Genomic DNA, 220,858 nt, shown 5'->3' on the forward strand with positions numbered 1-220,858 from the left:
CACGGTCGGCCAGAGTGTGACCAAGGGCCTCCGGGTCGTGGCCGAGCGCGGGCAGGTAGACCTTTGGCACTGCGCTGGCGGCGATGGCGCGGCCTGTGCCTGATGGCAGCAAGCTCGCCACCAGAGAGGTGTACAGGCTGCCGGGCGCAAAGCAGATCAGCTCTGCTTTGGCGATCAGGTCTTGGTTCACGGCCCCAAGCGGGGCTGCGCTGGCAGGCAGTTGCGATGTGCCGTCCGACAGGAACAGCCGGGTGATGGGGCTGTCGAGCGGCGCGACCTCCTTGCCGGTCAGCAGCCGTTGAGAATGCAGCACACGCCCGTCGCGCAGTTCGGCGCCAATATGAAGGTTGGCATCGCTGACCGCGCGCAGGGTGCCGCGCACCTGTAACACGCGGCTGAGGCGGGCCAGAACAGTGGTCAAGGGGCCGCCTTGCGCCAACCAGCCTCCCGCGATCACGAGATTGCCAATGCTGGCATTGGAGAAGTCGAACCCCGGCGGCAGGTGGCGCAGGGCAGTGTCCAGGTCGGTTGCCAGGATCTGGCGCGTGGGGCCGGGAATGGCGCGCAGCAAAGGATGAGACAGGCGACGCAGCTGGGCAATCTCTGCGCCGGAGACATCGGTTTTCGGCAGGCGATGCGCCATGAAGTCCGCCGCCGGGCCGGGTTCGGCCAGGGTCACCAGACGGCTGCGCAGGTCGCCAACGGCGGGGATGTCCAGGGCATCGCGCAATAGCTGGGAGCTGCCTCCGCCGTCAAAGGGCGTTACCATGTGCACGGAATTTCTGGTGATACTCGGCAGGTGCTGCGAGATGTCGCGCAATGCGCTGCCACCGGAAAAGAACAAAAGGCCCGGGCCATTTTCAGGAGGGCAGTCATCCAGAGGGCTGAGGGACTCCGACGGCTGTGCGCCGGGGGTGACATTGTTTGAAAACGCGCGGTGCACCTGCTCCAATGGCATGACCCTGTCCGCTCCTGTTCTCGATCCGGCTCCTGTCAGAGCTTTGTTATTTGAAGAGTGTACGCAGCGACAGGGCAGTTGTCATTCAGTACAGCTTCGGGGCGCATGAAACCGCCGATTCATGCTGCATTCGCCCGTTTGGTGGGCCTGAATGACCACGGGGTCAATCGTCGTCGAAGGGGTCCCATTCGTCTTCGACCTCGGCCAGCGCGTCCTCTTGAGCTTCGGCTTCCGCCTCCGCCTGGGTTCGGATGCTGGTGATCTTGGCCTTGGGAAAGGCGGCCAGAGCGGCCTGCACCAGCGGGTGCTGGCTTGCCTCGTGTTTCAGCGCGCGGTCAGCGGCCTCTCGGACCTCTACCACGGTTTGGGTATCGCAATCGTTAACCACCGTGACCGCCCAGCGGCTGCCGGTCCAGCGTTGCAGGGCTGTTCCCAGCTTGGAGGCCAGTGCCGGGTCGGCGTTATTGGTCGGCGTGAATTCGATCCGGCCGGGTTGATAGGCGGCAAGGCGCACGCAGCCCTCGACCTCCACCAGCAGTTTCACGTCGCGGTGGGTGCGGATCAGGTCGAGCACGTGATCAAAGGTCGGATACTGCGCCAGGGCTTGTTCGCGCGCCACGGCCACGGCGGTCTGCGCACCAGAGGCGGATGGACCAGACGGGCCGGGATGCGTCGGGGCAGGGCCGCCGTAGGCCTGCGTGCTGCCTTGATGATGCTGTCCGCCGCCACCCCCGCCGGGGCCGGAGGGCATGGGCGGCTGCGGCGTGTCTTGCAGCTTCTTGATCAGCTCTTCGGGCGTGGGCAGGTCGGACACATGTGTCAGACGGATGATCGCCATTTCGGCTGCCATGATGGCGGAGGGCGCATTGGACACCTCCTCGATCGCCTTCAGCAGCATCTGCCACGCCCGGCCCAGCGACCGCTGGCCAAGCCCATCGGCAAAGGCCTGCCCGCGCGCGCGCTCGTCGGGCGATATCGTCGGATCCTCAGCGGCCTCGGGCGTGATCTTGACCACGGAAATCCAATGCGCCAGCTCTGCGAGATCGCGCAATACGGCAAGCGGGTCGGCCCCGTCGGAATACTGCGCCGCCAGTTCGTTCAGCGCGCCTGCGGCATCGCCCCGCATGATGCGCTCGAACAGGTCCATGGTCCGGCCCCGGTCCGCAAGGCCCAGCATGGCGCGCACCTGATCGGCAGTGGTTTCGCCTGCGCCGTGGGAAATCGCCTGATCCAGCAACGAGGTCGCATCCCGCGCGGACCCTTCGGCGGCGCGGGTGACGAGGGCCAGAGCCTCGTCGGTGATCTCCGCCTGCTCGGCCTTGGCGATTTTTTGCAGCAGAGTCAGCATGATCTCCGGCTCGATGCGGCGCAGATCAAAGCGTTGGCAGCGCGACAGAACCGTGACCGGCACCTGCCGGATTTCCGTCGTGGCAAAGATGAATTTCACATGCGCGGGCGGCTCTTCGAGCGTTTTCAACAAGGCGTTGAAGGCGCTTTTCGACAGCATGTGAACTTCGTCGATGATGTAGATCTTGTAGCGGGCCGAGGCCGCCCGATAGTGCACCGAATCGATGATCTCGCGGATGTCACCAACGCCGGTGCGCGAGGCGGCGTCCATCTCCATCACGTCGACGTGGCGGCCTTCCATGATGGCAACGCAATGTTCGCACTGGCCGCAAGGCTCTGTGGTCGGGGTGCCGTTGCCGTCCGGGCCGATGCAGTTCATGCCCTTGGCGATGATCCGCGCGGTTGTCGTCTTACCCGTGCCGCGGATGCCCGTCATGATAAAGGCCTGCGCGATACGATCTGCCGCAAAGGCATTTTTCAGCGTGCGCACCATGGCCTCCTGCCCGACGAGGTCGGCAAAGGTCTCGGGACGGTACTTGCGGGCGAGCACCTGATAGGCGGGCTGATCGGACATGCGGATTCCTTCTGGGTCGGCGCCAAGCTATGATCCGGCGCGCAGGATCGCAAGAGCCGCAGGGAACCGGGCGCGCGTCCCGGGGTTGGGGATCAAACAGGGAGAATGCATCATGCGGTTGAGAGGCGTCCGGTCGAGCCGGAATGTAGAGGATCGGCGGGGGCGCGGCGGCGGCGGCGCTGCGGTTGGCGGGCTTGGGATTGGCGGTGTGTTGATTGTGTTGGCCATCGGCTATTTCACCGGAATCGACGTGACGCCTTTGCTGGGAGGGGGCGGCGCGCCACAGCAACAGCAGACGCGCGAGTTGACGCAATCCGAGGTGCAGGCCGGCGAATTCAGCGGTCAGGTTCTGGCCACGACCGAACAGGTCTGGACCGAGATCTTCCCCGACGCCTTTGGTGAGCCTTACGAACCGCCCGTTCTGGTGTTGTTTTCCGGCGTGACGCAGTCGCCCTGCGGCGGGGCGTCCGGCGCGACAGGTCCGTTCTACTGCCCGGTCGACGAGAAAGCCTATCTGGACACCGAATTCTTTGCCTTCATGCGATCTGAACTGGGCGCAGGGGGTGACTTTGCGCAGGCCTATGTGATCGCCCATGAGGTCGCACACCACGTGCAAAACGAATTGGGTATTTTGCCTCAGGTGAACGCCGCGCGGCAGCAAACCTCCGAGCGTGAGGCCAATGCGCTGACCGTGCGGCTGGAGTTGCAGGCGGATTGTCTGTCGGGTGTCTGGGCGCAATCTGTCAGCGGCCTGCTGGAGCCGGGAGATATCGACGAAGCGCTGAATGCCGCGCAACGCATTGGCGACGATTACCTCGCGCGCCGCGCGGGGCGGGTGCCAAACCCCCACAGCTACACCCATGGGACATCAGAGCAGCGGCAAACGTGGTTTTCCAAGGGCTACCAATCCGGCGATCCGGCAGCCTGCGACACCTTCGGCGCGGAGAGCCTATGATGCGGGCGGTGCGAATCGCTGTGCAAGTTCGGCGGTGCGTGTAGGCTGTCCTCGCAAATCGTTTCCAGCGGATCGGAGGGCACATGTCATCGAACAGCAGTCAGATCGCGCGCGAGAACGGCGAGGCTGTCGTCATGCACGCGTTGCCTGTAAGCGGCGGGATTGTCGTGTTCTCATCCCTGCCGGGCACCGGGGGCGACTACCACGGCGACCTTGACCACCTTGCCAGTTGGCGGCCCGCCCTTGTGATCTGCATTGCGACGCCGGCAGAGCTGGTCGCTGCCGGGTCACATGGCCTGTCCCAGGATGTGCAGGACAAGGGCAGCCGCTGGGTGCATCTGGATGTGTCGAACGACGACGATCCCGCCACGACCCTGCGCACGACCTGGCCGCAGGTCTCCGCGCAGGCGCGACGGGCGCTGCTGGGTGGGGGACGGGTCATGCTGCATGCGCCAGATGGCAGCGGCCTGTGCAGTATGGTGCTTTTGCGGCTGATGATCGAAGCGGGCGACGCCCCGGATGAGGCGCAAGACCGTTTGCGCTCGTTTTTTCCCCAAACAATTGCTGATTCGCGGCAATTGGACTGGGCTCTTCAGGCAGATCGGGGTGCGGTGCCCTTCGTGCGCCACGGAGGTCGAGCCTGATCGGGGCCGGCACTGCATTCGCCTTGAAAACGCAAAAGCCCCGGCGCGAGGACCGGGGCTTTCTGGGTGAGAGATTGCAACGACCCAAGCGGGAATCGTTACGGCTGCTTCCTTCCGGACCTGACCGAGTTGGCGAAGCGCCTGCCCGCACAACCTCTCGACGGGGTATTTAGGGCCTGTGGCGACCGATTGCAAGGGGCGGGCTGGACGCGACCGTGGGATCGGCTATGAGCAGGGGATGGATACCCCATTCGAGATCTTTCTGAGCGCCCCACCGGGGTTGGAACCGCTGTTGCTGCAAGAGGTGACAGAGGCTGGATTCGCTGCGCCCGAAGTCGCCCAAGGCGGCGTGACGTTTCAAGGGGACTGGCCCGAGATATGGCGCGCCAACCTCACACTGCGCGGAGCCTCCCGCGTGTTGGTGCGCTTCGCCCAATTTCGCGCGTTTCACCTCGCGCAGTTGGACAAACGTGCCACAAAGCTCGACTGGGGCGCGGTGCTGCCCGCCGGTGCCGAATGTCGTGTCGACGTGACCTGCCGCAACTCCAAGATCTACCATGACAGGGCTGCGCGCGCGCGTGTGGCCGGCGCCATCGAATCCTTCGGCGGCAAGGTCTCCCCCGAAGGCAGCCTGCGCATCATGGTGCGGATCGAGGATGACCTCGTGACGTTTTCCATGGACACCTCCGGTGAGCTTCTGCACCGTCGCGGCTACAAGGAAGCGACAGGTAAAGCGCCGTTGCGGGAAACCCTGGCTGCGTTGTTCCTGCGACAGGCGGGATATGCCGGAGATGTGCCGGTGGTCGATCCCATGTGCGGCTCCGGCACGTTTGTGATCGAAGCGGCGCGCTGGGCGGCTGGCATGGCGCCGGGGGCTGAGCGCAGCTTTGGCTTCGAGGCGCTGCCAAGCTTTGACGCAGACGCCTTTGCTGCCATGAAAGCCGAGGCAGCCACCCGTCGCGACACCGACCTGCGGTTCTATGGCTCCGACCGCGACGATGGCGCGATCAGAGGGGCTGAGGCAAATGCCGCGCGCGGCCATGTCGCTGACCTGTGCCAGTTCACCCGTGCGGCGGTCAGTGATCTGTCACGGCCCGAGGGCCGACCCGGCCTCGTCATGGTCAACCCGCCCTATGGCGCACGGATTGGCAACCGCAAGCTGCTCTTTGGCCTTTACGGCGCGTTTGGCGCGGTGCTCCAGGAGCGGTTCCATGGCTGGCGGCTGGGCATGGTCACCTCAGATGGCGGGCTGGCAAAGGCAACGGGGCTGAAACTGACCGCAGGCCCGCCAGTGGCCTTTGGCGGCCTCACCGTCAAACTATACCAGGCACAGCTTTAACGCTCAGTGCAGTCCAGCCGCGCGCGCACCCTCCATCAATGTGGCGGCTGTGTGGTGCGCGTGCCCATCTTCCACTTCGGCCATATCCGGGACCACGACCACCGTCATGCCAGCCGCCCGCGCGGCCCGCGCGCCCGGCGTGCTATCTTCGAACGCCAAACAGCGCGTGGCCGCGACCCCCAATCGGGCGGCGGCGGTGAGGTACGGCTCTGGGTGCGGTTTCGCATGTGTGACGCAATCGCGAGTGATCAGCGTCGCAATACGCGGGGCCAGACCCGAGGCCCCCAGCTTATGCACCGCGCTTTCGTGGTGCGAGGAGGTGGCCACTGCAAACGGCGTCCCGCGCGCCTCCAGCCGATCCAGCAGGTCCAAAGCGGTCGGTTTGACCGGCACACCGTCCGAAACCAGATCGTCATGGGCGTCCCGCCATGCGAGGTGGAAGCCAGGCATGTTCTGTGCGCCGAATTGCGCCGCAAGCTTGGCTTCTGCGACAATGCTGTCGCCCCCGATCAGCGAATGAAAAAACGCGGCGGTCCATGGCAGATCCAATCGCTGCGCCGCGATTTCCCCCGCACGCATGGCCAGCGCCTCGGTGTCCAGCAGCGTGCCATCCAGATCAAAGATCACGGCGTCATAGGGCATTGTAGGTCCTCACATGTGTAGCATGCGAAGACCTAAGCCGTTTCAAACCGAACAACCAGCCACCTGGGGTCGGGATGCGAGCCCTTGTGGCTCTTTGCTTCGAAAAAGACTTCGGGTGCGCGGGGGCTGGCCCCCGCACGGGTCGCCGGGCCACGGACCCGGCAACATAGATCAGAGGTTGATGCGGAAAAGCGCAAAGCCATCGGCGCCGTCGCCCGCGTCCTCGATATCTGCGGCCTTCAGGTCTTGCAGGTAGTCCCGCGCTTTTGGACCGGTTTCAAAAACGACGGTGGTGCCGTCCATCGGCGCAAAGGACCAATTGGCATCTGCCGCAGGGCTGACCGTGCCTTGTTCCACGATGTAGCGCACGATGACATCGCGGTTGGTGTCCGGCCCTTCGAACACGATGCTGTCGCCCTTGGCTCCGGGAAAGCTGCCGCCGCCGGAGGCGCGGTAGTTGTTGGTCGCCACGATGAATTCCTGCGCCGGGTCGATGGGTGTGCCGTTGTATTGCAGATTCACGATCCGCGCGGCGTCCGGGTGTATCACTTCGCCTTCGCGGTCAAATTTGGACGGTTGCGACAGGTCGATCTGGTAGGTCACGCCATCCATCACATCGAAGTTGTAGGATGGAAAGTCCGGGTTCAGCAGCGGCGCATCGGTCGCGCCTGCCTCCACCTGATTGAACATGCCGGCAGAGCGTTCCAGCCAGTCCTTTACCTCGGCGCCGGTGACCTTCACCGCGCGTACGGTGTTGGGGTACAGGTACAGGTCCGACACGTTCTTGATTGCGACGTCGCCTTTGCCCACGTCGGTGTAATACTCTGGCCCGCCACGCCCGCCTGCCTTGAACGGGGCCGCCGCCGACAGGATCGGCAGCGCGGCGTACTCCGTGCCCGCCAGCATCTGCGAAATGTACCAGGTCTGTGCATTGCTCACGATCTGCACCGACGGGTCATCGGCCACCAGGGCAAAGTAGCTGTAGAGCGGCGCATCGGTCTTGCCCACTGCCCGGCGAATATACTCAAGCGTCGCTTCGTGGTCGGCGCGGGTGGCGTCGAGCACGGCTGGGTCGTCCTCGACCAGCGCGGTGACGGAGCGGTCCTCTCCGCGCTGTGAGATCGGCCGCGCCTCGGTCGTTGACGACACCACGCGCCAGGCATTGCCGTCGCGTTCCAGCAGCAGATCGATCAGCCCAAGGTGAGAGCCCCAGAAACCGCCCATCACAGCGGGTTTGCCGTGGATCAATCCGCTTTCGGCATCGACGGCGGCGAAGTCCGCATAGGTGGGGGAGGGGAAGACAAGGTGCGAATGCCCCGTCACGAGCGCGTCGATCCCGTCAACGGCGGCCAGCGGCACGGAGGCATTTTCCATTCCCTCCTCGGCATTCGCCGACCCGATGCCGGAGTGGGACAGCGCGATGATGATCTCTGCCCCTTCCTCGCGCATCTGCGGGACGTAGGCCTCGGCGGTCTGGACGATGTCGCGGGCGGTGACGTTGCCGGTGAGGTGCTTGGCGTCCCACTGCATGACCTGCGGCGGGGTGAACCCGATCAGACCGACCTTTATCGGATGGGTGTTGCCCGCGCCATCCGTCAGTTGGCGATCCAGGATCACGTAGGGTTTGAACAGGGTCTCGTCCTTGGTGGGATCGCTGCCCTCGCTCTTGGCGATGTTGGCAAGAACGATGGGGAAGTCCGCGCCGGCAATGGTCTTTTCCAGAAACGGAATGCCATAGTTGAATTCATGGTTGCCAATGGTGGCGGCGTCATAGCCCACGGTATTCATCGCTTTGATGATCGGGTGAAGGTCGCCCTCTTTCATGCCCCGTTCGTAGGCCATGTAATCGCCCATCGGGTTGCCCTGAAGGAAATCGCCATTGTCCACCAGCAGTGTGTTGGTAGCCTCTGCGCGGATGCCGTCGATGATGGACGCCGTGCGGGACAGGCCTACGGTGTCCACTTCCTTGTCGGCATAATAGTCGTAAGGCCAGACGTGGACGTGGATGTCCGTGGTTTCCATGATCCGAAGGTGCACCTGATTGGTGGCAGCCCGCGCGGAATAGGGGTGCAATGTAATGAGGGCCGCGCCCGCAGTGGTTCCGGCAAGGAATTGGCGGCGGCTGAGAGTGAGGTGTCGGTCGGTCATGGAATCGCCCCTGTCATATTTGGTCCGGACAGATTGCATGATTTCCACACGTATTTGTGACAAATCCGGGCATGCCCTCGCGGAAACGCGGAAGTCCGCGTGGAGATTGCATTTTTGTAAGGCGGTGGGCACAACGGGCGAGGTAAACGGGGGGTGACCATGCGACATGCGGAAACGGTGACATTCGGCGGCGGTGCGCTGGATCGGGCGGCAGAGATCCGCGGCGATGCGCAGGCTTTGTCCGCCCCCGGAGAAGCGGTCGTGCTGTGGCGGGGCAAGCCGTTGGTCGCAGGCGAAGACGCGCGGCTTTTGCGTCTGCCGATGGATCACCCGATGCTTGACGATGTTGTGCGTCCGCCGGTTTTGTTGGGCCGCGAAGACCGGCTTGTCTGGGCGGCGGATGTGTCGACGTGGGAGCCGGAAGAGGTCGACGCCGCCGCGCTGGGGGCCTTCACGGACCCCACCGAGCAGGTGCATCCCGCTTGCCCGGAGGGGCGGTTTGCCGAGCTGCGCCGTATCATGACGCGGCTTACCCCGCGCGAGGCAGAGCTGGCGGCCACGGCCCGGGCCATCCACGGCTGGCACGCAAGCCACGGGTTCTGTGCCCGCTGCGGAACGGCCTCTGAGGTGTCTCAGGCCGGGTGGCAACGCAGCTGCGCCGCCTGCGGGGCCTCGCATTTTCCGCGCACCGATCCGGTGGTCATCATGTTGATCACGCACGGCAATCGCTGCTTGCTGGGGCGCTCCCCCGGATGGCCGGAGGGGATGTATTCCTGCCTTGCGGGCTTTGTCGAGCCGGGCGAAACCATCGAGGCCGCCGTGCGCCGCGAAGTCTACGAGGAGGCAGGCATTCGCGTCGGTCCTGTGCGCTACCTTGCCAGCCAGCCCTGGCCCTTTCCCTCGTCGCTGATGTTCGGCTGCCACGGGGAGGCCACCAGCGAAAAGATCACGCTTGACCCGGCAGAGATCGAGGACGCCCTCTGGCTGACCCGTGAGGAGGTCGCCGATGCCACGGCCGGTCTGCGCGATGACATTTTGCCTGCCCGCAAGGGGGCCATCGCGCATTTCCTGCTTCGCAACTGGCTGGCGGATCGTTTGGATTGACGGATCGGGCGCGGTATGGTCCTTAACGTGATGGTATTTAAACAATTTGACGCGTTTTGCGCACCCATTGAGGCCGAGCCATGCAACTGACTGCCAAAGAAGACATCGACGCCCCCATGGATAAGGTCTTCGCGGCCCTGTCGGACTTTGAAACAGTCGAACGTCAGGCCTTGCGCCGGGGCGCGGATGTGCAGCGCACCTCCGGTCCCGCAACCGGGCCGGCCGAGGGCATGTCGTGGCGCGCGGGCTTTAGCTTTCGTGGGAAAAAGCGTCAGGCCGATATCGTGCTGTCTGAGTATCAACCGCCGGAACGGATGGTGTTCGATTCCGCCAGTGGCGGTCTGAACGTGCAGATGGTGCTGGACGTGATGGCCTTGTCCCGGACGCGCACAAGGATAGGTGTCACAGTGGACCTGGCACCAACGACCCTGTCCGCCCGTCTTTTGGTGCAATCGCTGAAGCTGGCCAAGGGCGGAGTGGAAAGCAAGTTCCGCGAACGAATGAAGAGCCTGGCCAAGGATCTGGAGCGCAGGCTTCAGACCGGGGTTTGACAGGTCAAAAGAGGCCCTGACCGGGCTGGGGAGGAGTTTTCATGCGCCAGATGATTTGGGGCTGTGCCGCTGTGATGTCGGTGCTGTGCTCGGCTTCGGCCAGCGCTCATGAATTTTGGATTGAACCGGAGGCCTACCAGGTCGCGCCCGACGCGCCGCTGGTGGCGCAGCTCAAGGTGGGGGACAAGCTGGAGGGATCGTCTTTCAGCTATGTGCCGCCGAACTTTCGCCGCTTTGACGTGATCGTTGACGGCGAGGTGATCGAGGTCGATGGCCGCGCCGGCGACAAGCCCGCGCTGAACATGGTGCTGGACCGCGAAGGGCTGGCCACGGTGGTGCATGTGACCCGCGACTACGCGCTGACCTACAAGGACCGCGCGACGTTCGAGCGGTTTTGCGACCACAAGGATATTAAATGGGCCTGCGTTGCCCATGACACGCGGGGGCTTGATCCCGATGTGATCCGCGAGCGCTACACCCGCTATGCCAAGAGCCTGATGGCGCTGGGCGATGGCGCGGGGAGCGACCTGGAGGTCGGTCTCGTGACCGAGATCGTGGCAGAGGCTAACCCCTACACCGACGATGTGTCTGACGGTTTTCCGGTGCGCGTTCTGCACAACGGGGCGCCGCGCAAGAACACGCAGGTTGAACTGTTCGAAAAGGCGCCTGATGGCACTGTGGACATTCGGTATTACCGCACCGATGACACGGGTCGCGCCGTGGTCGAGGTCCATCCTGGCCACGCCTACCTCGTGGACGCGGTAGAGATGCTGGAGATTCCGGTGGAAAACGACGGACCTGCCTGGGAAAGCCGCTGGGCCTCTTTGACATTTGCGGTGCCGCAATGAGCGCGGTGTTGCTGGATGATCTGCGCGCAGCTCTGGGTGTGCACTATGTGCTGACCGGGGTGGATATGGCCCCCTGGTCGCGGGATTGGGTCGGCCAGTACAGCTGGACCCCGCTGGCCGTGGCGCGTCCTGCCTCGACCGCCGAAGTGTCCGAGGTCATGCGCCTGGCCCATGCGGCGCGGATGCCGGTTGTGCCTGTCACCGGCCATACCGGGCTGTCTGGCGGCACAAAGGCCGAAGGCGCGCTGATGCTGTCGCTGGACCGGCTCGACCAGATCGAAGAGATCCGTCCCGATGCGCGTCTTGCCCGCGTCGGCGCTGGTGTCATCCTGTCCAACCTGCATGACGCGGTGGCGGAGCATGGCCTGACGTTCCCCATGACGTTCGGCGCAAAAGGCTCGGCCCGGCTGGGCGGCATGCTGGCCACGAACGCAGGCGGCTCGAACGTCCTGCGCTATGGCAATACGCGCGATCTGGTGCTGGGGCTCGAAGCGGTTCTGGCCGATGGGCGCGTGGTCGATCTGATGAGCGAGCTGCACAAGAACAACACCGGTTACGACCTGCGACACCTGCTGATCGGCTCCGAAGGGACGCTGGGCATCATCACCCGTGCGGTGGTGAAGCTGGTGGCAACCCCGGGCGCTTTTGCCACGGCGATGGTGGCGACACCGACGCTGGACGATGCGCTGATCCTGCTTAACCGGCTGCAAGAGATGACCGGCGGCGCGGTCGAAGCCTTTGAATACATGCCGCGCGCCTATATTGAAACTTATACCAAAATGCATCCCGAAGCGCGTGAGCCGTTCGACACGGGTCATGATGTGAACATCCTCGTGGAACTGGGGGCGACCGCGCCACGGGACACGACACCCGGGCCGGATGGCGCCGTTCCGCTGTCCTCATATCTTGAGGAGGTGCTCGGCGGGCTGTTCGAGGATGGCCTTGTCACTGACGCCGTTGTCGCCGGATCAGAAGCGCAACGTCAGGCCTTCTGGTCCATGCGCGAAGCGGCGGCCGAGGTCTCCCTGTCGCAAACCCCGCTGGTGTTGAATGATGTGGCCGTGCCGCTGGACAAGGTCGGCACCTTCCTCAAGATGGCAGCAGAGGCCATCGCGGTTGTCGATGGGCAGGCCCGCGACATGACCGTGGCGCACCTTGGCGACGGGAACATCCACTACGTTGTCTGGATCTCGGACGCTGCGCATAAGGACCCGGTCATGGAGGCGGTCGAAGACGTCGTTCTGTCTTTGGGCGGCAGTTTCTCCGCCGAGCACGGCATCGGGATATCGAAACTTCCCAGCATGTCCCGCCGCAAGAATGGCGTTGCCCTGGACATGATGCGCGCGATCAAACAGGCGCTCGATCCTCATGGGATTCTCAACCCGGACAAAACCGTCCCATCCGTCTGAGGCGGGTGGTTCCTTCGCGGTGGGGAAGAGCTTTTATGCGCTCTTGCAGGCAACCCCGGCCGACACCCACCTCTGCGGTGGTTAAGCTGGAACACTGTCGCACTCAGGCCGGGGCTAAACCCGGCCTAAGTGTCGTCCTTATCCTCTGAAGCCGGATCTTTCGGGTCGAAAACGACAAAGAACTGGTAGGCGCAATAAAGCCCCAAGGCCGCGAACAGCAGGGACCAGCCGGGATTGCCCATCAGGAATTCGGCCAAACCCCAAGCAAGGCAAACGCACACAAGGACAATGCGGCGCCAAAGCGGGATGAACCATGGGGTCTGAACATTCATCAAATTTGTCATCAGTGACCTTTACGGGGTACGGTGTTTCAAATCCAGTCCGGGGGCGCGTCACCGGGTAGGGCTGCGATGACGACACGCAAAACTATTCGTGATCCGGGTCTTCTGCCGCGCGTTCAAGCTTTTCCAGGGAACGGTTCAGCGCGGCTTCTTCCTCTGCATTCAGCAGTGCGCGCAGGGCGTCCTGCCGGGCGCGCATCCGGGGAGCCGTGCTTTGAAACACACTTTGCCCAGCCTCGGTCAGTTCCAGATGTTGCGCACGATGGTCGCTCGGGTCGACGGTGATCCGGACGTGTCCATCGGCAACCATCGTCTTGATATTGCGGCTGATAAGCCCTTTGTCCATGGCGACCTCGCGCGACAGATGCGCGGCTGTGGTCCGTCCCGCTACGCCGATCAGCGACATGAGACGCCATTGGGTCAGGGTCAGGCCGCAGTGTTCTTTGAGGATGCGGCTCGACTGTGCATTCAGCTTGGCCTGCACACGGGCCAGCCGGAAGGTCAGGAAATGGCGCGGCATGGCGCGTTTGGCATCATCCTTCTGATCAATGGACATGCGCGGTTTCTACCTCGAAATTTATATGCACTCGTCATGCGTATATTGTCTAAGGACTTACGCGCAAACCTTAGGTTGCATGTCAAGGCTGAACTATCCCGAACGTGCTTGCGAAATCGCCTGGGTTGCAACAGGCTTTGCGCCAGGCAAAACCACGGGGAAGGGGCGCAGCGGAATGGGGGCACTCGACGGGGTTCTATGGGACCGCACGGCAGAAAGCGTGGGATCAAGAGATGACATGCGCACACGCTGTGATGTGGCGGTTGTGGGCGGCGGTTTTACGGGACTGTCGGTGGCGCTGTTTGCGGCCCAGGCGGGTCTGTCAGTGCAGGTGCTGGAGGCCGGGCGCGTCGGTGCCGGCGGATCCGGGCGCAACGTCGGTCTTGTGAACGCTGGTCTGTGGTTGCCTCCCGCAGAGCTGGAGCAGGCGTTGGGGCCTGCGTTCCTATCGCTGTTTGCCGATGCGCCCGGCGTGGTGTTCGATCTGATCGAGCGCCACCAGATCAGATGCGAAGCAAGGCGGGACGGCACCCTGCACGCGGCCCACGCGGTATCCGGGATGAAAGGCCTGGCGGCACGCCATGACGCATGGGCCGCGCGCGGCGCGCCCGTCTCCTTGTTGAATTCCGATGCGATGGCGGAGGCCGTGGGAACGCGTGCTTTTGCCGGGGGCCTTCTGGATCGGCGCGCAGGCACCGTGAATCCAATGGGATATGCGCGCGGGTTGGCGCGTGCGGCGCGGTCGGCAGGGGCCAGAGTGGCCGAGGAGACGCCGGTCTCCGGCCTGTCTCGCGACGGCAGCGGATGGCGCGTGGACACGGCGCAGGGGGCGGTTCTTGCCAAGACCGTTGTGCTTGCGACCAACGCCTATAGCGCGGCGCTGCGGCCTGAGGTGGCGCAGTGCTTTTCGACCATCCGCTTTCAACAACTGGCGACCCCGCCTTTGGGGGCGCAGGCGGCACATATATTGCCGGGCGGGCAGGGGCTTTGGGACACTGGGCTGGTCATGCGTTCACTGCGCAAGGATGCGGTGGGGCGGTTGATCGTCGGCACGATGGGGCGGTTGGACGGCGATGCCGCTCTAGGGGCCAGTCGACAATGGGCCGCGCGCACATTACGCCGCTGGTTTCCCGAACTGGGCGACGTGACGTTCGAAGCCGCATGGGACGGGCAAATCGCCATGACGCCGGATCATCTGCCGCGTATCCTGAAACTGGATCAGGGGCTGTATTGTCCGATCGGCTACAATGGACGGGGCATCACGACAGGCACTGTCTTTGGCCGCGCGCTTGCGGAACTTCTGGCGGGTGGCGACCCGCAGGCTCTTCCGCTGTCCTTGAGCGCCCCTTCGCCAGTACGGATGCGCCGCCTGCGTGGCGGCATGATCGACCTTGCGGCGGCGGTGAAGCTGCGGCTCTGAGACGTTGATTTCAGCGAGCAAGGAACCTCGGCGCGGTACGGTGGTTAGTCCTCAGAACGGCGTAGCTATGCGCCAGCCAGGATATCCCAAGCCAGAGGTTCCCCTATGCAGACGAAACTCACCGTAAACGGCGAGGCGCAGACGGTCGACCACGATCCCCGCGCTACGCTCCTCGACACCCTTCGTGACGGCCTTGGCCTCAGCGGGACCAAGAAAGGCTGCGACCATGGTCAATGTGGTGCCTGCACGGTGCTTCTGGATGGCGAGCGGGTGAACTCCTGCCTCTGCCTTACGGCGATGCACGACGGTCAGGATGTCACCACCATCGAGGGCATTGGTTCCCCCGACAAACTTTCTGCCCTGCAAAAGGCGTTTGTGGAAAAGGACGGCTATCAGTGCGGCTACTGTACGCCGGGACAGATCATGTCCGCGACCGCTTTGCTTCAGGAAATTCAGAAAGGTCAGGCGTCCTACGTCTCTGACGATCTCGAAGTGCCTAAGCTCACCGATGATGAAATGGCAGAGCGCATGAGCGGCAACCTCTGCCGCTGCTCGGCCTATCCGCTGATCCGAGAGGCCATCGCCATGGTCGCGGATCAGGAAAACGAAGGAGCGCAGGCATGATCCCGTTTGACTACACACGCGCCGACGCGCTGGAGGATGCAGGCAAGGCGCTGGACGCCCAAGCCGAGGTGATCGCAGGTGGCACCAATTTGCTCGACCTGATGAAAATCCAGGTGATGACGCCGGAAAAACTGGTGGATATTACGCGCATCGACGGCCTGTCCGAGATCTCGAAGGATGGCGACAAGCTGCGCATCGGGGCGTTGGTCACCAACACCGCGCTCGCCAATGACGCGAACGTCCGCAAGGGCTGGCCGCTGCTGAGCCGCGCAATTCTGGCCGGGGCTTCCGCGCAGATCCGCAACAAGGCGACCACCGGCGGCAACCTGTTGCAACGCACGCGATGCCCTTATTTCTACGACACCTCGCAGGCGTGTAACAAGCGCGCACCGGGCACCGGCTGTGCGGCGCAGGGAGGATCGGGCCGGATGCTGGCGCTGTTTGGCACGTCCGAGCACTGCCTTGCAGCACATCCCTCCGACATGGCGACCGCGATGACCGCGCTGGATGCTGTGATCGAAATCCGGTCCGCTGACGGCGAGACCCGGCAGGTGCCGATCCAAGCCTTTTACCAGGGGCCGGGGGACATGCCGCACATCGAAAACGTGTTGGCCGAGGATGACCTCGTGACCGCCGTGATCTTGCCCGCTCCGCTTGAAGGAACGCATCAGGTTTACCGGAAAGTCCGGGACCGCGCGTCCTATGCCTTTGCGCTGCTGACGGTGGCGGCGGCGGTGAAAGTCGAAGATGGCAAGATCGTCCGCGCCGACATGGCGTTCGGCTCGGTTGCGCCCCACCCGTTTCAAAACGCAGACGTGACGGACATGCTGGTTGGACAAGCGCCCTCGGATGCGTTGTTTGCAAAGGCGGCGGATGCGTTGACCCGCGCCGAGGCGCCGCACCCCGACGTGGAATACAAGCGGCCTTTGCTGCGCCGAACCCTGATTGCCACGCTGCGGCAGGCCTGCGGGCTGAGCGACGCGCATGGCGTTGATATTGCGAAGGTTTAAGTCATGAGAGACGATTTCTCCGAAACCACACATTTTAAGATGGACAAGGCGCAGCCGCGTCTGTTGGACAACACCGGCCAAGGCATTGTCGGCGCGCCGCTGGACCGGCCCGACGGCCCGCTGAAGGTCTCCGGCACGGCTCCCTATGCGGCGGATGTGCTGCCGACCGGCTGCCTGCATGGAGTGCTTGTGCGGGCGACGATCTCGCGCGGCAAGGTCACCCGTGTCGACAAGGGGTCGCTCGCCGGCGTCGAGGGTGTCGTGGATGTAATCACGGATCCGCGCATGATCCGAAATCCGGCGCAGGGTATGGCCGGCGAGGCACCGGTGCAGACAGGCGATGAGGTGCATTATCACGGCCAGCCCATTGCGCTGGTTGTCGCCGAAAGCTTTGAGACCGCGCGCGACGCCGCGCATCGGTTGAAGGTCACATATGAGGCCGAGGACGGCGTGGCCGTCACCCCTGACACTGCGGAGCAGGAGGTCGGCGACCCCGACACGGCGGGCGATTTCAACGCGGCCTATGACGGGGCTGCCGTGAAGGTCGATCTGGACTACTTCAGCCCATCGCATGTGGCCGCCCCGATGGAACCGCACGCCGCTGTTGCCGAATGGACCGGCAACCAATTGGTGCTACGCTCCGCGCTCCAGATGGTGCGCTTCAACAAGCTCGAAGTAGCGGATTCTCTGGGCATTTCTCCGGACGCCGTGCGTATCCTGGCGCCCTATGTCGGCGGTGGTTTCGGCTCCAAGCTGGGCATCGGGCCAGAGGCGATTGCCGCATGCATTGCCGCGCAAAAGCTGGGTCGCCCGGTGCGCGTCGTGATGTCCCGCCAGACTGTGTTCGACTCCGTTCTGCGCAGGTCCGAGACCATGCAGCGGGTCCGTCTGGGCGCGACCAAGGACGGGCGCATCGTGGCCCTGTCGCACGATGACCGCGTGTCGAATATCCAAGGCGAAGGCTTTGCCGAGCCGGTGTCGCAGGCATCGCAGTTCATCTACGGTGCTGATGGCCTCAGCTTTCAGCAGACCGTTGCGCGACCTGCCATGACGCCGTCCGGCTCCGTCAGGGCACCCGGTGAGGCCGTTGGCATGATTGCCTTTGAGGCCGCCGTGGACGAGCTTGCTGAGAAGCTGGGCATGGACCCGCTTGAGCTGCGGCTGAAGAATATTCCGGATACGCATCCGATGGACGGTCGCCCCTACAGCGCGCGCCGCTTGGCGGATTGCCTGAACGATGGGGCCGAACGCTTTGGCTGGGCGGATCGCAAGATGCGCCGCGAGGGCGATTGGCTGATCGGAATGGGCATGGCCTCTGCCGCGCGTACCAATATGTTGATAGAGAGCGCCGCGCGGGTGCGCTTGACCGGCACCGGTGCGATTGTCGAGACCGACATGACCGATATCGGCACCGGGACCTATGCCATCCTCGGCCAGATCGCGGCAGAAATGCTGGGGCTGAGCGTGGAGCAGGTTGAGGTGCGCCTCGGCGACAGTGACCTGCCGGGCGCATCGGGGTCGGGCGGTTCCTTTGGCGCAAGCTCTGCCGGGTCGGCGGTCTTCATGGCAGCCAAGACCTTGCGGGAAGAGCTGGCAAAGCGTCTGGGCTGCGAGGCGGATGATCTGACCCTTTCGGGCGGCATTGCGCGCGGTGGCAACGTGGAAAAATCGCTCGCGGATCTTGTGGACTTGGAAATGGTGGCGGAGGCGACCATCGAAGGGGGCAAAACGGCGAAGGAGTCTTTCTCTGCTGGCTTCGGTGCCCATTTCGCCGAGGTTGCGGTGAACGAATGGACCGGCGAGGTCCGCGTGCGTCGCATGCTGGGTGTCATGGCCATGGGCCGAATCCTGAACGAGAAGACCGCGCGCAGTCAGGCATTGGGCGGCATGGTCTGGGGCCTTGGGTCTGCCTTGCACGAGGAGATGATGAACGACACCCGCGATGGCCACGTGGTCACGCGCGATCTTGCGAACTATCACGTCGCCTCGCACCTTGATGTGCCGCGCGACATGCAGGTGGTCTTTCTTGAAGAGCGGGATGACGAGGCCAATCCAATCCAGTCCAAGGGCATTGGTGAACTCGGTATTTCCGGTGCGGGCGCGGCGATCCTTAACGCCATCGCGCATGCGACGGGCAAACGTGTCCGGACCATTCCGGCGCTGCCAGATCGCGTGATCGAGGCGATGGAGTCGTGATTCACAGCACCCGGGCCAGAAAGGCGCGAGTGCGGTCGTTTTGTGGATTGGTAAAAATTTCTGCGGGCGGGGCTCTTTCAAGCACCTGCCCGTTGTCCAGAAAACAGACGGTGTCCGCCAATTCGCGGGCAAATCCCATTTCATGTGTGGCGAGCACCATGGTCATGCCCTCCGCGCGCAGGGTGCGCAGCACGTCCAGGACATCGCCCACCAATTCGGGATCAAGGGCCGACGTAATCTCGTCAAACAGCATAACGTCTGGCTTCATCGCGAGCGCCCGCACGATGGCAACGCGTTGCTGCTGTCCGCCGGACAATTGGTCCGGGTAGTGCCCCATTCGGTCCTCTAATCCAAACCGCGTGAAAAGCCGTTCTACCTCCGGCGCCACGTCTTGGCGCTGGCGTCCATGCACCCTGCAAGGGGCGAGCAGGACGTTCTCCAGCGCTGTCATATGCGGAAAGAGGTTGAAGGATTGAAATACGATGCCGATGCGCTGGCGCACCGGGCGCGGGTCCAGACCCGGCTCCGCGATGTCCACGCCGTCAAGCAGGATCTGCCCGTCGTCCACCGGCTCCAGCAGGTTGAGGCATTTGAGAAACGTGGACTTTCCCGAGCCGGATGCGCCGATCAGGCAGACCATTTCTCCGGCCTGGATGGTGAGGTCGATCCCGTCCAGAACACGCGTTCCGCCGTAGGACTTCACCAAGCCGCGGGTTTCCAGCAAGCTCATTGCTGCTGCCTCCGCTGCTTGTTCATCAGGTGATCCGCGTAGCGCGTGGCGGGGATAGTCACCGCGAGAAAGATCAGCGCCGCACCGACGTAAGGCGTGAAATTGGCCAGCAAGGATTTGTAGACGCCAGCTTGGCGAAAGATCTCCACCGGGCCGATGAATGACAAAAGCGCCACGTCTTTCTGCAATGCGATGAAGAGGTTCATATTGGCAGGGATCACGCGACGAATGGCCTGTGGCAAGACGACGTAACGCATGGTGTCGGCCTCGGTCAGGCCCAGCGATAGCGCGGCGGCGCGTTGGCTGTCGTGGATCGAGGAAATGCCTGAGCGGATGACCTCGGCGGTGTAGGCCGCATAGACGAGGATCAGCGACAGTGACCCCCACAGATACGGCGAATTCCAAGGGCGTGGCAGGCCAAGGCCGGGAATGCCAAATCCCACGAGATAGATCACGAGGATCACCGGCAGGCCGCGAAAGATGTCGATAAAGGCGGTCGCCGCCAGTCGGACGGGTGTCAATGCCGGGGCGCGCAGGTCGCGCGCAATGGCGAGCGCCAGCGCCAGAATGGCAATCAGCGGCGCACACCATGCGAATATGGCGACGTCGAGCAGAAAGGCTTCCAGCAGACCCGGGAAGGTGCGCGCAAAGATCGCGCCGTTGAAAAAGGCCCGCTGCACCGCCTCCCATCCCGGTGACAGGGGGACCAGAACGCATACGGCAAGTAAAACGGCGCCAGTGGACAGCGCAGCGATCAGGTTGGCGCGGCGGCGCTGGCGGCGTTCGAATATCTCTCGGCGTGTGGGCATATGTGATCCGTTGGTCGCACCGACTGTTGCGCCACAGGGCATGGCTGTCAAACGCTTCACGACTTGTTACATGCTTTAGGTCAGTATTGCATACCTAAGCAGCAGTTTATATGCTTTTTGCATGTATGTGGGAGGCGATGTGATGGACTGGACGGGTGTTCTGGCGCGGCGCATGGGGCGGATGAAAGCCTCTGAAATTCGTGAGCTGTTGAAGCTGCTGGACCAGCCGGACATCCTGAGCTTTGCCGGGGGCATCCCCGATGTGACGCTTTTCCCGACTGCGGCCTACGAACGCGCGCTGGGCGAGGCACTTCAGAACCCTGCAGCGCTGCAATATTCCGTATCCGAAGGCTACGGTCCTTTGCGGGCGTGGGTGGCGGATCACATGATCGGTCTCGGCGTGCCATGCGGTCCCGAAAACATCATCATCACTTCTGGGTCGCAACAAGCCCTGGATTACCTTGGAAAATTGCTGCTGACGCCGGGGGATACGGCGCTGGTGGGCTGGCCGACGTATCTGGGGGCGCTGGGGGCGTTCAACGCGTGTGAGCCGCGATATGCTCCGCTTGATCCTTGGCGCAACGTCGCGCCGAACGAGATTCAGGCCGAAGCCGAGGCCGCAGGCGGCAAGGTGAAAATGGCGTATCTGTCGCCCGATTTCGCCAATCCGACCGGCGAGACCCTGGATGCATCCGGCCGGGCGCGGTTGCTGGACCAGGCGCGCGCCTTGGACATCGCGGTGATCGAGGACGGGGCCTATCAGGCGCTGCGCTACAACGGAGAGGCGATCCCCAGCTTGCAGGCGATGGATGTGGCCGAAGTTGGCGGGATCGAGGCGTCGCGGGTGATCTACTGCGGCTCTTTTTCCAAGGTCTTGGCACCGGGGCTGCGGGTGGGCTGGGTCTGCGCCGCGAGCCCTGTGATTGAGCGCTTGGTTCTGCTGAAGCAAGCGGCTGATCTGCACTCTCCGACGCTGAACCAAATCGCCACAGACCGCGTGGCGCGGGAGCTGTTCGACACGCATGTGGCCAAGCTGCGCCAAGTTTACAGTGCCCGACGAGATGCCATGTTGGACGCGCTTGACCGGCACATGCCGGAAGGCGTGACATGGACCCGGCCCGAGGGTGGCATGTTCGTCTGGGTCACTCTGCCCGAGAGAATGGATGCTGCTGAGGTGCTGGCGCAGTCGCTGTCCAGCGAACGGGTGGCTTTCGTCCCTGGCGGCGCATTCCACGCCGATGGCTCAGGCCGGAATACGTTGCGTCTGTCATTTTCCTGCGCGTCAGAGGCTCAGATTGCCGAGGGCATGGAACGGTTGGGGCGGCTGCTTCGCGTGCAATGACCGCCCCGAAACATCACTTGATGACAGGTACGCCTGTGGTTTCTTCGAGCCACTGTGTTTCGATCGCGGCCAGCGTGCCGTCGTCGATCAATTCTTGCAGCGCAGCGTCAACGCAGGGTTTCAGGGGGCTCTCATTGGCCATGAGCATCCCGAATTGATCGGGGCTTTCGGTGCGGTCGGCTGGGAACTGGCCCAAAAGCGTGCCATCCGGCAGCACCACGGCTGACAGGTAAAGCGCGGTCGGCAGGTCAAACAGCGCAGCGTCAATCTGGCCCGCCTGCATGGCGGCCGTGACATCGACGTTGTCATTATAAAGCATCGGCCCAGTCTGCGGTGCGATGAGATCGGCGAGCATGGCGACGGCGGTGGTGTTTGCGTCGGCGCCCCAAGTCAGCGTCTTGAGGCTGTCGAGCGTGGCCTCGGCCCCGTTGTCCACAACGGATTGCGTGGTCAGGACGGCCATGGCGGAGGTGTAGTAGGGGATCGAGAAATCAACGACCTCCTCCCGCTCCGGCGTGATGGAGAACTGCTGAATAGTGATGTCGAAATCCTTCGCACCGGGCTGAATTGCCTGATCGAAGCTGGACCGCGTCCATTCCACTGCATCGGGTTCAAAGCCCATATTGGCGGCAATGGCATGTGCGACGGCAGCCTCGAACCCTTCGCCGGAGGCGGGCGCGTCGTCCAGTACCCAAGGGTAGAAGGCCGGGTTCCCGGTGGCGATTGTCAGGGTGCCCTCAGATAGCGTCTGTCCCGTGGCGCAGTCGTTCTGGGCAAAGGCAGGCGCGGACAGGGCAAGGCTGGCTACGGTGACATAGAGCAATTTCATGGCGGGACTCCCATATGGTTCGCAGGAAGCTTCCGCGGGTTGTGTCAGCTTGTCAATTTCCGCAGCTAGAAATGGCGCGGAGCCTTTGCCGCGCCATTCTCCTGCCTCCGCGCCGAACTCACTGCAAAGCAGCGATGTGAAATTGGCGTCAGAACACAAGACGTCGAGAGGACCGGGGCACCCGACGCAGCGTGTCTGGACCGGGATGAGAGGGGCGGGGCGGGAGGTCGATGGATTGCGGCTGACCCGTTTCGGCGGCGCGCTCGATTGCGCGCAGGATGACGACATCTGCCAGGCCGTCTCGCCCGTCATTTTCAGGCGTGGTGCCGTTTTGAATACAATCGGCGAAGTACGTAATCATCGAGCCGAAGTCGTCATTGGACGGCTGGGTTTCCCGGTCCACCACGGTTTCGCCACGATGGAGGGTGCGCGTCACATCATATTCAAACTTGAAGGCAGGATCCAGAGCCAGTGCTCCTTCGCTGCCGATGACATGAAGCATGTCCCTAGGTTCGGCCCCGAAGCTGACGGTAAACTGGGCCAGGCGTCCGCCGGGGAAACGCATCGTCGCAGACATGCTTTGATGCACTTCCTCAAAGCGCGGATCATTATCCCCGAAGCTTTGCATTGCGATGACTTCGGTGGGTTCGGACGCAAAAATATGGCGAATTGCGTTGACACAATAGACGCCGAGATCTTGCAGAGGACCGCCCCAATGGCTTGCCGAAAGGCGGTGATTGTCGGCGGCCATTTGGGCGGTGAACGCCGACATGATCAGGTTCGGCCGTCCAATTTCGCCGTCGCGGATGCGGGTAAGCATGTCGATGGTGCCGGGCTCATTATGGCGGCGATAAGCCGTCATCAGATGGACGCCAGCCGTCTCGCAGGCATCGATCATCGCCTGGCATTCGGCCTCCGTCGTGGCGAGAGGTTTTTCGACCAGGACATGGCAGCCTGCCTGAGCGGCGCGGATGGCCTGATCAGCGTGGAGTGAATTCGGCGTCGCAATGTAGACGGCGTCCACCTTGCCGGAGGCAAGATATGAATCCATAGCTTCATAGCTGACAACATCCGGAATATCGTGAAAATCGGCGAGCTTGCGCGACTGTTCGGCGCTGCCCGAAATCAACGCGATCACTTCGGCATTGTCGGTCTGATGCACGGCGGGCAGAAAAGCTTCTTGGCTAATCCATCCCGCGCCGATAACGGCAATTCTCGTTTTTGTCATGGAAACTCCGGGTGTTTGTTGCGGACACATCCTCTTCGAGGCGTCTCGGGGTTGTGGTGTGCGCCGGATGTGTTCGCCTCGGCGGACCACTTTTACCTTGCCGCGGTGATATCTGGTATACCAAATGTCGCACGGCCCCGAGTGTCCTTCAAGACGTTTCCGTGAAAAGCTTGTGCGAGAGGATCAGTTGTTACGTTTTGCGAGCGGCATCACATCGCGCAACATCCGAGTGGATTTGTGCAGGGCATCCATCGGGCGCAGCACAAGATCCTGATGGGTGGCTGAAATGCAGCCGTCAAATTGGATCATGGCGAGGCGGTAGCAAAAACGCGACCACCAGTCGGCGTCATGGCCATACCCGGGCGTTGTAAAGCACCAAGGCCGGTGGGCCATGTCCAGGATGTTGCCCGTGTCGATCAGCGAAGTGGTGGCCTGCACCGCGGGATTGAGCATAATGTCAGTGGCGTGAACATTGTAGAGCGCGTGTTCTAGAACTTCGACGGCTTGGATCGGATCAGCGCCAATTAGAAATTGTGACGCGGGCGAGAGGCTGGCGCCGATGCGCGGGCCTACGGTTTCGCGCAATTCCAAAAGTGTGTGGACGTTGTGCACGCATTGGTTCACGCCGAGTGTCAGTGCAATGCGGCTGACGCCATTTTCGCGCGCAAGCGCGACAATGCCCGTCCAGAACGGGAAGAGCACTTCCTCCCATTGGTAGCGGAGCGCGTTCTGGTTCTCTTTCGTCCAAGAATTGGTAACCCAATTCGGCATGGTGTCGTTGGGATTGGCTGCGGGCAAGCCGGAGGCTGTGACAACCGTGTCCACTTCGAACAGGCCAGCCAGTCTGATGCTGTCGACCAAAGTGTCCGCCTGCGTGCGATCATTCGGGTGAAGGGGATTCCCGAAGGCATTTAAGGCATGCAGCTTCAGCCCCTTTTCCCGGACACACCCAAGCAAACGTTTGCGTGCATCTGCATCCTCCAGAAGCCTTGGCACGTCCACATGCGGCCTGTTGGAGGTGCCACCGGTGTTGAGTTCTATCGCCGACAAACCCAAGCGGCTTGCCGCATCCAGCATGTCCTCAAAGGCAAGATGCGCCAGACTGTCAGTGACCAGTGCGAGTTTCATGCTGCGTTTCCCTTCTTGACATCAAAGCCTTACGACAGCGGTGGTAAACAGACTGTTGTATGCATCGACGGAAATGGACGGGAATATCACTTGAATTCGAGCATATGAGTTTGCGTAGGTCGCTCCGAAAATGATTTGAAGTCGCCCAGCCTGTGGGAAGCCGGTTTTAGGGCGCGGCTCAGGCGACACGAACCGTTTGGCTGTCCTCGTCATCGACGTTGATTGGCGTGGCTGAGTGGTTGCCGTTTTGCGCCGGGATGGTCAGGGTTTCGAGGATTTTTCGCAATTGCATCGCTTCGATCCGCATATCCTTGGTTGCGCTCGTGGTGTCGTCAACCATTGCGGCGTTTTGCTGGGTGACGATATCCATCTGCGAAATCGCAGAGTTGACTTCGGACAACGCTGTCGACTGCTCCGCAGAGGCGGAGGCGATTTCATTTGATAGTGCGGTCACTTGCTCGAAATTCTTGACGATCGTTTCCAGCGTTTCCGCGGACTTCTGGATCAGCTCCACGCCAGAAGCCACCTCGCCGGATGAGGCCGTGACCAAGTCTTTGATCTGCTTTGCCGCGTCGGAGGCGTTACCGGCCAGAACGCGAACCTCTTCGGCGACCACTGCAAATCCGCGCCCTGCCGTGCCGGCGCGTGCAGCTTCTACGCCAGCGTTCAATGCAAGCAGATTGGTCTGGAATGCGATGTCGTCGATCATACCGATAATCTGGGTAATGCGGTCCGAGGAGGTCTGGATGCGCCCCATGGCCTCCGAGGCCTCGGAAACGCTGTCGGCACCATCTTCGGCCTTGCGAGCGGCGTCGCCGGCGACGGACTTGGCCTTGTTGGTATTGTCCGAGGATTGGCGCACGTTTTCCGTCAGTTCGTGGATGGCGGCGGCGGTTTCTTCCAGAGAGGCGGCTTGGCTGGCGGTGCGGTTGGACAGGTCAGACGCTGAGTCGCCCACGCCATCGATCATCATCAAAAGCTTGTCCATGGTTCTGGAAACAGTGCCGAGCGTTTGCCCCAACTTGTCGATGGCTGAGTTGAGTTTCTGCCGTATAGGGTTGTAGCTGGCCGGAAAGTCACTTTCGTGCGGATCTGGCACAAATTCCGACAGGTTGCCGTCAGCCATGTGGTCGATGACTGTGCTCAAGTGCTGAAATGCGATATTTTGCTCTTCAGCCTGTACGCGGAACGTGGTTTCGACCACGCGTTCGATATCGAGCGCGAAAGCCCGGGTCAGCACACAGATCTGATCGCGAATGAGACTCAGTTTCTTGCGGCGGAATCCCTGACGTGACTTTGTAAGGAAGATGGTGATCAGGTCGGACGTTGCCATTGTATAGGCCGACATGTAGACCTCTATCGGCAGTTTGATCTGCGCGTGAACGCGGCCAATGCGTTCAATGGAATCGAAATATTCTTGACTATAATCAGCCCTCAAAATGCGTTCCCAGTGCTTTTTCTGGGCGCTTCGGGCTGTGTCCATCTGCTCCTGATCGGAAAAGAAGGCGGCGGCCTCGGGATTTGCCTTGGCTCTGACGTAAAAATTCTCCAGCACTTTATCGAGCTCAGGCAAAAGCACCTCGCCCACTTCTTTCAGTCGCTCGCGGTTCTCACCGTCGAGATGATAGTGCTTCAGCTTTTCTTCGAAAGAGTGGGGCATAGGTACGTTCCATTTCTGCCAGTCTCAGCATGTCATGGCGACCATCTCATTCTCAGGTTAATTTACTCTGGACCGTCCTCAGATTTCCCTGGCGGAAAGCCACGCATTTTAGGTTCAAATGCGTGGCTTTCGCGGGATCATACGGAGACTTTGGCCAGCAGATCCTCGCGTAGTGTTTCGGCGCGTGGTGCATTGTGGATCACGCGACCACGCTCCAACGCGACGAAGTGATCGCCGAGTTCATAGGCGAAATCAAAGAATTGCTCGACCAGAATGATCGCCATGTCGCCTTTGGAGCGGAGGTATTTGATGACTTCCCCAATCTGTTTGATGATGTTGGGCTGGATGCCTTCGGTGGGTTCGTCCAGGAGGAGAAGCTTGGGCTGCGCGATCATCGCACGGGCGATCGCAAGCTGTTGCTGTTGGCCACCAGAAAGGTCGCCACCACGCCTGTTCAGGAAATCCTTTAGGATCGGGAAAAGTTCGAATACCTCATCAGGGATGGTCCAGTCGCTTTTCGGAATGCACGCGTAGCCGGTTTGCAGATTTTCGCGGACCGTCATCAAAGGGAAGATGTCGCGCCCCTGCGGGACGTAGCCAATCCCGGCCTGTGCCCGCGCATGGGGAGAGGTCCTTGCTGAAATGTCCTGGCCATTGAGGACCATGGATCCACCGGAGCGGGGGTGCGTGCCGGAAATCGCCTTCAGCAGGGAGGTCTTGCCCACCCCATTCGTGCCCATCAGGCAGGTGACGGCACCGGGTTTGGCCTCCATCGAGATATCGTAAAGGATCTGGCTGTGGCCGTAGTGGAGCGTGAGGTCTTTGAGCGTCAGCATGGGGGATCCTGTTCGGCGGTGCGCTGCGGGGCAGGCGGAGGTATGAGTGTTTGGAAAGCAGAGACGCAGGCGTCCACCTGCGTGTCAGCGCCCGAGATAGACGTCAATGACATCCGGGTTGGAGGTCACATGATCAATGGACCCTTCGGCCAAGACGGAGCCTTCGCACAGGCAGGTGACGCGGCACTTCAGACGGCGGATGAACTCCATGTCATGTTCGACCACGACGACGGCACGGGTTTTCGCAGCGTTGACCAGCATTTCGGTAGTTTTTTCGCGCTCCGCCGGGGTCATTCCGGCGGCGGGTTCGTCCACCAGAAGCAGGCGCGGTTCCTGCGCCAGCAACATTCCGATTTCCAGCCATTGCTTTTGGCCGTGTGACAGCTCGCCCGCCACGCGGGTCAGCACATCGGCGAGGCCGGTTTGTTCGGCAATGGCTTCGATGCGTTCGGCCCCCTGCCTGGTCTTTTTATAAAGCAAAACGTCGAAGGGACCGCGCGGGTTCTTGAGCGCCATGGCGAGGTTTTCGCGCACGGTCTGCGCTTCGAACACGGTGGGTTTCTGAAACTTGCGGCCTATGCCTTCGCGGGCGATTTGGGATTCCGACATGCCGAGGAGCGAGATGTTCTTATCCCCCCAGGAAATGCGCCCTTCGTCCGGTTTGGTCTTGCCGGTGATGATGTCCATGAAGGTCGTCTTGCCCGCGCCGTTGGGGCCGATGATGGCGCGCAGCTCTGGCTCGCCGATCTGGAAGGACAGGTTATTGATTGCCTTGAAACCGTCGAAGGATACCGAGACGCCGGACATTTCGAGAAGGGTGCTCATGCCTTGGCTCCTTTGAGCTTGTCCACCAGTCCGCCGAGGCCCTGGGGGAAGAAGAGGGTGACCGCGACAAAGGAGAACCCCAGCAATACCAGCCACCAGTCGGTCCATTGGATGGTATACACGCCAAGGTTCACATCAGGTGCGCCGCCACCGGTGAACCAACTGGAGGCGAGCGTGACGACCACGGTGCCCATGACCGCACCGTACAGGCGGCCGCGTCCGCCGATGGCGACCCAGACCGCGAGGTAGATGGACGCTATGGGGGCGATTTCGGCCGGGTTGATGATGCCCGCCTGCGGGTAATAGAGCGCGCCGGCGATGCCTGCGACCACAGCGGTGAGGGTGAAGACGAAGAGCTTGTAGGTTTCCACGTGGTAGCCGAGAAAGCGCACGCGGGTTTCGTCATCGCGGATGGCGCGGATCACGCTGCCCATCTTGCCCGACACCACCCAGGCAAACAGAACGTATCCCAGACCCAGTGCCAGAGCAGACCCCCAGAGGAACCAGATCGATATGACGCTTTGCGGCACGCCCTCGGCGCCAGGGATGTTTTGCAGGCCGGAGAGGCCGTTGTTGCCGCGCAGTCCCGAGTCGTTCTGGAACAGGTAAAGCGACAGGGCCAGCGTCATGGCCTGTGTCAGGATCGACAGGTAGACGCCTGTAACGCGAGAGCGGAAGGCCAGCCAGCCGAAGACCAGAGCCAACAGGCCGGGCACTAGCAAGATCATCAGCAATTGCAGCGGCAGCGAGTGGGCGAAGGTCCACAGCGTCGGAAATTCTGACGCTCCGACCACGCCGAAGATCTGGCTGGCGATGGCGTCCTGCAGCTCTTGGCTGGTGGGGGGGATGATCTGGTTGGACAGGCTTTCGGCCACGATGCCTTCGGTCCGCGCGTACATCAGCCACATGCCGATCGCGTAGCCGCCGATGCCGAAGAAGGCGAAGTGCCCGAGGCTGAGAATGCCGCAATAGCCCCAGACCACGTCCATGGCGATGGCGATGAGGCACAGGCACAGCGTCTTGCCCAGCGTCTTGACGAAGGAGGTGGAGAGGAAGCCTACACCAAACGCCTCTGACAGGACCGTCACCACAAGGGTGAACAGTCCGAGCAAGACGAGGAACCACAGAACCGATGGGTTCTGGGCGAGGAAGGAACGGTTCATGTCGTGGCCTCCAAGGTCTTTGTCATGAAGGTCGAATGCGGGTCGCTGACGTAGGTGCCAAAGGGGCCGCATTCGGTGAAGCCTTGCGCCGAATACAGCGCGCGGGCCGCGGCGAAATCCGGGTGAACGCCGGTCTCGAGCCAGAAGGTGGTCATGCCGCGTTTGGCCCCTGCGTCGAGGATGGTGTTGAGAATGGCGCGGGCGGTGCCTTTGCCACGGGCGACAGCAAGGGTGTGCATGGATTTGATCTCTCCGGCAGTGGGGGAGAGCTGTTTGAGCGCACCCATGCCGACCAGTTCATCGCCGTCAAACGCGCCCCAGACGGTGATGTCCGGCGCGAACAGCGCAGATATTGGCAGGCGGTGACAGCTTTCTGCCGGGGCGGTGCCATCACAGAAGGTGACATGGGTGTCGACCAGCGCCTTGAACGCGGGGGTGGGGGAGGGGATTACGTCAATATGCATGGATCAGTCCCCCGCCGCGCGGCCCTTGAGGGCGACGATGCCCTTGGGCCTGAACTGGATGAACAGGATGATAAACAGGATCATGTAGGTCTGAGCCGCCAGCGTGTTGGAGGGGTTGAACCACTCGATGCCTTTTTGCAGCGTGCCGATCATGGTTGCGCCCGCGAGCGTGCCCCAGACGTTGCCGACGCCGCCGACAACGACCGTCATGAAGGATTGCACGATGTAATCTGCACCCATCTCGGAGGTGACTTTGGCATAGAGGCCGATGGCCACGCCTGCGATGCCCGCGATGCCGGATCCCAGACCAAAGGTCATCATCTTGATCTTGTCCGGGTTGATGCCCATCGACGCCGCCATGCGCGGGTTCTGCGTCACGGCGCGGACCTCCAGCCCCAGACGCGTCTTTTTCAGGATGAACAGCAGCAGCCCGAGAAAGATCAGCGCAAGGACAAAAATCGCCACACGGATATAGCTGATGGAGATCACATCGTTGATCGCCCAGTTGCCGTCGAGCCACGAGGGGGAGGTCAGCGGGCGCGCCTGCGTGCCGAAAATGTTCTTGGCCAGCTGTTGCAAGGCGATGGAAATGCCAAAGGTCGCCAGCAAGGTTTCCAGCGGTCGGGTGTACAGGTGGCGGATCACCAGCCGCTCCATCGCCACGCCCGCGGCGAATGTCACAATAAATGCCAGCGGCAGCGCCACGACCAACGACAGGGTATAGTTGGGGATGATCTGCTGCACCACGTAACCGGTGTAAGCGCCCATCATGATGAATTCGCCATGCGCCATATTGATGACCCCCATGACGCCAAAGGTGATGGCAAGGCCGATGGCCGCGAGGAAGTAGATCGAGGCCAGAGAAATGGCATCCAGCGCGAGGTCGGCGGTTTGCGAAACGCCCACGCGGGTGTTCACGGCGTTCTGGGTGTCGCGCGCGGCATCGGTGACGGCAGTGTCGTCCTCGTCATAGACGTCGTAGATCGTCCACGCGGCGAGGGTTTCGCCAATCGTGTCTTCGGTGGCGCGCGGCGCGACGGCGCCGGTGGCAGCGAGCCGGTCATAGGCGGCAGCGCGGGCGTCTTGCGTGGTCAGCGTGCCGACGGAAACGCCAGCGACCTTGGCCCCCTCGACGTTGGCCTCCAGCGCGGTGCGGATCTCAGAGGCGCTCAACACGGGGGGCAGGTCGGCTTTACCCTCGATCATCGTATAAGCGTCTGCGCGTGAGATATCGGTCCCTGGCTCCAGAACGCGAGCGATATTTTCATCCTCAGGCAGGTTCGGCGCGGCCTCGGTCGACGTGGCGAGGATCTGGCTCAACACGGCACGCCCGTCGACGGACAGATCGTCCTTGAGCGCCTTGATGGCGTCGATGCGGGCCTCGGTCGTTTCACCGTAGCGCGCGGCGAGGTAGTTCAGCAGCCGCTGCTTGCGCAGTTTCAGCGCGGCGTTGGTTTCGTTTTCGATGGCTTTTGACAGCGGTTCGACCTGTGAAGGATCAAGGTTGCGCGAAATCGCGTCCACCGCCTCTGTCCGGCGGGTGATGTCAGGATCGGACAGCTGGAATTCGACCAGCGCCTCGTTGATGACGCGGCGCACACCGCCGTTGGGTCGGATCGGGTCCAGCGTATCCGCATCGACGCCGCTCACCGGCTCACCCGTGCTCACATCTGTGGCAGTGCCTCCGGCGACCACATAAAACAGACCGTCTTCCGCCACATACACGTTCTTGTCGCGCCATTCCTCCAGGAACAGCGGCACAGATGGCAGACCAGAGGAGGCCAGCGCCTCAATCGCGGGTCCAACCTTGGTCCGGGAGGGTTTGATGATCTGCGCCTGATGCTCCTGCAAGAGGTCCTGAAGGTTGGCCTCCTGTGCGTGGCCCGGTTGTGCGGTCAGGCCGGTCAGGAGAAGAAGCGCAAGGAAAGCTCTGAGCATGAGGCCGCCTGTAAATGAGGGTCTTCGTGGGCAGGGCGAGGAATTGACCCCGCCCTGCTTGATCTTTGCGGCGTATGTCTACGGCGGGGATGTGCCCGCCGTGCGCCGTCAGGCGATCAATAGTTCGACTTGACCTGTACGCAGGTGGAGGTCTCGGTGTTGTACATGCCGCAGTCGAGCTCTTTCCAATCGGATTTCAGCACTGCGGATTCCGGCAGGTAGTCGGTCCATGCATCGCCCGGCACCGGATCGGTGGAGGAGATGATGTCGAATTGACCATCGTCGCGGATCTCACCGATCAGCACCGGCTTGGACAGGTGATGGTTGGTACCCATCACGGCGGTGCCGCCGGTCAGATTGGGATATTCCTGGCCCCACATGGCTTCGCGGACGGCGTCCACATCGGTGGTGCCGGCCTCTTCGACGGCGTTCACCCACATGTTGAAGCCGATGTAGTGCGCTTCCATCGGGTCGTTGGTCACGCGCTTGTCGTCTCCGATGAAGGCGTGCCACTGGTCGATGAATGCGGCGTTGGCCTCGGTGTCGGCGGACATGAAGTAGTTCCACGCGGCGAGGTGACCGACGAGGTTGGCCGTGTCGAGGCCGGACAGCTCTTCTTCGCCGACCGAGAACGCCACAACGGGGATGTCATCGGCAGAAATACCGGCAGCCGCCAGTTCTTTGTAGAAACCGATGTTCGCGTCGCCGTTGATGGTGGAGATCACGCCGACCTGCTTGCCGTCTTCACCCAGTGCCACGACGTCCGCGACAATGGTCGCCCAGTCGGATTGGCCAAAGGGCGTGTAGTTCACGAAGATGTCTTCTTCCGCTATGCCGTTGTCCTGAAGATAGGATTCCAGAATGTTGTTCGTGGTCCGCGGGTAAACGTAGTCTGTGCCGAGCAGGGCGAATTTCTCGACGCCCAGTTCTTCGAGGAAGTAGTCGACTGCCGGGATCGCCTGCTGGTTCGGCGCGGCGCCGGTGTAGAAAACGTTCTTGGAGGATTCCTCGCCCTCGTACTGAACCGGGTAGAACAGCAGGCCGTTGAGCTCTTCGATCACCGGCAGCACGGATTTGCGCGAAACAGAGGTCCAGTTGCCAAAGATCACATCGACGTCGTGCACGGTCAGCAACTCACGTGCCTTTTCGGCGAAGAGCGGCCAGTCGGACGCTGGATCGACGACGACCGCCTCCAGTTCGCAGCCCAATACGCCGCCTTTCTCGTTCTGCGCGGCCACCAGCATTTCCATGGTGTCCTTCAGGGTGGTCTCGGAGATGGCCATGGTGCCGGACAGCGAGTGCAGAACGCCGACTTTGATCGGGTCGGCGCAATCCTGTGCAGATGCGGAACCCGCGATCAGAGCTGCGGTGGCAGCACCGGTCAGCAGTTTGGTGAAATGAGTCATTCGTGTCTCCTCGCAGAGATGGATTTGCGTGTACTCGCGTGACAGCATGAACCCCTCCGCAGCTGTTGTTTCATCCCGTGCGCACATCTGACCCGAGGCCGAATGGGCACAGGTCGTCACACACCCGCGAATGCCAGTTATCGACGTTTTCCAGCGGGCAGCGACATATCGCGCTGTGGTCTGCCGCTGGGTCAATCGGGCGGCAAAGGTTCGGGGCCCGTTGGTGAAGCATGCTCAATTTGCGGGCTGTAATTTGACTAAATGTCTAAATATTGTGCAGCATTGCATGTTTTTGCCGGGTTTTTGCGGGAATCGTTGTCTCCCGGTTTCCAGGGCGTCTACGAAATGAGCAGAAAAGTCGGGGACAGGTGTGACACTTCAGCAGCGCGAAACGATTTTGGCCACGCTGCCGGTGGCACCGGCCCAGCCGCGGGCCGTTGGCAATTTGCGCCTCACGACGAAGGCGCGCGGCTCTGTTTCAGCGATCGATGCTTTTCGGACCCAAGGCTGCATGAAGGCCCTCTTTCCACGTCGCGCAGATGGGCTCGAAGCCATTGTCATCAATACATCTGGTGGGTTGACCGGCGGCGACCGGCTGGCACTGGACTGTGGCGCCGGGGCTGGGTCTCGTCTTGTTTTGACCACGCAGGCGGCGGAACGGGCCTATCGCTCTGCCTCTGGCTGGGCGCAGATGGACACGAAGCTGCATGTGGGCGCGGGCAGCCGGCTTGATTGGTTGCCGCAGGAGTTGATCTTGTTCGAAGGCGCGCGGTTGAAGCGGTCCTTGCGGGTGAAGATGGAGGCCGATGCCCGCCTGCTGCTGGTCGAACCCGTGATCTTTGGCCGGATGGCCATGGGCGAGGTGCTGCATGACGCTGCCCTGCGCGACCGCATCGAGATATGGCGCGATGGGGCGCCTTTGTATTGCGATGCGCTGCGGCTGGAAGGTGATCTGGCCGCCCGGATGGCGCAGCCCGCCGTGGGCGGCGGGGCAGGGGCCATGGCGAGCCTCGTCTTCGTCGGCCCGGAGGCCGAGGCGTTCCTCACCCCATTGCGCGCCGTGCTGCCAGTCACGGCAGGAGCCACCCTTTTGCAAAATGATGTACTCGTGGCGCGCGTGCTTGCCGAAGACGGTTTCGCCCTGCGCCAGACGCTTTTGCCCGCGCTGGATCGGCTTTCCGGCGAAGGGCTTCCAATATCATGGAGACTGTAAAGACATGAACCTGACCCCCCGCGAAAAAGACAAGCTGCTGGTGGCCATGGCGGCCGAAGTGGCGCGCAAGCGATTGGCGCGCGGCGTGAAACTGAACCACCCGGAAGCCATCGCGCTGATCACCGACACCGTGGTCGAGGGCGCACGAGACGGGCGGTCCGTCGCGGATATGATGATGGCCGGGGCCGAAGTCATCACGCGCGAACAGTGCATGGATGGTATCCCGGAGATGGTCCACGAGGTGCAGGTGGAGGCGACGTTCCCCGATGGAACGAAGCTGGTGACGGTGCACAACCCTATTCGGTGACGCAGGGCGGCACTGGTCGCAGTGAGTATTTGGAAAGCAAAGAAGCAGGAAGGTTTCTAAGATGAAAACGTTTGGACTGGCCCTGCCGGGCATGATGATCGCAGCGCAGGCATGGGCCCATGAGGCTGGCGCGCATATGCACCCGCACGGCTCCGAGGGGTGGTTGTCGCTGGCATTGGCCGCAGTGCTGGTCCTTGCAGCGATGGTTGTCTGGAGGCTGAAATGATCCCGGGGGAGATGATCCCTGCCGAGGGTGATCTTGAACTGAACCCGGGCCGGGAGGTGACCACTTTGATGGTCGCCAATACCGGCGACCGGCCCGTGCAGGTGGGGTCGCATTATCATTTCGCCGAGACCAACCCGGCGTTGGATTTTGATCGCGACAAGGCCCGCGGTCTCCGCCTGGACATCGCTGCGGGCACTGCCGTGCGGTTTGAGCCGGGGCAACGCCGTGAAGTGTCGCTGATCCCGTTTTCCGGGGCGCGCCGGATTTACGGATTCAACCAGCAGGTCATGGGGGATCTATGACACCGCCGATCCTGTGGGGGCAACCGCCAACACAGATCGCGACTGCTGCCAATTCACCATTCTATAGCGACGCAGACACCCTCAAGCCCGCCGATCCGGGCCATGTCTTGCCGCACAACTGAACACGCTGAAAGAGGATCCCGCCGATGCCTGCAAGGATCAAACGTTCCGACTATGCCGCCATGTTCGGCCCAACCACGGGCGACCGCCTTCGCCTGGCCGATACTGATCTGATTGTCGAGGTCGAACGCGACCTGACCGTAGAAGCAGCGGGCGGCTATGGGGAAGAGGTCAAGTTCGGCGGCGGTAAGGTCATCCGCGACGGCATGGGACAAGCCCAGACCACCCGTGCCGCCGGTGCTGTGGACACTGTGATCACCAACGCGCTTATCGTCGACTGGACCGGCGTCTACAAGGCGGACGTTGGACTGAAAGACGGGCGTATTGCGGCCATCGGCAAGGCGGGCAACCCGGATACCCAGCCGGGTGTGAGCATCATTGTTGGGCCAGGCACGGAGGTCATCGCAGGCGAGGGGCGTATCCTGACCGCCGGGGGCTTTGACAGCCACATCCACTTCATTTGCCCGCAACAGATTGAAGATGCTTTGCATTCCGGCCTGACGACGATGCTTGGCGGGGGCACAGGACCAGCGCACGGCACCTTGGCCACGACCTGCACGCCGGGGCCATGGCACATGGGACGTATGTTGCAAGCGGCGGATGCCTTCCCGATGAACCTTGCCTTTGCGGGCAAGGGCAACGCCTCGTTGCCGGCCGCGTTGGAGGAGCAGATCCGGGGCGGAGCTTGCGCGTTGAAGCTTCACGAGGATTGGGGCACCACGCCCGGTGCGATTGATTGCTGCCTGAGTGTTGCGGACGATTGGGATGTTCAGGTGATGATCCACACCGACACGCTCAATGAAAGCGGGTTCGTGGAAAACACCGTGAAGGCCATGAAGGGGCGCACCATTCACGCCTTCCACACCGAAGGTGCCGGCGGTGGACATGCGCCGGACATCATCAAGATCTGCGGCGAGGCACATGTCCTGCCCTCCTCGACGAACCCGACGCGGCCCTTCACCACCAACACCATTGATGAGCACCTCGATATGCTCATGGTGTGCCACCACCTCGACAAATCCATTCCCGAGGACGTGGCCTTTGCCGAGTCGCGGATCCGACGGGAGACCATTGCAGCCGAAGACATCCTGCACGACATGGGAGCCTTTTCGATCATCGCATCGGATTCGCAGGCCATGGGGCGTGTGGGCGAAGTGCTGATCCGCACATGGCAAACCGCTGACAAGATGAAGAAACAGCGTGGGCGTCTGTCAGATGAGACAGGCGACAACGACAATTTTCGTGTCCGCCGATACATCGCAAAATACACCATCAATCCCGCAGTGGCACATGGTCTAAGTCACGAGATCGGGTCGATAGAGGTGGGCAAGCGTGCAGACCTCGTGTTGTGGAACCCCGCTTTCTTTGGCGTCAAGCCGGAGATGGTGCTGCTGGGTGGCACGATTGCCATGGCACAGATGGGGGATCCGAACGCGTCGATCCCGACGCCGCAGCCGGTTTACTCCCGCCCCATGTTCGGCGCTTATGGTCGCAGTGTGGAACGGTCCGCCGTGACCTTTGTGTCAGAGGCCGCGCATTCAGAAGGTCTGCGCGAGTCGCTTGGCCTGGCGAAAGACACGCTGGCGGTGCGCAACACGCGAGGAATCGGTAAAGCTGATTTGAAGCTGAACGACGCCATGCCGCACATCGAGGTGAACCCGGAAACCTACGAGGTCAGGGCTGACGGCGAACTGCTCACCTGCGAACCAGCCACGGAACTTCCGATGGCACAGCGGTACTTCATGTTCTGACCGCCACCATGAACGCAACGGATGGCGCGCCTCAGGTCGGGCGCGCAGGGGGGGGGCGGGTCAGGCTGTTGAGGAGGATTGATCGTTGTCAGATGGCGAACTGTCATCCATTTCTGATGGTGTCTTCTGGTCGATCATGGATGCGCTGTGCGGCATGGCGCGGCCAGAAAGAAGGCCATAGCTGCCTGCTATCTCTGAGTGTTGTGCTTTGATCGCATCCATTTGGGCGCGAAGCGACGCCAGAGAGGCGGTGATGCGGGATGTCTTGTCTCTTGTGCTCATAAATAAGTTTTATTCGTAAGCGGTAAACGAATGGTTTTCAAAACGAACCCAAAAACGCGTGCTGGTCTGACAAGTCAAATAAGCGCGCAAATCTGCCCTCCCAGACGGGGCGCAAACAAAACCACGAGGCGTGAAAAATGAATAATTTGCCGTTGGCACAAGAGGTTCTACGCACCGGTGCCGCTGATGATATGGATGTGGTGGTGCTGGATTACGAAGCCCGCTTCTTGCGGCGACGTAAACTGCGCAGCCAGGCGGGTTTGTCCTTTGTCGTGGATCTGGAAAAGACGACCTCGCTGGACGATGGGGACGCGCTGGGATTGAGCGACGGAGTACGGATAGCGGTGCGCGCCGCGCCCGAAGAGGTGCTGGAAGTGCGTGGATCGCTTCCGCGCCTTGCGTGGCACATCGGGAACCGGCACACCCCTTGTCAAATTTGCGCTGATCATCTTGTCATCCAGCGCGATCCGGTGATCCGGCATATGTTGGAGCATTTGGGCGCGGATGTCACAGAAACGGTGCGCCCCTTTACGCCGGAGGGTGGCGCCTATGGACACGGGCGCACGCACAGCCACGAACACGGGCACACGGCGCATGCCGATTGATGCGCGTCTACTCACTCTGACCCAATGGCTTTCGCCCGCCTATCCCATCGGCAGTTTTGCCTTTTCACATGGGTTGGAGGCTGCCTGTGCAGACAGTCTGGTCACGGACGCCCCGGGGTTGGAGCGTTGGCTGTCGGTGCTCTTAAATGACGGGTCGGGGTGGACAGATGCGGTCTTGATGTCCATGGCGGCGCGCGGAGCGCGTGCGGTGAGCGAGTTGGATGCGCTGTCCGGGGCCTACGCCGCATCTAGAGAACGCCAGCGCGAAGCAGAGCGGCAGGGGCGCGCCTTTGTACTCACGACGGCGCGCGTCTGGAATTTGGAGCTGAAGGCAAGGTTCTTGCCGGTTGTTTTAGGCGAGGCCGCTTTTCTGTTGAAGCTGGAGGCAGAGGCATTGATTGCGCTGTATCTCCAAAGCTTCGTGACTAATCTGGTTGGCGCAGCACAACGATTGATGCCTCTGGGCCAGACTGATGCTCAGGCTATCTTAGCGCGTCTGTCGCCAATGTGCGCCGACGTGGCCAATCGTGCATTGGACGCGGACGAAGGCGACGTGTTCTCCAACGGGTTTGGCTCAGACATTGCAGCAATGCGACATGAAACTATGAAAACAAGGGTTTTTCAAACGTGAACAAAATGAATGGACCGCTGCGGATCGGAATCGGCGGGCCCGTGGGCGCGGGCAAAACGACATTGACGGCACGATTGGCCGAGCGACTTAAAGAGCGCTATTCGATCGGTGTCATTACAAACGACATTTACACGCAAGAAGACGCAGAGGCGTTAATGCGGATGCAAATCCTGCCCGCAGATAGAATTATCGGAGTGGAGACGGGGGGATGTCCACATACGGCGATCCGTGAAGATGCCTCGATCAACCTCGCCGCCGTTGCCGAAATGCAGGACAGGCACCCGGACGTCGAGGTGGTTCTGATCGAGTCGGGGGGCGACAATCTAAGTGCGACCTTCAGCCCGGAACTGGCTGACTTCACCGTGTATGTCATTGATGTTGCCGCAGGTGAGGAAATTCCGCGTAAAGGGGGACCAGCCATTCGCCGCTCGGATCTGCTGGTGATCAACAAGACAGACCTGGCACCGCATGTGGGCGCCTCTCTGGACATCATGGAAAGGGACGCCTCACGTGTCCGTGACGGGCGTCCCTTTGTTTTCACGTCACTGCGTGATGGCCTCGGTGCGGATCAGGTTATCTCGCAAATCCAAGAGCTCACGGGTATTTAGAGCAATGCCCAGTCGGTAAAGACCCAGCTTTCCGGTTTCCTCAGAATGTTGTCTTCAGGGCGTGGTTTCTTTGCTTTGCGAGCCATTTTGGCACCTCCTTTAACACGCTCAACTAAAGCGCTCTGAAAGCGTTCCGCCAGAGAGACGTTCAAAGAACGTGGTTAAGCTGGCGGAATGACGCCTTTTGTCAGCAGGATATTGCCATAAAGCCTTGTTTCGCCGGTCTGGATCACGGCAAAACTATTTTTAGCCAGGTCATAAAAGCCAAATCGCTCGACAGCGGACATTTTAATTTCCGCTTCATTCATACTGTCTATGAGGCTTTGAAACTCATCAATGATGGGTGGCACGGCTTTAGCGTCACCCACGACCTGCATTGTGCATACGGGGTTCGGGACGAAGGTGTCCAAGGGAAGCAGTGTGAGCACCGCTTGCAGAACGTCTGTGGCTGCGATGCCGTCAAGGCGGTGAACACGCTCGCAGCCAATTGAATGAGAAGGGAAATTCGCATCAACTATGGCGATGACGTCGCCGTGGCCCATGGCCCGCAAGCTGTACAGTATTTCCGGTGATAGGATCGGTGGGATGTGTTTGAGCATGGCGGAATTTGAGGGCGAGAAAGCGGTTCTGGGCAAGGCCTAATGAGCCGCTGATACCAATAATCACATCGCAAGCGGCTTTTAGGCAGCATGCTTGGTCAACTTGCCAACTGTAAGGGGATAACGGCGGCGGCCAGCAGTCAGCAGCGCACCACTCATAGGGGAAGTGTCGCGACTTTTATGTATTTGGTCTGCCCCAAGCGGTTTTCAGATACGTTTGCGCATCGTGCCATCGCAGCATTTGCCAATTTCAAACGAAATCATTTGGTCGATAGTTTGAAATTGATTGCAAGAGCACCCAGCCGAGCGAATATGGGCAAACATATTCTAACGTATGCGCCAGAGTGGCTAATCTAAACGGGAAATTTCTGGGTGTGGGGGAGGGGCGCCAGATATTTGACTTTGCAAGATCAGCAAAGTCTAATTTGCGTCTGTCGCCCATACCAGCACGAAAATTTACCATTCTTGGATAAATTTAGCCGCTAGTGAGGGAGGGATGGACCTATGGCGGACCACCCAATTTTTAGCACGGGCGCGGAGCCCGCATCGGCTCAAACGAGCTCGATGTTGCCTGCGGACTCTTTGCCGTCACGGCCAGTCTGCAGTTCGTACTCAACCTTCTGGTTGTCGGCCAAGCCGGTCAGGCCGGAGCGCTCAACTGCAGAGATGTGAACAAACACGTCTTTGCCGCCTGCGTCGGGTTGAATGAAGCCGTAGCCTTTGGTGGTGTTGAACCATTTCACGGTGCCAGTAGCCATCGTGTATCTCCTTAAGTGTCCGCACGCTGAATTGCTGCGGGTCGGCGTAGGTCAGAGCAAGTTCGGTGCTCTGTCGCCGCGTAAGGGAGACAGGTAGGCGAATCTGGTAACGGTAGCGAGTACACGTATGACAGGATTGGTGAGTCGAAGCAAGAGTGGATGTGTTAACACCAGACCGGGCGTAATCTCGGACGTGACGAAAACGGTAACCCCTCTGGTGGCACCTGGCGGTAATTGCCGAACCGGCACGAAGAGGTTGAACCGCAGGACAGAAAGAATGCGAGCCTTGTCGATAGTCCGTGTGTTTCGGGATTTCGCAATGCTGATCTTCTGATCAGGTAGATAAGGACCTTGCCGACCCCAAATGGGTCGGCAAGACCGTAAAGCGTAAGGCCGATGCTGAATGCTGTCCCTACGCGAGCAGCTTTTTCTGCGACTTCAACGGGTGAATTTCTTGTGCTTCAGCCGCTTCGGCTCCAAGGCATCCGCCCCGAGCCGACGTTTCTTGTCCTCTTCGTAGTCTGTGAAGCCGCCTTCGAACCATTCCACATGGGCGTCGCCTTCAAAGGCCAGGATGTGCGTGCAAATCCGGTCGAGGAAGAAGCGGTCGTGCGAAATGACCACCGCGCAGCCGGCGAAGTCGACAAGCGCGTCTTCCAAGGCCCGCAAGGTTTCCACGTCGAGGTCGTTGGTCGGTTCGTCGAGCAGGATGACGTTGCCACCTTCCTTCAGCAGGCGCGCCATGTGGACGCGGTTGCGTTCACCACCCGAGAGCAGGCCAACCTTCTTTTGCTGGTCTCCGCCTTTGAAGTTGAAGGCAGAGCAATAGGCGCGAGAGTTCATCTCCGCATCGCCCAGCTTGATGACTTCCGCGCCGCCGGTGATCGCTTCCCACACGTTGTCGTCGGCGTTCAGGTCATCGCGCGACTGGTCGACGTAGGACAGCTCCACCGTGTCGCCCAGATCGATGGTGCCGGTGTCGGGGGTCTCGTTGCCGGTGATCATCTTGAACAGCGTTGATTTACCCGCGCCGTTGGGGCCGATCACACCGACGATGCCACCCGGGGGAAGGTCGAAAGACAGGTTTTCGATCAAGAGCTTGTCGCCCATAGCCTTGGACAGGCCATCCACTTCGATAACCTTGGAGCCGAGGCGCTGACCATTCGGAATGATGATCTGGGCGCGGGCGAGCTTTTCGCGCTCTGACTGGTTGGCAAGGTCGTTGTAGGCCGAGATGCGGGCCTTGGATTTGGATTGGCGGGCCTTGGCGCCCTGACGCATCCAGTCGAGTTCGCGTTCCAGCGTCTTTTGCTTCGCCTTGTCCTCGCGGGCTTCTTGTTGGAGCCGCTTTGCCTTCTGTTCCAGCCAACTGGAATAGTTGCCCTCGTAGGGGACACCACGGCCCCGGTCGAGTTCGAGAATCCAGCCCGTGATCGAGTCGAGGAAATAGCGGTCGTGGGTGACGATCAGGATCGTACCCTTGTAATCGATCAGGTGCTGTTGCAGCCAGGCAATCGTTTCCGCGTCAAGGTGGTTGGTCGGTTCGTCGAGCAACAGCATGTCGGGCGCTTCGAGCAGCAATTTGCACAGCGCAACGCGGCGGCGTTCACCGCCAGACAGGCTTCCCACATTGGCATCATCCGGGGGGCAGCGCAGGGCCTCCATCGACACGTCGATCTGGCTGTCGAGATCCCAGAGGTTCTCGGCGTCGATCTTGTCCTGAAGCTCGGCCATCTCCTCGGCGGTTTCATCGGAGTAGTTCATCGCCAATTCGTTGTACTTGTCGAGGATGGCCTTCTTCTCGGCCACGCCGAGCATGACGTTTTCCCGCACGGTCAGGTTTTCGTCGAGGTGAGGTTCCTGCGGGAGGTAGCCAACCTTGGCGCCCTCTGCGGCCCATGCCTCGCCGGTGAAGTCCTTGTCGATACCCGCCATGATTTTCATCAAAGTGGATTTACCCGCGCCGTTGACGCCGACGACACCGATCTTCACGCCCGGCAGGAAAGACAGGCGGATGTTTTCAAAGGTCTTCTTGCCGCCGGGATAGGTCTTGGAGACGCCATCCATGTGGTAAACATACTGGTAAGAGGCCATGTCCATCGCTCCTCTGGGTCAAGCTGGTTGGGTGGGGACGTATATTGTCTGACGTGTCGGTGCAATGCGCAGCAGCGCGGCCCGTTTTGTATCAGGCTGCCGTGACGTGGGCGCAGGCGATGATCGAGCCTGTCATCGGCTTGATACTCTCTCGAAGCAGGGCTGCGATCCACAGCTTCCAACGATCCAGACGCATCGGACTGATCTGTCCGATATATCGCGTCCTTGCAGGGGGCGTGTCGGGAGCCGGCCCGCTTCGGTTTTTTTGGTGACGGAATAGTCAGGTTCAGCGCAGACATCGGGGCCAATGTCGAAATGCACGCCGAAACATCAGATCTGGCGTTGGAACGCGACAACGCGGTTCCGTTCCATGCGGAGCCTTCCACGCCACTGGCGAGGGCCGCAGTCGGCGGCGGCAGCCAGTGTGAGGATGCCTGTCATCGCAGTCTTGGCGGCTGCACCTGCCTTGTCTTGGTTTTGCGGAAACTCTAGGGTCGTGAAAGGCTTGCAAGGCGAGGGAATAGAGTGGACAGGTCGAAGGCAGGCGTCGCTTTTCGCCCCGGCGCGAAAGTGGGGTTGCTTGGCGGGTCTTTCGATCCGCCTCATGCGGGGCATGTACATCTCTCTCGTGAGGCGTTGAAACGCTTTGGTCTGGATTCGGTTGTATGGCTTGTCAGTCCGGGCAACCCGCTCAAACCAAAGGCCCCGGCGTCGCTAAAGGCGCGGATTGTCGCGGCGGAGGCCATGATCGACCACCCCCGAATCCACGTCAGCGGGATCGAGGCGGACATAGGCACACGGTATACGGCTGAAACGTTGACCGCTTTGACGTCTCACTTCTCTGCAGTGCGGTTCTGCTGGTTGATGGGGGCCGACAATCTTGCTCAATTCCATCGCTGGGAGGACTGGCGAGGCATCGCGGCGCGGGTGCCAATCGGTGTTTTGGCGCGACCGGAAGTTCGGACCGTGGCGCTCAGCTCTGTGGCGGCGCGGATCATGCGGGCCTCGCGGGTACCTGCTGCGCAGTCGCACCGTTTGGCGGCGGCTTCCGCGCCGGCCTGGTGTTTCGTGAACATTCCGATGCGCAAGGAAAGCAGCACCGAGTTGCGTGCCAAGGGCGCTTGGGGTGCTTCTCATGCGGCAAAAACGTGAACGTCATGGCCGCATTGGCCTGTTGCGGGGCGAGAGTGGATTCGCTTAGATCGGGCCTATGACCAAGTTATATTCGAGACGACTGTTTTTGAGCGCGGCTTCCGCGGCGGCCATGACGCTGCCGATTTCCGCACGGGCCAATGCGCCAGCACGATCACTGCGTCCGGTGTCGCGCGACGATGATCTGCTTCTGGAGCTGCAGGCCTCCGCCGAAGAGCTGATTGCAGACGCGCGCCTGGACGGGGATGTTTCCTTCGTCGTGGCGCGGGCCGACACCGGCGAGGTCCTGGAAGCGCACGATGCGGATCTGGGCTTGCCGCCAGCGAGCGTGGCAAAGGCGCTGACCGCCGGGTATGCCTTGGCCCACCTGGGGGCGGAGTACCGATTTACGACGCGGGTGCTCGCCACCGGAGAGCTGATCGACGGCGTGGTGCAGGGCGATTTAATTCTCGCCGGTAGTGGCGATCCGACGCTTGATACCGATGGCTTGGCCACACTTGCTCAGGGCTTGGCCGCTGCTGGGGTGACCGGGGTGACAGGCGCGCTGAAGATCTGGGGCGGTGCGCTGCCCTACGTTCGTGGTATTGATCCCCTGCAGCCCGACCATGTCGGATATAACCCCAGTGTTTCGGGGCTGAACCTGAACTACAACCGCGTGCATTTTGAATGGCACCGCGCGGGAAGCAATTACAGTGTGTCGATGGATGCACGCTCTGCCAAGCACCGCCCGAGCGTGCGCATGGCCAGTATGGTGGTCGAGCCGCGCAGTACGCCGATTTACACCTACTCTGACGTTAGCGGGCAAGACAGCTGGACCGTGGCGCGCAATGCTCTGGGAGATTCCGGGGCGCGCTGGCTGCCGGTGCGCAAGCCGGAACTTTATGCCGGCGAAGTGTTCCAAAGCTTGGTGCGTGCGCAAGGGATTGCGGTGGGTGAGCCTCAGGTCATTCAGGCTTTGCCGGAGGTCGTGAACCAGCTTGCGTCTTTGGACAGCGCGCCTTTGCGCGATATTTTGTACGATATGCTCAAGTGGTCGACGAACCTGACCGCAGAGGTCGTTGGCATGACCGCGACGGCGCAGCGCACGGGCCGTGTGCCCAAAAACCTCGAAGAGTCGGCGCAGGTGTTGAACACTTGGGCGGCCGATAGCTTGGGGGTCACGACCTTGGCGCTCACCGATCATTCCGGGCTGGGAGAGCGCAGCCGGGTGAAGTCGAAGGATATGATGTCCGCTTTGATCGCCTTGAACAAACAAGATGCTCTGAAGCCGTTGTTGAAGTCATTTGGCATGCGCGATGCCCGTGGGCGGCCCATGGACAACCATCCGATCAAGGTGCACGCCAAGACCGGGACGCTGAATTTTGTCAGCGGCTTAGCGGGGTTCGCGGATCTGCCGGATGGTACTGAATTGGTCTTTGCCATCTTCGTGGCCAATCTGGATCGGCGCGCCACGCTGTCCGTTGCGCAACGGGAACGGCCCGAGGGCGGGGCATCCTGGAATCGTCGCGCCAAGATCCTGCAGCAGAAACTGATCGAGCGCTGGGGAGTTGTCTACGCGGCGTGAAGGGGGATGTCGGGACCAGCCCGACATTTGTGAGAGTTAGAGCGCCAGTCGGTCATGGGCTTTTTCCCGCCGTGGCGTTTTCAGTTTTCGATCACCACCCGCATGTTCTGTTTGCCGACTTGCTGGGTCAAGTCGAACAGAACGGCTGCATGTTCCGGGTGCAGGCGTACGCAGCCGGCTGAGGCCGGGCGGCCCAGTCGCGAGATCTGGTTCGTACCGTGGATCGCATAATTGCCATTGAAAAAGATCGAAAAGGGCATGGGCGCATTGTTGTAAAGGCTCGACTTGTGATTGCGAGACAACCACTTGGCTGACCAGGCGCCGCGCGGTGTATATTTGCCGGTGCGTGCCGTCGAGACCGGCCACTGGTAGGTGATCTGTCCGTTGTAGATCACGGTCATGGTCTGCGTCGAAATATCGACCTTGGCCACGAGAGGCGCGGAAAGCGCGGCAAGCGGCATACACAAAATTAAGACCGCCGCAAAGACGGCGGATAGAAATCGGTTCATTTACAACCCTCCAGGTGTGCGTGGCAGCGCATCGGCGAAATCATGCCTGAAGGTATAATACTAAGCGATTAACTCTAGGGCAGTCGGGATTCCCACACCCAAGGCAAATTTATCGCGAAAGTGTTGTCGTTCTGCTCGCCCTTACCGGTAAATGCGGCTTTGGGCCTTGTTTTTTGACGGGTTCGACACGTCGCGCGTTCGAAAATCAGTGAATTTTACAAAGAAATATGTCTCGCACGCGCTCCGCGTTCGATGGCTGCAGCGTGCAGGCGGTCAATGTCCAGCTCGTAGCGAATCTCTTCAAGCAGACGCAACTCAGTTTCGCGGAGCGTGCCATCTGCGGCTGCCACGTCGCAGGCGAGCGCGTAAGCCGTTTCAAAGAAACGTTCAGGCAGGTTGTCGCGGATCAGACCGAACAACGCGTCCAGGCCATCTTCCTGCTCAAACAGGTCCGCAACAAGCGAGGCGAGGCTGCGCACGTGATCTGTGTCGAAATCGGCGAAAATCGGAAGCATGTTCACGGCCGAATCGATCTTGACCAACTCGGAGGTGCGGACGTTCTCGTCCGACATGGAGACGGCGATCATCAGCGCGACGAGGCAATCCTGCGGGCTCAGGGGGTGTGTTTCTTCGGTCATGCTGTTTTTCCGTCCATAAATGCGGCATTGCAGCGCAATTTATTGACGCTTGGCGCGCGGGGCAATAGGAAGCCCTGCGTTATTCCTCTTAGGAGTCTGTGGAAAATGTCCGATCTTCGCGAAGCCGCCATGAAAGCCAAGGCCTGGCCGTTTGAAGAAGCGCGCCGTATCCTCAAACGCTATGAGAAAAAAGCGCCCGAGAAGGGCTATGTCCTGTTCGAGACCGGCTATGGTCCGTCTGGCCTGCCGCACATCGGCACGTTCGGGGAAGTGGCACGCACCACGATGATCCGCCGCGCTTTTGAAGTGCTCTCGGATATTCCGACCCGTCTGATCTGCTTTTCCGACGATATGGACGGGATGCGGAAGGTGCCGGGCAATGTGCCCAACCGCGAGCGTCTGGCCGAGGATTTGCAGCGTCCGCTGACCTCTGTCTACGACCCGTTCGAGACGCACGACAGCTTTGGCGATCACAACAACGCCATGCTGCGCCGGTTCCTCGACACGTTCGGGTTCGACTACGAGTTCTATTCAGCGACCGAGTTCTACAAATCGGGCCAGTTCGACGAGATCCTGCTGCGCTGTGCCGAACGCTACGATGACCTGATGGCGATCATGCTGAAATCGTTGCGCGAAGAGCGGGCGGCGACCTATTCGATCTTCCTTCCGATCCATCCGGAAACCGGGCGCGTCATGTATGTGCCGATGAAGAACGTCGATGCAGAGAAGGGCGAGATCACCTTCGACGACGAGGACGGCAAGGAGTGGACCCTGCCGGTCACCGGCGGCAATGTGAAACTGCAATGGAAGCCGGACTTTGGCGCGCGCTGGGCGGCGCTTGGCGTTGATTTCGAGATGTACGGCAAGGACCATTCGACCAACACGCCGATCTATGACGGCATTTGCCGGGCCCTGGGCGAGCGCGCGCCGGAGCATTTCACATATGAACTGTTTCTGGATGACAGCGGCCAGAAGATCTCCAAGTCGTCAGGCAACGGGATCTCGATCGACGATTGGCTGAAATACGCCTCGACCGAGTCCTTGTCCTACTTCATGTTTCAAAAGCCGAAGACCGCCAAGCGTCTTTACTTTGACGTGATTCCCAAGGCGATGGATGAATATCACCAGCAGTTGCGCGCTTATCACACGCAGGATGTCGCGCAGCAGGTGAACAACCCGGTGTGGCACATCCATGGAGGCGACGTGCCGCAAAGCACGATGGTGGTTCCGTTCTCCATGCTGCTGAACCTCGCGTCGGCGGCCGGGGCCGAGGACAAGGCCGCCATGTGGGCCTTCATCAAGCGGTACGCGCCGACGGCTTCGCCGGATTCCCACCCGGATGTGGATGCGGCGGCGGGATATGCCGTGCGCTATTACGAAGATTTCGTGAAGCCAACAAAGGTCTTCCGGGCGCCCGAAGAGAAAGAGCGCGCTGCGATGGAGGATCTGGCTGCCCGCCTCAAGTCTTTCGATGGCACGGCGGACGACGAGACCCTGCAGTCGCTGGTCTTTGCCGTCGGCAAGGAGCACGAATTCGAAAACCTGCGAGAGTGGTTCAAGGCGCTTTACGAGGTCCTGCTCGGCCAGTCGCAGGGGCCGCGCTTTGGCGGGTTTATCGCGCTCTATGGTGTGAAGGAAACCGCCGCGCTGATCGACAAGGGCCTGGCGGGCCAATTGTCCTGATCTGATCCTCCATTGATGGTACGTTTTTCGCCCGCGGTTCACCGACTGCGGGCGAAACTTTTGACAGACCTTCTGCGTGGCTTACGTCTGATGTGCAGCGGGAGGACATGAGATGCGACTGTTGAAGGCAATATGTGTGGCGGCGTGGGGGGCGTTGGCATTTGTGCCTGCGGTGCGGGCCCAGGAGGTTTTGCCGCCCGAGTCCGGTATTACGGATGTGATCTCAGATCAGATTGCCGCGTTCCGGGAGGATGACTTCTTTGGTGCGTTTCAGTTCGCCAGCCCCAACATTCAGACGCAATTCGGCACGCCGGATCGGTTCGGAGCGATGGTGCGCAACGGCTACCCGATGGTCTGGCGGCCCGGTGACGTGCGCTTTGGCGATTTGCGGGAAGTGGATGGACAGATCTGGCAGGAGGTGTTGATCACCGATGAGGCGGGAAAGCGGTTTGGCCTGGCCTATCGCATGGAGCGTGTCCTGGGCGAGTGGAAGATCGGTGGCGTCATGGTGATCCCCGCGCCTGACGTGGCGGTTTGAAGGCGTCCGGGCGCGCGGTGCTGTTTGCCTGACGGCAAAAGCGCCCCGCCCACCCGGACGCGATCCCTAAAAGTCGCGCCAGAAGCCGATCTTGAGTCCCATGGATCTGTCCCCGGTTATCCCGTAGGTGACGCCCATCTCCGTCTTGAACCCTCTGCCCACGGGCGTGACCAGCGACGGGGCGAGGCGGACGAAAGGTGGATCGGAATGTTGCACGCCGGTCTGCAATTGCAGGATCGCTTTCCAATCTTCTGCAAAGTTTCGACCCCAGGTGGCATCCAGCTTGTAGTCCGTCGCCCCATCGTTGAGATGTATTTCGGCCTGTGCGTCGAAGGTGAGCCACCCATGGGACATCCCCCATCCGATGGAGAGACCGGGCCGCAGAACCATATCGCCAGAGATTTGCCCGAACCCGAGTTGAGCAGACAGTTTCGGACCGGTGTCCTTGTCGCGTAGTGGCACCTGTGCAAAAGCAACGGTTTTGCTGCCGCCAGACACGGACCGGCCGATGTCGAACCCCAAGGTGATGCGCTCGGTCAGCCCGTATTCCAGGTACAGCGTCTGATAATCCTGCGTCGGCCTTACCGACGTCCAGTCTGCCAAATCCTGTGGCCACGACAAACGCACTGCCCCTGAGAGGAAACCTTTGCCCGCGTCTCGGGGCCATGCGCCTGCTTCGACCAGGCAGGGCATGAGAAGGGCAGACAGCAGAGCGGCAGGCAGCAAGCGCATCGGGGCCTCCCGACGTGGCGGCAATAAGCGTTAAGCTTGCCAGAAACTCGGTTAATGGCGGGTTAAAGGGGCTTAACTCATGTGGCAGGGCTGGAAACCCGCCCAACGTGAGTGCAGTATCACATCGTATCTGACGGGGGAGCACAGATGGCAGGCAAGGTAATCACCGTGGCGCAGCAGAAGGGTGGCTCCGGCAAGACGACGCTGGCGGCGCATCTGGCGTTGGGGTTCCGCGCCGAAGGCAAGACTGTCGCGCTGATCGACCTCGATCCGCAGGGGTCGCTTGGGCGCTGGTATGTGACCCGGTTCGAAAACGACGAGGCGTCCTGCGAAGGGTTGGAGTTTTCCACATCTTCCGCATGGGGGATCTCGATGGAGGTGCGCAAGATGGCCAACGCCTGCGACATCGTCATCGTCGACACGCCTCCCAAGGTGGACAGTGACCTGCGCCCGGCGTTGCGCGTGGCGCATCTGGTTGTGGTGCCGGTGTCCGCAGGTCACATGGATCTATGGGCGACCGAAGGGGTGATGGACCTCGCCGCGCGCGAAAACAGGCCGATTTTGCTGGTGATGAACCGCACGCGTGCGGGAACGCGTCTTGGCGCAGAGGTGAACGAGGCGGCCAAACAACTTGGCGCGCCGGTGGCCGAGGCGATGATTGCACAGCGGGTGGGCTATGCCGAGGCCATGGGCCACGGGCGCGGCGCGCTTGAAATGCGCGGACCTGCGCGCGAAGAGATCGCGGCGCTTGTGGCAGAGGTGGCGGAGCGCCTGAATGCGGGGTAAGCCGCGCACAAAGGAGATGCCCATGACCGACGCCAGCCCGCACACGACCGAGCACGCCGATATCATCGCCGCTGTTGAGGCGCATGAGCGCAGCTCCGGCCAGCCAATTTCCAAGCTGGGGTATTTCACCGCGCCCTTCCGTCCATCGTCCGGACCGCTGGCGGATCGTGTGGTGAAGGTCTATCGCGGCTCCGGCACGCGGGCTCAGATGGACAAGCTTGCCGCCTGTCACGCCGATTATGTCACCGCGCTGCGCGGGGCAGGGGTGCCACTGCCCGAGACGGAATTCCATCTGGTGGACATGGCGGGTGCGGTGGTCCCGGTCGTCGTGCAACACGCATTGAACACGGCAGACCTGATGCGCCCGCTGATGCAATCAGAGCCGGTGGACAAGACGGTCGAGATGATGGAAGCCGCCGGTCAGGTGATCGCGCGCTTTTGGCATTGGGCCGAAGGCTATGACGGGCGCATCGGATTTCACCCGTCGATCCGCAACTTCGCCATCGTTGACGGTCAGGCGGTATTCTTTGATACATTTCCTCCGCTTATCCACTATTCGCGTGACGAAATGGGGAAAATGCTGCTGACGTTTTCTGAAAAGCGTTTGATGCGACTGGTGGGCCCACTTTTGCAGCGCAAGGTGACCGGCATTCAGGATGAATGGTATTCACCTGCCGAAACACTCGTTGGGCTTGTGGGATCGGCCTGTCGTCTACGGCCCGACGATGCGCAGGCCTATCTTGCGTGGGGCCGTGATTTCGTGAAGCGGGACATGGCCCCTTGGGCGGACGAAGCGCTGCCCGGTTTGCAGGATGCACCGAAGTTGCCCGGCTACTGGACAGGCTTCCGCAAAGTGCTTGGGTTGCAAGGCGAACCCAACGTTTGAACCCCCACATCTGACAACCAAAAAGGGCCGCCCGATGGGGCGGCCCAAATGTCTAGCAAAGTGCTAATTAGTCTTGGTAGCGCGGCATGTCACGCAGTTGATCTTCGGTGTACTGTGCCGAGATACGCATGTCGTTGCCTTCGCCCTCAACCGACAGATCGGTGAGCGGGACGGCCACGGAGCGTGCGCCGATACCCAAGAAACCGCTGATGTCGATCACCGCACGTTCCACGGCACCTTCAGAGTTGGTCAGCACGCGGCCGATGTCACCGATGGAGTCACCGTTTTCGTCATAAACGGTCATGCCCTCAAGCTCGGCAACGGTCAGCGACATCGCGTCACCTGCGTTGGACGCTTCAGCGTTCTCTTCGTCAGACATGTAGGCGCGCTGGCTGTCATCCATGGTCTCGTCGGTCATGGCGTCGCCTTGAGCTTGCTCGACCTGCTCGTCAGTTGTCAGAGCCGGATCAGCCTGCGCAGTTGCGTCAGCAGCTTGCTCGTCTTCCGACAGCATCGGGTCGGCTTCGGCCTGCTGCTGCTCCGCGTCCATGTCTTCCTTCAACATTGGCGCGCCGTTGGCATCCTGTTGCATCTCGGTGTCGTTGCCAGTGGCGCCTTCAGCATTGGCTTGCTGGAATGTCACCTTCGGCTCACCGGTCTGGTTGACCTGCACGGTGGGTTGCTCTGCCATCGAGTAGCGGATTTCAGGTTCGGACCCTTCGTAGTTCACGATCGGATCGACGCGGGAGATGTTGACCTGCGCTTCGCCGGCTTCATTGTGCTTCACCATGGCCTCGGCAACCTGTGTGGTCACGTTCGGCTCACCTTCGTCTTGGGACATGGTGGTGGTGACGGGCGCTGCGCCATCATTGTCCGCTGCGAGCCGCTCGGCTTCGTCGGGTTCCACGATACGGGCGTTCAGATCAAGAGCGACTTGCGGGTCGGCCTGCTCCACACGTACCGTCGGATCGGCCATGACGACGTCCACCTGCGGCTGCATGTTGCCAACGTTCACCGTGGGATCGGGCATGGTGATGATGATCTCAGGCGCAGCCTGTTCGATCGTGATGGTCGGCGCGGGCATATCCATCGTGATGATCTGCTGCGGCTGGCGAACGGTGATGGTGGGCTGCTGCTGTTCCACATCGACCGACGGCGCCTGCGACGTCACAGTAACATCCGCGTTGCCTTGTTCGATGTTTACATCTGGCTGCGGCACGGCGACGGCGACTTCGCCTTCGACGATGGCAGTGCGCTCGATCTCAACAGTTTCGGTCACTGTTTCCTGCTCCGACACCTGACGCGTCGCATCAACTTCGGCGTCCAGCTTTTCAGCCGCTGCGAAGGTCTCGGAACTGCGGTCTTCGTCGCTCATGAACGCCTGAAGGCCACCGGCTTCTTCAACGTCTTGCAGAACAACGAGGCAACGCTGCTCGGCATCTTGGTCGATCACGTTGTTCAAACGCTCCATGGATACGCCGTTGTCGCCGGACGTCTCAATCAACTGCGCCAAGTCCTGGCAAGCATCGCCGTCGTTTGTGTCAGTCGCTTGCGCTGACGCCATCCCGGCGGTGCCGGCAAGAACAAGTGCGGAGGTGCCAAGAAGATGGCGAATGGAGATATTGGTCATGAGTTGCTCCCTGATGAACTCTTTTGGTCAAACCCGGAATTGTTGCTGTCCCGTTGGTTTCTGAGCCCCCAACCCGACGAAAGCTCGGTTCGTTCCCACCGGAAATGAGGAGGAGGGGTGGCAGAAGGGAATTGGCGGTAAATGCCGAGCGCAACCCGGGGGCGAAATTTTCAGACTGTGCAGGGGGTTGCAGCCGGTCGCAAAAATTCTCACGGGCGATGAAAAAGTTGTGAAAATTTTTCATTAACCCGTGTCGATTTTCAAGCTGGGATGACGTTGGCGAGATCTTCGTAACCTATTGCGTTGACGTGATTCATATCCAGGTAAATTTTGATGCCGGCAACTGGTGCGCTGTGTCCAAGCCACGGGTCCATTTCACGAGGACGAGGATACACAAGGGGCAGGGGCGCCGCCGTTCGTCATGGCAAAAAGTATCATAACCCGTAAATAGTGCTCCCCAAATCGCCTTTGGGTTGAATGCTGGCTCACATGCGGTGAAGCAAGCAAAGCCATGGCCTTTGACAGGGATATTTTGATGAACATGCCGCAGGGGCGTTGCGCGCAAGCGGCGGTTGGGCCATCTGAAAGAGATGCAGGAATTCTTTGACGCAGGCGAACGCATCGGCGTTCTTACGACCCAACCGTTGGACAGGGTGCTGGATTACCGTGCGCCAGAGGGCGGCTGCTTTCTGGGGGCCTTTGTCGAGGTGCCGCTGGGACCGCGCAAGGTGCTGGGGGTGGTCTGGGGCCCGGGTGCGGGCGATTTCGACGCTTCCAAATTGCGCGCGGTGTTGCGGGTTCTGGATGCGCCGCCGATGCGAGAGGAAATGCGCGTTTTCCTTGAGAAGGCCGGCGCTTACACGCTGACGCCCATGGCTGCGATGCTTCGATTGGCGACCCGTGCGCCGGGCCTTGGCGATCCACCCTCCATGCGAAAGGTCTATCGTCTGGGCGAGGGCGAGGCGCCGCGCATGACCGACGCGCGCCGCCGCGTGCTGGAGGCCGCCGCCGAAATGGGCGGTCTCTCACTGACGTTGAAAGAACTGGCAGATGCCGCTGGCGTAACCTCCTCGGTGGTGAAGGGGCTGGTGAAATCCGGCGCAATCCGGGAGGAAGAAAGCCCCCGCGACACCCCCTTTCCGCGGCTTGATCCTGAATATGGCGGGAAGGACCTGACCGACGATCAGGCGGGCGCGGCGGCGGTGCTGTCAGAGGGCGTGCGCTCTGGCCGCTATGGAACGACCTTGCTGAAGGGCGTCACAGGGTCGGGCAAGACCGAGGTCTACCTGGAGGCCGTGGCGGAATGTCTGCGCGCCGGGCGACAGGCGCTGGTGCTCCTCCCCGAGATCGCCCTGTCCGGCGAATTCCTGCAACGGCTGGAGGCGCGGTTCGGCGCGCGGCCCGCAGAATGGCACTCCGGCGTGACCATGACAGAGCGGCGACGCGTCTGGCGGATGATCGGAGAAGGGCGTGCCCAAGTGGTGGTCGGCGCCCGCTCCGCGCTCTTTTTGCCGTTTCAGAACCTTGGACTGATCGTTGTGGATGAGGAACACGACACCTCTTACAAACAAGAAGAAGGCGTTTTGTACAATGCGCGCGATATGGCAGTGCTGCGGGCCTCCATTCTTGGCGCGCAGGTGGTGCTGGCCTCTGCGACACCGTCGCTGGAATCCTGGGTGAATGCGGATCTGGGCAAGTACAAACGTCTCGTGCTGACCTCACGCTTCGGCCCCGCGGTTATGCCGGAGATGAAGCCCATCGACATGCGCTCGCAAGAGCTGGCGTCGAACCGCTGGATCTCTCCACGCCTCGCCACGGCGGTCAAACAGCGGATGGAGCGCAAGGAACAAGCTCTGCTTTTCATCAACCGGCGCGGCTATGCGCCTGTGACGCTCTGCCGGGCCTGCGGGATGCAGATCGGCTGCGACCACTGCGATGCGCGCATGGTGGAACACCGCTTTCTGAAACGTCTCGTCTGTCACCAATGCGGTGAATCCAAACCCATGCCGGAGGTCTGCCCCAGCTGCGAGGTCGAAGGGAAGCTGGCCGCCGTGGGTCCGGGGGTCGAACGACTTGCCGAAGAGGCGCAGGAGCTGTTCCCCGACGCGCGCATCGCAGTTCTGTCCTCTGACCTTTATGGCACAGCGCGAGAGCTCAAGGCCCATATCGAAAGCATCGCCATGGGCGGCGCGGACATCATCATCGGCACCCAGCTTGTGGCCAAGGGCCACAACTTCCCACTGCTGACACTGGTGGGGGTGATCGACAGCGACCTGGGGCTCCAAGGCTCCGACCTGCGCGCGGCAGAGCGGACCTTCCAACTGATGCGACAGGTCGCGGGCCGTGCCGGTCGCGCCGAAAAACCGGGGCAAGCTCTGCTGCAAACCTATCAGCCGGAACACCCCGTGATCCGGGGCATTCTGGCCGGCGACGAGGAGGCATTCTGGCGCGCCGAGGCGGATGAACGCCGCATTGGCGGCATGCCCCCCTTCGGCCGCCTCGCAGCGATCATCCTGTCCGGCACCGAGCCGCAGGAGCTGTTCGACATCGGCAACTGGCTTGCGCGCAACGATGGTCCGCTGCGCCGGGTGGACGCGCAGGTCTACGGTCCGGCACCGGCCCCCATCGCGCGTGTGCGCGGTCGCCACCGCGTGCGTATGCTGGTGCGTGGCCCCAAGGAGGTGATGCTGCAAAATGCCCTCACCGACTGGACCCGCCCGGTCAAACTCAAAGGCGAAACACGCATCGCAATCGACATCGACCCGCAATCGTTCTTCTGACCTCTGTACGACGCGCCCCCGGCCTCACGGCTGTCACAATGACACCGGGGGAGGCCGCCGCAGGCGGGCCGGGTGCAGCGCCCCACCGACGCGCTTGTCGCCTGAACGCAGCGAAGTCGTTTCCCTGCATTCCGAAATATGGGACAGCTTCTTTGTCTGCGGTGCTTGTCGGCAGTGCCAAGCGTCTCTACATGCAAAGACATGAAACGCTGGATCCCATTCGTCAAAAGCTCGCCCCGGGTCGCTGTTGTGCGCCTGCAAGGTGCAATTTCCGTGCCCGCCCGTGGCAATCTAAGTGATCGCTCCATCGCGCCTCTGCTGGACAAGGCCTTCAAGACGAAGCCCGACGCCATCGCATTGGAAATCAATTCGCCGGGTGGTTCACCTGTGCAAAGCTCGCTCATCGGTGCCCGCATCCGGAGGCTTGCAGACGAAAAAAACATCCCCGTCCACGCCTTTGTCGAAGATGTGGCCGCTTCTGGCGGCTACTGGATTGCGTCGGCGGCAGATAAGATCTGGGCCGATCCATCGTCCATCCTCGGTTCGATCGGGGTGATCTCCTCGGGCTTCGGCGCTCATGTGTTCATGCAAAAGCAAGGCATCGAACGACGTGTGCACACGGCGGGCAAATCAAAATCCATGCTCGACCCTTTCCGTCCGGAAACCGAAGAGGACGTGGAGCGGCTGGAACGTCTGCTTGGACAATTGCACGACACGTTCATCACACAAATCAAGACGCGGCGCGGCGACACGCTCGCCGCCAACCCTGATCTTTTCACCGGGGAAATCTGGGTCGGGCAGGGCGCTGTCGATCAAGGACTTGCCGACGGTATCGGTCATCTGGTGCCAAAGATGAAAGAGCTTTACGGCGACAAGGTTCAGTTCAAACGCTTCTCCGCCAAGAAACCACTGCTGCCGCGGTTTGGTCTCTCCATGGGCCATGACATGGCGCAAGGCGTGGCCCAAGGCGTGTTGGCCGAGGTCGAGGAACGCGCCGATTACGCGCGGTTCGGGCTTTGATCGCCAAACTGGTCCTGCTGTTTTTGCTGATCATGGGCGTGCTCGGCATGTTTGGCGGCTGGCGGACCAAGACCGCACGACGGCTGAAAGGCATGCGCGACAAGGTGCGGCTGGACGCAGAAAAATGTGCAAAGTGTGGGCGCTATTCCATCGGAAAAGGCCCCTGTGCTTGCGAAAAGGGAACTCACTAAATGGTTTTTGTCTACGCGGTCCTTGGGCTACTTATCCTGCTTTTGGCCGGCGATGCCTTGGTCAAAGGCGCGGTGAACCTGTCTTTGCGCGTGGGCATCCCCGCGCTGATCGTGTCACTGACCATCGTCGCCTTTGGGACCTCCGCCCCTGAAATGTTGATTTCAGTCCAAGCGGCCTTGCGGAATGCGCCGGGCATCGCACTGGGGAATGTGATCGGCTCCAACACGGCCAACGTGTTGATGGTGCTCGGCATCCCCGCGATCATGACGGTGCTGCACACCTCGACCCATGATACCCGCAAAAGCTATCTGCAGATGATGTTTGCCACGCTGCTGTTTCTGGCGCTTGCGGTGCGGGAGACTTTCGATTGGAAATCCGGGATCGTGTTGCTTGCGGTGCTGGGCTTGATCCTGTTCGATCAGATCCGCGATGCGCTGCGCCATCGCCGTGCCGGAGAGCTGGACGAAGAGCTTGAAGAGCCCGAAGGCGCCGACCCCAGCATGCCTTGGTGGAAAATCGGTCTCTTCTTGCTGTTGGGTCTGATTGGCCTTCCGGTGGGGGCAGATCTTTTGGTGGACAGCGCGACGGAAATCGCGCGCATGTTCAACGTCTCTGACGAGGTGATCGGCCTGACACTGGTGGCTGTGGGCACCTCGCTGCCGGAACTTGCCACCACGGTCATGGCTGCTTTGCGCCGGCAGGCCGACGTGGCGCTGGGCAACGTGATCGGCTCGAATATGTTCAACCTGCTCGCGATCATCGGTGTCGCCTCTATCATTGCGCCGATGCCGTTTGAGCTGCCGGAGCTGACCTTCGATCTGGGTGTCATGCTGGCGGCCTCGCTGCTGATGATCCCCTTCGTCTTTTTGAAAAAGGATCTGACCCGCGTGTGGGGCGTGCTCTTGTCCTGTCTGTATATCGGCTATGTAGTTGCTGTGATCGTATAACGCGGGGCAGAAGCATGACCAAGATGAGGGCGCTGGTGACAGGCGCAGGCAAACGGCTGGGGCGTTCCATGGCGCTGGCGCTGGCAGAGCAAGGCTGTGACGTGGCCGTGCACTATGCCGGCTCTCAGGAGGCGGCTGAAGAGGTCGCCACCCAGATCCGCGACATGGGCCGTGACGCTGTGGCGGTGCAGGCCGATTTGTTGCAGGAGGCCGAGGCAGAGACGCTGGTCACCCGCGCGGCAGATGCCTTGGGTGGGCCGCTGACAGTCTTGGTTAACAGTGCGTCAATCTTCGAACATGACGACCTTGAAACGGCGACTCGCGACAGTTGGGACCGCGCCATCGAAAGCAATCTGCGCGCGCCGTTCGTGCTGATCCAGCGCTTTGCCGGACAGGTGCCCGATCCGGTGCGGGACGACCGGGGGGAGCCAGTCGCGCAAGGATTGGTGGTTAACATGATCGACCAGCGGGTGCGCAAGCTGACACCGGAATTTGCCTCCTATACCATCGCCAAGGCAGGGTTGTGGACGCTGACGCAGACCGCCGCACAGGCGTTGGCACCGCGCATTCGGGTGAACGGCATCGGGCCGGGTCCGACGCTGCGGGGTGGCCGTCAAAGCGAAGAGGATTTCGCCAAGCAGCGCGCATCGACGGTTCTGGAACGCGGCGCGGATGCCGAGGATATCACCGGTGCGCTTGTTTACCTTTTGCGGGCCAAAGCCGTGACGGGGCAGCTCTTTTGTATCGACGGTGGACAGCATCTGGCATGGCAAACACCCGACGTGGTGGGGCTGGAATAGCTGCTGCCGGAAAAGTTGTGCACGTTTCATGAACCTTTGATGAAAGTATTAAGAAAATACTATTTTTCTCAATGACTTGGGCGGTCGTTATATTTTTATTAAATGGATTCAAAGGCTTATTTTTGTGATTAAAAAGTGGGCGCTTCGGCGAAGTGGCCTCAAACCTTAGAGAATTTGCCTCTGATGGTAAGTTGCCACCAGACTTATCCACAGAAACGGTGGATGTAATGGGGCTTGAACCGGGGCGTGCTGCATTGCAGCCGAAACCGAGAATCGAAATAGAGGACCCTGGTTAACAGGACGGTAGACATGGACGAGACTTCGCAGGAAACGCAGGCCCCGAAGGGCGTCGAGGTGATCCAGTCTTACCTGCGCACGCTGGATGGATCGCCGGGCGTTTATCGGATGCTCGATGACCAAAGCCGTGTGCTCTATGTCGGCAAGGCGCGGAATCTAAAGAACCGCGTGTCGAATTATGCGCGGCTCAACGGGCACTCGCGGCGCATATCGCGCATGATCTCTGACACGGCGTCGATGATGTTCCTGACGACGCGCACCGAAACAGAGGCGCTGTTGCTGGAACAGAACCTCATCAAGCAGCTCAAGCCGAAATTCAACGTGCTGCTGCGCGACGACAAGTCCTTTCCGAACATCCTTGTGAGCGACCATGCCTTTCCGCAGATCAAGAAGCACCGCGGCGCCAAGAAGGAGAAGGGCCAGTATTTCGGCCCCTTCGCCAGTGCCGGGGCCGTGAACCGCGTGCTGAACCAGTTGCAGCGCGGCTTCATGCTGCGCAATTGCACGGATTCCGAATTCGAGGGGCGCACCCGGCCTTGTTTGCTGGCGCAGATCAAGCGGTGCTCCGCGCCCTGTGTCGGACGTATCAGCGAAGAGGATTACGCAGCCTCGGTCCGCGACGCGGCGCGGTATCTGTCGGGCAAATCCACTGAAATTCAGGAAAAGCTTGGCGGCGAAATGGCCAAGGCCAGCGAAGAGATGGAGTTCGAGCGCGCCGCCGCCTTGCGTGACCGTATCCGCGCATTGACGCAGGTGCAGACCGCGCAGGGCATCAACCCTCAAAGTACCGCAGAGGCCGACGTGATCGCCCTGCATATGGAGGGAGGACAGGCCTGTGTGCAGGTCTTCTTTATCCGCGCGAACCAGAACTGGGGGAACAAGGATTTCTACCCAAGGGTCGGCGAGGACGTCGGCGCCCCCGAAGTGATGGAGGCGTTCATCGGTCAGTTCTACGACCAGAAAGAACCGGCGCGGTTGTTGCTGCTGTCCAATGGCATCGAGAACGACGACCTGATGTGCGAAGCGCTGTCCGAGAAGCTGGGCCGCAAGGTGGAGATCAACGTGCCTCAGCGCGGGGAGAAGGCCGAGCTGGTGGACGGTGCGCTGCGCAATGCCAAGGAGAGCCTGGCACGGAAGATGTCGGAAAGCGCCACGCAGGCAAAGCTGCTGAGCGGATTGGCAGAGGCCTTTGGGCTGGAAGAGCCGCCCGCGCGCATCGAGGTCTATGACAACTCGCACATTCAGGGCACCAACGCCGTTGGCGGGATGATTGTGGCGGGGCCGGATGGCTTCATGAAAAACCAGTACCGCAAGTTCAACATCAAGGGCGATGACCTGACGCCGGGCGACGACTTTGGCATGATGAAAGAGGTGCTGAACCGTCGCCTGACGCGACTAAAGAAGGACGACCCGGACCGGGACAAGGGGCTGTGGCCGGATCTGATGCTGATCGACGGCGGGGCCGGGCAGGTGTCTGCCGTGGCCGAGATCATGCGCGAACAGGGCGTGGATGACGTGCCCTTCGTCGGGGTGGCCAAGGGCATCGACCGCGATCACGGCAAGGAGGAGTTCCACCGGATCGGCACGCGCCCCTTTGCGCTGCGCCACAACGACCCCGTGCTGTATTTCGTTCAACGGCTGCGTGACGAGGCGCACCGATTTGCCATCGGCACCCACCGCGCGAAACGCGCCAAAAGCCAGATGGCCAATCCGCTCGACGAGATCAGCGGCGTGGGCGCCTCGCGCAAGCGGGCGCTGTTGCAGCACTTCGGCTCTGCCAAGGCGGTCAGCCGCGCCAATCTGAGCGATCTGAAAGCGGTGGAGGGCGTGTCAGAGGCGCTGGCTGAACGGATCTACGCCTATTTCCATGAAAAGGGCTAACCCAGAACCTCGCGGTAGGGGCGGGGTTTGCCCAGCAAGTAGCCTTGGCCGGCAAAGATGCCCAAGCGGGAGAGCGCGGCAATCTCGCTCGCATGTTCGATGCCTTCCGCGATGATGGTGCTGCTGTGGAACCGTGCGTAGTTCTGAAAGCCGGTCAACAAACTTATCAGCGGCCTGCTCTTGTGGATCTCCGAGATCAGCGAGCGGTCCAGCTTTATCACGTCGGGCCGTAGCTTCAGCACATGGCGAAAGCTGGAAAACCCGGCCCCGACATCGTCGATGGCGATGCGAAACCCCATTGCCCGCAGCTCTGCCATGCGGTTGCCAATGCTGTCGTAATCGGTGACCCGTTCATGCTCTGTCAATTCCAGCACCAGACGCCTGCGATGGTGAGGCGGAAACAGACGCGCGAAATCGAGATCGGACAAGGAGCTGACGGAGAAGTTCATGTTCAGTAAAAGACCTTTTGGCAGCCTGTCCAAAACGTCGGTCGTGTGCTCCGCAATGCGTTCCTCCAGCGACACCTTCTGGTCCAGAAGACGCGCGCGGGCAAAGACGTCGTCGGTCAGGCCTACATGCGCCGGGAAGCGGGTCAACAATTCGTATCCGATAATCCTCTGATCCAGAAGCGCACAGATCGGCTGGAGATGCAGGAAGAAACCTGCCTCGTTCACCATCTCCTGCAAAAGATGGTCGTCCGCGTCATGCTGTAACGCGAGAGTCTCAATGTCGCGGCCAAGAAGCTCCGCGAACAGGGTGAATACGGCCAGGTCGTGCGCTTTCAGATCCGGGCGCGGTGTGCGGCTGAAGGCGCAGAGCATTCCGTAGGTGTCGCCGCTGCTCATGACGATCGGGACGCTGATGTGACCGCCGATGGGAAACGCCTCTGTCTCTCCGATGTCGGCAACACAGGCTTCAGCGCCGGCATCGGTCATCAGTTGTGGGCACTGATTGCGGGCGATGCGGGAGCAGTACCCTTGCTCCAAGGGAGACTTATCCATGCGGTTGATTGTGAACGGTAGCCCGGGGCGGCTATCGACCTCTTCGAACACGCGGTCCTGTTGGGTGAAACGCGATATGAACGCCACGTCCATGTCGAAACTTTCACGCAGGAATTTCAGAACCTTGCGCTTTTTCCAGATTAAATTCTCCGGTCCATCGGTAAAATCGGAAGTGAGAGCATCTTGGAAGTCTTGTGAGATCACGTTGCGCTTTCTGGCGAAGCGGACCGAAATACAGGTCTGTGGACCTGGCATCTTCCGGCCGCGCGTTTGCTACTGTCTGCTGCTGCGTGTGAAGGGCGGCATCACAACACTACAATCACCGTAGAGACTGCATGATACCTGTCAACAGTTTCTACTTCAGGTAGAAATCTCTGCGAAGATAGTGCGTAACGGGTCGGGCAGGGGGATCGGCTGGCTGTGCTCATCGGTCAGGACCTGAACAAAGAACGCCTCGGCGCAGGCTGTGTCGAGGTCGTTGCGAAACAGCCCCAGTTCGATCCTCAGGCTGGACCGGCCCATATGCGGCAGGCGTAAGCCGCAGTGCATCACGTCCGGAAAGCCTGCTTCTGAATGGTAGCGCACCCCGGATTCAACCACCAAAAAACGCAGCGCCTGCGGGCCAAGCAAGGCAATGCCATTGTCGAGCTGCCAGAGCGACAAGGCCGTGTCAAAGATCGACAGGTATTCGGCATTGTTCATATGGCCGTAGGCGTCGTTGTCCTTCCACCGCGTAGGCAGGGCGCGAAAGGCGCGATACTCCGCCCGCCTGCCGGGGGCGGCGCGGCTCACGAGGAGCGGACCAAACGGAAGGCGGCAGAGGCGCCCCAACCTGCGGCGATGGCAATGGCGATGGACATCAGCCCGTAGAGCAACGGTTCTTGCTGGGCCAACATGTACAGCCACCGTTCCAGGCCGACCTTGGTTACGTTGATCTCTGTTTCGAACCGCGACACCACACGTCCGTTCCGTGTGAGCAGGATCCGCGTGGGATAGATGCCTTCGGTAAGATTGGCAGGCATGGCGATACGTGTGTCGAACAGCGTCTGCTGGCGCAGTGTCACCGCCCCTTCGAGCAGCTGATAGCTGCTCCGGCCACCGCGAATGCGGATCAGCGCGTCCTTGAAGGCCTGGCTGTCCAGCACATCCATCGGGGCGCCCACGGATCGGATCGCCCGAGGGATGGAGACAGAGTGGCGCAGGTCTTCTGTGTGGCTGATCACCTCTGACCAGGGAGCAGAGGTGGCTACGGCGTAGAATGTCGGGGCGGAATCAACCTCCACCGAAGCTGTGTTCACCCAGATGCCTGCCACACGTTCCTTGCGGCGCACCACCACAGGGCGGAGCGGCCCCGCCACGGTGACGATCACTTGCAACGGATCACGCTCTAGTGCGGTTTCGCGTTTGATGGCCCCGAAGATCAGGATTTCCGATCCGTCGAAGTTGGTGGAAATTCTGACCGTGTCTTGGGAGAGGCCAAGCACAACTTCCTCGGCGGGTTGCGCGGCCGCCGGGCTGGCCATCGCAAGCAGCAAAACGAGGAGACGCAGCATCACACGCCCCCCGGCTTGGCCAGAGTGTACAGCTCGGAAGGTTCGATCAGCAGCTCCAGCGCGATCTTGCCGCAGACAAGCAGTACCATGGCTGCCAGCAGGATGCGCAGTTGCTCCGCCTTCAGTCGGGTGCCGATGATCGTGCCGAACTGCGCACCGATGACGCCGCCAAGGATCAGCAAGACCGCCAGCACCACATCGACAGTGTAGTTGGTGGTGGCGTGCAAGATGGTGGTGAAACCGGCGACAAATATGATCTGAAACAGCGAGGTGCCCACGACCACCTTGGTCGGCATCCCCAGCAGGTAGATCATGGCCGGCACCATGATAAAGCCACCGCCAACCCCCATGATCGCCGCCAGAACGCCGACAGACAGGCCAACAAGAAGCGGCGGAATGACCGAGATATACAGACCCGATGTGCGAAACCGCATCTTGAACGGCAGGGCATGAATCCAAGTATGCTTCTTGCGCTTGGGCGGCGCACCGCGGCGCGCATTGCGCAGGGCATTGAGGCTCTCGATGAACATCAGGCCACCGATGATCCCAAGGAAGACCACATAGCACAGGCGCACCAACAGATCGACTTGGCCAAGCGTTTTCAGGTAGTTGAATATGAAAACGCCAACGGCCGCCCCCACAAGGCCGCCGATCAGCAGCACCGTCCCCATCCGCAGATCAACTGTCTTACGCCTGAGATGTGCCAGCAAGCCGGAGAACGACGCCGCCACGATCTGGTTCGCGCCTGTGGCCACGGCCACGGCCGGAGGAATGCCGATAAAGAACAGCAACGGCGTCAAAAGAAATCCGCCACCGACGCCGAACATGCCCGACAGCACGCCGACCAGCCCGCCCAGCCCCAAAAGGACAAAGGCGTTCACGGCAACTTCGGAAATGGGGAGGTACACCTGCATGGTCATTGTTAGCCGCAGCTTGGCTGTATTTGCAAGCGCAGCAAACGGTCAAAAGGTGTCTTGCAAAGAAACTTATTGGCCGCCGGCTCAACGTGGCGTGTGAGCGACATGAAGAAGGGGGGAACCAAAGCTCCCCCCTCTGTGATATTCTCGAATGTTACGCCCGGTCAGCGCTCCTTGACGTAAGGCTCGCCACCGGCGCGCGGCGGGATGGCCTTCCCGATAAAGCCCGCAAGGATGATGACCGTCAGGATATACGGCAGCGCGTCCATCACCTGCACAGGCACCGTAAACGGCCCGATGTCAAAGTTCTGGAACCGGATCGCCAGCGCCTGAAGGAAGCCGAACAGCAGGCAGGCCATCAGCGCGTACCACGGACGCCACTTGGCAAAGATCAACGCGGCGAGCGCGATATAGCCCCGTCCTGCGGTCATTTCCTTGCCAAAGAACGGCTGCAGCCCGGTCGCCATATAGGCGCCGGCGATGCCACACAGAACGCCGCAGATGATCACGGCGGTAAACCGCAGCCGCACCACGGAAATCCCGGCGGTGTCCACGGCCTCTGGCGATTCGCCGACGGCGCGCAGGCGCAGGCCAAAGCGGGTCCGAAACAGCACCCACCACGTCAGCGGCACCGCCAGAAACGCCACATAGACCAGCGAGGCATGGCCGGAGATCACGTCGGCATAAATCGGGCCGATGAAAGGCACGTCCCGCAAAGCGTCGGCAAAGGGCAATGTGACCTCGCCCAATCTGGCGTCGCCGGTCAGGGTCGGGGTTTTGCCGCCTTGGCTATACCAGCTTTGCGCGATCAGCACGGTCAAGCCAGAGGCCAGAAAGTTGAGCGCCACGCCAGAGATCAGCTGGTTGCCCCGAAAGGTGATGGAGGCCAGCCCGTGAATCGCAGACAGCACGACAGAGGCCGCGATGCCCGCCAAAAGTCCGAGCCAGACGTTCCCGGTGCTGAAGGCAACCGCCGCAGAGAAAAATGCGGCGATAAGCATTTTACCCTCCAGGCCGATGTCGAAAATGCCCGCACGTTCAGAGAACAGACCCGCAAGACAGGCCAGCAGCAGCGGCGTGGACATGCGAATGGTGGATTCCAGAAGCTGAATGAGAGTGCCAAAATCCATAAGTCAGCCTCTTGCGTCGTTAAATTTGGACAGGCGGGCCTGCGGGGTGATCCGCGCCAGCCGGTCAGTCAGGGCCACGTGCCGTGAAGGCGCCTCCAGCGCAGTGCCCCTCGGGGTGCAGTCTCCGAGCGTGACAGCCCTCTGTGCAGGGCCGCGCAACCAAACGATGCCGTCCACGGTGGCGAGCCTGTCGCCGCGGTCAGACGTATCGCTATGGGCGATGGGCAAGGCACCGTTCGTGTCCATGGGATGCACGTCCGTATCCGGAGCTGGAAACCAGCCAAAGACGTCGCATCGGTTGCTCTTGAGGATCAGCGTTTCGGCCCGGCTGTTCATGCTGTCCCCTTCTTGCGCGTCGCGAGAAAGAGCCGTTCCAACGGCCAGCGGACGAAGTTGTCGAGCGCACCAGTGAACAAGATGACCAGCGCCTGAATGACCGTGATCAGCTCGCGCGGGATATTCGCCCAAAAGGCCAATTCTGCCCCGCCCTGGTACAAGAAGCCAAACAGCAGCGCCGCAAGGAAAACCCCCAGCGGATGAGACCGGCCCATCAGCGCCACGGCAATGCCGATGAAACCGGCCCCCTCGGAGGCGTTCAGCACCAGCCGCTCGGCCTCGCCCATGGTGGCGTTGATGGCCATCAGCCCCGCCAATGCACCGGAAATCAGCATCGAGATCACGGTGATCCTGACCGGGGAGATGCCCGCGTATTTCGCGCCCGTCTCGGAATGGCCAAAGGCGCGGATCTCGTAGCCGAGCCGCGTGCGCCAGATCAGCAGCCAGACAGCGATGCAGGCGAGAATGGCGATGAAGAACGTGATATTGGCGGGCGAGCCACGGAAAAGCACGTTGTCCGCCGTGGAGAACATGTCCTGAAAGGTCGGCAGATGCACGGCTTCCGGGAAGGTGGCCGTGGCCGGTTCCATGCCACCGGAGGGGCGCAGGAGGTTGACCAGAATGTAGTTGATAAGCGCGGCGGCAATGAAGTTGAACATGATGGTGGTGATGACGATGTGCGAGCCGCGTTTGGCCTGCAGGATCGCCGGAACATAGGCCCAGAGCGCCCCGAAGGCGGCGGCCGAAATCGTCGCCCCGATCAGCGCCAGCGACCAATGCGGCCACGGGATGAACAGGCAACACAGCGCCACACCAAGGCCCCCGATCTGCGCCTGACCTTCGCCGCCGATGTTGAACATCTTGGCATGAAACGCCACAGAGACCGCGAGGCCGGTGAAGATGAAGTTGGTGGCGTAATAAAGCGTGTATCCCCAGCCAGAAGACTTCATCAGCGCGCCCTCGACCATCAACCGGAACGCCTCGAACGGGTTCATCCCAAGCGCGGCGATCACCAGGGCCGAAAGCACGGCGGCGATGAGGATGGAGATCAGGGGGACGAGTACGGCGTCCGCCCAGGCAGGCATCTTATCCATGCGGCGCATTCCTTTGAAGCGTGGTGGGGGTGAAGAGGACGAAGGCCTCCGGCGCAGGTGTTTCTGCAGCAGGAAAACGCGGGCGGGGCGCGTTGTTCGGATTGTCAGTCATGTTGCGCAGCCTCGCGGGCTTCTTTGGCGTGCAGTTGCGCGTCCACAGCGGCGATGGCGGATTTGCCATCGGTATCGGTGACACCTGCCATCAGCAGGCCCAGTTCCGTCTGGTTGGTCTCGTCCGGCAGACGCTCGCCCATGATCTGGCCGTCGAACATCACCGCAATGCGGTCCGAGAGGCTGAGGATTTCGTCGAGTTCCACAGACACCAGCAGGATCGCCTTACCCGCGTCCCGCAGGCGGATGATTTCCTTGTGAATGAATTCGATGGCGCCAATATCCACGCCGCGGGTCGGCTGGCCGATCAAAAGAATGTCGGGATCACGCTCGATTTCACGGGCCAGCACGATCTTTTGCTGGTTGCCGCCGGAGAAATTCTTGGCGGCAAGGTTCGGATCGGGGGGGCGCACGTCGTAGCGGTCCATCTTGGCCTGCGCCTCGGTCTTGATCGCGGCGTTGTCCATGAAAAAGCCCGACTGGATCTCCGGGGCCTGATGGTAGCCGAAGACGGTGTTTTCCCAAGCCGTGTAGTCGAGGATCAGCCCTTCGTGGTGGCGATCCTCGGGGACATGCGCGATGCCACGGGCGCGGCGGCTTTGCCCGTCGGAATGTTTGCCGGTCAGGTCGATCTCCTGCCCGTTCACGCGCACGATGCCTGTGGCGGTTGTCATGCCGCCCAGCACGTGCAGCAGTTCGGACTGGCCGTTGCCAGAAACGCCCGCGATGCCCAGAACCTCGCCGGCGCGCACCTGCAACGAGATACCCTTCAGACGTTCGACGCCGTGGCTGTCGGTGTGGCGCAAGTTCTCGATTTCGAGGATGGGCGCTTTGGGCTGAGCGGGTTTCTTGTCCACGCGGAGCAACACTTTGCGCCCCACCATCAGCTCGGCCAATTCCTCTGGCGAGGTCTCGGCGGTCTTGACGGTGGCTGTCATCTCGCCGCGCCGCATGACGGAAACGGTGTCGGTGATCTCCATGATTTCGCGCAGTTTATGCGTGATCAGGATGATCGTCTTGCCCTCGCGTTTCAGCCCTTCGAGGATGCGGAACAAGTGATCGGCCTCGGCGGGGGTCAGCACGCCGGTGGGCTCGTCGAGGATCAGAATGTCGGCCTCGCGATAAAGCGCCTTGAGGATCTCGACACGCTGCTGGTGGCCGACGGAGAGGTTTTCAATCAGCGCATCAGGGTCGACTTGCAGTTCATATTCCTCGGCCAGGTGCTTCAGCGAGCCGCGCGCCTTGTTCAGGCTGGGCTTCAGCATGGCACCGTCTTCGGCCCCGAGGATGACGTTTTCCAGAACGGAGAAGTTCTGCACCAGCTTGAAGTGCTGGAAGACCATGCCGATGCCTGCGGAGATAGCCGCCTGGCTGTCGGTGATGTCCTTTTTCTGGCCGTTCACCCAGACCTCGCCGCTGTCAGCCTTGTAAAAGCCGTAGAGGATCGACATGAGCGTCGATTTGCCTGCCCCGTTCTCCCCGATGATGCCGTGGATCGTGCCGGGCATCACCCTTATGGAAATGTCCTTGTTTGCCTGAACCGGGCCAAAGGCTTTGGAGATGCCTTTGAGTTCGATGGCAGGGTCAATAGCGCTGGGGTCTGACATGAGGCGGCGTTCCCGGTTCAATCAAAGGGATGCGCCCGCCACTTGGGCAGGCGCATCGTTTTGTGTGCTGGCAGTGCGCCGGATCAGAAATCCAGTGCCGGGCAGCTGTCGTTTTCGTAGTAGGAGACCACCTCGATCTCTCCGTCGATGATCTTTTGCTTGGCCTCTTCGGCGGCAGCGGTCATCTCGTCGGAAATCAGCTCGGCGTTGTTGTCGTCCACGGCATAGCCGACACCGTCTTCGGCCAGGCCGAGGGTCGTCATCTTGCCGGTTTCCAGGTTTTCGCCGTCAGACATGGCTTCGAAGACGGCATTGTCGACGCGCTTGAGCATGGAGGTCAGAACCGAGCCCGGGTGCAGGTAGTTCTGGTTGCTGTCGACGCCGATGGAGTAGATGCCCTCATCTGCCGCGGTTTGCAGAACGCCCAGACCGGTGCCGCCGGCGGCAGCATAGATCACGTCGGCGCCCTGGCCGATCTGTGCCTTGGCGAGCTCCGAGCCCTTCACCGGGTCATTCCACGCGGCGGGCGTCGTCCCGGTCATGTTGGCGATGACATTGATGTCGGGGTTGGTGGCCTTGGCGCCCTGTGCGTAGCCGCAGGCAAAGTGACGGATCAGGGGAATGTCCATGCCGCCGACAAAGCCGACCGTGCCGGTTTCGGACGCCATCGCCGCCAGCACGCCAACAAGGTAAGATCCCTGATGTTCCTGGAAAGAAATCAGCGACACGTTCTCTGGGATCTCCGGCAGGAAACCATCGACGTTCACGAATTTGGTATCGGGGTAATCCGATGCCACGTTCTTGATAGGCTCGGCAAAGGAGAAGCCGGTTGTGATGACCGGGTTGAAACCCGCTTCCGCAAAGCGACGCAGGGCCTGCTCACGCTGCGCCTCGGACTGCATCTCGATGTCGCGATAGCTGCCGCCGGTCTCTTTCACCCAGCGCTCTGCACCGTTGAAGGCCGCCTCGTTGAAGGATTTGTCGAACTTGCCGCCGAGATCGTAGATCAGCGCCGGATCGGCCAGCGCGGCACCGGCGGTCAGCGCCAGCGCGGCAGCAGTGCCGAGCGTTTTCTGCATGAAGGTCATGGTTCAACTCCCAAGTGATGGGGCGTTTCGCCCCCTGGTTTTTTGATGGTGTCATCAAGACGCAGCGCCGGGAGAGGGTCAAGGCGGTTTTCATCATCTGTTAACGTTGACGCCACGGCGGGTCAGGCGAGTGTGCGGGACATGACCAGTGCATCATCGGGCGGACCGCCGGGCTGTGGATAGTAGCCCTTGCGCAGACCGGCCACCGCATAGCCGTGACGTTCATAGAACGCGATGGCCGGGGCGTTGCTCCGGGCGACCTCAAGGAAAACCTGAGCGGCGCCTGCTTTTTGGGCATCGGCGTGAAAGGCGGCCAGCGCCACGCTGGCCTGGCCTGTGCGCTGGTGGTCGGGATCGGCGGCGAGCGCGAGAATCTCCGCCTCTCCGGCAATCACCAGTCCGAGGACAAAGGCGTGGTCGCTGTGGCTCAGCAGGGCGTGCGGATTGGCGAGGCTGTCCGCAAAGCTCGCCGCGGTCCATGGACGCATGTGGCGGTAGGCGCGGGCACTGATATCGGCGAGCGTTTCAGGCGTCATCGAGAATGATCGGCGGGGCTTCTTTCGACGGCGCGGCGTCGGCCGGGCGGATATACAGCGGTGCAGGGCGTGTGCCCGTCGGCTTGGTCGCCGCCACGCGCGCGATGTGTTCCGCCCAATGCGCAGGGTCGGGCGGCAGCGCGTGATCCTCCAGATCGGCAGCGGCCATGGTCGCGATTTCGCCGTCCTGGGACTGCACATAGACCATGTCACGCGGGGCGGGGATGGCTGCGTATCGGGCGGTGCCAGCTTCGGCAGAGCGGATCACGTCAAAGGTGGACACCCCAACGGCAGGCACCCCAAGGCCCAGCGCCAGACCGCGCGCGGCAGATACGGCGATGCGGATGCCGGTGAAGTTGCCCGGCCCGATGCCGACGCCGATGCGGGTGACGTCCTGCCATGTGGCACCGCCTTCGGTCAGCACCTCTTCGAGCAGCGGCATCAGCCGTTCCGCCTGACCGCGGGCCATGGGTTCTGCCTTGACGGCGCGCAAACTGTCCCCGTCCAGCAGGGCGGCGATGACATGGGCGGTGGAGGTGTCGAAGGCAAGGATCATGCCGTCTTATGCCCCGCCGAACCGCGCGGCGCAACGTGGGCCGCGCAGCGATGTCCGCCTCACGCCAGCAGCATCCAGACCGCCGTCAACGCCAGCGCCACGCCAAAGCCCGTGTTCATCCGCCGCGCGGCACCGGGACTGCGAAAGGCACGCAACAGCACATCGCCTGCCAAGGTCCAGACGCAAAACGCCAGCAGGTTGTTCAGGGTGAACACCGTGGCGATCACCACCACAGTCGTGAGGTCCTCCCCGTTCAGGAATTGCGAGAACATCAGCGCCATGATCAGGTAAGCCTTTGGGTTCAGGACCAAAAGGACGACACCATCCGCAAAGCTGATGGGACGGGGGCGCCGCGCATCCTCGCTCAGCTCTGCGCGCAGGAAACCAATCGCCAGCCACAGCACATACAGCGCCCCGGCGATCTTGAGCGCTGTGAACAGCCACGGCACCGCGTTCAACAGGCTCAGCGCGCCGAACCCCATGGCCAGCGCGACACACAAGGTGGCAATATGGTAGCCAAGGTTGGCGGGCAGCGTCGCGGCAAAACCGAACCGCGCGCCATTCGCGGCAAAGGTCATGTTGCCCGGACCCGGGCTGTAGGCCAGCGGAAACAAAAACACCAACAGTGGCAGGACAATTGACATGACAGACCTCCTATGACCCATTCAGAACAGCATGCAAACAGGGCTGCGGGCGACCCGCTTCCTGCGCATAGGAGGGCGATAAACGCAAAAGGCCGCCCCGAGGGACGGCCTGCGATATCTGTCAAAGCGCGGGGGGGTCAGACCGCGACGGGACGGACCTCTGTCACTTCGGGGATGTAATGGCGCAGCAGGTTCTCGATGCCCATCTTCAGGGTCAGCGTCGAGGACGGGCAGCCCGCGCAAGCGCCCTGCATGTGCAGGTACACAACACCGCGGTCAAAGCCGTGGAACGTGATGTCGCCTCCGTCCTGTGCCACGGCAGGACGCACGCGGCTGTCGAGCAATTCCTTGATCTGGCCGACGATCTCGCCGTCTTCGCCCTCATGGGCGGCATGGCCCCCGGCCTGCGCCGCACCGTCGGACATGACCGGCTGGCCGGATTGGAAATGTTCCATGATGGCGCCCAGAACGGCGGGTTTCATGTGATCCCAGTCCGTGCTGTCCGTCTTTGTCACGGTGACAAAATCGTTGCCGAAGAAAACGCCGGTGACTCCGTCGACCGCAAACAGCCGTTTGGCCAGCGGGGAGGCACCGGCGGCCTCGGGCGAGGGGAAGTCGGCGGTGCCCATGTCCAGAACGGTCTGGCCGGGCATGAACTTCAGCGTTGCCGGGTTCGGTGTGGATTCGGTTTGAATGAACATGTCGCGGGCACCTTCCTTGGTCTCCCTCTTATATGCGGAAGCCGATGGTAAACGTCAAGGTTTGGAACGGTTCTAAACTGCTTGAGCAACGCCTGCTGCGGGCTAGGTGTGCGACAAGACCCTGAAAGGAGACCCTTATGACTGACCGTCGCGCCGCCCTGACCGAGACTTTCATGGAGCGCCTGCGCGCCCGCACGCCGCACGAAGAAGAGTTCCATCAGGCGGTAGAAGAGGTGGTCTTTGACACCATCACGGTGGAAAAAAATGACCATGCCTTTGCCGGTGCGCGGGTCCTAGATCGGCTGAGCGAACCGGATCGGATCATCTCTTTCCGCGTGGTGTGGGAAGATGACAACGGCGCGGTTCAAATCAATCGCGGCTGGCGGGTTCAGACCTCGAACGCGATCGGGCCGTACAAGGGCGGGCTGCGGTTTCATCCCACAGTGACCCCATCGGTGCTGAAATTTCTTGGCTTCGAACAGGTTTTCAAGAACGCGCTGACGGGGCTGCCGCTGGGCGGTGCCAAGGGCGGGTCGGATTTCGACCCGAAGGGCCGCAGCAACAATGAGATCATGCGCTTTTGCCATGCCTTCATGGCCGAGCTGTGCAAGTACATCGGCCCGGACCACGATGTGCCCGCGGGGGACATCAACGTCGGCACGCGCGAGATCGGATTTCTTTTCGGGGCCTACAAGCAGCACCGCGGCCAGTTCCACGGCGCGCTGACAGGCAAGGGCGAAAGCTTTGGCGGATCGGCCATGCGGGTCGAGGCCACCGGCTACGGTCTGATCTATTTTTTGTGTCACATGATGGCGCAGGCCGGGCGTGATCTGAACGGTGCGCGGATCGCCGTGTCAGGGGCCGGGAACGTAGCGACACATGCCGCCGAAGAAGCCATTGCCGAGGGCGCAACGGTGGTCAGCCTGTCGGACAGCAGCGGCGCGCTGTTGGCCGAAGATGGTCTGACCGCGGATCACATCGCCTGGGTGCGGGAGGCCAAAGGCGCAGGACGTGGCCTGGACGATGCGCCGAAGGGGCTGCGCTACACGCGCGGCGCGCAGCCTTGGGGCGCGGTCGAGGCGCAGGTGCTCTTGCCCTGCGCGACGCAGAACGAGATGGATGAGGACGCCCTGTCCAAGGCCATCGACTCAGGTGCCACGATGATCTCCGAAGGGGCCAACATGCCTCTGACCGCCGGGGCTGTGCGTCTGGCGCAGCAAAAGGGGCTGGCACACGCGCCGGGCAAGGCATCCAATGCCGGTGGCGTGGCGATTTCCGGGCTGGAGATGAGCCAGAACGCGCACGGGCAATACCTGTCCGCCGAGGAGGTCCGCCGTCGTCTGAAGCAGATCATGGGCAACATCCACGACAACGTGGTCTCCGAAGCAGAGCTGCGCGACGGGCGGCCAGATTATCGCCAGGGGGCCAACATTGCGGGCTATCGCAAGGTCGCACAGGCCATCAGTGCCTTTGGCGCCATTTGACCCGAGGGGCGGCTTGGGCGGTCAGGTGATCGCTTCGAGCCGCTCTTTCGACAGGTCTCCGGGCACGACTGTCACCGGCACCGGCAGGCTCCCCGCGCTGCGCGTCATCTGTGTCACGAGCGGGCCTGGGCCCTTCCCGTCGGCGGCGGCGCCCAGCACCAGCAGGCCGATTTCGGGATCGTCATTCACGTGGGCGAGGATCTCCTGCACGGAATCCCCTTCACGTATCACCAGCTCGGGATCGACACCCTGCTTGTCGCGCATCCATTTGGCAAAGACCTCGAAATGGGCGTGGATGCGCTCGCGGGCTTCCTCGCGCATGATATCGCCAATGCCGATCCAGTGATTGAACTCTTCGGGTGCGATGATCGACAGAATGGCCACGCCGCCACCGGATTTCGACGCGCGCATGGCGGCGAACCGCATCGCGTTGAGACATTCCCGACTGTCATCCAGAACCACTAGAAACTTGCGCATGAGGCTCCTCCTGTGTCGACCGACATTGGCAGAGCACGGGGCGGCTGTCCACCGCGTGATTAGACGCGCTCCAACAGGCCGGGATACCGCGCGTTGATCTGCGCGGCCCCTTGGTCAGGCAGCACGAATACTGCCAGATCGGTCCCGTTTTCAAGCGTATACAGGCCGGAGCCCTCCGACACATGCGCGGCACAATCCGCCAGCGCCGCGTCGAGCGTTGTTGCCTGTGTCGTATGCCCGGTGACCCGCGCAAGCTCCTTCGTGTCCACCGCGGCGGTGGTGTCCAGCAATGCGGCACGCGGGCTGAAGGGCCGACCCTCCGGTTGCTCGGTGCGGCAGGCCAGCGTCAGCAGGATCAGCCGCCAGGGGTCATGCGCATAGCTGTGCTCCGGCCCCCAGGCCAGAAAGTCGTCCCGCCCCAGCCCCGGCGAGATCGTCAGCCCGGCGCGCGTCAGTACGTCGATCTGATCGTCCAGCGTGGGCAGACGCTGCGCCCGGTCCCGCATCTCACGGCGATAGTTGAAATGGATCAGGGCAAAGACTGCCCCGAAAAAGACCATTAAAATGCCAATGACGATCAGCTTTTCCACGCCTCAAGCCTCGGAAAGCGCCCAGTCCCAATACAGTTCGCGCGCCCGGCGGGTCACCGGGCCAACCTCGTAGGATCTGTCCTCGATGCGCGTGACGGGGGTGATCTTGCTCATGTTGCCGGTGAGAAAGACCTCATCGGCCACGGCGAAATCATCAAAGGTCAGAACCGTTTCCACGACCTCCATGCCATCGGCGCGCAGGTTGGCGATGTGGCGCGCGCGGGTGATCCCGGACAGGAACGTGCCGTTGGGCACCGGCGTCAACACCACGCCGTCGCGCACCATGAAGACGTTCGCTGTTGCCGTCTCGGCCACGTTGCCCATGGCGTCGGCCACCAGCGCATTGTTAAAGCCGCGCGCTTTGACCTCCGCCAGCATCCGCGCGTTGTTGGGATAAAGCGCACCTGCCTTGGCATTGACCACGGCGGTGTCGATCACGGGGCGGCGAAAACGGGTGTAGCCCAGCGTGACAGACGCGGTGTCCGGCGCCATGGGAATCTCTTCCAGGCACAGGGCGAATCCGGTTTCGTCGGGCTGCGGAATGATGGCCGTGGCGTCGCCGTTGATGCCCCAATACATCGGACGGATGTAGACCGCCGCGTCGGGGGCGTAGGCTTTGAGGCCCTCGCGGACCATCTCGATCATGTCATCGGTCTGGACGGTCGGCTTCAGCATCATCGCCACGGCAGAGCGGTTCACCCGTGCGCAGTGGGCCTCCAGATCGGGGGTGACGCCCTTTACCAGACGTGCACCGTCAAACACCGAACTGCCCAGCCAGGCGCCGTGATCTGCGGCACGCATGATCAGCGCATCGCCCTCATGCCACTGCCCATTATGCCATGTCCGGATGTTCTTTCCCGTCGCCATGCGTGCCTCCTGCCGCCATCTTGAATTTTCCGAACCCTAGGCGGCGCAACGGGGGAGGTCCACCGATTGACGACCGCACTGGCCGAATTGCGATACGCGATGTCGCAATCCGGCCAGCGCGGTGGCGATCAGGCGGCCTCGGCAAACACCTCCTTCGCGGCGAACAAGGCATTCAGCGCTGCCGGAAACCCTGCATAGACGGCCATTTGCATACAGATTTCCACGATTTCTTCGCGGCTCAGGCCGACGTTCAGCCCGGCTTGCATATGGACCTTCAACTGTGGCGTGGCGGTGCCCATCGCCGCCAGCGCAGCGATTGTGGCCACTTCGCGGGACCGCAGATCAAGCCCCTCGCGGGTGTAGATGTCGCCAAATGGGAACTCCAGCAGCATGTCGGCAAAATCCGGAGCGATGTCGGCGAGGGCATTCACCACGGCCTCTCCGCCTTGGCCGTCGATACGTTTCAGGGCATCAAGGCCGCGGTCACGGCGTGTCTGTGGGGCGGTCTGTTGGTGCGGGGTCATTGGCTTTTCCTTTGGGATAGCTGTCGATTTTGGTGTCGAGCACAGTCAGACAGTCCTGCAATTGCGCCACGCGGGCACGCACCTCGTCGCGATGCGCCTCCAGCAGCTGACGGCGCTCCGGTCCGGTGTGGTCCCCTTCGGCGCGCAACCGGGCGTAGGTCAGCCGGTCGCGCATGGGCATCCCCGTGGCGCGCAACCGATCGAGAAACGCCAGCCACGTCAGCGTGGAGGCGTCGTAAACCCGCCACCCGCCGGCATCTCGCGCCGCTCGGGGAACAAGGCCGATTTTCTCATAATACCGCAGCGTATCGGTGCTAAAGCCGCTGCGCCGCGCAAGGTCGGATATCTTCATGCAAAACCCTTTCCCGTGTCGACGCATCTCAAGGTAGGAGTTGGAGCGCGCTCCAGGTCAAGGGCGTTCATCGAATGTTTTTGACACAATCGGATAATATGCTTTGATGAAGGCGGATGGTCGGCGCGCGAACGCAGCGGCGCGCATCGGAAACGCAAAGCCGCAAAAACGCAGCCGAAGGTCGGCATTGTTCCACGCCCTCGGACGTGGGCATGGTTTAGGTATATCCGGAATGCCGGTCCTGTCGTCATGCGACGGGCCGACCCGGGGCGCAGGCCAGACTTCTTGGAGGAACGCATGTCCGACATTATCCGATTCACCCTCGATGGTGAGCAGGTCGAAGCCGAAAAGGGCATGACCATCTGGGAAGTGGCCAACGGTCGCGGCTTGAAGATCCCGCACCTGTGCCACAAACCCCAGGACGGCTACCGCCCCGATGGCAACTGTCGCGCCTGCATGGTCGAGGTCGAAGGTGAGCGGAACCTCGTCGCCTCCTGCATCCGTGAACCGCAGGACGGCATGGTCGTCAGCTCGGCCTCCGCCCGCGCGACCACCGCGCGCAAGATGGTGATGGAAATGCTGCTGGCCGATCAGCCGGAGCGCAACGCCGCCCACGACCAATCCTCGCACCTGTGGGACATGGCCGCCGAACAGGGCGTCACCGAATCGCGCTTCCCGACGCTGGAGGCAGAGCGCATTCCCCTGCTCGACGATTCCCACGTGGCGATGAGCGTGAACCTGGACGCCTGCATCCAGTGCGGCCTGTGCGTGCGCGCCTGCCGTGAAGTGCAGGTCAACGACGTGATCGGCATGGCGGGCCGCGGCCACGATGCCTACCCGGTGTTCGACTTTGACGACGAGATGGGGGAGTCCTCCTGCGTGGCCTGCGGCGAATGTGTGCAGGCCTGCCCGACCGGCGCGCTGATGCCGTCCTCCGTCATGGACACCAACCAGATCGGCGACAGCAAGGATTTCGACACCGAAACCAAAAGCGTCTGCCCGTTCTGTGGCGTCGGCTGTCAGGTTTCGATCAAATCCAAGGACGGCAAGGTCAAATACGTCGAGGGCATCAACGGCCCGGCGAACGAGGGGCGGCTCTGCGTCAAGGGCCGCTTTGGCATGGACTACATCCACCACCCCCACCGTCTGACAAAGCCGCTGATCCGCTGCGACGATGCCCCGGAAAAGGGGCTGAACGTCGACCCCGCCAACCCGTGGACCCATTTCCGCGAGGCCACGTGGGAAGAGGCGCTGGACAAGGCGGCGCATGGTCTGGCCGATCTGCGCAGCTACTACGGCGGGGCGTCGGTTGCGGGCTTCGGCTCGGCCAAATGTACCAACGAAGAGGCCTATCTCTTCCAGAAGTTCATCCGTCAGGGCTTCAAGCACAACAACGTCGACCATTGCACGCGCCTGTGCCACGCCTCCTCCGTGGCCGCCCTGATGGAAAACGTCGGTTCCGGCGCGGTGACGGCTACCTTCAACGAGATCGAGAATGCCGATCTCGCCATCGTCATCGGCTCCAACCCGACGGAAAACCACCCCGTCGCGGCGACCTTCTTCAAGCAGTTCACCAAGCGCGGCGGCGAGCTGATCATCATGGACCCGCGCGGCACGGCCATGGCCCGCCACGCGAGGCACATGCTGCAATTCCGCCCCGGCACCGACGTGGCGCTGCTGAACGCGATCATGAACGTGATCGTCGAAGAAAAGCTCTACGACCGTCAGTATATCGAAGGCTTCACCGAGGGCTTCTTTGAATTCCGCGATCACATCCGCGCCTTCACGCCGGAGCGCATGTCAGAGCTCTGCGGCATCGACGCCGACACCATCCGCACCGTGGCCCGCAGCTTTGCCAGCGCGCAGCGGGCGATGATCTTCTGGGGCATGGGCGTGTCGCAGCACATTCACGGCACTGACAATGCGCGCTGCCTGATCTCGCTGGCGCTTCTGTGTGGTCATGTGGGCCGTCCCGGCACGGGTCTGCATCCGCTGCGGGGCCAGAACAACGTGCAAGGCGCCTCTGACGCCGGGATGATCCCGCAGTTCATGCCGGACTATCAGTCGGTGACCGATCCCGAAGTCCGCTCCCTGTTCAAGCACATCTGGGAAGGCACCGAACTCCTCGAAGAGCCGGGCCTCACCGTGGTCGAGATCATTGATCGCGTGTACCGTGGCGACATCAAAGGCATGTATATTCTGGGCGAAAACCCGGCCATGTCCGACCCGGATGTGGAACATGCCCGCAAGGCCTTGGCCAAACTCAACCATCTGGTGGTGCAGGATATCTTCCTGACGGAGACGGCGAACTACGCCGACGTGATCCTGCCCGCCGCCGCCATGCCGGAAAAGAACGGCACCGTGACCAACACCAACCGTCAGGTGCAGATGATGCGCAAGGCGGTGGACAGCCCCGGCGACGCCCGCGAAGACTGGGAAATCATCGTCGATCTGGCGCGGCGCATCGGGCTCGATTGGGACTACGACCACCCAAGCCAGGTCTTCGCCGAGATGAAGATGTCCATGCGGTCGCTGCATCACATCACGTGGAAGCGCCTGGAGCAGGACAACGCCGTGACCTATCCCACCTTCGGCCCGGACGATCCCGGTCAGTCGGTGGTCTTTGCCGACGGCTTCCCGCGCCGCGCCGGTCGGGCCAAGTTCACACCTGCCCGTGTCACGCCCCCGGCGGAGGTTCCGGACGAAAGCTTCCCGATGATCCTGACCACGGGTCGCCAGTTGGAGCATTGGCACACCGGGTCGATGACACGCCGCGCAACCGTGCTCGACGCGGTAGAGCCAGAGGCCAACTGTTCTCTGCATCCCTCGACCCTGCGCAAACTGGGCGTCGAACCGGGCGGCATGGTCCGTCTGACCACGCGGCGCGGTACCGTCGAAGTCATGGCCCGGTCCGATCGCATGGTGGCCCCGGATATGGTCTTTTTGCCCTTTGCCTATGTCGAGGCCGCTGCAAACATCCTGACCAACCCGGCGCTGGACCCCTATGGCAAGATCCCCGAGTTCAAATACTCTGCGGTGCGCGTGGAAAACCCGCTGACGGAGCCTGTGGCCGCGGAGTAAAAAGCTCTCATCCCCAAGGAGCGCGCGCCGTCCGATAAATAGGCGCGTCTCCGATCACCTGCTTTGGCCAGGTGAAGACATGCTTTGCCATTTTTCGCAATGTGATTGGGGCGCGGCCATGCAAGACCGTCAGAGTGGTGGCAAAGATGGTATCTGGCGTTTCCGCGGGCGCGCATTCGCAAGTTTGCTGACCGGCGCAATCGTTTTGGTCATTGCGCTCGCCGGAAGTCGATCTCGGTCGACGAGACCTCCCATGTGATGATCTCTCATAACAAGGTGCCCGGCGATGTGGTGTCACGGTTGATTGCGCCGGATCGCCGCCTGTATTTGCCCAAGGACACCCGCCTGCATCCGCATCGGGATAACTTGCGGTGGCATCGGGAGAACGTCTTCGGTCGCGGCGACCCTATGTAGGTCTCAGGTCCAGCTCACATCGCCGAGAAAGATATAGCCCGCGCCGTAGATCGTCTTGATCAGGCGTGGGTTTTTCGGATCTTCGCCAAGTTTCGTGCGCAGCCGAGAGATCCGCACATCCATCGCCCGGTCAAAGCTGTCGCCGGCCGTGCCGCCCAGCGCCTCTTGCATGTGGGCGCGGGTGATCAGGCGCTTGGGGCTTTCGAGGAACAGCCGCAGCACCTCCGACTCCGCTTGGGAAAACGGCGTCTCGGCCCCGTCGCGTTCCAGTGCGAAGCGGTCGAAATGGGCGATCCACTCGCCGAAACGGGCGGTGCTGGCCTGCGCCTTTTCCGGCGCTTTGCGCAGGCGGGCGCGGATGCGGGCGATGACCTCAGCGGTCTCGAACGGTTTGGTGACGTAATCGTCGGCGCCCAGTTCCAGCCCGGTGATCCGGTCCTGCACCTGCGCGCGGCCCGAGATGATGATGACCTTCGCGCCTTGTTCCAGTGCCAGCCGATGCACCAGCGTCAGCCCGTCACGGTCCGGCAGGGACAGGTCCACCAGCGCCACATCGGGTGTGGTGGTCCGCAATGCGGCCTCGAATTCCGTCGCGCGGGAAAAGGCGCGGGTGCGAAACCCGGCCTCTTGCAGCGCGTCTGTGAGGATCTCGCGGATGGCGGCCTCGTCGTCGAGGATGGTGACAAGGGGTGGCAGCGGATCGGTCATGGGCGCGGGTCCTCCGGACGGGCGAGGAAGCGCGCGAGCGCCTCTGGGGTAAAGGGTTTGGCCAGCACGGGCGCTCGGGCGCGGGCCGCGCCGTGATCGGGATGCGTCACGGGAAGCGAGGTCATCAGCCGCAGTGGCACCTGCGGATGGCGGTCGGCCAGAACGTATCCAGGTGCGTCGCCTTCGAGCGTGATGTCGGACAGCACCAGCGCCACGTCCAGCGCGTCGATCAGGGCTGAGGCTTCGTCCACGCTGGCCGCTTCGATGACCGAAAAGCCCTGTGCCGTGAGCGTGTCACGGATGGGCGCGCGCAGGTCGGGACTGTCTTCGACCAGCAGGACCAGCCCGCTTTGCGGCAGGTCGGGGGCGGGCCGCAGCGGCAGGCGCAAGGTGACACAGGCACCGCTGTCCGTGTTCGACAAGCGCACCGAGCCGCCCGCGAGTTTGGTCATGTCGTAGACCATCGCCAACCCAAGGCCGGAGCCTTCGCCACCCTTGGTTGTAAAGAACGGGGTCAGGCCGCGCTCCAACGCCTCTGGTGAAAAGCCGGTGCCGGTGTCTGTCACGGTGATCTCCAGCCATGTGTCGCGCAGTTCGCGGGCCGTAAGCGTGATGGTGCCATCCTCCGGACAAGCAGCAGCGGCGTTCAGGATCAGGTTCAGCAGCGCATCGTTCAACAGGCCGGGATCTGCCAGCAATGGGGCAGAGGTGTTGTCCAAAATTGTCAGCCGCAATTTTTCAGGCAGGGTCGGTTTGGCGAGCGTGTGCAGGTCTTCCAGAAAGGGACCAAGGCGCAACGGCTCCGCCTGCCATTGGCGCGGGCTTGTGATGTCGGAGATCCGGTTGAGCAGGGCTGCGCCGCGCCGCGCGGCTTGCAAGGTCGAGGTCACGCAGGCCTGCGCCTCGGGTGTCAGATCCAGCCGGGCGAGCTTGGCTTGTTGGCCGAGCATGATGGTCAGCAGGTTGGAAAAGTCATGCGCCAGCCCGGAGGTGAGCTGCGCCGCCATCTCGCGGCGTCGTGTCTGTTGCAAGGCCACGCGCGCCTGCGTTTCGTGTGTGACGTCTTGGGACATGATGTAGACGCCGGGTTCCAGCGGATCAGGTGTAAAGGCCGCGCGAATGCGGCGACCGGAGGGTTCATCGGTGAACTCGAAGGTCGACGGCTCCCCGTTCAGCGCGCCGTTCAGATGCGGTGCGACCCGTGCGTAGGCAGGGCCAAGCGCCTCGCGCGCGTGCAGACCGACGATTGCACCGGGTCGCCCGGGCATGACATCGGACAAGCGGTTGTTGGAAAAGGTGTAATGCCCGGTGTCGTCCACACGGGCGATGTGGGCGGGCATCATCTCGGCTGTGGTGCGGGTGCGGGCTTCGATCTCGGTCAACTGGCGACGGGTTTCTTCGAGGGCGCTGATGGTGGCGGCGAGCTGGCGGTTGGTGGCGCTGAGCTCCTCCGAGCGGGCGAGCACCTCTTCGCTGAGGGTTTCTGAGCGGCTGCGCAGCAAAGCCTCCTGCTGCTTGATTGCCGTGATGTCGGTGTAGACCGTGACCCAGCCGCCCTGAGGCAGGGGCGCGCCCTCGACCGAGATGGTGCGGCCATTGGCGCGGGTGCGTTCCATGTAATGCGGCTCGAACGCGCGGGCACGATCGACACGGGTCCTGATGAAGGATTCCATGTCGTCCACCGGGCCGTATTCGCCGCTGACCGCGAGATGGCGAATGACCCTTTCAAAGGAGGTGCCGGGCATACACAAAGCGTCGGGCAGGTCGAACATCACCTGCATGGGGCGATTGATGTGCACCAACCCCAGGTTGCGATCGAAGATCGACAGCGCCTGCTGGATCAGGTTGAGGCCCGCCAGCGTATAGGCGGTGGTGTCGGTGCGCGTCTGCATGGCCGCGACGGTAGCCGTGGTTTTGTCCGGGGGCCAGAGTGACCGTGCGTGTCCGATCGGCTTTCACCCGGCCTGTAAGAATTCGTTACATTCTGGAAAACCTCAGGAAAAAGTTGACCACGAGGCTCAGAACACGCCTAATCGGCATCAGAATCGCACAAGCGATCACGCCCCCCTTGAGGAGGGGAGGGCACAAGGAGATGCCGGTCTCGGCATGGGAGGAATTTAATTTGGCTTCACGCGTCGAGGGCGTTGAAGGCCTGCGCTCGATCCCTGCTTTGTTGCATCGGAATGCGACAGAGATGGGGGATGCGCCGGCTTACCGCGAAAAAGAATACGGAATCTGGCAAAGCTGGACTTGGGCCGAGGCTGAGAAAGAGATCGAGGCCTTTGCCCTTGGGCTGTTGAACATCGGCGTGGCGCGCGGCGATTATGTGGCCGTGATCGGGCGCAACCGTCCGACGCTCTACTGGTCGATGGTGGCGGCGCAGATGTGCGGCGCGATCCCCGTGCCCCTGTATCAGGACGCCAGTGCCGAAGAGATGGCCTATGTGCTGGACCATTGCGGCGCGCGGTTCGTCGTGGTGGCCGATCAGGAGCAGGTGGACAAGGTGATCGAGGTGCAGGAGGGCCTGCATCAGTTCGAGCACATGATCTACGTCGACCCGCGCGGCCTGCGGAAATACGACCACAGCCATCTGCATGAATTCAGCCATGTTCAGGCGCAGGGGCGCGCTGCCCGCGATGAATTCATCGACGAGCTGAACGCGCGACGCTCTGTTCTGGGCTACGACGACACCTGCGTGATGCTGTACACCTCGGGGACGACGGGAAAGCCCAAGGGCGTGGTCCTGTCCAACCGCAACATCATCGAGGCGGCGCGATCCTCGGCGGAGTTCGACCATCTTAAACGCGATGACGAGGTGCTGGCCTACCTGCCGATGGCCTGGGTTGGGGATTTCATCTTTTCCATCGGGCAGGCCTATTGGAAAGGCTTCTGCGTCAACTGCCCCGAAAGCGTCGAGACCCTGCAGACCGACCTGCGCGAGATCGCACCGTCCTATTATTTTGCGCCGCCGCGGATCTTTGAGACGCTTCTGACGCAGATCATGATCCGCATGGAGGACGCGGGCAAAACCAAGAAGCGCATGTTCGATCACTTCATGGCGCACGCGCGCAAGGTGGGGCCGAGCATCCTTGACGGCAAGCCGGTGGGCGCGATGGACCGGGCGAAATACGCGCTGGGCGAAATGCTGGTTTATGGACCGCTGAAGAACGCCATGGGCTTTTCCAAGGTGCGGGTGGGCTATACGGCGGGCGAGGCCATCGGGCCGGAGATCTTTGATTTCTATCGCTCGCTCGGGATCAACCTGAAGCAGCTGTACGGGCAGACGGAGGCGTCGGTCTTTATCACGGTGCAGCCTGACGGCGAGGTGCGTTCTGACACGGTTGGGGTGCCTGCGCCGGGGGTGGAAATCAAGATTGCCGAGAATGGCGAGGTCTTCTACCGCTCGCCGGGCACGTTTGTGGAATATTACAAGAACCCCGAAAGCACGGCCTCCACCAAGGACGCCGAAGGCTGGGTCGCCACGGGCGATGCGGGGTTCTTTGAAGAGGACACCGGGCATCTGCGCATCATCGACCGGGCGAAAGACGTGGGGCAGATGGCCTCCGGCGCGCTGTTCGCGCCGAAATACGTCGAGAACAAGCTGAAGTTCTATCCTGACATCCTGGAGGCCGTAGTCTTTGGCGCGGGGCAGGACCGTTGCTGCGCCTTCATCAACATCGACCTGACGGCGGTGGGCAACTGGGCGGAGCGCAACAACATTGCCTATGCCTCCTATCAGGAGCTGGCACAGCATCCGCAGGTGATCGAGACGGTGCGCGCCCATGTGGAGGAGGTGAATGCCTCTGTGGCGGAAGACGACATGCTGTCGGGCTGCCAGATCCACAGGTTCCTGATATTGCACAAGGAACTGGACGCAGACGATGGCGAGATGACCCGCACGAGAAAAGTCAAGCGCAAGGTGATCGGCGAGAAATTCGGCGATCTGGTCGCCGCGCTCTACGATGGGTCGGACACGATCTACACCGAGACGGAAGTCACCTACGAGGACGGGCGCAAGGGCAAGATCAAGGCGACGCTGAAGCTGGTGGATGCGGCGGTCGTGCCGGTCACCCCAAAAGCGGTGGCGGCGGAATGATGGTACGACGCTCCCGCTGCGCGGATCGCCCCGCCCACCATCCCGCAAGGCGCGCCACGGGCGGTCCGTCGGTTGAGACTTTGAGATTTGCGATGGAGGGGGCGTGATGCTGGACCAGACCGAAGGGTACATCACCGCCGACGGGCGCCAGATTGGCGGCACCTTGATGGAGATGAAGAACATCACGCTGAAGTTCGGCGGGCTGGTGGCGATACAGGATATTTCCTTCGATATTCGCGAAGGCGAGATCCGCGCGATCATCGGGCCGAACGGGGCGGGCAAGTCGTCCATGCTCAATATCATATCCGGGTTCTACACGCCGACCATCGGTGAGGTCTGGTACAAGGGGGCGAAGCGTCCGCCGATGAAGCCCTATGAGGTTGCGCGGATGGGCGTGGCGCGGACGTTCCAGAACATTGCCTTGTTCGAGGGGATGACCGTTCTGGACAACGTGATGACTGGCCGGCTGACGCATATGAAAGCGGGGATCGGGGCGCAAGCTCTCTGGTGGGGAAAGGCGCAGCGCGAAGAGATCGAGAACCGCGAAATCTGCGAAAAGGTCATCGACTTCCTCGAGATCCAGAACATCCGCAAGACGCCGGTGGGGCGCCTGCCGTATGGTTTGAAGAAGCGGGTGGAACTGGCGCGGGCGCTGGCCGCGGAGCCGTCGATCCTGCTGCTCGATGAGCCGATGGCGGGGATGAACGTCGAGGAAAAGGAGGACATGAGCCGCTTTATCCTTGATGTGAATGACGAATTTGGCACGACCATCGCCCTGATCGAGCACGATATGGGCGTGGTGATGGATATTTCCGACCGGGTTGTCGTGATGGATTACGGCAAGAAGATCGGCGACGGCACGCCCGACGAGGTGCGCAACAATCAGGACGTGATCGATGCCTATCTGGGGGTGGCGCATGACTAGGGCCGCAGGCGACGGGGCGCAGCGGCCCGGAGATTTCAACGTGCAGGTGACAGACTTCAACGCGGCGGGCACCGCTTCGGGGATGGACATTCAGCGGGTCGGGTTCACGCAGGACCGGGCTGAGGCCGAGGGGGACTTATGCTAAAAGACATCTTCATCAATCCATTTGTGGATATGGTCGAGGCGCCGGATTTCCTGCTGCAGGTGCTCTGGGAGGGGCTTGTCTCCGGGGTGCTATATGCCCTGATCGCGCTGGGCTTTGTTCTGATCTTCCGGTCGAGCCGGATCTTCAACTTTGCCCAGGGCATCATGGTGGTCTTTGCCGCGCTGACGCTGGTGGGGCTGCATTCCTTTGGTGTGCCGGCGTGGATTTCGGTGCTGCTGACGCTGGGGGTCATGTTCGTTTTGGCTGTCGGCATCGAGCGGGTGGTGTTGCGTCCGCTGGTGGGGCAGCCGGACATCATCTTGTTCATGGCGACCATCGGGATCACGCTGTTCCTGATCGGCGGCGGCGAAATCATCTTTGGCGGCGAAAACAAGCAGATGATCACCGAGGAGCTTGGCATTCCCACCGGCGACACGGTGTTGGAGCCATGGGGGGGGCTACTGATCCTGCAACACCTTGATATCACGGTGGTTGTGGTGGCTTGTGCGCTGGTCGCGGCGCTGCTGGCCTTCCTCAACTACACGCAGATGGGGCGTGCGATCCGGGCGCTGGGCGACGACCACCAGGCGGCGCTGTCCGTCGGGATCTCGCTTCAGACCGTCTGGGTGCTGGTCTGGTTCATCGCGGGGATCATCGCACTGGTCACGGGCATTGCCTGGGGGGCGCGGGCCGGTGTGAGCTTTGCGTTGGAGGTCATCGCCTACAAGGCGCTGCCGGTTCTGATGCTGGGCGGGCTGGAAAGCATCGCCGGGGCTATCATCGGGGGTCTGATGATCGGTCTGATGGAGAAGCTGTTCGAGATCTACTGGGGGCAGCCGCTGCTCGGCGGCAATACCGAAACGTGGTTTGCCTTTGTGCTGGCGCTGATCGTGCTGCTGTTCCGGCCACAGGGCCTGTTTGGCGAGCGGATCATCGAAAGAGTTTAGGTCGGCTCTCGTCGGGGGCGTGGGTGCCTCCGGCGGGAGTATTTCGGAAAGCAAAGAAGCCTTGGACGGGGAGAGGGTCGGGATGACCAAACTGATCGCAGTTCTGAACGTGGTGGCCTGGGCCGGGTTCTGGTCGTTTGGCTATCTTGCGGTCACGACGCCGCCCTCTGACGGGTCGCGCATGGTGGGGGCTGTGGTGATCGCCGCGCTGGGTGCGGCACTGGGTATCTGGGCTTGGTTCTGGATCGTCCGGCATTCCGAGGCTACGGGGTATGCACGGGGTTCGAATTCCCGAACCCGCTTTGATGCAGACGAAGGACTGGATGTCTGATGGCGACACGGAAGACAACGACACCGCAGCGGGATCGCTCGCCGCGGGCACGGACGAAAGCAACGGAAGAAACGGTCAACCTTGCGCGCAGCGCAGATGGGATGAGCGAGATCTACGAGGCACAACAGGAGGCGGTCCAGGGCGTGATGAAAGCGCAGATGGACGCGGTCAACACGATGATGAGCGCCTCGGTCAATGCGACGGCCACGTCGTGGAAGGCCGTGGCGGATTTCTGGACGGCGGCTTTGCCCAAGCGGCGCAAGGACGACTGACGGCACACGGGAGATGACGGGCGCGCGCTGCGGGGAGGCAGCGCGCCCCGGACGGGCCCGGATTCACCCGGTTCCGCGCCCGCAGAGGCGCACCGGACAACAGGGGAGGAGCGCGGATGCTGTATCGCACCGCAGGACAGTTCAAGACGAGTTATCGGGCCGATCAGGCCCTGTTCCCGGTGCGCCACGATGCGTTCCTGTTGGGAGTCATTCTGGTGCTGGCCTGGGTCGTGTTCCCGCTGGTGGCGACGGAGTTCGCCTTTCAGACGCTTCTGATCCCGGTGCTGATTTATTCGCTTGCGGCGCTGGGGCTGAACATCCTGACGGGCTATGCCGGGCAGCTGTCGCTGGGCACCGCGGCCTTCATGGGGGTGGGGGCCTACGCCTGTTACAAGCTGATCACGCTGATGCCTTGGATGAACCCGATCATCGCGATTCTTTTGTCGGGTGTGTTCTCGGCCGGGGTGGGGGTTGCCTTTGGCATCCCGTCGCTGCGCATCAAGGGGTTCTACCTGGCGATTGCCACGCTGGCGGCGCAGTTCTTTCTGGTCTGGCTGTTCGAGAAGTGGTCGTGGCTGTACAATGACAACGCCTCTGGTGCGATCCAGGTGCCCAACCTCGAGATGTTTGGGGTGTATATCGCAGGGCCTCAGGCGTCCTCGACCATTCAGTATTATGTCGTGCTGTTCATCGTCTGCCTGCTGACGTGGATGTGCATCAACCTGACACGCGGCACGCTGGGCCGGACGTGGAAGGCGACGCGCGACATGGACATCGCCGCCGAGCTGATCGGGATCAACCTGATGAAATCGAAGCTGACGGCCTTTGCCATCTCGTCCTACATCGTGGGCGTGTCCGGTGCGCTGTTCGTCTTTATGTGGCGGGGGGCGGCGGAGCCGAACCTGTTCGACATTCCGCTGTCGTTCCGCATCCTGTTCATCGCCATCATCGGCGGGCTGGGGTCGATCATGGGCAACTACCTTGGGGCGATCCTGATCGTGGGTCTGCCGGTGGTGCTGAACCTGTTGCCCAACGCGCTGGGCATTCCGATCGACAGTGCCACGGTGGAGCATCTCAACATCATGATCGTGGGCAGCCTGATCATCTTTTTCCTGATCGTGGAGCCGCATGGCCTTGCGCAGCTGTGGCGGCTGATCCGGGAGAAACTGATCCTCTGGCCGTTCCCGCATTGACGATTTCAAAACAGAGCCGGGGCGAACCCCGACCGACACCAAAAGACTGAACAAAGTGACATTATCTCAGGGAGGAGACACTATGACACGATTTACCAAGATGGCGGTGGCTGCCGTTGTGGCGGGGATTGCCGCGACCAGTGCGCTGGCGCAGGAGCTGTACACCCCGAACCTTGCCTATCGGACCGGTCCGTTTGCCGCGACGGGCATCCCCTTGATGAACGGGCAGGCCGACTATTTCACCATGCTCAACGCACGTGACGGCGGGATCGGCGGCGTTCCGGTGAACGCCGAAGAATGCGAAACCGGCTATTCCACCGAAAAGGGCGTGGAGTGCTACGAGAAGACCAAGGACCGCTCCATCGTGACGCAGCCATGGTCCACCGGCATCACGTTGCAGGTTCTGCCGAAGACAAACGTGGACGAGATCCCGATCCTTGCGCCGGGCTACGGGTTCAGCCCGATGATGGACGGCAAGACGTTCCAGTGGGCGTTCAATACTCCGGCGGGATACTGGGATGCCGCCGACATGATCATCCAGTACCTCGAAGAGCAGGGCGATCTGGAGGGCAAGAAGATCGCCTTCCTGCACCTCGACCACCCGTTTGGCAAGGAGCCTCTGCCGGTGCTGGAAATGCACGCGGAAAACAAGGGCTTTGAGCTGGTGCCGATTCCTGTTGGCCTCAAAGAGATGCAGAACCAGTCGGCGCAGTGGTTGCAGATCCGCCGCGAGCGTCCCGATTACGTCGTGATGTGGGGCTGGGGCGCGATGAACGCCGGGGCCATCACCGAAGCGGTGAAGACCAAGTTCCCGATGGAAAACTTCCTTGGCGTCTGGTGGGCCGGGCATGATGCCGACCTGAAGATCGTGGGCGAGGACGGCAAGGGCTACAAGTCGATCAGCTGGTCGTTCCCGAACCCGGATGCACCGGTCATGCAGGACATCCAGACACATGTTGTCGAGCCGGGCCTGACCCAGTCCAACCCCGAAGAAATGGCGGGTGTCTTTTACAGCCGCGGCATCATCATCTCCGCCATTCTGGGTGAGGGCATCCGCGTCGCGCAAGAAGAGTTCGACACCGCGGAGATCAGCCCGACACAACTGCGCTGGGGTCTGGAGAACATCAACATGACCGAAGAGCGGATCGCGGAGCTGGGCCTCGACGGTATGGTGCCGCCATTCCAGACGTCGTGTTCCGACCACACCGGCAACTCCGGCGGCTGGATGCTGGAGTGGGACGGCGAGAAGTTCGTGAAGGCGTCCGAGTTGATGACAGCCAACGTCGAAGGCTATGCCGATATCGTAGCGGCCAAGGCGGATGAATACGCCGAAGCCAACGAACCCTGGGCCGTGAACGAAGACTGCGAAAGCTGAAGCCTGTCCGTCCGGCGGTGGCGTGGGCCGCCGCCGGATCTTGAGAAGTTCGACCAAGCAAAAGCATGGGGCGCGCGCCATCGGGCGACCTGCGTGCGGGGAGGTGTTATGCCGGATGGATCGATGACTGACGAGGCCTTGTTGGAGGTCAACAATATCGAGGTGATCTACAATCACGTGATCCTCGTTCTGAAAGGCGTGTCCCTCAACGTGCGAAAGGGCGGCATCACGGCGCTGCTTGGCGGCAACGGCGCGGGCAAGACAACCACGCTGAAGGCGATTTCAAACCTGCTGCATTCGGAACGGGGCGAAGTGACCAAAGGGTCGATCGTCTACAAAAGCGAGCGGGTGCAGGATCTGGACCCGGCCGCGCTGGTCAAACGTGGTGTCATTCAGGTGATGGAGGGGCGGCATTGCTTTGAACACCTGACGGTGGAGGAAAACCTGCTGACCGGTGCCTATACCCGGCGCGACGGCAAGGGCGCCATCGATGAAGATCTGGAGATGGTGTACAATTATTTTCCACGTCTGCGCGAGCGGCGGAAATCGCAGGCGGGCTACACCTCTGGCGGGGAGCAGCAGATGACCGCCATCGGGCGCGCGCTGATGTCACGGCCCGAGACGATCCTGCTGGATGAGCCGTCCATGGGGCTTGCACCGCAGCTGGTGGAACAGATCTTCGAGATCGTCAAAGCGGTGAACGAGGGGGAGGGCGTTAGCTTTCTTCTGGCGGAGCAGAACACCAACGTGGCGCTGCGTTATGCGCATTCCGGCTACATCCTCGAAAACGGGCGTGTGGTGATGGAAGGCCCGGCGCAGGAGCTGCGCGAGAACCCGGATGTGAAGGAATTCTACCTCGGCATGTCGGACACCGGGCGAAAGAGTTTCCGTGACGTCCGATCTTATCGCCGTCGTAAGCGTTGGCTTGCCTGAAGCAATTGCGAAAGGGCACGACATGGCGAACTCCACCGGCACATTCAGCGCAGGTCTCAATCGGGCGGCGCGGGCCGTCGAAGGGCTGATCGAGCGGGCGATCCGTTCAGATGCGCCCCCGATGTTAAAGGCTTATCGCGGCTATGCGGTGCCCGGTGGTCTGGTGATTCAAGGGCGCGTGGTCAGTGCCGTGCGCCGCGCAGCACCGGAGGCGGACCAATCGAAATGGGTGAACTTCAAGCAGATGGTGTCGCTGTTCCTGACCTCCGAGGTGCGGGATGTGCCGGTGGTCGCGGCGGGGGTCGAGGGGCGCTCTGACGCGGAAGGGTACATCCAGATGAAAGTGCCACGCGCGCCGGATCACGCGGGATGGGTGCATATCGAAGCCGAGATCGAAGGCAGCGACGATGCGCCGAAACCGATGCCCGTCCTCGTGCCGCAGGCGGAGGCGCGCTATGGCGTGGTGTCCGACATCGACGACACGATGCTGCACACCGGTGCGTTTTCGCTGCCGCGCAACCTGTGGAACACCTTTACCGGCAATGCGCTGACCCGCGAAGTCTACCCGGATGCGGTCAAACTGATGGCGCGGCTGAGCGAAGGCGGGCGGAACCCGGTGTATTACGTCAGCTCTTCGCCGTGGAACCTGTTTGCGTTCCTCGAGGGGATCTTTGATCGGGCAGGGCTGGTGCAGGGGCCGATGTTCCTGCGTGACCTTGGCGTGTCCGACAAGGGGCTGATCGGGGCGAGCCACGGCGATCACAAGGGGGCGGCGATTGATCGGATTCTGGCGGCCAATCCTGAATTGCAGATCTGGCTGCTGGGCGACACGGGCCAAAAGGATGCGATCGTCTACCGCGATGCGGTCGCGCGCAATCCGGGCCGGATCGGCGGTGTGGTCCTGCGCGAGGCCACCGGAACGCTGCCGGAGGCGGCCCGGACGGCGGTGACGGACATCGAGGCCGCAGGCGTACCATGTGCCGTGGTGGCGGATTTTGACGCGGTGCCGGAGACGGTGCTGCCCGCGCCACTCGACACCCAAGGATGACAAAACCTCACGGGAGGGGACAGGGATGACAAGCTACTTCGATGCTTTGGAAACACGCAGCCAAGACGCGCGAGAGAGCGCGCAGTTGCAGGCTTTGAACACCCAGTTGGCGAAGCATGGATATGATGCGCTCGAAGATCTGTCGGGGCTGGCGGCCCTGCCGGTTCTGCGCAAGTCGGAGCTTGCGGCGAAGCAGGCAGAAGCGCCCCCCTTTGGCGGTTTTCCTGTGTCTAACCTTGCCCACGTGTTCCAGTCGCCCGGTCCGATCTACGAACCCGGCGGCGTCAGCCCTGACTGGTGGCGCATGGGGCGGTTCCTGCACGCCTGCGGCATCGGGCAGGGGGATATCGTGCAGAACTGCTTTGGCTATCACCTCACTCCGGCGGGGATGATCTTTGAAAGCGGCGCACGGGCGGTGGGCGCGGCGGTGCTGCCTGCGGGCACGGGGCAGACCGAACTGCAGGCGCGGGCGGCGCGCGACATTGGCATCACCGCTTATGCCGGCACGCCGGATTACCTGAAGGTGATCCTCGAGAAAGCCGACGAGATGGGGCTGGAGCTGAAGATCGACCGCGCGGCTGTGGGCGGCGGCGCGCTGTTCCCCTCGTTGCGGCAGTATTATGCGGATCGCGGGATCTCCTGCCTGCAATGCTACGCCACCGCGGATCTGGGCAACGTCGCCTATGAAAGCAACGCGATGGAGGGTATGATCCTGGACGAACATGTCATCGTCGAAATCGTGACCCCAGGCACGGGTGATCCGGTGCCAGAGGGGGAGGTGGGCGAAATCGTCGTCACCACGCTCAATCCCGATTATCCGCTGATCCGGTTTGCCACCGGCGATCTGTCGGCTGTGCTGCCCGGCGCCTCGCCCTGTGGGCGCACCAACACGCGGATCAAGGGGTGGATGGGCCGCGCCGATCAGACCACCAAGATCAAGGGCATGTTTGTGCGTCCTGAACAGGTGGCGCAGCTGGTGGCCAAACACCCCGAGATCTCGCGCGCTCGCGTCGTGGCCAGCCGCAACGGTGAAATGGACGCCATGACGGTGCGAATCGAAACCGAGGCGCGCGCCATCGACGGCCTGGAGGCCAGTATCGTCGAGGTGCTCAAGCTCAAGGCCGACGTGGATCTGGTGGGGATTGGTGAATTGCCGCGTGACGGGCTCGTGATCGAAGACCAGCGCAAATATGACTGATTCCGGGGCATCCTTCTGATTTTCGGGCGTTTTTAGAACCGTCGCAGGTCGTCGGCGCGCTGTCGTCACACGCGAAGGTTTCATGACCGGTGCAATCGTGTCTTGTTATGATGCGCGAGCACGGTAGGCTTGAAAAAAAGGAGGAATTGTTATGCGGATTCTGACACTTGCCTTCGCCGGGCTGATTTCGGGCACAGCGGCGCAAGCAGCAGGCGATGCATTGGTCATTGGTAACAGCAGTTACAACGGGGTTCAGACGCTGTTTGCAGCGACCCAGGTGGCCGAGGCAGCAGAAGCCCTGCGCGAACAGGGATTTGACGTTACCGAGGCACGCGATGCGGGTGGGCCCGCCATGTCCGAAGGGTTCAGCGAATTTGTCGCGGCCCTCGAAGGGGACGATGGTCCGGTCATCATGATGCTCGCCGGTGCGTTTCTGCATGGCGCGAACGGGGCGTATTTGCTGCCCGCAAGCGATGGCGCGGCACTGTCTGACACGGCTGTGATGTTGCAGGCGTTCCCGTTGGATGCGGCGATGAGCGTTCTGGCGAAATATCCGGGGCGTGCGTTTCTGGTGCTGAGCGAAAGCGCGGTGACCGCAGACTTTGGTGATTTCCTCGACGCAGGGATCGGCGATCTGGAGGTGCCATCGGGCGTGACCGTGTTGTCCGGCCCGGAATCAGCCGTGTCGCGGTTTGCCGCCGGTGAACTGGCGAAGGTCGGCCAGCCGGTCGTCGCAGCAGCACAGGCCGCCGGGGTGACGGTCGACGGCTTTGCGCCGGGCGACCTTGTGGTGGTGCGTGCGACGGATGTCCCGACACGGTCCGCAGACGAAGCGCCCGCAGCGCCTGTACCTGCGGAAACCGCCACGCCCGCCACACCGCCGGAGGCTGACGAGGCCCCGGACGTCGTGGCCGAGGCCACGCCCGACCCGGAATCCGCGACCGCTGATTCGCCGGAAACCTCCGAAGAGAACGCTGTTGAGGCGGTTGAGACCGCCGAGAGCATGATCGACGAAGCGGAGGCGACTGAGGAGGCGGAGCAGGCTGCGGAAGCGGACGCCGCACCTGAGATTACGCAAGAGGCAGAGGCCGCGGACGCTGCGCCAGAGACTACAGAGGCCGACGCTGCGCCAGAGGCCGACGCCGCCGACGCTGCGCCAGAGGCGGCGGAAGAGGCAGAGACCGCGGAGGCCGCACCCGAGCTGGCGGAAGAGGCCGATGCCGCGCCGGAAGCGACTCAAGAGGCAGAGGCAGCAGACGCCGCACCTGAAGCGACTCAGCAGTCAGAAACTGCAGATACCGCTGATGAGGGGGAGGACGTCACGAAGACGGCCGCCGCTGACCCTGCGGACACCGAGGCCGAGGGAGACACACGCTCCGAGGTGGAAATTGCTGCCGACGAGGGCGCTTGGCGTGCTGCGCGCATCCAGAACTCCGAGGCGAGTTATCAGTCCTACCTGATCGCACAGCCCGAGGGGAGCTACGTCAGCGCGGCGACCCAGCGAATCAAGGCCATCAAGGCCGATCCCTTTTATGATCTGCGCCGGGCGGAGGATTTCCTTGGTCTCGACCGTGACGCGCGTCGGGACATTCAACGCAATCTGGATGACCTGGGACATTATCACTGGGCGGTGGACGGAATCTTTGGCGAAGGCACGCGGGACGCTGTGCGGTCTTGGCAAACAGCTCAAGGCCTGGAGGCGACCGGCTATCTCGATCTGAACCAGATCGCCAAACTGCAGGAAGGGGCCGAAGCCGAGAAGACCAAGGCGAAGCAGCAGGAGGCACGCCGAAATCAAGCTGCCGCCGCAGAGGCCCGGCGCGCGCGTGAAAAAGCCGCTGCCGCTGAGAAAGCCCGCGCCGAAGCGCGTCGCAAGGCCGCTTCGCAGGCCAGGCAGAAGGACGCGGCAAGGAGTGATTCTCCGGCCCCCTCGCGCGGGCCTTCTGACGCCGCCATGTGGGCCGAGGTGGAGCGTCTGGGGTCAGAGCAAGCTGTGCGCCGCTATCTGAATGCCTATCCCAATGGGGCGCGTGCATCGCGGGCGCGTCAGATGCTGCAAGTCATCGAACGGATGCGCGGCGGCTGATCGACTGCCACCGCAGGACTCATGCGCCGTCCCTATGGGGGCGGCGTTTGTGTTTTGCCTCAAAGGAAACAACCGCACCTGTCAGGCAACGCACAGGCAAAGAAAAACCTCCGCGACAAGATGTCGGCGGAGGTTTTCGAATCGCTATCGCGAAGACCTGAGGGCGAATTAGCCCTGACGTGCCTTGAAACGGCGCTGGGTCTTGTTGATCACGTATACGCGGCCCTTACGGCGCACAACGCGGCAGTCGCGGTGGCGCTTCTTGAGCGAGCGGAGCGAGTTTGCGACCTTCATTGGTCTCTCCTTCGTCTTTCGCGGCGCGCGAGCGCCAAGGTTGTGCCTGTTCCCGGAACGTATCGGGCGCCATCCGTAACGGACGCGCCCGTGCACCGAGAGGTGGAATAATGGTGGGCGATACTGGGATTGAACCAGTGACCCCTTCGATGTCAACGAAGTGCTCTACCGCTGAGCTAATCACCCATATGGCCTTCGCATCTTTCCCTGAGTGCCACCTGAACGGTTTCGGGTGGCGGGCTTTTTGCGCCGGTGAGCGGGTCTATAAATAGGTTATCAGATGGGATCAAGGGCTTTTGGCACAGAAAGAATTCGGTCATTGTATCGTGCAAAGGATTGACGATGCCCTGTACAGCTTACCATTTACATTTGCCTGACGCATTGCGGTCTTGTGTGGTCTTTGCATCGCCGCATTCCGGGCGCGTTTACCCGCAGTCTTTTCTGAACCAGACGGTGCTTGATCCGATGATGATTCGGTCATCAGAGGACGCATTCGTGGATCAACTGTTTGACTGTGCTCCGGAATTTGGTGCGCCGCTTTTGTGTGGCGGGGCGCCACGAGCGTATATTGACCTCAACCGCGCGGCGGATGAACTGGACCCGGCCCTGATCGAAGGGGTCGGTCGGAAAGGTCACAACCCACGTGTGTCCAGTGGTCTGGGCGTTGTCCCCCGAGTCGTTGCCGGGGGCCGCTCGATTTATCGGGGTAAGATTTCACGGCTTGAGGCGGAGCAGCGCATCAAGGGAATCTGGCGACCCTATCACGATAAATTGGCGGTATTGCTCAGCGATGCGCGGGCCCGCTTTGGCGAGGCGATTCTGATCGACTGCCATTCCATGCCGCATGAGGCGCTGGATGGCGCCATGCGCGATCATGTAAAACGGCCAGAGATCGTGATCGGCGACCGCTTTGGGGCCTCTGCTGCGCCGGACATCGTCATGCAGGTCGAATCTGCGTTTCGCGCAGCGGGATTCGTCGTGGCGCGCAATACGCCCTTTGCCGGGGCGTACACGACTCAGGCCTACGGTCGCCCGTCGCGCAGCCAGCATGCCATCCAGGTGGAGATTGATCGCGCGCTGTATATGAACGAACGCACAATCGAGCCGACGGCGGAGTTCGAGACCATCCGCCGCACCCTGCGTGGCGTGGTGGCCGAGTTGGCGGCGATCGGTTCGGGCAGGATCCAGGAAAAGCCGCTGGCCGCGGAGTAGCCTCAGCCCAGCACGCGGTCCAGAGCGGCCGCCAGCGGCGCGGGATCGTCGATTTCAAGACGCACGGGCAAGGTCAGGACCTCGCGGCGCATCTCTGGCGGCAGGCGCACGGCGTCTTTTTCGGTTGTGACCAATTGCGCGCCCAGTTTGGCGGCATCCTGCGCCAGACGTTGCAGGATCGCGGTGGTGAAAGGCTGATGATCGCCCAGGGCGACCGTGCCCCGCAGGTCCACGCCTTCGGCCTTGAGCGAGGCAAAGAACTTCTCTGGATGACCGATTCCCGCGAAGGCCAGCGCCGGCAGTCCCTCCCAGTCCATGCCCGTGGGCAAGGGTTTCAGCACGCCGGTGAGGTGGGGGAGGGTGATCTGCGCCCCCCAGGTCTGGGCAAACCGCGTCTGGGCTGCCGGGGGGCCGATGGACAAAAGCAGGTCCGCGCGGCTTTGACCTGCGGCAATGGGCTCCCGCAGCGGACCGGCGGGCAGACAGCGGCCATTGCCGAATCCCACATGTGCGTCGACCGTCACGATGGTCAGATCCTTGGCCAGCACCGGGTTTTGCAGGCCATCGTCGAGCACGATCACGTCGGCCCCGGCGGCCTCTGCCGCCTGCGCGCCAGCGGCGCGGTCCCTGGCGACCCAGGTGGGGGTGAAGGCGGCCAGCAAAAGCGGCTCGTCTCCGGTTTGGGACGCCGCGTGGGTGCGTGGGTCGACCTGCACCGGGCCGTCCAGCGTGCCGCCATAGCCGCGTGACACCACATGCGGCGTCAGCCCGCGCGCTTGCAACAGCTGGACCACCGCGATGGCCGTGGGCGTTTTGCCGGTGCCCCCGGCGTTGATGTTGCCGACGCAGATCACCGGGATGCCTGCGCGATGGTCGGGCGGTTGCGCCACACGGCGGGCGGTGGCGCGCGCGGTCACGGCGGCCAGCGGGGCCAGAAGGCGGGCGCGCAGGGCCGGGGCGTCGGGCGGCGTGGCCCAGAAGCGAGGGGCGTGCATCAGGCGGTGTCTTTCGTATCCAGCGTGTCGAGAACTTCGGCGATGACCCTATCCACCAATTCCGCGCCGGATGAAATCAGATCCCAGCCGGCATGGGCCATTTGCGCCGCCTGATCGGGGGCCACGATATGCAGCACGGCGGCGGCCAGCGAATCGGCGTCACGCACGATTCGGGCCGCGCCTGCGTCCACCAGCCGCGTATAGCTGTCGAGGTGCTTGCCCACGTTTGGTCCGTACAGGATCGCGGTGCCAAGGGTCGCGGCCTCGTAGGGGTCTTCGCCGCCTGTGCCGGTCAGCAGCGAGCCGCCCAGAAAGGCAACCGGGGCGACGCGATACCACAGGCCCAGCTCCTCTGGTCCTTCTGTCAGCAGCACCTGGGTGTTTTCATCCAGTGATTCGCCCATGTCCCAGTGACACACCCGCATCTGCGACGCGGCGGCGGCCCGGATGATGCGCTGCGCTTCGTCCTCTGATGACGGTACGATGACCAGCAAGAGGCGGTGGTTCAGGCGCACGGCCTGACGGTGGGCGGCGAGGACGTCCCGCGCCTCCAGACCCCTCAGACGGGCGGCCAGCCAGACCGGACGCCCGGAAAGCTGGCCGGAGACGTCCTCGTGCAGGCCGGCGGGGCAGGGCAGGGGCATGTCGCTGTCCATCAGCGGGGCCGTCGCGTGCACACGGGCGGCATCGACGCCCATGCGTCGGATGCGGCGCGCGGCGGGTTCTCCGGTGGTGTAGAGGCTGTGAAACAGCGCCAGCGTGGCGGGAGCCGGATCGGGCAGCCATCGCGCTGCGGCAGGGGCCAGCGGACCTTCGGGGCCAAGGTCCAGCGCCATCAGGTGTGCGTTCTCCTGGCGGAAGGACGACAGCAGCGCGGGCCGCAAAGCCCCTCCGGCCCAGAGCACAAGATCGGGCTTGAAGTGTTTGGCGTAGGCGGCGCAATCGCTCAACCGTTCCGTCGGAGCCGGAACGTGCGGCATCTCGCTATGAGCGGAAGTGTCGCCCGACAGGATCACGGAGATATCCGGGTTCTGCGCCATCAGGCGGGCGCAGAGCCTGGACAGCGCGCGCCCGCGTTCCGCACCGGAGGCCCAGGCCCAGACAAGCTGGCCCGGTGGGCGTGGGGGCAGGGGCGGCAGGTCGGACGCGCCGGTGCCGCGCGTTGTGGCCAGATAGGCCTGCAGGGACAGCGCGCGGCTGGACATGGGGGTTAGCCCAGCTCTTCGGTCGAAGAAGCCTCGGTCTCTTCCTGGCGCAGACGGTGCAGGTGGGCGATGAAATAGCGCATGTGGGCATTGTCCACGGTGCGCTGCGCCTCTGCTTTCCAGGCGTTGTAGGCTGTTTCGTAGTTTGGAAAGATGCCGACGATATGAAGGTCGTCTACATCGCGAAAGACGGTCTTGGTCGGATCGACGAGTTCGCCGCCAAAGACGAGGTGAAGGCGTTGCATGTCCATGCTCCTGTTGGCAGGGGAAGGAAGTGGCCGTTTCGCAATGCACCGGAGCCTAAGCAAACGCAACCGGGGGTCAAGCGTGGCGGGGCGCAGGCTGCCACGGCAATGGTCAAGAAAGCCTTGCCCGCGCACGAAAAATAGGAGTCAGCGCAGCCGATGCAAGAGCGCCGCGTGCAGCGTGGGGTTGGCGGCGACCATGCCATCGACCTGCGGGTGGGCTGCGTTGAACACCAGCGGCGCGCCATGGCGGTCGCTGACATGAGCGCCGGCCTCTGACAGCAGCAACGACCCGGCGGCAATGTCCCATTCCCACGTCGGGCGGAAGGTGAACATCGCGTCGAACCGTCCCTCGGCCACGAGGCTCTGGCGATACGCGAGCGAGGGCCTGTGATGGCGCGTGACCTCTGGCGCGCCCTTGATCCAGTAGCGCGATTCCATGGCGGGGCGGGTGGCGAGCACCTCTGCGCCGTTGGCGTCTGCGCGTTGTGTCACGCTCAGCGGTGCTCCGTTGATATGGGCGCCTGCGCCCCGGGCGGCCGTGTACAGGCGGTCGAGCATGGGAAGGTAGACCACGGCGGCGGTTGCCGTGCCGTTTTCGACCACGGCCAAAGAATGCGCCCAGGTTTTCGCTCCCTCGATATAGGAGCGCGTGCCATCTATCGGGTCCACGATGAAGGCGCGCGATGTCGCGAGGCGCTGCGGATCGTCCAGGCTTTCCTCTGACAACCAGCCGTAGCCGGGGCGGGCGGCGCGCAAGACGCGCTCCAGCTGGGCGTTGACGGCGAGGTCGGCCTTGGTCACCGGGCCCTGGCCGTCGTCCTTCTGCTTGATGCCAAGGTCCTGCCCGAGAAAGCTCCGCGCGACGGTGCCTGCTTCGTGGGCGGCGCGGATCAGAAGTTCGAGGTCAGTCTCCGGCAAGCGTGAGCCCCTCGACCAGCAGCGACGGCACCACCCGCGACAGCCATGGGCGCGCGTCGTTGGCAGGGATCAGCGTTTTCAGCATTTCGCGCAGGTTGCCCGCGATGGTCACACCGGACACGGGGTAGACCGGCTTGCCATTTTCGATCCACCAGCCCGCAGCGCCACGGGAGTAATCGCCGGTGTTGGGATTGATGGTCGAGCCGATCATCGAGGTGACCAGCAGGCCGGTGCCCATCTGGGCCATCAGGTCGGCGCGGCTTTGTGTGCCTTGCGTCAGTTCAAGGTTCCAGCAAGCCGGGCCGATCCCGCCGGAGGTGCCGCGTGCGGCGTTGCCGGTGCTTTCCATCCCCAGTTTGCGCGCATTGGCAAGGTCCAGCGTCCAGCCCTGCAAAACGCCGTCCTGGACCAGCACACGTTTGCGCGTGGGCAGGCCTTCGCCGTCGAAGGGGCGCGACGAGGCGGCGCGGGGGCGATGCGGATCTTCGCGCAGGGACATGCCTTTGGGCAGGACGTCCTCGCCCATGGCGTTGAGCAGCCAGGAGGAGCCGCGGGCGATGGAGGATCCGTTGGTGGCGGCGCTGAGATGGCCGATCAGGGAGGCGGCGATGCGCTCGTCATACAGGACGGGATAGGCGCCGGTTTTGGGCCGCCTCGGGTTCAGCCGGTCCACCGCGCGTTCGCCAGCGATGCGCCCGATTTCGGCGGCGTCGCGCAGGTCCGATTGAAAGGTGCGCCCGTCGCCGTCGTAGTCGCGCTCCATCTTCAGGCCTTCGCCGGCGGAGGCAACGCAGGAGCGGGACCGCGACGTGCGGCTGTAAGCGCCCTCAAATCCATTGGTGGCGGCGATGGCCACGTTTTGGGCGGAATAGGAGGCGGAGGCCGACTGAACCTGCACGACACCTTCGACGGCAAGGGCGGCGGTCTCGGCGGTGCGGGCGTCATCCTCGAGTTCCGAGGCGGAGGGTTCTGCGGTCGGGTCGGCCAGTTCCAACGCGGCGATGTCCCAATCACGCGCCAGTTGGTCCGGATCGGCGAGGCCAACATAGGGGTCTTCGGGCGCTTCACGGGCCATTGCGACGGCGCGTTCGGCCAGCGTGGCCAGTGTTTCCGGCCGCGTGTCGGAGGTGGAGACGGAGGCCACCCGCTGTCCCACCAGCACCCGCAGGCCAAGGTCACGGCCTTCTGCGCGCTCTGCCTGCTCCAGCTGGCCCGCGCGCACGTCGATGGACACGGAGGTCCCGTCCAACGCCACGGCGTCGGCGGCATCGGCCCCGGCCTTGCGGGCGGCGTCGAGCAGGGCGCGGGTCAGGTCTGCGGGGGACTGGGACATCGTGGGGCCTCATTGCTGTTTGCTCTGAGGTAGGCTGGGCAGGGCCGGGGTGCAAGCTTTGGTTGGAGAACGGCAGGCCGGGCGGTGGCGGCAGTTCCGGCTGCAAAGCGGGCGTTCAACGTGTCAGACACTCGATATACGTGGTGAAGGCGGCTGACTGCTCTGCCAGCATTTCCGGTGCGAGCGGGGTCCGGTCGGTGTTGGCCTGCGGGCTGACGCCCTGTTCGGCCAGAAAGCGGCGCGCGACCTCACCGCGCACGGCGAAGTTGATGTTTTGCGCTGTTGCGCCGGGGCGATCCTTCAGTCGAGCGGTCACGACGCCGACCACCGATCCATCCGCCGCGACAAGCGGGCCGCCGGAATTGCCGGGCTGCACCGGCGCGCTGATCTGCAACCAGTCGGGGTCGCCGCCGATCCCTGTGACGCTGCTGACCGCACCGCGCGTGACGTTCAACCCGCCGAGCACATCGGCAAAGGGGTAGCCCAGGACGGTGACATCCGCGTTCAGCCGCGCCGGCGCGTCTGAGAAGATGGCCACCGCCTTGGCCCGCACGCTGGCGGAGAGCAAAAGCGCCAGATCGCGCTTGCCGTCAGCAGCAACCAGAAAGGCGCGCTCGCCGTTCACGGTTATGCTGTCGCAAGTGTCGACCACATGGGCGTTGGTCAGGACGTGGCCCTTGTCGGAGACATAAAAGCCTGAACCGCTGGCCCCGCCGCTGCGCGGTGTCGGTGTGGTCCTGGCGGTAAGGGCGGGGGCGGGCGGTGCTGGCTCCGGCTCCGGGTCGTTGAGGATGGCGAGCGCGCCCATGATGGCGCGATCCAGAGCACCCCCTTGTGTGACCGCAAGCGGGTCCGCGCGTCCCGGCGTGATGGAGGCCGTCACCGCCGCGAGAAGAGCGGCATCCTGACGGTCGGCTGAAATCAGGATCGTGGACCAGAAGCCGTCGATCAGATCGGAACGCGCATAGAGAACGGACCCGTCGGCGCGCTGGATCGAGGTCACGGATCGGCCCGGTTGACGCAACTGATAGGGCTCCGTGGCCATCTGGTGCCGCCCCCACGCGTAGCTGTGCACCGCATTCAGTTCGTCCCAGCTCAACCGACCGATGGAGTAGGCCAGCGACGTCCCGACGTGATGAAAATTGATGAACAGCTCTGTTGTCTCATCGGCCTTCACCCGCTTTTGCGGCACGAAAAACGACAGGCCGAGGGGCTCTGAATACTCCAGCTCCCAGCCGTTTTCGTCGATGGCCAGAACGAGGGACATGGCCAGCATCGCCATATGCCAGTCCTGCGACCCGGAGCCGAATTCCTGAGCGCTGTAGGCGCGCATGGCGCGCTGGCTGATCCGGCCCCAATCGCCATCGAGCAGCCCGTTGTAGTGACCTTCGAAGGCGAGGGCGGCCTGAAGGAACCGCTTGTCCTGCCAGCTTAGGGACCGGGCGGAGAAATCGCGAAAGAGGTGGCTGTTGTCCTGCGCATCGGCGTGGCGCGGGACCAGTGTCGCAGGCAGCGCCAGAAGCACGAGCAACCCAAACAGACGAAGAAACGAGACCAAAAAACGCATCATGGCAAACCTTTGTCTCAGCCTGCCACGACATCTGGTGCGGTGCAACGATTACCGGAGCGGCTCGGTCACCGCTACGATTGGCCCCATGCGGCGGCCCAGATCGTTGCGCCCGAGGCTGGGCGCGTAAAGGCGTGAGATATTGCCATCCAGAAACAGGGCATCCGGCAGCTTGAGCGCGTCGCGGAAAAACAGGGCAAAGTCGTAGAAGGTGACGGTGTTTTGCGAGATGACAAAAACCGCACGCTTGCCGTCCTTTGATGTGCCGACGCCGTTGCGCACGTAGCGGGATGTGCTGTCGGGCAGAAAGCGAGGGTGCAATTGCCCGTCGATCACCAGCATCGGTCCGGATTGCGTTGCATCGCGACATGCGGGCTTTTGCGCCAGAAAATCGCGTGTCTCGTAAACGCGGGCACCTTTGTCACTGATGCAGAAGACACCATTTGGCAGCAGACCGAAGTTGCCCGGTCCGGCCGATGAGATCACGCGCATTTCTTCTGTCCCGTCCTGCACGTAGTGGCCAACGGGTGAGCGGTCGCTGTGATACATCCCTGCGTTCATGGCAAAGACCAGCGTCTTGTCCTGCTCTTCCAGCGCTTGCTGAAGGAAAGTGAAATGCCCGAACGGGCGTCCTGTGTCGTCCGTCAGGTAGAGGCCGAGGTGCTCCGCGGAGGCATCAACTTCGCAGACGGTATAGCGGTTGTCGTCGTGCGTGACGTTTTCGCAAGTCACCGCGCGGGCCCGCGGCGCGATGGCCGTGGCCGCAAGGGCCAGGGCCAATGTGATGAGACCGCGTCGCAGCATCGGGCGGGTCATTCCGTGTCGCGGCGCACGGTCTCGTCCGAGAACAGGCGGCGTGTTTCGTCGAGCTGATCGAAGGTTTCGTCCAGGCGAAAGCGCAGCTCTGGCGAATATTTCATCGTAAGACCCTTGGCCACGGCGCGACGGAGTTCGCTTTGATTGCGTTCGAGAAGTTCGAACATCTCTTCCACCTTGTTGCCGCCCAGCGGCACCACATAGGCGGTCGCGACCTTGAGATCGGGGGAGACGCGCACTTCGCCCACGGTGATGACCATGCGGTTGAGTTCCGGGTCATGCACATCGCCGCGCGAAAGGACGTCGGAAAGTTGCCGCCGGATGACCTCGCTCACGCGGAGCTGTCGTTGCGACGGACCTGCGCCGTCTTGGATTCTGTTCTTTGCCATGGGCCACACCTAGAACGAAGCTGCTGCTTTGCCAAGCGTGCCGCAGCGATGTAAGGGGAACGTGAATTGCGATGGGAGCAGACGTGATGACGAAACAGCCGGGCGTGGTGGTGACAGGCGTGTCAGGGCGCATGGGGCAAATGCTGGTGCGCGAGATCACAGCCTCGGACAAGCTGAAGCTGGTGGGTGCGCTGGAACGCCCCGGCCACGATTGGGTGGGCCGGGATGTGGGCGCGGCCATGGGCGGCACGGATCTGGGCGTGGTGGTCGAGGATGACCCGCTGGAGGCCTTTGCCCGCGCGCAGGCGGTGATCGACTTTACCGCCCCGGCCGCGACGGTTGCCTTTGCTGAGCTGGCGGCGCAGGCGCGGGCCGTGCATGTGATCGGAACCACCGGCCTGAGCGAGGACGATATCGCGGCCATAGACCGGGCGGCGCGGCACGCTGTCGTGGTGCGGGCGGGAAACATGTCGCTGGGCGTGAACCTGCTGACGAAACTGGTGAAACAGGTCTCTGCCGCCCTGGACGCGGATTGGGATATCGAGATCATCGAAGGCCACCATCACCATAAGGTCGACGCGCCGTCCGGCACGGCCCTGATGCTGGGTGAGGCTGCTGCCGAAGGCCGGGGTGTGGCGCTTGACGATGTGTCGGACCGTGGCCGCGATGGCATCACCGGCGCGCGCAAGCGAGGCGACATCGGGTTTCACGCCATTCGCGGCGGCGACATTGTTGGAGAACATGAAGTGTTGTTTGCCACGCCGGGCGAGCGGATCGTGCTGAAACACATGGCGTCGGATCGCGCGCTGTTTGCACGTGGTGCGCTGAAAGCGGCCTTGTGGGGGCAGGACCAGGACCCCGGACATTATGACATGCTGGACGTGCTTGGTTTGAACTGAGGGGCGGGTCGACGGAGCGGGACTCTTGCCTGTGGCAATTCGCCCGCCCGCCGACCCTTACAAGTTGCGCTCTGGTTCACCAAGCCAAAGGCGCGGGGCCACCGTCGCTTGATCTGCGCCTGACAGCGCGCTGTCCCGGCGACAAGGAAAATAGCCGTATCCACCTGCGGCGGAGCCTCGGCGATTTGCCTTGCCTCCGCGCCATCGCGCCGTCTGTCTGGTCTCAAGCGACGGTGGCTCCGAGCCAAAGGCCGGGCGAAGGGGCTCAGAAGTCGATGGCGAGGCCCTTTTTTTCCCAATCGCCGTAGCGGACCGGTTCCGGGCCATCGCGGCCGCCGTATTCCTTGGGGGCGGCCTTGGCCTCTGCGTCGGCTTTGGCGCGGCGTTCGGCGGCCTCTTGCAGCGCGCGTTGCGCGGCGGGGGGGAGGTCCTTTTGGGCGTCGGTCATGAGGCTTTCCTCTGTCTGGTCAGGTTGATATAGGCCCGCAGGAGGGTTCCGGACAAGGCCGGGGCCGCATTTCCGGAGAGATCATGAGCGCACCGAGCCCCGCCAGACTGGCCGCCGTCGACCTGTTGGACCAGGTGTTGGAACGCGGATTGCCGCTGTCCGAGGGCGAGCGTCTGGAGCGGTTGGTGCCGGCAGAACGTGCCGCCGCCGGGCGATTGGCGGCGCAGGTGCTGCGCAATCTTGAGCGTGCCGACAAGATCCTGAAGCGGCATTTGCGCAAGTCGCCGGACCTGCGCGTAATGAACGTGCTGCGCCTCGGCTGTGTCGAACTGTGTGCCGGGGGGGCCGCCCACGGGGTTGTGTCAGACTGCGTCGAGATCGTGGCGCGGGGCAAGAAAACCCAAGGGGCCAAGGGGTTGGTCAACGCCGTCTTGCGCAAGGTCGCGGCCGACGGTCCGACCGAATGGGCCAAGCTGCGCGTGCCGCGTTTGCCGAAATGGCTGCGCAAGCCACTGGTCGAAGCCTGGGGGGCGGAGGCTGTTGCCGGCATGGAGCACGCGCACCTGCAGGGCGCGCCGGTTGATCTGACACTAAAGGGCGATCTGCCTGAGGGGCTGGTAGGCGAGACGCTGCCCACGGGGTCGTTTCGTCTGGCGGAGCAGGGGCAGGTCAGTGCGCTGCCGGGCTTTGCCGAGGGTGCCTGGTGGGTGCAGGATGCTGCCGCTGCCCTGCCGGTCAGGCTGTTGGGCGACGTCGATGGCCTGTCGGTTCTGGACATGTGCGCCGCGCCGGGGGGTAAAACCCTGCAACTTGCGGCCAATGGCGCGCGGGTCACGGCGCTGGATATTTCCGAAGCGCGGCTGGAGCGCGTGCGCGAGAACCTTGAGCGTTGCGGGCTGGAGGCGGATTTGGTCGCCGGCGACGCGCTGGAGCACCAGGGGCAATACGATGCCATCCTGCTCGACGCGCCGTGTTCGGCCACGGGAACGATTCGGCGCCATCCGGATCTGCCACATGCCCATGAGGGCGAGAAGATCTTTGAGCTGATGGGGCTGCAGGCGTGGATGCTGGACCATGCGCTGAGCCTATTGAAACCCGGCGGCAAGCTGGTGTTTGCCACCTGTTCGCTGATCCCCGACGAGGGCGAATGCCAGATCGAAGAGGCGCTGGAACGGCATCCCGATCTGCGCCTGCTGCCGCTGGAGCAGGATTGGATCGAGGATCACTGGCGCTCCGACGCTGGCGGTTTGCGTCTGCGGCCTGATTTCTGGGCGGAGCGCGGCGGAATGGACGGCTTTTACATGGCTTTGCTGACAAAGGGGTAAACCCTGCCGCGGCTTGGGCAACTCCGAAGATGACTTGGGCACGATTACGCTGTAAGGTCCGGGCAACGCGCCCGCAAAGGGCCAGACCCCTGCGGGAGCAGCTGCGGGCAACGAGGCAAGGCAGAGATGACAACGCAATCGAACTGGCGCACCGCGCCCGTGCGAGTCATGAACCGTGTACACGCGCGGCTGGCGGCGCACGCCCGTCCGGCGGACGGTTTCGTATCGCAACCTGAACCCCGAACCGTTGGCTTTTTCGCCCGTGGCCGACAAATGATTGCCGGAAACCTCATGTTCGCTGGTCATTTGGTGGAGGCGCCGGGGGCGTCTTTGTGGGGGATAACGCCGCCGGACGTGGCCTTTGCCGAAGAAACCCATGGCTTTGGTTGGCTCGATGATCTGGCCGCCGTCGGCGATCTGAAGGCTCGCAGGTTGGCGCAGGAGTGGCTGTGGGACTGGATCGAGCGCTATGGACGGGGCAGCGGGCCGGGCTGGACGCCGGAGCTGGTCGGGCGGCGGATGATCCGTTGGATTCACCACGCCTTGTTCGTTTTGCGCGGACAGCCGGCTGAACGGTCGGAGGCGTTTTACAAGGCTTTGGGGGCGCAGGCGCAGTTTCTGTCGCGGCGCGGGGCATCGTCGTCGCCGGGTCTGCCACGCTTCGAGGCGATGACAGGGTTGCTTTATGCCGGGTTGTCGCTGGAGGGGATGCAAAGCCACGTGGAAGCGGCACGGATGGCGTTGGGCGCGGAATGTCAGCGTCAGGTGGATGAGCAGGGCGGCATTCCAACGCGCAACCCCGAGGAATTGCTCGAGGTTTTCACCCTTCTGACATGGGCGCAATCGGCGCTGGAAGAGGCGGACATGGGGCTGCATCCCGGCCATACGGACGCCATCGTGCGCATTGCACCCACGTTGCGCGCGTTGCGACATGCGGATGGTGGGCTGGCGCGGTTTCATGGCGGGGGGCGCGGCCTTGATGGTCGACTGGATCAGGCGCTGGCGGCCTCAGGGTCCAAGAAACGGCGGATCGAGGGGCTGGCCATGGGCTTTGCCCGTCTGTCGGCCGGACGGACAAGCGTTGTCATCGACGCAAGCCCGCCGCCAAGCGGTGTTGCCTCCTCGAACGCCCATGCCTCGACCCTGGCGTTCGAGCTGACCTCCGGGCGCAGGCCGTTGATCGTCTCCTGCGGATCTGGCGAGGTCTTTGGTGAGGACTGGCGGCGGGCGGGGCGCGCCACCCTGTCGCATTCGACGCTGTGCCTGCAGGGCTATTCCTCGGCGCGGCTTGCACCGACGCGATGGGTCGGGCAGGCGCGGCGAGAGTTGCTGGAACAAGCGCCCAAAGAGGTGCCCACCTACATATCTCACCTGTCCGAAAGCGTCCGGTTCGAGGGCGGGCATGATGGGTACGTTGCGCAGCATGGGCTGACACATGCGCGGTCCCTGGAGATCTCGCTGGATGGACGTAGCCTGCGGGGGGAAGATTACCTCGTGGCGCTGGAACCGCCGGCAAAGAAACGCTTCGACAAGGCGATGGACGCGGTAAAGCTGTCCGGACTGCCGTTCGAGATTCGCTTTCACCTGCATCCAGACGTCGATGTGGCGGTGGATATGGGCGGGGCCGCGGCCTCGATGGCGCTGAAATCGGGCGAAATCTGGGTGTTTCGCTTTGAGGGCAAAGCGGAAATGCGGCTTGAGCCGTCGGTTTATCTCGAAAAGGGGCGTCTGCGGCCCCGTGCGGCAAAGCAGGTGGTTCTATCTGGCAAGGCAATGCAGTATGCGACGCGCGTCCGCTGGTCCCTGGCCAAAGCGCAGGATACGGCAATTGCCGTGCGCGATCTGGCGAAGGATGAGACGGACCTGACCGTATAACGCCCCTTGGGAGTGCCCTCTATGACCGACCTCGCCCCTGTGCGCCGCGCGCTGATTTCCGTTTCCGACAAGACCGGCCTGATTGACCTGGCCCGTGCGCTAGCAGACCTGAAGATCGAGATCCTGTCTACCGGCGGTTCTGCCAAGGCGATGCGCGACGCCGGCATCGAGGTGCGCGACGTGTCGGACCTGACAGACTTTCCCGAGATGATGGATGGCCGTGTGAAGACGTTGCACCCCAAGGTCCACGGCGGCCTTTTGGCGTTGCGCGACAACGGGATGCATGTGGCGTCCATGGCAGAGCATGGCATCGTGCCGATCGATCTGCTGGTGGTGAACCTGTACCCGTTCGAGGACGCGCTGGCGCGTGGTGCCGGGTATGACGAGATGATCGAGAACATCGACATCGGCGGTCCGGCCATGATCCGCGCAGCGGCCAAGAACCACGCGCATGTCTGCACGATCGTGGATGTTCAGGATTACGATTCGCTTCTCGAAGAGATCAAGGCGCAAGGCGGGGAGGAGGCGCAGACCTCCTACGGCTTCCGCCAGCGGCAGGCGCAGATCGCATACGCCCGCACCGGGGCCTACGATGCTGCCGTCAGCACCTGGATGGCCGACGCCGTGGGTGAGCCGACGCCGCGCCGCCGTGTCATCGCGGGCGAGCTGAAGCAGACCCTGCGTTATGGCGAGAACAGCCACCAGCGTGCCGCGTTCTACACCGATGGCAGCAATCGTCCCGGTGTGGCCGTGGCCGAGCAGCTTCAGGGTAAGGAGCTGTCCTACAACAACTTCAACGACACCGACGCCGCGTTTGAACTGGTGTCGGAATTCCTGCCTGCCGATGGCCCGGCCTGCGCGATCATCAAGCACGCAAACCCCTGTGGTGTGGCCAAGGGCGCGACCCTGAAAGAAGCCTATCAGAAGGCGTTTGATTGCGACCGCACCTCTGCCTTTGGAGGGATCGTGGCGCTGAACGGCCAATTGGACGGCGACACGGCTGAGGCGATTTCCGAGATCTTTACCGAGGTGGTCATCGCTCCGGCGATCCACAACGACGCCAAGAAGATCTTTGCCAAGAAAAAGAACCTGCGCCTGATCCTGGCGCCGGGCCTGGCCAACACCGCTGAGGCCGGTCTGGCCTACAAGCAGGTGTCGGGCGGCATTCTTGTGCAGGACCGTGACAACGGAGCCCTGACGCTGGACGATCTGAAAGTGGTGACCAAGATCGCGCCGACCGATGCGCAGATGGAAGACCTCCTGTTCGCATGGAAAGTCGCCAAGCACGTGAAATCCAACGCCATTGTCTATGTGAAGGACAAAGCCACCGTGGGTGTGGGCGCAGGCCAGATGAGCCGTGTGGACAGCGCCCTGATCGCCGCCAAGAAAGCCGAGCGCATGGCGCAGGCGCTGGAATTGCCGGAGCCGCTGACCATCGGCTCTGCGGTGGCATCGGATGCGTTCTTTCCCTTCGCTGACGGTCTGCTCGAAGCAGCGGCGGCAGGCGCGACCTGCGTGATCCAGCCGGGCGGCTCTATGCGCGACGACGAGGTGATCAAGGCCGCGGATGATGCGGGCCTCGCAATGGTCTTTACCGGGATGCGGCATTTCCGCCACTGATCGCGCGACGGTTAGATCTGTCTATACCTATGCGCGGGTGACCTTGCGGTGCCAGCGGTTGTGCGTCCCTTCGGGGGCGCATATTCTTTTGTGACATGCCGGGCAGGCTGCGCAGGCGGGCGACCGCCGACACAGGCGCAGTTTTTCCGATCCGGCGAGTGTGACATGGCTCTCCTCTTTCGAGGCGGGGCGCAAATGGATAGGACGGCGAGACTTCAATGAATGGGGCAGCGGTGACAGGCAGGCAGAACACTTCGCAAGCGCGGCCGCTCAAGCTGGTCTGGTGGGTTGCGCTGGGCATCTTTGCCCTCGACCAGGTGACAAAGATCTGGGTCGTGCATCTGCTGGACCTCAAATCCATGCTGCGGATCGAGGTCTTGCCGCCTTGGCTGAACTTTCACATGGCCTGGAACTACGGCATCAACTTTGGCCTGCTGGCCGGAGAGGCGCCGCTGACGCGCTGGATCTTGATCTCGGTCGCGCTGGGCATCGTTCTGTTTGTCGTGGTGTGGATGCGCCGGGAGCCACCGGGCAAGCCGGGTTTGGTCAGCGCCGGGCTGCTGATCGGCGGTGCGCTTGGGAATGTGGTGGACAGGGTTCTTTATGGTGCGGTGGCGGATTTCCTGAATATGTCCTGCTGCGGGTTCATCAATCCGTTCGCCTTCAACGTGGCGGATATCGCGATCTTTGTCGGTGCTTTTGGTCTGGTGCTTTTTCCGTCGGCCAAGCAAGGCACCTGATCTGGATCGGCAGAAAGCCCCGTGTGGTGCATGTGGGGGCAAAACCCCCCGTGACGTCGCCGGGACAATGGGTTAGAAGCATCGCGACACGGGAAGTGGAGGGCACGATGCGGATTGCGCATCTGACATTCGGTATGATCCTTGGCGCGGTTGCGCTGGCAGGCTGTTCGCAATCGCGGGACGGTGTCCGGCCTTTGCATGATTTGCGGTCCAACAGCGGTGAACCCAATGAATTCGCCATTGTACCCAACAAGCCCCTGACGATCCCGGAGACGATGGCGGCGCTGCCGACACCGACGCCGGGCGGCGGAAATCGCACGGATCAGACGCCGCAGGCGGACGCCGTGGCGGCGCTTGGCGGCAATCCTGCACGCCTTCAGGCTGGCGACGGCGTGGGGGCGGGCGATGCCGCTTTGGTCCAGCAGGCGACCCGTTTCGGCAATGACCCGGCGATCCGTCAAAAGCTGGCGAGCGAAGATGCGGAACTGCGTCAACGCAAGGGCCGCTTGAGCTGGTCCATCGTGCCGCGCGACAATTACGGCAACGCCTACAGCCGCGAGGCGCTCGACCCGTATGCATGGCTGAACAGGTATCGTCAGGCCGGCGCGCGCACTCCGGCGGCTCCGCCGGTCGAGTGATCGTTCACCTCTCGGTCAGAAGACCGTGAGCCCAACAGAGTTAACTTGAAGTTGACGCCCCCGCGCGTAGGTAATGTGTCATTCCGGTTTTCCGAAAGAGATGACACACCATGCGCCACTTACCTCTGGCCTTTGCACTGGCCCTGACACCTCTGACTGCGGTGACCGCACGGGCAGAGGCCCCGGTCACCAGTTTCGAGCTTGAGAACGGGATGCAAGTCGTTGTGATCGAAGATCACCGCGCCCCCGTCGTTGAACATATGGTCTGGTATCGGGCAGGATCGGCGGACGAGCAGCCGGGCGTTTCCGGTGTTGCGCATTTTCTGGAACACCTGCTGTTCAAGGGGACCGAAAAGCTCGATCCGGGCGAGTTTTCCAAGGTCGTCGCAGCCAACGGCGGCTCCGACAACGCGTTTACCAGCTTTGACCAGACCGCCTATCACCAGCGCGTTGCGGCGGACCGCCTCGACCTGATGATGGAGATGGAAAGCGACCGCATGGTCAATCTTCAGCTTGGCGAGGCGGATATCCTGACGGAGCGGGATGTCATCATCGAAGAACGCAACATGCGGGTGGAAAACGATCCGCGTGGCTTGTTCCGGGAACAGCTTCAGGCGGCGTTGTACCTCAATCACCCCTATGGGACGCCGATCATCGGCTGGCGGCACGAGATGGAGGCGCTCGATCTGGATGCTGCGCTGGACTTCTACCGCCAGTATTACGCCCCCAACAACGCGATCCTCATCGTGGCGGGCGACGTGACCCCGGACGAGGTGCGCCGTTTGGCGGACAAGTACTACGCCCCGATCCCGCCGAACCCCGATCTGAAGCCGCGCGCCCGCCCGTCGGAGCCGCGCCAGATGGCGGAACGGCGATTGAACTTTCGCGATGCGCGCGTCTCCACCCCCTATGTCAACCGCATGTACCTCGCACCGGAGCGTGATCCTGGCGCGCAGGAACAGGGCGCGGCGCTGACGATTCTGGCGGAAATCCTTGGCGGCGGGCAGACCTCGGTTCTGAATCAGGCGCTGCAATTCGATCAGAAGAAGGCCGTTTATACCTCGGCGTATTACAACGGCAGCTCGCTGGATGACGGCAGCTTTGGCCTGTTCGTGGTGCCCGCGCCCGGTGTGACGCTGGAAGACGCGGAAACCGCGATGAACGAGGTTGTGGCCAAGTTCATGGTGGAGGGTGTCGATCCCGCACAGCTTGAACGGATCAAATTCCAGATGAAAGCCTCGCAAATTTACGCGCAGGACAATGTCAGCGGGCTGGCACGCCGGTATGGCGATGCGCTGACATCCGGGCTGACCATCGAGGACGTGCAAGCGTGGCCGGAGATCTTGCAAGCGGTCACCGCAGAAGACGTGATGGCCGCCGCCGAGATGATCTTTGACCGCGACAAGTCGGTGACGGGCTACCTGATGCCCGCCGAGGAGGTGACACAATGAAGCGTTTTGTCCTGGCCTTTGGCCTGATGCTGGGGGCCACCGTCGCCCATGCCGAAATCGACATTCAAGAGGTCGAAAGCCCCGGCGGCTTTGATGCCTGGCTGGTCGAGGATCACACCATTCCCTTTGTTGCGCTGGAGCTGCGCTTTCGTGGCGGCGGGTCACTGGATCTGGAGGGCAAGCGCGGCGCGACCAACCTGATGGTCGGGCTGCTGGAAGAAGGCGCAGCGGATATGGATTCGCGCGGCTTTGCCGAGGCGAAAGAGGCCATCGCCGCCGAGATCAGCTATGGCATGACCGACGACGTGGTGCGGATCTCGACCCAGTTTCTGACGGAAACGCAGGATGATGCCGTTGGTCTGCTGCGTGCCTCTTTGGTGGAGCCGACCTTTGACGAGGAGAGCATCGAGCGCGTTCGCCAACAGGTTCTGTCCAGCCTGCAATCGGATGCCACCGATCCCGACAAGATCCTGAGCCGGACGTTCGACGCCATGGTGTTCGGCGATCATCCCTATGCCACAGACTACAACGGCACGATTGAAAGCGTCGCGACGCTGACCCGCGATGACATCTCGACCGCATGGCAGAACGCCATTGCGCAGGACCGTGTCTACGTCTCTGCCGCCGGCGACATCACGGCGGAGGAGCTTGGCGCTTTGATGGATCGTGTGCTCACTGATTTGCCAGAGCAGGGCGCACCGGAGCCGGAAGATATCGATGTGGTGACGGAGGCAAGCGTCACGGTCGTCCCCTTTGAGACTCCGCAGGCGGTTGCGATGTTCGGGCACAGCGGAATGGAGCGGGACGACCCCGATTTCTTTGCCGCCTATGTTATGAACACGATCTTTGGCGAGGGCGGGTTCGAATCCCGGTTGATGAACGAAGTCCGGGAAAAGCGGGGCCTGACCTACGGCATCTATTCCTACCTCGTGCCAAAGGATCACGCGGAACTGATCGTCGGGCGTGTTGCCTCGTCCAATGACCGCATCGGAGAGGCCATTGACGTGATTCGCGACGAATGGGCCAAGCTGGCGGAAACCGGTGTGACCGAAGCGGAGCTGGAGCAGGCGAAGACTTATCTTACCGGCGCCTATCCCCTGCGGTTCGAGGGCAATGGCCCGATTGCCAAGATACTTGTGGGCATGCAGATGGACGGTTTGTCGCCGGACTACGTGACCGATCGGAATGCCAATATCGAGGCCGTGACGCTTGACGATATCAAGCGGGTCGCTGCGGAGCTGATGAAGCCCGACGAACTGGCGTTTGTTGTGGTTGGCCAGCCCGAAGGCCTGTCGGACACTGTCGGACAGTAGACCCTTGTGGCGCAGGGCGCTATGGCGTCCTGCCGCCCATTGCGGAACGAACCGCAGGCGGTGGCGTTGACCCCTTTATAACCAACAAGGGGATAAAAGATGGCCGCGCCACGCAATACGTCGAAGAACGAGACCTCGAAAAGCAAATCAACTGCCTCGTCCAACAGCAAGGCCACGGGACCCGAAGCTCAGAACAACGCGAACGAAAGTCCCGTTTCTGACCTGAAAAGCCGGGTCGAGGACTACCGCAAGCTTGCGCAGAAATACGTCGAATATCCCTGCATCATGCGTCCCGGTGACCTGACCGGCGAAGATCGCCGCAGGCATGTGCGCGAGACCATTCTCGAAGACCATGCTTTGCGCATTTCCCAGCAGTCCGAGGGCGCCAAGGAGAAATTCTCCACGCTGGCGAAATCCCGGTTTTCCTTCTTTCGCGGCACGTCGCTGTTGTTTCACCGGGATATGGTGGGCGAGGACGCGCGGATGCCGACGGTTCTGGCGTTGGGCGATGTGCACCCGGAAAATTTTGGTGTCATGCCCAACGCGGACAATGCGCCGATCTTTGGGGTAAACGACTTTGACGATGTGATTTACGCGCCTTTCACATGGGATCTGAAGCGCGGGACCACGGGATTTCTGCTTGCTGCCGAAGAGGAAAGCGACCTGTCCAAGAAGCAGCGCATCAAGGTCGCCCGCAAGTTCATCGAGGGCTATCACGAGGGCATTGAGTATTACGCGCGACATGACACCGAAAGCAGCCAGCAGATCCGTCAGGACAATTCGCCAAAGGTGATCCGCAAGCTGTTCGACAAGGCCGCCAAAAGCCGCAAGGACTGGCTGTGGGGCCGCTACCTGACCGAAAACGGATTGGGGTTTCGCGCCAATCATGAGCTGACGCCTGTGTCTTCGCGCCGGGTGGAATTCCAGAAGTATATTGACCAGATCGCCAAGGCTTCGGGCATCAAGTGCGAAGGACGCGTCGGGATGCTGAAGGTCAAAGACGTGTGCATGCGCCACGGGCAGGGCACGGCGTCCTTGGGCCTCGCACGCTATTATGTCTTGATCGAGGGGCCGAGCCAGAACGCTTGTGACGACCTTATCATTGAATTCAAACGCGCCCGTGCCTCTGCGCTCGAAGGGTTGGTGCCGGAGAATGCGTTCAACGCCGGGGATCAGGGCGACCGGATCGCGCACGGTCAGGCGGTGCATCTGGCCAACGGCGACGTGTTCTATGGCGAAGCGGAAATAGACGGCGTTTCGTTCATGTCCCGCGAGCGCGCGCCGTTTCGGGACGATATAGATCTGGATGATCTGTCCAAGAAGTCGTGGAAACGCTACGCGCATGCCTGTGGGCAGGCCCTGGCGCAGGCGCATGCGCGCTCTGACGATGCCGGGCAACTTGATTACCGAATCGAGCCGCGCATCCTTGAGGCGATGGACCCGCTCGAGCTGTTCATCGACGACATGTTGTGTTTCGCGAGAGAAGCGGTTCATCGACTGAACCGCGACCACGCCGCGTATAAGCGCGATGTGAAACTGGGGGCTTTCGTCAATCCGATGAAGGCCTACCGCTGAAACAAAAAGGGCCGGTCATGTGACCGGCCCTGTCTTTGTTCAGTTCATCAGGCCCGCGTGTCGCAGACCGGCGTCGATGCGCTCTCGCACCGGCTCGGTCACGGGCATCAGCGGCAGCCGGACGCTCTCTTCGCACAAGTCCAGACGGCCCATGGCGTATTTGACGCCGCACAGCCCCGGTTCAAGGAAGATTGCCTGATGCAACGGCATCAAGCGGTCCTGGATGTCCAGCGCGGTGGCGTAATCGCCATTCAGGCAGGCTTCTTGCATCTGGGAGCACAGGGCAGGGGCGACGTTGGCGGTGACAGAGATCATGCCGCGACCGCCCTGGGCGTTGAAACCGTGCGCTGTGGCGTCCTCACCAGACACCTGGATGAAGTCCTTGCCGCAGGTGATGCGCTGCTGGCAGACGCGGGCGAGGTCGCCGGTGGCATCCTTCACACCGACGATATATTCCAGCTTGGCCAGTTCTCCCATCGTTGCAGGCAACATGTCGACGGCGGAACGGCCGGGGATGTTGTAGATGATGATTGGCAGCTGCGCCGCGTCATGCACGGCCTTGAAATGCGCAATCATGCCCGCTTGCGTGGGCTTGTTGTAATATGGCGTTACCAGCAGAACGCCGTCCGCGCCGACATTCTTGGCATGCATCGCAAAGCGGATGGCTTCGTCGGTGTTGTTGGACCCTGCACCGGCAATCACGGGGATGCGGCCGGCAGCAGCCTCGACCGTCGCTTCGATCACGGCTTCGTGCTCTTTGTGGGTCAGTGTCGGGCTTTCGCCGGTGGTGCCGACGGGCACCAAGCCATGGGACCCTTGGTCCACATGCCAATCCACCAGCTGTTTGAGCGTGGCGAAATCCACCGCGCCGTCCTTGAACGGCGTGACCAGGGCAGGCATTGATCCCTTGAACATCTTCACGCTCCTTAGCTGTAATATCAGGTCATTGTGCTTCTGGGAGGAATTCCGCCGACCCGACGGGATTGTGTGTTGAAGCCAAGGGTGCGGGCGATATCCTCCGGAGAGGGTCTTTTCACTTTTCACACGGGAATTGCAAGCCGATGTCGCGCCTACTTGCCGTTTTACTGCTTCTGGGCACGTCTCTGGCCTCGCAACTTCATGCGCAGGTGGGGGAGGCGGGCCAATCACTGGCCAAGGCCATGGGCTACATGCGCGAGCAAAACTGGGCGGCTGCCCAGATCGAAGCGCGCGGAGACGGTCAGATCGCCGTCGATGTGATTCTGTGGCACGCCTTGCGCTCCGGGCGCGGCGATGCGCGCGAAGTGCTCGATTTCATCGAACGGCGGCCCGATTGGCCGGGCATGGCCTATCTGCGCGAGAAATCCGAACCCATCGTGGCAGACGAGGCGTCGCCGGAACAGATCAAGACGTTCTTCAGCGAAGAGTTGCCGCAAAGCGGGGCGGGGTCGCTTGCCCTTGCGCGCGTGCACGCCTCCGAGGGGCAGGAGGGGCTGGCGCAGGCGGATATCGTGCTGGGCTGGCGGACCCTGTCGCTGTCGGGTGACGAGCGCCGCGCCTTTATGGACCAATGGGGTGAGATCCTGAAGCCGCACCACGTGGCGCGGCTGGACATGGCGCTTTGGAACAACTGGAGCCAGAACGCCATAGCCATGTTGCCCTACGTGGACGAGGGCTGGCAGGCTTTGGCGCAGGCGCGGCTTGGGTTGCGCAAAAGCGTCGGCAATGTCGACGGGTTGATTGGCCGCGTGCCCGAAGAGCTGCAAGACGATCCCGGTCTGGCGTTTGAGCGGTTCCTTTGGCGTGTCCGAAAGGGGCGTCGTGACGAGGCGATTGAACTGCTAAAGGAGCGCTCCATCAGCCTTGCGTCGCTGGGGGAGCCGTGGGCCTGGGCCCGTGAGCGGCACGATCTGGCGCGGCGTCAAATGCAGGCGGGTGCCTACGCCGAGGCCTACGAGATCGCGTCGAAGCACTACCTTGTGGACGGGTCGGATTTCGCGGCCTTGGAGTGGCTGTCAGGCTTTCTCGCGCTGCGGTTCCTCGACAAGCCAGACCTTGCCGTGGCGCATTTCGAGAATTTCTCGAGCGCGGTCTGGACGCCGATTTCCGCCGGGCGTGGCGGCTACTGGCTGGGCCGTGCCTTGGAGGCGACGGGTGACACCATCGGCGCCAAGGAAGCCTACCAGAAGGGCGCGGAATATCAGACGTCGTTTTACGGGCTGCTTGCTGCGGAACGCGGCGGTTTGCCGGTGAGCCCGACACTTGCCGGGACGGAAGAGTTCGGCGACTGGCGGCAGGCGGAGTTTACCAAGGCGAGCGTCTTTCAGGCGGCCATCCTGTTGCTGGCGGCAGGGGAGGTGGACCTTGGTGAACGGTTTATGACGCATCTGGCCGAAAGCCTCGACCGGCCCGGCATGGGGCAGATGGGTGTCATGCTGGACGAGATGAAGCGCCCGCATATTCAGGTCATGCTGGGCAAACGTGCGGCGCAGTTCGGGATCGAGCTGCCCGGACCCTATTATGCGCTGCACCCGGATGTGGTCGCCACCGACTACCCGGTGCCAAAGGAATTGGTGCTGGCCATCGCACGGCGCGAGTCCGAGTTCGATCCGGGGGTGATTTCCGGCGCGGGGGCGCGCGGCTTTATGCAGCTGATGCCCGGAACAGCGCGTGAGGTGGCTCAGGAGTTGTCGCTGGATTACGATGCGGGCCGTTTGCTGTCTGATCCGTCCTACAATGCGACGCTGGGGTCGAACTATCTGGCAAAGCTGGCGAAACGCTACGACGGCAATGCGGTGATGATGGCCGCAGGCTACAACGCGGGACCGTCGCGCCCCGATCGCTGGATGGAGGTTTTCGGCGACCCGCGCAAAGGCGAGGTGGATGTGATTGACTGGATCGAGCTGATTCCGTTCGATGAGACGCGCAACTACGTGATGCGCGTCACCGAAAGCCTGCCTGTTTATCGCGCGCGGCTGGGCAAGGACCCACACCCGGTTCCCTTCTCGCAGGAATTGGTTGGCACCACGTTGCGGGTGGCCAGCCAGTAACTCAGGCCTTTGCGTTCTGGTGTTGTCGCCAGAGCGTGAACAATCCGGCCGTCACGATAAGTCCCGCGCCGATGATGACATTGGTACGCAGTGTCTCGTCGAAGACCACCAGACCCAGCGTGCTGGCAAACACCAACTGCAGGTAGGCAAACGGCTGCACGGCGCTGGCCTCAGCCACCTCGTAGGCGCGTATCATCAAGTAGTGCCCGAAAGCGCCGGACAGGCAAAGCAGGCCCATCCACGCCCAATCGGGCGGCGTCATGCTTTCCCAGAACCACATTCCGATGAGTGTTGCGACGACTGATCCGGCGGTTCCCGTGTAGAAAAACGAGGTCGCCGCCGTGTCAGTGCGGGCGACGAAACGCGTCAACAGGGCGTAGAGCGCGAACATGAGCGCCGCACCCAGAGGGATGGCCGCATAAGGCGAGAAGACACCACCCGAGGGTTGCAAGATGATCATGACACCGACAAATCCAACCCCGATGGCAGCCCAGCGACGCCAGCCCACCTGCTCGCCCAGAACGGGGCCGGACAGGGCGGCCACCAGAAGCGGATAGCAGGCAAACACCGCGTGGCTTTCCACCAAACCGAGGTAGACAAACGCCAGCACCATGACGTTGATCTCTACCACCAGCAGAGCGCCGCGAAAGATCTGCACGAACGGATGCCCGCTGCGCGTGGCGCGCTTCAGCCCGCCGGGGGCGCGGGCGGCGATGGCAATCACGAAGGCGGCAAAGAACCAGTAGCGCACCATGATGACCATCATGGTGTTGTACTCGGTCGCCAAATGCCGCGAGAGACCGTCCTGCATCGCAAAGACAAAGGTGGTGGCAACCATCAGCATGATGCCAAGGCGCGTGTTCTGTTCAGTCATAGGGTATCTTTCACGGCGGTGGTCATGTGACGCTTCCGGCCATATCCCGGCTGACGGGTCACTGCAAATCCGGCCTCCGCCAAGGCCCGGCGCACATGGCCTGCGGCGGTGTATGTGGCGGCCGTGCCCTGCGGCCTTGTGTGGCGGGCGACTTCGGCCATCAGTTCCGGCGCCCAAAGCTGCGGGTTCTTTGCTGGCGCAAACCCGTCGAGAAACCAGGCATCTGCCTGCTGACCCCATGCGGGAAGGGTGTCTCGGGCATCGCCTTCGATCAGGGTAAAGTGAAGATCGGGCAACGCGATCTGGCGCGCGTCGTCATGCCAGAAGGGCGCAAACTCTGCCGCGATCTCAGCCAGTTCCGGGAAGGCGGCCTGAGCGCGCACCATCTCGGCCCCCTTTAGCGGATAGGCCTCGAAGGTTGTGAAACGCAGCTGACCGGACGTGCCAGAGGCCCGCCATAGATGCAAAGCGGCGAGCAGGTTCAACCCCGTTCCAAAGCCAAGCTCGGCAATATGAAAGCCATCTTGCAGGCGTTCGGGCAGATAATTGCCTGCAAGAAATGTATGGCGAGTTTCCGCAAGACCGTTGTCCAGCGAGTAATATGGATCGTCAAAGCGGGTCGAGACCGGGATCTCGTCGCGCCATTGGAGCATCGGGCTCTGGTCTGGCATGGGGAACTTCCTTAGAGACGGCCCAGAGATGACGCGAGGAGATGGCGATGACAAGCGTGGATGTAACGGTGCGCGGCGCAGGCATTTTCGGCCTGTCCATCGCCTGGGCCCTCGTGCAGCGGGGCGCGCGGGTGCAGATCGTCGATCCGTTCGGCGCAGGGGCTGGATCGTCGGGCGGCATCGTCGGTGCGCTCGCCCCGCATGTGCCGGAAAACTGGAACGAAAAGAAAGCGTTTCAACTGGACAGTCTGCTGATGGCAGAAGGGTTTTGGCAGCAGGTGGAGGCTGCGGGCGGCGTCTCTGCCGGCTATGGGCGGACGGGGCGCCTGCAGCCGATCATGGACGCCAACGGGCTTGCGCTGGCGCGGACGCGTGCCGAAGGGGCAGCCACGCTTTGGCAGGGGCGTGCCGCATGGGAGGTGGTTCCGGCGACAGAAGGGTTTTCCCCGGCCTCGCCGACCGGGTGGCTGATCCGCGACACTTTGACGGCGCGAATGCACCCGCGCCGTGCGTGTGAGGCCTTGGTGGCAGCTTTGGCGGCGAAAGGGGTGTCCGTCGAGCACGATGCCGAAGACCGGGGCGCGGTGGTTTGGGCAACGGGATGGCGTGGTCTGACGGATCTGTCAGAAGCGCTTGGTCGCAAGATCGGCGATGGGGTGAAAGGCCAGTCCGCAGCCTTTCGCTATGAGGCCCGCGAGGCACCGCAACTGTTCGTCGAAGGGTTGCACATCGTGCCACATGCGGACGGGACTGTGGCGGTAGGATCTACCTCGGAACGTGAGTTTTCCGAGCCTTCCTCGTGCGATAGCCAATGCGACGCGTTGATTTCCCGGGCCCGCGCAGCCTTGCCCGACTTGGAAGGCGCTGCGGTTGTGGACCGTTGGGCTGGGGTGCGCCCAAGAGCCCGGACGCGGGCGCCTGTGTTGGGCGTCTGGCCGGATCGGGCAGGCCATTTCGTGGCAAATGGCGGCTTCAAGATCGGGTTCGGCATGGCCCCGAAGGTGGCGGAGGTCATGTCCGATCTGGTGCTGGAGGGGGCTTGGGCGGGGATCCCGGAGGGGTTTCGGATCATGTGAGACCGGGGCGCGGACCTCTTTGCCTCAGGCAAAGTCGGCCCGCCCACCCGGGCGATCCCAGCAGAAAAAAGGCGCCGCGTGGGCGCCTGGCTGCAATTTGGATTTGGCTCATTCAGTCGAACTTGCGTGAGGGGGCCAGGACCTTTGCTTCTCCGATGACGACTTTCTTGCCATCGACGGAGCAATGGGTTTCCAAGGTCACACGACGCTTTGCAGGGTCGATGTCGGTGACCTTGACCTCTGCATAGACCATGTCGCCGGGGCGCACGGGGGCGAGAAACTTCAGCGACTGGCCGAGGTAAACCGTGCCGTGCCCCGGAAGCTGTTCGCCTATGACAGCAGATATCAAACCTGCGGTTAACATTCCGTGTGCGATGCGCCCCTCGAAGATGGTGTCCTGCGCGTAGGCATCGTCGAGGTGCACGGGATTCCGGTCGGTCGAGACTTCGGCAAACATTTCAATGTCTTGATCCGTCACCACTTTGCGCAGGTGACGGGTCATACCCATTTCGATGTCCTCGATGCAGATCGTTCCGCGCGGCATGTTGTCCAACATCTTGCCCTCCTTCGTCTCTGCGTGACCGTAGCGTGGCAGATGCGCCTCAGTCTATCGCTCGGCAATAAAAGCCCGAACTTGCGCCGGTATTGGTAATTTTATTACTTTGCAAATGCAGCGAAAGCAAGCGGAATTTTTATCACCTGAGCTGACCTATGCTGTAGGTCGGGTTGATTTTTTCCTTTTCGACATAGCTCGTTAGAGCGTCCAGATCTGGTTGGTGCGTTGTTTTGGTATCCTCCCGCGCCAGCCCGCCGGTGATGAAAAGGGAGTCGATGGCTTCGCCCATGGCGCCGTCGATGTCGGTATGCGGACCGTCGCCAATAGCGAGAATTGCGCTGTCGGGGATGTCGGCGCGGATCTGGCTCAGACGGCGACGGGCAAGATCGTAGATCGGCGGGTGGGGCTTGCCGAAATAGAGGCTGTCGCCGCCCATTTCAGTATACAACTGAGCCAGCGCACCGGCACAAAACTCGCGCTTTTCACCACGGTCCACCACTATATCTGGGTTGGCACAGAGAAGTTTCAGGCCTTTTTCCTTTGCATACAGGAACTGCGGGCGATTAACGTCGGGATCGGCATGCGGATCGAAGGGGCCACAACAGACGATGCCTTCGGCCTCTTCGAGGTCGACGGTTGTGATGGTTGTGGGATTGTCGATCAGCTTCATCGGCTCAAAGAAACTCTGGTCAAAGGACTGCCCCATGAACCACACCTTTGAGCCTACAGCGCCAGTGAACATGGCGGCGCGTGCAGAGTCGCCAGAGGTCGCGATGGCGTCATAAGCGTCATCCGGAATGTTGAAACTTTTCAACTGCTTGGCGACTTCGCGGTGGGCGCGCGGGGCATTCGTCACCAAGATCACGGCGCCGCCCTTGGCGCGATATTGCTGCAACGCTTCGACGGCTGAAGGAATTGCCTGAACGCCGTTGTGCACGCAGCCCCAGAGGTCGACGAAGAGCGCGTCGTAACGGTCCGAAATTTCGGACAGGGCGGAGATGAGCTGGGTCATGGATACCTCGGATCAGGGATGTCTGGCCAATTAGATAGCGCTAAACAGGATCGAGGGACAGGGGTGTGAAGTTGAGGTAAATGCAGCCGCAGGCTGTGCCGAGCGGCGGGCCTGCGCTGTGGTTAAGCGCGCGTGCGCCGCATCATGTTGTGGTGACGGGCCCGCAGCAGCCAAAGTGTAATACCCCGGCGGCGCGAATTTACCAAATCTTAGCGCACGAACCGACCGGATAGAGCGGGCAAACCGGTCGGTTGTTCATGTTTTCAAACTGCAGGTGTTGCGCTGCGGTGCAGAAAATTAAGGATCAAGCCTCAGCCTTAATGACGCTCGGCGTAGACGCGCATCTCTTCGGCTTCCTGACGGGCTTCGCGCAGACCATCCATGGCGGCGCGCAACTCTGCCTCGGTCTGGGCCAGCTGGTTGGTCAGCTCGGCCTCGCGTTGTTGCAGATAGGTGATCGCCTGATCGCGGGTTTCCTCTGCCTCGTGCAGCTCCTGGCTCATGCGTTCCAGCTGATCCATGTCGGCCTGGCTGACACGTTTGAAGCGGTGAATCAGCCAATGGGCAAACCAGCCAAGGCAAAAGGCGACGAAGAGAATGATCGCCGTGGTGATGATGAACTGCGTTCTGTCCATAAGTCCTTACTGTCCCTCAGGCCTATTAGCCATCGTCGCCGGTTGTCTCCGGCTCAAAATCCGCATCGCGCACGGCCCCTTCGGGCACGGCCTTGTCTGCACCGATCCCAGCGGCGGCTTCCGTCGCTTTAGGGTCTTGTAGCGGGGTCTCGGCCTCAGCGCCATCGGTGGTTGCTTCTTCCTCGCCGCCGGAGCTGTCTGCATCATCGCCGTTTGCGGTCTCGGCGGCCTCTGCATCGTCACCTGTGTCGCTTTCGGCTTCGGCCTCAGCGGCTGCGGCCATGGCCGCGATCTCTGCGGCGACGGCGACTGTGTCCACTTCGGCAATTTCGCCGTCTTCGCCAAGCAGGTTGAATTCGATCCGGCGATTCGCTTCGCGGCCTGCCTCGGTTTCATTTGTTTCGATGGGCTGCTCTTCGCCATAGCCGCGCACCTTGTAGCTGGCGACGGGGACCAACCGCAGGCGGAGCGCGTCGAGCACGGCCTGCGCGCGCTTCTGGCTGAGTTGCTGGTTCATGGTTTCGCGGCCCTGGCTGTCGGTGTGCCCGCCGATTTCCAAGGGGATGTCGCCGCAGGTTTTCAGCAGGTCTGCCAGATCATCGAGAATACCACGGGCCGACCCGTCCAGCGTGGCAGACCCCGGTTCAAAGGACAATTTCCGGCTGCCGACGGTTGTGAGGATCATCGCCTCACACTGTTCAGGGGACGGAATGCCAAGCGAGGCGTCCAGGCGTTCCACATAGGTCACGTCGATGTCGAACGTGGACTGGTCGCCAAGTTTGCTGGCCAGCAGGGTCGCAATCTGGGCGCTGGCCTCGGTGTTGCCGGTGTTGCCGGTGATGATCATGTCATCCGCGGTCACGGTAACGGCGCCGTTGGCCAGCATGGACAGCGCCTCCAGCCCGGCGAGGGTGCGCACGGACCATGTGTTGGGCAGCCCTTCGACGACGCGCGCCGCCGTGTAGACCGAGTCGGAGCCAAAGGCTGCGCGGGCGAAGCTGTCGACCGTCTGGCGGGCCACTTCGGAATTGAGGCGACCGCGCAACTGCACCTGACCCTCGGGCGAGAGGGTGGCGGTGAATTCGGCCGGGCCTTCTTCGCTGGCTTCAGGCGGCTTTGGCAGAACGGCGTGCAGGGCGAAGACGTCCGGCAGTACCGATTCCAGCTCCCCGACGACGCGGTCGAAGAGCGCCTGATTGGTCCCTTCAAGTGCAACGAGGGTCACATCCGCATTGGCAAAGGTGATGCTACCGCCGCCCAGTTCCTTGAGCTTGGTGATGCCCAGTTCGGTGGCGTCGGCCCAGCGACGGGAGGGGACGCCAAGGCCGAGTGTGCAGCTTGCCTTGCCCTCCAACCCGGCCGCAGCGGCGGCGCTCAGGATGCGGCCACGGGCTTCCTCGGTGTCAGCGGAGCAGGCGTCAAAGCGCGCGCCGTCCTCGTCGATCAGGAAACGCAGGGTGAAGGGGCTGATCACCGGGCGCGGTGCGGACAGGTCCAGCGCCAGGCGAATGTCGTCGGGCTTGCGGCGGGCGAGGGTTGTTTCGAGCCGGGTGCGGGCCTCGGCGCTTTCGGTCATGGCCTTGATTTCGACCAGCGTGGAATCGACGGAAATCTTGGACCGGGGAAGGTCGCGCAGGGAGGACGTGGCGAACCGCAGGGCGTCGTCCCAACCATCGGGAGCCGGAAAGTCCGCCGATTCCAACAGGTCGGACACCTCGGCCCCGTCTGCGATACTGCGGAAACGGTCCATCAGGTCTTCGCGGTCGGTGGAGGCCGGCACGAGGCCAATGACGGAAATGCCGGAATCATTGCGCAGAATCTCGATCGAGAAGCGCGGCGCGGCGATGTCGGCGGCCTCTTCGACCAGCATCTGGTCGATCACGCGGGAGGCATCGACCACGCGGCCCGCAGCAGACAGGGCGTGAAAGCGCGCCGCTTCGTCCGGCGCGGTGCCGATGAGAAAGACCTGCAAACCGTTGGTATCGACCTCCGCCCAAGTGAGCCCTTCGGCATCCAGGCGGTTCAGCACCTCGGCTTGCGATCCTGCTTCGACCATCTGGGCGGAGAAGTACGCGGCAAGAAGGCTGGCACTGCCGGCGACGGCAAAGGTTCCAACTACGGTGAAAAGCGATGAAAGCCGCATGTGAGCGTGAGGTCCAAATTCCGGGTGTGAGACTGATACGCAAGCCGGGGGGCCTGCGCAATCAAGCGATGATCGCGGCGGCGAAAAACAGCACGGGCAACAATCCGGCGTCGCGGTTGGATCTAAAGAGCTGTAGCAGCCGGTCGTTGTCATCCAGTTTCAACCGGCGCATCTGCCAGAGCATATGCCAACCCATGGCCCAGGGGCCGACGATGAGCGCGACCAGCTTGAACGGCTCGCCCGAGGGTGCGGCCAGAGCGATGGCCAGCCCCATGAGCGCAACGGTGGCCGCGAGGAACCAAGAAAGCCAGCGCGGGGTCGCCTCGCCGAACAGGCGCGCGGTGGATTTCACGCCGATGAGCGCGTCGTCCTCTTTGTCCTGGTGAGCGTAAATCGTGTCATAGAATAGCGTCCACGCCATGCCCGCGACATAGAGTGCAACGGCGGGCCATCCGAGGCTGCCACTGTGCGCCGTCCAGGCCAGAAGCGCCCCCCAGTTGAAGGCGATGCCGAGGAAGATCTGCGGCCACCATGTGAACCGTTTGGCAAAGGGGTAGATCGCCACTGGCCCCAGCGCGAGGATGCCAAGCGCAATGGCCATCGGCGGAAAGGTCACGAGGATCGCGAAGGCGATCAGGCATTGTGCGATGGCCCAGGCGAGCGCTTGCTTCGTGGTGACCTGGCCGGACGGGATGGGGCGGGAGGCCGTGCGCGCCACCGATCCGTCGATGTCCCGGTCGGTGATGTCGTTCCATGTGCAGCCCGCGCCGCGCATCAACACCGCGCCGATGCCGCAGCCGACAAAGATCCACAAGTCGAACCAGCTTGCGCGCCCGTCCGCCACCATGGCCAGCGTCAGGCCCCACCAGCAAGGCAGAAGAAGAAGCCATGTGCCGATGGGACGGTCCGCGCGACTGAGGCGCAGGTAGGGTCGCGTGGCAGGGGGCGCGATGCGGTCGACCCAATTGCCCTTTACCGCGTCGGAGACTTGTCCCGCTGCCTCTGGCGTCTGCTGCCTACCGGTCATATGTTTTGCCCCATGGATATAGAGAAGCCCAAAATTCGCCTGTTTGTAGACCACCCGCTGGCCGAGGAACAGGCCGTGCCCCTCACGAAGGAGCAAGCGCACTATCTGTTCGGCGTAATGCGACAGGAGGTGGGCGCGTTCGTCGCGCTGTTCAACGGGCGCGATGGCGCCTGGGCCGCCGAGGTGGTGGAGGCCGGGAAACGCGGTGGCGTCCTGGTGTGCCGCGCGCTGGACGCGCCGCAGATGGACCCGCCGGACCTGTGGCTGATGTTTGCCCCGGTCAAAAAGGCGCGCACGGATTTCATCGTGGAAAAGGCGACGGAAATGGGCGCACGGCGCATTTTGCCGGTGCAGACGCAGTTTACCAACTCTGAACGGCTGCGGGTGGATAAACAGCAGGCGCACGCGGTGGAGGCCGCTGAGCAATGCGGTGGCACCTTTGTGCCGGAGGTTTGCGCGCTGGAGCGGCTGGACCGCGTTCTGGCCGACTGGGACCCGACGCGGCGCATTTTGTTCTGCGATGAAAGCAGCGTCGGGACGGCGGTGACGCTAGAGGGGCTGGACCCCGGTCCCTGGGCCATCCTGATCGGGCCGGAAGGCGGCTTTTCTGAAGCTGAGCGCACGAAGCTGCGCGGCATGGACTGTGCCACCTCGATCAGCCTTGGCCCACGGATCCTGCGGGCGGAGACGGCGACGGTTGCCGCGCTGACGCTGTGGCAGATGGCGGCGGGCGACTGGCAGGGGACGTCGCTGTGATCGTAGACCAACGCGAGGACTGCGCATGATGCGGAAGGCAGACATCAGGGACGCCGGCGCCATCGCGGCTTTCCTGGAGGTGCATGTGGAAACCTCCATGTTTTTGCTCGGCAATCTTGAGGCGCATGGTGTCGGCAACCATGAGGCACCTCACGGCACGGCGTTTTTCCTGCGGGAGACCGGTGATAAACTCACCGGCGTCTTTGGCGCGACAAACAGCGGATACCTGATGTGTCAGCTGCCGGGACTGACCGAAGCCGAGGCACAAACCTGCGTCCATCTTCTGAAAGGACGTGACTTGGTCGGCATGACAGGGGAGGCGGATCAGGTGGCCGTGATGCTCGACGCCTTGCCGGTGGCGCAGGACGGGTGGCAGCTCAATCAGGTGCAACCGCTGTATCATCGTGCCTTGGCGGGACTGATCTCTGCCGATCATACGCGGTCTGCAGAAGCGGGCGATGTCGCGATGCTGACCGGTTGGTTTGCCAGCTATCTCAGAGAGACCCAAACCTGTCCGGCTGGGGATCTCATGTCGCACGCCAGCGCACGGGCCGAGGCCGCCGTCGGCGCCGCGCATATCCGGTTGCTGATTGAAGACGGTCAACCGATGGCCATGGCGGCGATAAATGCGCGGGCCGGGCGGGCGGTGCAGGTTGGCGGTGTATTTGTTGCCGACGCATTGCGCGGCATGGGGCGTGGCGGGCGCGTGACAGCGGCTTTGCTTGCGGAGGCCGCGGTGGCAGGGGCGGATCTGGCGATCCTGTTCGCGGCATCGCCCAGTGCGGCCAGGGTCTACGAACGGATCGGCTTTGAGCGGTGCGGCGCGTATCGGCTGGCCCTCTTGAAGGCGCCGATGACGATGGGGGAGGCGGCATGATCCGACCTGAGGTGAAACAGGGGCTGCGCCGCTGGCAAGAGGTGCTGGTGGGCGCGGCCGTCGCGGCACTGGGCCTGTACTGGGCGTTGTTCACCGGCGGCGGCGTGTTGCATTGGATCGGCTGGCTGGTCTGCGCCGTGGGCTGCGGTCTGGGTGTCGCGGGCGTTCAACGCGCGCGGTTTCGGCAAGGGTCGGACGGGCCGGGCGTTGTGCAGGTCATCGAACGGCGGGTCAGCTATTTCGGCCCCCTGAACGGCGGCCTTGTTGATCTGGAGGCGATGACCTCTCTGCTGCTCGACCCGACGGAAAAGCCGCCACACTGGGTGATGCGTGTTCCGGGGAAAGAGCCGTTGCACATTCCATTGACCGCAAAGGGGGCGGACCAATTGTTCGACGCCTTTGCCAGCCTGCCCGGTATCCAGACGGAACACATGCTCCGGCAGATGCACGGCGACCCGGTGGGGCCAGTGGTGATCTGGCGCACACCAGCTGCGCAGGACGCACCCATTCGGTTGCATTGACACTCTGGAATATTGGCGACAGGAGGTTATTTGCAGCCGATACGAATTTTTCAGGAGCCTCCACATGTCCATTCCTCAGTCCGGTGGCGGGCCCATCGAGAGCCACGCCCAGCTCGCAGAGTATCTGGAAGACGGCATAAAGCCGAAAGAAGACTGGCGGATTGGCACCGAGCACGAGAAATTCGGCTACTGTAAAGATACCCACAAACCGCTGCCCTATGAGGGCGAGCGATCGATTCGGGCCGTGCTTGAAGGGTTGCGGGACCGCCATGGCTGGGCCGAGGTCACCGAAAAGGGCGTCCTGATCGGGTTGTCCAAGGACGGGGCCAATGTGTCGTTGGAGCCGGGCGGCGCACTGGAACTGTCGGGCGCGCCGTTGGAGACCATTCACCAGACCTGCGACGAGGTGAACGAACACCTGCGCGAGGTAAAGGGCGTGGCCGATGAGATCGGCGTCGGTTTTATCGGTTTGGGGGCTGCGCCCGAGTGGATGCACGACGACGTGCCACTGATGCCCAAGGGGCGTTACAAATTGATGGATGCCTATATGCCCACGGTGGGCACCACCGGGCGCGAGATGATGCGCCGCACCTGTACCGTGCAGGTAAACCTCGACTTCGGGTCCGAGGCGGACATGGTGCAGAAGATGCGCGTGGCTCTGGCGTTGTCCCCCGTGGCGACGGCGCTGTTTGCCAATTCGCCGTTTTTCGAGGGCAAGCCGCTGGCTGTGAAATCCAAGCGGATGCAGATCTGGGAGACGCTGGACGATTCGCGCACCGGTATGCTGCCGTTTGTGTTCGAGGATGGCTTTGGCTTTGACGCGTGGGTGGAATACGCCTTGGATGTGCCGATGTATTTCGTCTACCGCGATGGCGAATACGTGGATGCGCTGGGCATGTCCTTCCGTGACTTCCTGAAGGGCGAATTGCCCGCGTTGCCGGGCGAAAAGCCGACGCTGTCGGATTGGGCGGATCACCTGACGACGGCCTTCCCTGATGCGCGCGTGAAGAAATACATCGAAATGCGCGGGGCCGATGGTGGCCCGTGGCGGCGTCTGTGTGCCTTGCCGGCGCTGTGGGTCGGCCTGATGTACGATCAGGGGGCTTTGGATGCGGCGTGGGATCTGTGCAAGGATTGGGACGCGGAAACGCGCGAAGGTCTGCGCCGTGCCGCAACCCGCGACGGTCTGCAAGCAGAGGCGGGCGGCGTGAAGATGCACGATCTGGCGCGCGAAGTGCTCAACATTGCCGAAGCGGGTCTGGTGGCGCGGGCGCGGCCGGGGTCAGGCGGCCTGGTGCCGGATGAAACGCACTTCCTGAATGCGCTCAAGGAAAGCGTCGAAAGCGGACAAGTGCCTGCAGACGAACTGCTGGAACATTACCATGGCGACTGGAACGGCGATCTGAGCAAGATCTACGCGGCCTATTCCTACTGAATGCGTGTCGGGGCCAAGCCCCGGCCTTCGCAGGTCTCACCCGGCAGGGATTTCCGATTTCTTGAGAATGTTGCGGCGGTAGTAGTCGCTGACCTCCGCCTTGCGGGCTGCCTGCATCTCCGGTGAGGGCGGTAAATCCAGCTGTGTCAGCATGGCATATCCATCCCAAGCGGTTGGCTTGCGGTTCCGTTTCGCAGCAGGCTCTGCGGTGCCTGAGGGGCTTGTTGGCATTGGGCGCTCCGCGCCTTCATCAGGTGCGGGGCCGAAGCGGTTGTCCCGGTCAGAGGGCAGCACAAACATCACCAACAGGATCGCGCCGCCAATCAACGGGACGAGGGCAACCAGCAGCCAAAGGCCGGAGCGCCCGGTGTCATGCAGGCGGCGCGCCTGTGAGGACAATTGCGGTATCATAAGCAGCGGGCTGATGATGGGCATCGCGGCGAGGAAGCCCGGCAGCATCACACCCGTTTGCATCACCGAAACCAAGTTGGCCGCCACGAGACTGACCAAAATCAGTAAAAACAGCGTTTGCGCCCACCAGAATTCGGCACGCGAACTGCGACCCGAAAAGTCGAGCGCGCGGGTAAAGAAACGAGCAAAGGCGGTGTGGGGCGGGACCATGGAAATCTCCGGAAGTGTCGGGATCACCCTGTCTGTGTGCCGTGGCAGCAATGCGGCACCGTTGCGGCGCGTTAAGGATGTTTAACGCGTCGGTTCCGGACGGATTGGGCGTCAATACCCGATGGCACACCCGTCCTTGCGCGGGTCTGATGCCCCTTCGAGCACGCCGGACGGATGAATCACGATGGCCTGGGCACCGCCGATGGGCACTTCGGGAATGTCGATCTTGTGGCCGCGCGCGGCCAACTCCGCCGCGACATCGGCGCTGTAGCCGCGCTCCAGCTTTAGCACCGGCCCGTCGGCAAAGCTGCGCGGCGCGTCAATGGCGGTCTGCGGGTCCATGCCAAAATCGGTGAGGTTGCTCAAAAGGCGCGCGTGGCCCATGGGCTGATACTGCCCGCCCATGACGCCAAAGGGCATGGCGATGCGCCCGTCGTCTCGGACCATTCCGGGAATGATGGTGTGCATGGGACGCTTGCCGCCCGCCAGTTCGTTGGGATGTCCCGGGGCGAGCGAAAAACCCGCGCCGCGATTTTGGAAAAGGATGCCAAACTTCTCGGAGGCCAGACCCGAACCAAACCCATGAAAGATTGAATAAATCAGCGACACGGCCATGCGGTCTCGGTCGACCACGGTGATGTAAATCGTGTCTCGGTGCACCGCGTCGGCGCTTTGCAGCAGGGCGGCATTGGCGCGTTTCGGGTCGATCAGCGCCGCCAGACGGTCGGCGGTGTCCGGGCTGAGCAGGTGGTCGAGCCGGTCCATGTGGTCCGCGTCGGCGATAAAGCGATTGCGGGCGTCATAGGCAAGGCGCGCGGCCTCTGCTTCGATATGGACCCGGTCGGCCCCGAAAGGATCCATTGCCGCAATGTCGAAGCGGGACAGGATGTTGAGCAAAAGATGCGCGGTGACACCCTGGCCGTTTGGCGGATGCTCCAACAGCTCCCGAGTTTTGTAGTGGCCAGAGAGCGGCGCGTGAAAGGTGGTTTTTTGCGCGGCAAAGTCGTCGAGCGTGTGCGTGCCGCCGAGGGCGCGAAGGCTGGTGACCATGTCTTCGGCCACGTCGCCGGTGTAGAACGCGTCCCGCCCGTCGCGGGCAATGCGGCGCAGCACGTCTGCCTGGCCGGGCAGGGCGAGGCGGTCACCCACGTGCGGCAGGCGACCCCAAGGCAGGAAATGGGCACGCGCGCCTGCTTGCAGAACGTGGCTGGACTGTCCGTAGTCAAAGGCGGCGCGGGCAGCGATGGGGATGCCGTCTTCCATGTAGCGAATGGCGGGGGCGAGGCTGTCCGCCAACCCAAGCGTGCCGAACCGCTTAGACATGGCGCAAAACCCGTCGATCGCACCGGGAATGGAAACCGCATTGGCGTCATGCAGCGGCATGATGCTGTGACCGTTAGCTCGCATCTGATCGGCGGTCAGGGCTGCGGGCGCGCGACCGGAACCGTTTACGGCGATGACATCTGCCCCCGGTTTTGCCACCAGAGCAAAGCAATCGCCGCCGATGCCTGTCATCGCCGGCTCGGCACAGCCGAGGATCAGCGCGCCGGCAATCGCTGCGTCCATGGCGTTACCGCCTTGGCGGAGAATGTCGATGGCGGCAGAGGCCGCGAGGGGGTGGGACGTGGCGCACATGCCGCTGTCGGCCAAAACGCCGGATCGGCCTGGTTTGTGAAAATCGCGCATGCTGTTCTCCCATGTCGAAGGGCAACATGTCGGCGTAGCGCGCGGGCGTCAACATATGTGGCAAAGTCCCTCGACACCGGGCACTGGGTGGGGGCTGATAACACCCGGTGTCGAGGGGAAGCCTATGCAGCTACAAGACCATGTATGGTTTCTGATTGAGGCTGCATTGGGGAGGCTTCGAGACTTTTTGCGGGCAGTCTTTCTCTTTCGACGTCTGACCCTGAGCGGGATGGGGCGGCCCTTTCTCAGGCTTGGCAGGACGTATCATGGAGCAATGTTCTCATGGAAGCGCCGATGATTGTCAGGCGGCAGGGGGACATCGCAAACCAGACGTAGGTCTATCCGCCGTCAGGCCTGCAATACGAGCCGATCCACGGCTTGGCAGCGCCGTTCGAAGCATGAGTTCGACAGGAGCAAGTTGCGCTCGCGCAGTTGAGCAAGACGATGAGCAACAATGCCGTTTGATCTTGGGACAGAGTTTCGTATGTCGATGATGTTGCACGGTGCCAGTCGCAAGGTCCGCGAGGCATTTTTGGCAATGGTGACACGCCCCTCTCGGCAGGTTTGGCGTGCGATCGACTGCCGGCGTCCGTAATATTGAAACCTCGGAACCGGGTACTGGGTGGGGGCTGATAACACCCGGAACCGAGGTTGAAGCCTATGCAGCTACGAGACCGTTTATCGTTTCCGATGAGGGCAGGAACATGATGCTGAGATGGTGATTTTTGGGCGAACGCCGTTCTGTGCAACCGACACAAAAAAACACGCCTGCTGGGCGTGTTCGGTGTAGGATCTCGGTGCCGGGCACTGGGTGGGGGCTGATAACACCCGACACCGAGATGAAGCCTATGCAGCTACAATCCTGAGAATGCCGTTTGATTGGGGCGCGAATGGGACGGCCTCGCGTTCATTTGCGGGCGCTTAGGCTTTGGTATCCAGCCTTAGTTCCAGGGCAAGACGGTTGCTGCCGCCATCGTGGCGATATTCCACGTGGCTCGCCAAACTGTGGATCAGCATCCAGCCAAATCCGCCTTCCGGCAGATCGGCACGCGGTACGTCCAGATCCGCATCGCGCGGGCACGGCAATGTGCCATTTGGCATGGCGCGGCCGTAGTCGATGAATTCAGCGTTCATTGTGGTCGGGCCGAATAAAAGTGTCAGATCGATTTCGCCCGTGTGGCTATCGTCGTAGGCATGTTCGACAATGTTGTTGAGCACTTCGGCGACAATCACTTCCCAAGTGCTGTCGAGACAGTCCAGTGGGGGCATGTGATTCAGCCGGACACGTACCTCCCGCAGTGTTTCGCTGACGGCATCGGGGGTGCTGCGCAGACTCGTGCGAATGGAAAGCCTGTCCCCGTCCAAACACTGGGCTTTCATGGCGATCCTCCCACGGAGACTCAGGTTCACGCACTCAGGGCCGTGTCGGCAGATGGATAAATGGTAAAGATCGAATCCATCCGGGTCATGCGGAACACCTTGTCCACGGCAGGAGAGAGACCCGCGAGTTCCAGCTTCGCCCCTGGCGGCATAAGCTTCATTGCCGCGACGATGGCACCCAGCCCGCTTGAATCGATGAAATCCACCCGTTCGAGGTTCAGGACGAAACGTCCGCTGGCGTCGGCCAGCAGTTCACGCATACGGTCCTTGAACTGGATCGCGACCGCAGCGTCGATGCGGTCGGCATCGACGGTGATCATCTCAAGGCCGGATCGGGTTTGTCTCGTAAGCTGCATGGGCTGCCTCGTGGTTGCGCCGTGGAGAGAGCCTAGACGCCAATCCTTACCATTGGGTATGCATTGGAGAACGAAGGGGAGAGAGACGATGAAAGACGTGGTGATTACCGGAGCCTCGCGCACGCCGATGGGCGGATTTCAGGGTGTTTTCGACGGGGTGCCCGCTGCCACATTGGGAGGCGCGGCGATTCGCGCCGCTTTGGTCCAGGCCGGGGCGCCGCAGGTGGATGAATTGCTGATGGGCTGTGTCTTGCCTGCCGGGCAGGGGCAGGCTCCGGCGCGGCAGGCAGGCTTTGCCGCTGGCCTGGGCGATGAGGTGCCCGCCACCACGCTGAACAAGATGTGCGGCTCCGGCATGAAAGCCGCGATGATGGCCTGGGACCGGCTGGCGCTTGGCGATGCGCAGACCATCGTCGCCGGCGGCATGGAGAGCATGACCGAAGCCCCCTACATCTTGCCAAAGATGCGGGGTGGCGCGCGCATCGGCCACAGCCAGGTCGTGGACCACATGTTCCTCGACGGGCTGGAGGATGCCTATGACAAGGGCCGTCTCATGGGCACCTTTGCCGAGGACTGTGCGGAGGCGTTTCAATTCACCCGCGAGGCGCAGGACCAATACGCCCTGGCCTCCCTGTCCAACGCGCTGGAGGCGGAGCGCACCGACGCATTTGACCGGGAGATCACGCCGGTCACGCTGCACCTCCGCCACGGCGAAGAAATCATCACGCGCGACGAGCAACCCGGCAAGGCCCGTCCCGAGAAGATCCCGATGCTCAAACCCGCATTCCGCAAAGACGGCACCGTGACGGCGGCCAACAGCTCGTCGATCTCCGACGGGGCGGCGGCGCTGGTGTTGACCACGCTGGAGGCGGCAGAGGCTGCAGGCACCACGCCACGCGCCCGGATTCTGGGCCATTCCAGCCACGCGCAGGCGCCCAAGGACTTCCCCACGGCGCCTGTCCCGGCGGCACGCAAGCTGCTGGACCGCATCGGGTGGAAGGTATCCGACGTCGACCTGTGGGAGGTGAACGAAGCCTTCGCCGTGGTGCCCATGGCGTTCATGCATGAACTGGGCCTGCCCCGCGACATCGTGAACGTGAACGGCGGTGCCTGCGCGCTGGGCCATCCCATCGGTGCCTCCGGCGCGCGGATCATCGTCACATTGTTGAACGCACTGGAAAAACGCGGGCTGAAGCGTGGCGTGGCAGCTATTTGCATCGGCGGTGGCGAAGGTACGGCCATCGCCATCGAACGCATGTAACATCGACGGATGCGCTGCCGCGCGCTGTTTCTTTGCGCCAAAATACTCCGGGGGGCGGGGGCTGGCCCCCCGTCGCGCCGCGTGCCAAAAGCGACGCCATGACCGTTGACTACTCAGACCTCAGAAAATCCATCGCCGCCCTGACCGAGGGCGAGACGGATGCCGTCGCCCTCATGGCCACTGTTGCCTGCGAGGTGCATCACGCCGATGATCGCTTTCACTGGACGGGCTTTTACCGCGTCACCGCGCCGGAGCTGTTGAAGATCGGCCCGTACCAGGGCGGCCATGGGTGCCTTGTGATTCCCTTTGCGCGAGGCGTCTGCGGGGCCTGCGCGCGCACGGGCGAGGCGCAGATCGTGGCGGATGTGGACGCGTTTCCCGGCCATATCGCCTGCGCCAGCTCCACCCGGTCGGAATTGGTCCTGCCAGTGCGCGATGGCGCGGGACGGCTGCTTGGGGTCTTTGACCTCGACAGCGATTTCCCAGATGCCTTCACCCAAGGCGATGCCGACGCGCTTCAGGCGATCCTTGATGATGCGTTCGGGAACGCGGTGTGAGGACGAGCGAGTATTGCGGATGCGGTCCCCTGACCCGCGCCGGATGCCCCTGTCACCCGCACGAAGACGCTAAATGACGCCGCAGGCTTGGCTGGTCTTCGCGGGGTTCTGGGTGCTGTTTGTCACCTCGCCGGGGCCGAATGCTGCGAATTGCATTCAGACCGGGATGACACATGGCTTCCGTCGCGCTTTGTGGGGGGTGTTGGGCATCCTGTCGCAGGCGGCACTGTTTCTGGGGCTGTCCGCGGCCGGGGTGACGGCGCTGATCGCGGCCTCTCCGACGGCGTTTCTCGTGGGCAAGCTGGCAGGCGCAGCGCTGTTGGTCTGGCTGGGTTTGCGCAATTGGCGACGTGCGGCGCGGCCCCTGGGGGAGACCGACGTGGCGCAGGGCGAACCTGCGCGGGCGATCTGGCTGCGTGCCTTCCTTGTGGCAACAATCAACCCCAAGTCCGTGGCCGGCTACCTCGCCGCATTCTCGCAATTTGTCATGGAGGATGTGCCGATCGCACAGCAGATGGTCGTCATCGTGCCCACGGCACTGACCATCACCTTTCTCAGCTACGCCACGTACACGGCGCTTGGCGCGTGGCTGGGACGGCGGGCGCTGTCGGCACTTGCCAACGTCGCAATCCGACGCTTGCTGGCGGGGTGCTTTATCTTCTACGGGCTGGCGTTGGGAGCATCGGCGATTCCGACGCTGTCGTGAGACATGCCATGAGAAAGGCGCACGTATGCAGGTGACACTTCTGGACGGCGGGATGGGGCAGGAGCTGGTTCATCGCGCGGGCGACCCACCCACACCGCTGTGGTCGACGCAGGTGATGATGGATCACCCCGGTCTGGTGCAACAGGTCCACGCGGACTATTTCGCCGCCGGGGCGACGGTTGCGACCGCGAACACCTATGCGCTTTTGCGGGACCGTCTGAAGGTCGCCGGCATCGAGGGCCGCTACGAGGAACTGATCGACGCCGCGATGCGAGAGGCCGTTGCCGCGCGCACGGCGCATGGATCGGGGCGCATTGCGGGCTGCACCGGGCCGCTCGGCGGCAGCTATCGCCCTGACAATCATCCGGCGACTGCCGAGGCTGTGCCGCTTTATGCCGAACAGGCCCGCTTGATGGCCCCGTTTGCCGATTTGATGATCGCGGAGACGGCGGCCTCCGTGCAGATGGCGCAGGCCATGTCGGAGGGGGTGTTGAGCGCGGGCAGGCCGTTTTGGCTGGCGGTGACGGTGGATGACACCGATGGCACCCGGCTGCGGTCAGGCGAGCCATTGGCGGATGTGCTGCCGGTTCTGCGCGATGGTGCGGCGGCGGTTTTGGTGAACTGCTCGGTCCCGGAGGTGATGCCTGCCGCCCTGGATATCGTATCCCGCAGCGGTCTGCCGTGCGGGGCCTACGCCAATGCCTTTACGCACATCACCGAGGATTTTCGCCGCGATGCGTCGACGGTTGAGGCACTGAGCGCGCGGTCCGATATGGGACCGCTGGACTATGCGGATCATGCCTTGTCCTGGCTCGATCATGGGGCCACCATTCTTGGCGGTTGCTGCGAGACGGGACCGGCGCATATCGCCGAGATCGCCAGACGTCTGACGGCCGCCGGACACGAGATCGTCTGACCGATTAAAGGAGGCTCTGTCATGACGCTGCCCGGTCAGGCCCGTGTGGTCATCATTGGCGGCTTCGTCATCGGCGCGTCGGTTTTTATCCGGACACCACCGGGCCACAGGCGCAATTGCGTCGCAGCGCCCCCTTGCACCCTGGCTGGCGATCAGTAGGGAAGGGGCATGAGCGAATACATGCCCCCCTCTGGTGAGATCCCCGTGTTGCACGAAGACAGCGATCTGCTGATCGTCGACAAACCGGCGGGCCTTTTGTCCGTGCCGGGCAAGGGGCCGGAGCTGGCCGATTGTCTGCTGACAAGACTGGAGTCGGCCTTTCCCACGGCGCGTCTGATCCATCGGCTGGACCGCGACACCTCTGGCGTGATGGTGTTTGCCCTGACGGCCCATGCGCAAAAACACCTCAACCTGCAGTTCGAGCAGCGAAAGACAAAGAAAACCTATGTCGCCCGGGTCAAGGGACGGTTGGAGCCCAAGACCGGGGATGTGGATCTGCCGCTGATCGTGGATTGGCCAAATCGCCCGCGGCAGATGGTCTGCCACGAGACGGGCAAGGCCGCGCTCACCGGGTATCGCGTGCTGAAGGCGTCGGACGAAGAAAGCCGCGTGCGCCTGTTTCCGCACTCCGGGCGGACACACCAGCTGCGCGTGCACATGCTGTCACTGGGGCATCCGATCCTTGGGGATGAGCTGTACAACCCGGAGACGGCAAGCCAATACCCGCGCATGATGCTGCACGCCGAGGAATTGCGTGTGAACCATCCCGAAAACGGCAAAGGTATGACATTTCGGGCCAACGCGCCGTTCTGAGGCGCGTCATGGCGCTGTCATACGTCGTCGCTAGGCACGGTTTTCCGATGGCCAGGATGAAAAGGATCAGACATGACCAAAACCGTCCCTGACACGGCCCCGATGGGCAGGTTTGAACGGCTGCTGACCGTCTGGGTGGCAATGGCCATGGGGGCTGGCATCGCCATGGGTTTGCTGGCGCCGGGCCTTATACAGGCCATCGCGGCGGCAGAGGTCGCGTCGATCAACCTCGTGGTCGCGGTGCTGATCTGGGCGATGGTCTTTCCGATGATGGTAGGCGTGGATTTCGGTGCTCTCAAAGGTGTGGCCCGGCAACCGCGCGGGCTGCTGGTGACATTGGTGGTGAACTGGCTGATCAAACCGTTCACCATGGCCGCGCTGGCGGTGCTCTTCTTCGAGGTGATCTTTGCCCGCTGGATCGCACCCGAGGATGCAGCGCAATACATCGCCGGGCTGATCCTGCTTGGGGCCGCGCCCTGCACTGCGATGGTCTTCGTCTGGTCGCAACTGACCCGTGGCGACGCAACCTATACACTGGCACAGGTTTCTGTGAACGACGTCATCATGGTCTTTGCCTTTGCGCCCATCGTTGGCTTCTTGCTTGGCGTCACGGAAATTGCGGTGCCTTGGGAAACGCTGGTGCTTGCGACGCTGCTATATGTGCTGTTGCCGCTGCTGGCAGGTCTGGCAACGCGACGGGCGCTGGGCACGCAGGCGCGGATCGACGCCTTCACGGCCCGCGTTAAACCGCTGTCGATCCTGGGTCTGATCGTCACAGTCGCGATTCTGTTTGGCCTGCAGGCTGACCAGATCCTGTCCAAACCTACGGTGATCTTGCTGATCGCAGTGCCCATTGTGATTCAGAGCTACGGCATTTTCGCGCTGGCCTACGGCGCAGCCTATGCGCTGAAGGTGCCGCACCGGATCGCCGCTCCCTGCGCCCTGATCGGCACGTCGAACTTCTTTGAGCTGGCGGTGGCGGTGGCAATCTCGCTCTTCGGCCTGAACTCCGGCGCCGCGCTGGCAACGGTTGTCGGGGTGCTGGTCGAAGTCCCGGTGATGCTGTCGCTTGTGGCCTATGCCAACCGAACCCGACCGCGCTTTGCCGCATCTCAAGACTGAGGCAACGCCCACAGGTCTTTGATCGCGCCTGCCTGTGTGCTTCGCAAACACCTGGCAGGGGTAGGGGGGAGGCAGCGCCTCCCCCCTCGTTCGCTTATTCGGAGGCCCAGCCCGAAACAGCCTTGACCTCGACAAAGTCATGGATGCCCCAGGAGCCGCCTTCGCGCCCGTTTCCGGACGCCTTCATGCCGCCAAAGGGCGCGCCCGCGCCGCGTGACTGGCCGTTCATCTCGACCATGCCGGACCGCAGCTGACGCGCCAGGCGGTGACGACGATCAACGTCGGTGGACTGCACATAGTTGGTCAGACCGTAGGGCGTGTCGTTGGCAACCGCGACGGCTTCTTCCTCGGTCTCGAACTTCATGATCGACAGCACCGGGCCAAAGATCTCTTCACGGGCGATGGTCATGTCGTTGGTGACATCTGCAAAGACCGTGGGACGCACGTAGAATCCCTTGTTCAGACCGTCGGGACGGCCCGTGCCGCCAGCCACAAGGCGCGCGCCTTCGTCGATGCCCTTCTGGATCAGATCCTGAATCTTCGACCATTGCGTGGCGTTGACCACCGGACCGATGTGGCGTCCGTCCTCGGACGGCGGTCCCACCTGCACCTTGTTGGCGGTGGCGGCGGCTTCTTCGACGGCGGCGTCGTAGCGCGAGGCTTCGACCATCATGCGCGACGGAGCGTTGCACGACTGCCCGGAGTTGTTCATCATGTGAAGAACGCCGCGCTTCACGGCCTTTTCGTCGGCGTCGGCAAACACGAGGTTCGCGCCTTTGCCGCCAAGCTCCAGGTGCACGCGCTTCAGGCTTTCAGCCGCGGCTTTGGAAATCGCAATGCCTGCGCGGGTGGAACCGGTAAAGCTGACCATGTCCACATCGGGGTGCGACGACAGTTGCGAGCCGACGCCCGCGCCGTCACCGTTCACAAGGTTGAAGACCCCCGGCGGCAGGTCGGCTGCGTCCATGATCTCCGCAAAGATCATCGCATCGAGCGGGCTTTCTTCCGACGGTTTCAGCACCATCGTATTGCCCGCGACCAGCGCCGCGCCGACCTTCAGCGTGACCTGATTCATCGGCCAGTTCCACGGCGTGATCAGCGCACAGACCCCCACGGCCTCGTGACGGATGAGCGTGTCCGGCGTGTCGGCATTCAGCGGCTTTTCCCACTCGAATGCCTTGGCGGCGGCAATGAAGTTCTTCAGATGCGACAAGCCGGCCCCGACCTGCGAGGTGCTGGCCAGTGCAATGGGCGCGCCCATTTCGGTGGAGATCGCCTTTGCCAGATCTTCGGTGCGTGTCTTGTAAGCCGCATAGACGCGTTCCAGTGCGGCGATGCGGTCCTCGGGCGACGTCGCCATCCAGCCGGGCAGGGCGGCCTTTGCGGCGGCCACGGCGGCGTCGGTATCTGCCTGTGCCCCCAGCGAGATCACCGCGCAGGCGTCCTCTGTCGCGGGGTCGATGACCTCGTGGTCGTTGGGGTGTGCCGGGTCTACCCAGACACCGTTGATGTAAAACTGACGCTTGTCGAGCATTGCTGTTTCTCCCGATCGCTGCACCCCATCTGCCGTCTGGCTGGACACGGGCGCGTGTTTTCTCCCGACCGGACGGTCGGGTTATGGCGGCACTCTGTCACTGCGCGTTGAGGCGTGCAAGGGAGGGGTTTACATGCGTCAGGCCGAACGTATCTAAGATAGACAATTGCCCAAAGCGGGCAGACAGAGAGAGGACACCACTATGTCACTGCGCATCAACGACGAGATTCCGAACCTGCATGTCACCACCGATCTGGGAGAGTACGACCTGCATGACTGGATCGGCGACAGCTGGGCGATCCTGTTCTCGCATCCCAAGGATTTCACCCCGGTGTGCACCACCGAATTCGGCGCCGTGGCCCAGCTGTCGGAGGAATGGGCCAAGCGCGGCACCAAGGTCATGGGCATCTCCGTCGATGGCGCCGAGGAGCACAAGAACTGGAAGGGCGACATCGAGTCCTTTGGCGGGGCCAAGGCCGGCTTTCCGATCATCGCCGACAACGATCTAAAGGTGGCCAAGGCGCTCGACATGCTGCCCGCCGAAGCCTACCTGCCCGATGGCCGTACGCCGGCAGACAGCGCAACAGTGCGCTCGGTCTTCATCGTGTCGCCGGACAAAAAGGTCCAGCTGACGATGACCTACCCGATGTCCGTGGGCCGCAACTTTGCCGAAATCCTGCGCGCACTGGACGGGTTGCAGCGCACCTGGGGCCAGCCGCTGGCGACGCCCGCCAACTGGGAAACTGGCCAGGACGTGATCGTCGCCCTGTCGCTGGACAACGATGCCGCCACCGAGAAATACGGCGAGCTGGACATCAAGCTTCCCTATCTGCGGTTCGCCAAGAACCCTGCGTAAGCGCTGGCTTTACGCAATTTGACGCGCCCCGGTCGAAAGGCCGGGGCGTTTGCCATTTTCCTTTTGGCACAGCGCGCGGTGAGGCCGTAGGTTTACCCTGTTTTCATTCAGGAGGTTCCGTGACGCTCATTGCCGGAACACGCACCCGCGCGACATTATACCGCTCGGCTTTCATCAGGAGCACGGCGACACCGTGCAGGACCACGCGCCACTCAACCAAGGCTTGGCTTCAAAGGGCGACCTTGTGCTGGCGTCGGTGAATGCGGGCAACACGCCGTCTTTGCAGGTCGGTCTTGGCGGCGTGAAGGGGGCCTTTGCCAAAGTTCTGGCGCAAACCGCCACAAACACGATTGCGGCGGTCGCGGTCTTCAACGCGACGGCATCTCAGGGGGGCATTCCGCCTGTCGAAGCAGCGCGGCTGTGCCTTTATAGCTCCGGCTATTATCGTAAAAAGAGCGTAGATATGGCGAATGTGGCCAAGGCCATCTACAAGGGCGCCCGACAGGGGCTGATCGACTCGGATCTGGACCTCGCGGAAATTCAGATGCCGGTCGGACACCGGGGCGTATGACCCTCTGTTCGCGGCGGTACAGGAGATGTTGAACCCTTGAGCCCTCGAACTACGCTAGCCCCTTTCACTCTGGGCGGTGAGACCATCGCGCCGGGTTCCCGCCGCACGGTGGATCTGCCCGTGTCTGTTCTGTCCGATCACACGCCGGTCAACCTGTCGGCGCATGTGGTGCACGGGCGCAAGCCCGGACCGGTGATGTTCGTTTCGGCGGCCATTCACGGGGACGAGGTCATCGGGGTGGAAATCGTGCGCCGCCTGCTGCGCGCCGCGCCGATCAACCGATTGTCAGGCACGCTGATTGCAGTGCCGATCGTGAACTCCTTCGGGTTTCTCAACCAGTCGCGATATCTGCCGGACCGGCGCGACCTGAACCGCTGCTTTCCCGGCCACGAACGGGGGTCGCTCGCCGCGCGGCTGGCGCAGCTTTTCATGTCCGAAGTTGTGGCACGCTGCGATGTGGGTATTGACCTGCATTCGGCTGCGGTTGGGCGGGACAACCTGCCTCAGATCCGCCTGACACCGGGATCAAAGCGGCTGCGAGAGCTGGGCGATGCCTTTGCGGCGCCGGTCACCATGATCTCCAAGGTGCGCGAAGGGTCGCTGCGGTTGTCGGCGGGGGAGGCCGGGGTGGATGTGCTGCTGTATGAGGCCGGCGAAGGGCTGCGGTTTGACGAATTCGCTGCGCGCGCCGGGGTGGCGGGCATCCTGCGGGTGATGGAAAAGCTGGAAATGATCGGCCAGCGCGGCGTGCCCAAAGCGCGCGGCCTGTCGGTGTTCTGCGACAATTCAGGCTGGGTGCGCGCGCCCACCGGTGGACTGTTGCGCACGCTCAAGGCCTGTGGCGATTGGGTCGAGGCAGGCAACGTTCTGGGCCTGGTGTCGGACCCGTTCGGCGAGAATGAATCGGAGCTGCTGGCCGAGTTCGATGGCATTGTCGTCGGGCGGACCAACCTGCCGGTGGTGAACGAGGGCGACGCGCTGTTCCACATCGCGGAACCGGCGTTGAAGAAACATGCCGAAGCGGCGGCAGAGGAGGGCTTTGACGCCCACCACGACGGCCAACCCCTTTTCGACGAAGACGAAATCATCTGACATATCAAGGGGCAAGCGCCCCGAAAGGAGAGCCGATGGCGTTCACGCTGGCGACCTGGAACATCAACTCAGTGCGGCTTCGGGCCGGACTGGTGGAAACGCTCCTGACCCAGGAGGCCCCGGACGTCTTGTGCCTGCAGGAGTGCAAATCACCGGTGGATCAGATCCCGCTGGAGCGGTTTGCCGCCTTGGGCTACGGACACATGGTCGCGCGCGGCCAGAAGGGGTATAATGGTGTGGCGATCCTGTCCAAACTGCCGCTGGAGGACGTGGGCGACCGCGATTTCGCCGGGTTGGGACATTCGCGCCATGTGGCGGCGCGCCTGGAAAACGGTGTTGTCGTGCACAACTTTTACGTTCCGGCGGGCGGTGACGAGCCGAACCGCGAAAAGAACGAGAAATTCGGTCAGAAGCTGGATTACCTCTCGGAGATGCGCGACTGGTTCCACGAGGACCGCCCGGAAAAGGCAATTCTCGTTGGCGACCTGAACATCGCTCCGCGCGAGGACGACGTCTGGGATCACAAGAAGCTGCTCAAGATCGTGTCGCACACGCCTGTCGAGGTTGAGGCGCTGAACGCGGCTATGGAGGCCGGGGCCTGGGTCGACGTGACGCGTCAGGACATCACCGAGGGCAAGCTCTATTCGTGGTGGTCCTATCGCGCAAAGGATTGGTCTGCTGCGGACAAGGGCCGCCGTCTGGACCACATATGGGCCACGCCCGATATTTCGTCGTCGGCCTATGGATCCCGCATACTGCGCGATGCGCGCGGGTGGGAAAAGCCCTCGGACCATGCTCCGGTGTTCGCGACCTTTGATGTCTGAACGCAAGGTGCTGTGAGGCACGTGGGTTTTGGACCGGGTGTGAAGCCTTGGCGCCTTTTGAAGATCGGACTGAACCGACCTGACGGAAACGCTGCTGGGCAGTGATCAAGGCAAAGCGTCTTTGGAGGCTGCCCTTGCATCACTGCCATCAGTGCGCCATCTAAGCCATCAAACGCGCATTCAGCCCAGAGGGGAAAGATCATGGACCTCAATCTACAGCCGCAGGGCGGTCAGCCGGGCGATCTGGTGAAGGACATCACCGAAGCCGACTTCATGGCAGAGGTGGTCGAAGCCTCGCAAGAGACGCCGATTATCGTCGATTTCTGGGCGCCGTGGTGCGGCCCGTGCAAGCAGCTTGGCCCGGCTTTGGAAAAGGTCGTCACCGAAGCCAAAGGCGCGGTGAAGATGGTCAAGGTCAACGTTGACCAGGCGCAGATGATTGCCAGCCAGCTCCAGATCCAGTCGATCCCGACGGTATATGCCTTTTACAAAGGGCAGCCTGTGGATGGCTTCCAAGGCGCGTTGCCGGAATCCGAGCTGAAGGCCTTCGTCGCGCGCGTTGTCGAGGCCGGGGGCGGTGAAGCCCCGGAGGATGGCCTGAGCGAGGCGCTGGACACTGCGGACGAGATGCTGGAGCAAGGCGCCGCGGCGGATGCGCTGGAGATCTACGCTGCGGTTCTGGAAGAGGACGCCACCAGCGCACGCGCCTTTGCCGGGATGGTCCGGTGCCAGATTTCGCTTGGCGATCTGGAGCAGGCGGAGGCCATTCTGAACGGTGCACCCGTGGAAATTTCCAAGGCCCCCGAGCTTGAGGCCGCGCACGCACAACTGGAACTGGCCAAGCAGGCGGCAGGCGCCGGGCCGGTCGGTGAGCTGCAGGCGCAGGTCGAGGCCAATCCCGACGACCATCAGGCGCGGTTTGATCTGGCGCAGGCGTTGCACGCCAATGGCGATGCAGAGGGTGCCGTGGCGCAGTTGCTGGAGCTTTTCCAGCGCGATCGCGAGTGGAACGACGGTGCGGCAAAGACGCAGCTTTTCACAGTTTTCGATGCGCTCAAACCCAACGATCCGGTTGTTCTGAATGGCCGCCGCAAGCTTAGCTCAATGATATTTCTTTGAGGACGATTGCTTGACCCAAGGAGCGGCCTAGGTTGGAAAACATGATACGTCTCACCGACCTCCCAGACACCATCGCCGTCTTCCCTTTGCCCGGGGCTCTTTTGCTGCCCCGGTCAAGACTGCCGCTGCACCTCTTTGAGCCGCGCTATCTGCAAATGCTGGACGATTGTCTGAAAACAGACACGCGGCTGATCGGTATGATCCAGCCATCCGCGGGGCCAAAAGGGGCGTCCACGGCGGTGCACCGCATCGGCTGCGCCGGTCGCGTGACACAGTTTTCGGAAACGGAAGACGGGCGCTACATGGTGACCCTCGCGGGCATCTCGCGCTTTCGCACGGTCGAGGAAGTAGAAGGCTTTCAGCCGTACCGCCGCTTCCGTGTGGATTGGACAGGCTTTGATCGGGACCAAGGCGGGGCGGAGCATGACGATGGCTTTGACCGCGACCGGATGATGGCTCTGCTCAACCGGTTCTTTGAAGCCCGTGATCTGTCCGCAGACTGGGAAACCTTGCGCGAGGCGGATGACGAGCTTCTGATCAACTCGCTTGCCATGTTGCTGGACTTTGGCCCTGAAGATAAACAGGCCCTGTTGGAAGCGCCTTCGTTGCAGACACGTCGTGAAACGCTGATAACGCTGATTGAATATGCTCTGCGGGGCGGCGAAGGGGATGTGATGCAATGACCGTTACGGAATTTGACCGGCGTATGCTGGAAGCGCTGATTTGCCCCGTAAGCCAAGCGCGCCTGGACTACGACATCGACCGCCAGGAATTGATCAGCGAAAAAGCCGGGCTGGCCTTTCCGATCCGGGATGGCATTCCGGTGATGCTGGTGGACGAGGCGCGCCGGCTCGCCCCCTGACGAAGATCAAGGGGCAGGCCAAGTCATCAAGGTTCCTGCCCCCTAAGCGTCAAATGTAGGTCAGCGCACGGGCGAAGGTTGCCGGATCCGTGTTGCCGCCAGAGATGGTGCATATCACCGTATCGGCTGTGATATCCGCGCTGAACAGGGCGGCGGCCAAGGCGACGGCGCCACCAGGTTCTGCCACCAATTTCAGATGCCGAAACGCCAATGCCATGGCCCGCAGCACCTCCTCGTCGCTCACCACCAAGCCGGGACCGCACAGCTTTTGCGTGATCGGGAAGGTCAGCTCCCCCGGTTGTGGTGTCAGGATGGCGTCGCACAGCCCACCCGCCTCAACCGGATTGACCTCGCGGATGCCGGATTTCAGGGATCGTGCCGTGTCATCAAAGCCTTGCGGTTCGACCGGGCGGGGACGCAGGCCGGGGGCCTCGGCCTCCAGCGCCAACGCGATGCCTGCGGTCAGGCCGCCGCCGCCGCAACAGACCAGAACGTCGCCCTCCGACACCCCCAGCTCGAAGGCCTGCGCGGCGATTTCCAAGCCGCATGTGCCTTGTCCGGCGATGACCTGCGGTTCGTCGTAAGGCTTGACCAGCGTCAGCCCGCGTTCCTGTGCCAGACGCGCACCGATCTCCTCGCGCTTTTCGCGCCCACGATCGTAGAGGACGACCTCAGCCCCGTAGCTGCGCGTGCCTTCGATCTTGAGCGCAGGCGCGTCGGAGGGCATCACGATCACCGCTGGCGCGCCGAAAATCTGGGCTGCGCGTGCGATGCCCTGGGCGTGGTTGCCAGAGCTGAAAGCGATAACACCGCGCCCGCGCATCTCCGGGGTCATTGCGGACAAGGCGCTGTAGGCCCCGCGAAACTTGAAGCTGCCGGTGTGCTGCAGGCACTCCGGTTTGACCAGAACCCGACGCCCGGCCAAGGCATCCAGCGCGGGTGCATGCAGGAGGGGCGTGCGGCGGGCGATCCCGTCCAGCCGTGCGGCAGCGGCAGTGATCATCTCGATATTCATGGCGGGCTCCGGAATGCGATGCTTCGCGCGCACAGGACGCACCCGGACGCGCTATGTCAATAGGTTGCAGGGACGGCGAAACCCAAGCAATCTGCGCGTATGATCGAGCGGCGTGCGACCGAAGGAAATGTCGAAAGTTGGGGGTATTATTCGCCTTGCGATGTCTATCGCTATGGCCTTCGCAGGGTCTGGGGGCCGGGGAATGAACTGCTGTACGTCATGCTCAACCCCTCCACGGCAACAGAGGTGGCGAACGATCCAACGATTGAACGGTGTCAGCGGCGCGCGGTGAAATTGGGGTTCGGCGGCATGCGGATCGCCAATCTCTTCGCCTTTCGCGCCATGCATCCGCGCGATTTGAAGCGGGCCAGCGATCCCGAAGGGCCTGAGAACGCAGGGCTTTTGCATGACTGGTCGGGCAAGGCTGAAGTGACGCTTGCGGCTTGGGGCGTGCATGGCGTCCTCAACGGGCAATGCGGACGTGTGGCCGGTCTGTTGCAGGGCGACGTGCGGCATCTCGGGCTGACAAAGGACGGTCACCCGCGCCACCCACTCTATGTTTCCTATGACGTCTTGCCGCAGCCTTGGCCGGTGGCACGACGATATGAGGGGCGGGAGGCGTTTCCTTAATCGTTTTACGGGAAACTCTTTGGAGAGACTCGGGTTGTTTGTGATGCTCCGACTGGTTTCTTCGAAGGGTCGAAAGGTATGTTTTTTCTCGCAGGTGTGCTTGGCATGATGGCGCTGGGGTCCGTGGTGATCGCCAGCACCGGCGGCCTGCAAGAAGATGATGAGCTGCCCGAACAGGATATCCCCGATACTGGAACACAACTGACCGACGATCTGATTTTGGATGATGACCCCGGTTCTATGGGCGACGACGTGGGCGATCCAGCCGGCAGTGATGCGAACGACGGCACGGGGGGCGACGATGCGAATGCGGGTGTTGCCGAAAACGGTGTCACCGACCGGATGGCGGCAGGCGAAGGCGTGTTCGACAGCGGCGTCACCGACAATATGCCCGGCGGAGCGGGGGTGGTCGATACAGGGGAAACGCTTGTTCTGATTTCACCCGAAGCGGCCGTCGACAGCGGCGGCGAAGACGAAGATGGCGACGCCACCGAACCAGACGGCGTTTCGGGTGCGCCGCCCAGTCTGCCCGGCGATGCGTCTGCGTTGAAAGCGCCAATGTCCCCGATGGGCAACGAAGAGGCGGCCACCGGGTCGCTCTTTGCACGCTTGGGTCTGATCAACATGGCGGGTCTTGATGGTGAACCGGGGATCGGCACGGCAGGCGTGCCAGCCGGCAGTCCTGAGGCCGATGATATCGCAAGCACCGAGGCGGATACGCTGTCCGGTGACTTCAGCAATGATGCGTCGAGTGGTGGCTCGGGGGGCGACATTCAGAGCGGCGTTGCCTCGGATGAGACCGAGTTGAATGCGGAGGGCAGCAACGCGCCATATTCCGGTGCGGCTGATACCGTTTCACTTGGCGCTGAGGGGGGCGAGGGGGCGGACGCGATGATGCCGGGCCATTGGCTCACCGGCGAGGCCGCAACGATGATGGACTACGACGCGGCAGAGGATCAGATCGTCATCGTCTATGACGATTCGGCATTAGACACCGCACCCGAGGTTGAGATACGCGTTTCCAAGACAAATTCCGATGTGACGGAAATCCTCTTGAATGGTCAGGTTCTGACCATGCTTCCGACGGCGGATGCGCCGGCGCTCGACCAGCTTTTTCTGGTGGGCGAAAGCCTGGCGGCGCAGGTGGCATTGGCCTGACACCGCAGTGCGGCGCGATTTCCCCTTCCCAATGTGGTTGGAATCGCGTAAGCGCAGCCATCCGGGCGGGGCCTTACGGTTCCGCATCTCCACGGGCCTTGCTGGACGACATCCCGGCTCGCGCCATTACCCCTTTGATTAAAGGAGACCCCGATGTCGATTACGGTCGAAGAAAAAAACCGCCTGATGAAGGAATTCGCAACCAAGGAAGGCGACACCGGTTCCCCGGAAGTACAAGTCGCAATCCTGACGTCGCGCATCACCACCCTGACTGAGCACTTCAAGACCCACAAGAAGGACAACCACTCCCGTCGTGGTCTTCTGAAGCTCGTCGCGCAGCGCCGTAAGCTGCTCGATTACCTCAAGGGCAAGGAAGAGGCGCGCTACCGTGACCTCATCCAGCGCCTCGGCATCCGCCGCTAAGCGTATTTATCCGAACGCACGTTACGCGTTCGAGGGACAGGGAAACGCCCGCTCCGATTTTCGGCGCGGGCGTTTTTCTTTGGCGTGGTCGTGCGTGGATGCCCCGCAGTGAGGGTCAGGCGGCCATCGCGGCCTGATCACGCTGCCATGTACGCTGCGCGGAAGGGCGTGCCTGCATCCGTTCATGCCAGTCACGCACCCCGTCTTGGTCCGGCAAAAGGTCTGGCATCCAGTTGAACAGCGAGTGCACCATCAGATCGGCGACGCTGTAAGTCTCGCCCAAGAGCCACTGCTGCCCCCCGAGCGTTGTGGTCAGCCGTTCGACCAGATCGTCCCAACCGCGAAACGTGCTTTGGAACAGAGGGTTATTAATACCGGCCACCTTGGCGAGAGTGACAGGCTCTACGACACCGGTGTTCCACGCCAGCCATTCCAGACATTTCGCGCGGTCCGGCGTGCCGATAGCGGGCATCAGGCCCGCGTCCGGAAAAACATCGCACAGGTGCTGCGCTATGGCGATGCTCTCGACGATCACTGTGCCATCGTGGTCCAACGCGGGAACCTTCTTGTCGGGGTGGGGATTGGCCGGGTCCGCCGCGCCGCTTCCATCGCTGCGCTTGATTGAGGTCATATGGATGTCAACGTGGTCCTGCGCGCCGAGGTCATCGATAAGGGTTACGAGGCGCGAGGAGCGTGACATCGGCGAATGATAGAGGGTCATCATGGAGAACATCCTTTGTGTGTGATGCCCTCAGACTAGCGGTCGGTGCTGTCACTTTCTGGCAGCACCGACACGGGTCAGACAAGATCCGGTTCGCGCCCGACCTTGTTGGCAAGCTTGCCCACCGTCAGCCCCTGCACGATGATCGAAAAGACGACGATCACGTAGGTCACGGTCAGGATCAGCGGCTTCCATTCGCTGTCAGGCAGCGACAAGGCCAGCGCGACGGAGATGCCGCCCTTCAGTCCGCCCCATGTCATGATCGGCAAAACGCCGGGTGCGAAGGTCTGGAACGGCTTCAGCAGCGCCAGCGGTACCGCCACCGCGACGAGCCGCCCGATCAAGGACAAGGCGATGCAAATGAAGCCGGTCACCAGCATGTCCATTTCCAGTTGCACGGCAAAGATTTCCACGCCGATCAGCATGAAAAGCACGGCGTTCAGGATTTCGTCCACCAGAACCCAGAATTTCTCGACATATTCGCGGGTCAGTTCGGACATGCCTTTCGCCGCACCGATGTCGCCGATCAGCAGGCCCGAGCAGACAGCGGCGATGGGGGCCGAGACATGCAGCGTGATCGCCAGCTCGTAACCGCCAAAGGCCAGTCCGAGGGTCATCAGCACTTCCAGCGAATAGTCGTCGATGTGGCGCATGACGCGGAAGGTGAGCCAGCCGAGCACCAAGCCCAGAGCCGCCCCGCCGAGAGCCTCCTGGACAAACAGCAGCAGCGCGCCGGTGACGGCGTCGTGGTCCCCGTCGTGAGAGGCCGCCGGATAGGCGAGGCCGACGAGGACCAGGAAAACGACATACCCGACGCCGTCGTTGAACAGGCTTTCGCCCGCCACCTGAGTTTCCAATGATTTGGCCAGATTGGCTTCTTTCAGAACGCCCATCACGGCGACCGGGTCAGTTGGGGAGACCACAGCGCCGAATATCAGCGCCACCAGCAGCGGCGCACCTGTGAGCCAGTGAAAGCCAATGCCGATCACGGCGGTGGACAGGGCGACACCGATGGTCGCCATCAGCAGCACCGTGGGCCAGACGGCCTTGAGATCCGAAAGCTTCACATGAAGGGCGCCAGCAAAGAGCAGAAACCCCAACATGCCTTCGAGCAGCGTATCGGAAAAGTCGATACCGGTCACAAGAATTCGCAGATCGTCGCCCAGCGTGATGCTGGGCACCAGGGCGTCTACCCCAAGCGCGGCCATGGAGGTCAGCAGCGCGACCACAAGGATGCCGATGGCGGAAGGCAGTTTGAAAACAAAGTAATTCACCACCCCGAAGGCAGCGGCCAGAACAATAAGAAACGAGGTGATCTGAAGCAGGCTCATGGTATGTCACATGACTCCATTGGCGTGAAAATACGGATTTTCGCCGCGTCTATCACGCTTTCCGCGAGGCGGGACGAAAAACGCGCGCCCCTTGGCATTTCAAATCAATCCAGAGCCGTCATGATCTGGTCCAGCGGTTTCTTGATCCGTGCGGCGGAGGGGGTGGTGGCGTCTGCTGCGGCATGTCCCACCGCGAGGATCATGACCGGCTTTTCAGACGCGGGGCGCTGACACAGGTCATTGAGAAATTTCATCGGATTGGGAGTATGGGTCAGCGACGACAGGCCCGCCTGGTGCAGCGCCGCGATCAGAAAGCCGGTGGCGATGCCGACGGATTCGTTGACGTAATAATTCTTGTACCGTGTGCCATCGTCGAACTCCCCGTAGCGTTGGGCAAAGATCACGATCAGCCAAGGGGCGTCTTCGAGGTGCGGCTTGGATGGGCCGGTGCCGATCGGTTCAAGGGCCGAAAGCCACTCGTCGCCGGCGGCGCCCTCGTAAAACCGGGCCTCTTCTTCTTCGGCGGCGGCGCGCACCTGTGCCTTCAGCGCGGGATTGCCAATCGCCACGAAATGCCAGGGCTGGTGGTTGGCGCCAGATGGCGCACCACCTGCGGTGCGGATGGCGCTTTCGATCACGGCGCGCTCCACCGGGCGGGTGTCGAAATCGCGTGTGGTGCAGCGCGTGGACATGGCGTCCTCGAAGGTGCGCGCGGCGGTCAGCACCTGCGCGTCGGTTAGCGCAGGCCGCGGGGGCAGGGGCTGCGCGGTATAGCGGAGGTCGGATTTGGCAAACATTGGCGTCTCCTTGGTCCGCTGCATGGTCCGGCGGGATCACCGCGCTGTCAATCGGACCCGGCTTTTGACTCGCCGTCATGCGGAAGCGGCTTCCCAAAGACGTTATTTTCGTGTATGGCGCGACAATCTGAGACGTGACGCATTGATCCCGGCGCATGACACGATACGAGGGATCGGCGGCAATGGGGCCGCTGTGCAAACGGGGGACCCGAGAGGGCTCGGGAGTGCCTCCAGACAGGATACGCTAGATGTTTAACGAAGTGAAAAAGACACTCCAGTGGGGCGAAGAAACGCTCACGCTGGAAACCGGCAAGGTTGCACGCCAGGCCGACGGCACCGTCATCGCCACTCTGGGCGAGACCTCCGTCATGGCCAACGTGACCTTTGCCAAGCAGCAGAAGGAAGGCCAGGACTTCTTCCCGCTGACGGTTCACTACCAAGAGAAATACTACGCCGCCGGCAAGATCCCGGGCGGCTTCTTCAAGCGCGAGGCGCGGCCGACCGAGAAGGAAACGCTGACCGCCCGCCTGATCGACCGTCCGATCCGCCCGCTGTTCGTTCCCGGCTTCAAAAACGAAGTTCTGGTGATGTGCACCGTGCTGTCCCACGACCTCGTCAACGATCCTGACATCGTTGCGATGATCGCGGCCTCCGCGGCGCTGACCATCTCCGGCGCGCCCTTCATGGGGCCGATCGCAGGGTGCCGCGTCGGCTTCGAGGACGGCTCCTACGTTCTGAACCCGACCGTCGACGACATGCACGATCTGCGCAACAACCCCGAGCAGCGCCTCGATCTGGTTGTGGCAGGCACCAAAGATGCCGTCATGATGGTGGAATCCGAAGCCTACGAGCTGACCGAAGAGGAAATGCTTGGCGCGGTGATGTTCGCACACGAGCAGATCCAGCCGGTCAACGACCTCATCATCGAGCTGGCCGAAGAATGCGCGAAAGAGCCGTTCAACTTCACGCCTCCGGATTATTCCGAGCTGTTCGCCGTGGTCAAAGCCGCTGGCGAAGACAAGATGAAGGCCGCTTATGCGATCTCTGACAAGCAGGAGCGCACCGCCGCTGTTGCCGCCGTCAAGGACGAGATCAAATCCGGTCTGAGCGAAGAGCAACTGGCCGATGCCAACCTTGGCGCCGCGCTGAAAAAGCTGGAATCTCAGGTTCTGCGCTCCGACGTTGTGGTGAACAAGCGCCGCATCGACGGTCGTGCTCTGGATCAGGTGCGCTCCATCGTGTCCGAAACCGGCATTCTGCCGCGGACCCACGGTTCTGCCCTGTTCACACGCGGTGAGACTCAGGCGCTGGTCGTGACCACGCTGGGCACCGGCGACGACGAGCAATTCATCGACGCGCTGCACGGCAACTTCAAATCCAACTTCCTGCTGCACTACAACTTCCCTCCCTACTCGGTTGGCGAAGTGGGTCGTGTGAGCGGTCCGGGCCGTCGTGAAATCGGTCACGGCAAGCTCGCATGGCGCGCGTTGCAGGCGGTTCTGCCGGCGGCGACCGACTTCCCCTACACCATCCGCCTGGTCTCCGAGATCACCGAATCCAACGGCTCGTCCTCCATGGCGTCCGTGTGCGGTGGCTCCCTGTCCATGATGGACGCCGGTGTGCCGCTGAAGGCTGCCGTGGCCGGTGTGGCCATGGGTCTGGTGCTGGAAGAAGACGGCAACTACGGCATCCTGTCGGACATCCTGGGTGACGAAGATCACCTCGGCGACATGGACTTCAAAGTGGCTGGCACCGAAAACGGCATCACGTCGCTGCAGATGGACATCAAGGTCGCTGGCATCACGCCCGAGATCATGAAGACCGCGCTGGGTCAGGCCAAGGCAGGCCGCCTGCACATCCTGGAAGAGATGTCCAAGGCGATCACCGAGGCGGGCACCTTCTCCGAGCACGCGCCGCGCATCGAGACCATGAACATCCCTACCGATAAGATCCGTGAAGTGATCGGTTCGGGCGGTAAGGTCATCCGCGAAATCGTGGAAACCTCCGGTGCGAAGGTCGACATCAACGACGACGGCGTGATCAAGATCGCCTCGCCGAACGGTGAAGCCATCCAGAAGGCCTATGACATGATCTATTCGATCGTGGCAGAGCCGGAAGAAGGTCAGGTTTACAAAGGCAAGGTCGTGAAGATCGTCGACTTCGGCGCCTTCGTGAACTTCTTTGGCAAGCGTGACGGCCTCGTGCACGTCAGCCAGATCGAAAACCGTCGCCTGAACCATCCGTCGGATGTGCTGAAGGAAGGCCAGGAAGTTTTCGTGAAGCTGCTTGGCTTTGACGACCGCGGCAAGGTGCGCCTCGCCATGAAGATGGTCGATCAGGAAACCGGCACCGAGCTGGCAAAAGAAGACGAGCAGGCCGAATAAGACCTTTTGGGTCTTGGGTCGGGGTCCAGCCCCGACCTGCGTCCACGTTGCTCATATTCAGCGGGCGGTCCTTCGGGACCGCCCGTTTGCTTTTCCGGGGGGTTACTGCGAGCGGGCTTTTGGCGTCCGGTCAAAGGCATCGCGCGGATTGAACAGATCCGCATAGCTGTCAGGGTGAAGCGGCCGACACTCCAGGAAGTCCTGCGGCTGCGCCTGCTGATACAGCGCGTCGGTCACCGCAAGCAGGCCCACCACATCGTCAAACGCCCAGGTCAGGATCAGGCCCGACGCTGCCACGGCCGAGACCTTTTCCCCCGGAATGTCCTGCGCGGGGTGTGACGGCAACAGGGTTTCGGTCGGGATCGACCGGGCCCGCTCGCGCCATTCGCTCCACAGCGTGACCTTGTCCAGATCCAGCGCTTGCAGGTAGCGGCCCAGTTGCGGCTCCATAACGGCGGGCAGCAGGTCTTCCTCCGGCGAATACAGCCCCATGCTCTCGCAATGGCGGTCAAGCGCGGCGCTGATCTGAGGATCGCGGTCATCGCGGTCCACGTCCAGCGTCCACAGCCAGACAGTGCGCTCGAAGGTTTCCTGATCCGGCGCGCCGATGGCCTGACGCACAGCCTCCCAGCGGACGGGTTGGCCGGTGGTCTTGATGGTGTCGGGGAAATCCGGCGGTGCCATATCCGGGTGCGCCTGCAGAACCTGCGCCTGCACCATGGCGTCCCGCGCGCTGGCGGCGTCCATTTCGATCGGGCCAAAGACGGAGGTTGCAGGATGGTGCCCCGGAACGGTGAAGAACGGATTGAAGACCACGAAAACATGGTCGTAATCGCGCGCCCACCAGTCCCGAACAGGCACAGCGAGATCGGGGTATTCCAGGTGGCGGGGCGGTGGTTTCAAATCCGACATTCTCCAAGCTTAGCGATTGTGCCGCGCCGCTACAATCTGCGGTGCCACATGCCGCATGATGTGGTGAATATTGCGGGGAATAAACCCGGATAAATACCGACTGTCTTTGAGGGCGCTCCTGTCAAAACCCGGATCGAGGTCGCTGACCCATCCAAAACGTCACGAGCGAAAAATGGGTCTCGGCGAAACCGCCGAAGCCTGTTTCGATCAAGCGGCAGTTTGCGGTTTTGCGGGGGCGGCAGCGCTGCTAAGACTGTGCGCCATGCTGGTTCTGGAAAATATCATATCTGATCGTGGATCGCGCTATGCCGTGGCGGGCGGTCCCTGTTCTGGCGCGGATGAGGCCGCCGCCTTCCTCAAGGAGCTCAAGCGGCGCAAGAAATTCGCCAAGGCGACGCATAACACATGGGCCTGCCTCACCGAGGACGCGCCGCTGAAGAACGACGATGGGGAAAGCGGTGCAGGCATGGTGATTCTGCGGATGTTGGAACGCGAAGATCTGCGCAACGAAATCGTGGTCGTCACCCGCTGGTACGGTGGGAAGCATCTGGGTGGGGATCGCTTTCGCCATGTCCAGGAGGCCGTGCGCCAATATCTTGACGCGCGATAAGGCCATGCGCTTCGGTCTTTGGATTCCTAGCCCCACGTGACTTTGGACAGGCGCGGCAAAGCCGCCTCCCGAGGCGGCGAAGACCGGCGTTGCGACAAAAAAAAGACCCGGGCAATGCCCGGGCCAAGTCCAACAGGGAGGTGCATATGATGACCCGCATATGCGACGGGAACTTGTGTCAGGCGGCTCGCGCCGCTTGCCGTCTCTCAATACTGTATTGCCTAAACCCAAGCCCGAGAAGTTCGACCTAGGTATGGTCGCGCCGGGTCACGATACCAGTCGATAGCCGCCGGACTCCGTCACCAAAAGCTGCGCGTTCGAGGGGTCGGGCTCGATTTTCTGACGCAGGCGATAGATGTGGGTTTCCAGCGTGTGGGTCGTCACGCCTGCGTTGTAGCCCCAGACTTCGTGCAGCAGCGTGTCGCGGGGGACCACACCATCGGCGGAGCGGTAGAGGAACTTGAGGATGTTCGTCTCTTTCTCCGTCAGGCGGATCTTGCGGCTGTCCTCTGTCTCCAGCGTCTTCATCGCCGGTTTGAAGGTGTAGGGCCCGACGGTGAACACGGCGTCTTCGGACTGTTCATGCTGACGCAGCTGGGCACGGATGCGGGCGAGCAGGACCGGAAACTTGAATGGCTTGGTCACATAGTCATTGGCCCCGGCGTCAAGGCCAAGGATCGTGTCCGCATCGCTGTCGTGACCGGTCAACATCAGGATCGGTGATTTCACGCCTTGCTTGCGCATCAGGCGGCACAGCTCGCGCCCATCGGTGTCGGGCAGCCCCACATCGAGGATGATCAGGTCGTAGATCTGTTCCTTGGCACGGGCCATGGCGGTGGCGGCGCTGTCGGCCTCGAACACCTCGAAGTCCTCTGTCATGACCAGCTGTTCAGCCAGCGCTTCGCGCAGGTCCTCGTCGTCATCGACCAATAGGATGTTTCTCAGTTGTGCCATGGGTTACCTCCAGCAATTGTGACCGGCTGTTGCCTTTCATGGCAGATGGCGGCAAGCAGGGGTGCTGACAAGAATTGTGGCAGTCTTCTCACGCTCTCGTGTCTGTGAGGACGGATTGTTACAGGAAAAACCGGGTTTTGTAACGCGAGGCTGCCCATGGGACCGGATCTGACAGAATTACTGGCGCGGGCGCGGGGTGATCTGCGCATGGGCGTTCCGGTTGTGCTGCATGGAAAGGACGGCGCGGTGCTGGTGGCTGCTGCCGAAACCGTATCCGAGGTCCGCCTGGCAGAGGTGCTGGCGCTTGGTGCCGTGGATCTGGCGATCACCGGACGGCGGGCGGAGACGCTCAAGGCGCGGGCGTACGACGGCGATCTGGCGCGGGTGATCGTGCCCGGTCGTGCGGGGCTGGAGTGGGTTCAGGGCATCGCCGACCCCTCCGAGGATCTGGCGCAACCGATGAAGGGCCCTTTGGCCAGCCGCCGCGACGGTGAGGCGGTGATGCACCGGGTGGCCATCGCCCTGTGCAAGGCGGCGCGCCTTTTGCCAGCCGCCCTGGTGGTGCCGGTTCGGGCCGATTATGCCACGGGGCAGCTGCTGACCGAACTCGATGCCGTGGCCGCAGGGCCGTTGATGGCATCGCTGCACGCCTTGGGTCATGTGGTGTCCGCCCGCGTGCCGCTGCGCGCGGCAGAGAACGCGCGGTTGCATATTTTCCGCCCCGACGATGGCTCGGACGAGCATTACGCAATCGAGATCGGCCGCCCGGACCGTTCCAAGCCTGTGCTCGCGCGGCTGCATTCCGCGTGTTTTACCGGCGACCTTCTGGGCTCTTTGAAATGCGATTGCGGACCGCAGCTGAATGCGGCGCTGGCGCAGATGGGTGAGCAGGGCGAGGGGGTCTTGCTCTATCTCCAACAGGAGGGGCGCGGGATCGGTCTGGCCAACAAGATGCGGGCGTATGCCTTGCAGGATCAGGGCTTTGACACGGTGGAGGCAAACCATCGGCTGGGGTTTGAGGATGACGAACGCGATTTCCGGCTCGGCGCGCAGATCCTGGAAAAGCTTGGCTTTTCGGCGGTGCGGTTGATGACCAACAACCCTGCCAAGATTGCCATGATGACGGCCAGCGGCATTGATGTGACCGAGCGCGTGCCGCTGAAGGTCGGGCTGTCGGCACACAACGAGCGATATCTCGCGGTGAAGGCTGAGAAGTCAGGCCATCTGCTCTGAGATCTTGCGGGGAGGCCGCCATGCCCTTGCAAAATCGTGTCGACCCCTTCGGGCGGTTCACTGTCACAAAGGCCCGCGGCACACGCATGGGAAACCGCGGTATTGTGCACGACGGGCACAGCGTGATCCGTACACATGCGCATCAGAACTGGGTGTGCTGTGTCTTGAGCTTCAAGGGGCGACACCGAAAGGTCATGTCGCCGGGCACCTATACAGAGCTGTTCTTTCTGGATGAGGCGACGGCCCTGGCGGCGGGGCATCGCCCCTGTGGCGAGTGCCAGCGTGACCGATACGCTGCCTTCACGCGGATTTGGCGCGACGTTCACGGAGGGCCAGAGGCGGGGAGATCTCTGCCGCAATGCATCGACCGGATACTGCACCGGGCGCGCATCCAACGGCGCCAGAAAGTAACGTTCGAGGCAAAGGCGGCGGATTTGCCAGATGGCACCATGGTCGCCGTGGGCGCGGACGCCTACCTGATCCGGCAGGGTATCTGGCGCTGGTCGTTTGACGGGTATGCCGCTGCCAACGCTCTGCCAAAGCACGTGAAAGTGCTGACGCCGGCGCCCGTTATTCCGGTCTTGCGCGCAGGATACATGCCACAAACATATATACAGACTTGAACCGAGCGGTTCAGATCCCCATTCTTGGTTCAAAGGAGTCTGATATGCATTATTCTTTGCTCGACCTCGCGCCTGTTCCCGAAGGGTCCACCACTGCCGACGCATTGCGCAACACCGGCGCCTTGGCGCAGCACGCCGAAGGCTTGGGCTATCATCGCTACTGGCTGGCAGAGCACCACAACATGGCCGGGATCGCGTCGGCCGCGACGGCGGTGCTGATCGGTCATGTGGCCGGGCTGACCAAGACGATGCGCGTCGGTGCGGGCGGCATCATGCTGCCCAACCACGCTCCGCTCGCCGTGGCCGAGGCGTTCGGCACCTTGGCAACGCTCTATCCGGGACGGATCGACCTTGGGCTGGGACGTGCTCCGGGCGGTGATCATGCGGTGATGAAAGCGCTCGGTGTGCATCATGGCCGTGCCGAGAATTTTCCCAACGAAGTGGCTGAATTGCGCGAACTGTTCGGCGCAGAAAACCCGAACCGCGCCGTTCAGGCGCACCCCGGTGCAGGAACCGAGGTGCCGCTGTGGGTGCTTGGGTCGTCGCTGTACGGGGCGCAGGTGGCTGCCGCCCTTGGGCTGCCCTATGCCTTTGCCTCGCACTTTGCACCGGCCGCGCTGGAGCAGGCCTTCGAGGTCTATCGGCGCTACTTCAAGCCGTCTGAGACGCTGGCCAAGCCGCACGCCATGCTGGCGGTAAACCTTTTCGCCGCAGATACGGAAGGGGAGGCGCGCAAGCTTCGAACCTCGATGCAGCAGTCCTTTTACCGGTTGCGCACGGGGACGCCGGGCAAGCTGCCCCCGCCTGTGGATGATCTGTCTTCGGTCGTGCCCGAGGGGGCGATCCCGCAGGTGAACGAAGCCTTGCGCGTGACTGCCGTCGGCAATGCGGCGCAGGTGGAGCAGCAGTTGCGCGCTTTGATCGCGACGCACCGCCCCGACGAGGTGATCCTGACCGGTCACATCTATGACCATGCGGCCCGCTTGCGGTCCTTTGAGATCGGGGCGGACGCCATGCAGCGTATCAATCTGGCGCAGGCGGCATGAGCCTCAAGGCGCAGGACATGGTGCTGACCCGGCGCGGATTGCGCTTCATGGGCCAGCACTGGCCGTGCACATATGGCAAAGGCGGTGTCCGCGCCGACAAGCGTGAGGGCGACGGAGCGACCCCTGTTGGCGTGCACCGCATCACCGGACTGCTTTATCGCCCTGACCGAATGGCCCGGCCCACCGATTGGGCGGTGCCAATCCGGCCTGGTGATCTGTGGTCCGATGACCTGCGGGACGAGGACTACAATCTTATGGTTCGCGCGCCGTATCCGCACAGCCACGAAAGGCTGCGGCGCGCCGATCCGCTGTATGATTTGGTGCTGCTGACGGATTGGAATTGGCCATTTGCGCAAAGGGGCAGGGGCTCTGCGATCTTCATTCATCGTTGGCGCAGGCCGGGGTATCCGACAGAGGGCTGTGTGGCGTTTCGGCCCGACAATCTGTTGACGATCGCCAAGAGTATCACGCTGGCGACTCGTTTGATTGTGCCCGAGGCGCTGGCATCAAGCTGACCGGAGACTCGAATCGGCGGGTATTCCGGCTGATTTCCGAAAGAAATGCGGCATTAATCAAAGTGATATGACTTTCCGCGCCCCGCCTTTCCAACTGCCCGGATTTCAGGCGTCTTGTGAATTCGGGATGACCAGATAGCCCTGAAATCGGCTGGCTGCGCTGAAAATCGGCCTTGAATGGCCGCCTGTCGCCGGCCATCCCGAAACGGCCGTTGCAGTACATTGTCCTGCAAAGCTCCATTTGACCTGTCAAAAGTCTTGTGTCGCGCCGCTTTCCTGCCCGAATGCGCCGCAAATGCTGTATGATTAGGCGAGTTTCGCGGAGATGCTTGCAGTTAGCGTCTCGGTGCGGTTTAGTCTGAGACAAAGCACAGCGGGAAAATCCGCGGGACACAACACAGGGAGCCACCCTTTGGCTGATGGATCGAACGGCGATGCGTTCGTCGCTTTTGAGCGCGTTCAGAAAAGTTACGATGGCGAAACGCTTGTCGTAAAGGACCTCAATCTCTCTTTGCCGAAAGGTGAGTTCTTGACCATGCTCGGCCCGTCCGGGTCCGGCAAAACCACATGCCTGATGATGCTGGCCGGGTTCGAGACAGCCACCCACGGCGAGATCAAGCTGGACGGCGTCAGCATCAACAACATCCCGCCGCATAAACGCGGCATCGGCATGGTTTTTCAGAACTATGCGCTTTTCCCTCACATGACCGTCGCGGAAAACCTCTCCTTCCCGCTCGAAGTCCGCAAAATGGGCAAGTCCGACCGCGAGGCCAAAGTGAAGCGCGCGCTGGACATGGTCCAGATGGGTGCATTCGGTGGCCGTCGTCCGGCGCAGATGTCTGGCGGTCAGCAACAGCGGATCGCCTTGGCCCGCGCCTTGGTTTTCGAGCCGGAGCTGGTCTTGATGGACGAGCCGCTGGGCGCTCTGGACAAACAGCTGCGGGAGCACATGCAGTTCGAGATCACCAATCTGGCGCACAGCTTGGGGATCACGACCGTTTACGTGACGCACGACCAGACAGAAGCGCTGACCATGTCCGACCGTGTGGCCGTGTTCAACGATGGGCGCATCCAGCAGCTTGCGCCGCCCGATGAGCTGTACGAACAGCCGCAGAACAGTTTTGTCGCGCAGTTTATCGGCGAGAACAACACGCTCGAAGGCACCATTGCCGAGATCCGGGGCGATCACTGCGTGGTCAAGCTGGACGGCGGCGAGACGATTGATGCGACACCTGTCAACGTGACCAAGGTGGGCGAGCGCACGCAGGTCTCCATCCGGCCCGAGCGTGTCGAAGTGAACAAGGAGCGCCTGCAAGAGGGGGCTCACACTTTGAAGGCCGAGGTGCTGGAGTTCGTCTACATGGGCGACATCTTCCGCACCCGGCTGCGCGTCGCGGGACGCGATGACTTTGTGATCAAGACCCGCAACGCCCCGGATCAGATCCGGATGACACCGGGCAGCATGATTGAGATCGGCTGGCTGCCGAGCGATTGCCGGGCGCTGGACGCCCCCTAAGGTGCTGATGACGCGTTTAGCGCCATACCTGCCGCACCGATCGGCCCACTTCATACACCGCACGGTTCAACGGACCGCGCGGCACACACCCCGGAACGGCACACTGTCGGGCCAGGCGTTGTGATGCGATCTGGCGGGGCGGTCCACCGCTGCCCCGCCGTTAAATGGGGGTCGGGCAACATGCCCGGACACCCCAAACGCGGACCGGCGACAACGCCTGCGCCGCGTGAACAGCAAGACGGTCCCGCGCGGATCGGATTGCGCAATGGGAGAATGAAGATGAAAATCACCAAAACACTCATGGCCTCCACGGCTCTGACAGTCGCAGCCACTGGCGCGATGGCGCAGGACATGGCTGACAGCATGACACTCGTCAGCTGGGGCGGTGCCTATCAGAATTCGCAGCAAGAAGCCTACGTCGTCCCCTACCTGGAGATGCACCCGGAAGTTTCGGTCTCTTGGGATGAGTCCTCCAACGAGGCGGTGGCAAAGCTGCGCGCCATGAACGAAGCGGGCAACGTGACCTGGGATCTCGTGGACGTCGTTGCATCTGACGCAATCCGCCTGTGCGACGAAGGTCTGGCGATGGAAATCGACCACGACGAGGTGCTGGCACAGGGCGACGACGGCTCTGACGCGTCTGACGACTTTGGCGACCTGATCGTATCCGACTGCTACATCCCGCAGATCGTGTATTCGACCACCTTCGGCTACCGCACCGATCTGGTGCCAGAAGGCGCAGAAGCGCCCTCCGACATCTGCTCGGTCTTCGATCTGGAAACCTATCCGGGCAAGCGCGCGCTGGAAAAGCGTCCGATCAACAACATGGAATGGGCGCTGCTGTGTGATGGCGTGGCCAAGGACGACGTCTACGACGTGCTGGAGACCGAAGAAGGTCAGGACCAGGCGCTGGCCAAACTCGACACCATCAAGGACGATGTGATCTGGTGGTCGGCGGGCGCGGACACGCCGCAGCTGTTGGCAGATGGCGAAGTCTTCATGGGCTCCACCTACAACGGTCGCCTGTATTCCGCGATCGTGGAACAAGACCAGCCCATCGGCATGATGTGGGACGCGCAGGTGTTCGACCTTGACGGTTGGATCATCCCGGCGGACCTGCCCGAGGAGCGTCTGGCGCGTGTGATGGATTTCGTGAAATTCGCAACCGACACCCAGCGTCTGGCCGATCAGGCAAAGTACATCTCTTACGGTCCGGCCCGTTCGTCCTCCGCACCGAAGGTGCCGGAAGACATGAAGATGCACATGCCGACCGATCCGGCGAACGCTGGCAACACCTTCCTGTACAACTACGAGTTCTGGGCTGACTACCGCGACGATATCGACGCGAAATTCCAGGCGTGGCTGGCGCAGTAAGGCGCTTTCTGCGGGTCGGATAACCTTCGACCTGCACACAGACATCACCCGAGGCGGGCCAAGTTTCCGCCTCGGGGCAACGACAAAAAACAGGGTGGGACAGATGCCCAAGGGCTATATCATCGGCCATATCACCGTGAAGGACCCGGACGCGTACCGCGAGTATGTGGAACGGGACACGCCGATCCTAGACAAGCTTGGGGGCCGTTTCGTTGTTCGCGGCGGCCAGTCGCAAGTGGTCGAGGGCACCGCTCACGACCGCCATGTCGTCATCGAGTTCCCCACCTATGCGGAGGCGCTCGCCGCCTACAATGATCCAGAATATCAAGAGGTTGCGCAGATTCGCCATAATACGGCCGACAGCGTGATCCTCGTCGTGGAGGGCGTAGAATGAACACTGCCACCGATCCCGACAAGATCACCGGGCCCACACCGGACAACGCCTTGCGCGCCGCCGATGCGAGCGACAAGAAGGATGGCCCGGTGTTGGCAGCCGACGGCACGCCGCTGAAGAAATCGCTGGGCCGCGCACTGCGGGCGCAAAAGCTTCGGGCGCTGGCGATGATCGCCCCGTTGCTGATCTTTGTTGTGCTGACCTTCATCGCGCCGATCTTTGACATGCTCTTTCGCTCGGTCGAAAACCAGATCGTGTCCGACACTCTGCCGCGCACGACTCAAGCACTGAAGGACTGGGACGACACCTCCGGGCAAGTGCCCGGCGACGATGTGTTCGAAGCCGCCTACATCGATATTTTCTATGCCGCCGAAAACAAGATGCACACGCGTCTCGGCACGCGTCTGAACTATGAGCTGACCGGTGTCTCCTCTCTGTTCCGTAAATCCGGACGTGGGCTGGATGACATAGGCGAGGTCTACCAGGACCAGTTCGAAGACCTCGACGAAAATTGGGACGAAGCTGAACCCTGGGCAGAGCTGATGGGCTCCGACGCCTGGTTGGCAGAGGCACGCGCTTGGGAAGATGGCCAGCCGTTGCCGAAATTCGAACTGCGCGAAGGCATCGCCGACGTGCTGCCACGGACCGCAGACGCCTACAGCCAATTCGCGGCGTTCACCCGTGTCGAGGAAGAAGACAACGTCTTCAACGAGGAGCCGTGGACACTGGTTCATTCCATGCTCTACGAGGACCTCGCAGCAGGCGACGTGTCAGGGTACACCGGGCCGCGCGCCGATATGCTGATTGCCGCCGATGCTCTTGTGGACTCGCCGGAGTTTGAGACGGCGGACCTCAAGGCCGTTTTCGAAGACATCGACAAGGACTGGATGGACCCGGTCGTCTGGCAAACCATCAAGATGTATTCGCCTGATTACACCAGTGGGTACTTCCTGAACTCCGTCGACATGCAGAAAACGCCGGACGGTCCTGCCCTGCGGGATGAAGATGAGCGGATCTACGGTATTTTGTTCAAACGCACGATGTTCATGTCGCTGGTCATCACGTTCAGCTGCATCGCGCTGTCCTATCCGGTGGCCTTCCTGCTGGCGAACTTGCCGGCACGCACGGCCAACCTGTTGATGATCCTTGTCTTGCTGCCGTTCTGGACATCGCTTCTGGTGCGTACTTCTGCCTGGAAGGTGATGCTGCAACAGCAGGGTGTCATCAACGACGTGCTGGTCTGGATCGGTCTGATCGCGGATGACAACCGATTGGTCATGATCAACAACCAGCTTGGTACGATCATCGCCATGACGCATATCCTTCTGCCGTTCATGATCCTGCCGATGTATTCCGTGATGTCCACGATCCCTCCCTATTATGTCCGTGCGGCGAAATCGCTGGGCGCGACAAACTGGACGGCCTTCTGGCGGGTCTACTTCCCACAATCGGTGCCGGGCATCGGCGCGGGGTCGATCCTCGTCTTCATCCTGGCGATCGGTTACTACATCACGCCGGAAATCGTCGGCGGCACAACGGGTACCTTCATCTCGAACCGGATTGCCTACCACATCTCCTCGTCGCTCAACTGGGGCCTTGCGGCTGCGCTTGGGACGATCTTGCTGGCGGTGGTGCTGATCCTTTACTGGGCCTACGACAAGATCGTCGGCATCGACAACGTGAAGCTGGGGGGCTGATCCATGGCTGTTGAAACACAAGCAGTGAAAAAGCCCGTACTCTTTACCGCTTTGGTGATGGGGGCATTCGGGGCCTTTGCCGGGGTCTTTGTCGGCGCGGCGAACGGATCGGTGCCGCTGGGCGTCGTCATCGGCTTTGTTCTGCTGGCAGCGATCGCCTTCGCTGCGATGGAGCTGTTGGACCCCAAGCTGGAGCAACCCGTGAAATGGGGCCTCGTGGTCCTCATGGCGATTTTCGGATTTGTCCTGAGCGGCCTTCCCGGCGCCCTGGTCGGAGCGATCTTTGGCTATATTTTCGGGGTGCTGATCTACTGGGTTGGCATGGGGCGCTACCGTGTGCCCTTGCCGCCTTATCTGACGGCAGGGCAGGTGATGTGGCATTACTCCTTCCGCACGCTGTGCGGGGCGATCCTCGTCTTCCTGATCACACCGATCCTCGTGGTCATGCCGCTGAGCTTCAATGCCGAGAACTTCTTTACCTTCACGCCGGAGATGCTGCGCCTTGATCCGGCAGGGTATTCGCTGAAGCACTACCGCGACTTCCTGACCAACTCGGAATGGACAAGCGCGGTTTGGAACTCGGTCCGAATTGCACCGGTGGCGACGTTCATCTCGGTGACGCTTGGCACGCTGGCGGCCATTGGCCTGTCGCAAAGCCACGTGCCGGGCAAGCGAGCCATCATGGTTGTGCTGATCTCGCCCATGATCGTGCCGCTGATTATCTCAGCCACCGGCATGTATTTCTTCTACTCGAAGATCGGTCTTGTGGGCACCTACTGGGGTGTTGTTCTGGCACACGCGGTGCTGGGCATCCCTTTCGTGATCATCACGGTGACGGCGACGCTGGTGGGTTTCGACAATTCGCTCACGCGCGCCGCGGCGAATATGGGCGCGGACCCGGTGCGCACATTCTTCAAGGTTCAGATGCCGCTGATCCTGCCTGGTGTGATTTCGGGCGCCTTGTTCGCCTTTATCACGTCATTTGACGAGGTGGTGGTTGTTCTGTTCATTGGCTCGGCAGAGCTGCAAACCTTGCCGTGGCAGATGTTCACGGGGCTGCGCGAACAGATCAGCCCGACGATCCTCGCGGCGGCCACCATTCTTGTGGTCATTTCCATAGGGTTGCTGACCACTGTGGAGATGCTGCGCCGTCGGTCCGAACGACTGCGGGGCATGAGCCCGGGGTGACCGGTTAACCAACCGATCAGAAAGTCGTTAAATTTACAGCCAGAAATGCGGGCGGGAGCGGAAACGTTCCCGCCTTCTTCATACCTTAAAAAGATATACCGTGGATACTCTGCCAAACTCACTCGAGGATCCCGGCATGAGCCAGCACGACCGCACTTTGACATACACACCCCGTTCGACCCACGCGGGCGAAGTGCCGTTTGAACCGGGCGAACTCTTTTTCACGCGCACCGACAAGCGCGGAGTGATCATTTCGGGAAATCAGGTATTCCAGCGTGTTTCCGGATACGATCTGTCTGAGCTGAAAGGGGCACCGCATAAGTTGGTGCGGCATCCCGACATGCCCAAAGGGGTATTCCATCTCAAGTGGGAGCGTTTGGGCCAAGACAAGAAGATGGTTGCCTATGTGAAAAACCGCTCCAAAGACGGGCGTTTCTATTGGGTCATCGCGATCACTTGGCCGACCGAAGAGGGCTACCTGTCGGTGCGTGCAAAACCGCTGTCCGACATGCGCGACAAGATGGAAGTTCTGTACAAAGCTCTCCTCGCGGCGGAACAAAACGATGGGGTGACTGCGGCTCAAAGCAGCGAGCGCCTGCTGGATGCAGTGCGTGGCATGGGCTTTCATGACTATGACGCCTTCATGGGGCACGCCCTGCGGCTGGAGATGTTGGAGAATGCCAAGGCAACGGGGACTGCACCAACCGCCGTTCTACAACGCTACTTTGCAATGTATGATACCATCCGCGATCTCGGCGCCGAGGTCGAAGGACTGGTCGAGGTCATTCGAGCGATCCGCACAGTGCCGATGAACATGCGGATCCTTGCCTCTCGACTAGAGAATGTAGGCGGACCAATCAGTGCGATTTCCGTAAACTACAGTCAAATGCTCGAAGAAATGACGACTTGGATAAAGGAATTCTCCGAAGGCCCCAACTGTACTTTTGCCCGAATAAAAGGGGCCATCTTGCAGGGACAGTTCCTTGTCTGTGCCGCCGATATGCAAAGCCGGATGTCGACGCTTTTTGCAGAGGACATCAAGATTGCAGAAGACAAGTCCACTCTGCTTGAAGACAAAAATATGTTGGAGCGGGAGGCGGAGGTCTTTCACAACGAAGCACAAGAATCCCTGAAGCGGATCGAAACCGAAGTACGCCGCCTCAGCCGCAGTGTTCTGGACATGAAGCGCTATGTAACCGGTCTTTCGAGCACGCGAATGATGTGCAAGATCGAGAGCGCGTCGTTGGGCGGTTCTGATACAGCGCTCAACGGCATCGTTGAGCAGCTGGACGAACGGCAAAACGAGATTGAACGTCGTCTGGCCCGAGTGGTGGAGCTCAACTCCAATATACAGGGCCACAGCGCTATGCTGCGCTCGATGTCCTGAGCCACGCACCTGATTCATCATTTCTCAAACGATCTGAGCCAGACTGAACAGAACGATGCTGCCCGAGGACAAACCATGACGGAACATACGCCACTATTCGCTGCGGACAGCTCGTACTCGGGTTCTGAAGCGCAGTTTCACCTGTCCGAGTTGATTTACTCTCGCACCGATGATCGCGGAGTTATCAAGGCGGTTAACAGCGTCTTTCAACGTGTGTCGGGCTATGAGCGCGATGAAATGTTGGAGGCGCCGCATAAACTGGTGCGCCATCCGGACATGCCAAAGGGCGTCTATGAACTGATCTGGGGGCGCCTGAAGGAGGGTATTCCCACCGGTGGCTACGTAAAAAACCGTTGTAAAAACGGGCGCTATTACTGGGTTTTTGCGCTGCTGTGCCCGGTCGACGATGGATACGTTTCAACTCGTCTGAAGCCAAGTTCGCCGCTGCGTGAAAATGTGGAGCAGATTTATAAAAGGCTGCTAAGGCGCGAGAACGAGGAAGGGCTCAAACCGGCCGCGAGCGCTGCTGCCTTGCTTGCCGAGATCCGAGCAGCAGGCTACGCCAGTTACGACGCTTTCCAGAGCCATGCCTTGGCGATGGAAGCTGAGGCACGCACCACACAACTGGGTCGAAACCTGGATCCGTTCCAGCGGCGGTTTCTGGATATGTCGCGAGCGATCACGCAAGTGCACGTCGAAACTACAGAGATGACGGAAGCTTTCAAAGCCATCCGAACAGTGCCTATGAACATGCGGATCATCGCATCGCGGCTCGAAAGCGCTGGCGGCCCGATCAGCGCAATCTCCGTGAATTACAGCCAGATGCTTGAGGATATGTCGGCTTGGGTCGATACCTTTGTTGAGGGCGACACTTGCGTCTTTGCCCGGATCCGCGATGCGATCATGAAAGGACAGTTCCTCGGCTTCGCGACAGAATTCGAAAAAGAGATGAGCGATTTGTTTAAACAAGATGAAGGCAAATCTGCAGAGAGCCCTTCCGATGGGGTGGATTTGGCGAATGAAGCGGATTTCTGCGACCAAGTCCGTCAAAAGTTTCTTGGCGAGACCGCCTCGGTCTTGGGAGAGGTCGAAACCGAAGCGCGCCGTTTTGCACGTAGCGTACTTGACATGAAACGATATGTCACTGGCCTGTCGAGCACGCGGATGATGTGTAAAATTGAAAGCGCGGCGCTGAACAACTCCGGAACGGCTCTGTCCGGGATTGTTGAACAACTTGACGACTGTCAGGACGAATTGGAACAGCGGCTTGCGCGTGTTGTGGAGCTAAATTCAGTCATTCAAAGCAACACTGCTATGTTGCGTACCTTGATTTAGTTGGTTCAGAGGGCTGAGATGGTGTGCGCACCGACGACATAAATGTGCCAAGCTGGGATTGTGATGATCCACAAAGGGGGCGGTCATGGCGCGGCGGTGGTGTCTCGCGTGCGCGAGCTTCTGATCCGGTAGCCGACCCGAGCCGTCAATTCACTTCGAGTGCTTCAGCGCCTTCGGAACAGTTGTTTCACAAGTGGCATCCGACGCGATGACGGTGATTGCAATTATTCGGTTCCAGAATGCGATCCGCCTGCAGACGCAATCCCTCGGTTTAGGGTCCCGGTACTGACGCAGTTGGAGGTAGAGCCGGTAAGCTCAATACCGAGATCGTCTGTAGCTCCAAAGAGAACAAACTGGCGTTACGTCTAATGTCAGTGCCCGGTGTCGGACCGCTGATCGCGACGGTCATAGTGATCTTTGCACCGACGCCAGAGGCTTTCTGCAAGGCTCGGTCGGTGGCGGCGTTCTGAAAGCACGCCCTTGGCGTGAAGCTCGGGTTCACGCAACGACAACATGCCACTGGCGGCAGACAGCAGCTCGGAGCCACGGCGATTTCGAAGCATTGCGTGACGCAATCCTCTGAGGCGCAGAGGGAGGGCAAACGGTGCCTACGGAGCTTGCTGATCATGTGCACCGACAAAGTCATGCTCCAGCGGCAGACCCATGCTGAGGCCCGATGGGGCTGGGAGGGATGCTGTGTCTGCGCCTGCAGGGCAAGGGATAGCTCGACATGCGTCCACCAGTCTCCGGCGTCTGGTACGTAAATCCGCTATTAGTCGCGAGCAGGCCGGAGCGGAATTGCGCAAGAAGACGTTTGGCGCAACCCGGTGCCATCGAGCACGCGGCATATATTTCACTGCATAAGAGGCCGGATACACGTCTGAATCAATGACGCGCCAAAACCAACTCCGAAGAAACCACTAGCACAATGGGCGGCTATACATCCTGCACACATCGGGGGTTTCAGCTTGGTTACGGTTTGCCAGACAGTATCGTGCCGCGGTCTATGGGACAGGTCTGGGAGGAACGTGTGGCGGTTGATCGCGGCGACACGAACCTGGATGTCCGCGACTTTTCGGTCGAAGTCCCGCGCCATGCGCTTTGCTCGTTTGGTTTGCACCCCACATATGAAAGGGAGCGTTTGGCTGAAAAATTTTAACAGTACATCCACAGTCCGGCAGATCATCACGCAATGATGTCTCTAGATGGGTCAAGAGGTTCAGCGGACCCATGCTATCACGCTACGGATTTAAGCGTTGAAATCTAGCACACCCCGACGGGTCGTAGCAGGCTTTCAACAAACCCGGCCGTTTGCCGCGCCGGCACCGTCCTCCCTCCTATGGCGCTTCGATGCCGATCAAACCGACCCGCCGGGGGTTTCGCCCGTTTAAGTTTAAGATTTGTCCAGTAAATGGATTTCCGGGCGTCCTTTTCGTTTAAAGGTTAAGCAGACGTGGATTGCCGCGTTTTCGATACTTTCCTCTTCTTGCGTAACAAACGAAGTCCCTTGCCACGGCGTTCGTTCTCCCATTCCCCATCATCATACTGGTGTCTGTGACCCCGCTTGTTCAGAGCCGAAATCCCAACATCCAAATCAGATGCAACCTGGGCCCGCGGACAGCCAGTGTTCAAGGCGGTGCCCGCAACATCTCGCAGAAACGCGTCTGTCTATTTCACTGCCATTCCTCGTGTCCTTCTTCGCAAACATTGCTCGAAAGAGACAGGACGCCAATCGGGGCACAACCATCATCAATTCAATTTAACAATGATCGGTACTGAACAGCTCGCGTCGCTGCATTGACGTGGGATGCACTCCTCGACCACTGGCGCATTCCCTATGAATACAACTAAAACCGTTGAAAAAATGGAGTAGCGATACTAAAGGTTGTGTGCGGCGCGATCTTGCAAAATACTTGGAAGGTAAGGCATTTGACGAAAAATTTAGAGGGGCTGAAGGACGCAATATTGCGCTCCAATTCAGTCGAAAGCACGATATGTCTGGTTCAACAAGCCTACGACATAGATTTTACGACATTTCATCTTTTGAAAAATGACGGGCAGGAATTTTCCAATCCCTTCGTTCGAACGACCTATCCCGACGCATGGGTGCGTCAGTATTTATTGAACAATTACATTAGCCTGGACCCCGTTATCGAACAGGTCATCGAAGAAAGAGAATCGTTTTGCTGGTCCGAACTCAGGATCAAGCCGCACCATAAGAAGATGCTGAAAGTGTCTTTGGAATTCGGTCTTGGCTCGAGCGGTCACAGCTTTGTCTACAGTGACTTGAGGGGGCGGCGATCAGTCCTTAGCGTCAATTCGACCAAACCGATGCGCGCGTGGCAGGCCTATATGACCCCTCTTATCGATGAGTTCGAAACAATTCTGCCATTGATCCATACCAAAGGCGTGACAGAGGCATTGGCCGAATGCGAAGGTGTGCCTTCGCTGACTTCGCGGGAACATGAATGCCTGAGCCTGTCTTCGGAAGGTAAGTCCTATTCGGCAATTGCCTCCGAGCTGAACCTGTCGGAACACACCGCGCGCAGTTATCTGAAGATGGCCCGCGCCAAGCTGGGCTGCACCACCCTGGCACAGGCCGTGGGCAAGGCCGTTCGCAGCGGTATCCTCTGAGCGGACTTTTCTGACAATCCGGCACATCAGCGGCGGTCCTTGTGGCCGCCGTTTGCATGTCCGGCGTCGCGCACGGCCCCCTCAATTGCGGGGGCGGGGATGGGTCTGTCGGGTTGGGGAATACCCCGGGGGGACTGGCGATGCGACGCTGCTTCCAAGGAACACCTCAATCCAAGGAAGACCATCGCATGACAGACGCATCCGAAAACACGACCGAAACACTGGCGCAATTGCAGTCGGGCATCCAGGACATGCTGGCGCTGGACAGTGTTGATGTGGACGTATCGCTGGCGCAGATCGGCATCGACAGCCTGAACGTGGTCGAACTGATCCTGATCTGCCAGCAGATCTATGTGAACGTGACAGATTTCGACGAGATCGACATCGACGAAAACACCACGCTGCGTGAAGTCGACGATCAGATGCTGGCCCTGTCGAACGTGCCGGCCTGACGCGATGTTGGCAGCGGACCACATTTCGGTATCGCATCGTACCCGTCGGGGCCCGGTGCCCGCAGTGAAAGACGTCAGTCTGACCTGCGAACCTGGCACTCTGACGATCCTGCGCGGTCCCAGCGGAAGCGGGAAATCCTCCCTGTTCTCGGTTCTTGCCGGGATCGCGTTGCCGGATCTGGGCGATGTGCAGATGTGTGGCCGGAAATTGAGCCGCATGTCGGAACGCGAAAAGACGGCGATGCGGCGCGGGGATCTGGCGCTGATCTTTCAGGCCTACAACCTGTTGCCGTCGTTGTCGGCGTTCGAAAACGTCATCTACCCGCTGCGTCGGGCGGGCGTCAAAGATGCCGGCGCCCGGGCTTGGGCGGCTCTGAAACATCTCGAAGTGGAGCATCGCGCCGACCTGCGCCCGGGCCTGCTGTCCGGGGGGGAGCAACAGCGGGTCGCAGTGGCGCGGGCCCTGGCGCTGAAACCCAAGGTCCTGTTGGGAGATGAGCCCACCGGCGCGCTGGACAGCGACAACACCGTCCATGTGATGCGCACGTTGCGCCACATGGCCGTCAATGACGGCACCACGGTTTTCATCATCAGCCACGACCCGTCAGTCACCGCTTACGCCGATCAGGTCCTTGAGCTACGAGAGGGAAGGCTAACCCATGCCTAACTGGATATTGAACACCGTCGGGGCGCTGGCCTTGGTCGCGCTGCCGAACGCGGGCAGTGCGGGAACAGCCCCCACGATTTTTGCGCCGGAAAACGTCCCCGCTTTGCGGCAACAGGCGCAGGCCGTTGCGGCGACGGCTGTGTCGGTCGAGGATGCGCGCAAGATCGCGCTGGTCATCGTCGACGATGCCAGTCGCCGTCCGGACGGCACATTGGAACAGATACAAGCGGATCAGTCCCTGGTCATGGACCTGGCCAAGCAGACCGGAAACGACCCGGAGATCATGGCTGTTCACGCCAATCTTGTCGGGATCGAGGCCGGCATAGAGCAGGATCTGATCCGCGTTCTGACGCTGGCCAAGGCGTCGTCCCGGGCGTTGGACAAACTGGTCCGGGACAATCCCGACAACGGCGGCGTCCTGATGCAGCGCGGTCTGAACGCGTTGCATGCGCCAAAGATCGCAGGGCGTATCCAGATCGCCATTGATGATTTCGAGACGCTCTCGACCGGAGCATTCCATCTGACCGACGAGTTGAACGCTCAGGTCCAACTCCTGCTGGCGCAATCTTTGATAAAGGCGGAACGCACGCAAGACGCACAGCCGCTGCTTGCCAGCGTGGCCGAAGCTGGCGTTCCGCAGTGGTCTGACGCGGCCAGGTCCATTCTGGCGGGCCTGTAGGATGCCGACTGCCACGATCACATACGGGCCTGCACAGGCCAAGGGACCGCTTCCAGCGCAGTTGGTCCTGCGCGACGGCACGTCCTTGGCCTTTCGCAGCTATGCGGCGCGGGGCGTTGCCCGCGCGCGGGTGCTGGTCTTGCATGGATCGGGGCTGAATGCAGAGTATTACCTGACGCTGGGGGGGCTTCTGGCCGGACGCGGGATCGAGGTTCTGCTGATGGATTTTCGCGGCCATGGTCAAAGCGGCGGGCCGGTGGGCGATGCTGCGGGGCCGGGCGTCTACAGCGACGATCTGGGGGAGGTGATCGCGGCGGTGCCTGACGACTTGCCGCTGTTTATCTTTGCGCATTCCGGCTCGGCGGTTGCGGCGATCGACCTGTTGTCAGCACCGAATGCACCGCATGTGGCCGGACTGGCCATGGTGGCGCCGACGCTGGCGGGGGACAGTGGCTTGACCCGCACGGCGCGACCGCAAACCGACTATAGCGCTGTGTCGCGTAGTTTTCTGCGGTTCCGGCCCGAACGGCAAATCCCGGATGCGCAAACCAAATTCGCCTACAGCTTCGACTTTGCGCGATTTGTGTTTGCCCGCGCCGCCGGGCTGGGCCGCTGGATGCGGGTTCTGAGCTTTGGTGCGACCAAACCCGGGCAAGCCCCTTATCGGTACACCGCCCGCGCCGCCACCAATATCATTGCCCGCAATCTTGAGGCCAAGCTGGCCCGACTGCGCTGCCCAGTGTTTGTGGCCACATCCGAGCAGGATGCCTACGTCAACGGCGAGGCGATTGCCACGTTGCTGCCATGGACGCTGCCTGCGGATGTGCCGCTGAGGCACGAAAGCCTGCCGCGCGGCGATCATTTTACGGCAACCCTGATGGCGGTTCCGCTGTTTCTGGACTGGGTGCAGGGGCTATGCCCCGACCGGGCAGGGGAGCAGGTGGCATGAGCGCCCAGCCCCCCTTTTCCAAAGCCACAGAACCACTTGGTGTCGATATGGCATCGGCACTGGCAGATCTTTTGGCCTATGGTCTGGTCGGTCTGAGCACCCCCGGCGCGGCGCGTGAACCGCTGCCCGATGCAACGTGGTGGTGCGTCGCGACCAACACCGACGGTCCCGGATTCCACCAGGTATCGCCCCGCTTGCGGGATGTGACGTTGTCGCTGACCACTCCGGTTGCGGATGCGCGGCTGCTGGGGGCGATGGTGGCCTTGCGCGCCGCCACCGGATCACACGTGCTGCACTTGCCGCTGCCTGACACGGCTGGCAGAGGGCACAGACACTTGACGCGCCGTGGCGCCGCTGCGGTGGCAAGCCGCGCGCTGATGCTGCGGGAGCATCGCCGCCAGCTGCTGGGTTTGTCCGCGCGCCTGGATCCCGGACAGATCGACAACGCGATTTATTCAGCGTTCTTCGCACCCGTGGCCGAAGCCGCGCTCAGCGCGGCGCTGGGACCCAAAGCACAGGTGCGGATCGCGGCAAAGGTGCCCGACACGCAAAGCCCCAAGGCGATCGCCCCATTGACCCTGCGCGGCGATGACCCGGTCTCCGACAACGTCTTTGCACTGGCGATGCGGCTGGGGTTTCACGGCGCAAAAGCCTCTCTTTTCAAGCCATTGGTGCGTTTGTCTCCGGGGCATTTCGGCTTGCAGGTCAGGCGGTCGGCTGCGCCCTCACTGGCGATGCAGCGGATCGCGCTGAGCGTGCCGCAAATTCATCTTCTTTCCTCTTTGAATGCGAAAGGTTGGCGCAATGTTTGATCAGCATGACGTGCGGCATATGAAGGGCAGCGGTCTGAACGGAGCGGTCGCCCCCGGCACGGACCCGCGCCTCTGGGCCCATACACCGCAACACTTGGTAGAGGCATTCTTGAGTGATGAGGCGACCGGCCTGATCGTGGATGCAAAGGGTGCCGCCCTGGCCCCCCAAGCGGTCCGCGATCTGTGTAAGGCGCTGAGCACGGATGACATCGGGCCCGGCGATGTGGTTCTGGTCAAGGCAGAGAACACGCTGCAGGGCGTCGCCGCAATCCTGGCGGTCTGGCGGCGCGGAGCGACGGTCTGCCCTGTGGACCCGGCCGCCAGCGTCGAGGTCGTGACGTTGATCGGCCGCGAAATTCAAGCACGCGCGCTGATCGAGACCGACGGCCGCATCATGCCGTTGGACACCAGCGCGCGACAAGGCACCGAATGGCAGCGCCATGGCTATGCCACAGGCGACGATCTGGGGATGGTCATCTTTACCTCGGGCAGTTCCGGGCGGCCCAAGGGCGTGATGTTGTCGAACACCAACATCATGACGGCTTTGCGGTCGATTGCGGCCTATCTTGACATGTCGGCCCGTGACCGGGTGCTGTGCATTCCGCCGATGTTTCTGGACTACGGAATTTACCAGGTCTTGTTCACGCTCTTTTCGCGGTCGGGACTGGTACTGGGCACCGGGATCCGCAACCCGATCACCATTCTCGAACTGATCAAGACCTATCAGCCGACGATCATCCCGGTGGTGCCTGCTCTGGCCTCCGGTCTGACGCGGATCCTCAACACCTTTTCGCAGCAATTGAGCGGCGTCAGGCTGGTGTGCAACACCGGCGGGCATCTGGCCCCCGCAACAGTGCAGAGCCTGCGGCGGGCCTTTCCGGGCGTCGCGGTCGTTCCGATGTACGGGCTGACAGAGACCAAGCGCGCGCTGTTTTTGCCCGCAGAACTGGTCGACAGCCACGAAGGATCGGTCGGTGGGCCGATGCCCGGGCTGGATGCGCGGGTGGTCGTGACCGCAGCGGACGGCGCGCTGCTTGAGGCCGAAGACGGCCAGGAAGGCGAATTGTACCTGCGCGGATCGTCGGTGATGCAAGGCTATCACGCGGCGGATGCCGGGGCAGGGGCCCGGATCGTCGAGGGGCGTTACCGCGACGATGTTTGGCTGGCCACGGGTGATCTTTTCGTGCGCGACGCAGACGGGTGCCTGTATTTCCGCGGCCGCTCCAAGGCGCTGGTCAAACAGCGCGGTTATTGCCTGTATCCCCGCGACATCGAAGCCGTGGCCGAGGCGCATCCTCAGGTTCGCTCCGCGGTGATGATTGGACGGACCGAGCCCGATGGCGATGAATCCGCCGTGCTTTTCATCGTGCCCGAGGCGGCGGCCGATCCCGACGAGGTCCGTGCTGCGGTGCTCCACTCGTTGCCCGCGACGTTGCAGCCCAGGTTCGTGCATTTCCTGCCCGAATGGCCGCCCAGCCCGGTGGGCAAGATCGACCTCAACGCGCTTCACACCATCGCAAAGGACTTGAACTGATGTTGGATCAAACCAGACAGGCCGCTACGGATTGGGCGGCGGCGTTGACGCCCGCCGACATCCAGACCCCCGCCTTTGTCTACAACGCCGATGCGGTGAACGCGCGGATTGCCGCCCTGAAGGCGGCGCTTGAAACGGATGTGATCATCTCGTTCAAGGCCTCCAATCAGTTGGATCTGCTGCTTCGTCTGGAGCCCGACAATTACGACGGGATCGAGATCGCGTCGCGCGGCGAACTGCATATGATTGCCGGCAAGACCGGGCCGAATGTCTTTATCAATACGCCCGCCTTGAATGATCCGCTGGTTCGCGCCGGGATCAGCGCAGGCGCGACGTTCATTGTCGATACGCCCGAACATCTGGACATGATTGCGCGGCTAAAGGGCAAGCGGGAGATCAATCCGGTCACCCTGCGCCTGTCGAACAAGATCATCGCCAAGATCTGTCCGGATGCGCCAACTCTGCGCGACGATCAGTTCGGCATGGACCTGGATCAGGCACGCGCCGCCATAGAAAAGGCGCGGGATTTGGGCCTGAAAATCAACGGCCTGCATCTTTACGCGGGGCCGCACACCTTCCGCAAGGCCGCGCGCTTTGTCGTTGCCGCCATGACGCATGCCGTGCGCGAGATCGAGGACGCCCTTGGCCATGACCTTGAGATGCTGAACCTCGGTGGCGGTCTGGAGGAAAACTGGCCCGAACTGGGGCATGATTTCGCCAGCTACCGCGCGTTGCTGAGCGAGCTGCCAGGGCGCTGCCGCCTGATCCACGAATTCGGGCGCGCGATCTTTGCCGATTGCGGCGTCTTCGCCGTGCGGGTGCAACAGGTCAAGACCGTCATGGGCCAACCCTACGCCATTTGCGACGGCGGCATGGCACAGGCGTTTCTGCTGGCGCAGACGGAAAACATGATGCGCAGGTATCGCGTGCCGCGCGTGCTGAACCGCGATGTCACGCCGCTGCCAGATGGTGCCAGCACCATCATCTGCGGATCCACCTGCAGCCGCGACGACGTGATCGGCAAGGTCGCAGGGGCTGTCGAGGCAGGGGATGTCCTGATCTTCGACAATTGCGGGGCCTACACGCGCACCTATTCGATGAACAATTTCCTACAGCTTGGAGGGGCCGACACCTATGTTGTTTGATGTCACGAACCCGATCGGCGACTGCCTGGCCGGACCCGCGCTCGCGGCCCTGGGCCGTCACACCGAGGCCCCTGACGCCGTGCGCCAATTGCTGGCGGCCTCTGCGGCGCGACTGACCGACAGCGCAATGGTGGTCGAAGAGGATTTCCACCCCTTCCGCGATGTTGGCGAAAGCCGCGTGAAAACGCCGTTGCCACAACCCGATGTGCTGCACGCCATCCGAGCGCTGATCGACGAAGTGCGCGAGACCGGTTTTGGGCCGCACAGCGCGCGCTTCTTTGGCCTTTTGGGGTCGGTGATGATCGACCTGTCGGGAACCGAGGCACAAAAAGCGAGGGTGCAAGAATGGGTCGATGCGGGGTTGACCGCCTGTTTCGCGATGACCGACCGGGGCGGGCCGCTGGCCACCCAGTGGCTGTCAGAGATCAGCACCGACACGCCACCGCGCCTGACGGTCGACAAGGTCTGGTCGATGAATGCCAACCGCTCGGACTTTGGCATCATTATCGTGCGCCATGGCAAATCCATGGTGATGGCGCCGGTTCTGGTTCCGCCCGGGGTCTATGCCACCGCTGAAACCTGCCTGTCGGGTCCTGCGTTCTTTGACGGGCATTTGCCGCTCGGCGATGTAAAGCTGGCGGTGGAGCAGGCTGACCCAGACTGGGTGCTGCGCAGCGGCGGCCCCATTTCTTCCAAGGTGTTTTTGTCACTGGCGCGGCCGTTCTTGATACAGGCGCTGGTAGCCCATGTGCGCTGGCTTGAGGATCGGGGTCGTCTGCGACTGGACGCGGTTGCGACAGTGGCGGTCGCGTATCTGTCCGAGGCTGCGCGCAACCAATCCGCCAAACCGCATTTCGACAAGCATTCCGAAGATCAGGCGATGGCCCTGAAATGGATCGCCAACGAAACCTGGCTGCATCTGGTGGTGCACGGTCTGGTGCCCGGCCAGAACGACGCGCGCGACCTGATCTCGCTGTCCAAGATGGAGGGCAGCTCCTACCGCTGTTTCTTTGAAATCTATCAGCGCAACAAGAGGTTCCGTGATGTTGCGGCTTGAGGGTATCCACTATCGCCCGGTGCCGCAATTGCCGGTGGCCGAACGCGACAGCGGCGAGAATGCGAGCCGGATTGTGGGCGACCTGATCGGTGCCGAGATCGCCCAGACCATGGCCGCGCATGACAGCCCGCAGGTGGATTTCGTCATGGCGGTCAGCACGATCATGGATATGCCCTTTGTGTCCGGCTACCTGAGCTGGCCACTGATTGCTGCGGCCATCGCCCGGCACACGCCCTTGGTGCCGCGCGGGTTTACGGCGTCGTATGAGTGCGCGGGCTGGGGCTTTGCCCTGGATTATGCACGGCGGCGCCTACCGCAGGGGGGCCGCGTTCTGATCGTGGTCGCGGATCTCAACGTGCTGGACATCAGTTTCTGGCGCAGGAACGACAACTGGGGACCGTCCGGTTTCGGGGTTACGACAGTGCTGTTGACCCTACCACCCGCAGACCAGGTGGCCCTGTCGGTCAATGTGGCCAAATCCGTGCAGGGCATGGGCGAGTATTGCGCCGATCTGCGCAAATGGCTGAGCACCTCGGAGGGCAGTCTGGCCAATGTGCCGTTCCTGCCGCCCGAGATGGCGGGAATATACAGCCATTTCCTGCCGAAAGACCGGATGATGCGCGACCTGCATGGCGCGTGGGGCCATTGTTTTGGCTCCGATACCTGGATCAGCTTCATCGACGCGATCGACCGGGGTGACATCGTGCCGGGCTCTGTCCATTGCGCCACGTCGGCATCCCTGCGCGGGTATTGGGCGCTGTCGGATGTCGTGCTCGACGAGAGTATCCAGTCCGGGTTTCGTGCGCCGTTCGATGCCGCCGAGCGGGAGGACGCAGCATGACGCGGTCGCCTGTGACATTTGAAGGTCAGCTGTGCCGGGCGTGGAATGCGGGCAAACCGACCCGTGCCCAAAGCTATGTCCCGCCTTTCTACGACGCCCTCGATTTCGACAGTTACAGACTGATGGGCCGCGCGCGAACAGCGCGGGCCTTTGTGACCTACCCCGATCACTATGCCTTGTTGGCGGCCATTCTGGGCGAAGTGCGCGCCGAATGCGGCGCTGAGATTGACGAGATCCTGATAAATTCCCGGATGCCATCGGTCGTGCGGCTCCCTGCGGACTTCTTTGGCACCAATGTGCTGTTTCTCAACGATCCGGAGGACGAGGCGGTCCGCCTTGCCAAAACCGGCGTTCAGGTTCTGGTGATCCGGGAGCACTTTGTCCGCCACACTGTCGAGGCGGCCGACAACGGGCTATCGCTTGTGTGGTGGAACGCGCCCGAGGACGGCACGGGGGCGATGCAGCGGCTGACCACACGGCTGCGCGGTCTGGGAATTGCCCCAGCGGCAGAGGCGGCGGCATGATGCGTGCTGGCTGCTATATCACTGCGATCACGCCGTATTCCGGCCCGATGGCGCCCGTCCCGGGGATCGAGGACTATATCGTCACCTCCTCGGCCGAGATCGGCATCGTGCAGACAGAGCGCGCCCGGCAGGTGATCCGCGATTGCGCACCGATTGGCTATGGCGGTGACATTCCGCTTGTGTCGATCGGTTGCGCGGGGCTTTTCGCGGCGGTCATGCGCTTTGCTGACAGCCCGGCGCACTCGGCGCGGATCCTGGCCCTGGAAACGCCCAGCGATTACGTCCAGCACACGCTGGACTCGGCCAGGCTTGGGGCAGGTGGTGACGGGTTTGTCGCGCAGGATGCGGCGCATGTTCTGGACCTGCAAAAGACACCAGAGGGTGCGCTGGCACGGGTCGATCATTGCGAGATCCTGTCCCGGCCCAGCTGTTTTTCCGGAACATCCAAGTTGGCGCGCAGCTTTGTGGCGCGGCTGGACGCATTGGAGGCGATGTGCCCCGATGCCCGTGTCGTCACCTTCGAGAACGTGTCGGGCTATGCGCGCAGGCTGATGCAGGCGGTGCTGGCCGAGCTTGGCCCCACTGCACGCCGAGAATTTCTGCAAACGGTCGAATGCGATGAACGGCATTTCATGACCGTGCGGCCTTTGCTGGATTTGCAGCACCAGATGGCCGAAGACACGGGCCGCCCGCTTATCGTGACCTGCCTTGGGGCGGGGGGGCGCATCGGCATTTTCGCGGTGTCGCCTGTCCATGCGCCGCAGCCCGAACCGATCAGCGAAGCGCGCCCTGCGCTGGAGGCAATGGTGATTGCCGATGGGGCCGATACCGATCTGCCGGCCGAGCTTTGGTACATGAACCGCAGCTTTTTCGGCCGCGAGAATTTCTATTTCGAGTGGCGCATCAACGGAGAGACTTTCCTATGCACAAATTGACCTATGCCGCCCCGGCGAGGGACATGGACTTTCTGTTGTGGGAACAGTTCCGCATCCACGAAACGCTGGGTCTCGACAGCGCCGAGCAGCGCGACATCATCCAGACCAACATGGCGAATGCCCGGGCCTGGGCCGAGGGACCGCTGGCGCAAAGCTACAAGGAAACGGACGAACAGGAAGCCTGTCTGGCCGATGGCAAAGTTGTGCTGCCCGACAGCTATCCCGGTCTCTACCAGGGGTTTTCCGAGATGTGGACCCAGTGGCAGGACGGCGCGGCGCAAGGCACCGCCATGCCGCCCATCGTTCAGAACCTTATCATCGAGATGTTCATGGCGGGCAATGCGTCCTTCATGACCTATGTCGGCTTTTCCCAACCGGCCAGATCGCTGCTGCGCGCACATGGGTCCGATGACCTGAACGCCACCTACGGGCCGGCCTTGCAGGACATGCGCGCAACCGCCTGCCTGTGCATTACCGAAAAAGGGGCCGGCTCGGATCTGAGCAAGCTGGCCGCCCTTGCCACCAAACAGGACGACGGGCGCTATCTGCTGACCGGTCACAAATGGCTGATTTCGGCAGGCAGCCACGAAATGACGGACAATATCTATTATTTCGTTCTGGCGCGCACCGACCCCAAGCAGACAGGCATGGCCGGTCTGTCGTGTTTCCTCGTGCCGCGCTACCGCATCGACGAGGGCGGCGCGCACAGCATCGACAATGGCATCCGGGTGAACGAAGTCGTGACCAAGATGGGCTTCAAGGGCTGTGCAAACACGCATCTGCTGTTTGGCGAAGACGGCGTCGAAACCCAGGCATTCCTGCTGGGACGCATGGAGGGGACCGGGCTTCAGCAGTTGATGATGATGATGAAACCGGCCCGCATTTCGACCGGCATCTTTGCCCTGGGGCTGGCCAGTTCGGCGCATGAAACCTCGGTCGCCTATTCGCAGCAGCGGGTGCAGGGCAAGCGGTTTGATCAGGCGATGAGTGCCCGCGCCCCCAGCCTGCCCATTGCCGAACATCCCGATGTGCGCCGGATGCGACTGGACATGGCCGCCTATACCTCTGGCTGCCGGGCGATGATTGCGCGACTGGGGCTGTATCAATCCTTCGAAGATGACCCCAGCCAGCCCGAGGACCTGCGGCGCGCGGCTGATGACATCTCCGAAGTTCTCCTGCCCATCGTCAAGGCCTACACCTCGGACAAGGCCTGGGTGGTTTGCGAGACGGCGATCCAGACCCACGGCGGGGTCGGCTTCACGCGCGATTACCCGGCGCAACAGAATGCGCGGGATTGCAAGGTGCTGTCGATCTGGGAAGGCACCAACCACATTCAGGCGCTGTTTTTGTTCCGTGACAAGCTGGGCATGTGCGTGCAGCCGAAACGGCTGAACACGCTGCGCGCCGCGATCGAAGACACTCTTGCCAGGGCAGAGGCGACCGGTGCTTTGGACAAGGACGTGCGCAACCTGCGCGACGCGCTTGCCGCGCTGGGCGATGCCACCGCCGCAGCCCGCGACTGCGTGCGGTATCAACGCATGAATGACGTGCCGCAATTCGCGGTCGAATTGCAGGCGGCGCTGGGGGACATCGTGATTGCCTGGCATCTGCTGGAGGCGGCCGAGATTGCCCTGAAAGCCCTGGCATCCAGCGACGCCGATGCGGCCTTTTATGCCGACAAGGTCGATATCGCGCGCCATTTCCTGCGGCGCCGTCTGCCCCAGTCTGCCGCCTCGCTGCGCGCCATCGCGGGCGAAATGCAAGACGTCGTGGCCACGCAACTGGCCAAGACGCAGGCCGCGTGATGCGCGCCCGGCTGCATAAGCGCTTGCTTGGCACGGTCTTGCAGGGTGCGGTCCTGCTGGGCTGTGCCAGTCCGACCCTGGCGCAGGACAACGTGGACATCCCTTTGGACTTGCAGGCCATTCCCGAAGGCACCGGCGACGACACGAATTGGAGCGACGTCACCGACACCCGCCCGGTCCGGTTTGAATTTGGCCTGGGCCTGCGCCGCGAAACCATGGGCGGGCCTCTTGACAGCCTGGTAGACGACGCAGGCACGTTGAGTTTTGCCAGCCTCGCCGTGGATATCGACACGCAGCTGGGCGCCGGGTTCGATTTCCTCGGCCGGGGCGTCGCACATTTCGAAGAGGGAAAGACCGATCTTCTCCTGCAACGTGCCGTTCTGTCCTTTGCGCCGCAAGACAGCCGCCTGCGGGCCTCGCTGGGCAAGGAGTACTTTGCCCACAGCTTTACCGAACTGGCGCATGTGCTGGACCTGTCGCCACGAGAGGCCGCGCGGATAGACACCGACGACACGCGGGAGGACTACGCCTATCCCTTTGCCCGGTTGGGCTTTGACGTCGGGGCACATCATCTGAGCCTGATCGCCATGTCACAGGGGCACGATCTGACCCACGCGGAAGATGATCCCTGGCTCTATGCCCTGCGCTACGAAACCCAACGGGGGGAAGCCAACCTCTCGGCACACGTGATCCATCGCGATGATGCGGACACGGAATTCGGTTTCGGCATCAACGCGCCGGTCGGGGCGGCGATTTTGTCTTTCGAAGGGACCGTCTCCGACCGGCGGCGCTTGCCGCTGACCGATCTGCGCCCCGGCGGCGGCGAGCTGCGTGCCACCGGGGCTGACACACCGACGTATCAGACGGTGCTGGCCGCACGGATTCCGGTGTCGTCGAAATGGCAGGCCGAGGCGGCATATTTGTACAACGGGCACGGCTATTCCGACGCGGAATGGCGCGACTTCAGGTCGGCCGAAGATGCGGTTCTGGCCGGCATGCGGGTCGGCAATTTTCGGTACGCGGATTTCCTGGGCGACGCGCAGGCGGCCCATGCCGACCAATACCTGCGCCGAAACTACGTGACCTTTGCGCTCAGCTCTCTGGAAGAGATCGGCCAATGGTCGGCGACAGCGGGCGCGGTGGGCGGACTGGATGACGGCAGCGCCTTCGGGTTTGCCGAGGCCAGCCGACCCATTGGCACGGCGGGTCGTTTTTCGGTGTCGATGAGCGGTGGCAGCGGATCGCGGGACAGCGAGTTCGTGCGCCGATCTTCCGAGGTCGAAATGAAACTGGTTTGGGGATTCTGACGATGCACATGCAGCCTGCACCGAACACCAAGGGAACAATCGTACTGGGGTCCACCAGCAGTGACCCGCATGTCGTGCCGCTGTTCCTTGTCAAACTGTTACTGGAGGAGAACGGCTATCGCGTGGTGAACCTGCGGTGTTCGAACACGCCAGAGGCCTTCGTCGCGGCGGCTGGTGCGCAGGCCGACATCCGCGCCATCGTGATTTCCAACAACAACGGCGCCGCCTGCGAAGATCTCGAAGGGTTGAGCGACGCGCTCGCGCAAGGACCGGCGCGGGTGCCGGTGATCCTGGGCGGACGGGCCTGGGTGCATTTCTCCAAGGCATTGGAAGACACGCTTCACGGACACGGCATCACCCATATCTGCACCGACTTCGACGCGCTGATGCGCGTGTTGGATGGCATCGAAAGGGACATGCCTTGCCATACCCATGCCTGAGATTGGCTGACACGCTGCCCTCGTTCGGAGAGCTGATCGCCACCCTGTCAAGTTCGGCCAAACCGAGCGTGGCCGAGATGATGGCGGCCGCCAAACGCGAGGGCAGGGTGTTGTTGCAGCCGCGTGGCGGGGTTGGCGCCTTCGATGCGATGCTTGGTCTCTTGACGGATATCGAGGCCGTCGGCGAAGCCGATATCCTGCCGATCACGGTCGACAGTCATACCCGGCTGGGACGCTTCGACGTGGCTGGCAAGTGCCTGGAGCACTTCCCCGGGCGACTGAACGGTTTTCCCGTTATCAGCCACGGCTATCAGGCGCTGCGACAGTTGAACGATCTTTGCAAGCACCCCTTGCAGATCCGTCATGGATCCCCCGATGGGCGGCGGTTGATGGCAGAGTCCGTGGCGGGCGGGATCACCAGTTTTGAGGGCGGCCCTATCGGCTACAATCTTCCGTATTGCGCTGATGTGAGCCTCGAAGACAGCTTTGCCAGCTGGGCCGAGGTCGACGAGCTTGCAGGCATTCTGACCCAACAGGGGCATGTGGTTGAACGGGAGTTCTTTGGCTCCTTGACGGCGGTTGCCGTGCAGCCTTCGATTGCGCTGGCCTGTACCTTTGTCGAAGCGATCTGTGCCGCGCAAAAGGGTGTGAAAGCGATTTCCATCGCCATCCCGCAAGGCGGCAACATGGTGCAGGATATCGCGGCACTTGAGGCGATCCCCCATCTGGCGCGGCGCTATCTGCCCGCCGATTGTTCGGTCTATGCCGTTTTGCATCAGTTCATGGGCGTCTTCCCCGAAGATCGCCCCCGCGCCGATGCCTTGATCTTTGCCGGTGCGCTTGCAGGGCATTTGGGGGGCGCGCAAAAGATCGTCTGCAAGACCCATCAGGAGGCCAGGGGTATTCCCGATACGGCCGCCATCCTGGACAGCCTTGCATTGTCGCGTGCGGCGGTGTTGGGGCGCACCGTGTCGTTGCCGATCGACCGCGCCCCTATCGACGACGAACGCTCGGCGATCCTGCGCGAAGCGCACGAGCTTTTGGACCCCATCGCCGGCGCACCCGATGTCGCGCAGGCGGCCATCGCCGCGTTTCACGCCGGGCGGCTCGACATTCCATTTCCCGCCAACGAGGCGGCGCGCGGCGACATCTTTCCGCTGCGTGACCTCAACGGTGCCCTGCGGTTCGGCAGCACCGGCCAGTTGCCGTTTTCCGATGCCACGATCCGGCGAAACACCGAGCTTTTGAAATCCGTACCACGCCAGTCGCACAGCACCCTCGTGCGCGAGGCGATCCTTTATTTCTCCAGCACAGGAGCAGACCAATGAACATAGCGATTGCGCAACCGGATATCGAGGGCGTCGAGGTCGATACCAGCAGGGCGTCTCGTGACCAAAGCTGGATCACCATTGACGATGTGAGTTACCGCGCAGGCGATGGTTTCGACCTTGTGATCCCGCATCTTGCGCTCCTGGCAGGGGGGAAGACCGCCATCGTCGGCGGGAACGGTTCGGGCAAGACCACTTTGTTGAAGCTGCTGTTGGGCGACCTGAATGCGGACAGCGGGACCATTGCCCTGCAAGGCGCTGGGCGAGGCCTGTTCGATGTGGCAGGGCGACAGGCCCTCGGCGTGCAATTGCAGGACACAGGGTTCAATCCGGTCTACCGGGTGCGCGATATATTTGCGGTCAACGCGGCCTGCCGGCCGTTCGTCGATCCCGTCATACTCGACCTCATGGGCATTCCCGAAATTGCCAGCCGGCGTTTCGGCGCGTTGTCGTCGGGGCAAAAACAGCGGGTGCAGCTGGCACTGGCCCTCGCGCACCATCCCGAATTCGCGATTTTCGACGAACCGACCTCGAACCTCGATCCGGCATACGAGGCGGCGTTTGTCGAGCTGCTGAACAGACTGTCGCAGGAGGTATCGGGATTTACCGCGCTCTATATCAGCCACGCCGCCAAGGTGGTCGAAACCTGTGACCAGGTTCTGATCCTGGCGCGCGGGCGGGTGGAGACCCATGCGGCCTTGCAAGATGTGGTGCGGCAGACCTTCGGAAGCCGCGCCGCGCTGTTTGAAGCCGCCCCCGAGGTTTTGTCGTCCATAGCCGCAAGCTTGCCGCAGGGATGTGTCCTGCGGCGCGGACCCGGCCGCCTGCGCGCCTTTGGCGAGGCCGCGCTGACCGATGCCGCGCTGAGCCTGGCGCAAACCCACCCCCTGACGCGGTTTTCAAGCTGGAAAACCTGCGCCGCCGATATTCTGGAGGATCTGAACAATGGCTGACGCCACCCTGCGCCCGGGCGCTGTCCCCTTGCGATTTCTGAAGATGGAAACGCTGAGCTATCTCAGCGCGCCAGCAGCGGTTTTCTGGACATTCGTCTATCCAATCGCGCTGTTTTTCATCCTCAACACGATTTTTGGCGGCGGTGAAAGCCCGTCGGGGATGGGCCTGACCTATACCGACTATCTGATCACCGGGCTTGCGGTGATGACGATCCTGTCCACCGCGCTGTTCGGCTTTGCGGCGGTGCTCGTGGACATGCGAGCCCAGCAGAACCTGCGCATCCTGGGTTTTATGCCCTTCGGCAAATTCGGGTTCTACATCGGCTTCGTTGGGGCGCGGATGCTGATCCTGGCGGTGTTCCTGACGGCCTTCATGACCGGGTTCGGCGCGCTGGCGCCCGATGCGACGACGATCGGAGCGGCGCGCATGGTGTTGGTGCTGGCATACCTGATGTGCGGCGCGATGGCCCTGATCGGGGTCAGCCTGGTGCTGACCACATTCATCGCCAAGACGGCAACGGCGCAGGCTCTGGCCAATATCATCAACATCCCGGCGATCTTCCTGTCGGATCTGTTCCTGCCGGCCATCCTGTTTCCCGTACCGCTGTTCACCATCATCTCGCACGGGCCGTTTTACCTGTTCGTCAATCAGGTGCGGTCGCTGTTTGCCGGGCAAACACATCTGATCGACGCATTCCCCGCCATGGTCGCGATGCTGGTGTCGGGCGTCGCTCTGACGCTTTGGGCCGGGCGGCGGGCAAAGTGGCACGCGTAATCGCTTACTCTCCTCATCCCAGAAAAGGACAAGACCATGACCACATTGCAGGACTTTACCGCCCAGATGGAAAAGCTGCTGGGCAAGACCGACCTGGACGTCGATGCGCCGCTCTCGATGCTAGGCGTGGACAGCATGAACATCGTCGAAATGGTGATCATCTGTCAGCAGATCTACACCGGCGTGACGAACTACGAGGACATCGACATCAACGAGATGACCACGCTGCGCGAGCTCGATGAACAGATGCACAGCCTGTCCGTCCCCGCCTGATCCCCCTTTTCTTTCCGAGATTTATCCAAGGATTGCACCATGTTTGACTCTTATGTCCAGGAGGCGATGCGCCGGGGGCGGTGCCTGCCGGAACGCCGAATTCGACTGGAGGCACAAGATTGCCTGACGCTCTTCGCCGGCGTGTTCGAGACGCAGGCGCGGGCGGCGGCGGACCGGGTGGTGATCCTTTTGCACGGGGCAGGGGCCAACATGAATGTAGGCTATCTGGATCTGGCCAGGGACATCCATGCCCATAGCGGTGCGATCGTTCTGGTGCCCGATGTCCGCGGACATGGGATGTCTCAGGGGCCGCGCGGCTATGCGCCGGACCGCGCCCGTGTCTGGGAAGATCTGGATCTGTGGATCGCCCGCGCCGGCGCCCTGTGGCCCAAGGCGGACATCACCCTGCTTGGCCATTCGGCCGGGGCGGCGCAGATCCTCAACCGCGTGACGGACCATGGCGCGCCGCTGGCGAAATCAGTGCAACGTTTCATTGCGCTTGCGCCTTATTTTGCCTCGACCGCGCGGTTGCGGGCGCAAACCGGGCGCGATCTGGACGAATTCAACCTGCCGCAATTTTCCGTGCGGCGTGGTCTGGTGGAGCGGTCGGACGATTGCCCGGAGCCGCGCGTCGTGAATTTCAACTTTCCGCCAGAGGCTGCGCGGTGGTGCAATCTGGTGCCGGGCTACACCGCCGAGATGTCCGCCGCCCTCAGCCCGCGCGACATAGACCGTCAGCTGGCCGCGCTGCCCTTGCCGACAGTGGTCCTTGCGGCCAAGGGCGATGAGCTGTTCCCGGTCGATGGGCTGCGTCGGCTGGTGCTGGAGCCCGGCAATGCGCTGATCCGCTTCGATACGGTGCAGCACGCCCATCTGACCTGCCTGTTTCACGCCGGACCCCGAATTGCCGAGGCCCTGACCGCCTTGGAGGACGCGGCATGAGACAGGACCTGATAATCGTCTGGCGCGGCCTGCTCGAAAGCCCGCGACGTGCTCTTTTTGTCATCGCCAACATCATCTTCGGCGTTGTGGTCGTGGCGCTGATCGACGGCTATGCCACGTCGATGTTTCAGGGCATGCGCGACGGGTTGATCCAGTCGGGTTTGGGCCATGCCCAGATCTTTGCCGCAGATCTCGAAGAGCGCGGCAACCTGCAATCGGTGAACATCACGCTGGATACCGAACAGACCGATGCCATCCTTGCCGCACTGCAAGAGCATCCCGATTTCGCGGCCGCCGCGCGCCGCATCGAAGCCTCGGCAATGGCCACCAATGGCGAGGTCAGCCAGGTCGGCACGGTCATCGGGATCGAACCCGATCAGGAGGCGGTCATCAGCTCCGGGCTGCGCGTCATCGAAGGCCGCGAGCTTTTTGCCGACGACTCCCGCCACATCCTGATTGGCGAAGGCATGTCAGACGCGCTGGGTCTGGGGGTCGGTGATGAGTTGACCATTCTTGGCAATACCATCGACGGCAACCTCAACGCCCTGGACCTGGAGATCACCGGTATCTTCAGCACCGGCAACCGCGCCGCAGATGCGCGCATGATGTATGTCACGCTGGAGACCGGGCAGGCCTATCTGTTCACCGACACGATCACCCGTGTGGTTGCAATGTTCCGCAGCGTCGACGCGGTGAACGCCGCAGTGGCAGATCTGAAACCATCGCTGCCAGCGGGCGTGACCATTCAGGATTGGCGCACGCTGGAGCCATACTATGGCGAGGTGGTGGATCTGTTCTCGACCATCTTCCTCGGCATCAAGATCGCAATCCTGATCTTCGTGGCTTTGGCCATCGGCAACACCATCGCCATCTGCGTTGTCGAACGCACCCATGAGATCGGCATGATCCGCGCAATCGGCGATCAAAAGCTGGAAATCACCCGACGCTTCACCCTCGAAGGCCTGATTCTCGGGCTTGTCGGCACGGTGCTCGGCATCGCCCTGGTCATGGTTCTGGCCAGCGTTCTGAACAATTCGGGCTTGAACATGCCCACCCCGCCCGGATCGTCCGTCGACTATCCGCTGCGGTTCATCCTGACGCCTGCCAATCTGGCGATTGTCGGCTGTCTTGCAATGCTCGTGGCCTTTTTCGCGAGCCTTTCCCCAGCGGCCAAGGCCGCGAACACCCCCATCACGGAGGCCCTGCGCCATGTTTAACAAACAGACTTTTCGCCGTATCCTGACCGCCGCCGCTTTCGCCCTTTTGCCTGCAATGTCATTCGCCGGAGCAAAGGACGACATCCTGGAGATGGGCTTGTATCGCGGGTTCGATCAGGCGGCGTTCACCTTTGACACCCAGATCACGGCCTACGTGAACAACAAGCCCAAAGGCAGTTCACAGGTGGCGACAGTCTATTATCGCAGCACCGATGCGACGCTGGTGGCGTTCAAGTCGCCCGCCACGTTTGCCGGACGGCGTATCCTGACCGAAGGCAACAGCATGTGGATGGTGCTTCCCACATCGTCGCGGACAATTCGGGTCTCGGCGGATGACCGGCTGATGGGGCAGGCCTCGAACGGCGACATTCTGAATATTCCCGTCGAAAAATACAGCTATGCGTACAACGGCACGGAAACCGTGAATGGCAAAACCTACAAACGCATCGTGGCCAAGCTGAGCCGCGGCTCCGCGATGTATTCGCGGGTCGATTTCCTGTTGGCCGAGGGCAGCAACAAGCCGTTCCGGAGCTACCATTTCAGCGGCTCGGGCAAGCTGCTGAAAATCGCGCAATACGCGGCCTTCCGGAATTTCGCTGGTCATGAACGTGTGACCAAGATCGCGCTGATCGACCCGATCGTGAAGTCGAACGTCACCGTCATGCACTTCGACAACTATCGTCAGCGCAATCTGCCGCAGGCGATGTTCCGCAAATCCGCGCTGCGGAATGCCATCAACTTTTGAACCGGGGAACGATCATGCTGGATTTTCAGGAGGATACGGCGGGGCGACACTTTGTCCATGCCTCGGTGGATGTGCTGGGACGTTTGCCGCGTGGCGATGGCCGGATCTGGGCGCAAACGCTGACCGATGTCGTTGCGGCGGCGTATCAATCGGGTGGCCTTGGCGCCATCCGACAGGCCGGGGGGGCGACACTAAGCCCCGATGATATCGACTTGGCCTGGACGCAACTGGCCGAGGGCGGCGTGGCGCCGGGTGACACTATCATCGTGGCGGCCGAGAATACGCTGGCCACCACCGCGCGGCTTCTGGCGCTCTGGCTGCACGGCGTCGTGGTGGTGCCGGTTGATCCGGCACTGCCTGAAGACACCCGCGCGATAATTGCACGCGTGTCCGAGGCGCAGGCGTTTGTCGATGTCGCGGGCAAGGTCACGCGGTACGAATGCACCCCTGCCGCGCCCCTGATCCGGATGCGCCGCCCTCTGCGGGTGACCGGGTCGGACGTGGCGATGATGATCTTCACCTCGGGCAGCTCCGGCACACCCAAAGGGGTCGAGTTGAGCCACACCAACGTGATGTCCGCTCTGCGCGCCATAGCGAGCTATCAGCGGTTGGGGCCGGATGACCGGATCATGGCGATCCCTCCCTTCTTTTTCGACTACGGATTGTATCAGCTGTTTCTGAGCCTCTTCACGGGCTGCGGGTTGATCCTGTCGGGCGCGGTCAAGGCGGTGTCGAAACTGGCCCCGATGATCGCGCGCGAAGAACCCACCGTTCTGCCGGTGGTGCCTGCCTTGGCCACGGGCATCGCGCGCGTGCTGGACATCACCGGTCGGCAGGTCGACAGCGTGCGCCTGATCACCAACACGGGCGGACATATGCCCGAGGTCTCCATCGCGGTGCTGCGGCAGGTATTTCCATCAAGCACCGCAATGCCGATGTACGGGCTGACCGAATGCAAACGCGCGATGTACTGCGACCGGTCGCATCACGTCGATGCCGCCGAAAGCTGCGGGGTGGCAATGCCCGGCCTCCTTGCCGCGGTGCTGGTGGAGGATGCAGGCACGCCGCGTGCCGCAAAAACCGGCGAGACGGGGGAGCTTTACGTGCGTGGCAGCAGCGTGATGCAGGGCTACCGTGGCGACACATCGACCGCCAGCGCGCGTCTCATCACGGGGGCGTATCGCAACGATATCTGGTTGGCGACGGGTGATCTGATGTCGCGCAATGCGGACGGGCTGCACTTCTTTCGGGGCCGCAGCAAGACACTGATAAAGCAGGCAGGATACTGCATCCTGCCGCGCGATCTGGAACAGATGGCCGAGGCGTTGAACGTCGTCTGTGCGGCCACTGTCGTTGGCCGGACCGAAGACAACGGCGACGAATCCGCCGTGATGTTCGTCGAACTGTCGCCGGCGGGGGCGGGGCTGGATGCGCGGGCGCTCAAGGCGCGGCTCAAGGCACATTTACCGGCCTCTCTCATGCCGCGCGTGGTGTCGATCGTCGACGTCTGGCCGGCGACACCGAATGGCAAGGTTTGCCAGAAAACCCTGACCGCAATAGCAAAGGACGTTTCATGAACAAGGCAATGAACGCGCGCGACTGGGTGGGGCATTCACTGGCCAGTCGCGAGCTGGCCACCCCGGCTTACTATTTCAATCTGCAAGCCATAATTGACGACATCGCGCGGGTGCGCGCGCTTCTGGGAGGGAACGTCCTCCAGGAGGTCGCCGCCTGCCCGTTGCAGGAAATGCTGTCGCGCCTGCCAGAGCCGGAACGGTTCGGCGCCATCACGTCGTCGCGGGGTGAGCTGAACATGGTGGCCGGGTGGGACACGGACCATGCCTACGTGCATCTTCCCGGCCTGACGTCTCAACTGACGCGTGCGGTGTTGGGGGTCGGTCACAGGCTGATCGTGGAAAGCCCGGCGCAAATCGAGGGGCTGGTCAAGGTGCGCGGACAGCGCAAGGTGATGCCTCTGATGCTCTCGGTTCATCCCTCCTTGGTCATGCCCGGGGCGGGCGGGCATCTGGGCATGTTGCGCGAAACGCTGATGCAGGCAGTGGCCCGCGCAATGGAGCACGGGCTTGTCATTGACGGTTTGGCGCTGGCGCACAAAGGGGCCTTCGACTCCGACCGCGCGATTGCAGCCCTGGATGGAATGCGCGCGCTGGCAACAGACGTCGAACGCCAGACAGGCCGGGCGGCGCATCGGCTTATCATGGGCGAATGGACCGACATTTTGCACACGGCGCAGGACACCGCGCCCTACCGCGCGGTGGTCGAGGCAGGCCCGCACGATGAAATCCTGACCCATGTCGGCGGCCTCTCGATTTTCGAGCGGGCAGGCGTGCTGGTCACAAGGGTCGTGGACGTGCAGCCGGGCGCCGATGGCCCGCGCGCCACCTGTGACGCTGTCGTGCGTGGCGATTTTCGCGCCAATCCGGCGTTGGACGGGCCACGAAACCTTTCACGCGATACCTTGGGGCAGCATCTCACGACGTTGACGGGCACCACGGCCCGCGATGGCGCGACGCTGGGCACCACGCTGGGCGAGGTGCAGGTGGGTGACGAAATCGCCTTTGACGGATTGGGCGCCTATTTCCGTGGCTTTGATCCGGTCGTGGCACTGGAAGGCAAGCAGCTGCCCGCCTTGCTGTTTTTCGATGAGGAGGCAGCAGATGCTTGAACTGACAGCGGCGCTCTACCGCAAGACAGACCATTGGGCGCCGGTTGCGCGACAGGGGGGCGCGGCCACGGCAGATCTGCTCGGCCGGGTGCTGGCGGAACAGCTCGCCGGCGCTGTCGCCGGGATGGACACATCGCGGATCAAACGCAATTTCGTCGTGTCGACGATGCTGGATCTTCCCTTCACCAGCGGGTGGCTCAACTGGGCCGATATCGCTGCCGCGACCCGCAGATACGGGCCGGACCTGCCGGGCTTCGACAACCTGATCACCGGCTACGAATGCGCCAGTTGGGGCTATTGCCTGCGCTACGCGTTGAAGGAGCTTGAACCGGGGGACCAGATCGCCCTTTCGGTCCTCGATATCAACGTGATGAACATCAGCTACTGGCAAAGCAATCCGAATTGGGGCAACTCGGGGTTTGGGCTGGCGACCATCGTCTTGACTGTGGGCCGCGAAAATCGGGTCGAATGCCACATGGCCAAGTCGGTGAATGCCTTTGGCGAATTCTGTCTCGACCTGCGCAGAGTGTCCCAGCAGCAGCCGGACGTCATTCTGGTGCCGCCCTATTTCCCGCGCGACATTGCGGCGATGTACACAAAGATCGTGCCAGAGGCGCAACGCACTGAAAATCTGGTGGATGACTGGGGCCATTGTTTTGGTGCGGACCCCTGGGTCGGCCTTATCGAAGAGGTAGCCCGCGGGCGCAACTGGCAGGACACGACCTATTTCGCCACGTCTGTCGCCCTGAACGGCTATTGGACCTATGCCAAGCTGCGGCTCAATCCAAAGGGACGGTTTGCGCTGCTGCCCGATATGGATGTTCCAACGGTGGAGGAGGCGGCATGACCTTGGCTTACCACTCTCAACTGCGCCGCCGTCCTTATCCGGATCAGGTGATTTCGGGCGACTTCAATTCGCTGCAATTGGAAACCGCCGACGACTTCGCCGCCTACCGGGCCATGGCGCAATCCAGATGGGCGCCGATCCTTGTGTCGTTCTCGCAAAAGTACCAGATCCTGGACCGCGTGCTTGCAGCCATCGAAGCGCAGCTTGACGACGACTACGACGTGCTCTTGACGACGTTGCGGGTGCCCGGGGCGATGCGCTTTCCCAAACGCTACTATGACGACCGATTGTTTCTGGTGGCAGATCTGGCGATGGAAACGGCGCGGCAAGTGGCACGGGGCGCGCGCGTTCTGGTCATGCAGGAAGGGCTGGTGCGTCACCCGATGGAAACCGGGCGGAACGAATTGGTGCTGACCTTGCACAATGCGGACGAAGCGCATGCGCGGTTCGCCGCATGTGGACAGGACCTGGCGGCGCTGGGGTTCGTCCCGATGCCCGACCTTGCATTGGCCGACTGAAACCCGCCCAACCAGAGGTCGGGCACCTGTCGAGCCGTTTCTGGTCCGACCGGTGCCCGGTCAATCCTCTTGCCCGTGATGCGCGGACCGCAGGAATTGGTAGTCTTCGAAAGCTGCGACAGCTTGCTCCAGACCCAGCTCTTTCGCCGCCACGAATGCAACGCTTGCATCCTCGGCCTCGCCTTCCGCCAGGCACACGGCGCTGAACGCGACATGGGTTTCAAGCCGTTGCGACGGTGTGAAATCCGCCTCCAGATTGCCGGAACTCAGAAGGTGACGCAGTATGCCGGAACTCACGTCGTCGAGCCTGACCGTGGGTGGCAATTGCGCCAAGGAAATCCCCACCGCAAATTCGATCCGCCGCCGGATCTGGCGTGACACAGCGGGCCGGGACTCGCGGATCATGTCCAACGCGACAGCAATCGCGCGTTGACGGTGGTCGACGGCTTCCCAATCCTGAGAGGTCTGGATCAGCAGGCAGGCTTTGCAAACCTGTGTCATCAAGTCGTCGGCGTTCTTCGACAGGTCTTTTTCCAAAAGACCCAAGGCGCGGCCCTGTTCATGAGAATTGCCGCGATTGGCGTACCAGAACAGATCAAAGGGATTGGCTGTGTGAGGCAAACGAGGGAGGTCCCGATCGTGAATATGGCAGACGCGCCAAGCTGCGCCCGCAGGTTCAAGGGGCGCTAAAGCGCAGCTTCGAGTGTCCGAGGCGCCTGGGGCAGGGGGGTGAAACCGGGCATGGATTTGAAGACCGGCAGGTCAATGCCGAGCTTGGCGCGCATGTCGGACAAAACCGACCGGGTGACGTCGAACGACGCGCAACACACGGGGCGCGCGCCGTATCCATCGGCTTTTCCGTGCAGATGATAGCCCAGACCAGCCCTTTTGTAGATGCGGGACATGGCCGGTTCAAAGTTCGACACCAGGCGGTCGATCCCCAACGCCAGACCTGCTTCGCACAGGGCCAGCAGCAACAGCCCGAACCCGGCACCAGCGCCGAGATTTGGAAAATCTTCGGCGATCCGGTCGTCGTCAAGACACATGCGCGTGCCTTCGAACGTGGTGTCGGACACCAGCGCCGGATCGTTGCCATGCGTGGCACCAAAGACATCGAAAAGCAGCGTCGGCGCGCTGGTCGGGATCAGCCGCACGAGGCCATAGAGGTTTTGACGGTCGGCGCTGCACCAGACGAGGTATTGCGCGGCGTCGTCATCATAGCGGTCAAATTCGCGGTCGCCTGTCACGGGAACGTCCCAGCCAAGTTGGTCGGCAAACACCTTTTTGCGCAGGCGGAAGGCTGCATCGAGAAGATGGGCATGTGCTGCAAAATCCGAATTCTGAAGAAGTGTGAACATAGTTTGTCTCCTTGGTTAAGGAAACACTAAGGATGGCTCCGCACTCCGGTATCCCACGGTTGGAGGCTACGTTTTGAGTGCCCTCAATTGTGCGCCCCGATCCGAGGGGCGCTCGTTTTTGCGTTGTTTTTCAAGAGCTCAAAGGCACGATGCCGCAGGCGCATTCAGCGCTGCAGGAAGCGACCAATGGTGTCCAGCGCCTCTGGCTCCACAAGGATGCCCAGATGATCGGCCCCATCAATCAACCGGTATGTCCCCTTCGACGTGGCCGCCGACATCGTGGGTTCATAGGCCTCGGCGCGAAACGCTTCGTCCTCGGTCCCTGCGATCAAAAGGAAATCAGGCAGGCGGGCGACGTCGTCAAGATAGTCGCTGCGCGGCGCGAAGGAGGTATTGAGCCGGTAACTGTAGCTTTGCGTCGCCGTCTGGCCTTGCGGTCCCTGCAGGACCTCGGGCGGAAAGTTGAACTGGATCATGTGCAAGTGGTTCAGCGCGGTGATCCCGACGGAATTGAGCATGCTCAACCCGATCACACGCCGTGTCAGAACATGCGACCAACCGCCTGCATCGGACCGCGCGGTGGGCGCGTCGTATTTGAGGTATGGCGCGATGAGAACCGCCTTGTCCAGCATGTCACCATAGGCGCCGCCAGCAAATCGGATGGTCAGACCGCCGCCGCTGGAATGGCCAACCATATAAAGAGGTTGTCCCGGTTTTCGGTAAAGGGCGATCAAATCGGCCAGATCATCCTCGAACTGGCTTATGTAATCCACGTCGCCGCGCCGGTCTGGCGAGGGGCCATGACCACGCAGATTCGGGACGAGCACCTCGAACCCGTGGCGTTCCGCCAGACCTTTGCCCAATCCCGTATACGCACCGCCGTGCCACCCCGATCCGTGCACGACAACCACCAGGGGGGAGTCCGGAGACTGGCCCGCATAGTGGCGCGTGGCAAGCATCGTGCCATCCCGCGCCTCATACGGCAAAAGCGGCGCAGAGGCGGCGTCGTCAGTGCCGGTGCTCTCGAAAGACAGCGTTTCGGCCGTCGGCAATGCCTTCACCGACTGTGACAGCACCAGCCCGCCCGCAAGCACGAAAAAGATCACGATCGTCGACAAGAGGGCTATCAACACGCGCTTCAGGCTCCGGTTCAGTGTCATGTCACGTTCCTTGGTAAACAAGATCGGTTCAGGAGGCGATGTGCCCTGCGCTGCAAGGCGCGGATCGCCCGGATGTGTTCGCCGCCATCATACCCATCCGAAATAGAGGCCGCACCGCCCGCCAGCGCCCCCTCAATTGTGTGATTTTCCCCGCTCGGACCGCAGTGGATAGTTTGAGCCAACCGGAAAATGGCAAGGACGTGGAGCGCGCATGGAATACTATAGCTTTTTGTTGGAAAACCTTGCGTTCTACAGCGTGGACCTTGGCATACGCTATTTCGCCTGTGCGTTGGTCGGCTTCGGCGTGTTGTGGATGGGGCGGCGTTGGATCGCGGGCAAGCGTCCGCTGCCCAAGCTGCCCAAATCGCGGCAGATTCGACGAGAGATCGCCTACTCGCTGGCGACCATCGTGATCTGCGGTTGTATTGCCCCCGCGATCATCGTTCTCGGACTAGGGGCAAACCTGAACTTTTACGGCGAGATCGGCGATTACGGGTGGGTCTACTTCATTTTCAGCATCCTGCTGATGATGTTCTTGCGCGACACGATGTTCTATTGGGAACATCGCATGATGCATACGCCAAAGCTCTATCCCCACCTGCATCACGTTCATCATCTGTCGTTCAAGGTGACGCCGCTCAGCGGCCTGTCCATTCACCCGCTGGAGGCCTTGGTTGCCTCGGTCATTCCATACACGCTGATCCTGTTTTTGGTGCCGAAACATCCGACCGCCTATCTGATCTTCGTCTGGACCGATGCGGCGGTCGCGGTGGTCACCCACCTTGGCTATGAGACCTTTCCGCGCGGCTTTGCGCGTCACCGGGTAGGCCGCTGGATCGGCACCGCCACCGCGCACGAGGCCCATCACACCAAACCCGGCTGCAACTTCGGTCTCTACTTCCTGTTCTGGGATCGTTTGATGGGCACGCTCGATCCCGAATACGAAGCCAATTTCGACAAGGCGACGGCCACCGAACCGCGTGCGAAAGACGAAAAAGACGAAACCGTTCTGACAGCCTGACCCATTTGAGAGACGGAGCAATCCCATGAAGATCCCATTCAAACGTGCTGTTGCCGGTGCCATGTTGCTTGTCAGCATCTCGATACCGGCCCGCGCCGAAAGCATCCCGACCGTGATCCACGCCCAGGATGTGCCCACACTTTTCGCAAGCCTGTCGGAAAAAGCCGCCCCGAACGCAGTGGAATTGCGCGAATTGGCGGTGCTGACGTTCATCGAGGCGGCAAACGCCCCTCAATTGTCGAAGAAAGACGTCAAACGCTATGCCAACAAGCTACAGGCGCTGGCCGACGCGTCGGGAGGTGATCCGGAGATAGAAGCGATCCGCGCCACATTCTACGGTATTCAGGCGCGCGAGGCCCGCAGCAACATGGATGCGCTCTTGCTGGCGAAAAAGGGCATTTCCGCGTTGGACGAGCTGGTCGAGGATCATCCCGACAACGGCGGCGTGCTGATGCAACGCGGGTTGAGTGCACTCTATGCGCCGTCCTTCCTGGGCCGCGACGGCGTGTTCGTCGAGGATTTCAGCGCCTTGTTGTCCGATCGCTTTGCCTTGCCCCCGGTGGAGCGTGGCTATGTGCTGTTCAATCTTTTGAAAGGCTATCAAAAGATCGGAGATGCCGAGGCGGGGACTACGGTGAAGGCTGAGTTGCAGGCGTTGCACGTGACGCCATGGTCTGGATTGGGCGCGGACCTGTCCTTTTGACAGCTGCTGCGACAGCAAGCTGGCTGACCGGCGAGACGTGTCTTGTCCGGACAACGGACGAGGTTTTGCTGACGGCACAATATGATGTGGCCCGTTACGACCCTTTCGATTTTGACCGCCATGGTGTCGTCCTTCCACCAGAGTTTGGGCAGGCGGTTGCGAAGCGTCAGGCAGAGTTTCTGGCCGGTCGCGTTCTGGCGAAGCGCGCCATGACGCTGCTTGGGTCCTCTGGCGCGCCGCCCACCCGCGGCGCGTTGGGAGAGCCGCTATTTGCCAAGGGGGTTCGAGGGTCGATTAGCCATTCGCAAGGCCGCGTCGGTGTTTGGGTGACGCGCAGGCCCTGCGATCTGGGTCTGGATATTGAACATCTGGCCGCGGGGGCGCGCGGCGATGCAATCAGGCAGGTCGCCCTGACCGAAGCAGAGCGGGCAATGCAATTGAGCGACGCCGCGGTGACAACCGCCTTTTCCGCCAAAGAGGCGCTTTACAAGGCCCTGTTCCCGACGGTCGGTCGGCGGTTCGGCTTCGACGCTGCCGAGCTGCTACACGCTCCAGATGCATCCCGCGCGCGTCTTCGTCTTACCCGGAATCTGGCGCCGGGCCTGCCCGCTGGCCAGATCTTGACCATCAAGGTTTCATGGACGGGCAAGCAGGTCATGACGCAGTGCACGGCGGGCCCCTTTGGTCAGGGTCGGTGCGGCGCGGCTTACAGCGATCGTTCGCGAAACCTGAGGATGGAGCCCGCGATCTAAGAGAGCCCCGGGACAAGACAACCCGACCGCGCCGGAACACAGCCCGGCGGCCGCTGTCGCAACGGCTCACCCGGTTCTCCCAGCGGCAGGTCCGGCATGGGGCCGCCCCGAAACGGGCAATCGGGGTGCCTGATCATGCCCCGATTCTGCACGGTCTCTTTCGGGCAATGTTTGCGATGAATGAGGCAAAAACGTGCAACGAGATCTACTGACAGGTTTCGGCGGGATGCACTGCGCATCGCTGCGACGCGGTCTCAGGTTTCATCTGCTTAAAGGGTTGGGATTTAGCCTCTGAACAAATGCGCCCGGAAACGCCTGCATGATAAACCAATGCACCGCTGCAGACGGGCTTCTTGCCATACAACCGGTGTGGTCTCCGGCTTTCATGCCCAAACGGGTACTGCCGAGCTACAAAACTCGAATTACGCTGCCTACAGTTGCCCATAGCTGCGCCATTGGTCCAAGCGCCGCAATGGTTCAGCGCTCCTCCAAGGAGGTCCGGCAGAATGCGCGGGCGTGATAGGCACAAAAATTGCGCGAAATCACACTTGCGAACAGAGCAGAACAGAAATAGAGAGTGCGCACTGCCGTGTGACACCACCTCACGGCAGCAAACTAAGTGCTTTGAAAGGCGAGTTGGCGGAGTGGTGACGCAGCGGATTGCAAATCCGTGTACACCGGTTCGATTCCGGTACTCGCCTCCATATTTTTCAATGAGTTAGCTCCCTTACCTTTGCCAAGGGTATCAATGGGGGTATCAGTTTCCCGTTCTGTGCTTGTTCTGTTCATTTGCGCTTTGCCGCAGCTTGACGTGCTCGCATGATCTGTCTCGCCTCCCCCGCATACTTGATAATCATCGCTTTCGATGTGTGACCGCTATAACTGGCAATCTCGTCATCGGTGCATCCGGCCCATGCCAATTCCATCACACCGCGATAGCGCAGGGCGTGTTGATCGAAAGCCATCAATCCCAGCCGCTTGCGTTCCCGCACCATGACGCGCGCCATCGCATGATAGTCCATCGCCGAGCCATCGGCCCGCGTCAGGATGTGCCGCGACGGGTGCGGTGCGAATGCAAGTTCAGCCTTGGCGCGGTCGAGCGCGGCCTTGAGCGCCTCGGTGCATGGAAGGTGCAGCGGCGTATCGGTCTTGTTCTGTCGCAGCTTGAGGGTTTCCCCGTCATAGTCGCCCCATTGGAAGTCAACCCAATCGCCGGGGCGTTGGACGCTGCCAACGCCGATCTCAAAGATCAACAGCGGCAGAGCCTCACCTTCGGAGCGCATCTTGTCCACCGCCCAATTCGCCCAGGGCAGGTGCGGTTTCTGCCGAGCCTTTGGCACCTTGAGCGGCTCAATATCAATCGCCGGGTTATCCTTGCGCCAACGCTTGCGGATCGCCAGTTTGGACAACATGCTGATCGCGGTCGGGATGTAGTTAGCAAACCGGACACGGTGCCGGTTCTTTTCCATCGCATCGTAAATGTCGGCTTGAGTAAGCCGCGCTACGTCCGCATGGCCGACTTTGTCCTTGAGGTATTCAAAGACAGGTTCAAGGTCTTTGCGGTAGCGGGGTGAGAAATTGGCCCACTTGTCGGTTTCCCGCATGGCTTCGATCAACGCGCCCCATGAAGTTTTTGCGGCAGCTTTCTTGCCGCTCACGATCTCCCAATATTGGCGATCAAACTCGGCGGTGCCTTCGGTTGCCTCGATCCGGCCCAGATAGATCATCTTGCCGTTCATGTACTTGCGGACATACCAGCGGCCAGCCGGATGCTGCCACAGCAGTTTCTTCCGATGCGTCACCATTCGATCACCCCGGCACCGTTAGCCAAATCGCCAGACGCTATCGCGCGCAGTTGCTCCACGTCCCAACGCTCGAAGCCGCCGAATTCGGCAGGCTTCGGCAAAACCCCATTATCGACCAACGCACGAAAGTCGGAGGGCTTCATGTCCAGAAGCTTTGCGGCGCTGCGTTCACTGGCGAGGATCGGGGTGAGGGCTGCCATTATGCGCTCTCCCCAATTTCACGGTCGAACCAAAGGCCCTTGCTGGGCGTGAAGTTGCCAAAGCGAACCCGCTGCTCTTTCTCTTCCTTGGTCTCTTTCTCGATGGTTTCCCACGACACCTTGTCGCGCCATTCGAAATAGAACGGCAGGGCGCACTGAGTGAGGGCAATCGGTGCGACACCACGGGAAATGAAGATGCCGCCATGTGCCCGGCGATCCTCAACGGCCATGTCCTCAGGCCGGTTGCGGGTCGCGAAGTAGAGGCCCGCCCGCTTCTGCTCGCCGTGGACCAGCTTGCCGTCTACCAGTGGCGAATGCTCAATCGTAGCGATGCGCTGGTTCTCTTGCAGCTCAAGGTACGGGGCGCACTCAAATGGCCCGCCGCCTTCAACGCCCTCGGGGAACATGTCGGTGGTGAACATGTGAAGCAGGACCGACTCTAGCGTTGCGCCCTCGTGGACGCCGAGGCTGGCCGGGTGCGGGCCGTTCGAGCGGTCAGGCTGGATCGTCATCCCGGCGAACCGCTGATAGAGCGGGACCGCGTGTGCAGCCGTGCCGGTTGCCAGCAGCGCAATCGTCAGGCGTACCGCATCGCGCGGGTGCATGTGCGGGGCGTTCACCCCCCTTGCGCCGGAAGTGATCAGCCCCGCTTCTTTCATGAAACGGGCATAAAGCGTCACGGTCTTTTCCTCGACCCTGTAGGCTTCCGCCACGATCTTTATGAAGGCACTCGATTTCATTCTTATTGAATAACCTACGATAAGGATGTGCGTCAAGCGTTAATGTGGAAAGTTCAGTTAGGTGACGGGGTAGCCGTCTTTTCCGGTGCAGGCTTTCCAGAGCGCCATGACGGCCCGGCAGTCATAAGACTTCGCCCGCTCTGCAAATTCGTGGGGGTTCGTGGTGGCGGGACTGACATAGAGCCACGCCAAGGCCGCCAGTGCGCCGATTCCTTCCAGCGACGTGGGCTTGAGGGTCAGCATAGCTTCTTCGGCGGCATTCTCACGCGCCTCGGCGGCAAGTGATCTCGGATCGTCCCAATCGCCGTTGCCGGGGAGGTCGGCCAGCTCTAGCCATGTGCGGCGGGCATCGCGCCATTCACGATAAAGCGGCACCAGCGGGTCCGGCCGATCAGCCATCGTGACGGCGGGCAGCGCCAACGCCACACCCGAGGCGGGCAGCGCGGTCAAGAGGGCGCGGCGGGACATGGTTGGGCCGTTCGCGCAAACGCGTTCTTTGGTCATTGTCAGACACTCCTGATTGGGCTATCAATATTTTATGTTGATATGGGATAGACGCACAGCGCGTCAACAGAAAATGTTGAAATGACACCAGCACAATGCCGGGCGGCGCGCGCCCTGATCGGAATGACGCAATCTGAGTTAGCGGAGGCAGCGGGTTTTGGACTGTCAACAATCGTGGACTTCGAGAAAGAGAGGCGCATCGTTTCAAGCACGGCGCGGATCAGGATGGAGGAAGCCCTTGTGGATGCTGGGTTAGAGTTTATTTCTGAGAACGGCGGTGGGGCGGGTGTCAGATTAGCCAAAGGGAAGATAAATGACTGATTTCGAAAAACGGCTGGAAGAAAAACGCAAAGCCTTTGAAGCTGATCAAGCTGAGAGAGCAAGGGCAGCGGAAGAGAGTAGACGAAACGCCGAGAGTGTCACCGAAGAGGGTGTAGAGTTGCTGCGTCAGCACGCGATCCCGGCACTACAGGCTGCACAGAGAGACCTTCAAAAGAATGGTATGGACCTTCTAATTGAAGAGGAATTCGACGTGACACATTTCGCGTATCCTGTGCCTAAGGTTTCTGCGACTTGCGGCTCTCCTGCTAGAAAACGTGACGGATACCGAATGGAGAGTCGCCCTCTGATTGTTGAGGTTAAAGAAGGCAGCTTTTCCATCGGGATTGGGAAGGAAAGCAATCGACGTTTCATTGAGAAGAATATCGCTCAAGTAGCACCCGAAGATGCCCGCGACGTAATTGAAGACCTAATTTTGCAACTTGCAGACGAGGTGCTCAAAAAAGTAGAGGGTTTTGAAGGCTCTTGGAGCTGAGAACTTGATTGTGGTTAAGATTTTCTTCACTCCTTCCAGTCCACCATTCGCATCGCGCCAGACACGTCGCCGGGCGGTATGCCCGCTTCTTTGGCCTCGGCCATCGTCTTGATGATCGCCGAAAGGGCGCGGGCGCGTCCGCCAGCGTCGAAGGCTTGCAAGGGCCGGATGGTGTCAATCGTCACCTCGGCCCCGAGCTTGGCCGTCGCCTCATCCGCCAGCATCGCGGCGATGGGCTGCAAAGTCCAGATTGCGAGCTGGCGTTGCGCCTCGCGGATCACGGGGCCGGTGGCCGCGCGGTTGAAGAATGACGGCAGGACGCCATAGGCCATGCCGATTCCCTCGCGCGCCGCTGCCAACGTCTCGTCCGTCATACTCTTGGAAAGGTCCGGCGAAAGCTGATCGGGCTTCTGGCCGATGGTCGGGTTCATGCCCGCCGCCGTCGCCTGGGCGACACCTTCGATCACCAGCGTTGAACCGCGCCGCCCTTTGAAGGCGTTGCGCATGGTGGCCATGTCATCGGCGCCAGTGTCCGGCAAGGGCACGATCTGCGAGCCGAGCGGGGCGTTCTCGAACGTCTCTGCAAGCGCAGCCTCTACCGCATGGAGCATCCCGCCCGTGAGGCTGGACCGGCGCAGCGGTGCGGTGCCGATCCATGGCGTCAGGTTGTCCGAGCCGATTCGCAGGTGCAGAACCTCGGCGGCAAGGGCCGTGACAGTGCGCCCGCCGCCTGCCTCGGGGATGGACAGGCGATAGGCGCGGGGTTTGCCGTCGCGGGTGGTCACGTCCCAATCCGTTGCAGGGACAAGGCCAAGCTCTGTGATCAGATAGACCGCCTCGCCGTTCAGCGCGATGCCTCGGGCGATCATCGCCATGGTCTGCCGGGTCAGCAGGCTGGTGCCGGTCACGTCCGCCATGGCAAAGCCGCCCTCCCAAAGGCTGACACAGCTCTGTACCGTCGCCGTCAGCTCGGCCACGCCGCGCCGCCCGCTAATAAAACTGTCACGCGCCGCCATCACTTGCGCGGTGTATCCGCCGCCGCTGGACCGTGCCTCGATCGGTCGCAGCTTGTCTTTGAGCCATCCGAGCATTGTCACCTCCACCGGATTGCGGCGGGGCGGTGCGTCATGCGCTTTGCCACCTCGCCGATGGGTTGCCAGTTCCGTGCCTCAATCTGGGCTTGCGGATAGGCGGGTTTCGTGACGGCGCTGATCTCGATCAGGTCAGCCGCCTTGATGGTCCGCAGGATCGCGGTGCCGCGTTCCTCGACGGTCTCGCCGCCCGGTCGGACGCGGAAGCCGGGGGAAAGGCCCCGCACCAGCCCGGCCGCATGGGATGACAGGAAGTCCCTGACATAGCTGACCTGCCCCATGTCGAGGCTGATCGTCGCATCAATGGTCAGCGCATCATTGGTTTCGGTCAGGGTCAGGGTGCCGGCGGAACGTGAGGCCAGCGGTTTGTTGAAGTCATGGCCGGACAGAAAGTGCACGTCCTCGCCGCGTTCTAGCCGATCCGCGAAGGCGCGGGCCGCGATCATCTCACGACGCTCACGTCCTGCCCCCATGCGTTCGGCCAGCACGGTTTCCCGGCCATATGGGAAGGTTGCCCGAAGGCGGGTTTCCCCGCCCTCGGTGCGCAGCTCAAGGCTGCCGGTGTGAGCGCCCCAGAGCATTACGCGGCTTCCAGTTCGAGGCCGGTCAGCAGTTCGAGCTGGGCCGGGCGCGCCACGGTCACGTCCATGGTGGCAAGGGCGGTGATCCGCAGCCCGCCGGACTGTGCATCGCTGTAGGGGTCGCGGATCATGTCCACCGCGCCCCATGCGCCGATGAAGATCGGAGCGACACCGCCCGCTGCGGTGGTCAGCAGGGCCGAGGTGGCTTCGGGGGTGCCGGACGGCGCGGCAAGCGCGTTGTTCGTCATGGCGATGTTACCCGAGGGCAGGTTTTTCACCAGCCGGTCCCATTCGGAAACCGCCGTGCCGCTGATCAAAACGCTGTCCAGATAGTCCCAAAGTTCGGGCCGGATCAGTGCTCGCACCGCGTCCGGCGAACCGGCGGCATTGGCGGTCATGAACCGGGTGACAGCCGAGCGGAACGCGCCCCAGCTCGCAAGCGCCCCTACCGCCGTGGACGTGATGCCGTAGGTTGCCGCGCCGGTGATGACGCCGAGCGGCTGGCCGTTGGCCCCGGTGCCGAGGAACGCCGCCTGATCCATCGCCGCGCCCATGGCCCCGCTCATATCGCGCCGCACCGCCTGTTCCAGCGCAGCGCCGGACTGTTTCAGGGTCTTGCGGGTGATGCGCATCTGAATGCCGAGGTTGTGGTCCGGTGACATGGCCCGGTCGGTCGTGGCGTAGGTGGTCGGGCCTGCCACGTTGGCCGTCTCACCGTCCGCCCAGCCTGCCGTGACAGCCGAGGTGGTCACGGGCCATTCCACCGCGCCCGCGTCAATGCTGATCATCTGCGCCCCCATGCGTGCCGCCACGCTGTTCGGGAACAGGCGGTCGATGATGGGGCGGGTCTGGATCGGGTCCGGGGTACCGCTGGCGACCGTTTCACCGGCCCGGACTTCCAGCGCCTGCCACGGAACCGGGATGCCCCGGAAACCGCCCGCGCTGCGCAGCTCGGACACGATCTCCGCTGTCTGGCCATCCAGTTGCCGCCCTTCATCGAGGGCCAGCGCGACCTGGCGCATCTCGAAACCGGCCATGAGGTTGGCCCAATCCTGTGCCGTGCGGGTTTCCAGCTCGCCGCCCGCGTCCCGGCGTTCGGTGTCCTCGGCGATCAAGGCCGCGCGATAGCGGGTTTCGTTGGAGCGATATTCCCGGTCCAGCGTGTCCATCTCGCGGACTTCATCCTCGGACGGGGTTTCCTTGCCCGCCAGCTCGGCGAGGTTCTGGCGGATTTCGCTTTGCCGCCGGGCGATCTTCACTGATTCAAGCATCTTTGATTTCCTTCTGATTGATGCCTCTTTCATCGGGGCGCGACAGCGCCTCGACAGCTTGCCGCCAGTCTTGGCGGTCCACTCGGGGCGGGGGGTGCCCGCACTCGATCCTTGTCTTTCTGGTGTGGCAACCGGGGCAAAGCGCCTGAAGGTTGCGCGGCTCATAGGACAGTTCGGGGTGCGTCCTGACCGGCTTGATGTGATCCACCTCAAGACGCCCGCCGCAGCCGCAGGATTTGCAACGGTAGCGGTCGCGTTCGAGGATCTCGGCCCGCAGCGCCTTCCAGCGTTTCGTGCGGGTGACATGCCGGGAATGCCGTTGATGTTCCTTGCGGATGCTCATTGCCTCAAACCTCGAATGGTGAATTGACTTCCAAGCCCTCGGACGTGATCGCCGTGATTTCGAGAAAGCCCCGGTTGTCTGGAACCTCCTTGATGCCGTCGATCCCGTAGGGCACGCCCTCGTGCGCGATCATGTCTGTGCGCCTGAGGCCCCGCGAAAAACTGTTGGATCGGATGACGAAACGGACCACCAGCTTGTTGTCCCACGCGGCGGCGCTCAGGCGCTCAGCGTCGGACACATCGCGCCGTCTGGCGAAGATCGGCGGGCCGTGGTCGTGCCATTCGTAGATGGTTCCGCCGGCGCCATTCTGTGTCGTCGTCGCGCGCTTGAGCTGAATGCGGCGATTGAGGCTTCCGGCGTTCAAAACCATTGCATCCTCGCTTTCGCTTTGGGTTGAGCTGCGATCCGCGCGCCTTGAGCAACGGCCAGAACCGATGCCGCCGCCGCGTCGATCCGGCCCGTGGATCGGGCCTTCGCAATCTTGATGTTGTTGGCCGGGTCGCGCAGGCACACCGTGTCCGCGAAGGCCGAGCGCAGCAGCAGGGACGGCTTGGCCTTCACCAGACCGTCGAAGGCGGCGCGGCGGAACCGTTCCGCGTCTTCACCCCCGTCTCTAAATCCTTGGCCCCTCCACACCAGCGGCGCACGAATGCCAGCCCGGCTGATCGCTTCCCCCAGCTCGGCCTGCTTATAGCGGTCCATCGTTATCGCGATGACGGGCTGGTCCTCGACATGGCGCATCACCTCAACCAGCCACGGCGCGACGGGCACGGTCTTGTCGCCGAGAACGGACAGCTCGCCCCGGTCGTGCATCTCCACATAGCGCCCGGCCACGCCGTCCGTCTGGCCGCGATCCAAGAGGCTGGGCATAGACGGGAAGGTGCCGAGGCATTCAAGCCGCCCCGTCTGGGGCCAATAGAACGCCGCCGCCGTCATCGAGGCCGAACCGCCAAGGTCGATCCCGATCACGACGCCGCCTTCTCGGGGTGGCAAGGCCGAGGTTTCGCAACCAAGCCATTCGTCCAGGGTGATCAGCAGGTCACGCGATTCCCCGGACACGCGCTCATTGCGGTTGTAGAGCCGGAAGCTCGTGAGGCTAGAACCGCCCCGCGCAATGGCGCGCTTGGCTTGAGCTTCCAGCCATTCCAGAGAACCGCCGATGCCATGAGGCGCGCCGGGGTTGGCGATCAGCAGGCTTTCGGGTTCATCGGCGGGCAGTCCGGGCGCGGGCCGATGCTCTTGAACGTAGGAGCCGGGCGACGGATCGTCGATCCACCGGGAAAACGGGTGCGTGTCGTCGCTGGCGCTGGTGCTGATCAGGAACGCCCGGCCCTCCCGCTTGCCCAGACCGGACAGCAGCGCGTGTTCCAGCTCGTCGCCGCGATCAAGGGCCCAGTGACCGCGCTCGTCAAGGATCGCCATCGTCGGAGCGCCGCCGAGGGCTGATTTGCCGTCCGCCGCGATCACGCGCAGGATATGCCCGCCGCCGTCTCCCTCATATTCGATCTCAAGGCGGGGCGCGCGACGGAAAATGAAGTGCCGCCGGATTTCCATGGGGAGACTGGCGATGAAGCCCGCCACAAAGTCCCAGATGATGCGCCCCTGATCGCGGGTCCGCGCGGCTGCGATGATCTCGCGGCGGGGCTGGCGATCCCAAACGCCGATCAGGCCGCCGAGGGCGAGGCCCGCCGTGATCGCGGATTTCCCGTTGCCGCGCCCGATGCTGAGAATGGCGTTGGCGGTCGTGTCGGCCATCGCGCCTTCGATGAATTGGCGCTGAAAGGGTGCGAGGGTGACGGGCTTTCCGGCGTTCGGCCCCTCGGGGATATGAAGGCTATGCATAAATTGCATAGCTCGCTCTGCCGGGGCCGCGTTTTCCAGCTCTGCGCCGGGCGCGAAAATTGAAGAGTCAGATACACGGTTACATTCGTTCGCAGAAATTGCGGCATTGGGACCATCGGTGAAGAGGTCAGCTTGGCCGAGGTCAGCAAGCGACGGGCGCGCGGGTGCAACCGGCAGCGGTGATCCGTCTGCTTTCTTCCACTCTCTTTTTTTCTTCGCCTCAGCCATCGCGTATCCTCTCGCGCGTAGTTCTTCGTTCAACCGTTGCTCACCTGCTCAATGGTGAGGTTTGGAGCGAAGGGCATAGGACGACTGCCCACAGCACGAAGCCGTGGCAGTCCCTATGCCCTCAGCGTGTAGTTCCTGCTCAACGGAGCCGGTCCATCGCTTCTGGGCCCGTCCGGTCATGCGCTTCTGCCGGTCGGTTGGTTGCTGCTTGCGGCACCTAAGCGCGGTGCCGGGGATCGGGCCTCAACCTTGCGGACTGCCCTTTGCCTATGATCCCGCCCGTGGTAGGCTTTCCTTTGTGGTGCCACCGTTGTTACCCCGGCCACCACATCGGCCCTGCGTCTATGCGAGTGGCACGCAGGGCCGCCGTTTCCTCATCTTTCGATCACATCCACATCATGTGTCGGAGCTGTGCCCAGTTCGGACACCAGCCGTCGCATGATCTGCTCTTGTCGTTGGGTTGGTCGCCAAGATGCGCGCTTTCCATGGCGCGCGATGGATCGGACAAAGCCTTTCAGCCAATCATCCGTACCGGCCATTACCGCGCGCATGACCAAGGGCCAGCGATGCATCAGGATCTCGTCCAGCTCTGCCGAGGTCATGCAGACACCCCGCGATAGCGAGCGCCTACGCGGGCCATGTGCGGCGATGTCGTCAGGGACTTAGCGTCCATCGGCGACCTGCCGTCATAGTGCAGCGCGGCCTGATCCATGAGGGCTTGAGCGAGGTCGGACGGAACGTCCGATGCGTCCGCGCCGAACCCGGCCTGATAATCAATGATGACGCGGCTTGGGGTCAGGTCGAAGTAACTCGCCAGCCACCGGATGTAGGGACGGTTGCCGCCCACAAAGTCAAAAGCGGTGAACGCCTCGCCATCGATGCTCACGGTCGGCACGTCATCATCCGCGACTGGGCCGATGGGTAGGCTCAAGCCATACTCTTTTGCGGGGTTGAAGATCGTAACGCGGATCGTCTGGATCATCAGGGCGATCTGGGCGAATTGTTCGATCTCTGCCGCCGCCGTTAGGCCGATGTTCTGCACAGCCGTATCTTCGGCGTCATCGGAAACCCGAAGGTGGAGCTTCAAGTCATCGAGGATGAAGGGCAGGGCCGCGCTGCTCGCAGTCCGTTGAACAAGCATCTTCATGCGGCGATCTCCACTTCCGAGATATGGTTGCGGAACGCCATCTGCTCGCGCATTGGAAGGGCCTCATAGGCTGCCAGCGCATACGCCTTGCGCTCTTTCAGAGAGGCAAAGGAGGCCCACCAGCGCGCATCGTCCATCGGATTAAGGAAGGTCGGCAGGGGGTAATCGGCGAAGGACAGGACCGCTTTGGCGACTTGCTCGGCCTGTTCCGGGGTATCGAGCGCCCGGAGTGCAGCCCATGCCAGCGCGGCGCGCTCTTCGACGGTCAGGCGCGCCATTGCCACGGTCGTGAAACCGGCCCATGCGTCAGCATCGCCGAGTGTCAGGGTGTAGCCGATCATGCGCGACATGCGCTTGTGGTTCGGCTTCATGAGCTTGGACAAATGAGAGGCTTTGCGCCGAGTATCAGGTTCCCTCTTTGTTTTCGGTCTGTCCTGATACTTTTTCGGGCCTAAGTAATTGTTATTTAATGGGAAGCGGCTGGATTGCAAATCCGTGTACACCGGTTCGATTCCGGTACTCGCCTCCATCTATCTACAAGCACTTGCGTCACCCTTGTCAGTATAGCAGCTCTGCGTCTTACAGAAGCGTAACATTCATCGCAAAGTCTCTCGTTGTTTGGCGGCGGCACCCAGGCCATGAACGGATGCAACCAGCCGCTCGGGACATTTCGTGCCGAAATGCCCTGAAGGTCTGGGGATCGTCAGGAGGCCACGCTGCTCAGGCGGCAGTGGGCATATGATGCACGTCCTGCGGCGCGGCCCGGCGTGTTCTGCATGTGGATTTCACGGTTTGCACCGCAAATGTGCAGCGGCCTTTTCGCAACAGGCCACGCCACATTTCCGTGACTTCGTCACCTTCGTCGCAAGTTTGATGGGCTGGGACATTGCCGCATCCGTTTGATTGTGGCAGAACGCATCCAACGTCTCTGAACGAAAGAGTTTAGTGCATGAGCGACTTTGCCACACGACGCCGCATGATGGTCGACACGCAAGTGCGTCCGTCTGATGTCACCGAATTCCCGATCATCGATGCGATGCTGACGGTCCCGCGCGAGGCATTTGTGCCCCGCGACAAGATTGAGGCGGCCTATGTCAGCGAACACGTAGACCTGGGCCACGGCCGCGTCCTGCTGGACCCGCGCCTCTTCGCCAAGATGCTGGACGCGTTGAATCTTTCCAACTCCGATCTGGTGCTCGATCTGGGCACGGGGTTTGGCTACTCGTCGGCTGTGATCGCGCGCATTGCAGAGGCGGTGGTCGCCGTCGACGATGACGAGACACGTATAGACGAGGCGCAATCGCTGCTGTCTGAGCATCATGCCGACAATGTCGCCTTGCACCACGGCGCGTTGACAGACGGCGCCGCGGAACATGGCCCCTACGATGCAATCATCATCGAAGGCGCTGTGGAGCAATTGCCGACCGCATTGATTTCCCAGCTCAAAGAGGGCGGTCGCATGGTCGTCATCTTTATGGATGGGATGCTCGGCACCGTGCGCGTGGGTCACAAGATAGATGGCGACATGAATTGGCGCTTCGCATTCAACGGAACGGCGCCGCTACTGGCAGGCTTTGAAAAAGCCGAAGAATTCGCGTTCTGATAGCAAGGCCGGCACAGACCGGACCAAGGGGGCAGTGATGCTGGGTAGACTTCGCACGGGAGGCGTAAGGCGGGTTGCAGCCGCCGTTCTCGCAATGAGCATGGCGACCACCGCCTTGGGTGAGACGCTGGCCGAAACCTTGAGCGACGCATATGTGAACAGCGGCGCGATCGAGCAGAACCGCGCCTTGTTGCGTGCGGCAGATGAAGGTGTGGCACAAGCCCTGGCCGCGATGCGCCCGGCGCTGAAATGGTCCGGTGGCATCAATCGCAATTACGGTGTGAGCGGCGTTCCGGATACGGCCATCGAGCGCACGAGCACTCTGACATCTTCCATCGAATTGTCTGTTCAGCTTGTGCTCTACGCCGGCGGTCAGTTGCGGCTTGGCGTGGATCTGGCGAAAGAATCCGTTCTGGCCACACGTGCCACGCTTTTGTCTGCCGAACAGACATTGCTGTTGAACGCGACGTTTTCCTTCCTCGCGATCCGCGAAGCGACTGAGTCGCTCAGCCTGCGCCAGAACAACGTGCGCGTCATCCGTCAGGAGGTGCGCGCCGCCCGGGACCGTTTCGAGGTCGGCGAAGTGACCCGCACCGACGTGGCCCTGGCAGAGGCTCGCCTGGCCGCCGCCGTCGCCGCGCTCGCTGCTGCAGAGGGGGCACTGATCACCGCGGGCGAACAATTCCACCGTTTCGTGGGACGCGATCCGGGCCAACTGGTCCAGCCGACACGCCTGCCGAAGATCCCCGGTTCCGTCGCGGAGGCAAAGTCCCAGGCCGTGCGCCGTCACCCGGAAATTATTTCCGCACAGCACCAAGTTGCCGCCTCCGAGCTGCGCATCCTGATTGCAAAGGGCGCAATGAAGCCGACGGTCTCCGTGACCGGCAGCTACGGGCTGACCGAATCCTTCAACAACCGCAGCTTCAATCAGGGAGGGTCCGTGTCCTTGGGCGCCTCCGGTCCGATCTACCAAGGCGGTGAGCTGAGCTCTCTGGTGCGTCAGGCGATGGCCAATCGCGATGCGTCACGCGCGCAGCTGCATGTCGTCTACCTGACGATTGAACAGAACGTCGGTCAGGCCTATTCCGATCTGCGTGTGGCGCAAGCCAACAAGACCTCATTTCAGGAACAGGTGCGCGCCGCGCGTGTCGCGTTCCAGGGGGTTCGCGAAGAGGCCGCGCTTGGCGCTCGGACGACGCTGGACGTGCTGGATGCCGAGCAGGAATTGCTCGATGCCCGTGCCAGCTTGATCTCTGCGGAGATCTCTGAATTTCAGGCCGCATACTCTGTCTTGTCGGCGATTGGTCTGATGACGCCGGAGGCGCTGCAACTGGCGGTCCCGCAGTTCGATCCGTCGCAATATTACAACATGGTGCGCAATGCACCTGTTTCGCAAAGCAAGCAGGGCAAGGAATTGGACCGCGTCCTCCGGGCTCTCGGAAAAGACTAACTTTTTTCGTGTCTGTTGTGCGACTCTCATCGAGGGGGTAAACTTCGAGGCGAGGCCAGAGTGGAAAAACAATGTCAAACTCCGTCACGAATGTGGAAATAGAGGATATTCTGTCTTCGATCCGGAGGCTTGTGTCCGAAGATTCTCCTCCCCTCCCGAATGCGCCTGTGGCAAGGCGAGAGGCCAAGCGGGTTGACCGCTTGGTTCTGACGCCCGCGTTGCGAGTGAAGGACCCGGACCCGGAGGCACGACCCGCCGCCAAAACCGGTCCGGTGCTGCTGACGAATCCCGCCCCTCAAAAGCCGTCTGTGGCGTCCGAGACGTCTCCGAAACCCTCCCTGCTGACGCAGCTTGTGGAGGAGGAAGTGACGCGTGCACTGGCCACGGATGATGAGGCGGAAGACCGGTCTGACGGCGCGGACGATGCGCCAGCAGGCGACGAGATCCTGCAACTCTCCAGCCCTGTCCCGTCAAAGCGGCACGACGCAAACCCTCCCGAGCATGGCGCCGAGGTCACCGATTTGCAGTCTGTGCTCTCGCAGCTCAAGGCGGAGACTGATGAGCATCCCGCCGAACTGGCAGATGAGAGCGCGCCTGATGACGTCTTCGACGATGAATCCTCTGCCGATGACGAACTTGACCTGACCGCCGCGCTCGCGGCCTTCGATGATGATGCAGCCGGGCCAGAGACCGCGGAACTCGATAGTGAGCTTGAGCGTAAGATTTCCGCGCTCGAGGCGCTGGTCCGGGGCAGGGACAAACAGCTCGCCCAAATCATGGACGACACCAGTCGGGGCGATGCAGAGGAGCCTGTCGCACAGGGCAGCGATAGCCTGGCCTCTGAGACGCCTGAGGTCATCGCCGACACCGCAGAGGGTCATGAAACGGACCTGATGGACGACAACGCGCACGATTCTGCGTCTGAGATGCCCGAAGAGGACGACGCGTTGACCGCCTCCGCGCCAAGTCTGACCAACGAAATTGCCACTCCTCCCGAACCGGATAACGATCTGGCAAAGCGGCTGACCGCCTCTCAAGAGCCTGCCGCGGAGACGTCCGAACCTGAGGACAGTGACACCGTACGCCCTGTCTTTCGACGTCGTGCGACCGCTGAGCCGCGTGTCATCGAATGGGAAGATCACACCGCCGGTCCCACAGGCGCATTGCCGCAGTCGGAACCTGAGGCGGATATCTCCACCCAGCAGGCCTACAGCCGGGATCTGTCGGATGAACAGGACCGGAACGCCCCCATTCTGGACGAGGCCATGTTGCGAGAGATGGTGTCAGACATTGTGCGCCAAGAGCTTCAGGGCGTTTTGGGGGAGCGTATCACACGCAATGTGCGCAAGCTGGTGCGCCGTGAAATCCACCGCGTGATGATGACGCAGGATTTCGACTGACCTGTGCACCGCAGACAGATCGCAAAAGCCCGCCTTGAAGCGGGCTTTTTGCTGGACAGCGCTTGCCTTGCCAATCGCCGGACAAAGAAAAACCCGCTCTTGACGAGCGGGTCTTCTCAAGTTGGGTCCGTATGCCGGTAGGATCAGGCGGCTTCCGCCTGTTGTGCCGCAGCGTTGCGACGTTCGCTTTCTTCGCGCGACAGCGCGACGGAGGTGCGGACACCCTTGGAGACGAACTCCATCAGGCCCGAAACGACACGTTCGTTCGGGTCAATGCCTGCACAGGACAGAACTTCACGGCCATCACGAGAGCGCGCCCAGCGGGCGATCTGCTCAGGGCCGTTTCCATACTTCTTGTCATCGGCGATCGCATCATCGAGAGCAGCCAAAACCACGGCGGCAAAAAGCTTGCGCGCGCGGTTGCCTTGCTCAGCGTTGAATGCGGTACCGTCAACGAAATCTTTCATGTTGCGACCTTTAATTATTGCTCTTGTCTTTTCCGGCGTAGAGCGCGTTATGGCACCTCTCATTCGATTCGGATACCCCACTAAAGCATAGCACCTTTGCGTTTGGCGCATGCCTCCATACATGGGCACACGAGATATCGTTGTCTTGCCAGTAGGACATGCGCGAGATATAGGACCGGTCTAAGTTCCATCAACCTTTTGCCACGGAAACGTCATAATGCCCAAGATCAACGGAAACGAGATCCGTCCCGGAAACGTTCTGGAGCACGACGGCCATCTTTGGGCCGCGGTCAAGGTCGATCACGTGAAGCCCGGCAAGGGCGGCGCCTTTGCTCAGGTCGAGATGAAAAACCTTCGTAACGGCTCAAAGCTTAACGAACGGTTCCGCTCAGCGGACAAAGTCGAGCGTGTGCGCCTTGAACAAAAGGACATGCAGTTCCTTTTCGAAGCCGACGGTCGCCTGACCTTCATGGACACCGAAACCTACAACCAGGTCGAGCTGGACGCCGAGATCCTCGGGGATCGGCGTCCGTTCCTTCAGGACGGCATGACCATCGTCGTGGAATTCCACGACGAAGAGGCGCTGAATGCCACGCTGCCGCAAAAAGTGATCTGCGAGATCGCCGAGACCGAGCCGGTCGTCAAAGGTCAGACAGCTGCGAACAGCTTCAAGCCTGCGACACTTGATAACGGTGTGCGCGTCACTGTGCCGCCTTTCGTCGGGCAGGGCGAGAAGATCGTCGTGAACACCGAAACCATGGAGTATTCCGAGCGCGCATAACGCGTACGGCCAACTTCGTTCCCCGTGCAACCGCCGGGGGCGATACATGAAACGAAAAGGCCTCCGGCATCTCAGCCAGGAGGCCTTTTTCATGATCACCACTGCCGAGACTTCGGACCTGCCGGATCTTGTGTCGCTGATGCGCGCGCTGAACGCGTATCACGCGGACCATGCACCCGATCGCTTTCACGACAGGGCGTGCGACGCGGACCTGTTGGGGCTTTTGCAAAGCGCGCAGGCGGACGGTGCGCGCTTCCTGATCTACCGGACCGAAGGCGTGGCCCGTGGCTACCTCAAATGGCTGCCTGTCCCGGCGGCGGCCCCCGTGATGGAGCATCCCCGGCGGCAGGCGCTGCTTGACCACATCTATGTGGAGCCGATCTGGCGACGTCGTGGGCTGGCATCGCGATTGATCGCCCGATTCGAGGCGGAAATCGCAGGCCACTTCGATGGCTGGACGGTCAGGGTCCATGCCTTCAACACGGCCTCCCGCGCGCTGATGCAGCGCCACGGGGCAGAAGCCACGGTGCTGGCCTATGCGAAGGCCTCGTCCAGCAGTTGGTCCACCAACCCAAGGTAGCCCGCGCCAAACAGCCTGTGATGCACGAGGGCGGGGTAAAGCTGATAGATGGAGCGCCTTGCGTGCCATCCCTCACGCGGGGTCCCATAGCCCTGCCAGAAGGCGTCAGGCGGGGTGCCAAAGACATGCAGCATGGCAAGGTCGACCTCGGGGTCGCCGTGATAGATGGCTGGGTCGATCAGGTAGGCGCTGTCTGCGGTGAACAGCGCGTTGCCGGTCCAGAGGTCGCCATGCAGCAGCGCCAGTGGGGCGTTGTTCAGGCGGTTGGGCAGGGTGGGCAACAGCGCGCTCAGGCGGTTGGCTGTGTGCTTTGGCAGGCTGGGGAGGAACGGTCTCAGCCGCGCCTGATCCCAGAAGGTCGGCCAATCGCGGCGCGGCTGGTTGTCGATGGTGAGCGCGCCAAAGGCATAGTCCTCCGTCCAGCCGGGGGTCTGCGCAGGCGCGCTGTGCAACTGTCGCAGGGTGGTGCCCAAGGCCTGCCATCCTGCGGGGGAGGGCCGCGCCTCTAGCAGGTGTTCGAGAAGCAAAAGATCGTCGGTGTGGTGCAGGACCTTCGGCGTGTTGGCCCCGGTCCGGGCGATGGCCCGTAGCATCCGCGCCTCGACCGCAACATGTGCGCCGAGCTTGGCAACCAGGTGGCGTCCATCCGACAGCGTGGCCTGCACGACCTCGGACAGGTCACCACCGTGCAGCGGGCGGAGGTCGGTGACCTCCGCGCCCAAGGCGCTGGCGATGCGGGTCTTCATGCGGGATAGCTGACGCGGGCCTCCCCGGCCTGCATGTCGTCCGAGGCGCGGTCAAAGCGCAGATAGGCGATGCCCTCGCCACCGGCTTGGGTGAACAGGGTGCCAACGACCTTGCCGCCTGCGACGATCTCGGTCCCGACCGGGGCTGCGCCATCGACCGTCACGCGGGCGAGGCCTTTGCGCAGCTCGGTCTTGTGCTTCATGCGGGCGCAGATCTCCTGGCCGACATAGCAGCCCTTCTTGAAGTCGACGCCGTTGAGACGCTCGAACCCTGCTTCGAGGATGAAGGTGTCCGGTGTGAGTTCCACGCCCTGCTCCGGGACCAGCGCGGCGACACGCAGCGCGTCCCAATCGACGTCGTCGCCCGGTTGGCCGTGGTAGCCGCGCCAGCCCATCGACGGGTCGCGCGGATCGGCAAAGGCGCCCTCCGGTGGCTCACCAAGGCCACGGGTGACGGTCAGGTCCGTCTCTGCGACTGTCACGTCGGAGCGGAGCTTGTACATGGTCAGGATCTGGAGCAGGGCGGGCGCGGCCTCTGCCGCCACGTCGATCAGAACGTCGTCGCCATCGGGGAGCAGGAAGAAGTCGCAGCGCAGTTTGCCCTGTGGCGTCAGCATCGCCGCATAGACCGCACCGGTGTCCAGCCGGTCCACATCGTTGGTCACCAAGCCTTGCAGGAACGGACGGGCCTCCGGTCCGCTGACCCTCAATACCTTGCGCGCGCTATCTGCCATGTCTTTCCCCTTTGTCCTTCGGGTGACATATAGGCCTTACCTCCCTTGGATGACAGGGAGCGTGATGCCCGCTGTGGCACAGGAAGGGCAGAATGCGCGCACCTATCTCTGTCGTGATCCCGACGCTGAATGCTCAGGCGTGTTTGCCGCGCTGCCTGATGGCCCTGGGGGAGGGGCTGAACGCCGGGCTGATCCGGGAGCTGGTGGTCTCTGACGGGGGATCGACGGACGCCACGGTGCGGGTGGCCGAGGCGGCCGGTGCCGAAGTGGTCAGCGGGCCGGCCTCCCGTGGGGGGCAGTTGAGGCGGGGCTGCGATGCGGCGCAGGGCGACTGGCTGCTGGTGCTCCATGCGGACACGGTGCTGTTGCCCGGCTGGAGCGAGGCGGTGATGCGGAAATTGTCAGCTGACAACGCGAATCTGCAAGCGGACTCAGCGGCTTACTTTTTGTTAAGCTTTGAGGGTGGCGGGGCGCCCGCGCGGCTGGTGGCGGCTTGGGCCAACTTGCGGTCACGGGTCTTTGGCTTGCCCTATGGCGATCAGGGGCTGCTGATCTCTCGCGCGCTTTATGAGGCTGTCGGCGGCTATCCGGACATTCCGCTGATGGAGGACGTGGCCCTGGCGCGTGCTTTGAAAGGGCGGCTCCACCCGGTCGAGGGCGTGGCAGAAACCTCCGCCGAGAAGTACCGCCGGCAAGGCTGGCTGCGGCGTGGCGGGCGGAACCTGATGACATTGGTGCGCTACCTGAGCGGGGCCGACCCCGAGGCGCTGGCGCGCAGCTACCGGCGTTAGTCGGCTTCGGCGCCGAACTGCATGTTGTAAAGCGCCGCATAGGTGCCGCCCTTGGCCAGCAGCGTATCATGTGTGCCTTGTTCGACCACCTGGCCCGCGTCCATCACGACGATCTTGTCGGCGTTGCGCACGGTGGACAGGCGGTGGGCGATGACCAGCGTGGTGCGCCCTTCTGCCAACTGCTCCAACGCCTTTTGCACGACCGCTTCGGATTGGGTGTCGAGCGCGCTTGTCGCCTCGTCCAGCAACAGGACCGGCGTGTCGCGCAGCACGGCGCGGGCGATGGCCACGCGCTGACGCTGGCCCCCGGACAGGTTCGACCCTCGCGGGCCGACGCGTGTGTCGAGGCCACGTTCCAGCCGTGGCACGAAGTCCTGCACATGGGCGGCTTCAAGCGCGCGGGTCAAGGCGGGCTCATCGACGGTGCGGTCCAGAACGATGTTGTCGCGCAGCGGCTCGTCGAACAGCAGGGCCTCCTGGCTGACGATGGAGATCATGCCGCGCAAGTCCTTCAGGCCCATGGCGGAGACCTCGGTCCCGCCGATGGTGACGGAGCCGGTCTGCGGGTCCACAAGGCGTGACAGCAGGTGAAACACCGTTGACTTGCCCGCGCCGGAGGCCCCGACCAGCGCCGTCGTCTTGCCCGCTTCTGCCGTGAAGCTCAGGCCGCGCAGCACGGGGGTGTCGCCGTAGGTCAGGCACACGTTGTCCAACACCACGCTTGGCACGCCGTCCGGGCGCGGCTGTGGGTTGGACGGGCTGACCAGCACCGGTTCGGTGTGCATGATTTCGATGATGCGCTCGATGCTGGCGG

The 220,858-nt window shown here is 62.1% G+C and carries 226 protein-coding genes, 2 tRNA genes and 1 other RNA gene (2 of these 229 only partly in view); 132 read left to right on the forward strand and 97 right to left on the reverse strand.

The annotated features are described in order from the left end of the window. Positions 1–958, reverse strand: the 5' portion of a protein-coding gene (locus tag J4E08_RS07985; RefSeq protein ID WP_349538022.1) for a GAK system CofD-like protein. 254 nt of this gene lie to the left of the window's left edge; the window shows 958 of its 1,212 coding nt (coding positions 1–958); the start codon lies at positions 956–958; its stop codon lies off the left edge, out of view. Between the two features lie 163 nt (positions 959–1,121). Then, positions 1,122–2,879: a DNA polymerase III subunit gamma/tau gene (locus tag J4E08_RS07990; RefSeq protein ID WP_349538023.1), complete on the reverse strand. Its 1,758-nt coding sequence runs from the start codon at positions 2,877–2,879 to the stop codon at positions 1,122–1,124. Between the two features lie 112 nt (positions 2,880–2,991). Here J4E08_RS07990 and ypfJ point away from each other — a divergent pair, with 112 nt between their 5' ends. Both ypfJ and J4E08_RS08000 read left to right on the forward strand, forming a co-directional pair. Next, positions 2,992–3,834 (forward strand): KPN_02809 family neutral zinc metallopeptidase, encoded by an 843-nt coding sequence (ypfJ, locus tag J4E08_RS07995; RefSeq protein ID WP_349538024.1) that lies wholly within the window; start codon positions 2,992–2,994, stop codon positions 3,832–3,834. An 83-nt stretch (positions 3,835–3,917) separates the two neighbouring features. Next, positions 3,918–4,478, forward strand: a complete 561-nt coding sequence (locus J4E08_RS08000; protein ID WP_349538025.1) for a protein-tyrosine phosphatase family protein — start codon at positions 3,918–3,920, stop codon at positions 4,476–4,478. Positions 4,479–4,540: 62 nt separating this feature from the next. Here the strand turns inward: J4E08_RS08000 and ffs are convergent. Continuing rightward, positions 4,541–4,640, reverse strand: an RNA gene (gene ffs / locus J4E08_RS08005) — signal recognition particle sRNA small type. A gap of 76 nt (positions 4,641–4,716) precedes the next feature. On the opposite strand from ffs, the gene J4E08_RS08010 reads away from it, so the two are divergent. Then, a complete protein-coding gene (locus tag J4E08_RS08010; protein ID WP_349538026.1) occupies positions 4,717–5,817 on the forward strand; it encodes a THUMP domain-containing class I SAM-dependent RNA methyltransferase in 1,101 nt (366 codons plus the stop codon). Between the two features lie 3 nt (positions 5,818–5,820). Here J4E08_RS08010 and J4E08_RS08015 read toward each other — a convergent pair whose 3' ends face one another. Beyond that, positions 5,821–6,459 carry an HAD family hydrolase gene (locus J4E08_RS08015; protein ID WP_349538027.1) on the reverse strand — a complete coding sequence of 213 codons (639 nt, stop codon included), beginning with the start codon at positions 6,457–6,459 and terminating at the stop codon, positions 5,821–5,823. A gap of 171 nt (positions 6,460–6,630) precedes the next feature. Beyond that, positions 6,631–8,607: a bifunctional 2',3'-cyclic-nucleotide 2'-phosphodiesterase/3'-nucleotidase gene (locus J4E08_RS08020; protein ID WP_349538028.1), complete on the reverse strand. Its 1,977-nt coding sequence runs from the start codon at positions 8,605–8,607 to the stop codon at positions 6,631–6,633. Between the two features lie 159 nt (positions 8,608–8,766). Here J4E08_RS08020 and nudC point away from each other — a divergent pair, with 159 nt between their 5' ends. The 4 genes from nudC (at position 8,767) to J4E08_RS08040 (ending at position 12,519) form a co-directional block, all read left to right on the forward strand. Next, positions 8,767–9,711, forward strand: coding sequence for an NAD(+) diphosphatase (gene nudC, locus J4E08_RS08025; protein ID WP_349538029.1), 945 nt, complete (start codon positions 8,767–8,769; stop codon positions 9,709–9,711). Positions 9,712–9,791: 80 nt separating this feature from the next. Continuing rightward, positions 9,792–10,262 (forward strand): SRPBCC family protein, encoded by a 471-nt coding sequence (locus J4E08_RS08030; RefSeq protein ID WP_349538030.1) that lies wholly within the window; start codon positions 9,792–9,794, stop codon positions 10,260–10,262. A 41-nt stretch (positions 10,263–10,303) separates the two neighbouring features. Continuing rightward, positions 10,304–11,110: a DUF4198 domain-containing protein gene (locus J4E08_RS08035; RefSeq protein ID WP_349538031.1), complete on the forward strand. Its 807-nt coding sequence runs from the start codon at positions 10,304–10,306 to the stop codon at positions 11,108–11,110. Then, positions 11,107–12,519 carry an FAD-binding oxidoreductase gene (locus J4E08_RS08040; protein WP_349538032.1) on the forward strand — a complete coding sequence of 471 codons (1,413 nt, stop codon included), beginning with the start codon at positions 11,107–11,109 and terminating at the stop codon, positions 12,517–12,519. The genes J4E08_RS08035 and J4E08_RS08040 overlap by 4 nt, the downstream gene beginning before the upstream one ends. Before the next feature lie 125 nt (positions 12,520–12,644). Here the strand turns inward: J4E08_RS08040 and J4E08_RS08045 are convergent, their stop codons facing one another. Both J4E08_RS08045 and J4E08_RS08050 read right to left on the reverse strand, forming a co-directional pair. Next, on the reverse strand, positions 12,645–12,863 hold the full coding sequence (locus tag J4E08_RS08045) for a hypothetical protein (RefSeq protein WP_349538033.1): 219 nt from the start codon (positions 12,861–12,863) through the stop codon (positions 12,645–12,647). A gap of 82 nt (positions 12,864–12,945) precedes the next feature. Beyond that, on the reverse strand, positions 12,946–13,416 hold the full coding sequence (locus J4E08_RS08050) for a MarR family winged helix-turn-helix transcriptional regulator (RefSeq protein ID WP_183963871.1): 471 nt from the start codon (positions 13,414–13,416) through the stop codon (positions 12,946–12,948). Positions 13,417–13,591: 175 nt separating this feature from the next. Here J4E08_RS08050 and J4E08_RS08055 point away from each other — a divergent pair, with 175 nt between their 5' ends. From J4E08_RS08055 to J4E08_RS08070, 4 genes are all read left to right on the forward strand, one after another. After that, positions 13,592–14,836, forward strand: a complete 1,245-nt coding sequence (locus J4E08_RS08055) for an NAD(P)/FAD-dependent oxidoreductase (protein WP_349538034.1) — start codon at positions 13,592–13,594, stop codon at positions 14,834–14,836. A gap of 105 nt (positions 14,837–14,941) precedes the next feature. Beyond that, the gene (locus J4E08_RS08060) at positions 14,942–15,460 is read left to right on the forward strand and encodes a (2Fe-2S)-binding protein (protein ID WP_349538035.1); all 519 of its coding nucleotides are present in this window, start codon (positions 14,942–14,944) and stop codon (positions 15,458–15,460) included. Continuing rightward, positions 15,457–16,470 (forward strand): FAD binding domain-containing protein, encoded by a 1,014-nt coding sequence (locus J4E08_RS08065; RefSeq protein ID WP_349538036.1) that lies wholly within the window; start codon positions 15,457–15,459, stop codon positions 16,468–16,470. The genes J4E08_RS08060 and J4E08_RS08065 overlap by 4 nt, the downstream gene beginning before the upstream one ends. Positions 16,471–16,473: 3 nt before the next feature. Next, positions 16,474–18,666, forward strand: a complete 2,193-nt coding sequence (locus J4E08_RS08070; protein WP_502949253.1) for a xanthine dehydrogenase family protein molybdopterin-binding subunit — start codon at positions 16,474–16,476, stop codon at positions 18,664–18,666. Position 18,667: 1 nt separating this feature from the next. On the opposite strand, the gene J4E08_RS08075 is transcribed toward J4E08_RS08070, so the two are convergent. Together J4E08_RS08075 and J4E08_RS08080 are read right to left on the reverse strand one after the other, a co-directional pair. Next, positions 18,668–19,396, reverse strand: a complete 729-nt coding sequence (locus tag J4E08_RS08075) for an amino acid ABC transporter ATP-binding protein (RefSeq protein ID WP_349538037.1) — start codon at positions 19,394–19,396, stop codon at positions 18,668–18,670. Next, complete coding sequence (locus J4E08_RS08080; protein WP_349538479.1) at positions 19,393–20,205, reverse strand: amino acid ABC transporter permease; 813 nt, start codon at positions 20,203–20,205, stop codon at positions 19,393–19,395. Before J4E08_RS08080 ends, J4E08_RS08075 begins: the two co-directional genes overlap by 4 nt. Before the next feature lie 142 nt (positions 20,206–20,347). Between J4E08_RS08080 and J4E08_RS08085 the strand changes: the two genes are divergently transcribed. Beyond that, positions 20,348–21,547 carry an aminotransferase-like domain-containing protein gene (locus tag J4E08_RS08085; protein ID WP_349538038.1) on the forward strand — a complete coding sequence of 400 codons (1,200 nt, stop codon included), beginning with the start codon at positions 20,348–20,350 and terminating at the stop codon, positions 21,545–21,547. A gap of 13 nt (positions 21,548–21,560) precedes the next feature. Here the strand turns inward: J4E08_RS08085 and J4E08_RS08090 are convergent, their stop codons facing one another. From J4E08_RS08090 to urtA, 10 genes are all read right to left on the reverse strand, one after another. Then, positions 21,561–22,376, reverse strand: coding sequence for an ABC transporter substrate-binding protein (locus tag J4E08_RS08090; RefSeq protein WP_349538039.1), 816 nt, complete (start codon positions 22,374–22,376; stop codon positions 21,561–21,563). 148 nt (positions 22,377–22,524) lie between these two features. Next, positions 22,525–23,634, reverse strand: coding sequence for a Gfo/Idh/MocA family protein (locus J4E08_RS08095; protein ID WP_349538040.1), 1,110 nt, complete (start codon positions 23,632–23,634; stop codon positions 22,525–22,527). A 153-nt stretch (positions 23,635–23,787) separates the two neighbouring features. Beyond that, positions 23,788–24,732: a sugar phosphate isomerase/epimerase family protein gene (locus J4E08_RS08100; RefSeq protein ID WP_349538041.1), complete on the reverse strand. Its 945-nt coding sequence runs from the start codon at positions 24,730–24,732 to the stop codon at positions 23,788–23,790. Between the two features lie 178 nt (positions 24,733–24,910). Continuing rightward, positions 24,911–26,392, reverse strand: coding sequence for a methyl-accepting chemotaxis protein (locus tag J4E08_RS08105; protein ID WP_349538042.1), 1,482 nt, complete (start codon positions 26,390–26,392; stop codon positions 24,911–24,913). A gap of 137 nt (positions 26,393–26,529) precedes the next feature. Then, the gene (gene urtE, locus J4E08_RS08110; RefSeq protein ID WP_183963853.1) at positions 26,530–27,228 is read right to left on the reverse strand and encodes an urea ABC transporter ATP-binding subunit UrtE; all 699 of its coding nucleotides are present in this window, start codon (positions 27,226–27,228) and stop codon (positions 26,530–26,532) included. 84 nt (positions 27,229–27,312) lie between these two features. Next, on the reverse strand, positions 27,313–28,053 hold the full coding sequence (gene urtD / locus J4E08_RS08115; RefSeq protein WP_349538043.1) for an urea ABC transporter ATP-binding protein UrtD: 741 nt from the start codon (positions 28,051–28,053) through the stop codon (positions 27,313–27,315). Next, positions 28,050–29,216, reverse strand: a complete 1,167-nt coding sequence (urtC, locus tag J4E08_RS08120) for an urea ABC transporter permease subunit UrtC (protein WP_183963849.1) — start codon at positions 29,214–29,216, stop codon at positions 28,050–28,052. Before urtC ends, urtD begins: the two co-directional genes overlap by 4 nt. Next, the gene (locus tag J4E08_RS08125) at positions 29,213–29,680 is read right to left on the reverse strand and encodes a GNAT family N-acetyltransferase (RefSeq protein ID WP_349538044.1); all 468 of its coding nucleotides are present in this window, start codon (positions 29,678–29,680) and stop codon (positions 29,213–29,215) included. The genes urtC and J4E08_RS08125 overlap by 4 nt, the downstream gene beginning before the upstream one ends. A gap of 3 nt (positions 29,681–29,683) precedes the next feature. Next, on the reverse strand, positions 29,684–31,618 hold the full coding sequence (gene urtB / locus J4E08_RS08130; RefSeq protein ID WP_349538045.1) for an urea ABC transporter permease subunit UrtB: 1,935 nt from the start codon (positions 31,616–31,618) through the stop codon (positions 29,684–29,686). A gap of 116 nt (positions 31,619–31,734) precedes the next feature. Next, positions 31,735–33,024 carry an urea ABC transporter substrate-binding protein gene (urtA, locus tag J4E08_RS08135; RefSeq protein ID WP_183963843.1) on the reverse strand — a complete coding sequence of 430 codons (1,290 nt, stop codon included), beginning with the start codon at positions 33,022–33,024 and terminating at the stop codon, positions 31,735–31,737. Positions 33,025–33,436: 412 nt separating this feature from the next. Between urtA and J4E08_RS08140 the strand changes: the two genes are divergently transcribed. The 5 genes from J4E08_RS08140 to ureC all read left to right on the forward strand — a co-directional run bounded on the left by J4E08_RS08140 (position 33,437) and on the right by ureC (position 36,943). Beyond that, positions 33,437–34,237: an urease accessory protein UreD gene (locus J4E08_RS08140; protein WP_502949261.1), complete on the forward strand. Its 801-nt coding sequence runs from the start codon at positions 33,437–33,439 to the stop codon at positions 34,235–34,237. Positions 34,238–34,241: 4 nt separating this feature from the next. Then, complete coding sequence (locus tag J4E08_RS08145) at positions 34,242–34,544, forward strand: urease subunit gamma (RefSeq protein ID WP_183963841.1); 303 nt, start codon at positions 34,242–34,244, stop codon at positions 34,542–34,544. Between the two features lie 61 nt (positions 34,545–34,605). Then, the gene (locus J4E08_RS08150) at positions 34,606–34,770 is read left to right on the forward strand and encodes a peptidase M23 (RefSeq protein WP_246429267.1); all 165 of its coding nucleotides are present in this window, start codon (positions 34,606–34,608) and stop codon (positions 34,768–34,770) included. Further along, on the forward strand, positions 34,767–35,072 hold the full coding sequence (locus tag J4E08_RS08155) for an urease subunit beta (protein WP_183963839.1): 306 nt from the start codon (positions 34,767–34,769) through the stop codon (positions 35,070–35,072). The genes J4E08_RS08150 and J4E08_RS08155 overlap by 4 nt, the downstream gene beginning before the upstream one ends. A 146-nt stretch (positions 35,073–35,218) precedes the next feature. Continuing rightward, positions 35,219–36,943, forward strand: coding sequence for an urease subunit alpha (gene ureC / locus J4E08_RS08160; RefSeq protein ID WP_349538047.1), 1,725 nt, complete (start codon positions 35,219–35,221; stop codon positions 36,941–36,943). Positions 36,944–37,003: 60 nt separating this feature from the next. On the opposite strand, the gene J4E08_RS08165 is transcribed toward ureC, so the two are convergent. Continuing rightward, positions 37,004–37,225 carry a hypothetical protein gene (locus J4E08_RS08165; RefSeq protein WP_349538048.1) on the reverse strand — a complete coding sequence of 74 codons (222 nt, stop codon included), beginning with the start codon at positions 37,223–37,225 and terminating at the stop codon, positions 37,004–37,006. Positions 37,226–37,362: 137 nt separating this feature from the next. Here J4E08_RS08165 and J4E08_RS08170 point away from each other — a divergent pair, with 137 nt between their 5' ends. The 3 genes from J4E08_RS08170 to ureG are packed head-to-tail and all read left to right on the forward strand — an operon-like array spanning position 37,363 to position 39,069. After that, the gene (locus tag J4E08_RS08170) at positions 37,363–37,830 is read left to right on the forward strand and encodes an urease accessory protein UreE (protein WP_183963830.1); all 468 of its coding nucleotides are present in this window, start codon (positions 37,363–37,365) and stop codon (positions 37,828–37,830) included. Next, a complete protein-coding gene (locus tag J4E08_RS08175; protein ID WP_349538049.1) occupies positions 37,820–38,461 on the forward strand; it encodes an urease accessory protein UreF in 642 nt (213 codons plus the stop codon). The genes J4E08_RS08170 and J4E08_RS08175 overlap by 11 nt, the downstream gene beginning before the upstream one ends. Before the next feature lie 5 nt (positions 38,462–38,466). Further along, positions 38,467–39,069 carry an urease accessory protein UreG gene (gene ureG / locus J4E08_RS08180; RefSeq protein WP_349538050.1) on the forward strand — a complete coding sequence of 201 codons (603 nt, stop codon included), beginning with the start codon at positions 38,467–38,469 and terminating at the stop codon, positions 39,067–39,069. 161 nt (positions 39,070–39,230) lie between these two features. Here ureG and J4E08_RS08185 read toward each other — a convergent pair whose 3' ends face one another. Continuing rightward, positions 39,231–39,668, reverse strand: coding sequence for an RbsD/FucU family protein (locus tag J4E08_RS08185; protein WP_349538051.1), 438 nt, complete (start codon positions 39,666–39,668; stop codon positions 39,231–39,233). Between the two features lie 90 nt (positions 39,669–39,758). On the opposite strand from J4E08_RS08185, the gene J4E08_RS08190 reads away from it, so the two are divergent. After that, positions 39,759–40,025 (forward strand): hypothetical protein, encoded by a 267-nt coding sequence (locus tag J4E08_RS08190; protein ID WP_349538053.1) that lies wholly within the window; start codon positions 39,759–39,761, stop codon positions 40,023–40,025. Positions 40,026–40,219: 194 nt separating this feature from the next. Here J4E08_RS08190 and J4E08_RS08195 read toward each other — a convergent pair whose 3' ends face one another. Further along, positions 40,220–40,426, reverse strand: a complete 207-nt coding sequence (locus J4E08_RS08195) for a cold-shock protein (RefSeq protein WP_183963824.1) — start codon at positions 40,424–40,426, stop codon at positions 40,220–40,222. A gap of 438 nt (positions 40,427–40,864) precedes the next feature. Then, positions 40,865–42,520, reverse strand: a complete 1,656-nt coding sequence (gene ettA, locus J4E08_RS08200) for an energy-dependent translational throttle protein EttA (RefSeq protein WP_183963822.1) — start codon at positions 42,518–42,520, stop codon at positions 40,865–40,867. 525 nt (positions 42,521–43,045) lie between these two features. Here ettA and J4E08_RS08205 point away from each other — a divergent pair. Together J4E08_RS08205 and dacB are read left to right on the forward strand one after the other, a co-directional pair. Next, complete coding sequence (locus J4E08_RS08205) at positions 43,046–43,672, forward strand: nicotinate-nucleotide adenylyltransferase (RefSeq protein ID WP_349538054.1); 627 nt, start codon at positions 43,046–43,048, stop codon at positions 43,670–43,672. A 58-nt stretch (positions 43,673–43,730) separates the two neighbouring features. Further along, positions 43,731–45,236 (forward strand): D-alanyl-D-alanine carboxypeptidase/D-alanyl-D-alanine endopeptidase, encoded by a 1,506-nt coding sequence (dacB, locus tag J4E08_RS08210; RefSeq protein WP_349538056.1) that lies wholly within the window; start codon positions 43,731–43,733, stop codon positions 45,234–45,236. A gap of 80 nt (positions 45,237–45,316) precedes the next feature. Here dacB and J4E08_RS08215 read toward each other — a convergent pair whose 3' ends face one another. Both J4E08_RS08215 and J4E08_RS08220 read right to left on the reverse strand, forming a co-directional pair. After that, complete coding sequence (locus J4E08_RS08215; RefSeq protein ID WP_349538057.1) at positions 45,317–45,745, reverse strand: L,D-transpeptidase; 429 nt, start codon at positions 45,743–45,745, stop codon at positions 45,317–45,319. Positions 45,746–45,960: 215 nt separating this feature from the next. Continuing rightward, positions 45,961–46,383: a tellurite resistance TerB family protein gene (locus tag J4E08_RS08220; RefSeq protein ID WP_349538058.1), complete on the reverse strand. Its 423-nt coding sequence runs from the start codon at positions 46,381–46,383 to the stop codon at positions 45,961–45,963. Positions 46,384–46,488: 105 nt separating this feature from the next. Between J4E08_RS08220 and J4E08_RS08225 the strand changes: the two genes are divergently transcribed. Together J4E08_RS08225 and J4E08_RS08230 are read left to right on the forward strand one after the other, a co-directional pair. Then, positions 46,489–48,066, forward strand: a complete 1,578-nt coding sequence (locus tag J4E08_RS08225; RefSeq protein WP_349538059.1) for a lysine--tRNA ligase — start codon at positions 46,489–46,491, stop codon at positions 48,064–48,066. Positions 48,067–48,178: 112 nt separating this feature from the next. Then, positions 48,179–48,604, forward strand: a complete 426-nt coding sequence (locus tag J4E08_RS08230; protein WP_349538060.1) for a DUF4864 domain-containing protein — start codon at positions 48,179–48,181, stop codon at positions 48,602–48,604. Between the two features lie 66 nt (positions 48,605–48,670). Here J4E08_RS08230 and J4E08_RS08235 read toward each other — a convergent pair whose 3' ends face one another. Then, positions 48,671–49,336 carry a hypothetical protein gene (locus J4E08_RS08235; protein ID WP_349538061.1) on the reverse strand — a complete coding sequence of 222 codons (666 nt, stop codon included), beginning with the start codon at positions 49,334–49,336 and terminating at the stop codon, positions 48,671–48,673. A 147-nt stretch (positions 49,337–49,483) separates the two neighbouring features. Between J4E08_RS08235 and parA the strand changes: the two genes are divergently transcribed. After that, a complete protein-coding gene (parA, locus tag J4E08_RS08240) occupies positions 49,484–50,122 on the forward strand; it encodes a ParA family partition ATPase (protein ID WP_183963808.1) in 639 nt (212 codons plus the stop codon). A 22-nt stretch (positions 50,123–50,144) separates the two neighbouring features. Further along, the gene (locus tag J4E08_RS08245; protein ID WP_349538062.1) at positions 50,145–51,008 is read left to right on the forward strand and encodes a DUF6206 family protein; all 864 of its coding nucleotides are present in this window, start codon (positions 50,145–50,147) and stop codon (positions 51,006–51,008) included. Between the two features lie 67 nt (positions 51,009–51,075). Here J4E08_RS08245 and J4E08_RS08250 read toward each other — a convergent pair whose 3' ends face one another. Continuing rightward, the gene (locus J4E08_RS08250) at positions 51,076–52,638 is read right to left on the reverse strand and encodes a PRC-barrel domain-containing protein (RefSeq protein WP_349538063.1); all 1,563 of its coding nucleotides are present in this window, start codon (positions 52,636–52,638) and stop codon (positions 51,076–51,078) included. A 590-nt stretch (positions 52,639–53,228) separates the two neighbouring features. Between J4E08_RS08250 and J4E08_RS08255 the strand changes: the two genes are divergently transcribed. The 5 genes from J4E08_RS08255 to uvrC all read left to right on the forward strand — a co-directional run bounded on the left by J4E08_RS08255 (position 53,229) and on the right by uvrC (position 60,555). Next, on the forward strand, positions 53,229–55,418 hold the full coding sequence (locus J4E08_RS08255; RefSeq protein WP_349538065.1) for a primosomal protein N': 2,190 nt from the start codon (positions 53,229–53,231) through the stop codon (positions 55,416–55,418). A gap of 201 nt (positions 55,419–55,619) precedes the next feature. Next, a complete protein-coding gene (locus tag J4E08_RS08260; protein WP_349538066.1) occupies positions 55,620–56,438 on the forward strand; it encodes a S49 family peptidase in 819 nt (272 codons plus the stop codon). 191 nt (positions 56,439–56,629) lie between these two features. Continuing rightward, positions 56,630–57,577: a calcium/sodium antiporter gene (locus J4E08_RS08265; RefSeq protein ID WP_349538067.1), complete on the forward strand. Its 948-nt coding sequence runs from the start codon at positions 56,630–56,632 to the stop codon at positions 57,575–57,577. A gap of 14 nt (positions 57,578–57,591) precedes the next feature. Next, complete coding sequence (locus J4E08_RS08270; protein ID WP_349538068.1) at positions 57,592–58,377, forward strand: SDR family oxidoreductase; 786 nt, start codon at positions 57,592–57,594, stop codon at positions 58,375–58,377. 309 nt (positions 58,378–58,686) lie between these two features. Further along, positions 58,687–60,555, forward strand: a complete 1,869-nt coding sequence (gene uvrC / locus J4E08_RS08275; protein ID WP_349538069.1) for an excinuclease ABC subunit UvrC — start codon at positions 58,687–58,689, stop codon at positions 60,553–60,555. Here the strand turns inward: uvrC and J4E08_RS08280 are convergent. The 13 genes from J4E08_RS08280 to J4E08_RS08340 all read right to left on the reverse strand — a co-directional run bounded on the left by J4E08_RS08280 (position 60,552) and on the right by J4E08_RS08340 (position 71,829). Beyond that, the gene (locus tag J4E08_RS08280) at positions 60,552–61,760 is read right to left on the reverse strand and encodes a sensor domain-containing phosphodiesterase (RefSeq protein ID WP_349538070.1); all 1,209 of its coding nucleotides are present in this window, start codon (positions 61,758–61,760) and stop codon (positions 60,552–60,554) included. The two genes, uvrC and J4E08_RS08280, sit on opposite strands and share 4 nt — an antisense overlap. A gap of 156 nt (positions 61,761–61,916) precedes the next feature. Further along, a complete protein-coding gene (locus J4E08_RS08285; RefSeq protein WP_343055859.1) occupies positions 61,917–62,348 on the reverse strand; it encodes an acyl-CoA thioesterase in 432 nt (143 codons plus the stop codon). Beyond that, on the reverse strand, positions 62,345–63,109 hold the full coding sequence (locus tag J4E08_RS08290) for a TIGR02186 family protein (RefSeq protein ID WP_349538071.1): 765 nt from the start codon (positions 63,107–63,109) through the stop codon (positions 62,345–62,347). Before J4E08_RS08290 ends, J4E08_RS08285 begins: the two co-directional genes overlap by 4 nt. Further along, on the reverse strand, positions 63,109–64,023 hold the full coding sequence (locus tag J4E08_RS08295; RefSeq protein ID WP_349538072.1) for a sulfite exporter TauE/SafE family protein: 915 nt from the start codon (positions 64,021–64,023) through the stop codon (positions 63,109–63,111). Before J4E08_RS08295 ends, J4E08_RS08290 begins: the two co-directional genes overlap by 1 nt. A 167-nt stretch (positions 64,024–64,190) precedes the next feature. Beyond that, positions 64,191–65,156: an ABC transporter permease gene (locus tag J4E08_RS08300; protein WP_183963781.1), complete on the reverse strand. Its 966-nt coding sequence runs from the start codon at positions 65,154–65,156 to the stop codon at positions 64,191–64,193. Between the two features lie 3 nt (positions 65,157–65,159). Continuing rightward, positions 65,160–65,492 (reverse strand): hypothetical protein, encoded by a 333-nt coding sequence (locus tag J4E08_RS08305; protein WP_349538073.1) that lies wholly within the window; start codon positions 65,490–65,492, stop codon positions 65,160–65,162. Next, entirely contained in the window at positions 65,489–66,586 is a 1,098-nt protein-coding gene (locus tag J4E08_RS08310; RefSeq protein ID WP_349538074.1) for an ABC transporter permease, read from the reverse strand. Before J4E08_RS08310 ends, J4E08_RS08305 begins: the two co-directional genes overlap by 4 nt. A 104-nt stretch (positions 66,587–66,690) precedes the next feature. Then, positions 66,691–68,304: an ABC transporter ATP-binding protein gene (locus tag J4E08_RS08315; protein ID WP_349538075.1), complete on the reverse strand. Its 1,614-nt coding sequence runs from the start codon at positions 68,302–68,304 to the stop codon at positions 66,691–66,693. An 83-nt stretch (positions 68,305–68,387) separates the two neighbouring features. After that, positions 68,388–69,392: a BMP family lipoprotein gene (locus J4E08_RS08320; protein WP_349538076.1), complete on the reverse strand. Its 1,005-nt coding sequence runs from the start codon at positions 69,390–69,392 to the stop codon at positions 68,388–68,390. A 122-nt stretch (positions 69,393–69,514) separates the two neighbouring features. Beyond that, complete coding sequence (locus tag J4E08_RS08325) at positions 69,515–69,928, reverse strand: GNAT family N-acetyltransferase (protein ID WP_349538077.1); 414 nt, start codon at positions 69,926–69,928, stop codon at positions 69,515–69,517. Beyond that, complete coding sequence (gene tsaB / locus J4E08_RS08330; RefSeq protein ID WP_349538079.1) at positions 69,918–70,484, reverse strand: tRNA (adenosine(37)-N6)-threonylcarbamoyltransferase complex dimerization subunit type 1 TsaB; 567 nt, start codon at positions 70,482–70,484, stop codon at positions 69,918–69,920. Before tsaB ends, J4E08_RS08325 begins: the two co-directional genes overlap by 11 nt. A 59-nt stretch (positions 70,485–70,543) precedes the next feature. Then, positions 70,544–71,128: a LysE family translocator gene (locus J4E08_RS08335; protein WP_349538080.1), complete on the reverse strand. Its 585-nt coding sequence runs from the start codon at positions 71,126–71,128 to the stop codon at positions 70,544–70,546. 137 nt (positions 71,129–71,265) lie between these two features. Then, positions 71,266–71,829: a NifU family protein gene (locus J4E08_RS08340; RefSeq protein WP_183963765.1), complete on the reverse strand. Its 564-nt coding sequence runs from the start codon at positions 71,827–71,829 to the stop codon at positions 71,266–71,268. A gap of 137 nt (positions 71,830–71,966) precedes the next feature. On the opposite strand from J4E08_RS08340, the gene gdhA reads away from it, so the two are divergent. Further along, the gene (gene gdhA, locus J4E08_RS08345; protein WP_349538081.1) at positions 71,967–73,313 is read left to right on the forward strand and encodes an NADP-specific glutamate dehydrogenase; all 1,347 of its coding nucleotides are present in this window, start codon (positions 71,967–71,969) and stop codon (positions 73,311–73,313) included. A 21-nt stretch (positions 73,314–73,334) separates the two neighbouring features. On the opposite strand, the gene J4E08_RS08350 is transcribed toward gdhA, so the two are convergent. The 5 genes from J4E08_RS08350 to J4E08_RS08370 all read right to left on the reverse strand — a co-directional run bounded on the left by J4E08_RS08350 (position 73,335) and on the right by J4E08_RS08370 (position 76,123). After that, complete coding sequence (locus J4E08_RS08350) at positions 73,335–73,790, reverse strand: universal stress protein (RefSeq protein ID WP_349538082.1); 456 nt, start codon at positions 73,788–73,790, stop codon at positions 73,335–73,337. A gap of 59 nt (positions 73,791–73,849) precedes the next feature. Continuing rightward, a complete protein-coding gene (locus J4E08_RS08355) occupies positions 73,850–74,380 on the reverse strand; it encodes a hypothetical protein (RefSeq protein WP_349538083.1) in 531 nt (176 codons plus the stop codon). Between the two features lie 3 nt (positions 74,381–74,383). Continuing rightward, on the reverse strand, positions 74,384–75,247 hold the full coding sequence (locus tag J4E08_RS08360; RefSeq protein WP_349538084.1) for a branched-chain amino acid aminotransferase: 864 nt from the start codon (positions 75,245–75,247) through the stop codon (positions 74,384–74,386). 128 nt (positions 75,248–75,375) lie between these two features. Further along, positions 75,376–75,771 carry a carboxymuconolactone decarboxylase family protein gene (locus J4E08_RS08365; RefSeq protein WP_349538085.1) on the reverse strand — a complete coding sequence of 132 codons (396 nt, stop codon included), beginning with the start codon at positions 75,769–75,771 and terminating at the stop codon, positions 75,376–75,378. Then, the gene (locus J4E08_RS08370; RefSeq protein ID WP_349538086.1) at positions 75,731–76,123 is read right to left on the reverse strand and encodes a MerR family transcriptional regulator; all 393 of its coding nucleotides are present in this window, start codon (positions 76,121–76,123) and stop codon (positions 75,731–75,733) included. Before J4E08_RS08370 ends, J4E08_RS08365 begins: the two co-directional genes overlap by 41 nt. A gap of 297 nt (positions 76,124–76,420) precedes the next feature. On the opposite strand from J4E08_RS08370, the gene fdhF reads away from it, so the two are divergent. Further along, on the forward strand, positions 76,421–79,204 hold the full coding sequence (gene fdhF, locus J4E08_RS08375) for a formate dehydrogenase subunit alpha (RefSeq protein ID WP_349538087.1): 2,784 nt from the start codon (positions 76,421–76,423) through the stop codon (positions 79,202–79,204). A gap of 258 nt (positions 79,205–79,462) precedes the next feature. Continuing rightward, the gene (locus J4E08_RS08380) at positions 79,463–79,618 is read left to right on the forward strand and encodes a hypothetical protein (protein WP_349538088.1); all 156 of its coding nucleotides are present in this window, start codon (positions 79,463–79,465) and stop codon (positions 79,616–79,618) included. 3 nt (positions 79,619–79,621) lie between these two features. Here J4E08_RS08380 and J4E08_RS08385 read toward each other — a convergent pair whose 3' ends face one another. Both J4E08_RS08385 and J4E08_RS08390 read right to left on the reverse strand, forming a co-directional pair. After that, positions 79,622–80,326 carry a response regulator transcription factor gene (locus J4E08_RS08385; RefSeq protein ID WP_183963746.1) on the reverse strand — a complete coding sequence of 235 codons (705 nt, stop codon included), beginning with the start codon at positions 80,324–80,326 and terminating at the stop codon, positions 79,622–79,624. Further along, on the reverse strand, positions 80,323–82,218 hold the full coding sequence (locus J4E08_RS08390; protein WP_349538089.1) for a PAS-domain containing protein: 1,896 nt from the start codon (positions 82,216–82,218) through the stop codon (positions 80,323–80,325). Before J4E08_RS08390 ends, J4E08_RS08385 begins: the two co-directional genes overlap by 4 nt. Positions 82,219–82,418: 200 nt before the next feature. Between J4E08_RS08390 and J4E08_RS08395 the strand changes: the two genes are divergently transcribed. The 12 genes from J4E08_RS08395 to J4E08_RS08450 all read left to right on the forward strand — a co-directional run bounded on the left by J4E08_RS08395 (position 82,419) and on the right by J4E08_RS08450 (position 94,875). Next, positions 82,419–84,422 (forward strand): AMP-binding protein, encoded by a 2,004-nt coding sequence (locus J4E08_RS08395; protein ID WP_349538090.1) that lies wholly within the window; start codon positions 82,419–82,421, stop codon positions 84,420–84,422. 106 nt (positions 84,423–84,528) lie between these two features. After that, positions 84,529–85,347, forward strand: a complete 819-nt coding sequence (locus tag J4E08_RS08400) for an ABC transporter ATP-binding protein (protein WP_183963733.1) — start codon at positions 84,529–84,531, stop codon at positions 85,345–85,347. Then, positions 85,340–85,492, forward strand: a complete 153-nt coding sequence (locus tag J4E08_RS08405) for a hypothetical protein (protein ID WP_349538091.1) — start codon at positions 85,340–85,342, stop codon at positions 85,490–85,492. The genes J4E08_RS08400 and J4E08_RS08405 overlap by 8 nt, the downstream gene beginning before the upstream one ends. Next, positions 85,486–86,439, forward strand: a complete 954-nt coding sequence (locus J4E08_RS08410; protein ID WP_183963729.1) for a branched-chain amino acid ABC transporter permease — start codon at positions 85,486–85,488, stop codon at positions 86,437–86,439. The genes J4E08_RS08405 and J4E08_RS08410 overlap by 7 nt, the downstream gene beginning before the upstream one ends. A gap of 82 nt (positions 86,440–86,521) precedes the next feature. Beyond that, positions 86,522–86,770: a hypothetical protein gene (locus J4E08_RS08415; RefSeq protein ID WP_183963727.1), complete on the forward strand. Its 249-nt coding sequence runs from the start codon at positions 86,522–86,524 to the stop codon at positions 86,768–86,770. A gap of 101 nt (positions 86,771–86,871) precedes the next feature. Beyond that, positions 86,872–87,042 carry a hypothetical protein gene (locus tag J4E08_RS08420; protein ID WP_344716664.1) on the forward strand — a complete coding sequence of 57 codons (171 nt, stop codon included), beginning with the start codon at positions 86,872–86,874 and terminating at the stop codon, positions 87,040–87,042. 116 nt (positions 87,043–87,158) lie between these two features. Continuing rightward, the gene (locus J4E08_RS08425; RefSeq protein ID WP_349538092.1) at positions 87,159–88,235 is read left to right on the forward strand and encodes a branched-chain amino acid ABC transporter permease; all 1,077 of its coding nucleotides are present in this window, start codon (positions 87,159–87,161) and stop codon (positions 88,233–88,235) included. 82 nt (positions 88,236–88,317) lie between these two features. Beyond that, positions 88,318–89,610, forward strand: coding sequence for an ABC transporter substrate-binding protein (locus J4E08_RS08430; protein WP_349538093.1), 1,293 nt, complete (start codon positions 88,318–88,320; stop codon positions 89,608–89,610). Positions 89,611–89,718: 108 nt separating this feature from the next. Then, positions 89,719–90,543 carry an ABC transporter ATP-binding protein gene (locus J4E08_RS08435; RefSeq protein WP_349538094.1) on the forward strand — a complete coding sequence of 275 codons (825 nt, stop codon included), beginning with the start codon at positions 89,719–89,721 and terminating at the stop codon, positions 90,541–90,543. Positions 90,544–90,565: 22 nt separating this feature from the next. Continuing rightward, positions 90,566–91,591, forward strand: coding sequence for a phosphatase domain-containing protein (locus J4E08_RS08440; protein WP_349538095.1), 1,026 nt, complete (start codon positions 90,566–90,568; stop codon positions 91,589–91,591). Between the two features lie 25 nt (positions 91,592–91,616). Continuing rightward, positions 91,617–92,789, forward strand: coding sequence for a phenylacetate--CoA ligase family protein (locus tag J4E08_RS08445; RefSeq protein ID WP_349538097.1), 1,173 nt, complete (start codon positions 91,617–91,619; stop codon positions 92,787–92,789). 151 nt (positions 92,790–92,940) lie between these two features. Continuing rightward, positions 92,941–94,875 (forward strand): peptidoglycan-binding protein, encoded by a 1,935-nt coding sequence (locus J4E08_RS08450; protein WP_349538098.1) that lies wholly within the window; start codon positions 92,941–92,943, stop codon positions 94,873–94,875. A 168-nt stretch (positions 94,876–95,043) separates the two neighbouring features. Here J4E08_RS08450 and ykgO read toward each other — a convergent pair whose 3' ends face one another. Continuing rightward, positions 95,044–95,169 carry a type B 50S ribosomal protein L36 gene (gene ykgO / locus J4E08_RS08455; RefSeq protein WP_007792261.1) on the reverse strand — a complete coding sequence of 42 codons (126 nt, stop codon included), beginning with the start codon at positions 95,167–95,169 and terminating at the stop codon, positions 95,044–95,046. A 111-nt stretch (positions 95,170–95,280) separates the two neighbouring features. Continuing rightward, a tRNA-Val gene (locus tag J4E08_RS08460) sits at positions 95,281–95,355 on the reverse strand. 156 nt (positions 95,356–95,511) lie between these two features. Between J4E08_RS08460 and J4E08_RS08465 the strand changes: the two genes are divergently transcribed. Then, the gene (locus J4E08_RS08465) at positions 95,512–96,381 is read left to right on the forward strand and encodes an N-formylglutamate amidohydrolase (RefSeq protein WP_349538099.1); all 870 of its coding nucleotides are present in this window, start codon (positions 95,512–95,514) and stop codon (positions 96,379–96,381) included. A gap of 2 nt (positions 96,382–96,383) precedes the next feature. Here the strand turns inward: J4E08_RS08465 and lpxK are convergent, their stop codons facing one another. The 8 genes from lpxK to rbfA form a co-directional block, all read right to left on the reverse strand. After that, positions 96,384–97,376 carry a tetraacyldisaccharide 4'-kinase gene (gene lpxK / locus J4E08_RS08470; protein ID WP_349538100.1) on the reverse strand — a complete coding sequence of 331 codons (993 nt, stop codon included), beginning with the start codon at positions 97,374–97,376 and terminating at the stop codon, positions 96,384–96,386. Further along, complete coding sequence (locus tag J4E08_RS08475; RefSeq protein WP_246429264.1) at positions 97,376–98,581, reverse strand: 3-deoxy-D-manno-octulosonic acid transferase; 1,206 nt, start codon at positions 98,579–98,581, stop codon at positions 97,376–97,378. The genes lpxK and J4E08_RS08475 overlap by 1 nt, the downstream gene beginning before the upstream one ends. Positions 98,582–98,586: 5 nt before the next feature. Further along, on the reverse strand, positions 98,587–98,826 hold the full coding sequence (locus J4E08_RS08480) for a DUF4170 domain-containing protein (protein ID WP_425502954.1): 240 nt from the start codon (positions 98,824–98,826) through the stop codon (positions 98,587–98,589). A 147-nt stretch (positions 98,827–98,973) separates the two neighbouring features. Next, positions 98,974–99,747, reverse strand: coding sequence for a 3'(2'),5'-bisphosphate nucleotidase CysQ (locus tag J4E08_RS08485; protein ID WP_349538101.1), 774 nt, complete (start codon positions 99,745–99,747; stop codon positions 98,974–98,976). Further along, positions 99,734–101,080 carry a TldD/PmbA family protein gene (locus J4E08_RS08490; RefSeq protein ID WP_349538102.1) on the reverse strand — a complete coding sequence of 449 codons (1,347 nt, stop codon included), beginning with the start codon at positions 101,078–101,080 and terminating at the stop codon, positions 99,734–99,736. Before J4E08_RS08490 ends, J4E08_RS08485 begins: the two co-directional genes overlap by 14 nt. 115 nt (positions 101,081–101,195) lie before the next feature. Continuing rightward, positions 101,196–102,650, reverse strand: coding sequence for a S1C family serine protease (locus J4E08_RS08495; RefSeq protein WP_349538103.1), 1,455 nt, complete (start codon positions 102,648–102,650; stop codon positions 101,196–101,198). 48 nt (positions 102,651–102,698) lie between these two features. Further along, on the reverse strand, positions 102,699–103,463 hold the full coding sequence (locus J4E08_RS08500; RefSeq protein ID WP_502949254.1) for a phosphodiester glycosidase family protein: 765 nt from the start codon (positions 103,461–103,463) through the stop codon (positions 102,699–102,701). After that, positions 103,460–103,852: a 30S ribosome-binding factor RbfA gene (gene rbfA, locus J4E08_RS08505; RefSeq protein ID WP_183963697.1), complete on the reverse strand. Its 393-nt coding sequence runs from the start codon at positions 103,850–103,852 to the stop codon at positions 103,460–103,462. Before rbfA ends, J4E08_RS08500 begins: the two co-directional genes overlap by 4 nt. Before the next feature lie 86 nt (positions 103,853–103,938). Between rbfA and dapB the strand changes: the two genes are divergently transcribed. Next, a complete protein-coding gene (gene dapB / locus J4E08_RS08510; protein WP_349538104.1) occupies positions 103,939–104,751 on the forward strand; it encodes a 4-hydroxy-tetrahydrodipicolinate reductase in 813 nt (270 codons plus the stop codon). Between the two features lie 265 nt (positions 104,752–105,016). On the opposite strand, the gene J4E08_RS08515 is transcribed toward dapB, so the two are convergent. After that, positions 105,017–105,199 carry a DUF1674 domain-containing protein gene (locus J4E08_RS08515; protein ID WP_183963693.1) on the reverse strand — a complete coding sequence of 61 codons (183 nt, stop codon included), beginning with the start codon at positions 105,197–105,199 and terminating at the stop codon, positions 105,017–105,019. An 83-nt stretch (positions 105,200–105,282) separates the two neighbouring features. On the opposite strand from J4E08_RS08515, the gene J4E08_RS08520 reads away from it, so the two are divergent. The 8 genes from J4E08_RS08520 to J4E08_RS08555 all read left to right on the forward strand — a co-directional run bounded on the left by J4E08_RS08520 (position 105,283) and on the right by J4E08_RS08555 (position 115,736). After that, a complete protein-coding gene (locus J4E08_RS08520; protein WP_349538105.1) occupies positions 105,283–106,524 on the forward strand; it encodes an RsmB/NOP family class I SAM-dependent RNA methyltransferase in 1,242 nt (413 codons plus the stop codon). 126 nt (positions 106,525–106,650) lie between these two features. After that, positions 106,651–108,399: a heparinase II/III family protein gene (locus J4E08_RS08525; RefSeq protein WP_502949255.1), complete on the forward strand. Its 1,749-nt coding sequence runs from the start codon at positions 106,651–106,653 to the stop codon at positions 108,397–108,399. Positions 108,400–108,420: 21 nt separating this feature from the next. Continuing rightward, positions 108,421–110,019: a bifunctional phosphoribosylaminoimidazolecarboxamide formyltransferase/IMP cyclohydrolase gene (purH, locus tag J4E08_RS08530; RefSeq protein WP_349538107.1), complete on the forward strand. Its 1,599-nt coding sequence runs from the start codon at positions 108,421–108,423 to the stop codon at positions 110,017–110,019. A gap of 218 nt (positions 110,020–110,237) precedes the next feature. Beyond that, positions 110,238–110,759: a signal peptidase II gene (gene lspA / locus J4E08_RS08535; protein WP_349538108.1), complete on the forward strand. Its 522-nt coding sequence runs from the start codon at positions 110,238–110,240 to the stop codon at positions 110,757–110,759. 107 nt (positions 110,760–110,866) lie between these two features. Next, positions 110,867–111,397: a DUF3035 domain-containing protein gene (locus J4E08_RS08540; protein WP_349538109.1), complete on the forward strand. Its 531-nt coding sequence runs from the start codon at positions 110,867–110,869 to the stop codon at positions 111,395–111,397. Between the two features lie 110 nt (positions 111,398–111,507). Beyond that, positions 111,508–112,848 carry a M16 family metallopeptidase gene (locus J4E08_RS08545; RefSeq protein ID WP_349538110.1) on the forward strand — a complete coding sequence of 447 codons (1,341 nt, stop codon included), beginning with the start codon at positions 111,508–111,510 and terminating at the stop codon, positions 112,846–112,848. Beyond that, complete coding sequence (locus tag J4E08_RS08550) at positions 112,845–114,161, forward strand: M16 family metallopeptidase (protein ID WP_349538111.1); 1,317 nt, start codon at positions 112,845–112,847, stop codon at positions 114,159–114,161. Before J4E08_RS08545 ends, J4E08_RS08550 begins: the two co-directional genes overlap by 4 nt. A 99-nt stretch (positions 114,162–114,260) precedes the next feature. Beyond that, entirely contained in the window at positions 114,261–115,736 is a 1,476-nt protein-coding gene (locus J4E08_RS08555) for a DUF2252 domain-containing protein (protein WP_349538112.1), read from the forward strand. A gap of 39 nt (positions 115,737–115,775) precedes the next feature. Here the strand turns inward: J4E08_RS08555 and dapA are convergent, their stop codons facing one another. Then, the gene (gene dapA, locus J4E08_RS08560; RefSeq protein ID WP_183963675.1) at positions 115,776–116,651 is read right to left on the reverse strand and encodes a 4-hydroxy-tetrahydrodipicolinate synthase; all 876 of its coding nucleotides are present in this window, start codon (positions 116,649–116,651) and stop codon (positions 115,776–115,778) included. Positions 116,652–116,797: 146 nt separating this feature from the next. Here dapA and J4E08_RS08565 point away from each other — a divergent pair, with 146 nt between their 5' ends. Then, positions 116,798–118,765 (forward strand): lytic transglycosylase domain-containing protein, encoded by a 1,968-nt coding sequence (locus J4E08_RS08565; protein ID WP_349538113.1) that lies wholly within the window; start codon positions 116,798–116,800, stop codon positions 118,763–118,765. 1 nt (position 118,766) lies between these two features. Here J4E08_RS08565 and J4E08_RS08570 read toward each other — a convergent pair whose 3' ends face one another. Beyond that, complete coding sequence (locus tag J4E08_RS08570; protein ID WP_183963671.1) at positions 118,767–119,639, reverse strand: DMT family transporter; 873 nt, start codon at positions 119,637–119,639, stop codon at positions 118,767–118,769. Then, positions 119,636–120,310, reverse strand: a complete 675-nt coding sequence (mnmC2, locus tag J4E08_RS08575; RefSeq protein WP_349538114.1) for a tRNA (5-methylaminomethyl-2-thiouridine)(34)-methyltransferase MnmC2 — start codon at positions 120,308–120,310, stop codon at positions 119,636–119,638. The genes J4E08_RS08570 and mnmC2 overlap by 4 nt, the downstream gene beginning before the upstream one ends. A gap of 47 nt (positions 120,311–120,357) precedes the next feature. On the opposite strand from mnmC2, the gene J4E08_RS08580 reads away from it, so the two are divergent. Continuing rightward, entirely contained in the window at positions 120,358–121,386 is a 1,029-nt protein-coding gene (locus J4E08_RS08580; protein WP_349538115.1) for an NAD(P)/FAD-dependent oxidoreductase, read from the forward strand. 112 nt (positions 121,387–121,498) lie between these two features. On the opposite strand, the gene J4E08_RS08585 is transcribed toward J4E08_RS08580, so the two are convergent. From J4E08_RS08585 to ubiA, 5 genes are all read right to left on the reverse strand, one after another. Next, positions 121,499–121,942, reverse strand: a complete 444-nt coding sequence (locus J4E08_RS08585) for a MaoC family dehydratase (RefSeq protein ID WP_183963665.1) — start codon at positions 121,940–121,942, stop codon at positions 121,499–121,501. Positions 121,943–122,081: 139 nt separating this feature from the next. Continuing rightward, positions 122,082–122,954, reverse strand: a complete 873-nt coding sequence (locus tag J4E08_RS08590) for a TIGR01459 family HAD-type hydrolase (protein ID WP_349538116.1) — start codon at positions 122,952–122,954, stop codon at positions 122,082–122,084. Positions 122,955–123,271: 317 nt separating this feature from the next. Next, the gene (locus tag J4E08_RS08595; RefSeq protein ID WP_183963661.1) at positions 123,272–123,589 is read right to left on the reverse strand and encodes a prefoldin domain-containing protein; all 318 of its coding nucleotides are present in this window, start codon (positions 123,587–123,589) and stop codon (positions 123,272–123,274) included. Between the two features lie 25 nt (positions 123,590–123,614). Further along, complete coding sequence (locus tag J4E08_RS08600; protein ID WP_349538117.1) at positions 123,615–125,732, reverse strand: OmpA family protein; 2,118 nt, start codon at positions 125,730–125,732, stop codon at positions 123,615–123,617. 61 nt (positions 125,733–125,793) lie between these two features. Continuing rightward, positions 125,794–126,759, reverse strand: coding sequence for a 4-hydroxybenzoate octaprenyltransferase (ubiA, locus tag J4E08_RS08605; protein WP_349538118.1), 966 nt, complete (start codon positions 126,757–126,759; stop codon positions 125,794–125,796). A 12-nt stretch (positions 126,760–126,771) separates the two neighbouring features. On the opposite strand from ubiA, the gene J4E08_RS08610 reads away from it, so the two are divergent. The 4 genes from J4E08_RS08610 (at position 126,772) to J4E08_RS08625 (ending at position 130,348) form a co-directional block, all read left to right on the forward strand. Beyond that, the gene (locus J4E08_RS08610; RefSeq protein WP_349538119.1) at positions 126,772–127,515 is read left to right on the forward strand and encodes a 16S rRNA (uracil(1498)-N(3))-methyltransferase; all 744 of its coding nucleotides are present in this window, start codon (positions 126,772–126,774) and stop codon (positions 127,513–127,515) included. Between the two features lie 25 nt (positions 127,516–127,540). Next, the gene (locus J4E08_RS08615; protein ID WP_349538120.1) at positions 127,541–128,392 is read left to right on the forward strand and encodes a GNAT family N-acetyltransferase; all 852 of its coding nucleotides are present in this window, start codon (positions 127,541–127,543) and stop codon (positions 128,390–128,392) included. Then, positions 128,389–128,913 (forward strand): hypothetical protein, encoded by a 525-nt coding sequence (locus J4E08_RS08620; protein WP_349538121.1) that lies wholly within the window; start codon positions 128,389–128,391, stop codon positions 128,911–128,913. Before J4E08_RS08615 ends, J4E08_RS08620 begins: the two co-directional genes overlap by 4 nt. Before the next feature lie 64 nt (positions 128,914–128,977). Beyond that, a complete protein-coding gene (locus J4E08_RS08625) occupies positions 128,978–130,348 on the forward strand; it encodes a glutamate--cysteine ligase (RefSeq protein WP_183963649.1) in 1,371 nt (456 codons plus the stop codon). A gap of 36 nt (positions 130,349–130,384) precedes the next feature. On the opposite strand, the gene J4E08_RS08630 is transcribed toward J4E08_RS08625, so the two are convergent. The 4 genes from J4E08_RS08630 to J4E08_RS08645 all read right to left on the reverse strand — a co-directional run bounded on the left by J4E08_RS08630 (position 130,385) and on the right by J4E08_RS08645 (position 134,391). After that, positions 130,385–130,969 carry a DUF805 domain-containing protein gene (locus J4E08_RS08630; RefSeq protein ID WP_349538122.1) on the reverse strand — a complete coding sequence of 195 codons (585 nt, stop codon included), beginning with the start codon at positions 130,967–130,969 and terminating at the stop codon, positions 130,385–130,387. Between the two features lie 111 nt (positions 130,970–131,080). Further along, the gene (locus J4E08_RS08635; protein ID WP_349538123.1) at positions 131,081–132,655 is read right to left on the reverse strand and encodes a gamma-glutamyltransferase family protein; all 1,575 of its coding nucleotides are present in this window, start codon (positions 132,653–132,655) and stop codon (positions 131,081–131,083) included. A 921-nt stretch (positions 132,656–133,576) separates the two neighbouring features. Further along, positions 133,577–134,035, reverse strand: coding sequence for an ATP-binding protein (locus J4E08_RS08640; protein ID WP_349538124.1), 459 nt, complete (start codon positions 134,033–134,035; stop codon positions 133,577–133,579). A 26-nt stretch (positions 134,036–134,061) separates the two neighbouring features. Beyond that, positions 134,062–134,391 carry an STAS domain-containing protein gene (locus J4E08_RS08645; RefSeq protein WP_183963641.1) on the reverse strand — a complete coding sequence of 110 codons (330 nt, stop codon included), beginning with the start codon at positions 134,389–134,391 and terminating at the stop codon, positions 134,062–134,064. Between the two features lie 88 nt (positions 134,392–134,479). Here J4E08_RS08645 and J4E08_RS08650 point away from each other — a divergent pair, with 88 nt between their 5' ends. The 7 genes from J4E08_RS08650 (at position 134,480) to arsB (ending at position 139,766) form a co-directional block, all read left to right on the forward strand. Continuing rightward, positions 134,480–135,652, forward strand: a complete 1,173-nt coding sequence (locus tag J4E08_RS08650; RefSeq protein WP_349538125.1) for an acetyl-CoA C-acyltransferase — start codon at positions 134,480–134,482, stop codon at positions 135,650–135,652. Between the two features lie 98 nt (positions 135,653–135,750). Continuing rightward, a complete protein-coding gene (gene msrC / locus J4E08_RS08655) occupies positions 135,751–136,209 on the forward strand; it encodes a free L-methionine (R)-S-oxide reductase MsrC (RefSeq protein ID WP_349538126.1) in 459 nt (152 codons plus the stop codon). A 73-nt stretch (positions 136,210–136,282) separates the two neighbouring features. Continuing rightward, entirely contained in the window at positions 136,283–136,915 is a 633-nt protein-coding gene (locus tag J4E08_RS08660) for a LysE family translocator (RefSeq protein ID WP_349538127.1), read from the forward strand. 25 nt (positions 136,916–136,940) lie between these two features. Further along, on the forward strand, positions 136,941–137,831 hold the full coding sequence (locus tag J4E08_RS08665) for a homocysteine S-methyltransferase family protein (RefSeq protein WP_349538129.1): 891 nt from the start codon (positions 136,941–136,943) through the stop codon (positions 137,829–137,831). A gap of 21 nt (positions 137,832–137,852) precedes the next feature. After that, on the forward strand, positions 137,853–137,990 hold the full coding sequence (locus J4E08_RS08670) for a hypothetical protein (RefSeq protein ID WP_349538130.1): 138 nt from the start codon (positions 137,853–137,855) through the stop codon (positions 137,988–137,990). Positions 137,991–137,999: 9 nt separating this feature from the next. Further along, positions 138,000–138,644 (forward strand): RluA family pseudouridine synthase, encoded by a 645-nt coding sequence (locus J4E08_RS08675; protein WP_349538131.1) that lies wholly within the window; start codon positions 138,000–138,002, stop codon positions 138,642–138,644. Positions 138,645–138,746: 102 nt separating this feature from the next. Next, positions 138,747–139,766 carry an ACR3 family arsenite efflux transporter gene (gene arsB, locus J4E08_RS08680; protein ID WP_502949262.1) on the forward strand — a complete coding sequence of 340 codons (1,020 nt, stop codon included), beginning with the start codon at positions 138,747–138,749 and terminating at the stop codon, positions 139,764–139,766. A 94-nt stretch (positions 139,767–139,860) separates the two neighbouring features. Here arsB and J4E08_RS08685 read toward each other — a convergent pair whose 3' ends face one another. Continuing rightward, positions 139,861–141,300: an aldehyde dehydrogenase family protein gene (locus J4E08_RS08685; protein ID WP_349538133.1), complete on the reverse strand. Its 1,440-nt coding sequence runs from the start codon at positions 141,298–141,300 to the stop codon at positions 139,861–139,863. 202 nt (positions 141,301–141,502) lie between these two features. Here J4E08_RS08685 and J4E08_RS08690 point away from each other — a divergent pair, with 202 nt between their 5' ends. The 7 genes from J4E08_RS08690 (at position 141,503) to J4E08_RS08720 (ending at position 146,624) form a co-directional block, all read left to right on the forward strand. Continuing rightward, positions 141,503–142,156: a peroxiredoxin gene (locus J4E08_RS08690; RefSeq protein ID WP_349538134.1), complete on the forward strand. Its 654-nt coding sequence runs from the start codon at positions 141,503–141,505 to the stop codon at positions 142,154–142,156. Positions 142,157–142,349: 193 nt separating this feature from the next. Beyond that, a complete protein-coding gene (locus J4E08_RS08695; RefSeq protein ID WP_349538135.1) occupies positions 142,350–142,727 on the forward strand; it encodes a hypothetical protein in 378 nt (125 codons plus the stop codon). 36 nt (positions 142,728–142,763) lie between these two features. Beyond that, positions 142,764–143,819, forward strand: a complete 1,056-nt coding sequence (locus tag J4E08_RS08700; RefSeq protein WP_349538136.1) for a succinylglutamate desuccinylase/aspartoacylase family protein — start codon at positions 142,764–142,766, stop codon at positions 143,817–143,819. Between the two features lie 35 nt (positions 143,820–143,854). After that, entirely contained in the window at positions 143,855–144,643 is a 789-nt protein-coding gene (locus J4E08_RS08705; protein WP_349538137.1) for an exodeoxyribonuclease III, read from the forward strand. A 201-nt stretch (positions 144,644–144,844) separates the two neighbouring features. Then, positions 144,845–145,762, forward strand: coding sequence for a thioredoxin (trxA, locus tag J4E08_RS08710; protein ID WP_349538138.1), 918 nt, complete (start codon positions 144,845–144,847; stop codon positions 145,760–145,762). Between the two features lie 41 nt (positions 145,763–145,803). Further along, positions 145,804–146,445 (forward strand): LON peptidase substrate-binding domain-containing protein, encoded by a 642-nt coding sequence (locus J4E08_RS08715; protein WP_183963616.1) that lies wholly within the window; start codon positions 145,804–145,806, stop codon positions 146,443–146,445. Beyond that, complete coding sequence (locus tag J4E08_RS08720) at positions 146,442–146,624, forward strand: Trm112 family protein (protein ID WP_349538139.1); 183 nt, start codon at positions 146,442–146,444, stop codon at positions 146,622–146,624. The genes J4E08_RS08715 and J4E08_RS08720 overlap by 4 nt, the downstream gene beginning before the upstream one ends. Positions 146,625–146,673: 49 nt before the next feature. Here J4E08_RS08720 and J4E08_RS08725 read toward each other — a convergent pair whose 3' ends face one another. Continuing rightward, positions 146,674–147,639, reverse strand: coding sequence for a threonine ammonia-lyase (locus tag J4E08_RS08725; RefSeq protein WP_349538140.1), 966 nt, complete (start codon positions 147,637–147,639; stop codon positions 146,674–146,676). Between the two features lie 99 nt (positions 147,640–147,738). Here J4E08_RS08725 and J4E08_RS08730 point away from each other — a divergent pair, with 99 nt between their 5' ends. The 3 genes from J4E08_RS08730 to rpsO all read left to right on the forward strand — a co-directional run bounded on the left by J4E08_RS08730 (position 147,739) and on the right by rpsO (position 149,850). Then, entirely contained in the window at positions 147,739–148,269 is a 531-nt protein-coding gene (locus tag J4E08_RS08730; protein WP_349538141.1) for a DUF1643 domain-containing protein, read from the forward strand. Between the two features lie 78 nt (positions 148,270–148,347). Beyond that, on the forward strand, positions 148,348–149,427 hold the full coding sequence (locus J4E08_RS08735) for a hypothetical protein (protein WP_349538142.1): 1,080 nt from the start codon (positions 148,348–148,350) through the stop codon (positions 149,425–149,427). A gap of 153 nt (positions 149,428–149,580) precedes the next feature. Then, positions 149,581–149,850, forward strand: a complete 270-nt coding sequence (rpsO, locus tag J4E08_RS08740; RefSeq protein WP_183963601.1) for a 30S ribosomal protein S15 — start codon at positions 149,581–149,583, stop codon at positions 149,848–149,850. A 115-nt stretch (positions 149,851–149,965) separates the two neighbouring features. Here the strand turns inward: rpsO and J4E08_RS08745 are convergent, their stop codons facing one another. From J4E08_RS08745 to J4E08_RS08755, 3 genes are all read right to left on the reverse strand, one after another. Continuing rightward, positions 149,966–150,574 carry a glutathione S-transferase family protein gene (locus tag J4E08_RS08745; protein ID WP_349538143.1) on the reverse strand — a complete coding sequence of 203 codons (609 nt, stop codon included), beginning with the start codon at positions 150,572–150,574 and terminating at the stop codon, positions 149,966–149,968. Positions 150,575–150,648: 74 nt separating this feature from the next. After that, positions 150,649–151,902, reverse strand: a complete 1,254-nt coding sequence (locus tag J4E08_RS08750; protein ID WP_349538144.1) for a cation:proton antiporter — start codon at positions 151,900–151,902, stop codon at positions 150,649–150,651. 104 nt (positions 151,903–152,006) lie between these two features. Next, on the reverse strand, positions 152,007–152,699 hold the full coding sequence (locus J4E08_RS08755) for a nitroreductase family protein (protein ID WP_349538145.1): 693 nt from the start codon (positions 152,697–152,699) through the stop codon (positions 152,007–152,009). Between the two features lie 248 nt (positions 152,700–152,947). Here J4E08_RS08755 and pnp point away from each other — a divergent pair, with 248 nt between their 5' ends. Next, complete coding sequence (gene pnp / locus J4E08_RS08760; RefSeq protein WP_349538146.1) at positions 152,948–155,083, forward strand: polyribonucleotide nucleotidyltransferase; 2,136 nt, start codon at positions 152,948–152,950, stop codon at positions 155,081–155,083. A 102-nt stretch (positions 155,084–155,185) separates the two neighbouring features. Here pnp and J4E08_RS08765 read toward each other — a convergent pair whose 3' ends face one another. Further along, on the reverse strand, positions 155,186–155,995 hold the full coding sequence (locus J4E08_RS08765) for a DUF2711 family protein (RefSeq protein WP_349538147.1): 810 nt from the start codon (positions 155,993–155,995) through the stop codon (positions 155,186–155,188). Between the two features lie 262 nt (positions 155,996–156,257). On the opposite strand from J4E08_RS08765, the gene J4E08_RS08770 reads away from it, so the two are divergent. After that, positions 156,258–156,605 carry a YigZ family protein gene (locus J4E08_RS08770; protein WP_349538481.1) on the forward strand — a complete coding sequence of 116 codons (348 nt, stop codon included), beginning with the start codon at positions 156,258–156,260 and terminating at the stop codon, positions 156,603–156,605. 267 nt (positions 156,606–156,872) lie between these two features. On the opposite strand, the gene J4E08_RS08775 is transcribed toward J4E08_RS08770, so the two are convergent. After that, positions 156,873–157,559 (reverse strand): response regulator transcription factor, encoded by a 687-nt coding sequence (locus tag J4E08_RS08775; RefSeq protein ID WP_183963581.1) that lies wholly within the window; start codon positions 157,557–157,559, stop codon positions 156,873–156,875. Positions 157,560–157,709: 150 nt separating this feature from the next. Between J4E08_RS08775 and ribA the strand changes: the two genes are divergently transcribed. From ribA to J4E08_RS08965, 38 genes are all read left to right on the forward strand, one after another. Continuing rightward, positions 157,710–158,792 carry a GTP cyclohydrolase II gene (gene ribA / locus J4E08_RS08780; RefSeq protein ID WP_246429279.1) on the forward strand — a complete coding sequence of 361 codons (1,083 nt, stop codon included), beginning with the start codon at positions 157,710–157,712 and terminating at the stop codon, positions 158,790–158,792. Between the two features lie 20 nt (positions 158,793–158,812). Then, a complete protein-coding gene (locus J4E08_RS08785; RefSeq protein WP_349538148.1) occupies positions 158,813–159,415 on the forward strand; it encodes a hypothetical protein in 603 nt (200 codons plus the stop codon). A 44-nt stretch (positions 159,416–159,459) separates the two neighbouring features. Then, the gene (locus J4E08_RS08790) at positions 159,460–160,461 is read left to right on the forward strand and encodes an LLM class flavin-dependent oxidoreductase (protein ID WP_349538149.1); all 1,002 of its coding nucleotides are present in this window, start codon (positions 159,460–159,462) and stop codon (positions 160,459–160,461) included. Continuing rightward, on the forward strand, positions 160,458–160,976 hold the full coding sequence (locus tag J4E08_RS08795; protein ID WP_349538150.1) for a L,D-transpeptidase family protein: 519 nt from the start codon (positions 160,458–160,460) through the stop codon (positions 160,974–160,976). The genes J4E08_RS08790 and J4E08_RS08795 overlap by 4 nt, the downstream gene beginning before the upstream one ends. Positions 160,977–161,388: 412 nt before the next feature. Beyond that, positions 161,389–162,492: an ABC transporter ATP-binding protein gene (locus tag J4E08_RS08800; RefSeq protein ID WP_183963573.1), complete on the forward strand. Its 1,104-nt coding sequence runs from the start codon at positions 161,389–161,391 to the stop codon at positions 162,490–162,492. Between the two features lie 279 nt (positions 162,493–162,771). After that, positions 162,772–163,866 carry an extracellular solute-binding protein gene (locus tag J4E08_RS08805; RefSeq protein ID WP_183963572.1) on the forward strand — a complete coding sequence of 365 codons (1,095 nt, stop codon included), beginning with the start codon at positions 162,772–162,774 and terminating at the stop codon, positions 163,864–163,866. Positions 163,867–163,969: 103 nt separating this feature from the next. Continuing rightward, complete coding sequence (locus tag J4E08_RS08810; protein WP_349538151.1) at positions 163,970–164,260, forward strand: DUF1330 domain-containing protein; 291 nt, start codon at positions 163,970–163,972, stop codon at positions 164,258–164,260. Further along, complete coding sequence (locus J4E08_RS08815) at positions 164,257–165,957, forward strand: ABC transporter permease (RefSeq protein WP_349538152.1); 1,701 nt, start codon at positions 164,257–164,259, stop codon at positions 165,955–165,957. The genes J4E08_RS08810 and J4E08_RS08815 overlap by 4 nt, the downstream gene beginning before the upstream one ends. 3 nt (positions 165,958–165,960) lie before the next feature. Further along, a complete protein-coding gene (locus tag J4E08_RS08820) occupies positions 165,961–167,145 on the forward strand; it encodes an ABC transporter permease (protein WP_183963566.1) in 1,185 nt (394 codons plus the stop codon). 136 nt (positions 167,146–167,281) lie between these two features. Then, positions 167,282–168,532 carry a PAS domain-containing protein gene (locus tag J4E08_RS08825; protein ID WP_349538153.1) on the forward strand — a complete coding sequence of 417 codons (1,251 nt, stop codon included), beginning with the start codon at positions 167,282–167,284 and terminating at the stop codon, positions 168,530–168,532. Between the two features lie 75 nt (positions 168,533–168,607). Then, complete coding sequence (locus tag J4E08_RS08830; protein ID WP_349538154.1) at positions 168,608–169,867, forward strand: PAS domain-containing protein; 1,260 nt, start codon at positions 168,608–168,610, stop codon at positions 169,865–169,867. Positions 169,868–170,235: 368 nt separating this feature from the next. Continuing rightward, positions 170,236–170,337 (forward strand): hypothetical protein, encoded by a 102-nt coding sequence (locus J4E08_RS24505; RefSeq protein ID WP_502949256.1) that lies wholly within the window; start codon positions 170,236–170,238, stop codon positions 170,335–170,337. 1,459 nt (positions 170,338–171,796) lie between these two features. After that, positions 171,797–172,501 carry a helix-turn-helix transcriptional regulator gene (locus J4E08_RS08840; RefSeq protein WP_349538156.1) on the forward strand — a complete coding sequence of 235 codons (705 nt, stop codon included), beginning with the start codon at positions 171,797–171,799 and terminating at the stop codon, positions 172,499–172,501. Between the two features lie 188 nt (positions 172,502–172,689). Beyond that, the gene (locus tag J4E08_RS08845) at positions 172,690–172,953 is read left to right on the forward strand and encodes a phosphopantetheine-binding protein (protein WP_183963558.1); all 264 of its coding nucleotides are present in this window, start codon (positions 172,690–172,692) and stop codon (positions 172,951–172,953) included. Positions 172,954–173,017: 64 nt separating this feature from the next. After that, positions 173,018–173,620: an ABC transporter ATP-binding protein gene (locus J4E08_RS08850; protein ID WP_349538157.1), complete on the forward strand. Its 603-nt coding sequence runs from the start codon at positions 173,018–173,020 to the stop codon at positions 173,618–173,620. Next, positions 173,613–174,299 (forward strand): hypothetical protein, encoded by a 687-nt coding sequence (locus tag J4E08_RS08855; RefSeq protein ID WP_349538158.1) that lies wholly within the window; start codon positions 173,613–173,615, stop codon positions 174,297–174,299. Before J4E08_RS08850 ends, J4E08_RS08855 begins: the two co-directional genes overlap by 8 nt. Position 174,300: 1 nt before the next feature. Further along, positions 174,301–175,248, forward strand: coding sequence for an alpha/beta hydrolase (locus tag J4E08_RS08860; RefSeq protein WP_349538159.1), 948 nt, complete (start codon positions 174,301–174,303; stop codon positions 175,246–175,248). Next, entirely contained in the window at positions 175,245–176,060 is an 816-nt protein-coding gene (locus J4E08_RS08865; protein WP_349538160.1) for a hypothetical protein, read from the forward strand. Before J4E08_RS08860 ends, J4E08_RS08865 begins: the two co-directional genes overlap by 4 nt. Then, positions 176,053–177,594, forward strand: coding sequence for a class I adenylate-forming enzyme family protein (locus J4E08_RS08870; RefSeq protein ID WP_349538161.1), 1,542 nt, complete (start codon positions 176,053–176,055; stop codon positions 177,592–177,594). Before J4E08_RS08865 ends, J4E08_RS08870 begins: the two co-directional genes overlap by 8 nt. Continuing rightward, positions 177,594–178,739: a type III PLP-dependent enzyme domain-containing protein gene (locus J4E08_RS08875; RefSeq protein ID WP_349538162.1), complete on the forward strand. Its 1,146-nt coding sequence runs from the start codon at positions 177,594–177,596 to the stop codon at positions 178,737–178,739. The genes J4E08_RS08870 and J4E08_RS08875 overlap by 1 nt, the downstream gene beginning before the upstream one ends. Beyond that, the gene (locus tag J4E08_RS08880; RefSeq protein WP_349538163.1) at positions 178,729–179,796 is read left to right on the forward strand and encodes a hypothetical protein; all 1,068 of its coding nucleotides are present in this window, start codon (positions 178,729–178,731) and stop codon (positions 179,794–179,796) included. Before J4E08_RS08875 ends, J4E08_RS08880 begins: the two co-directional genes overlap by 11 nt. Next, positions 179,783–180,637, forward strand: coding sequence for a hypothetical protein (locus J4E08_RS08885; RefSeq protein ID WP_349538164.1), 855 nt, complete (start codon positions 179,783–179,785; stop codon positions 180,635–180,637). The genes J4E08_RS08880 and J4E08_RS08885 overlap by 14 nt, the downstream gene beginning before the upstream one ends. Further along, the gene (locus tag J4E08_RS08890; RefSeq protein WP_349538165.1) at positions 180,634–181,161 is read left to right on the forward strand and encodes a hypothetical protein; all 528 of its coding nucleotides are present in this window, start codon (positions 180,634–180,636) and stop codon (positions 181,159–181,161) included. Before J4E08_RS08885 ends, J4E08_RS08890 begins: the two co-directional genes overlap by 4 nt. Further along, positions 181,158–182,096 (forward strand): hypothetical protein, encoded by a 939-nt coding sequence (locus J4E08_RS08895; protein WP_349538166.1) that lies wholly within the window; start codon positions 181,158–181,160, stop codon positions 182,094–182,096. The genes J4E08_RS08890 and J4E08_RS08895 overlap by 4 nt, the downstream gene beginning before the upstream one ends. Before the next feature lie 23 nt (positions 182,097–182,119). Then, positions 182,120–183,901, forward strand: coding sequence for an acyl-CoA dehydrogenase family protein (locus tag J4E08_RS08900; RefSeq protein ID WP_349538167.1), 1,782 nt, complete (start codon positions 182,120–182,122; stop codon positions 183,899–183,901). Beyond that, positions 183,901–185,208 carry a hypothetical protein gene (locus J4E08_RS08905; RefSeq protein WP_349538168.1) on the forward strand — a complete coding sequence of 436 codons (1,308 nt, stop codon included), beginning with the start codon at positions 183,901–183,903 and terminating at the stop codon, positions 185,206–185,208. Before J4E08_RS08900 ends, J4E08_RS08905 begins: the two co-directional genes overlap by 1 nt. A gap of 8 nt (positions 185,209–185,216) precedes the next feature. Continuing rightward, complete coding sequence (locus J4E08_RS08910; protein WP_349538169.1) at positions 185,217–185,648, forward strand: cobalamin-dependent protein; 432 nt, start codon at positions 185,217–185,219, stop codon at positions 185,646–185,648. Positions 185,649–185,650: 2 nt separating this feature from the next. Further along, a complete protein-coding gene (locus J4E08_RS08915; RefSeq protein WP_349538170.1) occupies positions 185,651–186,976 on the forward strand; it encodes a hypothetical protein in 1,326 nt (441 codons plus the stop codon). Next, complete coding sequence (locus J4E08_RS08920) at positions 186,973–187,929, forward strand: ATP-binding cassette domain-containing protein (RefSeq protein WP_349538171.1); 957 nt, start codon at positions 186,973–186,975, stop codon at positions 187,927–187,929. The genes J4E08_RS08915 and J4E08_RS08920 overlap by 4 nt, the downstream gene beginning before the upstream one ends. Further along, entirely contained in the window at positions 187,922–188,704 is a 783-nt protein-coding gene (locus J4E08_RS08925) for an ABC transporter permease (protein ID WP_349538172.1), read from the forward strand. The genes J4E08_RS08920 and J4E08_RS08925 overlap by 8 nt, the downstream gene beginning before the upstream one ends. Positions 188,705–188,740: 36 nt before the next feature. Then, positions 188,741–188,977 carry a phosphopantetheine-binding protein gene (locus J4E08_RS08930; RefSeq protein WP_349538173.1) on the forward strand — a complete coding sequence of 79 codons (237 nt, stop codon included), beginning with the start codon at positions 188,741–188,743 and terminating at the stop codon, positions 188,975–188,977. Between the two features lie 39 nt (positions 188,978–189,016). Beyond that, positions 189,017–189,919 carry an alpha/beta hydrolase gene (locus tag J4E08_RS08935; RefSeq protein ID WP_349538174.1) on the forward strand — a complete coding sequence of 301 codons (903 nt, stop codon included), beginning with the start codon at positions 189,017–189,019 and terminating at the stop codon, positions 189,917–189,919. Then, complete coding sequence (locus tag J4E08_RS08940) at positions 189,916–191,136, forward strand: ABC transporter permease (protein ID WP_349538175.1); 1,221 nt, start codon at positions 189,916–189,918, stop codon at positions 191,134–191,136. Before J4E08_RS08935 ends, J4E08_RS08940 begins: the two co-directional genes overlap by 4 nt. Next, a complete protein-coding gene (locus tag J4E08_RS08945; protein ID WP_349538176.1) occupies positions 191,129–191,881 on the forward strand; it encodes an outer membrane lipoprotein-sorting protein in 753 nt (250 codons plus the stop codon). The genes J4E08_RS08940 and J4E08_RS08945 overlap by 8 nt, the downstream gene beginning before the upstream one ends. A gap of 14 nt (positions 191,882–191,895) precedes the next feature. Continuing rightward, entirely contained in the window at positions 191,896–193,458 is a 1,563-nt protein-coding gene (locus J4E08_RS08950; protein WP_349538177.1) for a class I adenylate-forming enzyme family protein, read from the forward strand. Next, positions 193,455–194,567 carry a hypothetical protein gene (locus J4E08_RS08955; RefSeq protein WP_349538178.1) on the forward strand — a complete coding sequence of 371 codons (1,113 nt, stop codon included), beginning with the start codon at positions 193,455–193,457 and terminating at the stop codon, positions 194,565–194,567. Before J4E08_RS08950 ends, J4E08_RS08955 begins: the two co-directional genes overlap by 4 nt. Next, a complete protein-coding gene (locus J4E08_RS08960; RefSeq protein WP_349538179.1) occupies positions 194,560–195,414 on the forward strand; it encodes a hypothetical protein in 855 nt (284 codons plus the stop codon). The genes J4E08_RS08955 and J4E08_RS08960 overlap by 8 nt, the downstream gene beginning before the upstream one ends. Continuing rightward, positions 195,411–195,932, forward strand: coding sequence for a hypothetical protein (locus tag J4E08_RS08965; protein WP_349538180.1), 522 nt, complete (start codon positions 195,411–195,413; stop codon positions 195,930–195,932). Before J4E08_RS08960 ends, J4E08_RS08965 begins: the two co-directional genes overlap by 4 nt. 60 nt (positions 195,933–195,992) lie before the next feature. On the opposite strand, the gene J4E08_RS08970 is transcribed toward J4E08_RS08965, so the two are convergent. The 3 genes from J4E08_RS08970 to J4E08_RS08980 form a co-directional block, all read right to left on the reverse strand. Further along, complete coding sequence (locus tag J4E08_RS08970) at positions 195,993–196,553, reverse strand: hypothetical protein (protein ID WP_349538181.1); 561 nt, start codon at positions 196,551–196,553, stop codon at positions 195,993–195,995. A gap of 65 nt (positions 196,554–196,618) precedes the next feature. After that, positions 196,619–197,290, reverse strand: a complete 672-nt coding sequence (locus J4E08_RS08975) for an acyl-homoserine-lactone synthase (protein WP_349538182.1) — start codon at positions 197,288–197,290, stop codon at positions 196,619–196,621. 164 nt (positions 197,291–197,454) lie between these two features. After that, the gene (locus J4E08_RS08980; protein ID WP_349538183.1) at positions 197,455–198,450 is read right to left on the reverse strand and encodes an alpha/beta hydrolase; all 996 of its coding nucleotides are present in this window, start codon (positions 198,448–198,450) and stop codon (positions 197,455–197,457) included. Between the two features lie 211 nt (positions 198,451–198,661). Here J4E08_RS08980 and J4E08_RS08985 point away from each other — a divergent pair, with 211 nt between their 5' ends. From J4E08_RS08985 to J4E08_RS09000, 4 genes are all read left to right on the forward strand, one after another. Further along, the gene (locus tag J4E08_RS08985; protein WP_183963495.1) at positions 198,662–199,471 is read left to right on the forward strand and encodes a sterol desaturase family protein; all 810 of its coding nucleotides are present in this window, start codon (positions 198,662–198,664) and stop codon (positions 199,469–199,471) included. A gap of 25 nt (positions 199,472–199,496) precedes the next feature. Next, positions 199,497–200,174: a hypothetical protein gene (locus J4E08_RS08990; protein ID WP_349538184.1), complete on the forward strand. Its 678-nt coding sequence runs from the start codon at positions 199,497–199,499 to the stop codon at positions 200,172–200,174. Continuing rightward, the gene (locus tag J4E08_RS08995; RefSeq protein ID WP_349538185.1) at positions 200,171–200,926 is read left to right on the forward strand and encodes a 4'-phosphopantetheinyl transferase family protein; all 756 of its coding nucleotides are present in this window, start codon (positions 200,171–200,173) and stop codon (positions 200,924–200,926) included. The genes J4E08_RS08990 and J4E08_RS08995 overlap by 4 nt, the downstream gene beginning before the upstream one ends. A 630-nt stretch (positions 200,927–201,556) precedes the next feature. After that, positions 201,557–201,630, forward strand: a tRNA-Cys gene (locus J4E08_RS09000). A gap of 81 nt (positions 201,631–201,711) precedes the next feature. Here the strand turns inward: J4E08_RS09000 and J4E08_RS09005 are convergent. Genes J4E08_RS09005 through J4E08_RS09020 form a run of 4 tightly spaced genes read right to left on the reverse strand, consistent with a single transcriptional unit; the run spans position 201,712 to position 204,175 of the window. Next, positions 201,712–202,731, reverse strand: a complete 1,020-nt coding sequence (locus J4E08_RS09005) for a tyrosine-type recombinase/integrase (protein WP_349538187.1) — start codon at positions 202,729–202,731, stop codon at positions 201,712–201,714. After that, entirely contained in the window at positions 202,725–202,931 is a 207-nt protein-coding gene (locus J4E08_RS09010) for a hypothetical protein (protein WP_349538188.1), read from the reverse strand. Before J4E08_RS09010 ends, J4E08_RS09005 begins: the two co-directional genes overlap by 7 nt. Then, on the reverse strand, positions 202,931–203,671 hold the full coding sequence (locus tag J4E08_RS09015; RefSeq protein ID WP_349538189.1) for a hypothetical protein: 741 nt from the start codon (positions 203,669–203,671) through the stop codon (positions 202,931–202,933). Before J4E08_RS09015 ends, J4E08_RS09010 begins: the two co-directional genes overlap by 1 nt. Before the next feature lie 57 nt (positions 203,672–203,728). After that, positions 203,729–204,175, reverse strand: a complete 447-nt coding sequence (locus J4E08_RS09020; protein ID WP_349538190.1) for a hypothetical protein — start codon at positions 204,173–204,175, stop codon at positions 203,729–203,731. Positions 204,176–204,256: 81 nt separating this feature from the next. Between J4E08_RS09020 and J4E08_RS09025 the strand changes: the two genes are divergently transcribed. Together J4E08_RS09025 and J4E08_RS09030 are read left to right on the forward strand one after the other, a co-directional pair. After that, positions 204,257–204,496 carry a helix-turn-helix domain-containing protein gene (locus J4E08_RS09025; protein WP_349538191.1) on the forward strand — a complete coding sequence of 80 codons (240 nt, stop codon included), beginning with the start codon at positions 204,257–204,259 and terminating at the stop codon, positions 204,494–204,496. Further along, the gene (locus tag J4E08_RS09030; protein WP_349538192.1) at positions 204,489–204,989 is read left to right on the forward strand and encodes a hypothetical protein; all 501 of its coding nucleotides are present in this window, start codon (positions 204,489–204,491) and stop codon (positions 204,987–204,989) included. The genes J4E08_RS09025 and J4E08_RS09030 overlap by 8 nt, the downstream gene beginning before the upstream one ends. Before the next feature lie 26 nt (positions 204,990–205,015). Here J4E08_RS09030 and J4E08_RS09035 read toward each other — a convergent pair whose 3' ends face one another. The 9 genes from J4E08_RS09035 to J4E08_RS09075 form a co-directional block, all read right to left on the reverse strand. Then, complete coding sequence (locus tag J4E08_RS09035; protein WP_349538193.1) at positions 205,016–206,080, reverse strand: phage portal protein; 1,065 nt, start codon at positions 206,078–206,080, stop codon at positions 205,016–205,018. A gap of 2 nt (positions 206,081–206,082) precedes the next feature. After that, positions 206,083–206,661, reverse strand: a complete 579-nt coding sequence (locus J4E08_RS09040; RefSeq protein WP_349538194.1) for an HK97 family phage prohead protease — start codon at positions 206,659–206,661, stop codon at positions 206,083–206,085. Then, a complete protein-coding gene (locus tag J4E08_RS09045) occupies positions 206,661–207,932 on the reverse strand; it encodes a phage major capsid protein (protein WP_349538195.1) in 1,272 nt (423 codons plus the stop codon). The genes J4E08_RS09040 and J4E08_RS09045 overlap by 1 nt, the downstream gene beginning before the upstream one ends. Next, on the reverse strand, positions 207,925–208,275 hold the full coding sequence (locus J4E08_RS09050) for an HNH endonuclease (protein ID WP_349538196.1): 351 nt from the start codon (positions 208,273–208,275) through the stop codon (positions 207,925–207,927). The genes J4E08_RS09045 and J4E08_RS09050 overlap by 8 nt, the downstream gene beginning before the upstream one ends. A 4-nt stretch (positions 208,276–208,279) precedes the next feature. Continuing rightward, the gene (locus J4E08_RS09055) at positions 208,280–208,645 is read right to left on the reverse strand and encodes a phage head closure protein (protein WP_349538197.1); all 366 of its coding nucleotides are present in this window, start codon (positions 208,643–208,645) and stop codon (positions 208,280–208,282) included. Continuing rightward, complete coding sequence (locus tag J4E08_RS09060; protein WP_349538198.1) at positions 208,636–210,117, reverse strand: terminase TerL endonuclease subunit; 1,482 nt, start codon at positions 210,115–210,117, stop codon at positions 208,636–208,638. The genes J4E08_RS09055 and J4E08_RS09060 overlap by 10 nt, the downstream gene beginning before the upstream one ends. 602 nt (positions 210,118–210,719) lie before the next feature. Then, positions 210,720–210,947, reverse strand: coding sequence for a hypothetical protein (locus tag J4E08_RS09065; RefSeq protein ID WP_349538199.1), 228 nt, complete (start codon positions 210,945–210,947; stop codon positions 210,720–210,722). Then, the gene (locus J4E08_RS09070) at positions 210,944–211,492 is read right to left on the reverse strand and encodes a head-tail connector protein (protein ID WP_349538200.1); all 549 of its coding nucleotides are present in this window, start codon (positions 211,490–211,492) and stop codon (positions 210,944–210,946) included. Before J4E08_RS09070 ends, J4E08_RS09065 begins: the two co-directional genes overlap by 4 nt. Further along, the gene (locus tag J4E08_RS09075; RefSeq protein WP_349538202.1) at positions 211,489–211,875 is read right to left on the reverse strand and encodes a hypothetical protein; all 387 of its coding nucleotides are present in this window, start codon (positions 211,873–211,875) and stop codon (positions 211,489–211,491) included. Before J4E08_RS09075 ends, J4E08_RS09070 begins: the two co-directional genes overlap by 4 nt. 566 nt (positions 211,876–212,441) lie before the next feature. On the opposite strand from J4E08_RS09075, the gene J4E08_RS09080 reads away from it, so the two are divergent. The 3 genes from J4E08_RS09080 (at position 212,442) to J4E08_RS09090 (ending at position 215,945) form a co-directional block, all read left to right on the forward strand. Further along, positions 212,442–213,095 carry a protein-L-isoaspartate O-methyltransferase family protein gene (locus J4E08_RS09080; RefSeq protein ID WP_183963489.1) on the forward strand — a complete coding sequence of 218 codons (654 nt, stop codon included), beginning with the start codon at positions 212,442–212,444 and terminating at the stop codon, positions 213,093–213,095. Between the two features lie 100 nt (positions 213,096–213,195). Next, positions 213,196–214,545, forward strand: a complete 1,350-nt coding sequence (locus tag J4E08_RS09085; protein ID WP_349538203.1) for a TolC family outer membrane protein — start codon at positions 213,196–213,198, stop codon at positions 214,543–214,545. A gap of 71 nt (positions 214,546–214,616) precedes the next feature. Further along, complete coding sequence (locus J4E08_RS09090) at positions 214,617–215,945, forward strand: hypothetical protein (RefSeq protein ID WP_349538204.1); 1,329 nt, start codon at positions 214,617–214,619, stop codon at positions 215,943–215,945. Between the two features lie 143 nt (positions 215,946–216,088). Here the strand turns inward: J4E08_RS09090 and J4E08_RS09095 are convergent, their stop codons facing one another. Then, on the reverse strand, positions 216,089–216,412 hold the full coding sequence (locus J4E08_RS09095) for a DUF6280 family protein (protein ID WP_183963483.1): 324 nt from the start codon (positions 216,410–216,412) through the stop codon (positions 216,089–216,091). Positions 216,413–216,629: 217 nt separating this feature from the next. Between J4E08_RS09095 and efp the strand changes: the two genes are divergently transcribed. Then, complete coding sequence (efp, locus tag J4E08_RS09100; protein ID WP_183963481.1) at positions 216,630–217,193, forward strand: elongation factor P; 564 nt, start codon at positions 216,630–216,632, stop codon at positions 217,191–217,193. A 91-nt stretch (positions 217,194–217,284) separates the two neighbouring features. Further along, complete coding sequence (locus tag J4E08_RS09105) at positions 217,285–217,773, forward strand: GNAT family N-acetyltransferase (protein ID WP_349538206.1); 489 nt, start codon at positions 217,285–217,287, stop codon at positions 217,771–217,773. Here J4E08_RS09105 and J4E08_RS09110 read toward each other — a convergent pair. Next, a complete protein-coding gene (locus tag J4E08_RS09110) occupies positions 217,728–218,519 on the reverse strand; it encodes a fructosamine kinase family protein (protein ID WP_349538207.1) in 792 nt (263 codons plus the stop codon). The genes J4E08_RS09105 and J4E08_RS09110 overlap by 46 nt on opposite strands. Next, positions 218,516–219,253, reverse strand: coding sequence for a CAF17-like 4Fe-4S cluster assembly/insertion protein YgfZ (ygfZ, locus tag J4E08_RS09115; RefSeq protein WP_349538208.1), 738 nt, complete (start codon positions 219,251–219,253; stop codon positions 218,516–218,518). Before ygfZ ends, J4E08_RS09110 begins: the two co-directional genes overlap by 4 nt. 92 nt (positions 219,254–219,345) lie before the next feature. Here ygfZ and J4E08_RS09120 point away from each other — a divergent pair, with 92 nt between their 5' ends. Continuing rightward, positions 219,346–220,044: a TIGR04283 family arsenosugar biosynthesis glycosyltransferase gene (locus tag J4E08_RS09120; protein WP_349538209.1), complete on the forward strand. Its 699-nt coding sequence runs from the start codon at positions 219,346–219,348 to the stop codon at positions 220,042–220,044. On the opposite strand, the gene J4E08_RS09125 is transcribed toward J4E08_RS09120, so the two are convergent. Beyond that, positions 220,041–220,858, reverse strand: the 3' portion of a protein-coding gene (locus J4E08_RS09125) for an ABC transporter ATP-binding protein (RefSeq protein ID WP_183964077.1). 898 nt of this gene lie beyond the right edge of the window; 818 of the gene's 1,716 nt are visible here — the last part of the coding sequence; its start codon lies off the right edge, out of view; its stop codon occupies positions 220,041–220,043. The genes J4E08_RS09120 and J4E08_RS09125 overlap by 4 nt on opposite strands.

The organism is Sagittula sp. NFXS13 (assembly GCF_040148795.1).
Taxonomy (GTDB): Bacteria; Pseudomonadota; Alphaproteobacteria; order Rhodobacterales; family Rhodobacteraceae; genus Sagittula; species Sagittula marina.

What these genes read in the sequence shown, in the direction of transcription:
- J4E08_RS08810 (WP_349538151.1), top strand. Translation starts at nt 163,970, where the DNA reads ATGCCCAAGGGCTATATCATCGGCCATATCACCGTGAAGGACCCGGAC.
- J4E08_RS08145 (WP_183963841.1), top strand. Translation starts at nt 34,242, where the DNA reads ATGAACCTGACCCCCCGCGAAAAAGACAAGCTGCTGGTGGCCATGGCG.
- J4E08_RS08015 (WP_349538027.1), bottom strand. Translation starts at nt 6,459, where the DNA reads ATGCCCTATGACGCCGTGATCTTTGATCTGGATGGCACGCTGCTGGAC.
- J4E08_RS08295 (WP_349538072.1), bottom strand. Translation starts at nt 64,023, where the DNA reads ATGCAGGTGTACCTCCCCATTTCCGAAGTTGCCGTGAACGCCTTTGTC.
- J4E08_RS08815 (WP_349538152.1), top strand. Translation starts at nt 164,257, where the DNA reads ATGAACACTGCCACCGATCCCGACAAGATCACCGGGCCCACACCGGAC.
- J4E08_RS08215 (WP_349538057.1), bottom strand. Translation starts at nt 45,745, where the DNA reads ATGAACCGATTTCTATCCGCCGTCTTTGCGGCGGTCTTAATTTTGTGT.
- J4E08_RS08360 (WP_349538084.1), bottom strand. Translation starts at nt 75,247, where the DNA reads ATGGCGACGGGAAAGAACATCCGGACATGGCATAATGGGCAGTGGCAT.
- J4E08_RS08715 (WP_183963616.1), top strand. Translation starts at nt 145,804, where the DNA reads ATGATACGTCTCACCGACCTCCCAGACACCATCGCCGTCTTCCCTTTG.
- J4E08_RS08890 (WP_349538165.1), top strand. Translation starts at nt 180,634, where the DNA reads ATGACGCGGTCGCCTGTGACATTTGAAGGTCAGCTGTGCCGGGCGTGG.
- J4E08_RS08325 (WP_349538077.1), bottom strand. Translation starts at nt 69,928, where the DNA reads ATGACGCCTGAAACGCTCGCCGATATCAGTGCCCGCGCCTACCGCCAC.
- J4E08_RS08830 (WP_349538154.1), top strand. Translation starts at nt 168,608, where the DNA reads ATGACGGAACATACGCCACTATTCGCTGCGGACAGCTCGTACTCGGGT.
- mnmC2 (WP_349538114.1), bottom strand. Translation starts at nt 120,310, where the DNA reads ATGCCAGACCAGAGCCCGATGCTCCAATGGCGCGACGAGATCCCGGTC.
- J4E08_RS08555 (WP_349538112.1), top strand. Translation starts at nt 114,261, where the DNA reads ATGGCCGCGCCACGCAATACGTCGAAGAACGAGACCTCGAAAAGCAAA.
- J4E08_RS08070 (WP_502949253.1), top strand. Translation starts at nt 16,474, where the DNA reads ATGAGAGACGATTTCTCCGAAACCACACATTTTAAGATGGACAAGGCG.
- J4E08_RS08865 (WP_349538160.1), top strand. Translation starts at nt 175,245, where the DNA reads ATGAGCGCCCAGCCCCCCTTTTCCAAAGCCACAGAACCACTTGGTGTC.
- J4E08_RS08410 (WP_183963729.1), top strand. Translation starts at nt 85,486, where the DNA reads ATGCTAAAAGACATCTTCATCAATCCATTTGTGGATATGGTCGAGGCG.
- nudC (WP_349538029.1), top strand. Translation starts at nt 8,767, where the DNA reads ATGCGACATGCGGAAACGGTGACATTCGGCGGCGGTGCGCTGGATCGG.
- tsaB (WP_349538079.1), bottom strand. Translation starts at nt 70,484, where the DNA reads ATGATCCTTGCCTTCGACACCTCCACCGCCCATGTCATCGCCGCCCTG.
- J4E08_RS08620 (WP_349538121.1), top strand. Translation starts at nt 128,389, where the DNA reads ATGATCCGACCTGAGGTGAAACAGGGGCTGCGCCGCTGGCAAGAGGTG.
- J4E08_RS08220 (WP_349538058.1), bottom strand. Translation starts at nt 46,383, where the DNA reads ATGACCGAAGAAACACACCCCCTGAGCCCGCAGGATTGCCTCGTCGCG.
- msrC (WP_349538126.1), top strand. Translation starts at nt 135,751, where the DNA reads ATGACCGTTGACTACTCAGACCTCAGAAAATCCATCGCCGCCCTGACC.
- J4E08_RS09090 (WP_349538204.1), top strand. Translation starts at nt 214,617, where the DNA reads ATGTCAAACTCCGTCACGAATGTGGAAATAGAGGATATTCTGTCTTCG.
- dapA (WP_183963675.1), bottom strand. Translation starts at nt 116,651, where the DNA reads ATGTTCAAGGGATCAATGCCTGCCCTGGTCACGCCGTTCAAGGACGGC.
- J4E08_RS08060 (WP_349538035.1), top strand. Translation starts at nt 14,942, where the DNA reads ATGCAGACGAAACTCACCGTAAACGGCGAGGCGCAGACGGTCGACCAC.
- J4E08_RS09045 (WP_349538195.1), bottom strand. Translation starts at nt 207,932, where the DNA reads ATGCTTGAATCAGTGAAGATCGCCCGGCGGCAAAGCGAAATCCGCCAG.
- J4E08_RS08170 (WP_183963830.1), top strand. Translation starts at nt 37,363, where the DNA reads ATGAATAATTTGCCGTTGGCACAAGAGGTTCTACGCACCGGTGCCGCT.
- J4E08_RS08320 (WP_349538076.1), bottom strand. Translation starts at nt 69,392, where the DNA reads ATGACCTTCATGCAGAAAACGCTCGGCACTGCTGCCGCGCTGGCGCTG.
- J4E08_RS08615 (WP_349538120.1), top strand. Translation starts at nt 127,541, where the DNA reads ATGATGCGGAAGGCAGACATCAGGGACGCCGGCGCCATCGCGGCTTTC.
- ypfJ (WP_349538024.1), top strand. Translation starts at nt 2,992, where the DNA reads ATGCGGTTGAGAGGCGTCCGGTCGAGCCGGAATGTAGAGGATCGGCGG.
- J4E08_RS08380 (WP_349538088.1), top strand. Translation starts at nt 79,463, where the DNA reads ATGATCTCTCATAACAAGGTGCCCGGCGATGTGGTGTCACGGTTGATT.
- J4E08_RS08095 (WP_349538040.1), bottom strand. Translation starts at nt 23,634, where the DNA reads ATGTGTCCGCAACAAACACCCGGAGTTTCCATGACAAAAACGAGAATT.
- J4E08_RS08905 (WP_349538168.1), top strand. Translation starts at nt 183,901, where the DNA reads ATGCGCGCCCGGCTGCATAAGCGCTTGCTTGGCACGGTCTTGCAGGGT.
- lpxK (WP_349538100.1), bottom strand. Translation starts at nt 97,376, where the DNA reads ATGCACGCCCCTCGCTTCTGGGCCACGCCGCCCGACGCCCCGGCCCTG.
- J4E08_RS08935 (WP_349538174.1), top strand. Translation starts at nt 189,017, where the DNA reads ATGTTTGACTCTTATGTCCAGGAGGCGATGCGCCGGGGGCGGTGCCTG.
- J4E08_RS08430 (WP_349538093.1), top strand. Translation starts at nt 88,318, where the DNA reads ATGACACGATTTACCAAGATGGCGGTGGCTGCCGTTGTGGCGGGGATT.
- J4E08_RS08420 (WP_344716664.1), top strand. Translation starts at nt 86,872, where the DNA reads ATGAGCGAGATCTACGAGGCACAACAGGAGGCGGTCCAGGGCGTGATG.
- J4E08_RS08570 (WP_183963671.1), bottom strand. Translation starts at nt 119,639, where the DNA reads ATGACTGAACAGAACACGCGCCTTGGCATCATGCTGATGGTTGCCACC.
- ubiA (WP_349538118.1), bottom strand. Translation starts at nt 126,759, where the DNA reads ATGACCGGTAGGCAGCAGACGCCAGAGGCAGCGGGACAAGTCTCCGAC.
- J4E08_RS08255 (WP_349538065.1), top strand. Translation starts at nt 53,229, where the DNA reads ATGCAGGAATTCTTTGACGCAGGCGAACGCATCGGCGTTCTTACGACC.
- J4E08_RS08705 (WP_349538137.1), top strand. Translation starts at nt 143,855, where the DNA reads ATGGCGTTCACGCTGGCGACCTGGAACATCAACTCAGTGCGGCTTCGG.
- J4E08_RS08195 (WP_183963824.1), bottom strand. Translation starts at nt 40,426, where the DNA reads ATGGCTACTGGCACCGTGAAATGGTTCAACACCACCAAAGGCTACGGC.
- J4E08_RS09060 (WP_349538198.1), bottom strand. Translation starts at nt 210,117, where the DNA reads ATGCATAGCCTTCATATCCCCGAGGGGCCGAACGCCGGAAAGCCCGTC.
- J4E08_RS08020 (WP_349538028.1), bottom strand. Translation starts at nt 8,607, where the DNA reads ATGACCGACCGACACCTCACTCTCAGCCGCCGCCAATTCCTTGCCGGA.
- J4E08_RS08515 (WP_183963693.1), bottom strand. Translation starts at nt 105,199, where the DNA reads ATGACCGACGCCCAAAAGGACCTCCCCCCCGCCGCGCAACGCGCGCTG.
- J4E08_RS08085 (WP_349538038.1), top strand. Translation starts at nt 20,348, where the DNA reads ATGGACTGGACGGGTGTTCTGGCGCGGCGCATGGGGCGGATGAAAGCC.
- J4E08_RS08610 (WP_349538119.1), top strand. Translation starts at nt 126,772, where the DNA reads ATGGATATAGAGAAGCCCAAAATTCGCCTGTTTGTAGACCACCCGCTG.
- J4E08_RS08590 (WP_349538116.1), bottom strand. Translation starts at nt 122,954, where the DNA reads ATGACCCAGCTCATCTCCGCCCTGTCCGAAATTTCGGACCGTTACGAC.
- J4E08_RS08525 (WP_502949255.1), top strand. Translation starts at nt 106,651, where the DNA reads ATGACAACGCAATCGAACTGGCGCACCGCGCCCGTGCGAGTCATGAAC.
- J4E08_RS09080 (WP_183963489.1), top strand. Translation starts at nt 212,442, where the DNA reads ATGAGCGACTTTGCCACACGACGCCGCATGATGGTCGACACGCAAGTG.
- rbfA (WP_183963697.1), bottom strand. Translation starts at nt 103,852, where the DNA reads ATGGCAAAGAACAGAATCCAAGACGGCGCAGGTCCGTCGCAACGACAG.
- J4E08_RS09065 (WP_349538199.1), bottom strand. Translation starts at nt 210,947, where the DNA reads ATGACCTCGGCAGAGCTGGACGAGATCCTGATGCATCGCTGGCCCTTG.
- J4E08_RS08550 (WP_349538111.1), top strand. Translation starts at nt 112,845, where the DNA reads ATGAAGCGTTTTGTCCTGGCCTTTGGCCTGATGCTGGGGGCCACCGTC.
- J4E08_RS08165 (WP_349538048.1), bottom strand. Translation starts at nt 37,225, where the DNA reads ATGAGCACAAGAGACAAGACATCCCGCATCACCGCCTCTCTGGCGTCG.
- urtB (WP_349538045.1), bottom strand. Translation starts at nt 31,618, where the DNA reads ATGCTCAGAGCTTTCCTTGCGCTTCTTCTCCTGACCGGCCTGACCGCA.
- J4E08_RS08765 (WP_349538147.1), bottom strand. Translation starts at nt 155,995, where the DNA reads ATGTCGGATTTGAAACCACCGCCCCGCCACCTGGAATACCCCGATCTC.
- J4E08_RS08480 (WP_425502954.1), bottom strand. Translation starts at nt 98,826, where the DNA reads ATGCAACGCCTTCACCTCGTCTTTGGCGGCGAACTCGTCGATCCGACC.
- J4E08_RS08340 (WP_183963765.1), bottom strand. Translation starts at nt 71,829, where the DNA reads ATGTTCATTCAAACCGAATCCACACCGAACCCGGCAACGCTGAAGTTC.
- J4E08_RS09095 (WP_183963483.1), bottom strand. Translation starts at nt 216,412, where the DNA reads ATGAAAGATTTCGTTGACGGTACCGCATTCAACGCTGAGCAAGGCAAC.
- J4E08_RS08650 (WP_349538125.1), top strand. Translation starts at nt 134,480, where the DNA reads ATGAAAGACGTGGTGATTACCGGAGCCTCGCGCACGCCGATGGGCGGA.
- J4E08_RS08925 (WP_349538172.1), top strand. Translation starts at nt 187,922, where the DNA reads ATGGCTGACGCCACCCTGCGCCCGGGCGCTGTCCCCTTGCGATTTCTG.
- pnp (WP_349538146.1), top strand. Translation starts at nt 152,948, where the DNA reads ATGTTTAACGAAGTGAAAAAGACACTCCAGTGGGGCGAAGAAACGCTC.
- J4E08_RS09040 (WP_349538194.1), bottom strand. Translation starts at nt 206,661, where the DNA reads ATGCTCTGGGGCGCTCACACCGGCAGCCTTGAGCTGCGCACCGAGGGC.
- lspA (WP_349538108.1), top strand. Translation starts at nt 110,238, where the DNA reads ATGAATGGGGCAGCGGTGACAGGCAGGCAGAACACTTCGCAAGCGCGG.
- J4E08_RS08415 (WP_183963727.1), top strand. Translation starts at nt 86,522, where the DNA reads ATGACCAAACTGATCGCAGTTCTGAACGTGGTGGCCTGGGCCGGGTTC.
- J4E08_RS08465 (WP_349538099.1), top strand. Translation starts at nt 95,512, where the DNA reads ATGCCCTGTACAGCTTACCATTTACATTTGCCTGACGCATTGCGGTCT.
- J4E08_RS08155 (WP_183963839.1), top strand. Translation starts at nt 34,767, where the DNA reads ATGATCCCGGGGGAGATGATCCCTGCCGAGGGTGATCTTGAACTGAAC.
- J4E08_RS08930 (WP_349538173.1), top strand. Translation starts at nt 188,741, where the DNA reads ATGACCACATTGCAGGACTTTACCGCCCAGATGGAAAAGCTGCTGGGC.
- ureG (WP_349538050.1), top strand. Translation starts at nt 38,467, where the DNA reads ATGAATGGACCGCTGCGGATCGGAATCGGCGGGCCCGTGGGCGCGGGC.
- J4E08_RS08390 (WP_349538089.1), bottom strand. Translation starts at nt 82,218, where the DNA reads ATGCAGACGCGCACCGACACCACCGCCTATACGCTGGCGGGCCTCAAC.
- dacB (WP_349538056.1), top strand. Translation starts at nt 43,731, where the DNA reads ATGACCAAGTTATATTCGAGACGACTGTTTTTGAGCGCGGCTTCCGCG.
- J4E08_RS08565 (WP_349538113.1), top strand. Translation starts at nt 116,798, where the DNA reads ATGTCGCGCCTACTTGCCGTTTTACTGCTTCTGGGCACGTCTCTGGCC.
- J4E08_RS08730 (WP_349538141.1), top strand. Translation starts at nt 147,739, where the DNA reads ATGATCGAGCGGCGTGCGACCGAAGGAAATGTCGAAAGTTGGGGGTAT.
- J4E08_RS08370 (WP_349538086.1), bottom strand. Translation starts at nt 76,123, where the DNA reads ATGAAGATATCCGACCTTGCGCGGCGCAGCGGCTTTAGCACCGATACG.
- J4E08_RS08685 (WP_349538133.1), bottom strand. Translation starts at nt 141,300, where the DNA reads ATGCTCGACAAGCGTCAGTTTTACATCAACGGTGTCTGGGTAGACCCG.
- J4E08_RS08820 (WP_183963566.1), top strand. Translation starts at nt 165,961, where the DNA reads ATGGCTGTTGAAACACAAGCAGTGAAAAAGCCCGTACTCTTTACCGCT.
- J4E08_RS09030 (WP_349538192.1), top strand. Translation starts at nt 204,489, where the DNA reads ATGACTGATTTCGAAAAACGGCTGGAAGAAAAACGCAAAGCCTTTGAA.
- J4E08_RS08880 (WP_349538163.1), top strand. Translation starts at nt 178,729, where the DNA reads ATGTTGTTTGATGTCACGAACCCGATCGGCGACTGCCTGGCCGGACCC.
- J4E08_RS08425 (WP_349538092.1), top strand. Translation starts at nt 87,159, where the DNA reads ATGCTGTATCGCACCGCAGGACAGTTCAAGACGAGTTATCGGGCCGAT.
- J4E08_RS08940 (WP_349538175.1), top strand. Translation starts at nt 189,916, where the DNA reads ATGAGACAGGACCTGATAATCGTCTGGCGCGGCCTGCTCGAAAGCCCG.
- J4E08_RS24505 (WP_502949256.1), top strand. Translation starts at nt 170,236, where the DNA reads ATGTCAGTGCCCGGTGTCGGACCGCTGATCGCGACGGTCATAGTGATC.
- gdhA (WP_349538081.1), top strand. Translation starts at nt 71,967, where the DNA reads ATGACTGACCGTCGCGCCGCCCTGACCGAGACTTTCATGGAGCGCCTG.
- J4E08_RS08965 (WP_349538180.1), top strand. Translation starts at nt 195,411, where the DNA reads ATGACCTTGGCTTACCACTCTCAACTGCGCCGCCGTCCTTATCCGGAT.
- J4E08_RS09015 (WP_349538189.1), bottom strand. Translation starts at nt 203,671, where the DNA reads ATGAAATCGAGTGCCTTCATAAAGATCGTGGCGGAAGCCTACAGGGTC.
- J4E08_RS08055 (WP_349538034.1), top strand. Translation starts at nt 13,592, where the DNA reads ATGGGGGCACTCGACGGGGTTCTATGGGACCGCACGGCAGAAAGCGTG.
- J4E08_RS09035 (WP_349538193.1), bottom strand. Translation starts at nt 206,080, where the DNA reads ATGCTCGGATGGCTCAAAGACAAGCTGCGACCGATCGAGGCACGGTCC.
- J4E08_RS08385 (WP_183963746.1), bottom strand. Translation starts at nt 80,326, where the DNA reads ATGACCGATCCGCTGCCACCCCTTGTCACCATCCTCGACGACGAGGCC.
- J4E08_RS09050 (WP_349538196.1), bottom strand. Translation starts at nt 208,275, where the DNA reads ATGAGCATCCGCAAGGAACATCAACGGCATTCCCGGCATGTCACCCGC.
- J4E08_RS08265 (WP_349538067.1), top strand. Translation starts at nt 56,630, where the DNA reads ATGGTTTTTGTCTACGCGGTCCTTGGGCTACTTATCCTGCTTTTGGCC.
- J4E08_RS08855 (WP_349538158.1), top strand. Translation starts at nt 173,613, where the DNA reads ATGCCTAACTGGATATTGAACACCGTCGGGGCGCTGGCCTTGGTCGCG.
- J4E08_RS08435 (WP_349538094.1), top strand. Translation starts at nt 89,719, where the DNA reads ATGCCGGATGGATCGATGACTGACGAGGCCTTGTTGGAGGTCAACAAT.
- J4E08_RS08955 (WP_349538178.1), top strand. Translation starts at nt 193,455, where the DNA reads ATGAACAAGGCAATGAACGCGCGCGACTGGGTGGGGCATTCACTGGCC.
- J4E08_RS08795 (WP_349538150.1), top strand. Translation starts at nt 160,458, where the DNA reads ATGAGCCTCAAGGCGCAGGACATGGTGCTGACCCGGCGCGGATTGCGC.
- J4E08_RS08090 (WP_349538039.1), bottom strand. Translation starts at nt 22,376, where the DNA reads ATGAAATTGCTCTATGTCACCGTAGCCAGCCTTGCCCTGTCCGCGCCT.
- J4E08_RS08495 (WP_349538103.1), bottom strand. Translation starts at nt 102,650, where the DNA reads ATGATGCGTTTTTTGGTCTCGTTTCTTCGTCTGTTTGGGTTGCTCGTG.
- J4E08_RS08750 (WP_349538144.1), bottom strand. Translation starts at nt 151,902, where the DNA reads ATGAGCCTGCTTCAGATCACCTCGTTTCTTATTGTTCTGGCCGCTGCC.
- J4E08_RS08190 (WP_349538053.1), top strand. Translation starts at nt 39,759, where the DNA reads ATGCTTGGTCAACTTGCCAACTGTAAGGGGATAACGGCGGCGGCCAGC.
- J4E08_RS08950 (WP_349538177.1), top strand. Translation starts at nt 191,896, where the DNA reads ATGCTGGATTTTCAGGAGGATACGGCGGGGCGACACTTTGTCCATGCC.
- J4E08_RS08100 (WP_349538041.1), bottom strand. Translation starts at nt 24,732, where the DNA reads ATGAAACTCGCACTGGTCACTGACAGTCTGGCGCATCTTGCCTTTGAG.
- ygfZ (WP_349538208.1), bottom strand. Translation starts at nt 219,253, where the DNA reads ATGGCAGATAGCGCGCGCAAGGTATTGAGGGTCAGCGGACCGGAGGCC.
- J4E08_RS08600 (WP_349538117.1), bottom strand. Translation starts at nt 125,732, where the DNA reads ATGCGGCTTTCATCGCTTTTCACCGTAGTTGGAACCTTTGCCGTCGCC.
- J4E08_RS09025 (WP_349538191.1), top strand. Translation starts at nt 204,257, where the DNA reads ATGACACCAGCACAATGCCGGGCGGCGCGCGCCCTGATCGGAATGACG.
- J4E08_RS09010 (WP_349538188.1), bottom strand. Translation starts at nt 202,931, where the DNA reads ATGGCAGCCCTCACCCCGATCCTCGCCAGTGAACGCAGCGCCGCAAAG.
- J4E08_RS08010 (WP_349538026.1), top strand. Translation starts at nt 4,717, where the DNA reads ATGGATACCCCATTCGAGATCTTTCTGAGCGCCCCACCGGGGTTGGAA.
- J4E08_RS08105 (WP_349538042.1), bottom strand. Translation starts at nt 26,392, where the DNA reads ATGCCCCACTCTTTCGAAGAAAAGCTGAAGCACTATCATCTCGACGGT.
- J4E08_RS08175 (WP_349538049.1), top strand. Translation starts at nt 37,820, where the DNA reads ATGCCGATTGATGCGCGTCTACTCACTCTGACCCAATGGCTTTCGCCC.
- ureC (WP_349538047.1), top strand. Translation starts at nt 35,219, where the DNA reads ATGCCTGCAAGGATCAAACGTTCCGACTATGCCGCCATGTTCGGCCCA.
- J4E08_RS08335 (WP_349538080.1), bottom strand. Translation starts at nt 71,128, where the DNA reads ATGTCAATTGTCCTGCCACTGTTGGTGTTTTTGTTTCCGCTGGCCTAC.
- J4E08_RS08825 (WP_349538153.1), top strand. Translation starts at nt 167,282, where the DNA reads ATGAGCCAGCACGACCGCACTTTGACATACACACCCCGTTCGACCCAC.
- J4E08_RS08065 (WP_349538036.1), top strand. Translation starts at nt 15,457, where the DNA reads ATGATCCCGTTTGACTACACACGCGCCGACGCGCTGGAGGATGCAGGC.
- J4E08_RS08405 (WP_349538091.1), top strand. Translation starts at nt 85,340, where the DNA reads ATGACTAGGGCCGCAGGCGACGGGGCGCAGCGGCCCGGAGATTTCAAC.
- J4E08_RS08960 (WP_349538179.1), top strand. Translation starts at nt 194,560, where the DNA reads ATGCTTGAACTGACAGCGGCGCTCTACCGCAAGACAGACCATTGGGCG.
- parA (WP_183963808.1), top strand. Translation starts at nt 49,484, where the DNA reads ATGGCAGGCAAGGTAATCACCGTGGCGCAGCAGAAGGGTGGCTCCGGC.
- J4E08_RS08725 (WP_349538140.1), bottom strand. Translation starts at nt 147,639, where the DNA reads ATGAATATCGAGATGATCACTGCCGCTGCCGCACGGCTGGACGGGATC.
- J4E08_RS08945 (WP_349538176.1), top strand. Translation starts at nt 191,129, where the DNA reads ATGTTTAACAAACAGACTTTTCGCCGTATCCTGACCGCCGCCGCTTTC.
- J4E08_RS08670 (WP_349538130.1), top strand. Translation starts at nt 137,853, where the DNA reads ATGACGCTGCCCGGTCAGGCCCGTGTGGTCATCATTGGCGGCTTCGTC.
- J4E08_RS08985 (WP_183963495.1), top strand. Translation starts at nt 198,662, where the DNA reads ATGGAATACTATAGCTTTTTGTTGGAAAACCTTGCGTTCTACAGCGTG.
- J4E08_RS08050 (WP_183963871.1), bottom strand. Translation starts at nt 13,416, where the DNA reads ATGTCCATTGATCAGAAGGATGATGCCAAACGCGCCATGCCGCGCCAT.
- J4E08_RS09005 (WP_349538187.1), bottom strand. Translation starts at nt 202,731, where the DNA reads ATGGTGACGCATCGGAAGAAACTGCTGTGGCAGCATCCGGCTGGCCGC.
- J4E08_RS08310 (WP_349538074.1), bottom strand. Translation starts at nt 66,586, where the DNA reads ATGGATAAGATGCCTGCCTGGGCGGACGCCGTACTCGTCCCCCTGATC.
- J4E08_RS08475 (WP_246429264.1), bottom strand. Translation starts at nt 98,581, where the DNA reads ATGTCCAGCCGCGCGCTGTCCCTGCAGGCCTATCTGGCCACAACGCGC.
- efp (WP_183963481.1), top strand. Translation starts at nt 216,630, where the DNA reads ATGCCCAAGATCAACGGAAACGAGATCCGTCCCGGAAACGTTCTGGAG.
- J4E08_RS08805 (WP_183963572.1), top strand. Translation starts at nt 162,772, where the DNA reads ATGAAAATCACCAAAACACTCATGGCCTCCACGGCTCTGACAGTCGCA.
- J4E08_RS08625 (WP_183963649.1), top strand. Translation starts at nt 128,978, where the DNA reads ATGTCCATTCCTCAGTCCGGTGGCGGGCCCATCGAGAGCCACGCCCAG.
- J4E08_RS08000 (WP_349538025.1), top strand. Translation starts at nt 3,918, where the DNA reads ATGTCATCGAACAGCAGTCAGATCGCGCGCGAGAACGGCGAGGCTGTC.
- dapB (WP_349538104.1), top strand. Translation starts at nt 103,939, where the DNA reads ATGACGAAACAGCCGGGCGTGGTGGTGACAGGCGTGTCAGGGCGCATG.
- J4E08_RS08770 (WP_349538481.1), top strand. Translation starts at nt 156,258, where the DNA reads ATGCTGGTTCTGGAAAATATCATATCTGATCGTGGATCGCGCTATGCC.
- J4E08_RS08545 (WP_349538110.1), top strand. Translation starts at nt 111,508, where the DNA reads ATGCGCCACTTACCTCTGGCCTTTGCACTGGCCCTGACACCTCTGACT.
- J4E08_RS08775 (WP_183963581.1), bottom strand. Translation starts at nt 157,559, where the DNA reads ATGGCACAACTGAGAAACATCCTATTGGTCGATGACGACGAGGACCTG.
- arsB (WP_502949262.1), top strand. Translation starts at nt 138,747, where the DNA reads ATGGGCAGGTTTGAACGGCTGCTGACCGTCTGGGTGGCAATGGCCATG.
- J4E08_RS08885 (WP_349538164.1), top strand. Translation starts at nt 179,783, where the DNA reads ATGTTGCGGCTTGAGGGTATCCACTATCGCCCGGTGCCGCAATTGCCG.
- J4E08_RS08185 (WP_349538051.1), bottom strand. Translation starts at nt 39,668, where the DNA reads ATGCTCAAACACATCCCACCGATCCTATCACCGGAAATACTGTACAGC.
- J4E08_RS08400 (WP_183963733.1), top strand. Translation starts at nt 84,529, where the DNA reads ATGCTGGACCAGACCGAAGGGTACATCACCGCCGACGGGCGCCAGATT.
- J4E08_RS08595 (WP_183963661.1), bottom strand. Translation starts at nt 123,589, where the DNA reads ATGGACAGAACGCAGTTCATCATCACCACGGCGATCATTCTCTTCGTC.
- J4E08_RS09070 (WP_349538200.1), bottom strand. Translation starts at nt 211,492, where the DNA reads ATGAAGATGCTTGTTCAACGGACTGCGAGCAGCGCGGCCCTGCCCTTC.
- J4E08_RS08365 (WP_349538085.1), bottom strand. Translation starts at nt 75,771, where the DNA reads ATGACCCCGCACCAACAGACCGCCCCACAGACACGCCGTGACCGCGGC.
- J4E08_RS08035 (WP_349538031.1), top strand. Translation starts at nt 10,304, where the DNA reads ATGCGCCAGATGATTTGGGGCTGTGCCGCTGTGATGTCGGTGCTGTGC.
- J4E08_RS09105 (WP_349538206.1), top strand. Translation starts at nt 217,285, where the DNA reads ATGATCACCACTGCCGAGACTTCGGACCTGCCGGATCTTGTGTCGCTG.
- J4E08_RS08440 (WP_349538095.1), top strand. Translation starts at nt 90,566, where the DNA reads ATGGCGAACTCCACCGGCACATTCAGCGCAGGTCTCAATCGGGCGGCG.
- J4E08_RS08665 (WP_349538129.1), top strand. Translation starts at nt 136,941, where the DNA reads ATGCAGGTGACACTTCTGGACGGCGGGATGGGGCAGGAGCTGGTTCAT.
- J4E08_RS08395 (WP_349538090.1), top strand. Translation starts at nt 82,419, where the DNA reads ATGCCGGTCTCGGCATGGGAGGAATTTAATTTGGCTTCACGCGTCGAG.
- urtD (WP_349538043.1), bottom strand. Translation starts at nt 28,053, where the DNA reads ATGAGCACCCTTCTCGAAATGTCCGGCGTCTCGGTATCCTTCGACGGT.
- urtA (WP_183963843.1), bottom strand. Translation starts at nt 33,024, where the DNA reads ATGACTCATTTCACCAAACTGCTGACCGGTGCTGCCACCGCAGCTCTG.
- J4E08_RS09120 (WP_349538209.1), top strand. Translation starts at nt 219,346, where the DNA reads ATGCGCGCACCTATCTCTGTCGTGATCCCGACGCTGAATGCTCAGGCG.
- J4E08_RS08745 (WP_349538143.1), bottom strand. Translation starts at nt 150,574, where the DNA reads ATGATGACCCTCTATCATTCGCCGATGTCACGCTCCTCGCGCCTCGTA.
- J4E08_RS08920 (WP_349538171.1), top strand. Translation starts at nt 186,973, where the DNA reads ATGAACATAGCGATTGCGCAACCGGATATCGAGGGCGTCGAGGTCGAT.
- J4E08_RS09085 (WP_349538203.1), top strand. Translation starts at nt 213,196, where the DNA reads ATGGCGACCACCGCCTTGGGTGAGACGCTGGCCGAAACCTTGAGCGAC.
- J4E08_RS08990 (WP_349538184.1), top strand. Translation starts at nt 199,497, where the DNA reads ATGAAGATCCCATTCAAACGTGCTGTTGCCGGTGCCATGTTGCTTGTC.
- J4E08_RS08500 (WP_502949254.1), bottom strand. Translation starts at nt 103,463, where the DNA reads ATGACCCGCCCGATGCTGCGACGCGGTCTCATCACATTGGCCCTGGCC.
- J4E08_RS08900 (WP_349538167.1), top strand. Translation starts at nt 182,120, where the DNA reads ATGGACTTTCTGTTGTGGGAACAGTTCCGCATCCACGAAACGCTGGGT.
- J4E08_RS08635 (WP_349538123.1), bottom strand. Translation starts at nt 132,655, where the DNA reads ATGCGCGATTTTCACAAACCAGGCCGATCCGGCGTTTTGGCCGACAGC.
- J4E08_RS07990 (WP_349538023.1), bottom strand. Translation starts at nt 2,879, where the DNA reads ATGTCCGATCAGCCCGCCTATCAGGTGCTCGCCCGCAAGTACCGTCCC.
- J4E08_RS08975 (WP_349538182.1), bottom strand. Translation starts at nt 197,290, where the DNA reads ATGTTCACACTTCTTCAGAATTCGGATTTTGCAGCACATGCCCATCTT.
- J4E08_RS08260 (WP_349538066.1), top strand. Translation starts at nt 55,620, where the DNA reads ATGAAACGCTGGATCCCATTCGTCAAAAGCTCGCCCCGGGTCGCTGTT.
- J4E08_RS08450 (WP_349538098.1), top strand. Translation starts at nt 92,941, where the DNA reads ATGCGGATTCTGACACTTGCCTTCGCCGGGCTGATTTCGGGCACAGCG.
- ykgO (WP_007792261.1), bottom strand. Translation starts at nt 95,169, where the DNA reads ATGAAGGTCGCAAACTCGCTCCGCTCGCTCAAGAAGCGCCACCGCGAC.
- J4E08_RS09110 (WP_349538207.1), bottom strand. Translation starts at nt 218,519, where the DNA reads ATGAAGACCCGCATCGCCAGCGCCTTGGGCGCGGAGGTCACCGACCTC.
- J4E08_RS08755 (WP_349538145.1), bottom strand. Translation starts at nt 152,699, where the DNA reads ATGTTTGCCAAATCCGACCTCCGCTATACCGCGCAGCCCCTGCCCCCG.
- J4E08_RS08720 (WP_349538139.1), top strand. Translation starts at nt 146,442, where the DNA reads ATGACCGTTACGGAATTTGACCGGCGTATGCTGGAAGCGCTGATTTGC.
- J4E08_RS08910 (WP_349538169.1), top strand. Translation starts at nt 185,217, where the DNA reads ATGCAGCCTGCACCGAACACCAAGGGAACAATCGTACTGGGGTCCACC.
- J4E08_RS08580 (WP_349538115.1), top strand. Translation starts at nt 120,358, where the DNA reads ATGACAAGCGTGGATGTAACGGTGCGCGGCGCAGGCATTTTCGGCCTG.
- J4E08_RS08445 (WP_349538097.1), top strand. Translation starts at nt 91,617, where the DNA reads ATGACAAGCTACTTCGATGCTTTGGAAACACGCAGCCAAGACGCGCGA.
- J4E08_RS08660 (WP_349538127.1), top strand. Translation starts at nt 136,283, where the DNA reads ATGACGCCGCAGGCTTGGCTGGTCTTCGCGGGGTTCTGGGTGCTGTTT.
- J4E08_RS08860 (WP_349538159.1), top strand. Translation starts at nt 174,301, where the DNA reads ATGCCGACTGCCACGATCACATACGGGCCTGCACAGGCCAAGGGACCG.
- trxA (WP_349538138.1), top strand. Translation starts at nt 144,845, where the DNA reads ATGGACCTCAATCTACAGCCGCAGGGCGGTCAGCCGGGCGATCTGGTG.
- J4E08_RS08150 (WP_246429267.1), top strand. Translation starts at nt 34,606, where the DNA reads ATGAAAACGTTTGGACTGGCCCTGCCGGGCATGATGATCGCAGCGCAG.
- J4E08_RS08785 (WP_349538148.1), top strand. Translation starts at nt 158,813, where the DNA reads ATGCCCTTGCAAAATCGTGTCGACCCCTTCGGGCGGTTCACTGTCACA.
- ettA (WP_183963822.1), bottom strand. Translation starts at nt 42,520, where the DNA reads ATGGCCTCTTACCAGTATGTTTACCACATGGATGGCGTCTCCAAGACC.
- J4E08_RS08875 (WP_349538162.1), top strand. Translation starts at nt 177,594, where the DNA reads ATGTTGGATCAAACCAGACAGGCCGCTACGGATTGGGCGGCGGCGTTG.
- J4E08_RS08645 (WP_183963641.1), bottom strand. Translation starts at nt 134,391, where the DNA reads ATGCAGCTTACGAGACAAACCCGATCCGGCCTTGAGATGATCACCGTC.
- J4E08_RS08980 (WP_349538183.1), bottom strand. Translation starts at nt 198,450, where the DNA reads ATGACACTGAACCGGAGCCTGAAGCGCGTGTTGATAGCCCTCTTGTCG.
- urtC (WP_183963849.1), bottom strand. Translation starts at nt 29,216, where the DNA reads ATGAACCGTTCCTTCCTCGCCCAGAACCCATCGGTTCTGTGGTTCCTC.
- J4E08_RS08080 (WP_349538479.1), bottom strand. Translation starts at nt 20,205, where the DNA reads ATGCCCACACGCCGAGAGATATTCGAACGCCGCCAGCGCCGCCGCGCC.
- J4E08_RS08305 (WP_349538073.1), bottom strand. Translation starts at nt 65,492, where the DNA reads ATGAACAGCCGGGCCGAAACGCTGATCCTCAAGAGCAACCGATGCGAC.
- J4E08_RS08040 (WP_349538032.1), top strand. Translation starts at nt 11,107, where the DNA reads ATGAGCGCGGTGTTGCTGGATGATCTGCGCGCAGCTCTGGGTGTGCAC.
- J4E08_RS08235 (WP_349538061.1), bottom strand. Translation starts at nt 49,336, where the DNA reads ATGCGCTTGCTGCCTGCCGCTCTGCTGTCTGCCCTTCTCATGCCCTGC.
- J4E08_RS08520 (WP_349538105.1), top strand. Translation starts at nt 105,283, where the DNA reads ATGAGCGCACCGAGCCCCGCCAGACTGGCCGCCGTCGACCTGTTGGAC.
- purH (WP_349538107.1), top strand. Translation starts at nt 108,421, where the DNA reads ATGACCGACCTCGCCCCTGTGCGCCGCGCGCTGATTTCCGTTTCCGAC.
- J4E08_RS08895 (WP_349538166.1), top strand. Translation starts at nt 181,158, where the DNA reads ATGATGCGTGCTGGCTGCTATATCACTGCGATCACGCCGTATTCCGGC.
- J4E08_RS08350 (WP_349538082.1), bottom strand. Translation starts at nt 73,790, where the DNA reads ATGCGCAAGTTTCTAGTGGTTCTGGATGACAGTCGGGAATGTCTCAAC.
- fdhF (WP_349538087.1), top strand. Translation starts at nt 76,421, where the DNA reads ATGTCCGACATTATCCGATTCACCCTCGATGGTGAGCAGGTCGAAGCC.
- J4E08_RS08225 (WP_349538059.1), top strand. Translation starts at nt 46,489, where the DNA reads ATGTCCGATCTTCGCGAAGCCGCCATGAAAGCCAAGGCCTGGCCGTTT.
- J4E08_RS08030 (WP_349538030.1), top strand. Translation starts at nt 9,792, where the DNA reads ATGCAACTGACTGCCAAAGAAGACATCGACGCCCCCATGGATAAGGTC.
- J4E08_RS08585 (WP_183963665.1), bottom strand. Translation starts at nt 121,942, where the DNA reads ATGTTGGACAACATGCCGCGCGGAACGATCTGCATCGAGGACATCGAA.
- J4E08_RS08250 (WP_349538063.1), bottom strand. Translation starts at nt 52,638, where the DNA reads ATGACCAATATCTCCATTCGCCATCTTCTTGGCACCTCCGCACTTGTT.
- J4E08_RS08630 (WP_349538122.1), bottom strand. Translation starts at nt 130,969, where the DNA reads ATGGTCCCGCCCCACACCGCCTTTGCTCGTTTCTTTACCCGCGCGCTC.
- J4E08_RS08245 (WP_349538062.1), top strand. Translation starts at nt 50,145, where the DNA reads ATGACCGACGCCAGCCCGCACACGACCGAGCACGCCGATATCATCGCC.
- urtE (WP_183963853.1), bottom strand. Translation starts at nt 27,228, where the DNA reads ATGCTGACGCTCAAAGACCTCACGCTCCACTACGGCCACAGCCAGATC.
- J4E08_RS08790 (WP_349538149.1), top strand. Translation starts at nt 159,460, where the DNA reads ATGCATTATTCTTTGCTCGACCTCGCGCCTGTTCCCGAAGGGTCCACC.
- J4E08_RS08230 (WP_349538060.1), top strand. Translation starts at nt 48,179, where the DNA reads ATGCGACTGTTGAAGGCAATATGTGTGGCGGCGTGGGGGGCGTTGGCA.
- J4E08_RS08735 (WP_349538142.1), top strand. Translation starts at nt 148,348, where the DNA reads ATGTTTTTTCTCGCAGGTGTGCTTGGCATGATGGCGCTGGGGTCCGTG.
- J4E08_RS08290 (WP_349538071.1), bottom strand. Translation starts at nt 63,109, where the DNA reads ATGCTGCGTCTCCTCGTTTTGCTGCTTGCGATGGCCAGCCCGGCGGCC.
- J4E08_RS08640 (WP_349538124.1), bottom strand. Translation starts at nt 134,035, where the DNA reads ATGAAAGCCCAGTGTTTGGACGGGGACAGGCTTTCCATTCGCACGAGT.
- J4E08_RS08045 (WP_349538033.1), bottom strand. Translation starts at nt 12,863, where the DNA reads ATGACAAATTTGATGAATGTTCAGACCCCATGGTTCATCCCGCTTTGG.
- J4E08_RS08270 (WP_349538068.1), top strand. Translation starts at nt 57,592, where the DNA reads ATGACCAAGATGAGGGCGCTGGTGACAGGCGCAGGCAAACGGCTGGGG.
- J4E08_RS08490 (WP_349538102.1), bottom strand. Translation starts at nt 101,080, where the DNA reads ATGTCCCAGTCCCCCGCAGACCTGACCCGCGCCCTGCTCGACGCCGCC.
- J4E08_RS09020 (WP_349538190.1), bottom strand. Translation starts at nt 204,175, where the DNA reads ATGACCAAAGAACGCGTTTGCGCGAACGGCCCAACCATGTCCCGCCGC.
- J4E08_RS08675 (WP_349538131.1), top strand. Translation starts at nt 138,000, where the DNA reads ATGAGCGAATACATGCCCCCCTCTGGTGAGATCCCCGTGTTGCACGAA.
- J4E08_RS08540 (WP_349538109.1), top strand. Translation starts at nt 110,867, where the DNA reads ATGCGGATTGCGCATCTGACATTCGGTATGATCCTTGGCGCGGTTGCG.
- J4E08_RS09055 (WP_349538197.1), bottom strand. Translation starts at nt 208,645, where the DNA reads ATGGTTTTGAACGCCGGAAGCCTCAATCGCCGCATTCAGCTCAAGCGC.
- J4E08_RS08690 (WP_349538134.1), top strand. Translation starts at nt 141,503, where the DNA reads ATGTCACTGCGCATCAACGACGAGATTCCGAACCTGCATGTCACCACC.
- J4E08_RS08845 (WP_183963558.1), top strand. Translation starts at nt 172,690, where the DNA reads ATGACAGACGCATCCGAAAACACGACCGAAACACTGGCGCAATTGCAG.
- J4E08_RS08315 (WP_349538075.1), bottom strand. Translation starts at nt 68,304, where the DNA reads ATGTCAGACCCCAGCGCTATTGACCCTGCCATCGAACTCAAAGGCATC.
- J4E08_RS08300 (WP_183963781.1), bottom strand. Translation starts at nt 65,156, where the DNA reads ATGGATTTTGGCACTCTCATTCAGCTTCTGGAATCCACCATTCGCATG.
- J4E08_RS08870 (WP_349538161.1), top strand. Translation starts at nt 176,053, where the DNA reads ATGTTTGATCAGCATGACGTGCGGCATATGAAGGGCAGCGGTCTGAAC.
- rpsO (WP_183963601.1), top strand. Translation starts at nt 149,581, where the DNA reads ATGTCGATTACGGTCGAAGAAAAAAACCGCCTGATGAAGGAATTCGCA.
- J4E08_RS08125 (WP_349538044.1), bottom strand. Translation starts at nt 29,680, where the DNA reads ATGCATATTGACGTAATCCCCTCCCCCACCCCCGCGTTCAAGGCGCTG.
- J4E08_RS08075 (WP_349538037.1), bottom strand. Translation starts at nt 19,396, where the DNA reads ATGAGCTTGCTGGAAACCCGCGGCTTGGTGAAGTCCTACGGCGGAACG.
- uvrC (WP_349538069.1), top strand. Translation starts at nt 58,687, where the DNA reads ATGGACGAGACTTCGCAGGAAACGCAGGCCCCGAAGGGCGTCGAGGTG.